This window comes from Grylomicrobium aquisgranense (genome assembly GCF_033971865.1).
In the GTDB taxonomy this organism is placed as follows: domain Bacteria; phylum Bacillota_I; class Bacilli_A; order Erysipelotrichales; family Erysipelotrichaceae; genus Bulleidia; species Bulleidia massiliensis.
Genome location: NZ_JALBUR010000001.1, coordinates 1 through 219,457 on the forward strand (window position 1 = coordinate 1; position 219,457 = coordinate 219,457).

At 48.6% G+C, this 219,457-nt stretch carries 218 protein-coding genes, 5 tRNA genes, 1 other RNA gene, 1 riboswitch and 2 other annotated features; of the genes, 165 read left to right on the forward strand and 59 right to left on the reverse strand.

The genetic code is table 11. The features are described 5' to 3' along the window. Positions 1–296 precede the first annotated feature (296 nt). The 5 genes from MOZ60_RS00005 (at position 297) to MOZ60_RS00025 (ending at position 5,674) form a co-directional block, all read left to right on the forward strand. Positions 297–713 carry a cell division protein SepF gene (locus MOZ60_RS00005; protein ID WP_370595194.1) on the forward strand — a complete coding sequence of 139 codons (417 nt, stop codon included), beginning with the start codon at positions 297–299 and terminating at the stop codon, positions 711–713. Further along, positions 679–1,446, forward strand: coding sequence for a YlmH/Sll1252 family protein (locus MOZ60_RS00010; RefSeq protein ID WP_370595195.1), 768 nt, complete (start codon positions 679–681; stop codon positions 1,444–1,446). The genes MOZ60_RS00005 and MOZ60_RS00010 overlap by 35 nt, the downstream gene beginning before the upstream one ends. A gap of 12 nt (positions 1,447–1,458) precedes the next feature. Further along, the gene (locus MOZ60_RS00015) at positions 1,459–1,941 is read left to right on the forward strand and encodes a DivIVA domain-containing protein (protein ID WP_370595196.1); all 483 of its coding nucleotides are present in this window, start codon (positions 1,459–1,461) and stop codon (positions 1,939–1,941) included. After that, positions 1,929–2,117 (forward strand) — a binding site (T-box leader). (Overlaps the previous gene by 13 nt.) Before the next feature lie 49 nt (positions 2,118–2,166). Further along, positions 2,167–4,881, forward strand: a complete 2,715-nt coding sequence (gene ileS, locus MOZ60_RS00020; protein ID WP_370595197.1) for an isoleucine--tRNA ligase — start codon at positions 2,167–2,169, stop codon at positions 4,879–4,881. Positions 4,882–4,891: 10 nt separating this feature from the next. Next, positions 4,892–5,674, forward strand: coding sequence for a hypothetical protein (locus MOZ60_RS00025; protein WP_370595198.1), 783 nt, complete (start codon positions 4,892–4,894; stop codon positions 5,672–5,674). Between the two features lie 42 nt (positions 5,675–5,716). On the opposite strand, the gene metK is transcribed toward MOZ60_RS00025, so the two are convergent. Then, a complete protein-coding gene (gene metK / locus MOZ60_RS00030) occupies positions 5,717–6,808 on the reverse strand; it encodes a methionine adenosyltransferase (RefSeq protein ID WP_108776048.1) in 1,092 nt (363 codons plus the stop codon). A 66-nt stretch (positions 6,809–6,874) separates the two neighbouring features. Then, positions 6,875–6,969: riboswitch (SAM riboswitch) on the reverse strand. 177 nt (positions 6,970–7,146) lie between these two features. On the opposite strand from metK, the gene MOZ60_RS00035 reads away from it, so the two are divergent. Beyond that, positions 7,147–8,295, forward strand: a complete 1,149-nt coding sequence (locus MOZ60_RS00035) for an AI-2E family transporter (RefSeq protein WP_370595199.1) — start codon at positions 7,147–7,149, stop codon at positions 8,293–8,295. Positions 8,296–8,411: 116 nt separating this feature from the next. Here the strand turns inward: MOZ60_RS00035 and MOZ60_RS00040 are convergent, their stop codons facing one another. The 3 genes from MOZ60_RS00040 to MOZ60_RS00050 form a co-directional block, all read right to left on the reverse strand. Further along, positions 8,412–10,505, reverse strand: coding sequence for a glutamine synthetase III family protein (locus MOZ60_RS00040; RefSeq protein ID WP_370595200.1), 2,094 nt, complete (start codon positions 10,503–10,505; stop codon positions 8,412–8,414). 221 nt (positions 10,506–10,726) lie between these two features. Beyond that, positions 10,727–11,080: a NifU family protein gene (locus MOZ60_RS00045; protein WP_245309549.1), complete on the reverse strand. Its 354-nt coding sequence runs from the start codon at positions 11,078–11,080 to the stop codon at positions 10,727–10,729. 15 nt (positions 11,081–11,095) lie between these two features. Further along, positions 11,096–11,572: a divergent PAP2 family protein gene (locus tag MOZ60_RS00050; RefSeq protein WP_108776051.1), complete on the reverse strand. Its 477-nt coding sequence runs from the start codon at positions 11,570–11,572 to the stop codon at positions 11,096–11,098. Positions 11,573–11,636: 64 nt separating this feature from the next. Between MOZ60_RS00050 and MOZ60_RS00055 the strand changes: the two genes are divergently transcribed. From MOZ60_RS00055 to MOZ60_RS00070, 5 genes are all read left to right on the forward strand, one after another. Next, positions 11,637–12,017 (forward strand): CvfD/Ygs/GSP13 family RNA-binding post-transcriptional regulator, encoded by a 381-nt coding sequence (locus tag MOZ60_RS00055; RefSeq protein WP_277007110.1) that lies wholly within the window; start codon positions 11,637–11,639, stop codon positions 12,015–12,017. Positions 12,018–12,091: 74 nt separating this feature from the next. Then, the gene (locus MOZ60_RS00060) at positions 12,092–12,334 is read left to right on the forward strand and encodes a GlsB/YeaQ/YmgE family stress response membrane protein (protein ID WP_108776053.1); all 243 of its coding nucleotides are present in this window, start codon (positions 12,092–12,094) and stop codon (positions 12,332–12,334) included. Positions 12,335–12,388: 54 nt separating this feature from the next. Then, positions 12,389–12,649 (forward strand): fatty acid kinase subunit FakA-related protein, encoded by a 261-nt coding sequence (locus MOZ60_RS00065; protein ID WP_108776054.1) that lies wholly within the window; start codon positions 12,389–12,391, stop codon positions 12,647–12,649. Between the two features lie 205 nt (positions 12,650–12,854). Next, positions 12,855–13,055, forward strand: a complete 201-nt coding sequence (locus tag MOZ60_RS11625; protein WP_108774411.1) for an IS1634 family transposase N-terminal domain-related protein — start codon at positions 12,855–12,857, stop codon at positions 13,053–13,055. A gap of 11 nt (positions 13,056–13,066) precedes the next feature. Further along, on the forward strand, positions 13,067–14,488 hold the full coding sequence (locus MOZ60_RS00070; protein ID WP_370595201.1) for an IS4 family transposase: 1,422 nt from the start codon (positions 13,067–13,069) through the stop codon (positions 14,486–14,488). Positions 14,489–14,723: 235 nt separating this feature from the next. On the opposite strand, the gene MOZ60_RS00075 is transcribed toward MOZ60_RS00070, so the two are convergent. Beyond that, the gene (locus tag MOZ60_RS00075; protein ID WP_277655232.1) at positions 14,724–14,906 is read right to left on the reverse strand and encodes a hypothetical protein; all 183 of its coding nucleotides are present in this window, start codon (positions 14,904–14,906) and stop codon (positions 14,724–14,726) included. A gap of 23 nt (positions 14,907–14,929) precedes the next feature. Next, positions 14,930–16,396 (reverse strand): NAD(P)H-hydrate dehydratase, encoded by a 1,467-nt coding sequence (locus MOZ60_RS00080; RefSeq protein WP_370595202.1) that lies wholly within the window; start codon positions 16,394–16,396, stop codon positions 14,930–14,932. A 178-nt stretch (positions 16,397–16,574) separates the two neighbouring features. Between MOZ60_RS00080 and MOZ60_RS00085 the strand changes: the two genes are divergently transcribed. Continuing rightward, on the forward strand, positions 16,575–17,120 hold the full coding sequence (locus MOZ60_RS00085; RefSeq protein WP_370595203.1) for a hypothetical protein: 546 nt from the start codon (positions 16,575–16,577) through the stop codon (positions 17,118–17,120). A gap of 35 nt (positions 17,121–17,155) precedes the next feature. Here the strand turns inward: MOZ60_RS00085 and MOZ60_RS00090 are convergent, their stop codons facing one another. Continuing rightward, the gene (locus MOZ60_RS00090) at positions 17,156–17,689 is read right to left on the reverse strand and encodes a hypothetical protein (RefSeq protein WP_370595204.1); all 534 of its coding nucleotides are present in this window, start codon (positions 17,687–17,689) and stop codon (positions 17,156–17,158) included. Between the two features lie 35 nt (positions 17,690–17,724). Here MOZ60_RS00090 and pheA point away from each other — a divergent pair, with 35 nt between their 5' ends. From pheA to MOZ60_RS00155, 13 genes are all read left to right on the forward strand, one after another. Further along, a complete protein-coding gene (gene pheA / locus MOZ60_RS00095) occupies positions 17,725–18,549 on the forward strand; it encodes a prephenate dehydratase (protein WP_108776058.1) in 825 nt (274 codons plus the stop codon). 216 nt (positions 18,550–18,765) lie between these two features. Continuing rightward, positions 18,766–19,773, forward strand: coding sequence for a 3-dehydroquinate synthase (aroB, locus tag MOZ60_RS00100; protein WP_370595205.1), 1,008 nt, complete (start codon positions 18,766–18,768; stop codon positions 19,771–19,773). Next, positions 19,766–20,863 (forward strand): chorismate synthase, encoded by a 1,098-nt coding sequence (gene aroC, locus MOZ60_RS00105; protein ID WP_370595206.1) that lies wholly within the window; start codon positions 19,766–19,768, stop codon positions 20,861–20,863. The genes aroB and aroC overlap by 8 nt, the downstream gene beginning before the upstream one ends. Beyond that, positions 20,860–22,095, forward strand: coding sequence for a shikimate kinase (locus MOZ60_RS00110; RefSeq protein ID WP_370595207.1), 1,236 nt, complete (start codon positions 20,860–20,862; stop codon positions 22,093–22,095). Before aroC ends, MOZ60_RS00110 begins: the two co-directional genes overlap by 4 nt. After that, entirely contained in the window at positions 22,092–23,111 is a 1,020-nt protein-coding gene (gene aroF / locus MOZ60_RS00115) for a 3-deoxy-7-phosphoheptulonate synthase (protein WP_370595208.1), read from the forward strand. The genes MOZ60_RS00110 and aroF overlap by 4 nt, the downstream gene beginning before the upstream one ends. Then, positions 23,108–24,376 carry a 3-phosphoshikimate 1-carboxyvinyltransferase gene (gene aroA / locus MOZ60_RS00120; RefSeq protein ID WP_370595209.1) on the forward strand — a complete coding sequence of 423 codons (1,269 nt, stop codon included), beginning with the start codon at positions 23,108–23,110 and terminating at the stop codon, positions 24,374–24,376. The genes aroF and aroA overlap by 4 nt, the downstream gene beginning before the upstream one ends. Next, a complete protein-coding gene (locus MOZ60_RS00125; protein WP_370595210.1) occupies positions 24,366–25,238 on the forward strand; it encodes a prephenate dehydrogenase in 873 nt (290 codons plus the stop codon). The genes aroA and MOZ60_RS00125 overlap by 11 nt, the downstream gene beginning before the upstream one ends. Next, on the forward strand, positions 25,235–25,678 hold the full coding sequence (gene aroQ / locus MOZ60_RS00130; RefSeq protein ID WP_277009192.1) for a type II 3-dehydroquinate dehydratase: 444 nt from the start codon (positions 25,235–25,237) through the stop codon (positions 25,676–25,678). The genes MOZ60_RS00125 and aroQ overlap by 4 nt, the downstream gene beginning before the upstream one ends. 62 nt (positions 25,679–25,740) lie before the next feature. After that, complete coding sequence (locus MOZ60_RS00135; protein WP_370595211.1) at positions 25,741–26,487, forward strand: OapC/ArvC family zinc-ribbon domain-containing protein; 747 nt, start codon at positions 25,741–25,743, stop codon at positions 26,485–26,487. Between the two features lie 86 nt (positions 26,488–26,573). After that, positions 26,574–26,930, forward strand: a complete 357-nt coding sequence (locus tag MOZ60_RS00140; protein ID WP_108776067.1) for a NusG domain II-containing protein — start codon at positions 26,574–26,576, stop codon at positions 26,928–26,930. Continuing rightward, positions 26,927–27,445 (forward strand): Gx transporter family protein, encoded by a 519-nt coding sequence (locus MOZ60_RS00145; RefSeq protein WP_108776068.1) that lies wholly within the window; start codon positions 26,927–26,929, stop codon positions 27,443–27,445. The genes MOZ60_RS00140 and MOZ60_RS00145 overlap by 4 nt, the downstream gene beginning before the upstream one ends. Positions 27,446–27,523: 78 nt before the next feature. After that, positions 27,524–28,408 (forward strand): DegV family protein, encoded by an 885-nt coding sequence (locus tag MOZ60_RS00150; protein WP_370595212.1) that lies wholly within the window; start codon positions 27,524–27,526, stop codon positions 28,406–28,408. A 128-nt stretch (positions 28,409–28,536) separates the two neighbouring features. Further along, positions 28,537–28,707 carry a hypothetical protein gene (locus tag MOZ60_RS00155; RefSeq protein WP_167836376.1) on the forward strand — a complete coding sequence of 57 codons (171 nt, stop codon included), beginning with the start codon at positions 28,537–28,539 and terminating at the stop codon, positions 28,705–28,707. A 79-nt stretch (positions 28,708–28,786) separates the two neighbouring features. Here the strand turns inward: MOZ60_RS00155 and MOZ60_RS00160 are convergent. Next, positions 28,787–28,860: transfer RNA gene (locus MOZ60_RS00160), tRNA-Gly, on the reverse strand. Between the two features lie 85 nt (positions 28,861–28,945). On the opposite strand from MOZ60_RS00160, the gene MOZ60_RS00165 reads away from it, so the two are divergent. Next, positions 28,946–30,007, forward strand: coding sequence for an A/G-specific adenine glycosylase (locus MOZ60_RS00165; RefSeq protein ID WP_370595213.1), 1,062 nt, complete (start codon positions 28,946–28,948; stop codon positions 30,005–30,007). Here MOZ60_RS00165 and MOZ60_RS00170 read toward each other — a convergent pair whose 3' ends face one another. From MOZ60_RS00170 to MOZ60_RS00185, 4 genes are all read right to left on the reverse strand, one after another. Further along, entirely contained in the window at positions 30,008–32,515 is a 2,508-nt protein-coding gene (locus tag MOZ60_RS00170; protein ID WP_370595214.1) for a DUF262 domain-containing protein, read from the reverse strand. A 162-nt stretch (positions 32,516–32,677) separates the two neighbouring features. Continuing rightward, positions 32,678–32,748, reverse strand: a tRNA-Trp gene (locus MOZ60_RS00175). An 8-nt stretch (positions 32,749–32,756) separates the two neighbouring features. After that, a tRNA-Glu gene (locus MOZ60_RS00180) sits at positions 32,757–32,833 on the reverse strand. 69 nt (positions 32,834–32,902) lie between these two features. Next, the gene (locus MOZ60_RS00185) at positions 32,903–34,093 is read right to left on the reverse strand and encodes a ComEC/Rec2 family competence protein (RefSeq protein WP_370595215.1); all 1,191 of its coding nucleotides are present in this window, start codon (positions 34,091–34,093) and stop codon (positions 32,903–32,905) included. A 131-nt stretch (positions 34,094–34,224) separates the two neighbouring features. On the opposite strand from MOZ60_RS00185, the gene MOZ60_RS00190 reads away from it, so the two are divergent. Then, the gene (locus MOZ60_RS00190) at positions 34,225–34,452 is read left to right on the forward strand and encodes a hypothetical protein (protein WP_370595216.1); all 228 of its coding nucleotides are present in this window, start codon (positions 34,225–34,227) and stop codon (positions 34,450–34,452) included. A gap of 116 nt (positions 34,453–34,568) precedes the next feature. Beyond that, complete coding sequence (locus MOZ60_RS00195) at positions 34,569–36,149, forward strand: glucose-6-phosphate isomerase (protein WP_370595217.1); 1,581 nt, start codon at positions 34,569–34,571, stop codon at positions 36,147–36,149. A gap of 573 nt (positions 36,150–36,722) precedes the next feature. Here MOZ60_RS00195 and MOZ60_RS00200 read toward each other — a convergent pair. Continuing rightward, positions 36,723–37,226 (reverse strand): hypothetical protein, encoded by a 504-nt coding sequence (locus tag MOZ60_RS00200; RefSeq protein ID WP_370595218.1) that lies wholly within the window; start codon positions 37,224–37,226, stop codon positions 36,723–36,725. 475 nt (positions 37,227–37,701) lie between these two features. Here MOZ60_RS00200 and MOZ60_RS00205 point away from each other — a divergent pair, with 475 nt between their 5' ends. The 3 genes from MOZ60_RS00205 (at position 37,702) to MOZ60_RS00215 (ending at position 40,915) form a co-directional block, all read left to right on the forward strand. Continuing rightward, complete coding sequence (locus MOZ60_RS00205; RefSeq protein ID WP_370595219.1) at positions 37,702–38,112, forward strand: hypothetical protein; 411 nt, start codon at positions 37,702–37,704, stop codon at positions 38,110–38,112. Positions 38,113–38,318: 206 nt separating this feature from the next. After that, positions 38,319–39,695, forward strand: a complete 1,377-nt coding sequence (locus MOZ60_RS00210; protein WP_277009659.1) for a dicarboxylate/amino acid:cation symporter — start codon at positions 38,319–38,321, stop codon at positions 39,693–39,695. Positions 39,696–39,787: 92 nt separating this feature from the next. After that, the gene (locus MOZ60_RS00215; protein ID WP_370595220.1) at positions 39,788–40,915 is read left to right on the forward strand and encodes a 5-methyltetrahydropteroyltriglutamate--homocysteine S-methyltransferase; all 1,128 of its coding nucleotides are present in this window, start codon (positions 39,788–39,790) and stop codon (positions 40,913–40,915) included. A gap of 72 nt (positions 40,916–40,987) precedes the next feature. Here MOZ60_RS00215 and MOZ60_RS00220 read toward each other — a convergent pair whose 3' ends face one another. After that, the gene (locus MOZ60_RS00220; RefSeq protein WP_370595221.1) at positions 40,988–41,836 is read right to left on the reverse strand and encodes a Cof-type HAD-IIB family hydrolase; all 849 of its coding nucleotides are present in this window, start codon (positions 41,834–41,836) and stop codon (positions 40,988–40,990) included. Between the two features lie 215 nt (positions 41,837–42,051). Here MOZ60_RS00220 and MOZ60_RS00225 point away from each other — a divergent pair, with 215 nt between their 5' ends. Genes MOZ60_RS00225 through MOZ60_RS00250 form a run of 6 tightly spaced genes read left to right on the forward strand, consistent with a single transcriptional unit; the run spans position 42,052 to position 48,215 of the window. After that, complete coding sequence (locus tag MOZ60_RS00225) at positions 42,052–43,389, forward strand: TrkH family potassium uptake protein (RefSeq protein WP_370595222.1); 1,338 nt, start codon at positions 42,052–42,054, stop codon at positions 43,387–43,389. A 1-nt stretch (position 43,390) separates the two neighbouring features. Next, positions 43,391–44,041 (forward strand): potassium channel family protein, encoded by a 651-nt coding sequence (locus MOZ60_RS00230; RefSeq protein ID WP_277008844.1) that lies wholly within the window; start codon positions 43,391–43,393, stop codon positions 44,039–44,041. Between the two features lie 21 nt (positions 44,042–44,062). Beyond that, positions 44,063–44,554 (forward strand): type 2 periplasmic-binding domain-containing protein, encoded by a 492-nt coding sequence (locus MOZ60_RS00235; RefSeq protein ID WP_108776084.1) that lies wholly within the window; start codon positions 44,063–44,065, stop codon positions 44,552–44,554. A gap of 7 nt (positions 44,555–44,561) precedes the next feature. After that, positions 44,562–46,493, forward strand: coding sequence for an ATP-binding protein (locus MOZ60_RS00240; protein WP_370595223.1), 1,932 nt, complete (start codon positions 44,562–44,564; stop codon positions 46,491–46,493). After that, positions 46,480–47,175 carry a response regulator transcription factor gene (locus MOZ60_RS00245; RefSeq protein ID WP_370595224.1) on the forward strand — a complete coding sequence of 232 codons (696 nt, stop codon included), beginning with the start codon at positions 46,480–46,482 and terminating at the stop codon, positions 47,173–47,175. Before MOZ60_RS00240 ends, MOZ60_RS00245 begins: the two co-directional genes overlap by 14 nt. 20 nt (positions 47,176–47,195) lie before the next feature. Then, positions 47,196–48,215 (forward strand): PfkB family carbohydrate kinase, encoded by a 1,020-nt coding sequence (locus MOZ60_RS00250; RefSeq protein WP_370595225.1) that lies wholly within the window; start codon positions 47,196–47,198, stop codon positions 48,213–48,215. Here the strand turns inward: MOZ60_RS00250 and MOZ60_RS00255 are convergent. Further along, the gene (locus MOZ60_RS00255) at positions 48,212–49,153 is read right to left on the reverse strand and encodes a LysR family transcriptional regulator (protein ID WP_370595226.1); all 942 of its coding nucleotides are present in this window, start codon (positions 49,151–49,153) and stop codon (positions 48,212–48,214) included. The two genes, MOZ60_RS00250 and MOZ60_RS00255, sit on opposite strands and share 4 nt — an antisense overlap. Before the next feature lie 117 nt (positions 49,154–49,270). Between MOZ60_RS00255 and gltB the strand changes: the two genes are divergently transcribed. Beyond that, complete coding sequence (gltB, locus tag MOZ60_RS00260) at positions 49,271–53,764, forward strand: glutamate synthase large subunit (RefSeq protein ID WP_370595227.1); 4,494 nt, start codon at positions 49,271–49,273, stop codon at positions 53,762–53,764. Between the two features lie 5 nt (positions 53,765–53,769). After that, a complete protein-coding gene (locus MOZ60_RS00265; protein WP_370595228.1) occupies positions 53,770–55,227 on the forward strand; it encodes a glutamate synthase subunit beta in 1,458 nt (485 codons plus the stop codon). Positions 55,228–55,476: 249 nt separating this feature from the next. Here the strand turns inward: MOZ60_RS00265 and MOZ60_RS00270 are convergent, their stop codons facing one another. Beyond that, positions 55,477–56,766: a C40 family peptidase gene (locus MOZ60_RS00270; RefSeq protein ID WP_370595229.1), complete on the reverse strand. Its 1,290-nt coding sequence runs from the start codon at positions 56,764–56,766 to the stop codon at positions 55,477–55,479. Positions 56,767–56,989: 223 nt separating this feature from the next. Here MOZ60_RS00270 and serC point away from each other — a divergent pair, with 223 nt between their 5' ends. Next, a complete protein-coding gene (gene serC / locus MOZ60_RS00275; RefSeq protein ID WP_445972103.1) occupies positions 56,990–58,078 on the forward strand; it encodes a 3-phosphoserine/phosphohydroxythreonine transaminase in 1,089 nt (362 codons plus the stop codon). A gap of 3 nt (positions 58,079–58,081) precedes the next feature. Beyond that, on the forward strand, positions 58,082–59,245 hold the full coding sequence (locus MOZ60_RS00280) for a phosphoglycerate dehydrogenase (protein WP_277008865.1): 1,164 nt from the start codon (positions 58,082–58,084) through the stop codon (positions 59,243–59,245). Here the strand turns inward: MOZ60_RS00280 and MOZ60_RS00285 are convergent, their stop codons facing one another. Then, the gene (locus MOZ60_RS00285) at positions 59,246–59,785 is read right to left on the reverse strand and encodes a TetR/AcrR family transcriptional regulator (protein ID WP_370595231.1); all 540 of its coding nucleotides are present in this window, start codon (positions 59,783–59,785) and stop codon (positions 59,246–59,248) included. It abuts the gene before it with no gap. Between the two features lie 145 nt (positions 59,786–59,930). On the opposite strand from MOZ60_RS00285, the gene lon reads away from it, so the two are divergent. Then, entirely contained in the window at positions 59,931–62,207 is a 2,277-nt protein-coding gene (gene lon / locus MOZ60_RS00290) for an endopeptidase La (protein WP_370595232.1), read from the forward strand. 80 nt (positions 62,208–62,287) lie between these two features. Here the strand turns inward: lon and MOZ60_RS00295 are convergent, their stop codons facing one another. Both MOZ60_RS00295 and MOZ60_RS00300 read right to left on the reverse strand, forming a co-directional pair. After that, positions 62,288–62,767 (reverse strand): S-ribosylhomocysteine lyase, encoded by a 480-nt coding sequence (locus MOZ60_RS00295; RefSeq protein ID WP_277008872.1) that lies wholly within the window; start codon positions 62,765–62,767, stop codon positions 62,288–62,290. Between the two features lie 27 nt (positions 62,768–62,794). Beyond that, complete coding sequence (locus tag MOZ60_RS00300; protein WP_370595233.1) at positions 62,795–63,580, reverse strand: hypothetical protein; 786 nt, start codon at positions 63,578–63,580, stop codon at positions 62,795–62,797. A gap of 109 nt (positions 63,581–63,689) precedes the next feature. Between MOZ60_RS00300 and MOZ60_RS00305 the strand changes: the two genes are divergently transcribed. The 13 genes from MOZ60_RS00305 (at position 63,690) to MOZ60_RS00365 (ending at position 74,911) form a co-directional block, all read left to right on the forward strand. After that, a complete protein-coding gene (locus tag MOZ60_RS00305; protein ID WP_370595234.1) occupies positions 63,690–64,073 on the forward strand; it encodes a hypothetical protein in 384 nt (127 codons plus the stop codon). After that, complete coding sequence (locus MOZ60_RS00310; RefSeq protein ID WP_370595235.1) at positions 64,066–66,558, forward strand: MSCRAMM family protein; 2,493 nt, start codon at positions 64,066–64,068, stop codon at positions 66,556–66,558. Before MOZ60_RS00305 ends, MOZ60_RS00310 begins: the two co-directional genes overlap by 8 nt. Positions 66,559–66,600: 42 nt before the next feature. Next, positions 66,601–66,835, forward strand: a binding site (T-box leader). 38 nt (positions 66,836–66,873) lie between these two features. Then, the gene (gene hisZ, locus MOZ60_RS00315) at positions 66,874–67,980 is read left to right on the forward strand and encodes an ATP phosphoribosyltransferase regulatory subunit (RefSeq protein ID WP_277655286.1); all 1,107 of its coding nucleotides are present in this window, start codon (positions 66,874–66,876) and stop codon (positions 67,978–67,980) included. Beyond that, on the forward strand, positions 67,977–68,618 hold the full coding sequence (gene hisG / locus MOZ60_RS00320; protein WP_370595236.1) for an ATP phosphoribosyltransferase: 642 nt from the start codon (positions 67,977–67,979) through the stop codon (positions 68,616–68,618). Before hisZ ends, hisG begins: the two co-directional genes overlap by 4 nt. Next, the gene (hisD, locus tag MOZ60_RS00325; RefSeq protein ID WP_370595237.1) at positions 68,608–69,894 is read left to right on the forward strand and encodes a histidinol dehydrogenase; all 1,287 of its coding nucleotides are present in this window, start codon (positions 68,608–68,610) and stop codon (positions 69,892–69,894) included. The genes hisG and hisD overlap by 11 nt, the downstream gene beginning before the upstream one ends. Further along, complete coding sequence (locus tag MOZ60_RS00330) at positions 69,881–70,912, forward strand: pyridoxal phosphate-dependent aminotransferase (protein WP_370595238.1); 1,032 nt, start codon at positions 69,881–69,883, stop codon at positions 70,910–70,912. Before hisD ends, MOZ60_RS00330 begins: the two co-directional genes overlap by 14 nt. Next, on the forward strand, positions 70,909–71,490 hold the full coding sequence (gene hisB, locus MOZ60_RS00335) for an imidazoleglycerol-phosphate dehydratase HisB (RefSeq protein ID WP_277635357.1): 582 nt from the start codon (positions 70,909–70,911) through the stop codon (positions 71,488–71,490). The genes MOZ60_RS00330 and hisB overlap by 4 nt, the downstream gene beginning before the upstream one ends. Further along, complete coding sequence (gene hisH, locus MOZ60_RS00340; protein WP_370595239.1) at positions 71,487–72,098, forward strand: imidazole glycerol phosphate synthase subunit HisH; 612 nt, start codon at positions 71,487–71,489, stop codon at positions 72,096–72,098. Before hisB ends, hisH begins: the two co-directional genes overlap by 4 nt. Next, on the forward strand, positions 72,095–72,826 hold the full coding sequence (gene hisA / locus MOZ60_RS00345; RefSeq protein ID WP_108776105.1) for a 1-(5-phosphoribosyl)-5-[(5-phosphoribosylamino)methylideneamino]imidazole-4-carboxamide isomerase: 732 nt from the start codon (positions 72,095–72,097) through the stop codon (positions 72,824–72,826). Before hisH ends, hisA begins: the two co-directional genes overlap by 4 nt. Continuing rightward, complete coding sequence (gene hisF / locus MOZ60_RS00350; RefSeq protein WP_370595240.1) at positions 72,820–73,581, forward strand: imidazole glycerol phosphate synthase subunit HisF; 762 nt, start codon at positions 72,820–72,822, stop codon at positions 73,579–73,581. The genes hisA and hisF overlap by 7 nt, the downstream gene beginning before the upstream one ends. Further along, a complete protein-coding gene (gene hisI / locus MOZ60_RS00355; protein WP_370595241.1) occupies positions 73,578–73,910 on the forward strand; it encodes a phosphoribosyl-AMP cyclohydrolase in 333 nt (110 codons plus the stop codon). Before hisF ends, hisI begins: the two co-directional genes overlap by 4 nt. Continuing rightward, positions 73,903–74,226 (forward strand): phosphoribosyl-ATP diphosphatase, encoded by a 324-nt coding sequence (gene hisE, locus MOZ60_RS00360; RefSeq protein WP_108776108.1) that lies wholly within the window; start codon positions 73,903–73,905, stop codon positions 74,224–74,226. Before hisI ends, hisE begins: the two co-directional genes overlap by 8 nt. A 46-nt stretch (positions 74,227–74,272) precedes the next feature. Further along, positions 74,273–74,911, forward strand: a complete 639-nt coding sequence (locus tag MOZ60_RS00365) for a trimeric intracellular cation channel family protein (protein ID WP_108776109.1) — start codon at positions 74,273–74,275, stop codon at positions 74,909–74,911. Positions 74,912–74,953: 42 nt separating this feature from the next. Here the strand turns inward: MOZ60_RS00365 and MOZ60_RS00370 are convergent, their stop codons facing one another. Both MOZ60_RS00370 and deoD read right to left on the reverse strand, forming a co-directional pair. Further along, positions 74,954–76,030 carry a 6-phosphofructokinase gene (locus tag MOZ60_RS00370; RefSeq protein WP_277645027.1) on the reverse strand — a complete coding sequence of 359 codons (1,077 nt, stop codon included), beginning with the start codon at positions 76,028–76,030 and terminating at the stop codon, positions 74,954–74,956. Between the two features lie 67 nt (positions 76,031–76,097). Then, positions 76,098–76,817 carry a purine-nucleoside phosphorylase gene (gene deoD, locus MOZ60_RS00375; protein WP_370595242.1) on the reverse strand — a complete coding sequence of 240 codons (720 nt, stop codon included), beginning with the start codon at positions 76,815–76,817 and terminating at the stop codon, positions 76,098–76,100. A 112-nt stretch (positions 76,818–76,929) separates the two neighbouring features. Here deoD and MOZ60_RS00380 point away from each other — a divergent pair, with 112 nt between their 5' ends. After that, on the forward strand, positions 76,930–77,493 hold the full coding sequence (locus MOZ60_RS00380) for a TIGR01440 family protein (RefSeq protein ID WP_370595243.1): 564 nt from the start codon (positions 76,930–76,932) through the stop codon (positions 77,491–77,493). Positions 77,494–77,546: 53 nt separating this feature from the next. On the opposite strand, the gene MOZ60_RS00385 is transcribed toward MOZ60_RS00380, so the two are convergent. After that, positions 77,547–78,767: a D-alanine--D-alanine ligase family protein gene (locus MOZ60_RS00385; protein ID WP_370595244.1), complete on the reverse strand. Its 1,221-nt coding sequence runs from the start codon at positions 78,765–78,767 to the stop codon at positions 77,547–77,549. A gap of 117 nt (positions 78,768–78,884) precedes the next feature. On the opposite strand from MOZ60_RS00385, the gene MOZ60_RS00390 reads away from it, so the two are divergent. From MOZ60_RS00390 to MOZ60_RS00415, 6 genes are read left to right on the forward strand one after another with little or no spacing between them, the layout of a single operon-like run. Further along, on the forward strand, positions 78,885–80,159 hold the full coding sequence (locus MOZ60_RS00390; RefSeq protein WP_108776114.1) for a patatin-like phospholipase family protein: 1,275 nt from the start codon (positions 78,885–78,887) through the stop codon (positions 80,157–80,159). Beyond that, a complete protein-coding gene (locus MOZ60_RS00395) occupies positions 80,156–80,665 on the forward strand; it encodes a dCTP deaminase/dUTPase family protein (RefSeq protein ID WP_370595245.1) in 510 nt (169 codons plus the stop codon). Before MOZ60_RS00390 ends, MOZ60_RS00395 begins: the two co-directional genes overlap by 4 nt. A 9-nt stretch (positions 80,666–80,674) precedes the next feature. Then, positions 80,675–81,532, forward strand: coding sequence for a type I methionyl aminopeptidase (gene map / locus MOZ60_RS00400; protein ID WP_108776116.1), 858 nt, complete (start codon positions 80,675–80,677; stop codon positions 81,530–81,532). Continuing rightward, positions 81,513–82,046: a nitroreductase family protein gene (locus MOZ60_RS00405; protein ID WP_370595246.1), complete on the forward strand. Its 534-nt coding sequence runs from the start codon at positions 81,513–81,515 to the stop codon at positions 82,044–82,046. Before map ends, MOZ60_RS00405 begins: the two co-directional genes overlap by 20 nt. Next, complete coding sequence (locus tag MOZ60_RS00410) at positions 82,043–83,677, forward strand: putative manganese-dependent inorganic diphosphatase (protein WP_370595247.1); 1,635 nt, start codon at positions 82,043–82,045, stop codon at positions 83,675–83,677. The genes MOZ60_RS00405 and MOZ60_RS00410 overlap by 4 nt, the downstream gene beginning before the upstream one ends. Before the next feature lies 1 nt (position 83,678). Next, a complete protein-coding gene (locus MOZ60_RS00415; protein ID WP_370595248.1) occupies positions 83,679–84,602 on the forward strand; it encodes a ribonuclease Z in 924 nt (307 codons plus the stop codon). 115 nt (positions 84,603–84,717) lie between these two features. On the opposite strand, the gene MOZ60_RS00420 is transcribed toward MOZ60_RS00415, so the two are convergent. Continuing rightward, positions 84,718–84,794 (reverse strand) — tRNA-Arg (locus MOZ60_RS00420). Positions 84,795–84,838: 44 nt separating this feature from the next. On the opposite strand from MOZ60_RS00420, the gene MOZ60_RS00425 reads away from it, so the two are divergent. From MOZ60_RS00425 to MOZ60_RS00435, 3 genes are read left to right on the forward strand one after another with little or no spacing between them, the layout of a single operon-like run. Then, complete coding sequence (locus MOZ60_RS00425; RefSeq protein ID WP_370595249.1) at positions 84,839–85,651, forward strand: HAD family hydrolase; 813 nt, start codon at positions 84,839–84,841, stop codon at positions 85,649–85,651. Between the two features lie 13 nt (positions 85,652–85,664). Further along, positions 85,665–86,570 (forward strand): patatin-like phospholipase family protein, encoded by a 906-nt coding sequence (locus tag MOZ60_RS00430; protein WP_370595250.1) that lies wholly within the window; start codon positions 85,665–85,667, stop codon positions 86,568–86,570. Between the two features lie 29 nt (positions 86,571–86,599). Then, entirely contained in the window at positions 86,600–87,208 is a 609-nt protein-coding gene (locus MOZ60_RS00435; protein WP_370595251.1) for a hypothetical protein, read from the forward strand. A 25-nt stretch (positions 87,209–87,233) separates the two neighbouring features. Here MOZ60_RS00435 and pcp read toward each other — a convergent pair whose 3' ends face one another. Next, entirely contained in the window at positions 87,234–87,875 is a 642-nt protein-coding gene (gene pcp, locus MOZ60_RS00440; RefSeq protein ID WP_108776127.1) for a pyroglutamyl-peptidase I, read from the reverse strand. Positions 87,876–88,024: 149 nt separating this feature from the next. Between pcp and MOZ60_RS00445 the strand changes: the two genes are divergently transcribed. Together MOZ60_RS00445 and MOZ60_RS00450 are read left to right on the forward strand one after the other, a co-directional pair. Further along, the gene (locus MOZ60_RS00445; RefSeq protein ID WP_370595252.1) at positions 88,025–88,729 is read left to right on the forward strand and encodes a DUF969 domain-containing protein; all 705 of its coding nucleotides are present in this window, start codon (positions 88,025–88,027) and stop codon (positions 88,727–88,729) included. Then, on the forward strand, positions 88,726–89,688 hold the full coding sequence (locus tag MOZ60_RS00450; protein WP_370595253.1) for a DUF979 domain-containing protein: 963 nt from the start codon (positions 88,726–88,728) through the stop codon (positions 89,686–89,688). The genes MOZ60_RS00445 and MOZ60_RS00450 overlap by 4 nt, the downstream gene beginning before the upstream one ends. A 75-nt stretch (positions 89,689–89,763) precedes the next feature. Here the strand turns inward: MOZ60_RS00450 and MOZ60_RS00455 are convergent, their stop codons facing one another. From MOZ60_RS00455 to MOZ60_RS00470, 4 genes are all read right to left on the reverse strand, one after another. Further along, positions 89,764–90,486: a PrsW family intramembrane metalloprotease gene (locus MOZ60_RS00455; protein ID WP_370595254.1), complete on the reverse strand. Its 723-nt coding sequence runs from the start codon at positions 90,484–90,486 to the stop codon at positions 89,764–89,766. A gap of 62 nt (positions 90,487–90,548) precedes the next feature. Then, the gene (locus tag MOZ60_RS00460) at positions 90,549–91,460 is read right to left on the reverse strand and encodes an RluA family pseudouridine synthase (protein WP_370595255.1); all 912 of its coding nucleotides are present in this window, start codon (positions 91,458–91,460) and stop codon (positions 90,549–90,551) included. After that, the gene (gene rlmD, locus MOZ60_RS00465) at positions 91,441–92,817 is read right to left on the reverse strand and encodes a 23S rRNA (uracil(1939)-C(5))-methyltransferase RlmD (RefSeq protein ID WP_370595256.1); all 1,377 of its coding nucleotides are present in this window, start codon (positions 92,815–92,817) and stop codon (positions 91,441–91,443) included. The genes MOZ60_RS00460 and rlmD overlap by 20 nt, the downstream gene beginning before the upstream one ends. A gap of 39 nt (positions 92,818–92,856) precedes the next feature. Continuing rightward, positions 92,857–93,147, reverse strand: coding sequence for a hypothetical protein (locus MOZ60_RS00470; RefSeq protein WP_370595257.1), 291 nt, complete (start codon positions 93,145–93,147; stop codon positions 92,857–92,859). Between MOZ60_RS00470 and MOZ60_RS00475 the strand changes: the two genes are divergently transcribed. The 8 genes from MOZ60_RS00475 (at position 93,146) to MOZ60_RS00510 (ending at position 101,889) form a co-directional block, all read left to right on the forward strand. After that, a complete protein-coding gene (locus MOZ60_RS00475; protein WP_370595258.1) occupies positions 93,146–94,189 on the forward strand; it encodes a BMP family lipoprotein in 1,044 nt (347 codons plus the stop codon). The genes MOZ60_RS00470 and MOZ60_RS00475 overlap by 2 nt on opposite strands. Positions 94,190–94,316: 127 nt before the next feature. Next, positions 94,317–95,864 carry an ABC transporter ATP-binding protein gene (locus tag MOZ60_RS00480; protein ID WP_370595259.1) on the forward strand — a complete coding sequence of 516 codons (1,548 nt, stop codon included), beginning with the start codon at positions 94,317–94,319 and terminating at the stop codon, positions 95,862–95,864. Beyond that, positions 95,861–96,991 (forward strand): ABC transporter permease, encoded by a 1,131-nt coding sequence (locus MOZ60_RS00485; protein WP_370595260.1) that lies wholly within the window; start codon positions 95,861–95,863, stop codon positions 96,989–96,991. Before MOZ60_RS00480 ends, MOZ60_RS00485 begins: the two co-directional genes overlap by 4 nt. Then, positions 96,988–97,929, forward strand: a complete 942-nt coding sequence (locus MOZ60_RS00490; protein ID WP_277008535.1) for an ABC transporter permease — start codon at positions 96,988–96,990, stop codon at positions 97,927–97,929. Before MOZ60_RS00485 ends, MOZ60_RS00490 begins: the two co-directional genes overlap by 4 nt. A 69-nt stretch (positions 97,930–97,998) precedes the next feature. After that, on the forward strand, positions 97,999–99,216 hold the full coding sequence (locus MOZ60_RS00495; RefSeq protein ID WP_370595261.1) for a class I SAM-dependent rRNA methyltransferase: 1,218 nt from the start codon (positions 97,999–98,001) through the stop codon (positions 99,214–99,216). A gap of 62 nt (positions 99,217–99,278) precedes the next feature. Beyond that, positions 99,279–99,737: an NINE protein gene (locus MOZ60_RS00500; RefSeq protein ID WP_370595262.1), complete on the forward strand. Its 459-nt coding sequence runs from the start codon at positions 99,279–99,281 to the stop codon at positions 99,735–99,737. A 76-nt stretch (positions 99,738–99,813) separates the two neighbouring features. Further along, positions 99,814–100,332: a CarD family transcriptional regulator gene (locus tag MOZ60_RS00505; protein WP_277008529.1), complete on the forward strand. Its 519-nt coding sequence runs from the start codon at positions 99,814–99,816 to the stop codon at positions 100,330–100,332. Between the two features lie 3 nt (positions 100,333–100,335). Next, positions 100,336–101,889, forward strand: coding sequence for an alpha-amylase (locus tag MOZ60_RS00510; RefSeq protein WP_370595263.1), 1,554 nt, complete (start codon positions 100,336–100,338; stop codon positions 101,887–101,889). On the opposite strand, the gene MOZ60_RS00515 is transcribed toward MOZ60_RS00510, so the two are convergent. Both MOZ60_RS00515 and MOZ60_RS00520 read right to left on the reverse strand, forming a co-directional pair. Next, positions 101,879–102,610: an NAD-dependent protein deacylase gene (locus MOZ60_RS00515; protein WP_370595264.1), complete on the reverse strand. Its 732-nt coding sequence runs from the start codon at positions 102,608–102,610 to the stop codon at positions 101,879–101,881. The two genes, MOZ60_RS00510 and MOZ60_RS00515, sit on opposite strands and share 11 nt — an antisense overlap. After that, complete coding sequence (locus tag MOZ60_RS00520) at positions 102,607–103,593, reverse strand: helix-turn-helix transcriptional regulator (protein ID WP_370595265.1); 987 nt, start codon at positions 103,591–103,593, stop codon at positions 102,607–102,609. The genes MOZ60_RS00515 and MOZ60_RS00520 overlap by 4 nt, the downstream gene beginning before the upstream one ends. 96 nt (positions 103,594–103,689) lie before the next feature. Here MOZ60_RS00520 and MOZ60_RS00525 point away from each other — a divergent pair, with 96 nt between their 5' ends. The 5 genes from MOZ60_RS00525 to MOZ60_RS00545 all read left to right on the forward strand — a co-directional run bounded on the left by MOZ60_RS00525 (position 103,690) and on the right by MOZ60_RS00545 (position 108,624). Further along, positions 103,690–104,172, forward strand: coding sequence for a hypothetical protein (locus tag MOZ60_RS00525; protein WP_370595266.1), 483 nt, complete (start codon positions 103,690–103,692; stop codon positions 104,170–104,172). Continuing rightward, the gene (locus MOZ60_RS00530; protein WP_370595267.1) at positions 104,169–105,353 is read left to right on the forward strand and encodes a cation diffusion facilitator family transporter; all 1,185 of its coding nucleotides are present in this window, start codon (positions 104,169–104,171) and stop codon (positions 105,351–105,353) included. The genes MOZ60_RS00525 and MOZ60_RS00530 overlap by 4 nt, the downstream gene beginning before the upstream one ends. Further along, on the forward strand, positions 105,350–106,258 hold the full coding sequence (locus MOZ60_RS00535; protein ID WP_370595268.1) for a DMT family transporter: 909 nt from the start codon (positions 105,350–105,352) through the stop codon (positions 106,256–106,258). Before MOZ60_RS00530 ends, MOZ60_RS00535 begins: the two co-directional genes overlap by 4 nt. A 901-nt stretch (positions 106,259–107,159) precedes the next feature. Next, the gene (locus tag MOZ60_RS00540; RefSeq protein WP_370595269.1) at positions 107,160–107,627 is read left to right on the forward strand and encodes a hypothetical protein; all 468 of its coding nucleotides are present in this window, start codon (positions 107,160–107,162) and stop codon (positions 107,625–107,627) included. A gap of 427 nt (positions 107,628–108,054) precedes the next feature. Continuing rightward, positions 108,055–108,624: a hypothetical protein gene (locus tag MOZ60_RS00545; RefSeq protein ID WP_370595270.1), complete on the forward strand. Its 570-nt coding sequence runs from the start codon at positions 108,055–108,057 to the stop codon at positions 108,622–108,624. A gap of 149 nt (positions 108,625–108,773) precedes the next feature. Here the strand turns inward: MOZ60_RS00545 and htpG are convergent, their stop codons facing one another. Beyond that, on the reverse strand, positions 108,774–110,777 hold the full coding sequence (htpG, locus tag MOZ60_RS00550) for a molecular chaperone HtpG (RefSeq protein ID WP_370595271.1): 2,004 nt from the start codon (positions 110,775–110,777) through the stop codon (positions 108,774–108,776). 159 nt (positions 110,778–110,936) lie between these two features. Between htpG and MOZ60_RS00555 the strand changes: the two genes are divergently transcribed. The 6 genes from MOZ60_RS00555 to MOZ60_RS00580 are packed head-to-tail and all read left to right on the forward strand — an operon-like array spanning position 110,937 to position 114,990. Then, the gene (locus MOZ60_RS00555; protein WP_370595272.1) at positions 110,937–111,443 is read left to right on the forward strand and encodes a helix-turn-helix domain-containing protein; all 507 of its coding nucleotides are present in this window, start codon (positions 110,937–110,939) and stop codon (positions 111,441–111,443) included. A gap of 50 nt (positions 111,444–111,493) precedes the next feature. Continuing rightward, on the forward strand, positions 111,494–112,333 hold the full coding sequence (locus MOZ60_RS00560; protein ID WP_370595273.1) for a fumarate hydratase: 840 nt from the start codon (positions 111,494–111,496) through the stop codon (positions 112,331–112,333). Further along, positions 112,333–112,872: a Fe-S-containing hydro-lyase gene (locus MOZ60_RS00565; RefSeq protein WP_277635496.1), complete on the forward strand. Its 540-nt coding sequence runs from the start codon at positions 112,333–112,335 to the stop codon at positions 112,870–112,872. Before MOZ60_RS00560 ends, MOZ60_RS00565 begins: the two co-directional genes overlap by 1 nt. Beyond that, positions 112,869–114,050 (forward strand): NAD(P)-dependent malic enzyme, encoded by a 1,182-nt coding sequence (locus tag MOZ60_RS00570; RefSeq protein ID WP_370595274.1) that lies wholly within the window; start codon positions 112,869–112,871, stop codon positions 114,048–114,050. The genes MOZ60_RS00565 and MOZ60_RS00570 overlap by 4 nt, the downstream gene beginning before the upstream one ends. Positions 114,051–114,077: 27 nt before the next feature. Next, positions 114,078–114,485 (forward strand): hypothetical protein, encoded by a 408-nt coding sequence (locus MOZ60_RS00575; RefSeq protein WP_370595275.1) that lies wholly within the window; start codon positions 114,078–114,080, stop codon positions 114,483–114,485. Continuing rightward, on the forward strand, positions 114,469–114,990 hold the full coding sequence (locus tag MOZ60_RS00580; RefSeq protein WP_135358277.1) for a hypothetical protein: 522 nt from the start codon (positions 114,469–114,471) through the stop codon (positions 114,988–114,990). The genes MOZ60_RS00575 and MOZ60_RS00580 overlap by 17 nt, the downstream gene beginning before the upstream one ends. Before the next feature lie 4 nt (positions 114,991–114,994). On the opposite strand, the gene MOZ60_RS00585 is transcribed toward MOZ60_RS00580, so the two are convergent. Continuing rightward, positions 114,995–115,783 carry a putative RNA methyltransferase gene (locus tag MOZ60_RS00585; protein WP_370595276.1) on the reverse strand — a complete coding sequence of 263 codons (789 nt, stop codon included), beginning with the start codon at positions 115,781–115,783 and terminating at the stop codon, positions 114,995–114,997. A gap of 90 nt (positions 115,784–115,873) precedes the next feature. On the opposite strand from MOZ60_RS00585, the gene MOZ60_RS00590 reads away from it, so the two are divergent. Further along, positions 115,874–116,452 carry a TetR/AcrR family transcriptional regulator gene (locus MOZ60_RS00590; RefSeq protein WP_370595277.1) on the forward strand — a complete coding sequence of 193 codons (579 nt, stop codon included), beginning with the start codon at positions 115,874–115,876 and terminating at the stop codon, positions 116,450–116,452. Next, complete coding sequence (locus tag MOZ60_RS00595) at positions 116,445–116,759, forward strand: hypothetical protein (RefSeq protein WP_108773959.1); 315 nt, start codon at positions 116,445–116,447, stop codon at positions 116,757–116,759. The genes MOZ60_RS00590 and MOZ60_RS00595 overlap by 8 nt, the downstream gene beginning before the upstream one ends. Positions 116,760–116,786: 27 nt before the next feature. On the opposite strand, the gene MOZ60_RS00600 is transcribed toward MOZ60_RS00595, so the two are convergent. The 3 genes from MOZ60_RS00600 to tgt are packed head-to-tail and all read right to left on the reverse strand — an operon-like array spanning position 116,787 to position 119,645. Then, complete coding sequence (locus MOZ60_RS00600) at positions 116,787–117,473, reverse strand: epoxyqueuosine reductase QueH (protein WP_370595278.1); 687 nt, start codon at positions 117,471–117,473, stop codon at positions 116,787–116,789. Continuing rightward, positions 117,466–118,497 (reverse strand): tRNA preQ1(34) S-adenosylmethionine ribosyltransferase-isomerase QueA, encoded by a 1,032-nt coding sequence (gene queA, locus MOZ60_RS00605; RefSeq protein WP_108774468.1) that lies wholly within the window; start codon positions 118,495–118,497, stop codon positions 117,466–117,468. The genes MOZ60_RS00600 and queA overlap by 8 nt, the downstream gene beginning before the upstream one ends. A gap of 17 nt (positions 118,498–118,514) precedes the next feature. Beyond that, positions 118,515–119,645: a tRNA guanosine(34) transglycosylase Tgt gene (gene tgt, locus MOZ60_RS00610; protein ID WP_277008482.1), complete on the reverse strand. Its 1,131-nt coding sequence runs from the start codon at positions 119,643–119,645 to the stop codon at positions 118,515–118,517. 89 nt (positions 119,646–119,734) lie between these two features. Here tgt and MOZ60_RS00615 point away from each other — a divergent pair, with 89 nt between their 5' ends. The 5 genes from MOZ60_RS00615 (at position 119,735) to MOZ60_RS00635 (ending at position 122,621) form a co-directional block, all read left to right on the forward strand. Next, entirely contained in the window at positions 119,735–120,196 is a 462-nt protein-coding gene (locus MOZ60_RS00615) for a hypothetical protein (protein ID WP_370595279.1), read from the forward strand. Continuing rightward, the gene (locus tag MOZ60_RS00620) at positions 120,193–120,534 is read left to right on the forward strand and encodes an ArsR/SmtB family transcription factor (RefSeq protein WP_245309300.1); all 342 of its coding nucleotides are present in this window, start codon (positions 120,193–120,195) and stop codon (positions 120,532–120,534) included. The genes MOZ60_RS00615 and MOZ60_RS00620 overlap by 4 nt, the downstream gene beginning before the upstream one ends. Continuing rightward, the gene (locus tag MOZ60_RS00625; protein WP_370595280.1) at positions 120,531–121,088 is read left to right on the forward strand and encodes a 3'-5' exonuclease; all 558 of its coding nucleotides are present in this window, start codon (positions 120,531–120,533) and stop codon (positions 121,086–121,088) included. The genes MOZ60_RS00620 and MOZ60_RS00625 overlap by 4 nt, the downstream gene beginning before the upstream one ends. After that, the gene (pdxR, locus tag MOZ60_RS00630; RefSeq protein WP_370595281.1) at positions 121,078–122,166 is read left to right on the forward strand and encodes a MocR-like pyridoxine biosynthesis transcription factor PdxR; all 1,089 of its coding nucleotides are present in this window, start codon (positions 121,078–121,080) and stop codon (positions 122,164–122,166) included. Before MOZ60_RS00625 ends, pdxR begins: the two co-directional genes overlap by 11 nt. Positions 122,167–122,228: 62 nt before the next feature. Further along, positions 122,229–122,621 carry an Inorganic pyrophosphatase gene (locus MOZ60_RS00635; protein ID WP_370595282.1) on the forward strand — a complete coding sequence of 131 codons (393 nt, stop codon included), beginning with the start codon at positions 122,229–122,231 and terminating at the stop codon, positions 122,619–122,621. A 62-nt stretch (positions 122,622–122,683) separates the two neighbouring features. Here the strand turns inward: MOZ60_RS00635 and MOZ60_RS00640 are convergent, their stop codons facing one another. After that, the gene (locus MOZ60_RS00640) at positions 122,684–122,860 is read right to left on the reverse strand and encodes a hypothetical protein (RefSeq protein ID WP_370595283.1); all 177 of its coding nucleotides are present in this window, start codon (positions 122,858–122,860) and stop codon (positions 122,684–122,686) included. A gap of 231 nt (positions 122,861–123,091) precedes the next feature. On the opposite strand from MOZ60_RS00640, the gene MOZ60_RS00645 reads away from it, so the two are divergent. Together MOZ60_RS00645 and MOZ60_RS00650 are read left to right on the forward strand one after the other, a co-directional pair. Then, a complete protein-coding gene (locus MOZ60_RS00645; RefSeq protein WP_277645039.1) occupies positions 123,092–123,397 on the forward strand; it encodes a hypothetical protein in 306 nt (101 codons plus the stop codon). Beyond that, on the forward strand, positions 123,397–123,573 hold the full coding sequence (locus tag MOZ60_RS00650; RefSeq protein ID WP_370595284.1) for a hypothetical protein: 177 nt from the start codon (positions 123,397–123,399) through the stop codon (positions 123,571–123,573). The genes MOZ60_RS00645 and MOZ60_RS00650 overlap by 1 nt, the downstream gene beginning before the upstream one ends. Positions 123,574–123,668: 95 nt before the next feature. Here the strand turns inward: MOZ60_RS00650 and MOZ60_RS00655 are convergent, their stop codons facing one another. The 4 genes from MOZ60_RS00655 to MOZ60_RS00670 are packed head-to-tail and all read right to left on the reverse strand — an operon-like array spanning position 123,669 to position 127,078. Then, positions 123,669–124,532, reverse strand: coding sequence for a zinc dependent phospholipase C family protein (locus MOZ60_RS00655; RefSeq protein ID WP_370595285.1), 864 nt, complete (start codon positions 124,530–124,532; stop codon positions 123,669–123,671). Between the two features lie 19 nt (positions 124,533–124,551). After that, positions 124,552–125,787, reverse strand: coding sequence for a pyridoxal phosphate-dependent aminotransferase (locus MOZ60_RS00660; protein WP_370595286.1), 1,236 nt, complete (start codon positions 125,785–125,787; stop codon positions 124,552–124,554). 2 nt (positions 125,788–125,789) lie between these two features. Then, entirely contained in the window at positions 125,790–126,437 is a 648-nt protein-coding gene (locus tag MOZ60_RS00665) for a YggS family pyridoxal phosphate-dependent enzyme (protein WP_370595287.1), read from the reverse strand. A gap of 56 nt (positions 126,438–126,493) precedes the next feature. Then, complete coding sequence (locus tag MOZ60_RS00670; RefSeq protein WP_370595288.1) at positions 126,494–127,078, reverse strand: energy coupling factor transporter S component ThiW; 585 nt, start codon at positions 127,076–127,078, stop codon at positions 126,494–126,496. Between the two features lie 212 nt (positions 127,079–127,290). Here MOZ60_RS00670 and MOZ60_RS00675 point away from each other — a divergent pair, with 212 nt between their 5' ends. From MOZ60_RS00675 to MOZ60_RS00695, 5 genes are all read left to right on the forward strand, one after another. Next, complete coding sequence (locus tag MOZ60_RS00675; protein WP_370595289.1) at positions 127,291–128,493, forward strand: bifunctional folylpolyglutamate synthase/dihydrofolate synthase; 1,203 nt, start codon at positions 127,291–127,293, stop codon at positions 128,491–128,493. Positions 128,494–128,546: 53 nt separating this feature from the next. Further along, positions 128,547–129,449: a U32 family peptidase gene (locus tag MOZ60_RS00680; protein WP_370595290.1), complete on the forward strand. Its 903-nt coding sequence runs from the start codon at positions 128,547–128,549 to the stop codon at positions 129,447–129,449. Then, positions 129,412–130,677 carry a peptidase U32 family protein gene (locus tag MOZ60_RS00685; RefSeq protein WP_370595291.1) on the forward strand — a complete coding sequence of 422 codons (1,266 nt, stop codon included), beginning with the start codon at positions 129,412–129,414 and terminating at the stop codon, positions 130,675–130,677. The genes MOZ60_RS00680 and MOZ60_RS00685 overlap by 38 nt, the downstream gene beginning before the upstream one ends. After that, entirely contained in the window at positions 130,661–131,383 is a 723-nt protein-coding gene (locus tag MOZ60_RS00690) for a TrmH family RNA methyltransferase (RefSeq protein ID WP_277635591.1), read from the forward strand. Before MOZ60_RS00685 ends, MOZ60_RS00690 begins: the two co-directional genes overlap by 17 nt. Before the next feature lie 73 nt (positions 131,384–131,456). Next, positions 131,457–133,172, forward strand: a complete 1,716-nt coding sequence (locus MOZ60_RS00695) for a phosphoenolpyruvate carboxykinase (ATP) (RefSeq protein WP_370595292.1) — start codon at positions 131,457–131,459, stop codon at positions 133,170–133,172. A gap of 40 nt (positions 133,173–133,212) precedes the next feature. On the opposite strand, the gene MOZ60_RS00700 is transcribed toward MOZ60_RS00695, so the two are convergent. Continuing rightward, the gene (locus MOZ60_RS00700) at positions 133,213–134,901 is read right to left on the reverse strand and encodes a sensor histidine kinase (protein WP_370595293.1); all 1,689 of its coding nucleotides are present in this window, start codon (positions 134,899–134,901) and stop codon (positions 133,213–133,215) included. After that, the gene (locus tag MOZ60_RS00705) at positions 134,898–135,572 is read right to left on the reverse strand and encodes a winged helix-turn-helix domain-containing protein (RefSeq protein WP_209451703.1); all 675 of its coding nucleotides are present in this window, start codon (positions 135,570–135,572) and stop codon (positions 134,898–134,900) included. Before MOZ60_RS00705 ends, MOZ60_RS00700 begins: the two co-directional genes overlap by 4 nt. 253 nt (positions 135,573–135,825) lie before the next feature. Between MOZ60_RS00705 and MOZ60_RS00710 the strand changes: the two genes are divergently transcribed. Then, positions 135,826–136,551, forward strand: coding sequence for a TrmH family RNA methyltransferase (locus MOZ60_RS00710; protein ID WP_277652819.1), 726 nt, complete (start codon positions 135,826–135,828; stop codon positions 136,549–136,551). Here the strand turns inward: MOZ60_RS00710 and MOZ60_RS00715 are convergent. After that, complete coding sequence (locus MOZ60_RS00715) at positions 136,548–136,835, reverse strand: acylphosphatase (RefSeq protein ID WP_245309296.1); 288 nt, start codon at positions 136,833–136,835, stop codon at positions 136,548–136,550. The two genes, MOZ60_RS00710 and MOZ60_RS00715, sit on opposite strands and share 4 nt — an antisense overlap. 48 nt (positions 136,836–136,883) lie before the next feature. Here MOZ60_RS00715 and MOZ60_RS00720 point away from each other — a divergent pair, with 48 nt between their 5' ends. The 3 genes from MOZ60_RS00720 (at position 136,884) to pheT (ending at position 141,345) form a co-directional block, all read left to right on the forward strand. Next, positions 136,884–137,618: a type 1 glutamine amidotransferase family protein gene (locus MOZ60_RS00720; RefSeq protein ID WP_370595294.1), complete on the forward strand. Its 735-nt coding sequence runs from the start codon at positions 136,884–136,886 to the stop codon at positions 137,616–137,618. 281 nt (positions 137,619–137,899) lie between these two features. Then, positions 137,900–138,934 (forward strand): phenylalanine--tRNA ligase subunit alpha, encoded by a 1,035-nt coding sequence (gene pheS / locus MOZ60_RS00725; protein ID WP_370595295.1) that lies wholly within the window; start codon positions 137,900–137,902, stop codon positions 138,932–138,934. 14 nt (positions 138,935–138,948) lie between these two features. Then, positions 138,949–141,345 (forward strand): phenylalanine--tRNA ligase subunit beta, encoded by a 2,397-nt coding sequence (pheT, locus tag MOZ60_RS00730; RefSeq protein ID WP_370595296.1) that lies wholly within the window; start codon positions 138,949–138,951, stop codon positions 141,343–141,345. A gap of 116 nt (positions 141,346–141,461) precedes the next feature. Here pheT and MOZ60_RS00735 read toward each other — a convergent pair whose 3' ends face one another. Both MOZ60_RS00735 and MOZ60_RS00740 read right to left on the reverse strand, forming a co-directional pair. Next, positions 141,462–143,162, reverse strand: coding sequence for a putative glycosyltransferase family protein (locus tag MOZ60_RS00735; protein WP_370595297.1), 1,701 nt, complete (start codon positions 143,160–143,162; stop codon positions 141,462–141,464). Beyond that, positions 143,147–145,126 carry a phospholipid carrier-dependent glycosyltransferase gene (locus MOZ60_RS00740; RefSeq protein ID WP_370595298.1) on the reverse strand — a complete coding sequence of 660 codons (1,980 nt, stop codon included), beginning with the start codon at positions 145,124–145,126 and terminating at the stop codon, positions 143,147–143,149. The genes MOZ60_RS00735 and MOZ60_RS00740 overlap by 16 nt, the downstream gene beginning before the upstream one ends. Before the next feature lie 135 nt (positions 145,127–145,261). Between MOZ60_RS00740 and MOZ60_RS00745 the strand changes: the two genes are divergently transcribed. The 28 genes from MOZ60_RS00745 to MOZ60_RS00880 all read left to right on the forward strand — a co-directional run bounded on the left by MOZ60_RS00745 (position 145,262) and on the right by MOZ60_RS00880 (position 172,737). After that, positions 145,262–146,062: a helix-turn-helix domain-containing protein gene (locus tag MOZ60_RS00745; protein ID WP_370595299.1), complete on the forward strand. Its 801-nt coding sequence runs from the start codon at positions 145,262–145,264 to the stop codon at positions 146,060–146,062. 88 nt (positions 146,063–146,150) lie between these two features. After that, positions 146,151–146,441 carry a co-chaperone GroES gene (locus MOZ60_RS00750; protein ID WP_108773935.1) on the forward strand — a complete coding sequence of 97 codons (291 nt, stop codon included), beginning with the start codon at positions 146,151–146,153 and terminating at the stop codon, positions 146,439–146,441. Between the two features lie 28 nt (positions 146,442–146,469). Beyond that, complete coding sequence (gene groL / locus MOZ60_RS00755) at positions 146,470–148,083, forward strand: chaperonin GroEL (RefSeq protein ID WP_370595300.1); 1,614 nt, start codon at positions 146,470–146,472, stop codon at positions 148,081–148,083. Between the two features lie 137 nt (positions 148,084–148,220). Then, positions 148,221–149,816, forward strand: coding sequence for a hypothetical protein (locus tag MOZ60_RS00760; RefSeq protein ID WP_370595301.1), 1,596 nt, complete (start codon positions 148,221–148,223; stop codon positions 149,814–149,816). Positions 149,817–149,878: 62 nt separating this feature from the next. Beyond that, entirely contained in the window at positions 149,879–150,883 is a 1,005-nt protein-coding gene (locus MOZ60_RS00765; RefSeq protein ID WP_370595302.1) for a glycosyltransferase family 2 protein, read from the forward strand. A gap of 27 nt (positions 150,884–150,910) precedes the next feature. Continuing rightward, positions 150,911–152,290: an NAD(P)/FAD-dependent oxidoreductase gene (locus MOZ60_RS00770; RefSeq protein ID WP_370595303.1), complete on the forward strand. Its 1,380-nt coding sequence runs from the start codon at positions 150,911–150,913 to the stop codon at positions 152,288–152,290. Between the two features lie 200 nt (positions 152,291–152,490). Further along, a complete protein-coding gene (locus MOZ60_RS00775) occupies positions 152,491–152,703 on the forward strand; it encodes a FeoA family protein (RefSeq protein WP_277007803.1) in 213 nt (70 codons plus the stop codon). A 10-nt stretch (positions 152,704–152,713) separates the two neighbouring features. Continuing rightward, positions 152,714–152,935 carry a FeoA family protein gene (locus MOZ60_RS00780; protein WP_108773930.1) on the forward strand — a complete coding sequence of 74 codons (222 nt, stop codon included), beginning with the start codon at positions 152,714–152,716 and terminating at the stop codon, positions 152,933–152,935. 20 nt (positions 152,936–152,955) lie between these two features. Beyond that, a complete protein-coding gene (feoB, locus tag MOZ60_RS00785) occupies positions 152,956–155,118 on the forward strand; it encodes a ferrous iron transport protein B (RefSeq protein ID WP_370595304.1) in 2,163 nt (720 codons plus the stop codon). Between the two features lie 109 nt (positions 155,119–155,227). Continuing rightward, positions 155,228–155,653, forward strand: a complete 426-nt coding sequence (locus tag MOZ60_RS00790) for a flavodoxin (protein WP_370595305.1) — start codon at positions 155,228–155,230, stop codon at positions 155,651–155,653. Then, positions 155,653–156,399 carry a 2,3-diphosphoglycerate-dependent phosphoglycerate mutase gene (gene gpmA, locus MOZ60_RS00795; protein ID WP_277007817.1) on the forward strand — a complete coding sequence of 249 codons (747 nt, stop codon included), beginning with the start codon at positions 155,653–155,655 and terminating at the stop codon, positions 156,397–156,399. The genes MOZ60_RS00790 and gpmA overlap by 1 nt, the downstream gene beginning before the upstream one ends. 154 nt (positions 156,400–156,553) lie before the next feature. Next, positions 156,554–158,197: an oligosaccharide flippase family protein gene (locus MOZ60_RS00800; RefSeq protein ID WP_370595306.1), complete on the forward strand. Its 1,644-nt coding sequence runs from the start codon at positions 156,554–156,556 to the stop codon at positions 158,195–158,197. A 348-nt stretch (positions 158,198–158,545) separates the two neighbouring features. After that, positions 158,546–159,442 (forward strand): ROK family protein, encoded by an 897-nt coding sequence (locus MOZ60_RS00805; protein ID WP_370595307.1) that lies wholly within the window; start codon positions 158,546–158,548, stop codon positions 159,440–159,442. A gap of 96 nt (positions 159,443–159,538) precedes the next feature. Further along, on the forward strand, positions 159,539–160,129 hold the full coding sequence (locus tag MOZ60_RS00810) for a TetR-like C-terminal domain-containing protein (protein ID WP_277008734.1): 591 nt from the start codon (positions 159,539–159,541) through the stop codon (positions 160,127–160,129). A 168-nt stretch (positions 160,130–160,297) separates the two neighbouring features. Further along, the gene (locus MOZ60_RS00815) at positions 160,298–161,692 is read left to right on the forward strand and encodes a radical SAM/SPASM domain-containing protein (protein WP_108773924.1); all 1,395 of its coding nucleotides are present in this window, start codon (positions 160,298–160,300) and stop codon (positions 161,690–161,692) included. Between the two features lie 79 nt (positions 161,693–161,771). Continuing rightward, a complete protein-coding gene (locus MOZ60_RS00820) occupies positions 161,772–162,539 on the forward strand; it encodes a zinc ribbon domain-containing protein (protein ID WP_277654845.1) in 768 nt (255 codons plus the stop codon). Positions 162,540–162,574: 35 nt separating this feature from the next. Next, on the forward strand, positions 162,575–163,612 hold the full coding sequence (locus MOZ60_RS00825; protein ID WP_370595308.1) for a 3-deoxy-7-phosphoheptulonate synthase: 1,038 nt from the start codon (positions 162,575–162,577) through the stop codon (positions 163,610–163,612). 160 nt (positions 163,613–163,772) lie between these two features. Then, positions 163,773–164,690 carry a phosphate ABC transporter substrate-binding protein gene (locus MOZ60_RS00830; protein ID WP_370595309.1) on the forward strand — a complete coding sequence of 306 codons (918 nt, stop codon included), beginning with the start codon at positions 163,773–163,775 and terminating at the stop codon, positions 164,688–164,690. A 60-nt stretch (positions 164,691–164,750) separates the two neighbouring features. Beyond that, entirely contained in the window at positions 164,751–165,662 is a 912-nt protein-coding gene (gene pstC / locus MOZ60_RS00835; RefSeq protein ID WP_370595310.1) for a phosphate ABC transporter permease subunit PstC, read from the forward strand. Beyond that, positions 165,659–166,555 carry a phosphate ABC transporter permease PstA gene (gene pstA, locus MOZ60_RS00840; protein WP_370595311.1) on the forward strand — a complete coding sequence of 299 codons (897 nt, stop codon included), beginning with the start codon at positions 165,659–165,661 and terminating at the stop codon, positions 166,553–166,555. The genes pstC and pstA overlap by 4 nt, the downstream gene beginning before the upstream one ends. Before the next feature lie 3 nt (positions 166,556–166,558). After that, positions 166,559–167,311, forward strand: a complete 753-nt coding sequence (gene pstB / locus MOZ60_RS00845) for a phosphate ABC transporter ATP-binding protein PstB (protein ID WP_277008723.1) — start codon at positions 166,559–166,561, stop codon at positions 167,309–167,311. A 6-nt stretch (positions 167,312–167,317) separates the two neighbouring features. Beyond that, complete coding sequence (phoU, locus tag MOZ60_RS00850; protein ID WP_370595312.1) at positions 167,318–167,971, forward strand: phosphate signaling complex protein PhoU; 654 nt, start codon at positions 167,318–167,320, stop codon at positions 167,969–167,971. A gap of 90 nt (positions 167,972–168,061) precedes the next feature. Further along, positions 168,062–168,991 carry a PfkB family carbohydrate kinase gene (locus tag MOZ60_RS00855; protein ID WP_370595313.1) on the forward strand — a complete coding sequence of 310 codons (930 nt, stop codon included), beginning with the start codon at positions 168,062–168,064 and terminating at the stop codon, positions 168,989–168,991. Positions 168,992–169,068: 77 nt separating this feature from the next. Beyond that, positions 169,069–169,305, forward strand: coding sequence for a hypothetical protein (locus tag MOZ60_RS00860; RefSeq protein ID WP_370595314.1), 237 nt, complete (start codon positions 169,069–169,071; stop codon positions 169,303–169,305). A 65-nt stretch (positions 169,306–169,370) separates the two neighbouring features. Then, positions 169,371–170,489: a butyrate kinase gene (buk, locus tag MOZ60_RS00865; protein WP_370595315.1), complete on the forward strand. Its 1,119-nt coding sequence runs from the start codon at positions 169,371–169,373 to the stop codon at positions 170,487–170,489. A 106-nt stretch (positions 170,490–170,595) separates the two neighbouring features. Further along, positions 170,596–171,894, forward strand: coding sequence for a glycosyltransferase family 2 protein (locus MOZ60_RS00870; RefSeq protein WP_370595316.1), 1,299 nt, complete (start codon positions 170,596–170,598; stop codon positions 171,892–171,894). An 82-nt stretch (positions 171,895–171,976) separates the two neighbouring features. Continuing rightward, positions 171,977–172,585, forward strand: coding sequence for a tetratricopeptide repeat protein (locus MOZ60_RS00875; protein WP_370595317.1), 609 nt, complete (start codon positions 171,977–171,979; stop codon positions 172,583–172,585). 64 nt (positions 172,586–172,649) lie between these two features. Beyond that, positions 172,650–172,737 (forward strand) — tRNA-Ser (locus MOZ60_RS00880). A 37-nt stretch (positions 172,738–172,774) separates the two neighbouring features. On the opposite strand, the gene MOZ60_RS11540 is transcribed toward MOZ60_RS00880, so the two are convergent. The 5 genes from MOZ60_RS11540 to MOZ60_RS00900 all read right to left on the reverse strand — a co-directional run bounded on the left by MOZ60_RS11540 (position 172,775) and on the right by MOZ60_RS00900 (position 175,668). After that, positions 172,775–173,020, reverse strand: coding sequence for a tyrosine-type recombinase/integrase (locus MOZ60_RS11540; RefSeq protein ID WP_371832614.1), 246 nt, complete (start codon positions 173,018–173,020; stop codon positions 172,775–172,777). Continuing rightward, entirely contained in the window at positions 172,998–173,363 is a 366-nt protein-coding gene (locus MOZ60_RS00885; protein WP_370595318.1) for a site-specific integrase, read from the reverse strand. Before MOZ60_RS00885 ends, MOZ60_RS11540 begins: the two co-directional genes overlap by 23 nt. Before the next feature lie 199 nt (positions 173,364–173,562). After that, positions 173,563–173,832, reverse strand: a complete 270-nt coding sequence (locus MOZ60_RS00890) for an Arm DNA-binding domain-containing protein (RefSeq protein WP_370595319.1) — start codon at positions 173,830–173,832, stop codon at positions 173,563–173,565. Positions 173,833–174,057: 225 nt separating this feature from the next. Further along, positions 174,058–174,945, reverse strand: a complete 888-nt coding sequence (locus tag MOZ60_RS00895) for an Abi family protein (protein ID WP_370595320.1) — start codon at positions 174,943–174,945, stop codon at positions 174,058–174,060. 93 nt (positions 174,946–175,038) lie between these two features. Continuing rightward, positions 175,039–175,668, reverse strand: a complete 630-nt coding sequence (locus MOZ60_RS00900; protein ID WP_370595321.1) for a LexA family protein — start codon at positions 175,666–175,668, stop codon at positions 175,039–175,041. 254 nt (positions 175,669–175,922) lie between these two features. Here MOZ60_RS00900 and MOZ60_RS00905 point away from each other — a divergent pair, with 254 nt between their 5' ends. Next, positions 175,923–176,306 (forward strand): hypothetical protein, encoded by a 384-nt coding sequence (locus MOZ60_RS00905; RefSeq protein WP_370595322.1) that lies wholly within the window; start codon positions 175,923–175,925, stop codon positions 176,304–176,306. Between the two features lie 84 nt (positions 176,307–176,390). Here the strand turns inward: MOZ60_RS00905 and efp are convergent, their stop codons facing one another. After that, positions 176,391–176,948 carry an elongation factor P gene (efp, locus tag MOZ60_RS00910; protein ID WP_108773912.1) on the reverse strand — a complete coding sequence of 186 codons (558 nt, stop codon included), beginning with the start codon at positions 176,946–176,948 and terminating at the stop codon, positions 176,391–176,393. A gap of 154 nt (positions 176,949–177,102) precedes the next feature. On the opposite strand from efp, the gene MOZ60_RS00915 reads away from it, so the two are divergent. From MOZ60_RS00915 to MOZ60_RS00930, 4 genes are all read left to right on the forward strand, one after another. Further along, positions 177,103–177,666 (forward strand): TetR-like C-terminal domain-containing protein, encoded by a 564-nt coding sequence (locus tag MOZ60_RS00915; protein ID WP_108773911.1) that lies wholly within the window; start codon positions 177,103–177,105, stop codon positions 177,664–177,666. A 123-nt stretch (positions 177,667–177,789) separates the two neighbouring features. Continuing rightward, positions 177,790–179,217 carry an NAD(P)/FAD-dependent oxidoreductase gene (locus tag MOZ60_RS00920; RefSeq protein ID WP_370595323.1) on the forward strand — a complete coding sequence of 476 codons (1,428 nt, stop codon included), beginning with the start codon at positions 177,790–177,792 and terminating at the stop codon, positions 179,215–179,217. Beyond that, the gene (locus MOZ60_RS00925; RefSeq protein ID WP_370595324.1) at positions 179,217–180,470 is read left to right on the forward strand and encodes an NAD(P)/FAD-dependent oxidoreductase; all 1,254 of its coding nucleotides are present in this window, start codon (positions 179,217–179,219) and stop codon (positions 180,468–180,470) included. Before MOZ60_RS00920 ends, MOZ60_RS00925 begins: the two co-directional genes overlap by 1 nt. Continuing rightward, positions 180,470–180,835, forward strand: coding sequence for a DUF1667 domain-containing protein (locus MOZ60_RS00930; RefSeq protein WP_277009171.1), 366 nt, complete (start codon positions 180,470–180,472; stop codon positions 180,833–180,835). Before MOZ60_RS00925 ends, MOZ60_RS00930 begins: the two co-directional genes overlap by 1 nt. A gap of 71 nt (positions 180,836–180,906) precedes the next feature. On the opposite strand, the gene MOZ60_RS00935 is transcribed toward MOZ60_RS00930, so the two are convergent. Then, on the reverse strand, positions 180,907–182,130 hold the full coding sequence (locus tag MOZ60_RS00935) for a S1C family serine protease (RefSeq protein ID WP_370595325.1): 1,224 nt from the start codon (positions 182,128–182,130) through the stop codon (positions 180,907–180,909). 146 nt (positions 182,131–182,276) lie between these two features. Here MOZ60_RS00935 and MOZ60_RS00940 point away from each other — a divergent pair, with 146 nt between their 5' ends. Continuing rightward, complete coding sequence (locus MOZ60_RS00940; protein WP_370595326.1) at positions 182,277–182,549, forward strand: hypothetical protein; 273 nt, start codon at positions 182,277–182,279, stop codon at positions 182,547–182,549. Between the two features lie 13 nt (positions 182,550–182,562). Here the strand turns inward: MOZ60_RS00940 and MOZ60_RS00945 are convergent, their stop codons facing one another. Next, complete coding sequence (locus MOZ60_RS00945; RefSeq protein ID WP_370595327.1) at positions 182,563–183,120, reverse strand: rhomboid family intramembrane serine protease; 558 nt, start codon at positions 183,118–183,120, stop codon at positions 182,563–182,565. 94 nt (positions 183,121–183,214) lie between these two features. Between MOZ60_RS00945 and MOZ60_RS00950 the strand changes: the two genes are divergently transcribed. Genes MOZ60_RS00950 through MOZ60_RS00970 form a run of 5 tightly spaced genes read left to right on the forward strand, consistent with a single transcriptional unit; the run spans position 183,215 to position 187,986 of the window. Continuing rightward, positions 183,215–184,000, forward strand: a complete 786-nt coding sequence (locus MOZ60_RS00950) for an enhanced serine sensitivity protein SseB C-terminal domain-containing protein (protein WP_277009162.1) — start codon at positions 183,215–183,217, stop codon at positions 183,998–184,000. After that, positions 184,000–184,767: a GNAT family N-acetyltransferase gene (locus MOZ60_RS00955; RefSeq protein ID WP_370595328.1), complete on the forward strand. Its 768-nt coding sequence runs from the start codon at positions 184,000–184,002 to the stop codon at positions 184,765–184,767. Before MOZ60_RS00950 ends, MOZ60_RS00955 begins: the two co-directional genes overlap by 1 nt. Positions 184,768–184,808: 41 nt before the next feature. Continuing rightward, a complete protein-coding gene (locus tag MOZ60_RS00960) occupies positions 184,809–186,086 on the forward strand; it encodes an amidohydrolase family protein (RefSeq protein WP_370595329.1) in 1,278 nt (425 codons plus the stop codon). Further along, the gene (locus MOZ60_RS00965) at positions 186,083–186,622 is read left to right on the forward strand and encodes a GNAT family N-acetyltransferase (protein WP_370595330.1); all 540 of its coding nucleotides are present in this window, start codon (positions 186,083–186,085) and stop codon (positions 186,620–186,622) included. The genes MOZ60_RS00960 and MOZ60_RS00965 overlap by 4 nt, the downstream gene beginning before the upstream one ends. Further along, the gene (locus tag MOZ60_RS00970; protein WP_370595331.1) at positions 186,619–187,986 is read left to right on the forward strand and encodes an aminopeptidase; all 1,368 of its coding nucleotides are present in this window, start codon (positions 186,619–186,621) and stop codon (positions 187,984–187,986) included. Before MOZ60_RS00965 ends, MOZ60_RS00970 begins: the two co-directional genes overlap by 4 nt. Before the next feature lie 87 nt (positions 187,987–188,073). Here the strand turns inward: MOZ60_RS00970 and MOZ60_RS00975 are convergent, their stop codons facing one another. After that, positions 188,074–189,447 carry a citrate synthase gene (locus MOZ60_RS00975; protein ID WP_277654840.1) on the reverse strand — a complete coding sequence of 458 codons (1,374 nt, stop codon included), beginning with the start codon at positions 189,445–189,447 and terminating at the stop codon, positions 188,074–188,076. Positions 189,448–189,568: 121 nt separating this feature from the next. Between MOZ60_RS00975 and MOZ60_RS00980 the strand changes: the two genes are divergently transcribed. From MOZ60_RS00980 to MOZ60_RS00990, 3 genes are read left to right on the forward strand one after another with little or no spacing between them, the layout of a single operon-like run. Continuing rightward, positions 189,569–190,573, forward strand: a complete 1,005-nt coding sequence (locus MOZ60_RS00980) for an isocitrate/isopropylmalate dehydrogenase family protein (protein ID WP_370595332.1) — start codon at positions 189,569–189,571, stop codon at positions 190,571–190,573. Next, the gene (locus MOZ60_RS00985; protein ID WP_370595333.1) at positions 190,570–192,804 is read left to right on the forward strand and encodes a hydratase; all 2,235 of its coding nucleotides are present in this window, start codon (positions 190,570–190,572) and stop codon (positions 192,802–192,804) included. Before MOZ60_RS00980 ends, MOZ60_RS00985 begins: the two co-directional genes overlap by 4 nt. A 33-nt stretch (positions 192,805–192,837) precedes the next feature. Beyond that, positions 192,838–193,488, forward strand: a complete 651-nt coding sequence (locus MOZ60_RS00990; protein WP_370595334.1) for a lysoplasmalogenase — start codon at positions 192,838–192,840, stop codon at positions 193,486–193,488. A gap of 13 nt (positions 193,489–193,501) precedes the next feature. Here the strand turns inward: MOZ60_RS00990 and MOZ60_RS00995 are convergent, their stop codons facing one another. Continuing rightward, a complete protein-coding gene (locus MOZ60_RS00995) occupies positions 193,502–194,281 on the reverse strand; it encodes an alpha/beta hydrolase (RefSeq protein WP_370595335.1) in 780 nt (259 codons plus the stop codon). Next, positions 194,268–194,894, reverse strand: coding sequence for a glycerol-3-phosphate 1-O-acyltransferase PlsY (gene plsY / locus MOZ60_RS01000; protein ID WP_277634851.1), 627 nt, complete (start codon positions 194,892–194,894; stop codon positions 194,268–194,270). The genes MOZ60_RS00995 and plsY overlap by 14 nt, the downstream gene beginning before the upstream one ends. Before the next feature lie 141 nt (positions 194,895–195,035). On the opposite strand from plsY, the gene parE reads away from it, so the two are divergent. The 9 genes from parE to nth are packed head-to-tail and all read left to right on the forward strand — an operon-like array spanning position 195,036 to position 203,655. Continuing rightward, positions 195,036–196,955 carry a DNA topoisomerase IV subunit B gene (gene parE / locus MOZ60_RS01005; RefSeq protein WP_370595336.1) on the forward strand — a complete coding sequence of 640 codons (1,920 nt, stop codon included), beginning with the start codon at positions 195,036–195,038 and terminating at the stop codon, positions 196,953–196,955. Next, a complete protein-coding gene (gene parC / locus MOZ60_RS01010) occupies positions 196,955–199,468 on the forward strand; it encodes a DNA topoisomerase IV subunit A (protein ID WP_370595337.1) in 2,514 nt (837 codons plus the stop codon). The genes parE and parC overlap by 1 nt, the downstream gene beginning before the upstream one ends. Next, complete coding sequence (locus MOZ60_RS01015) at positions 199,461–199,985, forward strand: YqeG family HAD IIIA-type phosphatase (RefSeq protein WP_370595338.1); 525 nt, start codon at positions 199,461–199,463, stop codon at positions 199,983–199,985. The genes parC and MOZ60_RS01015 overlap by 8 nt, the downstream gene beginning before the upstream one ends. Further along, the gene (gene yqeH, locus MOZ60_RS01020) at positions 199,972–201,021 is read left to right on the forward strand and encodes a ribosome biogenesis GTPase YqeH (protein ID WP_370595339.1); all 1,050 of its coding nucleotides are present in this window, start codon (positions 199,972–199,974) and stop codon (positions 201,019–201,021) included. The genes MOZ60_RS01015 and yqeH overlap by 14 nt, the downstream gene beginning before the upstream one ends. A gap of 4 nt (positions 201,022–201,025) precedes the next feature. Beyond that, complete coding sequence (gene yhbY, locus MOZ60_RS01025) at positions 201,026–201,316, forward strand: ribosome assembly RNA-binding protein YhbY (RefSeq protein ID WP_277009130.1); 291 nt, start codon at positions 201,026–201,028, stop codon at positions 201,314–201,316. Then, positions 201,313–202,131, forward strand: a complete 819-nt coding sequence (gene yqeK / locus MOZ60_RS01030) for a bis(5'-nucleosyl)-tetraphosphatase (symmetrical) YqeK (protein ID WP_277654834.1) — start codon at positions 201,313–201,315, stop codon at positions 202,129–202,131. Before yhbY ends, yqeK begins: the two co-directional genes overlap by 4 nt. Beyond that, positions 202,124–202,462 (forward strand): ribosome silencing factor, encoded by a 339-nt coding sequence (rsfS, locus tag MOZ60_RS01035; RefSeq protein ID WP_108773888.1) that lies wholly within the window; start codon positions 202,124–202,126, stop codon positions 202,460–202,462. Before yqeK ends, rsfS begins: the two co-directional genes overlap by 8 nt. A 15-nt stretch (positions 202,463–202,477) precedes the next feature. Beyond that, a complete protein-coding gene (locus tag MOZ60_RS01040) occupies positions 202,478–203,017 on the forward strand; it encodes a DnaD domain-containing protein (protein ID WP_277645149.1) in 540 nt (179 codons plus the stop codon). After that, positions 202,999–203,655, forward strand: a complete 657-nt coding sequence (gene nth / locus MOZ60_RS01045) for an endonuclease III (protein ID WP_445972104.1) — start codon at positions 202,999–203,001, stop codon at positions 203,653–203,655. The genes MOZ60_RS01040 and nth overlap by 19 nt, the downstream gene beginning before the upstream one ends. Positions 203,656–203,747: 92 nt before the next feature. On the opposite strand, the gene MOZ60_RS01050 is transcribed toward nth, so the two are convergent. The 3 genes from MOZ60_RS01050 to MOZ60_RS01060 all read right to left on the reverse strand — a co-directional run bounded on the left by MOZ60_RS01050 (position 203,748) and on the right by MOZ60_RS01060 (position 207,773). Beyond that, positions 203,748–206,513 (reverse strand): transglycosylase domain-containing protein, encoded by a 2,766-nt coding sequence (locus MOZ60_RS01050; RefSeq protein WP_370595340.1) that lies wholly within the window; start codon positions 206,511–206,513, stop codon positions 203,748–203,750. Next, on the reverse strand, positions 206,510–207,106 hold the full coding sequence (gene recU, locus MOZ60_RS01055) for a Holliday junction resolvase RecU (RefSeq protein ID WP_370595341.1): 597 nt from the start codon (positions 207,104–207,106) through the stop codon (positions 206,510–206,512). The genes MOZ60_RS01050 and recU overlap by 4 nt, the downstream gene beginning before the upstream one ends. A 337-nt stretch (positions 207,107–207,443) precedes the next feature. Then, positions 207,444–207,773, reverse strand: coding sequence for a hypothetical protein (locus MOZ60_RS01060; RefSeq protein WP_108773882.1), 330 nt, complete (start codon positions 207,771–207,773; stop codon positions 207,444–207,446). A 225-nt stretch (positions 207,774–207,998) separates the two neighbouring features. Here MOZ60_RS01060 and MOZ60_RS01065 point away from each other — a divergent pair, with 225 nt between their 5' ends. From MOZ60_RS01065 to MOZ60_RS01110, 10 genes are all read left to right on the forward strand, one after another. Beyond that, positions 207,999–208,349 carry a DivIVA domain-containing protein gene (locus MOZ60_RS01065; RefSeq protein ID WP_108773881.1) on the forward strand — a complete coding sequence of 117 codons (351 nt, stop codon included), beginning with the start codon at positions 207,999–208,001 and terminating at the stop codon, positions 208,347–208,349. Between the two features lie 7 nt (positions 208,350–208,356). Next, positions 208,357–208,703: RNase P RNA component class B (gene rnpB, locus MOZ60_RS01070), an RNA gene on the forward strand. Between the two features lie 73 nt (positions 208,704–208,776). Next, positions 208,777–209,370, forward strand: a complete 594-nt coding sequence (gene pgsA, locus MOZ60_RS01075; protein WP_108773880.1) for a CDP-diacylglycerol--glycerol-3-phosphate 3-phosphatidyltransferase — start codon at positions 208,777–208,779, stop codon at positions 209,368–209,370. 65 nt (positions 209,371–209,435) lie between these two features. Then, positions 209,436–210,494, forward strand: coding sequence for a recombinase RecA (recA, locus tag MOZ60_RS01080; protein ID WP_370595342.1), 1,059 nt, complete (start codon positions 209,436–209,438; stop codon positions 210,492–210,494). 154 nt (positions 210,495–210,648) lie between these two features. After that, a complete protein-coding gene (gene rny, locus MOZ60_RS01085; protein ID WP_277007522.1) occupies positions 210,649–212,202 on the forward strand; it encodes a ribonuclease Y in 1,554 nt (517 codons plus the stop codon). A gap of 134 nt (positions 212,203–212,336) precedes the next feature. Beyond that, positions 212,337–213,116 carry a TIGR00282 family metallophosphoesterase gene (locus MOZ60_RS01090; RefSeq protein ID WP_370595343.1) on the forward strand — a complete coding sequence of 260 codons (780 nt, stop codon included), beginning with the start codon at positions 212,337–212,339 and terminating at the stop codon, positions 213,114–213,116. A gap of 50 nt (positions 213,117–213,166) precedes the next feature. Further along, on the forward strand, positions 213,167–213,343 hold the full coding sequence (locus MOZ60_RS01095; RefSeq protein WP_108773876.1) for a 4Fe-4S binding protein: 177 nt from the start codon (positions 213,167–213,169) through the stop codon (positions 213,341–213,343). 94 nt (positions 213,344–213,437) lie between these two features. Next, entirely contained in the window at positions 213,438–214,871 is a 1,434-nt protein-coding gene (miaB, locus tag MOZ60_RS01100; RefSeq protein WP_277654820.1) for a tRNA (N6-isopentenyl adenosine(37)-C2)-methylthiotransferase MiaB, read from the forward strand. 60 nt (positions 214,872–214,931) lie between these two features. Then, a complete protein-coding gene (locus MOZ60_RS01105; protein ID WP_277654819.1) occupies positions 214,932–216,599 on the forward strand; it encodes a ribonuclease J in 1,668 nt (555 codons plus the stop codon). 8 nt (positions 216,600–216,607) lie between these two features. Further along, a complete protein-coding gene (locus tag MOZ60_RS01110) occupies positions 216,608–219,211 on the forward strand; it encodes a DNA translocase FtsK (RefSeq protein ID WP_370595344.1) in 2,604 nt (867 codons plus the stop codon). The last annotated feature ends 246 nt before the right edge of the window (positions 219,212–219,457 follow it).

Genomic DNA, 219,457 nt, shown 5'->3' on the forward strand with positions numbered 1-219,457 from the left:
ACTCACGCCTAGGATGGTATCGGAGGAGTGGAATGGATGTGGTAAATTACGCTCTCAGCCCGAAAGTACTGGCCCTGCCAAGTAGGAAAACAGGTCGACCAGGACTGGTCAACCCGTTGGAATACTATCTCAATAATCGTAAGTAAATACAAACGTAGCGCCGTATACGGAAAACCGTACGTACGGTGCAACGGGAGGGTCGAGCCGCTAACGCGGCTCACTCTACCCTATTGATTCGTACGTTGAATGAGCAACCTTACATGCTATAATGATAGACGTGATTGGAGGTACCAGACGTGGCTTTAGAAAAACTGAAAAATTTTATTGCACCGGTCGAAGATGATGACGACGATGAAGATGGTGCAGATGAAGAACTGGAATACAGACAGAGTGAGGCAAAGCCGCTGAGCTCCTATGAAAAGAAACGGACAGAAGTAACCGGTGTGCCGACAAATGCTGCCATGGTTCTGTTTGAGCCGCGTTCTTTTGAAGAGGCTGAGGAAATTGCCAGACATCTGAAGGACAGAAGGGCATGTGTTGTCAATCTGCATCGTCTGCAGAGAGACTATGCGCAGCGCACCATTGATTTCCTGACAGGTGTTGTCTTTGCACTGGATGGCACGATTCAGAAGATCGGCCATAATGTGATTCTGTGCGCACCGCGCAATGTTGCCGTTGATGGGGAAATCAAGCTCGACGGCGATGATGACTGAGAAGGCTGACTATTCATCTCTGGAAGCACATCTGCATGATCTGCAGGATAAAAGTGAGCGCTGGCATACACATACATGCTCGTCTTTTCTGAATGAAGAAGAGACAGCGGCTATGCAGAAGATCTTTATGCCATCTGCTCATGTCCGCTGGTTTGGCGGCTATCCGCAGGCAAGAAAGCAAAAAGTCATTTTTCTCTTTGATGAGGAAGATGACTTTTCTGATATTGTCTGTCTGCAGGCAAAAGCAGATCAGCGCTTCCGGAAGATTTCCCATCGTGATATTCTCGGGGCACTCATGTCACTGCAGATTGATCGGCATGCCTTCGGTGATTTCTGGATCAGTGATGACTGCATCGATCTGTATACATCCACTTCCATGGCACCGTTTTTGATTGACAATCTGACCAGGATCAACCAGCTCAGTGTCCAGTTTGAACAGATTGATGATTATCCTGCCCAGGTGTTTCAGATGCGCAGCTTTACAGCCGTGGCTGCCAGTGAAAGGGCTGATGCCATCATTGCGGCAATTACGCATGTTTCCCGCTCAAAAGCGAAGGAAATGATTCATGCTGGAATGGTGCAGTTCGATCATGTTGCGCTTGATGTGCCTGATGAAGTGTGCCATAATAACGTTACGATTTCGATCCGTGGGTTCGGTCGTTTTCTGTATGAAGGATACGACCGTAAGACACATTCGGACCGGATCGTGGCAAAGTTTCAGCAGTATATCTGAGAGGTGACGATTTTGACAGCAAAAAGGCCGACATTCCGTGTGATGAAGAATGGATATGATCGTTTTGCGGTGGATGATGCTGTCGAGAAGTATGCTGCCCAGGTAGATGAGCTGGAAAAAAGAATTGCTTTGTACCAGCAGCAGGCAGCTGAGGATGCTGCCCGTCTGGATGACATGCAGAAAAAGTACAACGCAGTGCTGCAGAATATGCAGGCAAAACAGGCAGCGGCGGATGATATCGCCAGACTGTCCCTGCGGGAAGCCAATGAGATTATCTCAACTGCACAGAACAATGCGGATGAGATCATCCGTGAGGCCCTTGGCACCGCCCGTCTGATTCTGATGGACCTGTCAAGACTGTACAATTCTGCCGGTGATGTCAAGACGGACATGAAGAAGGAGCTCAGTGATCTGCAGGCAGAGCTGGATAAGTTCCAGCTGCCAAAGATGCCGGATCTGCGCTGGCTGGATGATGCAGAGAAGAAAATGCGTTGATCAGGACGCGCTTGCCTTTAGCAGCACTATAGAGAGTCTGTGGATGGTGGAAACAGACATGTGGAAAAGAGCAAGACATCACCTGTGAGCAATCGTGCATTCCGCGTTAAGGAATAAGTGAGGGCATGGCATTCTGCCATGAACTAAGGTGGTACCGCGCTGACAGCGTCCTTAGAGAATGGGACGCTTTTTTTATTGGCGTCCTCTGGAAAGGAAAGGCAAAGAATGGATTACAAAAGCACATTGAACATGCCGAACACCGACTTTGAGATGAGAGGCAATCTGGCCAGGAAAGAGCCGGTTATTCTGAAACAGTGGGAGGAAAATAACTATTACCAGGATCTGCTTGCTCATCATAAAGGGCAGAAAGCATTTGTTCTGCATGATGGTCCGCCATATGCCAATGGCAACCTGCATGCCGGTACAGCCATGAACCGTGTCATCAAGGACTTCATCAACCGCTCCCATGCGATGAGCGGTTACTATACACCGTATTTCCCCGGCTGGGATACACATGGACTGCCGATCGAGAATGCCATTCAGAAGCTTGGTGTTGACCGCAAGAAGCTTTCTCCGGCAGAATTCCGCTCCAAGTGTGAGGAATATGCCCATCAGCAGATTGCCCAGCAGATGGCAACCGAAAAGCGTCTGGGCCAGATTGCTGACTATGAGCATCCTTACATCACTCTGAAGAAGGGATTTGAAGCCAGACAGATCCGCTGCTTTGAAAAGATGGCACTGGATGGCCTGATTTTCCAGGGACTCAAACCTGTTTACTGGTCACCATATAATGAAACTGCTGTTGCGGATTCTGAAATCGTGTACCGTGATGTCAAGGACGCCACCATTTATCTGGCTTTCCAGATTGCGGATGGCAAGGGTGTTCTCGATCAGGATGACTACTATGTCATCTGGACAACCACACCGTGGACCATTCCTGCCAATGAAGCAGTCTGCTTAAATGCCGATCTGGTCTATGCCGAGGTAAAGACAGAAAAGGGCAAGCTGATCATGCTGGCAGACTTCGTTGATAAGCTGCTGGCCAAGTTCCAGTTGGAAAACCAGGGTATTCTGCGTACCTTCAAGGGGAGAGAACTGGAAGGCATTACGTATCATCACGTTGTCTTTGACAAGGAATGTCCGACACTGCTTGGTTCCCATGTCACAGCTGATGATGGTACCGGTGTTGTCCATACCGCCGGCGGCCATGGTCTGGATGACTTCAATGTATGTATGAAATACGGCATCGGCCCGATCAATACGGTCGATTCTGTCGGTAAGATGAATGAGAATGCCGGCAAGTACCAGGGCATGTTCTTCGAGGACTGCTCCAAAGCTGTCATCCATGATATGAATGAGAAGGGCTGCCTGCTGGCTGTTGAAAACATTGTCCATGCATATCCGCATGATGACCGTCTCAAGAAGAAGGTCATCTTCAGAGCTGTGAAGCAGTGGTTCTGCTCCATTGACAAGATCAAGCCGCAGCTGCTCGACCAGATTGACAACCATGTTGTCTGGCACAATTCCTTTGGTCAGAAGAGAATGCATAATATGATCCATGACCGCGGCGACTGGTGCATTTCCCGTCAGCGCCTGTGGGGTGTGCCGATTCCGATCTTCTATTGCGAAGACGGCTCTCCGATCATGGAAAAGGAAGTCTTCGAACACGTTGCAGATTTGTTCGGCCAGTATGGATCCAATGTCTGGTTTGAGCGTGAGCCAAAGGATCTTCTGCCGGAAGGCTATACAAATCCGAAGTCTCCCAATGGCATCTTCACAAAGGAAAAAGATATCATGGATGTCTGGTTTGACTCCGGATCGTCCTGGACAGAACTGGAAGACAGGGGACTGGAATTCCCTTGCGACATGTATTTTGAGGGATCAGATCAGTACCGCGGCTGGTTCAACTCTTCACTGATTGTGGCAACAGCAGTAAAGGGACGGGCACCTTACCGTGAAGTGCTCTCTCATGGCTATGTTGTTGACTCCAAGGGTGAAAAGATGTCCAAGTCTCAGGGCAATGTCGTGAATCCGATGGACATCATCAATAAGAACGGTGCTGATGTCTTCCGTCTGTGGGCAATGGTTTCCGACTTCAAGCAGGACCTTAAGCTTGGTCCAAGCAACGTCAAGCAGGTATCTGAGCAGTACCGCAAGATCAGAAATACATTCCGTTTCCTGCTCGGCAATGTGAATCCGGCTGACTTTGATCCAAAGAAGGATATGGTCGCATACCAGGATCTGGAACCTGTTGACAAGTATATCCTCGTTCTGCTGGATGATGTTGTCAGCACGGTCAGAAAAGATGTCATGGAATACGACTATGTCGCATGCGCCAAGGCACTGACCAACTTCATGGTTAATGAACTGTCCTCTTACTATTGTGACTTTACAAAGGATATCCTGTACTGTGAGGCTAAGGACAGTAAACGCAGAAGACAGGTACAGTCTGTATACTGGCTCTGTGTTGACAAGCTTGTCCGCCTGTGGGCACCATTCCTTGTCTATACAGCTGAGGAAGTATGGCAGCACTTCAACGATGACTGTGAGAAGTCTGTGCACAACACAGAGTTCCCGGCTGTTGAAAACTACGCAGACGCTGAACAGGTGAAGGCTGATGGTGCCAGACTTATGGAGCTGCGTTCCGTTGTTCTCAAGGCGCTGGAAGATGCCCGCAATGAGAAGCTGATCAAGTCCAGCCAGGAAGCAGACATTTCTTTGACAGCACCGGAAGATCTGTGCAGCCTGCTGAACCAGCAGCTGCCAGATCAGGTATCGCAGTGGCTGATTGTTTCGGCAGCTGATGTCAAGCCTGCAGATCAGGTGAGTGCAAAGGTGCAGAAAGCACAGGGTACAAAGTGCCCGCGCTGCTGGAATTACAGTCTGAATCCGGATGAAGACGGACTGTGCCCGCGCTGCCATAAGGTACTGAAGGGCTAATGAACAGGGGATGGCTGAACAACCATCCTCTTTTTCAACTATGGAAATGAATGCACAGATGTATCTGAAGAGGGCACTTGATCTGTTGAAATCCTCACTGGAACATCCTGCCTCATGGTATATGGATCTGTATGAAAAAGATCCTTCTCTGTATTCCTTTGAGACAGATGACAGGTATGCCTATATCCTGTTTGCCATTCCAGAAGAAAACTGGAAGAATCTGATCCTGCTTGTCTTTGATGGCGCACAGGTCATTGCGGATGCCAGCGGGTATCTGACAGAATTGGATGTATTGATGCAGGATGAAGACTTTCTGGATGCATGCAGCAAGGAAAGTGACTGGATGTACCTGGAAAGGCAGATCGCTGCACAAATGCTGCAGGAAAACGGCATGGAACACAGACAAGGCATGGCCTTTCTGACGGGCAGTACCTATGTCACCAGAGCATACCGGCATAAAAACATCTTTGTACAGATGCTGGATATGATTCATGCATATGCCATGGATGATCAAACAGGCAATGCATGCTATCTCCATATCCTTTCTCTGGACCCGGATATCCCATGCTATGGGCCCGATGCACTGGACCACCCATATTACTATCAATATGACAGAGATGAGCCTGTACGCAGGCAGAACGGGGCAGTCATGAGACATCTTGGCTATGAGGTGCTGCAGCTTGAAACAGAACACCCGGAAGAAAATACGGATGGTACCAAGATCTGGTTTGCCATCCGCATGGAAGAAGATCATATTGAAGATCTGCCGGCAGGAAAACAGGCACTTGCCTGAGTACAAAAAAGGACTTCGACGGAAGTCCTTTTTCAATTTGTCTTAGAAATCCAGCTTCTTGTATGCTTCCCAAGGCAGGCCCTTTCTTCCGAAGTGGCCATAGTTGGTTGTGGAAGCGTAGATCGGACGGCGCAGATTCAGCTCAGAAATGATGTTTGCAACAGAGAAGTCGAAGTTCTTGTTGATGATGTCAAGCAGCTGCTCATCTGTGTACTTGGAAGTGCCAAATGTATCAACTGTAACAGACAGCGGCTTCGGCTCGCCGATTGCATAGGAGAGCTCAAGCTGGCACTTGTGAGCCAGACCGTTGGCAACAACATTGCGGCAGACATAACGTGCATAGTATGCAGCAGAACGGTCAACCTTGGTAGGATCCTTGGAAGAGAAGCAGCCGCCGCCAATCGGCGCATATCCGCCATATGTATCAACGACAATCTTACGGCCGGTTGTGCCGGAGTCGCCCCAGGAACCACCGACAATGAAGGATCCGGAAGGGTTGATCAGATACTTGGTATTTTCATCAACCAGCTTCGGATCAACAACCGGCTTGATGACCTTCTCAATGATCAGATCACGGAGCTCAGCCTGTGTAATCTTTTCTGTATGCTGGGTGGAAACCAGAATCGTATCAACTCTCTTCAGTTTGCCATCATCATACTCAGCTGTGACCTGAGTTTTTCCATCCGGTCTCAGTCTGTCATCCTGACGGCGTACTTCCTCAAGCTTTGCAGCAAGCTTATGCGCACAGTCAATTGCAAACGGCATCAGGTCTTCGGTTTCATCATCCGCATAACCGAACATGATACCCTGGTCACCTGCGGAAATTTCATCATGTGCAACAGCATTGTTGATCTCAGGAGACTGCTTGTTAACCTTGGTCAGCACATGGTACTCTTCGTTATAGCCAATCTTCTTCATGACGCCAAGAGCAATCTTTTCATAATCGATCTTGGCAGTTGTGCCGGCTTCACCATAGACCAGAATCAGGTCATCCTTGATGGTAGCCTCAACAGCCATGTGTGCATACGGATCCTGACGAATTGCCTCATCAAGAATCGAATCTGCAATCAGATCGCAGACTTTGTCAGGATGTCCGCTTGTAACGGACTCAGAAGTAAAATAACGTTTTGCCATAAAAAAACTCCCTTTCTTTTGTTTGTCTTTTCAACGAGCTGCGGAAAGAGGATTCAGTTCTCTCTTTCTTTATCGCTGTCAGCTTTACCACCTTACCGGTGTGTCACGGCAGGCTGGTATGGGATCACAGAGCTGACTCTCTCACCCATTCTTGATAAAAGACGAGTATATTAAAGCATTCAGACTTTTGGATTTCAATGAATCTTCGTCCATATGCCTATACACATTGCCCGCTGTGTAAATCTTATGCTATAAAAACGTTCTTTTTTACGGTGAACAAATCTTAACAATAGGTTATTCATCTGGATGGTATAATGCCATATTGACAGGAGAGTATTATGAGCTGGAAGAAACTGGATCCCAATCTCAAGGCAAATATATCTGCATTTACGATCTCGGGTATTCTGATCGTTCTGTTTTATCTGATTATCAAGAATCTGCCTGCCATCGGCAATGGCATTGGCGTCATGCTCAAAGCACTGATGCCATTCCTTATTGGCATGCTGCTGGCATTGATTATGACACCTCTGCGGCGGTGGATTGAAAAGAAGGTGATGAAGAATGTGCACTGGCGGGCACGCACAAAGCGCAGGGTGGCAACACTTCTGTGCCTCATTGTTGTTCTGCTTGTACTGGCCGCATTCTTTGCCATCATCATGCCGCAGCTCATCAGCAGCTTGAAGTCCTTTGCAGAGAACCTGCAGAGCTATATCGACTCGATTGAAAAAGCACTGGATAAGCTCTCCGTATCCGATCCGGAACTGCGGGATAATATCCAGAAAATGATCCGCACTGGTTCTGATCAGCTGACATCATGGCTGACCGGGGCACAGGGCGGCCTTACCAAGATCATTTCGTTCTCTGTATCAGTCGTGAAAAACATCATCAACTTCTTCATCGGCCTGATCATCATGTTCTACCTTCTGCTGGATGAAGAGAAGTTCAAGCACCAGGTTAAGAAGCTGGTATATGGGGCATTCCCTGAAAAGGCAGGAGATGAAATCATGTATGTCGGCCGTCTGAGCGTCAGAATGTTCAACAGCTTCATTGCCGGCAAAGCCGTGGATTCACTGATCATCGGCATTGTCTGCTGGCTGGTTGTCACAATCCTGCAGATGCCATATGCACCAATGATCGGCTTTATCGTCGGTATTACTAATATGATCCCGGTATTCGGTCCTTTCATCGGTGCCATTCCATGCCTGATCATCCTGCTGATCATCAACCCATGGCAGAGCCTGGAATTCTTGATCTTCATCATCATTCTGCAGCAGATCGATGGCAATATCATTGGGCCCCATATCCTGGGAGATTCAATGGGCCTGCCAACTCTGTGGGTCATGTTTGCGATCATCGTCGGCGGCGCGCTGTTCGGTCTGGTGGGCATGTTCCTGGGCGTCCCGATCTTCTCAGTCATCTATACACTTGTGGCAAATGTCCTCAACCGCCGCATGATGGAGAATCAGATCGATCTGAATACAAAGTAACGAAAATAAATGCTCTGCGGCATCTGAAGACTTCTTCGGATACCGCAGAGTTTTTTGTGCGATTTGCGCAATCAAAAAGACCGTCGGACAGGACGGTCTTGTTTGAATGCATTTGCTCAGAGTGAGAACAGCATGTCCTGATACAGCGGCAGTTTGTAGTAGCGCGGAGAAGCAATCTTCTCATATGTATCAATAGACTTGCGCAGGTCAATCATCATCGGATTGACTTCATAATACAGTGCATAGCCGATATCGTAGGTAGAACCTTTCTTCGATACCTCATCATACTTTGCCTCAAGTGCCTTGAGCTTGCCATAGACATCATCAATCAGGCCGCCAATGGTTTCCACTCTTGTTGTAAGGTACTTCGGAGCAGCTTTGCCGCAGGCATTCAGACCTTCGGCATAAGCCTTAATCTCTTCTGACATTGCCGGCAGAACATCTTTCCTGGTCATTTCCATCAATGTTCTGACCTCAATGCCTTCGATCTGAACATACTGCTCTTCCATGATGTTGCGGTTGGCAGCAATTTCCTTCTCTGTGAAGACACCGGTCTTTGTAAACAGATCAACAACGTTCGGATCATCCAGTACTCTGGTGGATTCAATGTAGGATCTGACATTCGGCAGACCGCGTCTTGCGGCTTCCTTGATCCACTCAGCGGAATAGCCGTCGCCAGAGAACAGAATACGCTTATGATCGTGAATGATCTGACGGCAGATACCAAGTGCCTTGTCACGGATATCCTGCACATACTTCAGGCCTTCCAGCTGATCCGCAATCTCATTGATGGCCTGGGCATTGATCGTGTTGAGCACAATGTTCGGCAGAGATGCACTCATGGAAGAACCAAGCATTCTGAATTCGAACTTATTGCCCGTGAAGGCAACAGGGGAAGTACGGTTGCGGTCGGTGTTGTCATGCGGTACATAGGCAAGGCCGTTGACCGGGTTGAAATCCGGACTGGCTTCGTTCTTGCCTTTCTGAGAAGGATGTTCCTGATAAATGCTGTACAGGATGTCCTCAATGTAGCTGCCCAGATAAATGGAAATGATTGCAGGAGGAGCCTCGTTGGCACCCAGACGGAAGTCGTTGCCAGCCGAGGATGCACTCATGCGCAGCAGCACCGGATACGTATCAACTGCCTTGATGAAGGCACAGATGAAGGTCAAAAAGCGGATGTTCTCAGCAGGCTTGTCACCTGGAGAATACAGGTTCTGGCCATTGTCAGTCACAATAGAATAGTTGTTATGCTTGCCGGAACCATTGATGCCATCAAACGGCTTTTCATGCAGCAGGCAGGCAAGGCCGTGCTTCTTGGCGGTGCGGCGCAGGATATCCATGGTCAGCAGGTTCTGATCAATGGCAATGTTGCACTCGGAGAAAACCGGGGCCAGCTCGAACTGTGACGGAGCAACTTCGTTATGTTCTGTCTTGGCATAAATACCAAGCTTCCAGAGTTCCTGGTTGACGTCCTTCATGAAGGCTGCCACACGGTCCGGAATGGCACCGAAATAGTGATCGGAAAGTTCCTGACGCTTCGGTGCAGCAATGCCAAACAGTGTACGGCCGGTCAGCTTGAGATCAAGACGCTTCTCAAAGTATTCACGGTCAATCAGGAAATATTCCTGCTCAAGACCAATAGAAGGCTTGCAGAACTTGACTTCCTTGTCGCCAAAGATATTAACAAGTCTTGTTGCGGCATCAGAAACTGCCTTGACTGACTTCAGCAGCGGCTCCTTGCGGTCCAGTGCCTCGCCTGTGTAAGATACAAACACAGTCGGAATACACAGTACCTTGTCGCGGATAAATACCGGAGAGGAAACATCCCAGTAGGTGTAGCCTCTTGCTTCAAACGTGGCACGCAGACCGCCGGAAGGGAAGGAGGACGCATCAGGTTCTCCCTTGATCAGCATCTTGCCGGAGAATCTTGCAATCGGAAGATTATCCTTGCCTGGCTCCACAAAAGCATCATGCTTTTCAGCGGTGCCGCCGGTCAGCGGCTGAAACCAGTGGGTGAAATGCGTGCAGCCTTTTTCCATTGCCCAGCGCTTCATCGCATGAGCAATTGCATCAGCGGTTGCTCTGTCCAGAACACCTTCTGAAGCAACTGTCTTCTTCCATGCCTCATAGACAGGACGCGGCAGACGCTCTTCCATCTGCGTTTCGCCAAATACCATTGAACCAAATTCTTCGAATGGATGTTCCATAATCTCTCTCTCCTTTTTACTTGTACAAGCTTAATCCAAAGAAAAAAGACAGACAAGAAAAAATCAGAGAAAATGGCATATAAAATTGAAAACTGTCAGTAAAAAATGAAAAAATATTGCAGAACAGCAAAAAAATTCAAACTTTTCGCAAAAATATCAGAATTTATATCTTGCAATTCTGCAAATACTAAAAAAGAGCACTTCTGTGCTCTCGTCCTGTATCAATAATAAGAAGTCGGTGCAAGTTTGACAGCCTGTACTTCCGGCACTTCATCAACCACAAGTGCCTGTACACCCTGTGAGATATCAACTGTGGCCATCATGCAGCCGGCACATGCACCAATCATGGATACATAAGCAATACCATTGCTGTAATCCAACAGACGCAGATCGCCGCCTTCAGCCTGAATGTATGGACGGATCTTGTTCAGTGTATGCTCGATGCGTCCCATGACATCCTTCTTCTTAGCTTCTTCTTCCGGAGTCAGCGGACTGACTTCACCATTCTCAGCGCGGACATAAGCAGCCTGCTTTTCTTCCTCGCTCATTTGTTCTTCCTTTTTCTCCTCACTCATATTGCATCCTTTCAATCAGCTGATCGCCACCAGATGGAAGATCAACGCTGTCAGACAGCCCAGCAGTACGCCGCCAAAGCATTCAACCCATTTGTGGCCAAGCACTTCCTTGACCTTTGTCTGGTAGATCGGATCAATGAACCGGACATGCAGGTTATCCTGAACGTCCTTTACTAATTGTTGCGTAATCCGGATGTTTTGTCCACTGTAATACCTCACGTTGGCTGCATCATAGACAACGATGCAGGCAAAGGACAGTGTGACGGCAAAAATCGTAGAGCTGAAGTGCTCACGGATACCAACTGCCAGGGCAAGTGCCGAAACAAGTGCACTGTGTGAAGAAGGAAAGCCGCCGGAATCCTTGCAGAGTCCCCAGCGCCATTCATGATGAATGAGCCAGTAGAACAGTGGCTTTAACAATTGTGCAAGCAGTGCCGCAACGATAGCGGACCAGAAGGGATACAGCGCCGTTACTCCATATGGTTTATACATAACATCACCCGGTCTTAAGTATATCATATCTGCCCATGGTGTATAATCACTGCTGGAGAATGATATGACAGTATACAGAACAGGACAGATCGTGGAAGGCAGAGTGACCGGCATACAGCCGTATGGTGCCTTTGTAGCACTTGATTCCCATACCAGCGGTTTGATCCATATTTCCGAAATCTCAGAAGGATATGTCAGAGATGTTGAACAGTACGTTCATGTTGGCGAGACAGTGCGGGTGAAAATCATTGATTTTGATCCCCGTCAGAACCAGGCAAGATTGTCTCTGAAGGCACTTCATAAAGGAAGAGTGCGCAACCGGAAAAAGCCTGGCCTGCCCAAGGCACAGCTGCCTGTGGCCAGACTTGGCTTTACAACGATTGAGGCAAATATGCCGCGCTGGATCAAAGAAGCACAGGAATCCCATCAGGAAGAACACTCTTAAGATTTTTGCCGGGCATTGACCGTTGGTCAGGCAAGTGCTATAAATAGTTGCGTAAACAAAGGAGGCAGCAGAAAATGATTGGCTGGCTGATTCGAACAGTTATTGTAGGTATTCTGGCAGGTTATCTTGCCAATAGGATTATGCAGAAGGACAGCTCTGATGCGGGCAAGAATCTGGTTCTTGGCCTGATTGGCTCGTTTGTAGGTGCCTTGATCGGCTGGCTGATCGGACTGCGTGATACAAACATCATCGGTTCCATTATTATGGCAGTGGTTGGTGCGTGTGTGGCAACCTGGGCTGCCAGTAAGATTTCCTGATATTCAGGAAACAGGAATTGCCGCATGCTATAATATCGATGACAAGGAGGAAATATGGAAAAACTGGAGTTTAAGTTTGATACCCAGCTTCTCATCGATGGTGAAGATCTTGATGAAGATGAAATCCATGATTATATTCTGAATCACTTCAAAGGAGACTGCCTGCTGGCTGTTGGCGGCGATGGCGATCCCGTCAAGATTCACTTTCATACTAATGAGCCCTGGAAAATCCTGGAATATGGACAGTCCATCGGTGACATCTATGATGTTGTCGTTGAAAACATGCAGCGCCAGGAAGAAGGCCTCAAGGGCTGATTTCCATCACATGAAAAGACCACTCCAAAGTGGCCAATGGCGTAAACCTAAAGTTAACGGTTTACGCTATTTTTTTGTCTTTATGTCACCAGCTTTCTCATATTGGAACTTTAAATACAGTTCAAATGTAGTATATGATAATATGATTTCAAATAATTTAATTAGCTATGTTTCTGTATAATTGTAGTATAGGAAGGAGGATCTTATGTTTGTCAAAGTAGTACCTAATAACAAAGGTAGGAAGGATACTTTCTTCATCTACCTCACCGAGTCTTATCGTGACAGGAACGGAAAGGTCAGGCACCGTACCGTCCGCAGCCTTGGGCTGTTTGAGAAGGATCAGGTCCCATATATAAAAGCTGCTTTCATGGAACCTAAGCCTCGCCTCGTATACGACGGGAAGTAGTATAGAATTCTGTGGATCTGAGAGAAAAACTGGGGATCTTCTCTTCTATCCTGTGTGACCCTTCGCTCTTTGATCATGCCCGCATTATTCCCGGCTCTTTTACCAGAGAGAACGGGAAGATGCCGCTCCGAACTCTTCTTACGTATCTCATCTTCCGGCATGGAAGGACTCTTTCTGAAGACATTGCCAGGTTCTTCCCATATGTTTCTGATAAAGGAACGCCAAGCAAGCAGGCAGTGTTGAAGCGCATGAGTGTACTCAACTACACTGTCTGGCTTCAGATCCAGCGTCTTTTCCTTGAGAGGATATATCTGCCGATGAAGAAAGATCATGTCAAAGGCTATCTTCTGATCGCTATAGACGGGACGTTCGTAACACTGCCGAAATCCGATGTCCTGAATCAGTGCTTTGGCCAGCGGGAGAACACAGCCTCTAAAGAGAATTCGAAAAATCAGTCACCTCCGCAGGCAAAAGTATCGATCGCCTACGATGTGCTCAATCACGCAGTACTGGACTTTCAGGTCGATCATCAGAATGTATCAGAGATACCGCTGATGTTCAGACATCTTGAAGCACTTGAAGATATCCTGAAAGATCAGAAGATCATCATACTTGCGGACAGGTATTACGGTTCCGCAGAACTGTTCAAGTACTGTGAGATGAAAGGATATCATTATCTGATCCGTGCCAAGTCGAATTTCTTCAAGCATTACAGGGAAAAGCTGCCGCCGAACAGCCGCGATGACATTCTGAGTATAACAATGGATAAATTATGGATAGGCAGAATAATCCATGATTATATACGCATGTATGTCCAGAAACATCCGGAGCTGACTGTCCGTCTGGTGAAGGGACATTATGAATATGACCAGGAAGAGCTGACATACTGTGACAGGAAAAAGAAAAAGCATATTGAGGTCGATGCCGAATATTTCACAGACCTTGACCCTGAGGAGTTCGATACGGATGAGATCATAGGCATGTATCACAACGACAGATGGGATATTGAAACAGCCTACGATACTCTGAAGACACAGCTTGATATCGAACAGGTCAATTCTCATAATCCGATCAGTGTGATGAACGAGATCATGGCAAAGATCATTTTCTTCAACGTTGAGAATCTTGTATGGAAGGAAAGCCAGAGACAGCTGGCCAGGAGCGACTGTATCGTCAATAATAAGAACGTCATTGAAAAAGTGCACTGTGCATGGTTCATCAGTTCTTTCTGCAGTGGAAAGTTCGGCAGAGAATCAGTTGGAAAGCTGATCAGAGAGTGCAGGCGTATCAGGATTCTCATACGCCCCGACCGGCATTACAGCCGGTGGAACAAGTTCAGGATCAAGATTGATAACACACGTCACAGGATAGATGGAAGGAACAATCCGCCACTGAAAATAACAAAAGCCGGGCTGGCAACATCTAATCATTGACCAGCCGGCTCCCGTAGTATAGAGGCAGAACCCTCTAAGCAACTCAAGAATAGAACGATAAGACATGTAATGCAAGACAGTCATATGTTCAGATTCTGACAGAAAACTGGCAGACGCTTTCCTTTACGCGCATTTTTCCAGGTCAAACTACAGCAGAAAAGCTCAAAAAAAAGCGTAAACCTTCTGGCTATAGGTTTACGCCATTGACCACTCCAAAGTGGCCTTTTTTGAATGCTTAATGATGTTGGTCAAAATCATCAATGTCATCCATCAGAAACAGAAAATCTTCTTCCTTCTTCTGTTCATCTGTCAAACGATCATATCCTGAAGGCTCTTCAGCCTTCACTTTGCGTGCAGCTGCTTTTCTCTGCAGCTCTCTTTCTCTGTCTGCACGCGTTTTTCTCTTCTTCCCAAACATGTCAGTGCCTTCTTCCTATCAGATCAGAAACCATGGCGGAAATACAGACTGTCAGCCAAAGCAGGGAAGCGGCTGAGATCCAGCATGTTGGCAGCGTGGTCCTTTGTGCCTTCTTCCGCCAGATAACCGTGGAGCCAGACAGCCATGCATACAGCCTGAAATACATCATTGTTCATCGTCAGTAAACCAGCAATCATGCCAGTCAGAAGATCACCGCTGCCAGCCTGGGCAAGACCGCTGCAGCCGGACTGGTTGATATAAAGATCACCAGTTGGCGAAGCCACAATCGTATGCGGGCCCTTTAACACAAGGAACACCTTATAGTCTTTTGCAAATTGCAGGGCAAGATGAATCCGGTCATGCTGAATCACATCCACAGGCCGGTTGATCAGGGAAGAAAATTCACCAATATGCGGTGTCAGAATAACAGGCTCATGTACAAAGCGCAGAATGTAATAATTATGGTTCAGCAGGCGAATTGCTTCGGCATCCAGCACTACCGGACAATCAGCTGCCTGCAGAACAAGATCCAGAATTTCTTCCTTTTTCGGCATATTGACAGCGCCGGACCCAAAGGCAATTGCCCTTGTATCGTAAAGCAGCGGTTCAATGACCCTGTACATATCCTGATCGCCAAAAGGATGAAAGACCGGTGTCAGAAAACGGGAAGCCACAACAGGGTAGATCTCATGCGGACATACGGCATTCAGATAGGAAACACCAACCGTCTTTGCACCAATGATATTCATGCCCAGAGCGCCGGCCATGCCATAACTGCCGCCAATGACTGTCGTCTTGCCAAAGGTCCCTTTATAGGCATTCTCTTTTTTCCGGGGATACCCAGCGAAGAAGCTGTCCTCGTTCATTTCCAGAAAAGCAGAATGGTCAGGATGAGGAATGCCAAGTGACACCATGTATGCATGCTTGAACAGCTGGTGATCCTTGCGCAGCATATGAAAAGGTTTATAGCAGTCAAGGGCAATGGTCACATCAGAACGGATCGCATCCGGATCATAACGGCCGCTGTCACTCTCAGCACCGCTGTTGATGTCAATGCTGCATACATGCAGGTGCATATTGTTAATCGATGAGAACAGCTTTTTCATGCGGGCGGAAAGGGTGCCATGGAACCCAACGCCATACACACAGTCTACCAGCAGATCTGTGTGCTGTGCCGCCTGCAGGATGGCATCCGGATCCTGAAGAACATCACATGATAACAAGGTGAAGGCATCCTGCGCTTCTTTGGTGGCAGGGGCACCATCCACGCAGGCAGCCGTGACATGGAAGGCAGACCCCAGTATGCGTCCGATGACAAAACCATCACCGCCATTATTGCCTTTGCCGCATAGAAGCAGAATATTCCGACAGGCGGAAAAATGGCTGCTGATCCAGTCTGCACATGCTTTTCCAGCTGTTTCCATCAATTGTGCATTGGTAAAGCCAGATGAAGCTTCCAGCTGCCGCATTCCCCTGCTGTCGATGATCATAGATACCCCTGCCTTTTCTGCACTCATGGTAGCACGAAAAAGTAATGTTTGGCTGTATTATGTGTGATATGACCGCCTGCATGCGCGTAAAAGGGCATAAATAGTGGTAGAAAAGGGATTGCATGCAAAAAATTATGCTATAATGCAAATGGCAAGTGGTCCATAGGGAGGTGCTCATATGCCAGCGAAGAAAACAGGAGTAAAAGAAGCATCAGCAGCCGCAAAAGTTGCAGTGAAAGAACCTGCTAAAGCTGAAACGAAGACTGAAACTAAAGCTGCTGCAAAGAAGACTGCCGTGAAGAAGACTGCTGCGAAGAAGCCAGCTGCCAGAAAAACAACTGCTAAGAAGGCAGTGAAGAAGGAAACGGCCGTCCGCAAGGAAGAGGTTAAGAAGGAAGAAGTCAAGAAGACAGAACCAGTCAAGGAAGCTAAGCCTGCTGTTAACATGAAGTCTGTAAAAGATTATGAAGACATCATTAACTGGAAGAAGGGCGAAGCCAATGGTATGGACTGGCTTTATATCGAGATCAAGGCTGATGATCTTCTGACTGAAGTGGAAGCAGGACTTGATAACCTTGCTACAGTATGCCAGGCAATCCGCAACTGCATGCTGGAGGGCGATACATTCATTGTTGAGCCGAAGGGTGATACAGACGCAAACATGACAGTGCGTTATTATTGCGATAACCTGAGCCCTGAGCGTAAAAAGTATTTCCAGAACTAAGACGAACCTATGCTGGCTGATATCAGTCAGCTTTTTTATTTTGCAGAGCAGATGGCAAAGAAGCCGCATACGCCAAAGCATAAGCATAGCTCTGCCAGACCGGTGATGGCATCATATGTCACGATCAGCAGTACTGCTGCAAACAGGCAGGCAAGATACCACATCCATGCATTTCTGTTGAGATCACGCAATGCATACAGAAAATACTGCAGCAGGATAAATGCAGCCAGAGCGAGCAGAATATGCATCTGTGCTGAAAGAGACGCAGAATGTGAATATGGCATGCAGATGGCACTGACCATCAGCACTGCCAACAGGATGATCAGAAACCTTTCATGTTTTATGACAGTGTTCTTCTGCAGCATATGGATTGCATGCAGGCACAGCAGCCCGTCAAGACAGGTAATCATCAGGATTGCCGGACGCCAGGAAGGCATCTGCAGCAGTCCGGTCCAGTTGTATCTGATGGGATTGTTGAGCAGCAGAGGAAGAGCAGTGATCACAGGGACGATGATCCCGCAGAGAATCATATTTGCTTTTTTTGGTGCTGGCAGAAACGGTTTTGTCATACTATCATTCATTATATCCATTCAAAGGAGACATTATGAAGACAGTTGGCATGCAGGGAGCACATGGCACTTTCAGTGAAATGGCCGTGTATCAGTACTTTGGCAAAGACGGCATTGCGGCAAAGGGATATCGAAACTTCGTGGAAATCATGCAGGATCTGGAAAATCATGCGATTGATGATGCTGTTCTGCCGGTAGAAAATACAACGACCGGCATCATTGCGCGCACCTATGATCTGTTCAAGTACTATCATGTCCATGCCGTTGGCGAAGTACTTGTCCCGATTGTGCAGGATCTGATCACATTACCGGGTGCCTCTTTGTCTGATATCAAAGAAGTCTATTCTCATCCGGAGGCACTCTCTCAATGCCAGGGATTCTTTGAGGCACATCCTGACATTCGCTCTGTTCCTTACCAGGATACGGCAAAATCCGTGGAATATATCAAAGCCTGCAAAGATATCTCCAAGGCCGCAATCGGCTCTTCTGCTGCTTCTGCGTATTACCATCTGCCGGCATTATGCCATGCTATTCAGGATTCCAAAACAAATACGACCCGCTTTCTGGTTGTGACATGGAAGGACGATATCCCGGCAGATGCCAACAAGACGAGCCTGATGCTTGTCATCAATCATGAACCAGGCTCTTTGTACCGTGCACTTGCCTCACTGGCAGATAAACAGATCAACATGGTAAAGCTGGAAAGCAGACCGATCCCAGGCAAGATGTTCGAATATCTGTTCTATGTCGATATCATGGGGACACCGGCGGATCCTGTGGTCAAAGAGGCACTGGCGCAGATGAAGAAGTACTGCGTGGAACTCCGCAGTTTTGGCTCTTACCGTGCCGCATCTTTGTAACATTCTTTCAGAAATATCTGATTGCCTTTTCAGAAAGCCGGACTTATAATTGGCCCATGAGCAAAACATACAGAGCTTGCTTTTATTACTTTAGATAGCCCGGGCGATTGAAAGATATTGCCCGTTTCGTGATGAATCCGGCATTATCTGATGGAAAGCAAGATCTTACGAGCCATACGGATGATGCCGTATGGCTTTTTTGTTCAAGGAGGAACAATGGAAATCGAGGTAAAGACAAAACAGAAACAGTATACTGTCATGCTGGAACGCGGTCTGCTGCAGAAGGCATCCAGCCTGATCGGCCGTCATGGCCATGTCTATCTTGTTTCAGAAGACGGTGTGCCTGCTGCCTTCCGCAATACGCTGCAGCAGCAGTACCCGGAGGCTGCCATGTATGTGTTTCCGCATGGTGAACAATCCAAGAATCTGACAACCTGGCAGCAGATTCTCAAAGATATGTTAGAGCATGATCTCGGCAGAAAAGATACCGTGATTGCATTAGGAGGAGGCGTCACCGGCGATATGGCAGGTTTTGCGGCCGCAGCCTACATGCGCGGGATTCCGTATATCAATATCCCGACGACCTCACTTGCCATGATTGATTCTTCCATCGGCGGCAAGACTGCCGTTGACTTCAATGGCGTCAAAAACAGCATCGGTGCGTTCTGGCAGCCTGATCTGGTTCTGGTAGATCCCGATCTGCTTGCAGCACTGCCTGTGCGTCATCTGCACAATGGCCTGGTGGAAGCAGTCAAAGAAGGACTGACTTTTGATCCACAGCTGTTTGCCATCTTTGAACACGATGACTATCTGGATCATATTGATGAAATCATTGCACGCTGTCTGCAGATCAAAAGAGATGTCGTGGAGCAGGATGAACGGGAAGGCGGCATCCGCAAACTGCTGAATTTCGGTCATACATACGGCCATGCCCTGGAATCCTACTTTGGCCTGAACGGCTATTACCATGGAGAATGTGTCGGCATGGGTATGATGATGATCATGAATAACCCAGAGCTGAAAAGACGCTTGCAGGCAGTGCTGGAACGGATGAACTGCCCGGTTTCCTGCACATATGATCCTGAAGCTGTCTATCAGCTGTTATGCCATGACAAGAAGGCAGACCATGATCATGTCACAATTGTGCAGGTAGATGAGATTGGCAAAGGCCATCTGGAAGACTGGCCGCTGCCAAAACTGAAAGAGAGGCTGTACCATGAGTAATACTTTCGGCAGGCATTTGAAAATCACGTTGTTTGGAGAAAGCCACGGACCATCCATTGGCGCCATACTGGATGGCCTGCCAGGCGGTGTGAAGATTGATGAGGAATACATTGCCTCACGCATGCAGCTGCGCAGGGCAGTCGGTACAATCTCCACCGCACGGCAGGAAGCCGATCAGGTTCATATTCTGTCCGGCGTCAAAGACGGATACAGTGAGGGAACACCCATTGCCCTTGTGATCGACAACAGCAATGTACATTCCAAAGACTATTCATCCCTGGCAGATCTTGCCCGTCCAGGCCATGCGGACTATACCGGCCACATCAAGTACGATGGCTTCGAAGATCCCCGCGGCGGCGGTCATTTCTCCGGCCGTCTCACCGCACCGATCACAGCCTGCGGCGCAATTGTCCAGCATATGCTTGCTGAAAAAGGAATTCTCTGCGGCAGCCATATCAGACAGCTTCATGGCATTGATGATCTGCCATTTGACAGCGAACATCTCAAAGAGCAGATCAGCCAGCTGAACCAGAAACAGTTTGCCGTGCTGGATGATATGGCTGCCAAAGCCATGCAGGCAGAGATTGAAGCAGCCAGAAAACAGCTGGATTCTGTCGGCGGCATCCTGGAAACAGCCGTCATCGGACTGCCGGCAGGACTTGGCGAGCCGGAGTTTGACTCTATTGAAAGTCAGCTTGCCCATGGTATTTTCTCCATTCCGGCTGTCAAAGGCATCAGCTTTGGTGAAGGCTTTGGCTTTGCAGGCATGAAAGGCTCGCAGGCAAATGATGCCTTCTGCATCAGAAACGGAAAGATTGAAACGGTGACCAATCACAATGGCGGCATCAATGGCGGCATCACCAACGGCATGCCTGTTCTGTTTCAGACTGTCATCAAGCCAACACCGTCCATTGCGCAGGTTCAGGATACCGTTAACTTTGCAACGAAAGAAGAAACGAAGATTGCCATTCATGGCCGCCACGATCCAGCCATCATCCACCGGGCAAGAGTGGTTGCCGACAGTGTAACCTGTCTTGTTATGGCAGACTTCATGATGGAACGATTTGGCAGGGAGTATTTTCACGGATGAAACTGGGACTGATTGGTAAAACGCTTGGCCATTCATGGTCATGGCAGATTCATGACATGCTGATTCATGAACACTACCAGAACTGGGAACTGTCAGAAGATGAAGTGATTCCGTTTCTGGAAAAGAAAGATTTTACGGGTATCAATGTCACGATTCCATATAAAGAAAAAGTGATGACGGTGCTGGATGAAATCAGCCCCACGGCCGAAAAGATCGGTGCTGTCAACTGCATCATCAACCGTGATGGCAGGCTGTATGGCTATAACACAGACTGTGATGGATTTATGGAACTCGTTAAAACAGCCGGCATGCATATGGAAGGAAAGCATGCAGCTGTGCTTGGCAGCGGCGGTGCTGCCAAGGCAGTCATGGCTGGTGTATCACAGCTTGGCGGCATACCGGTGATGGTATCCAGGCATCCCCATGATGACATGATCAGCTACCAGCAGATGTATGCCATGCAGAACCGTTTTTCCTTCCTGGTCAATGCAACACCGGTTGGCATGTTTCCGCATATGGATGAAACACCGGCGGATCTGGATGTCTTTGAACATCTGGAAGGGGTTGTGGATGTCGTTGCCAACCCGCTGCGTACAAAGCTCTGCTTTCAGGCATCCTGCAAAGGGATGCCCTCGACGGGCGGGCTTGGCATGCTGGTATATCAGGCAGCCGCAGCTGATGCCCTGTTTACCGGGCAGAAAGTCCCGCAGGAGCGTATCGATGCCTGCCTTGGCACACTGCTGAAAGAGCGCCGCAATATCGTCCTGATCGGCATGCCGACTTCTGGCAAAAGCAGCGTGGCACAGATGCTTGGCAAGCAAAGCGGGCAGCAGGTATACGACATGGATACACTGCTGGAACAGCAGTTTGGCACCAGTATCCGCACATGTTTTGAAACCCATGGTGAAGCATATTTCCGTGCAAAGGAAACCAGACTTGCCAGAGAACTTGCAAGCAAAGAAGGCGTGATCATCTCCTGCGGCGGCGGCATTATCAAAAATCCGGAAAACATGCAGGTGTTATCACAGCATGGCGTGGTTGTGTGGCTGCAGAGAAACAGTTTGTTTCCAAGCAGTGACCGGCCGTTAAGTGCTGATGAGGCTTCGCTGAAAAAGCTTTATGAACAGCGCAGAGGGCTGTACGAAATGTACAGTGATATCCAGGTGGAAAACAATGGCACTCTGGAAGATACAGCAGAACAGATACTGAAGAAGATTGGAGAACGAAAATGATCATCACATTAAAGAAAGATGCACCTGAACAGGAAGTTGCGAAGATCCGCGCCAATTTCGAGAGTAAAGGCCTGCGGGTCAATATGATTCTTGGCGAAGACTTCAACGTCTTCGGCCTGGTAGGTGATACCGCCCACCTGGATGAACGTGACATTCTGGCCAATGAATGGGTTGAGAATGTCCAGAGAGTTTCCGCACCGTATAAGCTGGCCAACCGCATGTTCCATCCCCAGGATACAATTGTCAATGTTGCCGGCATTCCAATCGGCGGCAAAGAACCGGTTGTGATTATGGGCGGCCCGTGTTCTGTAGAAGGAGAAGAGCAGGTTGTCCGTATCGCAAAGGAAGTCAAGGATGCCGGCGGATGCATCCTGCGCGGCGGTGCTTACAAGCCCCGTACTTCACCATACTCTTTCCAGGGACTTGGCTATGAAGGCATCCTGGACATGGTCAAGGCACGTGAAAAGACAGGCATGCCGATCGTTTCTGAACTGATGAGCGCTGAGCACATTCCGGAATTCGAAGAAAATGTCGATCTTGTCCAGATCGGGGCCAGAAACATGCAGAACTTTGATCTGCTTAAGGCTGTGGGCAGAATGAAGAAACCGGTGCTGTTAAAGCGAGGCATGTCCGCAACAATTGAAGACTGGATCATGAGCGCTGAATATATCATGGCTTCCGGCAATCCCAATGTCATACTGTGTGAAAGAGGTATCCGCACATTTGAAAAATATACCCGCAACACCATGGATCTTGCCGTCATTCCAATCATCAAGGAAAAGACACATCTGCCGATTGTCATCGATCCTTCCCATTCCACCGGCGACTGGAAGTATGTGGAAGCCGTATCACTGGCTGCGGTGGCAGCCGGTGCAGATGGCCTGATCATTGAAGTACATGATCATCCTGAATGTGCATGGAGCGACGGTGCCCAGTCACTCAAGCCGGAAAAGTTTGCCCATCTTGTGCAGCGCTGCCGCAGAGTGGCAGAAGCGGTTGACCGTGAAGTCAGATGAACGTCACTGTCTCAAAAGGAAACCTGCATGACTTTTCTGTCTGTCTTCCTGCCAGCAAGTCCCTGTCCCACCGGGCACTGATTGCGGCTGGATTAAGCAGTACAGGATGCCGCCTTCATCATGTGGCTGACAACAACGATACTTCGGCAACCATGCACGCACTAAAGATGCGCGGCGCCTCCTTTACAAAAGATGGAGAAGACTGGCTTGTGCATGGCTGCAGTCATGGTGCAATTCCTGCGCAGCCCATTGACTGCTGTGAGTCCGGCAGCACACTTCGTTTTCTGATTCCTCTGTTTGCTGTCCAGCCCGGTACCGCAGCGTTTACAGGACATGGCCGGCTGATGCAGCGGCCCCAGTCTGTTTATGCAGATCTTTTTGCAAAACAGGGTCTGCGCTTTGAAAAACAAGGTGACATTTTGTATGCAGAAGGACCATTGTCCTGCGGTACGTATCAGGCGGCAGGAGATGTTTCCAGCCAGTTTATCAGCGGCCTGCTGTTTGCACTGCCGCTGCTGCCTGGTGAAAGCCGGATTATCGTTTCAGAACCCTTTGAATCAGAAAGCTATGTCGGTCTGACACTGGATATCCTGCATAAAGCAGGCATCCGCGTGAACCGGCAGGGCAATACCTTTACAGTCCCGGGGAATCAGACCTATCACATGCCCGCTTATACGGTGCCGGGTGATGACAGCCAGGCAGCGTTCTTTGCGGCTCTGGCTTTGATCAGCGACAAAGACGGTGACATCCTCAATATGGACCATGACTCTCACCAGGGTGATCATGTCATACTGGATCATATGCGTGCCTTTGGCGCTGAAGTGAGCGAAATTCCCAACGGCTACCATATCCATGCCGCTGATCCACATGGGGCTGTGATTGATCTGGGGGATTGCCCGGATCTAGGCCCGATGGAATTTGCCATGGCCGCCTGTGTCAGGGGTGACAGTACATTTCTGCATGCAGGCAGACTGCGCATCAAGGAGAGTGATCGGATTGCCTGTATGAAGGAAGAAATGGCAAAGCTTGGCTGTATGCTGGAAGACGATGGTGATACAGTATACGTACACGGCGGGAAGGGCGCCCTGCGGCCATCAGCAGTGCTTGGCCATAACGATCATCGCATTGTCATGGCATTAAGCATTCTGGCAGCCTGCAGTGAGCAGCCCATCACGATTGAAGATGCCCAGGCAGTAAACAAAAGCTACCCGGACTTCTATCAGGATCTCGCCCGTACAGGAGCGAAGATTTCATATGATCACTGACACAACCGTATTTGGCATCATCGGTTTAGGTGTTCTTGGCGGCAGCTATGCCAAGGCACTTTCCGCAAAACACTACAAAGTGCTTGCTGTTGATATTAATACATCCGCTCTGCAGGAAGCTGAAAAAAACGGCTGGATTACGGAAGGCAGCATGGATCCATCTCTTCTGTCTGCCTGCGATATTGTCGTTTCCTGTCTGTATCCACATACATTCATCAACTGGATCAAAGAGCATCAGGATGTATTGAAATCCGGGTGTCTGCTCAGTGATGTGACAGGCGTCAAGCGTGAGGTTATGCAGGCAGTCAATCAGCAGCTGCGCAAAGACGTTGAGTATATTGCCTGCCATCCTATGGCGGGAAGGGAAAGCCGCGGTCTTGCCTATGCAGATGAAAAGCGATTCCATGGTGCCAACTTCATCATCGTTCCTGGCGAAAACAATACGGCTGCTGCGATTGCCACAGCCCATCAGCTGGCAGAAATTCTTGGCTTTTCACGCATCGCAGAACTCAGCCCGGAAGAACATGACCGCATGATCGGCTTTCTGTCACAGTTAACACATGTCATTGCTGTTTCCCTTATGAATGTGGCAGACAATACACATCTGGCTGCCTATACAGGTGATTCCTTCCGTGATCTGACCCGTATCGCCAACATCAATGAAGAACTGTGGCCGGAGCTGTTTGTGCTGAACAAGGATAATCTGAGCCGTGAAATTGATGCCTTTGTGGCAGAGATGAAGTCGTTTGAAAAGCTGATTCAGGATGAGGATTATGACCGCATGAAACAGAAGCTCATGCTGGCAACAAAGCGGCGTAAAGCTTTTAACAAGGATCAGGAAAAAGGAGAAGAAAAGAAATGAAGCTGATGGTGCTGAACGGACCGAATCTGAATATGGTCGGCATCCGTGAAAAGGGTATTTATGGGACGGTGTCGTATCAGTGCATGATCGAGATGATCAAGCAGGAAGCAGAGAAGAGAAAGATTGAAGTAGACTGCCGCCAGTCCAACCATGAGGGAGATCTGGTAGACTGGATTCAGGAAGCGTACTTCAATGGCTATGATGGCGTGGTCATGAATCCGGGTGCTTATACGCATACAAGCATTGCCATTGCCGATGCCGTAAAAGCCATTGCACCGATTCCGGTTGTGGAGGTTCATATCAGTGATATCAACAGCCGCGAAGAATTCCGTCATCACAGTTATGCTGCCCCATACTGTCTTACCCAGATCAAGGGCCATGGCCTTGCAGGTTATGTAGAGGCAATGGATGCGATTGCAGCAGCCAAAGCAGGGAAGTAAGATTCTCTGTTTTTTTTCGGGCGGTAAAAGGTACAATAAACACGAGAGGCAAGTGAAGAAGAATGAAATACAAAGTCTGCAGAGGGTGCGGCACCCGTGTTCCTATGTCGAAAGAGAAATGCCCGGTTTGCGGCACCACAGATTTTACGATTGTCGATGAGCCGGAGGAAGAAACCCAGACACTGGACTGGGCACCGGATGGCAATGAAAATACAACCAAGCTGTTTCCCTTGACAGGAAACCAGCATACTATGCAGCGTGATCCAGAAGATGAAGCAGCGCAAAAACCATCAAAGAAACAGATGCCGAAGAAGAAAAAGACACCGAAAAAGAAAACGGAAACAATGAAAGCATCTGAAAAGGGGGAACATACAGGTGTGAACCTCGAACATCTGCTGAAGCGTTTTCCGCCTGTCACGCGGATGCTGATCATGATCCTGAGCGCACTTGTCGTGATTGTGCTGGTTGTCGGTATCGTGGCAGCTGTATCCAGAAAACCGGCAAAGACGGCTGTTACTTCAGCTTCTCCAACTGCAGATGCCACGGCATCCGCAAGTGCCCAGGCTGCCAGAGAAACTGCCAGAGCCGATGGCCAGCCGATTGGCAAGGCTGTCATTACTGCGGATACGATCAAGATCAGAACCGAGCCTAATACGGATGCCGGTGTGCTTGGCATTGTGCAGAAGGATGATCAGTATGATGTGTATGAGATTGAAACAGATGGCAGCTATACATGGTACTGCATCGGCAGTGAGAAATGGATTGCGGATGATGGCGGTGAATGGGTGACATATACAGCTGATGAATAAGCTGGAAATTTGGAAAGACTGACTGAAAATGCTAGAATATGGTCCATGTCGGGCTGTATGTCTGATATTGGGATATTTAGCAGAATATGAAGAAGAAAGAAATTAAGATTTTAATTGTGCTGGTGGTGGCGGCTGTGGCTGCCCTGGGCATCATCAAACTGATACAGAAGAAAAATGCTGGATCTGGTGTGACGGTTGCGATTTATTACCGCGATCAGATTGTGAAAGAGTTTGATCCTGCCAAGGATGCGGTTTATACCGTTAAAGGTGACTATGGGACCCTGGATGTAGAGGTCAAGGATGACAAGTGGCATGTGACCAATGAAGAGTGCCCGAATCATATCTGCCATCAGATGGGCTGGGTTGGACCTGGCGAATATCTGCCGATCACCTGCCTGCCAAACAACATTGTGGTTGTGCAGGAGGGTTCATCCAGCAAATGAGAAATAACAAGACGAAACACTTTGTCTGGCTGGCACTGCTTTCTGCCATGGCAATCACACTTTCTCTGGTGGAGTCCATCTTCATCGGACCGCTGCTGTTTGGCATTCTGCGCATCGGCCTTGCCAATATCATTGCTCTGATTACCATCAAGCTGCTTGGCGTCAGGGATATGATTATCGTCAATACCATGCGGGTTGTCATATCCACACTGATGCAGGGCACGATCTTTGGCTCGGTATTCTGGATCTCGCTGGGAGGCGTTGTCTTATCCAGCATTGTCCTGATCATCCTGGATCATTTCCATGCATCTCTGCTGTTTACATCGATTCTGTGTGCCGTTGCCCATTCCTGTGGACAGGTAATTATTGTGGCTCTGTTCTACATGCAGCCTGGTATTGCCGTTTTACTGCCATATCTGCTGCTGGCATCCATTCCAATGGGAATCATTACCGGCATCATTGCAAAAATGGTACTGGCGAGAATTCATCCCCTGCGCAAAGAAACACTGGCATGAACAGGTGCTTTGACAGCCCTGTTTTTTCTTTTGCAGCCATGGTAAAATACCATCGGCTTGCAAGAAGGGGAGTTAACCATGCGTGATTATGTGATTGCAACTGCATCAACCTGTGATCTGGACCGCACCTGGCTTGATGAACATCAGGTTCCATTTATTTCATATACATTTATTATCGATGATCATTCCTACAATGATGACTGCACAGAGAAAACAAAGGAATTTATTCTGGATCAGATGAAACAGGATAAGCCGGTTTCTACAGCTGCCATTTCTGTATATGCCTATGAGCAGTTCTTTGAGAAGATCCTGCAGCAGGGCAGGGATATTATTTTTCTTGATATGACAAAAGCGCTGTCTTCTTCTTTTTCCAATGCTGTCATGGCATCCCGTGATCTGCAGGAAAAATATCCGGACAGAAAGATTGCCGTGATTGATACAAACGCAGTGACACTGATTCTTGGTTTACTTCTGAAAGAGGCAGTTGCCATGCATGAAAGCGGCAGTGATTTTGATGAAGTTGTCAGTTGGATTGAAACAAACAAGAACAACTTTGTCGGCCGTTTCATGGTCAATGATCTCAAGTGGCTGCGCCGCGGCGGCAGGCTTTCCAATGCGTCTGCCATTGTTGGATCTCTGCTTTCCATCAAGCCGCTGATCATCGTGGATGATGATGGTAAACTTGTTGCTTATAACAAGATCAGAGGCAGACAGAAATGCCTGCATACCCTGATTGAGGATGTCGCAAAATCTATGACAGATGAGACGTCAAAGCATGAAACGGCATTGATCTTCTCTGGTGAAAAGGAAGACGGGGAGGCATTCCGTCAGGAATTCATGGCTGCTTATCCGGATCTGCACAATGTTGGACTGTACAGACTTGGCCCGGTGATCATGGGACATATCGGACCTGGATTTCTGGCTGTTGTCATCTATGGAAAGGGCAGAGAACCGAAGGCCTGAGCTGTGGCTGCACAGCTTTTTATTTTTGTATAATATGCAGACATTTGCACATAGATGGCTGATTGAAAACAATACGTCTGCCCGCTATGATTATTTCAAAGACAGATGTCTTGAAGGAGGACGCAAAGATGAAGATTATTATTGATGCAGTCAGCGAACTGGCCAAGATCAGCTGGAACAAACTGAAGCCTACCGAAAAGGCACTGTTGGCCGCAACTTCTGCAACACTGGTTCTGGCAATGGTCAGCTATGGGATGTCATCCCGCCAGCAGAAAAAACAAAGGCTGATGCATCCATGAAGAGAAACCGCAGATGCGGTTTTTTAAGTTGGAAAAAAGAAAAACCGGATCATGAGATCTGTCACCATCCGGTATTCTATGGAGCAGACGACGGGAATCGGACCCGCGTATTCAGCTTGGGAAGCTGACATTCTACCATTGAATTACGTCTGCGTATATATTGATTATAGCGAAAAGCACCGTACTTGGAAACATGAAGTTTTCTGACGGGATTTGCTACAATAGAGCCATGTTTGAAATGAAACTAACAGATGCCGTCAATCTGGCAGACTGGTATCAGACACATAAGCGGAATCTGCCATGGCGTGATACAGGAAATCCTTATCATGTATGGGTAAGTGAGATCATGCTGCAGCAGACCCGCATTGAAGCAGTAAAGCCAAAGTATGAGCACTTCATGCAGGAACTGCCGGATATTGCTTCGCTGGCTGCATGTCCTGAAGACAGACTGATGAAACTCTGGGAAGGACTTGGCTATTATGCCAGAGCCAGAAATCTGCAGAAATGCGCGATTGTATTGATGAGGGATTATCATGGCGAACTTCCTGCGGATGAGGATGCTTTGAAGCATCTGCCTGGCATCGGCCCCTATACAGCAGGGGCTATTGCTTCGATCAGCTTTGGCATTGGTGTTCCCGCGGTGGATGGCAACGTGCTGCGTGTTTTATCGCGCTATGTTGAAAACGAAGAAGATGTCCGCCTGCCATCTGTCCGCCAGGAAGCTGAAAAAGCCATCAGGACGGTCTTTGAACAGGATCATGATCCATCCTTTGTCAAAGCATTCAATCAGGGATTGATGGAGCTTGGTGAAACGATATGCACACCCAATGGCACACCATCCTGTTCCCATTGCCCGCTTTGTATGTCCTGCCTTGCCAGCAGCCATGGCAGCTGGGATCATATTCCGTACCGTTCTTCATTAAAAGACAGAAGGATTGTGGAACGGACACTGTATATCATCAAAGACGGCCAGCGCTTTCTGCTGCATAAGCGCCCCAAAAGAGGACTGCTGGCAGGTCTGTATGAGTTCCCGGCCATGGATGGCTTTGCGGATGAAAAGAAGATCCTGCACCAGGTGGAGACACTTGGCTTTGCGCCCGTACATATCCGTGCACTGCCTGAGGCCAGGCATGTCTTTACCCATCTGGAATGGCATATGCATGCCTGGGAAATTCAATGCGCGCAGGCGGATCTTGCTTTGCCATCTGACTGGATTCTGGTTACAAAAAAGGAACTGGCAAACTGTGCCGTTCCTTCCGCATTCAAAACATATCTTGACTGGTATTCACTGCACGGCTAGTCAGCTGCCCTGACCGGCAAACCGGGTGATCGCAACTGTCTGCTTTTCACTGAGAGAATGTGCAGACTGCGGGGCAAAGCCGCGGTTGTTCCGGCGGCGGGAAGAAGAACGATTCCCAGCTTTTCCTGAAACCCGATGGTTTGTCTGTGCACCTGGCTTTTTAGAAGAAGCTGCTTTCACAGATGCAGATCTGTGCTTTGTGTTCCCTGCATGGGTGCCAGTCTTTGCCTTTGTGTTTGTATGGGCATGTCCAGACGCATTTTGATGTGCGGCTTTCTTTACCGGCTTTGTATCTGCAGGCCGGCTTTTCTTTTCACTATGTGCATGTTTACCGTGTGCATCCGCTGTATGTGTACTGCGGTGATGCACCGGTTTTCTGTTCTGTTTGTGTTCCTGTTTTTCAGGATTTGTTTTCTTCTGTATATCTTCCGTATTAACTGCCTCCTTTTTTCGTTTGACTGCTTCGGCAAGTTCCTTGCTTGTGCCGCCGATCCTTCTGCCATCCTCATAGGTCCATGCGGATGTATTTTCGCCGCCTCGATGCATCAGAAACTGCGCTGCTTCATTCAGGCTGGCAAATTCTGCATTCTGTACAAAGTGCGCCATACCGCTGTCATCTTCACTGACGATGCCTCTTGCCAGGAAATCATCATACATTCTGTGCATGCGGCGCATATCCCGCTGGCCATAGGCTTTGAACACAGTACCAGGCAGCACTTCAATATTCATGCTGTGATGAAAGATTGCCCGGGCATTGGCACTGGGCGAGGAGAGCACCAGGACATCATCCTCGGTACGCTCATCCTGCCGTACATTTTCCTCCTCATACGGATAAATCGCAATGATGCGTTCAGCCAGTTCATCACACCGTTTCAGAATCGTATCCTTATTCCAGACAGGAGACTGCAGGATCTCCGTATTCATACGGATATGCATTGTCTTTTCAAGAATTTTCTTCTTGTAGGCAAAGTCTTCATTGCCCATGCGTGTATTATCATCCTGGGCACACAGAGTCAGATTGCCGATCAGATTGGCATAGAACGCATATTCATCCTCATTTGCCGTACCCGCATGTTTTTTCCACCAGGCATTAGGATGCTGCGGCATGATATGCTCAATATTCAGGCTGGATGTATCGACCTTCACACTGGCACCGTCCTGCTCAATGCGTTCAAGCACCGGCCGCAGGACCATCAGAGAATAGGCATTGATTTCTTTCAACTGTCCCCTGAGCTGTTCGTCAGTAGGCATCACATTGGCATTGGAACGGTTATAAGTCACTAGATCATTGACCGTAATAGCATGGAAGTCACCATGTGTTTTTGTAAATGTGCGCATCACACTGCGCAGCAGGATCGGAAAATAGCGGCCAAGCTGTGAGTTGTCCATGCCGCATAATGCTCTTCTGGTCAGATAAGAGTCTATCAGGCATACCGTTCTGGCAAAAGCAGATTCCGGAATCTGATTCTGCAGATACAGGCGTGCTGCTTCCATCAGAAAGGGAGCAGGCAGACGGGAGGCAGAAACGCGGAATGCAGCACAGGCTGCCTCTGCTTCCGTTCCTTCCATTTCGCCGTGATAAATCCGATCATAGTAGCCTGCATAGCGGTTGATCTCCTGCAGCAGATTTTCTGTGGATTCCTTTCTGCTGTGCCAGTACTGCTTGAACCCTTCATAGACATCTTTCCTGGACAGCAGGCTGTATGTCTTGATGGCAAGATAATAGCGGAAGAACTCTTCCAGACGTCTGGAATCCGTAAACTGCTGCTCCAGCGGCTGCCAGTACATCCTGTACAGCCGTTCCTGCAGGTCATCCGGATGATTCATCAGAATATAATTGCGGATCAGATCGGCAGATGTCAGCGGGGCACCAGCCGCATTGATGGACTCAAAGATCTGCTGGGCATTGTCTCCGGCAGAAAGGGGAAACTCCAGAATGTCGACACGGGACAGCGTATCCAGAATCTGCTGCAGAGAATATATCTCGGCAAGTTTTCTGATCCGCCGGCAGATATATTCATAGTTGCGGTATACATACGTGTCTTTATCGTGCTGGCTGAAAGAGTCCACATTGCCATAGACAAGCCTGGCATACACATCATCACTTGATACTGCCGGCTTCAGCCGCAGTGCTGCATTCTGCGGTGCATGCTTGTTAAACAGATAGTAGTCATCAATGATGCCGGCTGTCTCTTCATCGTTCTTTTCCAGAGCAGTTTTCTTTAGAGCCAGCAGAAAGATAAACGCAGTTGTCAGACGCTGCTGGCCGTCCACAATCTGCAATTGCCGGAATACACCGGAAAGACTTGTTTCCATGTAGATGATGATGCCAAGAAAATGGGATGCATTTGTCTGCACCAGAAGATCCTGGATATCATCCATAAAGCGTGCTGTTTCCTTTTCAGGATTCCACGCATAATTGCGCTGATACACAGGAATCACAAACTGTGAACCCATGTTCGCTTTAATAAAGTCAGAGAGATTGCCTCTGACAGGCTGTTTTTGCATTGTTGAAATTACCTCACGATCAGAGTATTCAAATGGCAGTATAGCGAAGTGAATCTCTGTCTTTTCTTATTTATCACACAGATTGCATGATGCCGTGGACCATCTGCAATCGTATCTTACATACTAAAATGAGAAGGCACCACTACAATGCCTTCTCATTAGCAGGGGTAGAGAGAATCGAACTCCCATCAACGGTTTTGGAGACCGATGTACTACCATTGTACGATACCCCTATTAAAAATGGTGACGAGTACGGGATTCGGACCCGTGAATGCCGCCGTGAAAGGGCGGTGTGTTAAGCCGCTTCACCAACTCGCCACACAAATGGTGCTCATTGATAGTAACATACGCTCCGATCAGATGCAAGATTTATTTTCTCCATTCCGATCACGGATTGCACAGCGCACATGGCGTATAGCCCATCTGGATCAATTCATCCCGGCTCTGCCTGCTTTCCTGCCTGTTCTTCTCTTTCATCTTTTTGACAGCAGAACAGCCCGGACGGTGAAACTCCTTTGTGGAAGTGTTCAGGATATAGTAAGTCTCAGCATTTGTGGATGTATCGGATGTATCAGTCTGCGCTGCCTGTGTACTCTGTGCCTGCTGTTCTTCTGTCTGGCCGGGTGTCCAGTTGGTATCCGGATCACATGAGAACCAATAGTTTGTACCATTGCTGTAAACCGTTACTTCACCCTGATCATCTGTACGGAAGATCTGGGCACCGTGATCTTTGAATACCTGCAGTGCCTGGGCAGAAGGGTGGCCATAGCTGTTGCCCTTGCCGCAGCTGATCCAGACATAGGAAGGAGAAACCGCACTGACAAAGGCATCAGAGCTGGAAGTGGAGGAGCCATGGTGGCCTGCTGCATACACATCCGATTTCAGGGTATAGCCAGATGAAACCATATCTGCTTCCTCTTCTGCTTCGGCATCACCGGTGATGATCATGGAAAAGCCGCCATAGGCAATGCGGATGGCAATGGATTTGTTGTTGTCCGATGGCAGGGACATGTCGATCGGGCCAACGACCTGAAAGCTTGCATTGCCAAGTGCATAGGCCTGCCCGGGTTCCGGATGAACGGTGTTGATGCCCTGGGATGCCTGCACAAAGGAATTGTAGATTTTGGAATCCGAGGTTGTATCCGGACACAGAATCGTATTCACGGAAGCGGTATGAAGAACGCCTACCAGGCCGGCAATATGATCCTCATCGTAGTGTGAAGCAATCATATAATCCAGCGAAGTGATATTGTGCTGTTTCAGCCAGGCGACAACATAGGATGAGCGGCTGCGCGGACCGCCGTCAAACAGCATGGTATGTCCATCAGCCTGAATCAGGATGGACAAGCCCTGATGTACATCCAGCATCACTGCTTCAAACCCGGCACCATCTGTACTTTCCAAGGCAATGGCTGCAGAGACTTGTGCAGATGATGAAGAAGCAGGGGCAGATGCGGAAGGAACTGCTGAGGAAGCAGACTGTGCAGAAACAGCTGATGTACCTGCGGCAGTACAGCCGGACAAGAAAAGAGAAAGTGTACAGAAGACACCGACAAGTTTCTGATATAGATTACGCATGGCGTGACAGGATCCTCTCTTGACACTGCCATGATAACATTGCTGGTTTCCAGTTTCAGGCAATCTTCACTTTCCAACAGACACTTAACAAAAACTGTACTTATATTTTCTTTGCCCAGGAAGAAGAGAAGATGATGAAAGAAACGGAAACATTCCTGCGTACAGAAGAAAAATTTGATCTGACAGAGGAGCAGGCCGCAGTATTTCTTGATGAAATCAAGTCATACATCGTGCCGGATGTCTATCCCAACTATACACTGCATTCTCTGTATTATGATACGGACAATTATGTGATGATTTCCCACTGCCTGAATCATCCCTGTACCGCGAGAAGATGCGCCTGCGCAGCTATGGCGTGATCACGATAAAACAAAGAAAGAGCCTGCAGGACTATGTGGATGCCGTTACAAAATAAGTGGACAAGCCGGGCTAAAATACTATGATTATATAGGTAATCCTAAAGGAGGAGCATAAGATGGTTAACTGGAAAAATCTCGATGAGCTGGCATCTTTCAAAGCACTGAAAGAGCTGCCGGCTGTTGATCTGAAGACAGAAATGACAGGTGAAAAAGGCGCCGAAAGAGTCAAGGCATACACAGTGCCGATGGCAGAAGGACTGTCCTACAATTTTGCTGCAAAGGCTGTCAATGATGATGTTCTTGCTGTACTGCAGAAGCTTGCGGATGAGGCACAACTGGAAGACAAGTTTGCCGAACTTTACAATGGCGGCATGGTCAATACCGGTGAAAAGAGATATGTTCTGCATCATCTGTGCAGAGGCCAGCTTGGCAATGATGTCATTGCGGATGGTCAGAACAAGAGAGAGTTCTATGTAGAACAGCAGAACCGTATCGCTGCTTTTGCAAAGAAGGTATACAGCGGCGAGATTGCCAATGAGAAGGGTGAGAAGTTCACAACGGTTGTGCAGATCGGCATCGGCGGATCCGACCTTGGTCCAAGAGCCATGTATCTGGCACTGGAAAACTGGGCAAAGGCAAATGGAAAGCTCAAGATGAATGCAAAGTTCATCTCCAATGTTGACCCGGATGATGCAGCAGCTGTTTTGAACAGCACCGATGTTGCCCATGCTCTGTTCATCCTTGTTTCCAAGAGCGGCACAACGCTTGAGACACTGACAAACGAGACCTTTGTCAAGAATGCGCTCAAAAAAGAGGGACTGGATCCTTCCAAGCATATGATTGCCGTCACTTCCGAGGCTTCTCCACTTGCCCATAACGAAGGCTATCTGGATGCATTCTATATGGATAATTATATTGGCGGCAGATATTCTTCTTCCAGTGCTGTCGGCGGAGCTGTTCTTTCCCTGGCCTTTGGCCCGGAAACCTTCGCTGAATTCCTGGAAGGTATGGCAGCAGAAGACAAGACCGCAAAGGAAACAGATATCCGCAAGAACCCGGCAATGCTCGATGCTTTGATCGGTGTTTATGAAAGAAATGTGCTGAACTATGAATGCACAGCTGTTCTGCCGTATTCACAGGCACTGAGCAGATTCCCGGCTCATCTGCAGCAGCTTGACATGGAATCCAACGGCAAGTCTGTCAACCGTTTTGGTGAACCGATGAATTACAAGACCGGCCCGATCCTCTTTGGTGAGCCAGGCACAAACGGCCAGCATTCTTTCTACCAGCTGCTTCATCAGGGAACCAATATCGTTCCGCTGCAGTTTGTTGGCTTCCGCAAGAACCAGTGCGGTATGGATGATGTCATTGAGGGCTCCACTTCCCAGGCAAAGCTGTGCGCCAATGTGGCTGCCCAGATCGTTGCCTTCGCAACCGGCAAGGATGATGATAATCCGAACAAGAGATTTGCCGGCAACAGACCTTCTTCCATTATTATCGGCGATCAGCTGACACCAAGAACACTTGGCGCTCTGCTTGCCCACTTTGAAAACAAGGTCATGTTCCAGGGATTTGCCTGGAATGTCAATTCCTTCGATCAGGAAGGCGTCCAGCTTGGCAAAGTGCTTGCCAAGAAGGTGCTTGCCCATCAGACAGATGGTGCGCTTGCTGCCTACAGCGATCTGCTGAATATCTGAATATCATCTCTCAGGGGCTGTAACAGTTGAATAAGCTGTTGCAGCTCATTTTTATGCTTACACATTTTTTCGCTGTATATCTATCCGTACAAACACAAAGCCGATCCGTTCAAATAACACGCATAGTCACCCCAGAGGAATGCTCGTCAAAATTCTTCTGTTTGCTTACACGAACCGTATTTTTTCCCTGACTGATTGTTATGCCTCTCATGAAATGGCTCTGCTGAATATGTTCTGGTAAAGGTAATACAAAAAAACAAAAAAAGCCTATAAAAGAGCTAATCCATTAGCAACTGTTACGGGCCCGTTCAAGGAAATGGCAGATCTACAGTGGATTTTATTTCTTGATATGGAGTTTTCTTAAAATTAAATATAACATCCATGCCAAGATCATAAGAATTCCGCATTGGTCTAAGTTAACCCGGTAAAGAATAGCTGATTCTGAATCTACTATCATCCATAGTATGTTATAAAGTACATATCCAATGAAAATCAGAATAATACTTAATAACAAGTCTTTGGTGGTGTTGCGATCATCAGCAATTTTACTCAGAATTGTGTGTAATTTCCTAATCATTCCACTCTATAACCCCCGTATACAAAAGCCCATGAAATATCCAGTTCAATCTTAGGATATTGAAGCTTTTTGCTCCGTACAGAACTAGCAATCATACCACAATATGCGCTAACCGCACTTGCACCTAATGATACTACTAATCCTGCACCAGCAGCGAATAATAAACCATATGCGGCAGACACACTTCCCATAGCAGTGCTACATGTTTCTAAATCACTGGCAAATGCTTCTGCAGCTGCATTAGTTCTAAAAATGTGTCTTACTCCCCACCAGAATTGATCAATTTGATGTGCTGCATAAGCTCTCATTATTACTGGATTGGAACTGGATACGATCTTTTTAGAAACCTCATCAATGGTGAAGCTGTTGATAGACACAAAATGATTAGCTCTTTCCAGCATAGAGTATGCTGTGTGCAGTACCCCTGAATCTATAGCTGTCTCTTCAGGGACGGTCAATACGTAACTATTGTTCTGGACAATAACATATTTGTCAATCATGCTGATTTCAGAGATTGATAATGAGGATCCAGTGATAGTTTCTGACTGGTTGGTGGTGTTAGAGGCAGAATTATCTGCATCTACAGGATTAACGTTGAATAGCAGTGTATCATTATAGAGATGGCACTTAATATTATCTTTTTCATGCGTTTTCTCCTTTCATTTACAGATCTGCCAATTAACGCCTACCTATATAGTAGTATAAATGATGGCTGATTATGATTCATAATTCATTAGAGGCCTGTAACAGTTGCTAATGGATTAGCTCTGTTATTTGTGCATAAGAGAATAATAATGCATGAATATATAATATTTATAGCTCAAATATATGCTTTATTCATGATTTTACATTCATATAGCAGGGTACTTAATGCCTATATGTGTGAGGTATGCGCTTACATGGCCGGATTTTTCTTTTTCTTTTCTTTTTCTTGATGCTTTATGGTAAAACCTTGTGGCGGAGGAACTAAAGAAGATGAAGTATACAGAAACATATTGCGGACCGATGTGCTATGTGAAGTTTGATGATGCCATTGTGTCTGGAGATTCACTGGAAGAGAAGGCAGCGGCTGCAGCTTCCTGGCTGAGCAGCCTGATTGCCAATGAAGATATTGGCGCCAAGAGTGTGCATGTTTATACCGGCAGCAAACGTTCAGATGTACGTATGGTTGTCTCTGGATCCACAGTGTCCCTGCAGGATATGAAGGGCATGGATGATCCCGAATTGTCCATGATTGTGATGATCGCAGCACCGGAAGTGCTGAATGGAGAAGAAATCTGCGTCTCTGTCAGTATGGATGATATGCGTCCGGAGATTATCTTGAACCAGGAAGCCTGCGGTAAATATGCCAAGCAGCGCTTTGTGCAGGAAGTCCTGGAGGACTGAAAAAAATAAATTTGTGGTTGACCAGATAACGTGCCGGGAGTAGGATAAATCCCGGTAAAGAAAAGACATGCTTTTAAGATAGTACAGAGAGACTATGAAGGCTTGTTGTGATCCTGGACGGGATTGTATGCATGGGTGACCTGCAGCTGACATGTGCTCTCTGACATGTCAGCTGTTTTTTCTTCCGGTAAGGAGACAGAAGGAAAATGAAAAAGGGAACTGAGAAGCTTACGAAACGTATGATGGCTGCCCTGGCAGCCGGCCTGCTCTTCGGCATTGCGATGATTGCCCTGCGTGAAACACTGAAGGGAAATGGCCACGAAGCCATCTGGAATGTTTTGAACAAAGTTCTGTTTGCGGATATTTCAGCAGAAGGCAACGAACATGCCATTGGCCTGTTCTACATCATTGGACAGTTGTTTGTCAGATCACTGCAGCTGGTCATCGTACCGATGGTATTCACAAGCATCGTGCTGGCCATGATCCGCATCAAGGATGCCAGCAAGCTTGGCCGCATCTCCCGCCGTACCATTGGCTACTTCCTGTTAACAACTGTCATTGCCATTCTGCTTGCGTCCACAGTCGGCATGGGGGCATACAATGCCGGCCTGTTCAACCAGAGCGCCGCAGCGGCTATTGACAGTACGCAGGGTACAGAGGCTGCTAACCCGCTGATGATCATCATCAACGCTGTGCCGAACAACCTCGCATCTGCCTTCACCAATAACGGCGGCGTGCTTGCCATCGTTGTAGTAGCCGTCATGTGCGGCCTTGCCGTCAACAAGCTGCGTGACAAAGTCACAGCACTGCCCAAGCTCTGTGAAGAAGTCAGTGACATCATCACAGTTGTACTGACCTTCATCGTGAACCGCCTCGGTCCGGTTGCCATCTTCTGCCTGATTTCCAGAACATGCGCATCCTACGGCATTTCCTACCTCAAACCGGCTATGGCCTATGTCCTGCTCACCGTCGCGCTCCTGCTGATTGTGCTGCTGTTTGGCTACGGACTGTTTGTACGCATCACAACCGGCGTCAAAGCATCAGTCTTCCAGAAACGCATTGCCAAGGTTGCACTGTTTGGCTTCTCCACATCTTCCTCAGCCGCAACACTGCCGCTGAACATGAAGACAGCCACGGAAGAGCTTGGCGTACCGTCTGAAATCGCAAGCTTCGTACTGCCGCTTGGCATGACCGTCAATATGGACGGCACCGCGATCATGCAGGTTATTGCCACACTGTTCATCGCCGGTGTCAGCGGCTACCACATCACGATGCCGACTCTGATTCTGATCGGCCTGTTGGCCATTGTTGCAAGCGTCGGCACACCGGCTGCCCCGGGTGCTGGTGCCGTGATCCTGTTCACCATCCTCTCCGGTGTCGGCATCAACAACGACATGGCGCTGATGACATACTCCCTCATCCTGGCAATCAACAGACCGATTGAAATGCTGGTTACATCACTGAATGTCGTCAGTGATACAGCCTGCGCAATGGCAGTAGCCAAGAATGAAAATTGCCTGGATACAGGATCTCTGATGGATACAGAAGAGATGCCTGCTGCCCAGACACATGAGCCGAAGTAATAGGAAAAAGCTATTGCTGAAAACAGAATAATCATATTAGATGCCTCATCAACACTTCGCTACAATGGCTGAGAAAGATGAGGCATTTTTATATGACAAATACGATTCGGGCACCATGGCGGTACGATTTTGTCGGCAGTTTTCTAAGACCGGCATATCTCAAGGAAGCCAGAGAACAGAAAGCAAAAGGGCAGATCAGTGAAGAACAGCTGACAGAAGTAGAAAACAAAGCAATTGAGGATCTGATTGCCAAAGAAAAGAAAGCAGGATTCCACATTTTGACGGATGGTGAATTCCGCCGTTCGGCATGGCATCTTGACTTCATGTGGGGGTTTGACGGCATCACGCATGCGCCAACCAAGACCGGTCTTCCTTTTGCCGGCGAGGCAGCTATGATTGATGATACCTGGGTAACGGGGAAGATTGCTTACAAGGGACATCATCCATTTCTGGATCATTTCCGTTTTGTGGATGAGCGTACTGATGAAAATACAGCAGCCAAGCTGACCATTCCGGCACCGGCACAGTTTCTGGAACAGTTTGATATGCCTTTTGCAAAGGAAACAACAAGCCGTGTTTATCCGGATGAGAAAGATCTGATCCATGATATCGTGGAAGCATATGCTGCATTCATTGGAGATCTGTACAAAGAAGGCTGCCGCAATCTGCAGCTGGATGACTGTTCATGGGGACTGCTGGCAGATCCAAGACGTTATCAGTTCTTTGATACGGATGATGCAGGCATTGAAGAAATCAAGGAGCGCTATCTGGATATTAATAATGCTGTCATTGCCAGAGCACCAGAGGACCTGACCATCAATACTCATGTATGCCGCGGCAACTTCCATTCCACATATGCTGCCACCGGAGGCTATGACAGCATCGCAGCCTTCCTGTTTGCCCGTGAGAATGTCAATGCCTTCTATCTGGAATATGATACCGAAAGAGCAGGCGGTTTTGAGCCATTGCGTCAGGTGCCGAAAGATAAAAAGGTCGTGCTTGGCCTGATCACTACAAAGTCCGGTGAACTGGAAGATCCGGATCTGATCAAGCGCAGAATCCGCCAGGCCTCAGCCTTCATTGATCTGGACCGTCTGTGCCTGTCTCCACAGTGCGGCTTTGCGTCCTGTGAGATTGGCAACAAGCTTTCTGAACAGCAGGAGTGGGACAAGCTTGCCCTGGTGAAAAAGATTGCTGAGGATGTCTGGAAGGACGCCTGAAGACAAAATAAAACGATCTGTCACAGTGGTCTGTATCAATTGACCGCTGTGCAACAGATCGTTTTTTTTCTTTTACTTCCAGCCTTTTTCCTTGATGTAATGATCGAACATATAGTGACCGACACCGCCGTCTTCACAGTCATATTCCGTCACTGCATCCGCACATGCCTTGGTGCCATCGGAGCCATTCTTTAAGCAGACACCCCAGCCGGCATCCTTCAGCATGGCATCATCATTCTCATTGTCGCCAAAGGCAATGATTTCACCCATGTCGAAATTGTTCCAGCTGACATAGCGCTGCAGGCCTTTGCCTTTATCAATACCCTTGTGCATGATCTCCACCGTTCCTGGATAGGTGCCGAAGATCTGATAATTATCACCAAACTTTTCCAGAAAGCGGCTGCGGATGAGATGGTCATAGGCAGGTTCAGCACGGAACAGGAACTTGAATGTCGGCTTTTCACAGAAGCCATCAATATCATCGGTCTTATCAATGAAGTGGAAGCCGTGGCGCTGGGCAGATTCCATCAGCTCACCGCCGATGTACATGGCATTGTGATTGCCGCCGCCTTCCGCATTGACGGCAATCTTGTACTCGTCAACCAGCGGCAGCATCCAGTGCAGGATGGCCTTCATCTCATCGATGCTGAGATAATCTGTCTGCCAACTCTTGTTCTGCAGGCGGTCAAATACCATGCCGCCATTCATGCCGACAATATAATCAAACTCAAAGCCAAGTCCCCAGTTTCTACCGGTGTTTTTCAGCTTTTCATCAATTTCTCTTCCTGTTGCCAGGCCAAGCTTTACACCATGCTTGTGGAGAATCTGAAATGCTTCAATAGTAACTTCCGGAAGATCACCGCCCTTGGCAGTCAGGGTCATATCAATGTCTGCTGCCAGTGCCTTGATATTGTTAATCATACTCTCAATCCACCTCTTTTTAACTTTATCAACTGCCATCAATCATAACATTTTTCCATTGCTTTGCGGGAAAAGCATGGACACTTAGACGCTTCTGTAATGTTAAATCCAACTCTTTTCAACGTCTTAACGCAATCTTAATGCCGTCAGTATGATCATTAATCCCGTCTTAATTCCATCCAGACGATAATACAAGTGCAAAGAGGGGGGATTGTATGAAACAACTGCGTGAAAGGCTGGAACATTTCTCCACCTTCCAGGTGATTCTTGCCGGCTTTGCCATTGTGATTCTGATCGGCAGCTTTCTTCTCTGCCTGCCGGTATCCAGCATCCAGCATGTCTGGACACCCTATATCGATTCTCTGTTCACATCGACTTCAGCAGTCTGTGTCACCGGCCTGATCGTCCATGATACCGCAACGTACTGGTCGCTGTTTGGCCGTATCGTTATTCTGTGTCTGATTCAGATCGGCGGTCTTGGCGTTGTGACCATCGCCGTTACGCTGGCGATCATGTCAGGACGCCGGATCGGTCTGATGCAGCGCAGCCTGATGCAGAGTTCTATCTCTGCACCAAGCATCGGCGGTATTGTCAGACTGACCAAGTTCATCGTCAGAAGCACACTTAGCATTGAGCTGATCGGTGCTGCCATGATGAGCCCGGTCTTCATCAGAGACTTTGGCGTGATGCGCGGCATCGGCTATGCGGTATTCCATTCTGTATCTGCATTCTGCAATGCTGGATTTGATCTGATGGGTGTGCGCCAACCATATTCTTCGCTGACCAGCTACAGTGACAACTCTGTCATCTGCATCACGATCATGGCACTGATCATTGTCGGCGGCCTTGGTTTCCTGACCTGGTCAGACATTGTCCATAACGGCATCCATTTCCGCCGCATGCACCTGCAGACAAAGGTGATACTTGTCACCACACTGTGTCTGATCCTGATCCCGTTCCTGTATTTCTTCTTCGTGGAATACAGGGATGGATCAATTGGCAGCCGCATCCTGCTGGCACTGTTCCAGAGTGTGACACCGCGTACTGCCGGCTTTAATACAGCGGATTACAGCAAGATGAGTGATACTGGCTTAATGATCACGACGATCTTGATGCTGATCGGCGGCGCACCTGGTTCTACTGCCGGCGGCATGAAAGTCACAACGGCAGCCGTGCTGCTTGTGTTTGTGGCCGGTGCATTGCGCAGACATGATCAGGTGACAATGTTCAAGCGCGGCATTGATACCAGCGTCATCCATGATGCCGCTGCGCTGTGCGGCACATATCTGCTGCTGTTTCTGATCGGATCCATGATCCTGTCCGCAACAGAAAATATTGGGATCATGAAGTGCATGTTCGAGTGTGCATCCGCACTTGGCACGGTTGGTCTGACAACCGGCATCACACCGACACTGCATGTGTGGTCGCATCTGATTTTGATTGCATTTATGTATTTTGGCCGGGTAGGGGCACTGACGATGGCATATGCCACAGTGACCAGAAAGCCAAAGAAAAAAGGCACTTTGCCTTGTGAAAGGTTGATGGTGGGTTGATATGAAAAATGTTTTGTTGATTGGTCTTGGCAGATTCGGCCGTTATACGGCAAGCAAACTGTATGATCTTGGCCATCAGGTGATGGCAGTAGATAAAGATGAAGAACGTGTTTCCAAAGTGCTGAACTATGTGACCAATGCGGTCATTGGGGATGGTACAGACAAGGACTTCATTGCCAGCCTTGGTGTACCAAACTATGATCTGTGCATTGTTGCCATTGGCGATGATTTCCTGAGTTCCCTGGAGACAACATCGCTGCTGAAAGATTATGGTGCCAAAAAGGTAGTGTCCCGGGCAACCATGGCATCCCAGGAGAAATTCCTTTTGCGCAATGGAGCCGATTACGTGGTGTTCCCAGAACGCCAGCTGGGCACCTGGACAGCCATCCGGTACAGTTCCGATAATATCGAAAACTTCTTTGAACTGATGGATGGCTATGCCGTGTTTGAAGTCAGGGTACCGGACAGCTGGGACGGCCGCAAGATCGGCGAGCTTGATGTCCGCAAGAAATATGGCGTCAATATTCTTGGCATCCGCAGACCGCAGGAAAAGATTGATATGAATATTGCCTACGATACTGTCCTGCAGGCAGGGCAGACAATGCTGATCCTTGGCAAACAGGATGATATGCAGAAGATCCTGAAACTGTAAGAAAAGGAAAAGGTGGAGATTATGATTGGATTGGTATTATTCAGTGCATGTGCACTTCTGCTGTACTTTCTGATTGAGAAGATTTTCAAGATGGTGTCAAAGGCAAATACGGAAGTGCCGGTGACCCGCTATATGGAGCCGCGCCATACATACCGCATTGCCATTGATAATCCAAGCTACTATGGTATTGCTTCCCGTATCTCCAAGGAATTTTCTGAGAATACAGAAGTCATCATGTTTACCGGTACAGCTGGTGAAATTGCAAATGCCCTTGAGGATCGCACGATCGATGTGGCAATTGTCTCCAGCACAGCCGATATGCCGCAGCTTGGCGATTATGATGTCATGTATACAGAAAGCAGCGGCGAGCCGATTACCATTGCCGGCAGCGATGTCCGCCTGGAACCGCTGTCCAATCAGGTCCGTTCCTTCCGCATCATCTACCGCTCACCGCTTGTGCAGGTGGTAGAAAAAGCCGGTATCGTTCCTGCAGCGCATAAGCTCGCTGTATAATAGAGTCATGCTTGCAGAGAAATCCAGCAAAGAACGTCATATACTTGTCTGCCTGTCATCATCACCCAGCAGTCTGAGCGTGATCCGGGCAGCATCATCAGCGGCAGAAGTCTATCACTGCCGCTTTACTGCGATTTGCGTACTGCGCCATCCCAATGAGGAAAATCCAGGCCAGGCCGCTAACATTGTTGCAGCAGAACATGCTGGTGCCCAGGTAACACAGATCCAGGGCAGCGATATCATTTCTTCCATTGCCGACTTTGCCGTCGTCAATCATGTCACAGATGTTTACATCGGCAAGTCAGGCCCATCCCGCTTTCATAAACCGCCATATGCACGGCTGATGAAGGCACTGCCGCATACGGATATCCATGTGATTCCGGATGCCGAAGTCATTCTGAAACCATCCCATCTCCACCAGTCCAGCCATATCCGTCTTTCCCTTGCTGAAACCGGCAAGATGGCTGCCATCATGGGCATCGCTACGATCATCTGTGCATTCTTCTTTCATTCAAAATATTCCAACGACAATATCATCACGATCTATCTGCTGGCAGTTCTTGTCACTTCCGTTGTCACTGCCGAAAGAATCTACGGCGTAGCCAGTGCACTGCTGTTTGTCTTCCTGTTTAACTATCTGTTTATTGAGCCGCGCTTTACGCTGATGGTCTATGATCCATATTACATTGTGACCTATGCTGTCAGTATCATTGCGGCTTTAATTACTTCCACAGTTGCAGCCAGACTGAAACAGAGCACGCGGGTTGCCATGGAAAGTGCGGATCAGTCACAGGTACTGCTGGATGCGTCCGAGCTTCTCCAGCATGCCGTGGATGCTTCTGATATCATCCGGATCACATCCAATCAGCTTGTCCAGCTCATGGGACGCTCCGTGATCTTTTATCCTGTTCAGGACGGCAAGCTGGCAAAGCCGCTGTATTTTCCAGCTTCCCAGCAGGAAGAAGTACTGCCGGATGAAAGTGATGCCGCCAACTGGACACTTGCCAACAACCACCGTTCGGGTGCTTTTACATCCAAATTCCCGCAATATGAATGTCAGTATCTTGCTGTACGGGTATCGGAGCAGATGTATGGCGTCATTGGCATCCGTATGCAGGGACGGCCATTTACGGAGTTTGAAAAAAACATCCTGCTGTCCTTGATCGGCGAATGCGGACTGTCACTGGAAAACAATGAAAATAACAGGAAACGAGAGAAAATGGAAATTGTAGCAGAAAATGAACGTTTCCGTGCCAATCTGCTGCGTTCCGTTTCCCATGATCTGCGCACCCCGCTGACATCCATCTCCGGCAATGCCAGCAACCTTGTCCATCATGCAGATATTCTGAGTGAACAGCAGAAACAGGGAATCTATACAGATATTTATGATGATTCCATGTGGCTGATTGAGCTTGTTGAAAATATGCTTTCCGTGACGCGGCTGGAAGAGGGCAGCTGCCTGCATCCTTCAGTAGAAGTCGTACAGGATGTGATTGATGAATCATTGAAGCATGTGGACCGTCACATCAAAGAGCACCATCTCAAGGTCGTGCGGGATACAGACTTCACAATGGCAGAAATGGATGTGCATCTGATTTCGCAGGTTATCATCAACCTCGTAAACAATGCCGTCAAATATTCCCAGAAGGGATCGGATATTACCATTGAAACAGAGCGCGACCATGGCCTGCTCTGGGTGCGTGTCAAAGACAATGGCCCTGGTGTTGCCAAAGAAGATCAGCCGCATCTTTTTGAGCGCTTCTATACCGGCCATCACAAGATTGCGGACTCCCAGCGCAGTCTGGGCCTGGGACTGAACCTTTGCCAGTCAATTATGCGTGCCCATGGCCAGCAGCTTGTCTATAGCGATAATGTACCTCACGGGGCATGTTTCAGTTTTTCTCTTCATGTAAAGGAGCTTACAGATGAACTCGTTTAAAATCTTGATTGTAGAAGATGATCAGCCGGTCATGAACCTGATTGCGACCACGCTGAAAGTGCATGACTATACATATCTGATGGCACACAATGGCAAAGAGGCAATATCCATGGCTGCCAGCAGCCAGCCGGATCTTGTGCTTCTGGATCTGGGCCTGCCGGATATTGATGGCATGGATGTCATTGCCAGCATCCGCTCCTGGTCACAGATGCCGATCATCGTCATCAGTGCCAGAGGTGAAGATGCGGATAAGATCGCTGCTCTGGATGCCGGTGCCGATGACTATCTGACCAAGCCGTTTTCTGTGGAGGAACTGCTTGCCAGAATCCGGACTACCCAGAGAAGGCTGAACTATGTGCCTAACACACATGAGGAAAGTGTATTCGCAGACGGTGCACTGCGCATTGACTATGCGGCTGCCAGCGTCACCCTGCATGGAAGTCCGGTTCATCTGACACCGATTGAATACAAGCTGCTTGTTCTTTTGAGCAAGAATGTCGGCAAGGTGCTAACCCATGCCTATATCATTCGTCATATCTGGGGTACCGGTGTCGATACCGATATCATTTCTCTGCGTGTATACATGGCATCTTTGCGCAAGAAACTGAATGATCCGGATCTCAGTGAACCGTATATTCAGACGCATATTGGCATTGGATACAGCATGACAAGAGTAGAATAAGGTTGGAAAGAAGGAGACAGATGAAGATTGTAACGTTGGGAGAAATCATGATGCGGCTGACGCCGCATGATCACAGGCGGTTTGTGCAGGCAGACGACTATGGTGCCAACTTCGGCGGCTCAGAAGCCAATGCGGCGGCTGCACTTGCCTGCTTTGGTGAAGATGCCTGGTTTGTGACAAAGCTGCCAGCCAATCCAATTGGTGATGCAGCGGAAGCAGCTTTGAAGAAAACAGGTGTTCATACCGACGATATCGTACATGGCGGCAGCCGTCTCGGCCTGTATTTTGAAGAAGAAGCCTGCGGCAGCCGCCCATCCCAGGTTGTCTATGACCGGGCTGGATCCGCCATTGCCCAGGCAGATCTTTCTGACTTTGACTTTGATGCCATCATGAAAGGAAAAGACTGGTTCCACTGGTCCGGCATCACACCTGCTGTTTCCGACAAGGCTGCTGCCCTGACGGAGAAGGCCTGCCAGGCCGCAAAGCGCAATGGCCTGAAGATATCCTGTGATCTGAACTACCGCAGCCGTCTGTGGACGCCTCAAAAAGCTGCAAGCATCATGATTCCTTTGATGCAGTATGTGGATGTCGTGATTGCTAATGAGGCAGATGCCGTCAACTGCCTGAACTTCTCCTATGATGTGACCGGGGCAGATGAGAATGTGGATATGCATGAGATCCAGGTGCTGGAAGCGATGCGGCAGCACTTCCACTTTGATGTGGCAGCCTCCGCATGGCGTCAGGGCGCTCATGGCCTGAGCGATCAAAGCGTGCAGGCAGTGATCCTCAAAGATGGCAGGACCTATCTGTCCCATCAGTACAACATTGTGCCGGTGGTAGAAAAGATCGGCTGCGGCGATACCTTTACAGGCGGCCTGATCCACGGCCTGCTTCACTTTGATGATCTGCAGAAAACGGTGGAATTCGGTGCTGCGGCCGCTGCCCTCAAGCATTCCATACCAGGTGATCTGCCGCTGTTGTCAGAGGCAGAAGTACTTGCCTGTGTACAGAAGGGCGGACAGGACGGCATGGTCCGTTAATGCAGAAAAGACAGATATGCTCTCAGAGCTGCTGACTGATATGCCAGCGGCCGGAAATAGAAATATACATCACGCACAGCCAGGGGGTCATCGATCCGATAGAAGACCACCTGGCTTTTTTCTGGCTTTGGCACCGTCTTGAGTGTGTTGTCACGAATCAAAGCATAGCCATAGCCATACAGAGACAGAAAATACGTTGTCGGCATCTGGTCGGCATACATCTGGATATGCGGATGGCTTCCAAGACGTCCAAACATCCCCATCACTCTGCCATACAGTTCAGAATCGTGGCGCAGGGAAATATAGGGCAGATCCCCAAAGGCAGAAAGCGAAACCGAAGGACAGTCTTTCTGGCGGTGGCTGCCATTCATGATATCTTCATAGCTTAATACCGCATCCTGCAGTGTGCTGTTAATGGGCCATGAGGCCGGTACACTGAGGATCAGATATTCCTTCTCAAAGAACTGCCGCTGGAAGGCCTCAAAGCCATGCGGATTAACGCTCAGGGCAAGATCCAGCGTCCCGTTTTTTAACATTGCAAGCAGCTGCTGGTTGGAAGTCTGCTCAATCAGATTAATCTGCAGACCGGGATGCAGACGGGAAAAAGGCTGCAGGCTGCGGGGCAGGGAATAGCAGCAGTAAAACGACGTGGTGCCGATGGAAAGTGTTCCTGCTTCCAGATTGCGCAGGGAATTGAAATAGTCATGAATGCTGTTTTCCGTATCCGCAATCTGTTTGGCACACTGCAGATAGAACAGGCAGGCCTCGGTTGGCTGCAGATCATTGGTACTGCGGTCAAACAGGACAGCACCAAGCTCTTTTTCCAGTGAAGAGATCGCCTTGGATAAAGCAGGCTGGGAGATATACAGACTCTTTGCTGCTTTGGAAAAACTGCGCTTCTGACACAGTGCCATGACATAGAGATAATCGTTTTTCATTCTGCATCCTCCGTCTTATAACTTCTGGTTATGAGATTCATGAATTCTATATATTTGTAATTATAGTACATCCGCCGTACGCTTGTTTCAAAGAAAATCCAGGAAGGAGAGATGCATATGGACAAACTGTATGAAACAGGCTGGGAACATGATGCCTGCGGTATTGGCACAATCGTCAATATTGACGGTCATCAGGACCATGCCGTGCTGGATGATGCCTTGAAGATTGTAGAGAAACTGGATCACAGAGCTGGCCGTGATGCCAGCGGAAAGGTTGGTGATGGTGTCGGTATTCTGATGCAGATCAGCCACCGTTTCTTTGCGGATGCCTGTGCAAAGGAAGAAATCCATCTGAAGGAAAGAGGAGATTACGGCATCGGCATGTTCTTCCTGCCGGCTGACCAGCTCAAGGCAACCTTTGCGGAGAGAATGTTTGCGGTCATTGCCCGCAAAAACGGCCTGAAGGTACTGGGCTGGCGGAGTGTGCCGGTATGTCCGGAAATTCTTGGTGAAGCAGCCCGCAGCTGCATGCCCCGCATCCGCCAGGTATTCCTGGAAAGGCCAAAAGAGGTGGAAAGAGGCATCGCTTTTGACCGCCTGCTGTATATCACCAGACGTGAATTTGAGCAGGGCTCAGAAGATACCTACGTATGCTCTTTGTCATCCCGCACGATTGTTTACAAGGGCATGTTCCTGGTGAATCAGCTGCGCCAGTTCTATCCGGATCTGCAGAGCAGCCTGTATGAGACCGCAATTGCCATTGTGCATTCCCGTTTTTCTACCAATACACGGCCAAGCTGGCAGCGTGCCCATCCATACCGTATGATCGCCCATAATGGTGAGATCAACACGATCCGCGGCAACGTTGACCGCATGCTGGCCAGAGAAGAGACGATGTCCTCTGATCTGCTGGCAAATGATCTTGACAAGATTTATCCGGTCATCAATGCCGGCGGCAGTGATTCTGCCATGGTCGACAACACGCTGGAATTCCTTTACTATGCCGGCATGGATCTGCCTCTGGCCATGATGCTAATGGTGCCGGAGCCATGGAAAAACCAGAAAAACATGGACCCGCAGAAACGTGATTTCTATCATTACTATGCCACGATGATGGAGCCGTGGGATGGTCCGGCAGCAGTATTGTTCTCAGATGGCGACCTGGTTGGTGCTACATTGGACCGCAATGGCCTGCGGCCTGCACGCTATTACATTACGGATGACGGCAGGGTGATTCTTGCGTCCGAAGTTGGTGTACTGGATCTCAATCCAGCCCATATTGTTACCAAGTCCAGACTGATGCCAGGAAAGATGCTGCTGGTAGACACAAAGAAAAAGAAGGTCATTTCAGATGCAGAGCTGAAACAGTATTATGCCAGCCGCAAGCCCTATGGCGAGTGGATTGACCTCAACCTGCTGCACCTGCATGATCTCAGAATTCCGAATCATAAAGTAGAGATGTACCCGCAGGAAGAGCGTGACCGCCTGTATAAAGTCTTCGGCTATTCCTATGAGGATGTCAAGGAACAGATCCTGCCGATGGCTGCCAATGGCAATGAGCCAACCATGTCCATGGGCCATGATATCCCGCTGGCAGTTCTCTCTGACAAGCCGGAATCTTTGTTCAATTATATCCAGCAGCAGTTTGCCCAGGTCACCAATCCGCCGATTGACTGTCTGCGTGAGAAGGTTGTGACAGATACCACTGTATATATCGGTTCCGATGGCAATCTGCTCCATGATGAGGCAGAAAACTGCCGTGTATTGGAAATCACCCAGCCGATTCTGAGTGAAGTGCAGATGATGCAGATCAGAACACTGCACCGTCCCGGCTTTCAGACCGCCGATATCTCTTTGCTGTACTACAAGCACACATCATTAAAGAAAGCACTGGATGCACTTTGTGTATCGTGTGACCGTGCCTATAACAATGGTGCCAACATCCTGATTCTCAGTGACCGCGGCGTCGATGAAAACCATGTTCCGATTCCATCATTGCTGGCTGTATCTGCGGTCGAAACACACCTGGTCACCACTAAGAAGCGCACCAAGGTGTCGCTGATCCTGGAATCCGGCGGGCCGCGTGACGTGCATCAGTGTGCGGCCATCCTTGGCTTTGGCGCCAGAGCCATCAATCCATACCTGGCTCATGAATGCGTCACGGAACTGATTGACAAGCACTTGCTGGATAAAGATTATCACACCGCCCTGCAGGACTATGACAATGCACTGCTTGCAGGTATCGTCAAAACAGCAGCCAAGATGGGAATCTCGGTTCTGCAGTCCTACCAGTCTGCCAAGATTTTTGAAGCCATCGGCCTGAGCGAAGATGTTGTACACACTTACTTCCCGGGCATCTCCTGCCGGGTCGGCGGTGTCGGTCTGGATGAGATTGAAGCCGATGTGCTTGCCCGTCATGACCATGCCTTTGATCCCCTTGGCCTGGGCGTTGATACAACGCTGGATGCGATCGGCTACCACCGCCTGCGTTCCAATGAGCGTGCCTATGACCATCTGTATTCACCGGATGTCATTGTGACACTGCAGAAGGCAGTCAGGGAGAACAGCTATGAGACCTTCTGTGCCTATACAGATCTGCTGGAGAAGAAAAAGCCCCACCGTCTGCGTGATGAGCTTGTCCTGGTGCCAAAACGTAAGCCGGTCAAGCTGGAAGAAGTGGAACCGGTATCGTCCATTGTCAAACGCTTCAAGACCGGTGCCATGTCCTTTGGCTCCATCTCTAAGGAAGCACATGAGTGCATGGCCATCGCCATGAACACCATCGGCGGCAGATCCAATACTGGTGAAGGAGGAGAGGATCCAGAACGTTTCGGGACAATCCGCAACTCTGCCATCAAGCAGGTTGCTTCCGGAAGATTCGGTGTTACCTCTGCCTATCTCAACAGTGCCAATGAAATTCAGATCAAGATGGCACAGGGCGCAAAACCAGGTGAAGGCGGCAATCTGCCAGGCAGAAAAGTCTACCCATGGGTCGCAAAGACCAGATTTGCGACGCCAGGCGTTTCCCTGATTTCACCGCCGCCGCATCATGATATCTATTCCATTGAGGATCTTGCCCAGCTGATCTTCGATCTCAAGAATGCCAACCGCAAAGCACGTATTTCCGTCAAGCTTGTCTCTGAGGCAGGCGTTGGCACGGTTGCCTGCGGTGTTGCCAAGGCAGGTGCCCAGGTTATCCTGATCTCCGGCTTTGACGGCGGCACTGGTGCTGCTCCATGGTCTTCCATCCATCATGCCGGCATGCCATGGGAACTTGGCATTGCCGAAGCACAGGAGGCTCTGATTGACAACGGGCTGCGTACAAGAGTACGTCTGGAGACAGACGGTAAGCTGATGAGCGGCCGGGATGTTGCCGTAGCTGCACTGCTTGGTGCAGAGGAATTCGGCTTTGCGACCGGACCGCTGGTCGCTATGGGCTGCACAATGATGCGGGTCTGTGCCAAGGATACCTGTCCATTCGGTATTGCTACCCAGAATACAAAGCTGCGCAGCTGTTTCCGCAGCAGACCGGAAGATGTCATCCATTATATGGAATTCATCGCGCAGCAGCTGCGTGAAGAAATGGCAAAGCTTGGCTTCAAGACAGTTGATGAAATGGTCGGCCGCAGTGACTGCCTCGCCTTTGCGGATGCAGGCAGAGAGCAGGCGGGCTGGCTGCCGGATCCTTCCTATGCAAGTGCAAAAGAGCGTCACTATGATGCGCATGATGTCTATGATTTCCATCTGGAAAACACTGTTGATGAAGCAGTGCTTCTGCCAGCATTCGAGAAGGCATTCAAGCAGAAAAAGCCGCATGCCGAAAGCATTGAAGTATCCAGTGTCAACCGTGCAACCGGCACGATCCTTGGCTCTGTGATTACTGAAAAGTTTGGCGACAGCCTGAAAGATGATACTTATGTTGTCAACTGCACGGGCGGGGGCGGACAGTCCTTTGGCGCCTTTATTCCAAAAGGACTGACTCTGCGGCTGACAGGTGATGCCAATGACCATGTCGGCAAAGGACTCTCCGGCGGCAAGATCGTTGTTGTACCGCCTGAAAACATCAGCTTTGATCCGGCAGTCAATATCATCATCGGCAATGTTGCCCTGTATGGCGCAACATCCGGAAAGGCATATTTTGCCGGCGTTGCCGGTGAGCGTTTCTGTGTCAGAAACTCCGGCGCAACAGCCGTAGCAGAAGGATGCGGCGACCATGGCCTGGAGTACATGACCGGCGGCCGTGCAGTCATCCTTGGCAAAGTCGGCAAGAACTTTGCGGCCGGCATGTCCGGCGGCATCGCCTATGTCCTGGACCGTGACCATGATCTGTATCAGAACCTGAACAAGGAAATGGTGCGGCTGAATGAAGTCACAGACAAGTACGATATCCAGGAGCTGCGGCAGATCCTGGAAGATTATGTCAGAGAAACAGGATCTGCACATGGCCGCATGATTCTGGATCACTTTGAAAGCTGGGTTCCTCAGTTCAAGAAGATTGTCCCGATTGACTATCAGAAGATGATGGCCGTGACAGGACGCTATGAAGAACAGGGTATCAAACATGAGAATGCGGTGCTGGAAGCGTTCTATGCAATGCAGAAAGAAGGTTGATGAAGATGGGAAAAGACAATGGATTTCTGCTGTATCAGCGCAGAGAAAACGGTATTGAAGATCCTTTGCGCAGAATCAAAAACTATCAGGAATTTCACCAGCCGCTGACAAAGGAGCAGCGCCGCCTGCAGGGTGCCCGCTGCATGAACTGCGGCGTACCGTTCTGTCAGTCCTCACTTTTCCTGCATGGCATGACAACCGGCTGCCCGCTGCACAATCTCATTCCGGAATGGAATGATGAAATCTACCGCGGCAATCCTGCCCATGCTTTGGCCAGACTGATCAAGACAAACCCATTCCCGGAGTTCACTTCCAGAGTATGCCCGGCACTTTGTGAAAAGGCATGCCTGTGCGGCGTCAATGGAGAACCAGTGTCGATCAGAGACAATGAATATGCTGTGATTGCAGATGGTTTTGCACTTGGCTTGATGCAGCCGCGCATTCCACAGGTGCGCTCCGGCCGCGCAGTGGCTGTCGTCGGATCCGGTCCTTCCGGTCTGGCTGCTGCAGACAGACTGAACCAGCGCGGCCACCACGTGGAAGTGTTTGAACGGGATGACAAACCGGGCGGATTGCTGATGTATGGCATTCCTAATATGAAACTGGATAAAAAGGTTGTCGCAAGACGCATTGAACTCATGGAAAAGGAAGGTGTCATCTTCCATACCAACAGTGATGTTGGCAGAACCATCAGTGCAGCTGATCTGCAGAAAGACTTTGATGCTGTTATTCTCTGCTGTGGTGCCAAGCAGGCACGCTCTTTGAAGCTGGAAGGCAGTGAAAAAGCAGAAGGTATTCTGTTTGCCGTTGACTTCCTGAAGAACGCAACCAAGGCAGTACTGGCAGAGAAGAAGGCTGAAGGTGCTGTCTCAGCGGAAGGAAAGCATGTGGTCATTGTCGGCGGCGGTGATACCGGCAATGACTGTGTGGCAACCTGCCTGCGCCAGAACTGTGCCAGTGTGACCCAGCTGGAAATGATGCCATGCCCGCCTGAGAAGAGGGCAAAGGACAATCCATGGCCTGAGTGGCCCCGTGTTCTCAAGACAGATTATGGGCAGGAGGAAGCCATTGCCGTCTTTGGACATGATCCGCGCATCTATCAGACAACGGTTGCTGCCATTGAGACAGAAAAAGGAAAACTCAAGGCTGTGCACACAGTCAAAGTTCACTTTGAAAATGGAAAGATGGTGCAGGAAGAGGGCAGTGAACAGGTGCTGCCATGTGAGCTGCTGATCATTGCGGCCGGCTTCCTTGGCTGTGAAGCCTACACATCCAAGGCATTCAATCTGGAACTCAACCGCGGCAGAGCGGTCACAGAAAAAGACAGTTACCGCATTAAAGACCATCTGTTCTCTGCTGGTGATATGCACCGCGGCCAGTCACTGGTTGTCTGGGCAATTGAAGAAGGAAGAGCCTGTGCCAGAGAAGTGGATGAAGATCTGATGGGTTATACGAATCTGTAATCAAAGCAATGAAAAGAAAAAGCAGTTTATGTCCGCAGAGAATTCTCTTCTGACATGAACTGCTTTTTATCGTGCCAAAGAACGCTGACATGATTTCCAAAAAGTCTGCTTCATTTGACAGTATATTATTTTTATCATTTAGAAATCATCTGCGTATTCACAACTGTGATATGTTGCTCTTCAGACCCAGAAAAAAACTCCCTGCAGCAGATATCTCTGCCCCAGGGAGTACGTTCTTTCTAGATGCAATTACCACAGACGGTGAATGATCATGTTGCCATTGGTAATCCAGCCGATCGGACATTCTCTGATGCCCATGCTTGGATTCATGGCATTGATGACCATACCGTTGCCGGCATAGATGCCGCAGTGTCCTGTCCATGTGATCAGATCACCCGGCTGTGCATCGGCATAGGAGACTGCATAGCCAGCAGTTTCCTGTACATAAGATGTACGGCCAAGGACGATGCCAAAGTGGGCATAGACATACTTGGTCAAACCAGAGCAGTCAAAGTAGTTCGGACCATTGCCGCCCCATACATATGGCAGGCCAAGGAACTGTCTGGCATAGGCAACAACCGCATAGCCGTCGATGGCAGCATCACTGGATTGGGAACCATTTGTAGAAGAACTGCTGCCGTAATTGCCGGATCCGCCAGAATTATTGGCAGCTTGCTGGGCAGCCTGGGCAGCTGCGGCTGCAGCCGCCTCGGCCTCAGCCTTTGCCTGCTGCTCGGCAATCTGTCTTTCCTGTTCTTCCCTCTGTGCTTCCGTAATTGTATCCGATGCATCCTGCAGGGAAGAGATCAGTGTCAATGCATCATTGGACTGATTCTCCAGATTTGCTTTCTGGTTCTCATAATCCTGTTCGGTCAGCTGCGCTTCATACTGCTTGGCAAGGATATCATCCTGCGCAGTCTGCAGCTCAGTCTGCTTGCTGGACAGCTCCTGCTGGGAAGCAGTCAGCTGATCAATGGCATCATTCAGTGAAACAAGCGTACTGTGATTATGCTCAGTCAGGTCAGTCAGACCTGCCGCAATCTTCAGGAAGTCTCCGAAGGTCTTGGCTCCCATCAGAATATCCACATACTTGGAAAGGCGCATTGTCGACTGTGAATTTTCAATCTGTGTATTGACCTTGGCACGCAGATCCGCAACCTTATCCTGCTGATCTGCAATCTGATCATTCAGATCATCAATCTGTGCATTCAGATCTGAAATCTGTGAGCTCAGTGTATCAATCTGACTCTGATAATCCGCAATCTTAGCCTGATAATCATCAATATTTGTCTGTACATCAGAACGCTGTGCATCAATGGCAAGCAGCTGATCCTTCAATGTAGAAGACTGCGTAGCAGCATACTGCAGGAATGCCTGGCATGCATTTGTTTCATCACTGGTCAAAGAAGAAACATTGGAACACTTTGTAGTCCAGTAATTGATATCGGAATAATCCTCATCTGCCTTTGCCTGCACTGGAAACAGGCAGGCAGTAACAGCGGCAGCGGCGAGAAGGGCGCCATATCGCTTAAATTTCATTCGTAGCTCCTTTCATCATAATTGAACGCATGATACATCGTGCAGGACCCATTATAACAAAGAAGCGTGAAGATCGTATGAAAGTGCATCCGAATTTATCAGATGAAAAATACGGGCAAAATTTACAATCATGTCATACATTTTCTGTAAGCTTGCGAAATTTATTTCCGCAGTCTTTGCCTTTTGTACTAAAATGGCCCATAAGGGGGATCAGGAGATGACTATGCACCGTGTATTCAACTTTGCGGCTGGACCGTCCCAGCTGCCGCTGCCCGTATTGGAAAGAGCACAGAAAGAACTGCTGGACTATGAAGGTACCGGCATGTCTGTGATGGAAATGAGCCATCGTTCTGCTGCTTTTTCAAAGATCATGGATCATACCGAACAGGGAGTCAGGGATGTCATGAACATTCCGGATGACTATGCTGTTCTGTTTCTGGCAGGCGGCGCATCCAGTCAGTTCACGATGATTCCACTCAACCTGCTCAAAGAAAACCGTCAGGCAGATTATGCGGTGACGGGCCACTTTGCAAAACTTGCTTATGAAGAAGGAAACCGCTATGGCCAGATGCATGTTTCCTATGATGGCAGTGGAAATGAATACCGCCATATTCCTCAGCAGAAAGAACTGGACATCCATCCGGATGCGTCCTATTTCCATTATTGTGCCAATAACACAATCTATGGCACCGAATGGCACTATGTACCAGAGACCAATGGTGTTCCCATTGTGGCAGATATGTCCAGTGACATTGCGTCCCGTCCCGTGGATGTTTCACAATTCGGATTGATCTATGCCGGTGCACAGAAGAATCTTGCTCCGGCTGGCGTGACGCTGGTCATTGTGCGCAAAGATCTTGCCAAAGAACCTGACAGGCTTACTCCGGTCATGTATTCCTATCCGCGTGAGATTGCCCATGACAGTATGTACAACACGCCGCCATGCTGGCAGATCTATATGCTCGGTCTGGTCATGGACTGGCTCAAAGACCAGGGCGGCATGGAAGAAATCGGCAGAAGAAACCAGGAAAAGGCAAATCTTCTCTATGGCACCCTGGAGCAGTATCCGCTGTTTCATCTGTATGCTGAAAAGGAGAGCCGTTCCCGCATGAATGTGACATTCTCAACCGGTGATGCTGATCTGGATGCCCGCTTTATTCAGGGCGCAGCAGAATATGGTCTGATGAATGTGAAGGGACACCGTCTGCTTGGCGGCATGCGTGCTTCCATTTACAATGCCATGGATCTGGATGGCGTCAAAGCACTGTGCCAGTGGATTGAACAGTTTGCAAGTGAGAACAGGAAAGGATAAGACATGTACAAAGTTAAACTATTGAATAATATTTCGCCCAGCGCCAGGACCATTCTGACTGATGACCGCTATGAATTGTCTGAAACGGTGGAACATCCGGACGCATTGTTTGTGCGTGCTTCGGACCTTCACAAGTATCCGTTTGAAAAGAATCTGCTGTGCATCGGCAGGGCAGGTATTGGTGTCAATACCATTCCGCTGGATGAATGTGCTGAAAAGGGCATCGTTGTCTTCAATACACCCGGCGGCAATGCCAACGGTGTCAAGGAGCTCTTCCTGTTTGCCCTGGCTATGGCATCCCGTGAAATCCTGCCGGCTATGGAATGGGTTAAAACATACGACGGTTCTCAGGGACCGATAGAGCAGCGCATGGAAAAGGTCAAGAAACAGTATGCCGGACCGGAGTTTGCCGGCAAGACGCTTGGCGTCATCGGAGCCGGCAACGTTGGATCCAGAGTTGCCAATATTGCCCTTGCCTGCAACATGAAGGTATATGCCTATGATCCATACCTGAGTGCGGATGCCGCCTGGGCCATTTCCCGCCACGTTTTCCGCGTCTCTGATCTGCGCGATATCTTCCGCTACAGTGATTACATCACGATTCATACCCCTTTGACCGATGAAACCAGAAATATGATTGATGACAAAGCCATTGCCCTGATGAAAAATGGTGTGCGGATCATCAACTATGCCCGTGGGGAAGTCGTCAATGAAGATGCTATGATCAAAGGATTGAATGATGGCAAGGTTGCCAGATATGTGGCAGATTTTCCGACCAAACGGCTGATTGAAACAAAGAATACCGTACTGACACCGCATCTGGGCGGCACGACATTTGAATCAGAGTCCAACTGTGCCCGCATGGCAGCCAAGGAAATGGACGACTATCTGACCAATGGCAATATCCGCAATTCTGTCAATCTGCCGGATGTGCAGCTGGAACGCAGCGGTGCATCCCGCATCTGCATCATCCACCGCAACCTGCCCGGCATGCTGGCAAACATGATGCCGCTGTTTGCACGTGACGGCATCAACATTGAAAACATGACCAACAAGTCCAGAGGCAGCTATGCGTATTCCGTCTTTGATGTCAATACGGATGTCCCTGAAAAAGCCATCCAGGAACTGAATGCTCTGGATGGCGTCATCCGTGTGCGCGTACTCTGATCAGGAAGCAGAAGGAAGATAGGCACCGCTGAGCAGATCTGTAATGACAGCCGCAAGCTCTTCTTCATTCAGACTGTCCTCATTTTCCAGATAAATCCGCACAATGCCCAGCAGACCGCTGGCAATATACGATGCGGCATACTGACGGTATAAGCCATCATGATCGGGCAGAAAATCAGGACAGTCCAGGAAATGCCGCATCTGCATGTTCTGGACCAGTCCCAGCAGGCGATTCTCATACAGGATCGCAAGCATTTCCCTCTCCTGCATGATATAGCGGCTGTAATCCAGACATACATTTTTAAAGAAATGGTCCTGACAGCGGGATGGCACATACTGTTCATCTCTGCCAAGCTGATAGGCAATCACATTCTCCTTGGAGGAAAACAGGGAATAGAATGTCTGCCTGGACACATTTGCCTTCGTACAGATCTCCGTAACGGAGATCTTTTCATAACGCTCCTGTGCAAGCAGATCAAACAGAGCATCCGCAATTGCCTGCTGGGAATGACATGCTGTTTTATTGTTTCCGTTATACATACCAGAAATGTATCATAAAACTTGACAAGTGTCCAACATAGTGTCATCCTATTAGTACATTGACAGATGTCAGTGTTCGGGGATTATCCCCATTTATTTTACAAATGAGTTAGCACTCTATTGGTAAGAGTGCGAAAGGAGGCTTATGTTAATCGTTCCTGTATACAACCAGCTTGTACTGCCAGATGCCAATCTGTTCTTCCCGTCAGACAGTTTCCAGGCCGCCGCCGGCAGCCATCTGTCCGCAGGCGAAAAGATCATCTTTGTCATCGCCCGTGAAAACATTCCGCGTACCCAGTACACCGAAGACAGCTTCTACCCGATCGGTGTCACCGGCTACATTCAGGAAGAGAACATGTCCGGCTTCATCGTTGTTCATACTGACCAGCGCGTCAATATCGAAAACATTACGGTCCGGGCAGACCATACACTGATGGCCAATATCTCACGCCGTGCTGATATCGAAGACCTGGATCCTCAGGAAGAGGCAGAGCACCTGGTCAATCTGAAAAAACTTGTCAAAGACTACATGTCACACTTCCAGTGGGGCAAGTTTGTGGATGGCTTTGTGGATCAGTGGACCAATGAAGGCGAGATCATTGCGGCTCTTGGCATGTGGCTGCCGCTGAAACCGGAAGAAAAGTATGCACTGCTGGCAGAGGACAGCCGCAAAGCACGCAACCGCCGTTATGAAGAAATCCTGTACAGCTATCTGGAAGTTGCCCGCGTAAATGCGGATGCCCAGACTGCCACTGCCCAGGAATATGAGCAGGCGTATAAAGAGCAGGCGATCAAGAAACAGATGGAATATCTGCAGAATGAGCTTGATAAGATGCATCCGGAAAATGTATCTGATGCTGCCCGTTTCCAGAAGAAAATCGAAGAGTCCGGCATGAACCCGACGGCCCGTGAAGAAGCAGACAAGATGCTGAACAGACTCAAGCAGGAGGGTAAGAATTCACCAGAGTACGGCAATATCTATGAATACCTGGATTTTGTCACATCTCTGAACTGGAAGACGCCTTCTGCGAAAAAGATTTCTCTGTCAGAGGCACAGAAAGTTCTCGATGAAGATCATTTCGGCCTTGAGAAGGTGAAGAAGAGAATTATCCAGCAGATTGCTGTGATGAATCTGAAACATTCCCAGTCCGGTTCGATCCTGCTGTTTGTTGGTGCACCTGGCACCGGCAAGACATCCATTGCTGCATCGATTGCACGAGCACTGCACCGCAAATATGTACGTGTATCGCTTGGCGGTGTGCGGGATGAGGCAGATATCCGCGGTCACAGAAGAACCTACATCGGGGCAATGCCAGGCCGCATCATGGACGGGATCCAGAAGAGCGGTGCCAGCAATCCTGTGATGGTATTGGATGAAGTAGACAAACTTGGTGCTTCCTACAATGGTGATCCAGCCAGTGCACTGCTGGAAGTGCTGGATCCGGAACAGAACGCCACCTTTACAGATCACTACATGAACGTGCCATATGATCTGAGTCATGTCTTCTTCATCTGCACAGCCAACAGCATCGACAACATCCCGGAACCGCTGCTGAACCGTATGGAAGTCATCCAGTTCAATGGCTATACGGCATCCGACAAGTTCCAGATTGCCAGAAAGCATCTGCTGCCAAAGGCTATGTCTGCCATGGGCATCAAGGACAAGGATCTTGAGGTGACGGATGATGCCATCCGGACAATGATCGCTTCCTATACGATGGAAGGCGGTGTCCGCGGCCTCAAGAAAGTACTGGATACGTTATGCCGCAGCTGCGCTGTTGAAATTGCCAATGGCCGCAAAGATACGCTTGTGATCAATCAGGATAATCTCAAAGCGTATCTTGATGCCAGACCCATTCACCATGATCGTGTTCTGAAGAATGATCAGCCCGGTATTGTGACAGGGCTTGCCTGGACAGCAGCTGGCGGTGAAATCCTGTTCATTGAATCACTGATGATGAAGGGAACCGGCAAGGTGACAGTCACCGGCCAACTGGGCGATGTCATGAAAGAATCTGTTTCCATCGCCATGTCTTTGGTCAGACACAGATTCCCGGACAAAGCAGATGTGTTTGCCAATCATGACATTCATATCCATGTGCCGGAAGGTGCAGTCAAGAAAGACGGACCTTCTGCGGGTGTCACACTGACGACGGCACTGGCATCCCTTGTCACCGGCCATCCGGTAGATCCTTCCATTGGCATGACTGGTGAGGTATCGCTGCGCGGCAAAGTCATGGAAATCGGCGGTCTGCCTGAAAAACTCATGGCCGCTGCCAGAGCGGGCGTCAAGACCGTTCTGATCCCGAAGGATAACGTCGATGATCTCAAAGATGTACCACAGGAAGCCAGAGACGCATTGAAGATTGTCCCGGTTGACACCGTGGAAGATGTTCTGAAGTATACCGGCATCATTGCATAACTTACAAAACACAAAAAGACCTCCCGGACAGAGCAGAAGAATCTTCTCTGTCCACGGAGGCCTTTTTTCTGTATGCATGATTACTGTGGATATACCATATGGGCATCATCAATATTCTGCAGTGTCTTTTCCAGATACCGCTTTGCCCACCATTTTGCACTGGCAAGATTCTGATCCAGATAGTTGCCGCACTCAGCCGGCTTTGCACCAGGAATTTCACCTTCAAAGGAAACAATAAACGAAAACATGCGGGTAATGACATCCACAATATCCTTTGATTCCAGATCACCGGCAAAGATGACATAGAAACCTGTCCGGCATCCCATCGGCCCAAAGTAGACCGTCCGGTCTTTCCATCTGGCATCATTGCGCAGAAAGGTAGCACCCAGATGTTCAATCGTATGCACCTCAGCTGTATTCATGACAGGCTCTCTGTTAGGGGCAGTCAGCCGCAGATCAAACGTTGTCAGCACTTCACTGCCGACTTTATCTTTTCTGGATACATAGACTCCCGGTTCCAGCTTCAGGTGGTTGATCGTAAAACTTGCAATCTTTTCCATATTCTGTATTCTCCTTTATCTCATGATTTACATTTCTGATGACAGCAGTTTTTTCCATGCTCTGGCACACTGGCTGCGCAGCTGTTTCTTCAACTGTACATAGGCTTTGATCTCTGATGTCACTGGTTTTCTTCCTTTATTCAATGCATCATACACACGGATTGATGGTTCAATCAATTCTTCCTGCACAGATACCGCTTCATCCTGTGGCAGTGAGATCCTGGAAACTTCCATCTGATACAGACCAGAGGGCGGATTGCCATTGCGGTCGAGAATGCCTTTTTCATTTTCATCCATCTGCTTTTCAGCCATCTTGACGCCAAGCCAGGGTGCCAGCAGAATTTCTGCTTCTTCTGCTTTGGCATAATGGGGAAGAACAGCCGACAGGTCAATGGCATATGTGCCTTTTGGAAGATCTGCTTCCAGCAGCACAATGCCATCCTTGTCGCCATAGGCTTTCAGAAACTGTCTGGCCGTTGAGGTGGAAGTAAAGGCGATGGTATGACCTGCCTGAGAAATCTGCACAAAGTCATACAGACGCTCTACCCTGCGCACATGGCATGGCCGGGAAAGAGGATGGGACTGCATCAGACAGATCAGAGCAGCACATGCCCCGTCCTGTCCAAAGACTTCCTGCCATCTTGACAGCAGGGCAGGATTGAGATGCTTGTTCTCTTTTGCCTTGATCATTTCATTTTCGATCCCATCAAAGAAGATGGCATTCAATGTGACATAGGCTTTGGAATCTGCCCACAGCGGATCATTTCCTGTTACATCACCTTCATACCATTGCAATGCACGCAGCTCATCCATACCCATGCCTCCAGCTTGCATACATTTTATCCGGAAACCAATCATTTTTCAGGGAATCCGCGTTTTTTGCGGGCATAGAGAGAAGGAAGCACAGCAAGGAGGACAAAAGATGAATTCCAATCACACAACATTGACGCATTTGAAACACGAGTGCGGGCAGTACAGCAGCTATGTCGTGCAGCTGCAGATTCTGCGTGACAGAATCAGAATGGCCCGTTCCAATGGCAGTCCGTGCAGTACGGAGGTTGAAGCACTGAACAAAGTAGATGAGAAGATCGCCTCCATTGAAAACATGCTGGACAGGATTGAAAAGGAAAATGGCATTGAAAGCCGGATTCTGCTGTGGCGCACTGTCATCGGCCATGAGGATCTGCGCCATGTGGCAGTTGAAAAAGGCATGGATCCCATAGAACTGAATACCTGCATTGAAGATCTGCTGTTTCATGATCTGATCTCACAGACACACCTGTGTATGGAGACAGCTTATGCATAAGCCGCTGCTGCTCGGGGTTTTCATCGGGGCTGCCATCTGGCAGCTGGACAAACAGCCCGCACTGATTGAAACACGGCTGTTAACAGATACAAAGCCGGCTGCCAATGTCCGCCTTCTTGTCAGCCAGCAGAAAGACTTTACGGAAGAATCGGTATGCATCACAGATGACAGCGGCACGTTTCAAGTGCCGGCGGGATCTTTCATCCGTCTTGAAAAGCCGCTGACTGGCTATTATGACCTTGCAGAACCTGTGGAAATGACACAGAAGAAAGAGATCACGCTGCAGCCAATCCAAGTTTCTGTGAGTCTGGAAGATGCCACCGAGACAAATGCAGTCACAGATCCGGTTTTTATCCTGCAGGATGATGAGAAGGAAACAGAACTGCTGGTGAAAGATGGAACACTGGAGATTGGCAGCCTGATTCTTCCTGATCATTCCTATACATTGCGCCAGAAAGAGAAAATCCCGAATGTGTCTGCTTTTCCTGACACGGAAATCTATATGGATTCCCGTCATCCCGAAAAAAAGGAAATTACGCATCGGTATGAAGATACAGCAGTGATTGAGGTTCCACAGATCCCGGGGCTGTCCGTTTCCTTCTTTGCGGATGAAAAAGGAGAGCATCCCATTGATACAGACAGCGGGCTTGCCAAAGGTACATGGTATTACCGCAGATCCATAGATGATCCATCATACTATCAGGACGATACCCTGCATGCCATTACTGTTGATCCATCCCGGCACGAAACTGTCCGGCTGGAAATCCCATTGGAAAAACCGGTACTGTCCATTTCCGTTGACAGCGGACAGTACCATCTCTGGCTGGAAAATGAGCAGAAGGAAAAAGTGGCAGAGTGGGACAGTGATGAGCAGATTCATGATATCCCTGTTCGCAGGGACAGCACATATACCCTGTATTCTTCACCGCTTTCTGACTGCTATGCAATCGATCCTATAGAGGTATCTGTTCCACTGCATAAAGAAAAAGATCTGCATCTTGCCATGGCAGGAAAACCATTTTCCTTTGCTGTTTCTGTGCGCAATCAGACAACGCGCCAGCTGCTGGACAAGTGTGAAATCCGCGTGGAAAACCTCAGCCAGCACAGTGAAACCATTCTTCCGGCAACGCCGCGTGTATTTCTTAGCGGCCTGAAAGAACATGATCTTCTGCGATTGACGCCGGTCAATCTGCCTTCTGGCTATGTCTCTGCAGGCAGCACAGAAATCAAGGCAGAAAAGCTGGAAAGCTTCGATGTCATGCTGGATGTGATCCCGTATGTTCTGACCGACTTTCAGCTGCCGCAGTCGGCAGGGTATGAACTGTTTGCAGACAAAGAATGTACGCTGTCCGCCTTCGATGTGCTGCGCCATCCGCTGATGGGATGGGAAAATTTGATGCTGAAAGACGGGACATATTACCTGAAACAGACAGACTGCGGACTGGATCAGTATCCGGATCAGGAAATCCATCCAATTGTGATCGATTCCCAGAAGACAAGTGCACGCACAATTGCCATAGCCGCACAGCCAGTCATCGTCAGCCTTGCCGTCAAAGATTCTGACAGTGATGTACACGAGGCACAAGTACAGTTGCTGGATGAAAACGGCGATATCGTATTTGAAGGTGCTCCCGGACAGATACAGCTGCAGCGCGGCAGGGTGTACTCCCTGCAGTTAAAAACATTGCCGGCAGGCTATACAGGCGGCCGTGCCATCCGTTTCCGCATGCCTTTACAGAAACCGGAAACAGATATAGAGCCAGTGCTGAAACTGCAGTCTTTTGCGTCTGTTTCGCTCAAAATGGAAGCAGCGCCTGGCGGTGCTGCAGTGGCTTTGTGCACCAGAAAGAATTTATCCAGTATGGCCAAAGATATCCATGGCCAGTATGCAAGAGGGCGCACAGATGACAATGGCATGATTCACTTTGAGATGCCTCAGGGTACGTATTATGTCATGATGGAACAGCCAGGCAGATATCATTACCGTACAAAGAAAACCGTATCTGTTGAGGCACAGGCAAAACAGACTGTGCAGGTCTTTCTGCAGCTGCAGCAGGCATCCCTGCAGGTAGAACGGGTGGATGAACAGGGAAGACATGTTTCCGGCGCTGAGATGGCTTTGCTTGATCTTGCCGGTAATCAGCTTGTCAGCTGGACAAGCAGTGAGCAGGCAGATCGCATTGGCATGGGCATCGTTTCACCAGGAGAAAGCTATCAGATTGCAGAGCTTTCTGCCCCGGATGGCTATCAGCAATACACAAAGCCGGTTCTCTATACCGTTCCCATTGATGAACCAGAGCAGGAAGAAACCATTACGATCCAAACAAAGCTGCAGACAGGAAAACAGGAAAAACAGAAGCAGGCTGAACCGGTGAAAGACATGGAACAGATTGTAAAGGAACAGAAGCAGAATAAAGGAATCATGGCAGCTGCGGCACTGGCAGGCGTTACAGGTATCCTGTTTGTATGTAAAAAGTTTCATTAAAAATGCGTTGACATACATTTTCACTGAAACTACAATGAAAGCACAAAAGCAGGGAAGAGAAAAAGTAACACAGACTGAAGCTGCAAGAGAGTTTCCGCTTTGGTGAAAGGAAATACGGAGGTCTTTGTGAAAACACATCTTGGAGCTGTTCTTCTGAAAAAAGTAAGAAGGTCCGTGAGTGCACGTTACAGCACAGGAGTATGATAGTACTTCATGAGGCTGTTGATCGTGAGATGACAGTGAAATTGGGTGGAACAACGTTGCGGGCGTCCCTTGCGTGGGATGTCCTTTTTGTTTACAGGAGAGATGAGAAAGATGAAGATGATTGAAGCACCGTCCGGTCTGCGGGATCTGACATCAGCACAGGCTCAGAAACGCCAGCGGCTGCAGCAGAAAGTAGAAGCTGTGTTTGCCAATGCCGGCTATCAGCAGATTGTCACGCCGGATATTGAGTTTTATCAGACTTATGCAAGGGCATATGCCAGTCTGAAAGACACGGAAATCTATAAGTTCTTTGACCAGGACGGTCAGATCCTGACCCTGCGGACAGATATGACCGTGCCGATTGCACGTGTTGCGGCCAGCAAGTACCGTGATGAAAAACCGCCGTTTCGTTTCTTTTATGGTGAGAATGTATATAAGGTACGCCAGTCCTTTGCAGGCAAGCGCAATGAAGTGCGTGACTGCGGTGTGGAACTGATCGGAGAGGACAGCCAGAGTGATCCGGAAATTCTCAGCCTCGCCGATGAAGTGCTCAAACAGCTTGGCTTGAAAAACTATATTCTCGAAATCGGCAATTCTGATTTCTTCCGCCTTGCGGCAAGACTCTGCAGGATCTGTAAAGAAGATACTGCCGCGATGGCAGACCTGGTCGACCGCAAGGCAATGCCTGATCTGGAAACGTTTGTAAGTTCGCTGTCACTGTCAGAGCCGGAAACCTCTTTCTTCACGCAGCTGCCGCTGCTTTCCGGAACAGAAGAATGTCTGGAAAAAGCCCGGACACTTTGCTTTGACAGCCGTCTGGAAGCAGAAGTGGAGCGCATGAAGGAACTTGGCGAAATGATGAAACGTCTGGATCCGGAAAGCCATATCGCATATGACCTTGGCAAAGTCCCGCATCTTGACTATTACACCGGTATCATCTTTGAAGCCTATGCCGATGGCGCTGCCACCGCTATTCTCTCTGGCGGCCGTTATGACGACCTGCTTAAGAAGTTCGGCCGTGACCTGCCAGCATGCGGCTTTGGCATCAAACTGGACTACCTGCTGGACCTTTTCGACGATGAGAATACAGAGGTACGGCGTCTGCGCTATCCAAAAGGACAGATTGAGGCTGCTCTGCAGAAAGCAAAACAGCTGCGCAAAGACGGCCCGGTTGTTCTGGAAGCCGCGGATGTAGAAAAGATGGAGGTGGTATTGTGAGTCTTTCGATTGCACTGACCAAGGGAAGACTGGAACAGCAGACAACCGCGATGCTGGCCAAAGCCGGATATGGTGTTGAAAAACTGCAAAACAAAGGACGCGCTCTTGTCTTTCCAGATACACGCAAAGATATTCGCTATTTCCTGGTGAAAGCCAATGACTGCATCACCTATGTTGAACATGGGGTGGCAGATATTGGCATCGTAGGCAAGGATACCCTGATGGAAGGCGGCAGTGATTACTATGAAATGCTGGATCTTGGCATTGGCAGATGCCGCTTCATCTGTGCATCACTGCCGGATCACAATCCCCTGACCAAAAGCGGCCACATCAAGATCGGCTCCAAATATCCTGAAGTGACCAGGCAGTATTTTCTGAACAAAGGCAAAGATGTAGAAATTATCAAGATTGATGGCTCAGTGGAACTGGCTCCGATCCTGGGACTGTGCGATGGCATTGTCGATATCATGGAAACCGGTACAACACTCAGGGAAAACGGGCTGGTAGTCTATGATACTGTCTGTCCCATCAGCGCAAGGGCAATCGTAAACAAAGCCGCATTCAAACTGAAGCGGCCGGAAGTCATGGCATTTCTGAAAGATCTGGAAACAGTGAAGGAGGCAGAAAATGTTAAGTGAAATCAAAGCAGACAATCCAAAGCAGCTGCGTGCGTATCTGGACAGCCGCACAAGTGATATCTCCAGTGACATTCTTCTGAAAGTCAATGAAATCATCAAACGTGTCAAACAGGAAGGCGACGCTGCCCTGAAGGACTATACCCGTCAGTTTGATGGTGTCGAGATTGAAAATTTCCGTGTTTCTGAAAAAGAAATCGATGATGCATGTGCTCTGACAGACAAGAAATTCCGGGAAGCTTTGACAAGAGCCAAAGACAATATCACTGCTTTCCACATGGCGCAGAAGACAAACTCCTATCTGATGGAACGGGAGCCTGGTGTCTATCTGGGTCAGCGGGTATTGCCGCTGGCATCGGTTGGCATCTATGTCCCAGGCGGCCGTGCCCAGTATCCTTCCTCCGTACTCATGAACGTCATCCCCGCCAAAGTGGCAGGCGTCAAGCGTATTGTCATGGTAACTCCGCCAGGAAAAGACGGCCGTCTGAATCCCAATATTGCCTTTGCGGCAAGACTGGCCGGCGTCTGTGAAATCTATAAGGTCGGCGGTGCTCAGGCCATTGCCGCACTTGCCTGGGGAACAGAAAGCATTGCCCCGGTAGATAAGATCACGGGTCCTGGCAATATCTTTGTAGCCGCAGCCAAGAAACTTGTCTTTGGCAGAGTTGATATCGATATGATTGCCGGCCCCAGTGAAATCCTTGTTATTGCGGATGATGGCGCTGATCCTGCCTGCTGTGCAGCAGATCTTCTTTCCCAGGCGGAACACGATCCGATGGCATCAGCCATTCTGCTGACGACATCCCGCTCTTTCCTGGATCATGTCAACAAAGAACTTAAAAGACAGCTGGAAACACTGCCAAAGAAAGAAATAGCCAGTGCTTCGATCCGTGATTATGGCAGATCGATTGTTGCGGAATCACTGGAACAGTGCATTGCCTATGCAAATGCCATTGCCCCGGAACATCTGGAACTGATGATCAAGGACCCGATGCCGTATCTCTCTCAGGTCAAAAATGCAGGCTCCGTATTCCTTGGCTATGATACTTGTGAGCCAATCGGTGACTACTATGGCGGTACCAACCATGTGCTGCCAACCGGCGGCACAGCACGCTTTGCCAGTGCCCTTGGCGTCGATGCCTTTGTCCACCGCTCCTGTTTCCTGCACTATTCAAAAAAGGCTCTGCAGCAGGATGGAGACGATATCATGATTCTGGCAGAAGAGGAACAGCTGGAAGCCCATGCCAGGGCAGTGGAGGTGCGCAATGGGAAAAACTAATGCCTATACAGCCGCAAAGCGGGATGGCAGAATCCTGCTCAATGCGAATGAAAGCAGCCTGAATCTTTCTGCACAACTGCTGCAGAAAGCAGCTGACATTGTCACAAAGATTTCCTACAACCGCTATCCGGATCCTGCTGAAACAGAATTGCTTTCTGCCTTTGGCAAAAAGATGGGTATTTCAGAAGACTGCCTGCTGGCTGGCAATGGCAGCGACCAGATGCTTGGCTATCTGATTACGACATATCTTGGCAAAGGAAAGACTTTACTGACATTGAATCCGGATTTCTCCATGTATCAGTACTATGCCGGCTCCATTGATGCAAAGACGGTTGGATACAGGCAGGACGAAGGCGGCGGTGTCAAGATCGATGATCTGATCGCTTTTGGAAAAAAAGAAAATGCTGACATGATCCTTTTCTCCAATCCCAATAATCCAACCGGATCCCTGATCCCCCGTACGGATATCGAAAAACTTGTGCAGAACTTCAAAGATATTCCGGTCGTCATCGATGAGGCGTATATGGACTTTGCGGATGATGAATCTGTACTGCCATTGATTGATCAGTATGACAATCTGTTTGTAACAAGAACGCTGTCCAAGGCATATGGACTGGCCGCAATGCGGGTAGGTTTTCTGGTTGGAAATGCCGACAGGATGTCAGCTTTGAAGGCAGACTTTGTACCATATGCAATGAACTCTTTGTCAATGGCGATTGCGGCTGCTCTGATTCCTGAAATTGATGTGGCAGATTTTGTAAAAGACATCAGGATACAGCGGCAATGGCTTTATCAAAGACTTTCCGGTTTTAAACGGCTGAAAGTCTGGCCATCCCAGGCAAATTTCATCTATGGAAAAGCAGAGGATCTGGATGGACTGCTCGCCTGTCTGCAGGCAGAAGGCATTGTGATCCGCACATACAATGGGACTTCGTATTTCCGTATTTCCATCGGCACCCAGGAAGAAAATCAGCTTGTCTGGAAAGCCATTCAGTCATATGAAGGAGAAAAATCATGAGAAAAGCAGAATTTCACCGTGTGACCAAAGAAACAGACGTCTATGCCAGCATTAACCTGGATGGCACAGGAAAAACAGATATTGATACCGGCATCGGTTTTCTCAATCATATGCTTACCCTGTTTGCCTTCCATGGCGGCTTTGATCTGGTCGTGAAAGCAAAAGGGGATCTTGATGTGGATGATCATCACACCATTGAAGATATCGGAATTGTGCTTGGCATCATTGTCAAAGAAGCACTTGGCAGCAAGGCGGGCATTGCCAGATACGGATCCTTTTCCTGCGTCATGGATGAAGCACTGGCAAGAGTGGACCTGGACTGTTCCGGACGGCCTTTTATTGTTTTTCATGGCAATTTCGACCGTGAAACAGTCGGTGCCATGTCAACAGAAATGGTACCGGAATTCCTGCGTGCCTTTGCCTTCAATTCCCTGATCACTCTCCATGTCAATATCCTGTATGGTGAAAATGACCACCATAAGATTGAGGCAGTCTTCAAGGCACTTGGACATGCTCTTAAGGCTGCTGTGACAACAACCGGCGGCGGTGTCTTCAGCACGAAGGGAAGTCTGGCATGATCGGCATCATCGATTATGGAGCAGGCAACCTGTTTTCTTTGAAACATGCCCTGGCTGATCTTGCTGCCAAAACTGTTGTATCCGGCGACCCAGCAGTCCTTTCTGCCTGTGACAAACTCATTCTGCCAGGCGTTGGTGCCTTCGGCGACGGTATGGCTATGCTGAAAGAAAACGGTCTGGATCAGATGATTCTTGCACAGACCGCCAAAGGAAAGCCGCTGCTTGGAATCTGCCTGGGTATGCAGATGCTGTATGAAAGCAGTGAAGAAGACGGCTTTCACAAAGGACTCGGCCTGCTGAAAGGAAACATTATCCGCCTGCAGGGCGATGATATCCGTATCCCGGAAGTCGGCTGGAACCTGCTGGAACGAGTGAATCCACACCCCATCTTCTCTCTGTTGTCCGGGCATCCATATATGTACTATGTGCATAGTTACTTCGCTTCCGGTACGGATCCTGCCCAGGTATTCGGCATCTCAGTGGATGGAAAAAACAACGTGCCAGGCCTGGTTGGCAGAGATCATATTCTTGGCTGTCAGTTCCATCCTGAAAAAAGCAGTGATGACGGCAGAGCAGTACTGCGCTATTTTGTGGAGGCAGACATATGATCATCCTTCCGGCTATTGACATCATCGACGGTGTACCGGTCCGTCTTGTCCAGGGTGACTACAGCAGAAAGACAAAAGTTGCCAGTTCCATCAAAGATACAGCGGTTACATTTGCGCATCAGGGCGCTTCCTGGCTGCATATGGTGGATCTTGATGGGGCAAAGGCCCAGCATCCGGTAAACTCAGGTGCTATTCTCGATGCCGCCATCGCAGCCGGCATTCATACAGAAGTCGGCGGCGGAATCCGTACCATGTCTGATATCCGCCTGTATCTGGAAGGCGGTATTTCCAGAGTCATCCTTGGCACCGCTGCCCTGGAGAATGAAGAGCTGCTGAAAGAAGCACTTGCCCGTTATGGCAGCCGCATTGCTGTTGGCATCGATGCAAGAAATGGCATCGTGGCACTCAATGGCTGGCTGCAGTCATCAGATCAAACCTATCAGTCTGTGGCTGAAAAGATGGCGGAACTTGGCGTACAGACAATCATCGCCACCGATATCAGCCGGGATGGCACGATGCGCGGCATCAACACGGCAATGTACAGCGAACTGTGTCAATTGAAACATGTGAATGTGATTGCCAGCGGCGGCGTTGGCAGTATGGATGACCTGCAGGCACTGACACATACGGGAGTGGCAGGCGTGATCTGCGGCAAGGCATTGTATGAAGGCAGAATCAACCTGTTTGAGGCAATTGCCAGATATGAGAAAAAGGAGGGGACATGCTGACAAAAAGAATCATTCCATGTCTGGATGTCAAAGATGGAAAAACAGTCAAAGGCATTCACTTCCAGGGATTGAAAGAAGTTGGTGATCCGGTTGAAATGGCAGATGTCTATAACAGACAGGGTGCTGATGAACTGTTTTTTCTCGATATTGCGGCAACCCAGGAAGGCAGAAAAACAATGGCAGACATGGTGGAAAAAGTAGCTTCCCGCATTGCCATTCCCTTTACGGTCGGCGGCGGTATTGGTTCTTTGGAAGATGTACACCGTATGCTGTGGTCTGGTGCAGATAAAGTGTCCCTCAACAGTGCTGCCGTCCGTAATCCCAATCTGCTGCAGGAAGGTGCACGCCGCTATGGCAGTCAGTGCATGGTTCTGGCTCTGGATGCCCGCCGCAGAAAAGATGACACTGGCTGGAATGTTGTGATTGAAGGCGGCACGCTGGATACCGGGATCGATGCCATTCAGTGGGCAGAGGATGCCGTTGCCATGGGGGCAGGTGAAATTCTGTTAACATCCATGGATGCCGATGGCACAAAGAAAGGCTATGATCTGCCATTGTGCCAGGCAGTGCGGAAAACAGTCAGAGTACCGATCATTGCCAGCGGCGGCTGTGGCTGTCTGGAAGACTTTGGCAGCCTGTTCAAGGCGGATGCTGCCGATGCCGCATTGGCCGCTTCGCTTTTCCACTATGGCACATTGACGGTAAAACAGGTCAAGCAGTATCTGCAGAAAGAAGGGATTCCGGTACGCCTATGATGAGAATTGACTTTAAAAAAGGCAATGGCCTTGTGCCCTGCATTGTGCAGGATGCCACAAGTAAAAAGGTGCTGATGCTTGCCTACATGAATCAGGAAAGCCTGAAGAAAACAATGGAGACCGGGCTTGCTGTATTCTACAGCCGCAGCCGGAAGGAACTGTGGACAAAAGGAGAAACAAGCGGCAATTTCCAGCATGTGAAAAAGATTCTGGTAGACTGTGATGAGGATACCATCTTATTACTCGTAGACCCGGATGGACCGGCATGTCATACCGGCCATACAAGCTGTTTTTACCGCAATATGGAAGGAGAAGAAGTGGATGAGTGAGCTTGAAAAGATGTATGAAGTCATTCTGGACCGCAAAGAGAATCCGGAAGAGGGCAGCTATACCAATTATCTGTTTGACAAAGGACTGGAGAAAATTCTGAAAAAAGTAGGAGAAGAAAGCACCGAAACAGTGATCGCAGCTTTGTCACAGAGCAATGAGGATCTGATCAACGAACTGAATGATCTTGCCTACCATCTGCTGGTGCTGATGGCTGCCAAAGGTATTACGCCAGCAGATTTTGACCGTGTAGCAAAAGAGCGTGAGGCAAAGCAGCATAATCTGAAACCAGAACGCCGCAAAATTGAAAAGTATTAGCACAATGAGCCTCCTTCCCGTACAATAGGGAAGAAGGTTTTTTCATATGGAAGATTTTCTGACTGTATTCCAAATGATTGGTACAGCTGCCTTTGCCATCAGTGGTGCCATTACAGCTGTCCATGCCGGCCTTGATCTGTTCGGCATCATTGCCCTTGGCGTGATGACTGCAACTGCCGGCGGTGTCATCCGTGACATCATCCTTGGCATCTTTCCGCCGATTGCATTCGTCAACTCCATGTATGTCCTCACGGCGGCATTGATTTCTGTTGTTGTTTTTCTGATTGCCAGAGATGAAATCCGCTCCGGCACCTCCATGAACAACCATTCTTTCCGGGTAATCCTTCTGTTAGGAGATTCGATCGGCCTTGGCGTGTTCACAACCGCAGGCATGTATACTGCCATCACCAGATTTTCCGCAGACAATGGATTCCTGGTCATTTTCTCCGGTGTTGTCACTGGTGTAGGCGGCGGCTTTCTCAGAGATGTATCCATCCATATCCTGCCGGAGATTTTCTCCAAGCATGTTTATGCCGTGGCTTCTATTGCCGGGGCACTGATTTCTTTGTATCTTTTCCGCCACAGTGATCCCTATACAGCGATCTATATTGGCACCGGCATCATCGTGCTCATCCGCCTGCTGGCAGCCCGCTACCGCTGGTCACTTCCAAGAGTGCAGTCATAAACAGCACAATAAAAGACAGCCGTAGCTGTCTCCTTTTTTGTATCAGTCACCAAAGCTGATGCCGATCGACTTGGCTTCCTTGATGATCTCTGCATTAGGATCTACATATTTCAGCTTGCCAGCGACCTCTGCCAGCGGAACGGTTGTCATCTCACGGTTCTTATAGGCAACCATGACGCCATACTTCTTCTTCAGAATCAGTCTTGCAGCCTCTGCACCAAGCCTTGATGCAAAGACACGGTCATACGCAACCGGCGTGCCGCCGCGCTGAATGTGGCCGAGAATCGTCACACGCACTTCACGGCCGGTCTTCTTGGTAATCTGATCTGCCAGTTCATACGAAACAGAAGGGAATGTATACTTTTCCAGCTTCTTGCGGTAATCTTTCTTGCTCAGCTGTGCATCCTGCTTGGAAATAGCACCTTCTGCAACAGCCATGATCGTAAACCGCTTGCCCTGACGGTCACGTGTTTCAATCACATCAATAATCTTATCCAGATCATACGGGATCTCCGGCAGCAGAATGATATCAGCACCACCGGCAATGCCCGCATTCAACGGCAGCCATCCAACTTTGTGGCCCATCACTTCAACAATGAACACACGGCCATGTGAGGATGCAGTTGTATGAATCTCATCAATGCAGCGTGTCGCAATATCCACAGCGGACTGGAAGCCAAATGTCATATCTGTGCCCCACAGATCATTATCAATTGTCTTCGGCAGGGTGATCACATTCAGTCCTTCTTCAGAAAGAAGGTTGGCAGTCTTGGCAGAGCCATTGCCGCCCAGCATAACCAGGCAGTCAAGCTGCAGCTTATAATACGTCTGCTTCATGCACTCCACTTTGTCACGGCCATCCGGCAGGGGATTGTGAATCTCCTTGAACGGTGTTCTGGAAGTGCCAAGAATCGTACCGCCGACAGTCAGAATATTCGAGAAATCATCCTCTGTCAGAAGGCGGAAACGGGAATTGATCATTCCCTTGTAGCCATCCTCAAAGCCATAAAACTCTACCGGTTCCTTGGCATTGTTCATCACACCCTTGAACACGCCGCGCATCGCAGCATTCAATGCCTGACAGTCACCGCCGCTGGTAAGCATTCCAATTCGTAACATGATTACCTCCCGGTCCCCAATAGACCATTTTTTCCTCTGCTCTTATTGTAGTGTTGTACAGCCAGCATCACAAGCTCTGATCTGCAGCAGCTTCCAGCGCTACCTGCATCATCCTTGTAAAACTTTCTTCTCTCTCCTGCGGGGTTGTCTCCTGATGTGTCACAAACGAATCTGACACCGTCAGAATTGTCGCCGCATTCTTATGCAGAACTGCCGCATTGGCAAACAGGGCAAAGCTCTCCATTTCCACAACCTTGCAGTGATGATTTAAAATCACATCCTGCAGGTAGCCATCATTGGCACGGTAGAATACATCCGAAGAATGGGTCGTGCCTTCATGCAGTTCAATGCCAAGCTTTGCGGCTGCCTTTTCCAGCTTTGCATTCAATGCAGCAGAAGGATACAGCGTATGGGCGGTATTGCCGCCCTGCACAAGGGCATAGGTGCTTTCCGAATAAGCTGCATCTGCCAGGAAGACATCAAACAGGTTCAGATCAGCAGTATAGGCACCGGCAGAACCAACCCGGATGATGTTGTCGACATCATAAAACTTAAATAATTCCCAGGAATAGATGCCAATCGAAGGCATGCCCATTCCACTGGCCATGACGGTAACCGGTACGCCATGATAGCTGCCGGTATACCCCTGTACACCGCGCAAATTGTTAACCAGCACAGGATTGTCGAGAAAGTGCTCAGCAATGAATTTAGAACGAAGCGGATCACCCGGCATCAGAACGGTTTTAGCGATCTGGCCAGGCGCTGCACTGTTATGAGGTGTTGACATTTCACAAAACTCCTTTTTCTCAATTATAGCAGAAATCATGCACGCAAAAGACAAACCATTGCCACACATCCTGAGGCACATAGTATCATGATAGGGAAAGGAAGTGTGCACCATGGAAGAAATGAATATACGGGAACAGGCAGCCAACGCTGTGGAAGAGATTCTTGCCCAGGCCCATCTGAAACCAGGGGATATCTTTGTGGTCGGCTGCTCAACAAGTGAGGTGCTTGGTGAAAAGATCGGCACCCACAGTTCGATGGATACAGCCGCGCAGCTGTATGAAGGCATTGCCGGCGTCCTGAAGAAACAAGATCTCTACCTGGCTGCCCAGTGCTGCGAACATCTCAACCGGGCACTTGTTGTAGAAGCAGAATGCATGGAAAAATATGATCTTGAACAGGTCAATGCGATCCCTCAGCCAAACCATGCCGGCGGTGCTTTTGGCACCCAGGCATATGCGCATATGCATCATCCGGTACTTGTTGAAAGCCTCAATGCCAGAGCATCTGCCGGCATTGATATCGGCGGCACCCTGATCGGCATGCATATTCATCCGGTCGTGGTACCAGTCAGAATTTCATTTGACCATATCGGCGCCGCGCATATCATCTGTGCCCGCAGAAGACCAAAGTATGTTGGCGGCCAGCGCGCCATCTATGACGAAAATCTGATGTAAAAAAGGTGCTGCTACAGCAAATATGCTGTGACAGCATCTTTTCAGAAATCTGTTTACTTTACGCCCTTGGCACCCTTGACACCCTGAGCAGAATAGTTTGCCAGCAGGTTTGTCTCATATGAGAAGGTCATACGGGATCTTCTTCTTTCTCTGTCCAGTGCCTGCTGCACAAGTCTGTCCATCAGCTGCGGGAAAGATACACCGCCTGCTTCCCAGAGATAGAAGGCAAGGGAACCTGGAATGGTATTGATCTCATTGACATAGATATGCTTTGTTTCCGCATCCATCATGAAGTCGATGCGGCATACACCAGAAGCACCCAGCACTTCAAATGTCTGTCTGGCATACTTCTGAATCATCTCGGTTTCTTCTTTGCTTAACGGCGCCGGCACTCTGCGGGCAGTGCTTGCCATACCCTTGGAAGCACCGGACTTGACGCCGCCCTTGGCAGACCCCTTGGCGCCACCCATATACTTGTCCTTGAAATCAAGCATATTGTCCTCAGCAGACTGCTTGGTAACCTCTTCCAGCACAGAAGCTTCACAATGGTGGCCATCACCCAATACAGAGCAGTTGATCTCACGCATCGGTTTGACTACCTTTTCCGTAATGACTTTCTCATCATACTGGCGGGCATCTTCAAAGCAGGACAGATACTCTTCATCATTATGGGCAATGGCAATACCTACCGAAGAGCCTGTTCTTGCCGGCTTCAGAATCACCGGATAAATCAGCTGATGCACCTTTTTCAGGATTTCATCCTGATGCGTATCCATCTCAGAGCCATAGACCCAGAACCAGTCAGTCATCGGCAGACCGGCATCGTGGAGAATATGCTTCATGAGAACCTTATCCTGACCGACTGCGGCCCCATACAGATCGCAGCCTGCATACGGCACTTTCAGCATTTCAAAGAAACCCTGAATGGTGCCGTCTTCACCATTGGTGCCATGCATCACCGGGATGGCGACATCAATCGTGCCAAGATTCTTCGGTCCGAACATCGAATGCTTGACCGGCAGAATCTGTACCTGATTGTCTACATTGGCAAGCATGACCTGTGTGCACTTGGACACAAGGGCATTCAGGTCACGGAAATTGCTGATGTCATTCAGCAGATCAGACACATACAGCTTTCTGTTTTTGGCAACATAAACAGGAATTACATTGTATTTTTCCGGGTCCAGGGCAGCCATGGCCTGATGGCCGGAAATCACGGAGACTTCATGCTCGACGGACTCGCCGCCGAAGAAGACACCAACATTCAGTTTCATAGTCAAAACCTCCGGAAGATATTATATCCTGAATTGCACATTTTGCAGGATGGAATCAGAAATGAGGGCACAGGATGCTAAAATGTCAGTGAGAGAATACAAGAAAGGACTGCAGATATGAAGAAAGCACTCGTAATGGCGGGCGGCGGCACCAGAGGCGCCTATCAGGCCGGCGCCATCAAAGCCCTGATTGAAATGGGACGAAATGACTGGAATATTGTGACCGGCACATCGGTCGGGGCCCTGAATGCATGCCTTGTCGTGCAGAAAGACTACGATAAACTGTTTGCCCTGTATGACAACCTGTCTGTGGATATGATCCTCAACGGCATGTCGCCGGCAGACATGAACCTGCGCACAATCTTCAATGAACGCGATGCATTCATCAAGGAACTGCGCAAATATGTCAAGGACCAGGGACTGGATATTTCACCATTCCTGAGCCGCGTGCATGAACTGTACAATCCGGATAGATTCTTCTCTTCACCAATCGATTTTGGCTGCATCGCTGCCACAGCAAAAGGGCATGAAGGCGTTTATGTAACCAAAGACATGATGAAAGAACATGGCGAAGACTGGCTGGTCGCTACCGCTAGTGCCTACCCGGCTTTTCCAATGCGCAATATTGACGGCACTGACTATGTGGACGGCGGCTATTTTGATAACTGTCCGATCGACTTTGCATTGCGGTTAGGCGCAGATGAAGTACTGGTCATGGACCTCAACCATTCACCAAACCATCCCGGCTATGTTGGCAGGGCAAACATCCGCTACATGTTTCCCAAGAGTGAAACCGGTGACTTCCTGGACTTCTCTCGGGAACGCCTGAATCGTCTGTTCACACTTGGCTACAATGATGCCGGCAAAATGTTTGACCGCTATAAGGGATACAAGTATACATTCACACTGTATCACCGGCCGCATTTCTTTGACCGCTGGTATGTCAATGTCGAACTGCTGGAAGCACGCATCAAGCAGGCGGGTATGATCAATGACCGTCTGCGTTCAGATACCTTTATCACCGATACATTGAAAAGCAGGATGCAGCTGCCATATCTCAAGCCGCAGAATTACTTTGAAGGCATGATGGACTTCCTGCTGGATCTGATCCAGGCTGAGGAAACAAAGGTATATACACTGAAGGAAGCACGCAATCTGATCTTTGCATCATTTGCGGATTGTGCAAAGGAAGATTTTTCCTATAAGCCAAACGGATTCAGTCAGCTTGGCACGATGCTGGATCAGAAGGAAACCATCGCCCGGCTGCTGCATGCGGATTTTTATCCGGATCATGTCTTTGCCAATGAGAATACCGTTCTGACCCTGTATCCGTTTGAAAAGGCAGCTGCCGATTTTATCTATATGTGGATGAAGGAGTTTTCACAGGAATGAGACAGACAGTAGGGAAATTCGAAAAGGTCAGTTTCGGCCAGTTTGTCAAAGGCGCAGAAAAAGCCGGCTTTACCGGTGATGTCCAGGCAGCATATGAAGCCATTGTATTGCCGGAAAGGGCAACCGCCGGTTCAGCAGGCTATGATTTCTGCATGCCGTATGATATCCGGATCGCCCCGGGGCAGAGTGTTCTGGTGGCGACCGGGATCCGTGTTAAAATGGATCCGGCCTACGTATTTCTGCTGTTTCCGCGCAGTTCGCTTGGCTTTAAATACAGACTGCGGCTGGATAACACGGTCGGTGTGATTGACAGTGACTATTATCAGGCTGACAATGAAGGCCACATCTTTGCCAGAATGACCAATGAATCTGATGGCAAGATGCTGGAACTGTCAGCAGGACAGGCCTTTATGCAGGGGATCTTTGTGCCATTTGGCATCAGCGAAGATGATGATGTCAGCACGAAGCGCACCGGCGGATTCGGCAGTACAGATAGAAAAGAGTGAGATATATCAATGACAGATGAGGAATTAAAAGAAAGTTATTTTAAGAGTGAACCAATTCCGGAACATATTCTGGAACATATGGAGCATTGCCGCCAGCAGCATATGGAAGTGCCGGATGAGAAGCTGATCAAGCGGCCTTCCCAGATTGCCGGCATCCGTGAGGCAGGCCGCATCAATACACTGGTACTCGATGCCGTCGCAAAAGAAATTCATGACGGCATGAGCACCCAGGAGATCGATGATATTGTCGCCAAAGTGACCAAAGACAATGATGCCATCTGTGCATGCCTTGGCTTTGAGGGCTATCCGAAGAATGTCTGCACATCCATCAATGATGAAGTATGCCATGGCATCCCGGCTCGCCACCGCAAGATTCATGACGGCGATATTATCAACGTGGACTGCACGACAATCTATCATTCCTATTATGGCGATGCCAGCCGCATGTTCATGATCGGCAAGGTTTCACCAGCAAGGGAAAGACTTGTTGCTGAGACAAAGAAGTGTCTTGAGATCGGCATGGAAGCAGCCAAGCCTTGGAACACCGTCGGTGATATCGGTGCTGCCATTGCCAAATATGCACATCATCAGGGATACAGCGTCGTCCGTGAACTGGGCGGACATGGCGTTGGCAACGGCTTCCATGAGGATCCGTTTGTTGCCCACATTGCCAAAGCCCACACCGGCATGGTGCTGGTACCGGGCATGGTGATCACGATTGAGCCAATGATCAATGCCGGCAAAGCTGCAGTTGTCATTGACCCCTATAACGACTGGACAATTTACACAAAGGATGGCAGCGATTCTGCACAGTGGGAACACACCATTCTGATTACGGAAACCGGCAATGAAATCCTCTCGTACTGAGATCTGTCTGGATCTGATCAGAAACCGCCGCAGCATCCGCCGCTTTCAGCCAGTCCCAGTCACATCACAGCAGCTGGCACTGCTGCAGGAAGCAGCCGAGCTTTCTCCCAGTGCCTGCAACGAGCAGCCGTGGTTCTTCTGTGCCATTGAAAATCAACAGATTATTCACCAGATCGAGCAGCTTCATGAACCAGCAGGAAACTGCTACAATGCGCCGCTGCTGTTATGTGCCTTTGCCGACAAAAAGGCATTGGAGCCAGTCAGGGATACAACCTTTGCCCTGGCAAATATCATGTATGCATGCGAAGCCATCGGACTTGGGTCATGCTACATCAACTTTGTCTCGGAAGTATTCAACTGCCCGGCCTATGACAAGCTGGCAGGAGCACTTGGTGTACCGGATGACTATTTTGCTGTTGGGGCTCTGGCTATCGGCGTACCGGATGAAAAACGGCCTGTTCCCACAAACCGCAAAAAGAATATCTTTTCCATCGTGCAGGAGGATGCACAATGAATGACAATATCTATGTAATCGGCCACAAACATCCTGATTCGGATTCCATCTGCGCTTCCCTGACGTACAGCAATCTGCTCAACCGGCTTGGCCATCATGCCATTGCCTGCCGGCAGGGACCGCTCAATGAAGAAACCAAGTTTATTCTGCGCCGTTTTCATCAGGAAAATCCGCTGTTATTGACAGATGCCAGAGCAATGCTGAAGGATATTGATCTGGATGCACCGACAATGATTTCCCACGATGCGACGGTGCATCATGCCTGGCACGTGATGCTGCGGACACAAAACCGTTCCCTGTATGTCACAGATGATCAGGGCGGCCTTGCCGGCATCTGTACAACCACGGACCTTTCCCGGGTGCGCATTCATCCGGAGGCAGATCTGGATTCTTTGATGAGCACATGTTCTTTGAAGAATATTGCCCATACAGTGGGCGGCACCATTGTGCTGGATATGCCTGATTTTCATTCCAATGGCAGAGTGCACATCATCACCCTGGAGGGCAGGGAAGCAAGTATGTATTCCCTTGCAGATGGTATCTGTGTACTGTCCAGCGGTGAAGACAAGCAGAAGATGGTCATTGAGGCAGGAGCAGCTTGTCTGGTCATCACCTGTGGACAGAAGGTAAGCCAGGATATCAGGAATCTTGCAGAGAAACACCATACTGCCATCATTGAAACCGATGCCGATACGATGAATACAGCAAGAGTCATCACCGAAAGCTACAGTGTTGAGCAGGTCATGACAACAAAGATCATCACTTTCCGTGATACAGAATACGTGGAAGATGTAGCTGCCAAGATGATGAATTCCAGAGTCCGCTCTTATCCGGTGCTGGATGAAAACGGAAAAGTCATCGGTGGTATTTCCCGCTACCATACCCGCAACTATCATCATCGTAATTTTGTTCTGGTTGACCATTCTGCACTGAACCAGACGATCAATCACATTGAAAACGCCAATTTGCTGGCGATCATCGACCATCACCACATCGGCGGCATCACGACTGATCATCCGATTCTCTACAGAAACCAGAAAGTAGGCTGTACATGCACGATCATTGCGTCCATGTATCAGGAAAACGGCATGCTGCCGGATCATGACATGGCAGGCCTGTTACTCTCGGCCATTCTGTCAGACACACTCCATTTCAAGAGTGCAACCACAACCGATCAGGACCGCTTTGCTGTATCCTGGCTGGCTCCGATTGCCGGCATTGATGATGTGCCTGCCTATGCAAGAGAAATGCTTGGCGCTTCAGTTGCTCTGAAGGATTCCACACCGCATGAGATCCTCAACCGTGACCTGAAGACCTACCAGATCGGCCGCTTTCAGTTTGCCATCGGCCAGACAAACTACTCCCACATGGAAGAAGTCCAGAAGATTCTGCCTGCCTTCAAGGAAAATCTGCAGAAGGAGCAGGCTGCCAATGGTCTTGATCTGATGGTCATGCTGTTTACGGATGTGATGGGTGAAGGCTCCTTGTTTGTCTACTATGGACCGCTGAGCTATGTACTCAGCGACATGCTGCAGACAACCTTTGATGCGCACAGCGGATTTGATGCCAACATCATCTCCCGCAAGCAGCAGCTGATGCCGCGCCTGTCGCAGATACTGAAAGGAATCTGACATGCTGGATGTATGTCTGTTAGGAACGGGTGGAACCGTTCCGCTGCCCCAGCGATGGCTGACATCGTGCCTGCTGCGCTGTGATGGCAAGATGATACTGATTGACTGTGGGGAAGGCACCCAGATTGCGCTGCATGGCATGGGCTTCTCCGTCAAACATATCGATACGATCCTGTTGACCCATTACCATGCCGATCACACAGCCGGCCTGCCAGGCCTGCTGCTGTCCATGGCAAAGGCGGACCGCACCGATCCGATCACAATCTATGGACCAAAAGGTTTGCCGGATCTATTGCAGGGCATTTCCATGATTGCCCGCTATGTCCCTTTTCCCATCCATTATCATGAGATCAGAGAACGCCAGGAACAATTCAAAGAAGCAGGCCTGCAGATCACAGCATTTGCTGTGCGCCACTCCGTGCCATGCTATTCGTATCAGTTTATTCTCCCGCGCAGCCCGCGCTTTGATAAAGCCAAAGCGGAAAGCAACCATGTGCCGCTCAAAGCATGGAATCAGCTGCAGAAGGGGAATACGGTGGAAATGGACGGTGTCACCTATACCCCGGATATGGTCTGCGGCAAGGCAAGAAGGGGACTCAAAGTTGTCTACAGTACCGATACAAGGCCTGTAGAAGCACTTGAAACCTATTGCAGAGATGCGGATCTTTACATTGGGGAAGGTATGTATGGCGACCCTGAAAAAGCCGATAAAGCCAAACTCAACCAGCACAGCATGATGTATGAGACAGCTGCCATTGCCGCAAAGGCAAATGTCAGACAGCTCTGGCTGACCCATTATTCACCAAGCATGATAGACCCCGACCAGTATGCAGATCAGGTAAAGGCGATCTTCGCCAACACTGTCATTGCTCATGATGGCCAACGCACAGATCTGAATTTTATTGATGAAGAGGAAGCACACTGAGTGCTTTTTCTTTTGAAAAGCAGAAAAACTGTGTGCGAATTGCGCGAAAAACTGCGCATAAACTATTTCACAAATGAAAAAAACCGCTTAATAAACGGTTTTCTTCAAATACTTATGGTGCGCCCGATGGGGCTCGAACCCACAACCTTTTGATTCGGAATCAAATACGCTATCCAGTTGCGCCACGGGCACGTAACGTTAAAATAATACCATTGAATGAAGGAGATTACAAAGCAATGAAAGAAAATGTTAGTAACATCCGGCTGATCGTATGTGACATTGATAATACCCTTTTACCTGCTGGTCATGATGCTTTGTCCAGATATACCGTCAAGGCTTTGCACAAGGCAATGGACAATGGCTATCAGCTGATGATCTGCACAGGCAGACATTATACGTTCATACCGCCGAGCTTCTTTGATGATCTGCCAATGGATATCATCGGCACGATCAATGGAGCCTGCCTGGTGGACCGGTCTGGCAAAGTCATTGATAAACACCCGATGTCGCTGGAAGATATGAATGCCATTACCAATCTGTGTATTGCCCATGACATCGGTCTTGGCTTCAAGTTTGAGGATGCCATCGTGACCTATGCCAACTATGACAAGTTCATGAAGGGCTATGTCCGCAACCCCAGAGAATGGAAACTGGTTATCAATGATGATGAGAAAAGAACACATCATCTGACTGCCGGTACACCGCTTGGTACATTTATCATTGGTGATGAATCTGTCATAGAGCCATTTTCCCACACACTGCCCGATCTGATCTTTGCCTGGTCGCAGCGGGATGGCTATGATGTTTTCTCACGCAATGTGACAAAAGCAACTGCCGTGCAGCGGGTACTGGATGATGAAGGCCTTTCGTGGGACAATGTACTGGCATTTGGTGATGCCGGCAATGATATTCCATTTATCGAAAAAGCAGGCATCGGCGTTGCCCTTGGAAATGCCAGGGATGGGGTAAAAGAACATGCTGATCTGAGTGCAGATCTTTGTGAGAACGATGGCGTTGCAAAGATGCTGGAACAGCTCGGCATCATCTGAAGGAGGATATGAGATGAAAGTTTACAACGGACTGGATCAGCTGCCAAAGGGAAGGGCAGCCGGAGGTCTTCTTCATGGCTGCATGGTGCTGGAAGGCGGTGCCTGGCGCGGCCTGTATACACAGGGAGCACTGGATGCCCTGATGGAAAACGGCATCAATATGGACTGCACGATCGGTGTTTCCGCAGGTGCCATGTCAGGTCTTGCCTACGTAAGCGGACAGATCGGCTTTTCCGGCAGGCTGAATCTGACCTACCGCAACGATCAGAATTATTGCGGTATCGGGGCAATGAAAAATGACCATGGCATCACTGGGTTCAGTTATGCTTTTGATACACTGTTCCATCAGGGGGAAGGCTTTGATCAGGCTGCCTTTGAAAATCCAGACAGAAGATTTGTCGCTGTTGCAACAAACCTGGAAACAGGAAAGCCAGTCTATTTTGAGAAGGGAAAATGTACAGATATCTTCAAGGCTGTACAGGCATCCGCAACGGTACCATATATCTCAAAACCTGTTGAAATTGATGGCGATCAGTATCTCGATGGTGGTCTTAGTGTGCGCGTCCCTTATGAATGGGCACTGGCCGAGGGTTATGAAAAGATCGTTGTTATCCGCACCCGTGACCGTGCATACCGCAAGAAGATTGCCGGTCCGCTTGCCATCAACAAGATGTACCGCAAACTGCCGGAAGCCGTCTATGATCTGGATGAACAGAATGCCAGATACAACATCTCATTGAATGGACTGGATCAGTTGGAAAATTCAGGAAGAATCTTTGTGCTGGCACCAGAGAAGCCAATTACGATCCGCCGCTTTGAAAGTGATATGGACAAGCTTGGCGATCTGTATTGGCAGGGATATCACGAGACCAAAGAACATCTGGATGCATTGCGGCAGTATCTGGCACTGGACAAGTGAAATCAGGAAGAGAGAATTACTGAATGACGATGTCAAATGCATTTATGGGCGGTGTGTTCGGGGTGATCGGCATCCTGCTGTATATCGCTGCGCCATTCCTTTCCGAAGAGAAAAGGGCATATCAGTCAAGGCTGCTGGCAGAAGCATTGTTTGCCTTGATGTTCTTCTATCAGAGTGCTTTTGCAGGTACTGTATACTTCCTGATGATGCTGGCCAGTGCCTTGCTGCAGAAACAGATTGAACATAACAAATGGGTGTCAATCTGTTACGGTATTGCAGCATGTGTGCTTACGATTCTTTTCAATAACAGAGGAACTGCCGGTATTGTGCTGGCCCTGTCATTATTGCTTGTCTTTCTGCCGATCAATGAAGATAAGATGCTGACAACATCCAGCTATATCGATCTGCTGATCGCTCTTGCACAACTGTACTACACCATTGCCGTACGGGCCTGGGCAGGCACTGCCTTCAGTATCCTGGAGATGATCATGGCCATTGCTGGTCTTGTCTCGGCAGTTCATCTGGTCAGAGGCGGGGGACTTGCGGCAGCTGCCAAAGAGCAGCGTGATTATCTGCAGAAAAAGGAAGCACAGAAAAAGCAGCGCAAGGCTGCTTCCAAAGCAAAGAAAATACATTAAATTCAGATCCCATCCGGGATCTTTTTCAGCAGATCTTACCGCCGGTTTCCTTGATATCTGTCTCGTTTTTGACAATGGCTTCAATGGCCGCTGTTAAACCCTTGACGATATCGTCAAGACTCATCGAAGGCACACCGCGCTTGCCGACTGCCTGGCTTGTCATATACGGAATATGGACAAATCCGGACCGCTTGCCAGGATACTTGTGCTCACAGATATAGCGGACACCATACAAGACATGGTTGCAGATGAATGTGCCTGCTGTATCAGAAACAGATGCCGGAATACCGGCTGCATTGACAGCTTTGACCATTGCCTTGATCGGCAGCTTGGAGAAATAGGCATCCGGTCCATCCGCATAGATCGGCTCATCAATCGGCTGATTGCCTTCATTATCAGGAATACGGCAGTCATTGCAGTTGATGCCGACACGCTCAACCGTAATATCCGGCCTGCCGCCAGCCTGTCCTACCGACAGAATGACATCCGGATCACACTCCGCAATCTTGGCATCAATCTTTTCCAGGGATTTGTAAATAACCGTTGGAATCTCCAGCTTGATAATCTGGGCACCGGCAATCTCATCCGGCAGACGCTTGACAGATTCGATGGCAGGGTTGACTGGCTCGCCGCCAAATGGATCAAATCCAGTTACAAGAATTTTCATAGAATACACCTCCACATGAAATTATAGCGCAAATAAGACTTTACAATTCTTTGAAAGCCTGAAACAAGATGCTATATTATTCTTATCAGTGCTTTCATTTTCGTAAATTCGTTTTATTTTTACGAAAATGATTGGAAAGGGGATAAATTATGGGTCTTTTAAAACTGATCGGTGTTCTCATCGTCATTATTGGCTTTGCCCTGCGGTGGGACACAATTGCAACGGTTGTGGCTGCTGGCATTGCGACAGGTCTTGTTGCAGTGGCAGAAGGCTCCATGACCTTCATGGGAATTTTTGAAACATTCGGAAGTTCCTTCATCACCAACCGTACAGCAACACTGTTTGCTTTGACAGTTGGCGTCATTGGTATCTGTGAGCGGTATGGTCTGCGTGACAAGGCAAAGGATTTCATCAAGAAGATGAAGTCTATGACCGTAGGCAGACTGCTGGCAGTATGGACCGTCATCCGTACATTGTCTGCAGCTTTCTCACTGCGTCTGGGCGGCCATGTACAGTTCATCCGTCCGATCATTCTCCCGATGTCCGAAGGTGCCATTGCCAACCGCTATGGTGACCAGGTACTCGAAGATGATGCCGAGGAGGACCGCCTCAAAGGTATTGCGGCTGGTACCGAAAACTTCGGCAACTTCTATGGTCAGAACTGCTTCATGGGCGCTTCCGGCACACTGCTGATCGTCAACACACTGACAACTCAGGGCCTGAACGTGGATGCGCTGCAGATTGCCGTCAATTCCTGGCCGATTGCGATTATCTGCATGGTTGTTTGCGCCGGCTATTATCTGTGGTATGACAAGTCACTCGATAAGAAATATGCAAAGGAGGCAGGAAAATGATTCAACAGGCAATTACACTGGTTCCTGCTGAGATCTCAGCAAAATATAATCCTGTTCTGCAGGAAATCTTCTATATCATCATTGGTTTGATCTTCATCAGCAATGGTGTCAAGGCATTCCGTGATACAAGTGTCAAAAAGCATACAACAACCGGTATCTTCTGGTGCATCATGGGTGTCTGCTTCATCGTAGGACCGTATGTACCGCCAGCCCTGATCGGCTTCCTGCTTGTCGCTACAGCTGTCATTACAGCCACAGGCGGCGTCGTAGAAACACACAACGACGTGCCAACCCGTGAAGAAACACGTGCCAATGCCGACAAGGTCGGATACAAGGTATTCATTCCGGCATTGATCCTGGCTCTGGTATCTGTGGTGCTTTCCTTCCTTGGCATCGTCTCTGCCAATAACTCCATCGGTGTCTCCGCTGTCTGCGGTGTCATTGCTGTTCTGGCCATTACAAAAGCACCGGCAAAGTCCATCATCACCGAAGGCAACAGACTGCTGGACAACATGGGAGCCGTGGCATTCCTGCCGCAGCTGCTGTCTGCCCTTGGCGCACTGTTTACCGCAGCTGGTGTAGGTGATGTCATTGCCAGCGGCGTCGCTGCCATCATTCCAGCCCATGCTCATCTGATTGCCTGCATCGTCTATTGTGTCGGCATGGCATTGTTCACAATGATCATGGGCAACGGCTTCGCCGCATTCTCCGTGATTACCGTAGGTATCGGTATTCCATTCCTGATCAACGAAGGTGCCAATCCTGCTGTGGTTGGTGCCCTGGGTTTGACCGCTGGTTACTGCGGCACCCTGATGACACCAATGGCTGCCAACTTCAACATCATGCCAGCTGCACTTCTGGAAACCAAAAACAAGTATTCCATCATCAAGGCACAGGCCCCGGTTGCCCTGATCATGCTGGCAGCACACATCATCCTGATGTATATCTGGGCATTCTGAAAACGCATTCTGGCAGTGGAGAAATCCACTGCTTTTTTTCATGCCATAAAAAAGAAATGCATTTCTGCATTTCCATCAAACGATCCGATCATTGGCAGCTTCATGCTTGACCAGACGGAACACGATGAGATAGATCACGATAATGATGATGAAGAAGACAATCGTCGAAGTATCCGAACCAAGCATGGCACAATAGTCATAAGCACCATGCAGACCGACTGCGGCAAGATAACCGATGGTCTGCATCAGAACAGCTTCGCCATGATGACCGCAGTCTTCCTTCAGCTTGGCACGGCCATAGAAGTAACCCATCAACACGGCGAATGACATATGGCCAGGGATGGCAAGCAGGGCACGGCTTGGGGCAACGCCCAGGCCATAGGAGAACACATACTTGATATTCTCAAATGCCGCAAAGCCAAGGGAAGCAAAGACGCAGTAGACAATACCGTCAAATCTTGTTTCAAAGTAGGGGTTGTGCCAGGTGTCTTTGCGCATGAAGAAGAACTTTGTTCCTTCTTCGACGACACCGACAATCAGGAATGCCAGAAAGGCAAGATAATTTGGTGAATTGGCCAATGATGAACTGTTCAGCAGGCTTTCACCAATCAGCTCCAGCACCGTTGCTGCAAGAGCGGCCAGTACGCCATCCCATACAAGCCTTACCAGCAGACCGGTAGGCTGTCGGTGCATCCTTGACTGGTTATAGACATACAGCATCAGAAAGATGGCCGGCAGCACTGCTGCCAGAACATACAGCAGCAGGATGTTCGTGATTGGACCCATCAGCAGAAACATAACGATTCCTCCTTATTGCTTTTTCAAAGTATAAGAATTTATCCATGCTTTGTCATGAACAATTAGTACTGGATGTCATCCAGTGGAAAGAAATGAAAGGCGGGATTGTCAAGATCATGAATCTTATGCCGCTTATTGGTGATCGGATCATGGAAGGTGATGCTGCAGGCCCAGAGACCAAGCCCCTCAAAATCAGCGGACCGGTGTCCATATAGCGGATCATTGACAAGCGGCCAGCCATGGCTGGACAAATGCACTCTGATCTGATGGGTACGGCCGGTATCCAGCTGACATACAAACAGCAGATAATTACCTTTTCTGGCAAGACATGTCACTCTCGTACGGGCATCTTTTCCAGAAGCAGAAACAATGTACTGACCGCTGTGATGACGGTCACGTCCAATCCGGTCATCAATCACAAAGGATGTGCCAACCGGCATCTGTTTGCCTGTACAGATGGCAAGATACTGGCGGGAAATGCGGTGGCTTGCCATCTGTTCATCAAGGCCAGCCTGAAACAGAGGAACCTTGCTGTACAGAACAAGACCAGACGTATCTTTATCCAGCCGGTGCAAAGGTCTGACCGGTGTCTGGAGGCCTTTTTCCTGCAGCCAGGCAGCTGCCTGTCCATTCAGGCAGTCTGCACTTCTGACATCATCATAAATGATGGTTCCAGCATCTTTATGCACGACATAGACAAAGTCATTTTCATACACAACCTGACAGGGATGATCCGCACAGGGCCAGTCAATCTGCTCAGGCGGGACAACCAGAGTAATCCTGTCACCTGAATTCAGAAATTCTTCTTCGCTTTTGACTTGTCGGTCATTGACCAGCATATGGCGCTGCTGTATGAGGGCATAGCGCATCGGTCTGCTTAAAGAAAGATCATCCAGAAACCTGCGTACTTTCTGATGGGAATACTTTGATCCGGCTTCAATCACAAAGCCGTTTTCAGTTCTTTGGTAATGCATGCTTTCTGCCTCTTTTCTTTCTGCGGTTCTGCTTCCCACTGGAAACGCCATTGCGCATCAATACCGTGATGCTTTCCACGTGCGGCGTATTGGGAAACAGATCAAACGGAATGATTGTGAGAATCTGATACTCCTTTTTCAGCTCCTTCAGATTCTTTGCAAGAGTGGCAGGATTGCAGGAAATATAGACAATCTTAGGAATGGAGGAAGAGAGAATTGTGCGGATCATGGCATCATCCATGCCTGCCCGGGGCGGATCTGCCAACAGTGTGTCAACAGTGCCTTCCTGCAGGATCTGATGCAGTGTCTGTGCAGCATCCCCACAGATAAACTCACAATTGTCAATCTGATTGGCAGCCGCATTGGCACCGGCATTGATGATCGCTTCCTCAATGCTTTCAATCCCGATCACTTTCTCTGCCTTCTGACTGGCAAGCAGACTCATCGCACCAACCCCGCAATAGGCTTCCACAAGTGTTTTGCATGGATCTACTTTACTGACTGCCATGGCATACAGCTTTTCAGCCTGTGCTGTATTGAGCTGAAAGAAGGAGCGGGGAGATAACTGCAGCTGCAGGCCATTCATCTCTGCCGCAAGATTCTTTTTACCACCCAGCAGCACTGGCGAAGAGCCAAAGAAATCAACACCCGTGCGGGCCGTGTTGACAGACTGATACAGGGAACTGACATGGTCAACGGCCAGAATTTCTTTGACTAGATCAGAAGGCAGCTTGTTCTGACCGGTAATAATCGAAATCTGTGTCTGATTCTGCAGTGTGCGCAGAACCAGATACCGCAGGCCGGTGCGGGAGGAAGGATCATAGGCTTTCTGATGATACTTGTTCAGGATTGCCATTACCTGAGAGCGTACCTCTTCCAGAACCGGATCCTGGATCACGCAGTGATCAACCGGTACAAAACGATTGGAACCGGTCTGATAGAAACCTGCCATCAGTTTTCCCTGTACCATGGCAAGCGGCATCCTGGCCTGATTGCGATAGCCAAGGATCTCTTCACTGCCATGCATATCACGCACCGCGGTATCCCTGATGCCTGCATACTTCCAGAGTGCTTCTGTTAACAGCGCTTTTTTCTGGATACACTGTTCTTGGTAATCCATTGCCATCAGGGCACAGCCGCCGCATCTGTCAGACACAGAACAGGCAGGCTCAATCCGACAGGGGCTCTTTTCTATGACACGCACACAATGGCCAATCGCATAGCGTGCATCTTCATGATCAATCTCATACTGCACGGTTTCACCAATCAAAGCACCCTTGATAAAGACAGGCTTATGATGTTCATAGCCGATGCCTTCACCATTGATGCCGGTTTTCATGATTCGAATCTGTTTCATATACTCATCCTTCATAAATGCACGCATCATTATACACAATTACCATGTTTTATCAGAAAGAATCGATAGATTAAAAACTGTTTCATCAAGGGATAAACCTGGTTTATTATGCTGGTCAAATACGAAGCACATATTGCAAACGCTTTCAGATTTACCTAAAATATAAATAGCGTGTATACACGTCAGGAGGAAAGAAATGAAAAAATTCTTATCAGCAGCTCTGGCGGGCGTAATGAGTATTTCTCTTGCGGCCTGCGGCTCATCAAGCAGTGGTACTGCAGCAGCCTCATCATCTTCAGCAGCTTCTGGTTCTAGTGACAGTTCTGACATGAAAGTGGCAATGATCACTGACTATGGTGACATTACCGACCAGTCCTTCAACCAGACAACCTATGAGGCATCCAAAGCATGGGCAGAGAAAAATGGTGCCGAGTTCAACTACTACAAGCCGGCAACAGATAATGATGCTGACCGTGAAGCTTCCATTGAACAGGCGATTGAGGAAGGCTACAACATCATTGTGATGCCGGGCTATGCATTCGCAAAAGCAATCGTTGATGAAGCAGATAATTATCCGGATGTTAAATTCGTTGGTATCGATGTTTCCCAGGATGATCTTGATAAAAATTCTGGTGAAAAAGATTGGTCAAAAGATAATACGTACACAGCAGTTTATCAGGAAGAACTGCCTGGCTACATGGCAGGCTATGCAGCTGTAAAGCTTGGCTATAAGAAGCTTGGCTATCTGGGCGGCATGGCTGTTCCGGCAGTAGTCAGATATGGTTATGGCTATGTGCAGGGAGCAAATGAAGCAGCTAAGGAACTTGGTCTGAGTGATGTTGAAATCAAGTATGTCTATGGCGGTGCATTTGCAGGCAATGCCGATGTAACAGCTGCTATGGATACATGGTTCTCCGGCGGTACAGAGCTTGTCTTTGCAGCTGGCGGTTCTATTTACACATCTGCAGCAGAAGCTGCTGCCAAGGTCAATGGCAAACTGATCGGTGTGGATGTCGACCAGGCTGCTACCATCGATGGCAAGTATGGCGAAGGTATGACGGTGACTTCTGCTATGAAGGGTCTTGCAGCAACAGTCAATGCTGTTCTTGATGGTATCAAGGCAGGTGAATGGGACAGCACGTATGCTGGCAAGGCAGATAATCTTGGCCTTGTTTCCGGAACCGATCTGAGCAAGAACTATGTTCAGTTGGCGGATTCCACACAGTGGCGCGATGGCTTTACAGAGGATGATTACAAGGAACTTGTCAGCAAGCTGTATAGTGGAGATCTCAAAGTTGATAATGATGTCAATGTAGATCTTTCCAAGTACGACGGCGTTGTCAAGGTTGATTATCAGGGAAGCCTCAAGTAATTTTGCATCATTATGAATGATGAAAGACTGCGGAATGAAATCTGCAGTCTTTTTTCATTGTTCGCCGGGTACGATTTGCATTACAATAGAATAAAAGGATTTACCAAAAGAAAGGAGATCTATAATCATGGCGGATGAAACACCGTATGCAGTAGAAATGCTGCATATCACGAAGAAATTCCCGGGTATTATCGCCAATGATGATATTACTCTGCAGCTGAAAAAAGGCGAGATTCACGCGCTGCTTGGTGAAAACGGCGCCGGCAAATCAACCCTGATGTCTGTTTTGTTTGGACTTTATCAGGCTGAAGAGGGTACCATCAAGAAAGATGGACAGATTGTCCAGATTCACGATCCTACCGATGCCAATCGTCTTGGCATCGGCATGGTCCATCAGCACTTCAAACTTGTGCAGTGCTTTACGGTACTGCAGAACATTATTCTCGGTGTGGAGGATACCAGACATGGCATCCTGCAGACCGACGATGCAAGGAAGAAAGTACTTGCTCTGAGTGAAAAGTACGGTATGCAGGTCGACCCGGATGCTTTGATTTCCGACATTACTGTCGGCATGCAGCAGCGTACTGAGATCCTCAAGATGCTGTACCGTGACAACGACATCCTGATCTTTGATGAGCCAACGGCTGTATTGACACCGCAGGAAATTGACGATCTGATGCACATCATGAAAAATCTTGTCAAAGAAGGCAAGTCCATCCTGTTTATCAGCCATAAGCTGAATGAAATCATGGAAGTGGCAGACAGAGTTACTGTCTTGCGCAAGGGCAAATGCATCGGTACAGTCAATGTCAAAGATACCAACGAGCAGGAACTGTCCAGAATGATGGTCGGCCGTGATGTTCAGCTTGTCGTTGATAAAACACCGGCAAAACCTGGGAAAACCGTTCTTTCTGTCAAGAATCTGGTCGTGCCTTCCCGCAAGCACAAAAACAATGCCGTCAAGGGTGTTTCCTTTGATGTGCATGCCGGTGAGATTGTCTGTATTGCCGGTATTGATGGCAATGGGCAGACCGAGCTTATCTATGGCCTGACAGGTCTTGAACAGACCACCGGCGGCACGATTACGGTAGATGGCAAAGACATTACGCATGATACGATCCGTCAGCGCAATCGTGTTGTGTCCCACATTCCGGAGGACCGCCAGAAACATGGCCTGGTACTGGATTTCCCGCTGGATTACAACATTGTTCTGCAGCGCTACTTTGAACCGGAATTTACCAATAAGGCAGGATTCCTGAAAACCGGTGCCATCCGCAGCTATGCCAACAAGCTGATCAAACAGTACGATATCCGTTCTGGTCAGGGTGCGGCAACGATTGCCCGCTCCATGTCCGGCGGCAACCAGCAGAAAGCCATTGTCGCAAGAGAACTTGACCGCCAGCATAAGCTGCTGATTGCGGTGCAGCCAACCCGCGGCCTGGATGTTGGTGCGATTGAATATATTCATAAACAGCTCGTTGCCCGGCGTGATGCCGGTGATGCCGTCCTGCTTGTCTCACTGGAAGTGGATGAAGTCATGAATCTTTCGGACCGCATCCTGGTCATGTATGAAGGTGAGATTGTCGGTGAAGTTGACCCGAAGAAGACGTCTGTCGAAGAACTTGGCCTGTATATGTCCGGTGCCAAGCGCGATCATCAGGAGGCCCGTTCATGAAGAAGACAACAAGTTTCTGGAAAAAGCCTGGTGTACAGGCCGTCTGTGCTTCCTTGATCTGTATTGCCATTGGCCTTTTGATCGGCTATATCGTCCTGCTGATCATTTCACCTTCCGGTGCGGGCAAGGCCATCATCATCATCCTGACCAACTTCATGAGCCGCAGCTCCGGTCCGGCAAGACTCAAAGCCTTAGGCAATACGCTGATCAAGACAGCACCACTGTTAATGTGTGCGTTGAGCATCTGCTTCTGCTACAAAGCAGGTCTGTTCAACATTGGTGCAGCTGGTCAGTATGAAGCAGGAGCAGTTGCAGCTCTGAGCTGCGCTATCTTCCTGCATCTGCCATGGTATGTATGTACACTGGCGGCAGCTGCAGCCGGTGCTTTACTGGCCGTCGTTACCGGTGCTTTGAAAGCATACCGTAACGTCAATGAAGTCATCTCCGGTATCATGCTCAACTGGATCATGCTGTATCTCACCAACACAGTGCTTGGATCCGGCAGTGCCAAGGATCCATCTTCTCCGTATACAGTCGCACTGGACACCGTTTCACCATCTTCCCTGATTCCAAGCGGCGGCCTGAGTGCCTTGTTTAACAACAACCGCAACGTGACCATTGCGATCCCGCTTTCGATCATCATTGCCATCCTGATCTGGATCATTCTGAAAAAGACTAAGTTCGGCTATGAGATCATGGCAACCGGTTTTAACAAAGATGCCGCCAAATATGCCGGCATGAAGGAAAAGAAGAACATTGTTGTGACACTTGCCATCGGCGGTGCACTGGCTGGTATTGGTGCCGCCTTCATGTATCTGTCTGGTTTCTCCAAGTGGGAGACAACCACCGCATCTGTTCCGGCTATGGGCTTCAACGGTATCGCCGCAACTTTCCTTGGCGGACTGAATCCGATCGGTACGATCTTTGCTTCATTCTTTATCCAGAGCATCACGGATGGCGGTGCCATGATTGACCGTATGGTCTATGCATCTCAGATCTCAGATCTGATCTCCGGTATTATCATTTATGCCTGCGGCTTTGTCCTGTTCTTCAAGTATGTATTGAACAAGATCGGCAAAAAAGAAAAAAGTCAACCAAAGTCTGAGAAGGGAGGTGCTGATCAATGATCCTGCTGTTACAGTACATGTTAATCTTTGCCTCTGTGCTTGGCTTAGTTGCCCTTGGCGGCTGCTTCTCTGAGCATTCCGGCGTCATCAACCTCGGTCTGGAAGGCATCATGGTACTGGGCGCCATGGGCGGTGCCCTTGCCATGAAAGTCATGCCGGCTTCTACACCAGCATTCTTCATGATTCTGGTTGTCTGTCTTGCTTCAGCAGCGTTCGGCGCACTGTTTGCCTGCCTGCTTGGCGTTGCCTGCATCAACTTCAATGCAGACCAGACACTGATCGGCACTGCCATGAACCTGCTGGCAACAGCAGTGGCATCTGTCATTGTCAGAACCTATAACACGGCACATGATTCCTCTGATGTCAGTACCATCCTGGCCTATGTTGATCAGAAGAAAAAATTCCTGATTTACTTTGGCAGCTTCGAATTCAGCTGGTTCATGGTCATCGCATTAGCAGCCTTGATCATCTCCTTCATTGTTCTTTACAAGACAAAATTCGGACTGCGCTTAAGAGCATGCGGTGAAAATCCACAGGCTGCTGACTCCGTTGGCATCAATGTTTACAAGATGCGCTGGGCAGGCGTACTGATCTCAGGCGTCCTGGGCGGACTGGGCGGCATTGCCTATATCACGGCCGGTGTCTCTGAATGGAAATTCGAAGTTGGTGTTGCCGGCTTTGGCTTCCTGGCATTGGCTGTCATGATCTTCGGTCAGTGGAAACCATGGCGCATTGGTTTTGCGGCACTGCTGTTTGGCTTCTTCCGTGCACTTTCCAATGTCTATACCGGCATCCCGTTCATGCGGGCACTGAATATCCCAAGCACGGTATACAACATGATGCCGTATATCATTTCACTGGTCGTGCTTGCCTTCACGTCTGCCAATTCGGCGGCACCGAAAGCAGAAGGCATTCCTTACGACAAGGGAAGCAGATAAGCAAATCGAGTGTTTCTTCGCGGAAACACTCTTTTCTTATGCTACGATATTTGCTGGGAGTAAAAACATATGAAGATGGAAAGAACATACCCACGGGCTATTGTGACCAAAAAACAGGCTAACCGCATTCATGACGGGCATCCCTGGGTATATGAAGATGAGATTGTTTCACAGGAAGGAAATATTACAAACGGCTGTCTGATTGATGTCTTTGGCAGCCGTGACAATTACCTTGGCACAGGTTTCTACAGTGAACAGAGCAAGATCCGCATCCGGCTGCTGTCCCGTAATGCCAATGACGTATTTGATCATGCCTTCTGGGCCAGAAGGGTGAAATATGCTCTGCAGTACCGCCTGGATGTCATGGCAGATGATTTCAGGGCATGCCGGCTGATCCATGGTGAAAGTGATGAACTGCCAGGCTTGACAGTAGACCGTTATGAAGATCTTCTCGTCAGTGAAGTTGCCAGCTATGGCATGGAACAGGTCAAAGGCATCATCTATCAGGAACTGATTAACCAGCTTGCGAAAAAAGGAGAAGTGATCCACGGCATCTATGAGCGCAATGAAGGTGAACTGCGCAAAAAGGAAGGTCTGCCGCAATACAAGGGATGGTATGGTGAAAAGCATCCAGCATCACCGATTGTGCATATTCATGAAAACGGCATCGAATATGAAGTGGATGTAGAAAATGGTCAGAAGACCGGCTTCTTCCTGGATCAGAAATACAATCGGCTGGCTGTGCGCCATCTGGCCAAGGACAGAACAGTGCTGGACTGCTGCACGCATACAGGTTCTTTTGCGATGAATGCTGTGATGGGTGGGGCAAAGCATGTGACAGCCATGGATATCTCACAGGAAGCACTGGACATGGCAGAAAAGAATGCAGTGCTCAATCATATCGAAGACAAGATGGACTTCTTACAGGGAGATGTCTTTGAAGTGCTGCCAGAGCTTCGTACAAAGCATGCCTTCTTTGATCTGATCATTCTGGATCCACCGGCCTTTACCAAAAGCAGAAAAACCTACGGACATGCCCGCAGCGGCTATACATCTATCAATGCGATGGCCATGAAACTATTGCCAAGGGGCGGCTATCTGGCGACATGCTCGTGCTCACACTTCATGCCAACCGAAGCATTCAAGGATATGCTCAAAGATGCCGCAAAGGAAGCAGGCGTACAGGTACGTATCGTGGAAGAACGGCATGCGTCCATGGACCATCCGGTCCTGGTATCTGTGCCTGAAACAGACTATCTCAAATATTTCCTTGTTCAGATCATCTAACCTATTCTTAAGAATGAAAACATCACAGATATGCTATGATCACTTAAATGGAGGTAAACCATATGAGCTGGAAAGTATTGAAAGTTAATCAGGAACGCGGAATGGTATCACTTGGCAGCCATCATAACAATACTTTGAAGGAACTGCCCCTGTCTGCCTTCAACTTTACCCCGATGCAGGGTGATCAAGTGGATGTGTATGAAGGGGATGGCAAAGTTATGGCTGTCCTGCATGATGGGCATTCAGAACGGGATACGATCGATGAGGCTTTTGCCCGTGAAAGTGATACTGTTACAGTCAATGCGGCTGTCTATGCACTGCTGGCATTTCTGTTTGGCATCTTTGGTGCGCATCACTTTTATGCCGGTGACAGCAGCCGCGGCCTGAAGTATCTGTTATTGACGCTTTTGCTGGGGTGGACAGTCGTGATTCCGATCATTCTGTATGTCAAATCCATCATTTCAGCTGTCAAGGTTCTGAGTCAGCCATCTGTAAATGGCATGACCGAGCTGCACCGCTGACGGCCGAACATACCCGTCACCTGGAAAAAAAGCCCTTTTTATGCTATAATGTCAGTTAGCGAAAGGGGTGATAACCGTGGATCAGAAAAGATATAAGAAGGGTGACCTCGTTGTATACCGCCGTGATGTATGCAGGGTTGTCCGGATTGCGAAGAGTGACTTTACAGGTGAGCAGTGCTACATTCTTGTGCCCTACCTCAAACCGGATGGGTCGGTGAAGATGCAGGTCCCGGTTTCCAACAAGGGAGGGCATCTGCGCGACCTTGTCACCCGTCAGCAGATCCGTGAGCTGATTGACAATACGCCGGATATTGAGACACTTGTCAGTAAGCCTGCCAACATGAAGAGCCAGTATGCAACATTGATGAAGGGCGATGATATTGAAGATCTTGTCAGGATCATCAAGACATCCTATGCGCGCAATGAGGAGCGCATTGCCAATCATAAGAAGCTGGCATCGATTGATGATGAGTATCTGCAGAAAGCAGAACGCTATCTGTATGATGAAATCGGTGCTTCTCTCGGTATGAGCTTTGATGAGTCAAAAGCATACTTCGAAAAGGAAGTACAGAAAGCTTCCGCCCAGAAAGAGTAACTGATGTCACAAACGAGCAATGATACAATTCTGCAGTGCTTTGAGTGGTATCTGAGCGAAGATGGATCATTCTGGAAGAAGGCCGCAGCACTTGCGCCTTCTTTTTCTTCACTCGGCATCACGATGGTATGGCTGCCGCCAGCCACCAAAGGACAGGCCGGCATTCATGATGTTGGCTATGGTATCTATGATCTTTATGACCTTGGGGAATTCAACCAGAAGGGGACTGTCAGAACAAAGTATGGCACAAAGCAGGAATATCTCGCTGCCGTAAAAGCCATGCACCAAAATGGCATGAAAGTGCTGGCAGATGTGGTTTTCAACCAGAAAATGGGCGCAGATGAAACCGAGGAAGTAGAAGCCATTGAAGACAATCCAAGCAACCGGGAACAGGATATCTCCGGCACAGAGATGATCACTGCCTGGACAAAGTTTACCTTCCCAGGCAGACAGGGAAAATACGATCCGTTTATCTGGGACCATACCTGTTTCAATGGCACCGACTGGGATGAAAAGAGCCATCGCTCTTCGATTTTCCGCTTTGTTGGCAAGCAGTGGGATTCTGAGGTAGATCCGGAAGATGGCAACTTTGACTACCTGATGGGCTGTGACCTGGATATGACAGATCCCAATGTCATCGAAGAACTCAACCGATGGGGCAGGTGGTATTACGACCTGGTCCATCCGGACGGGGTCAGACTGGATGCCGTCAAACACATCCACTTTGACTTTTTCCGTGACTGGCTTGCCAATATGCGCAGCTATGCCAGGAAAGATCTGTTTGCATTAGGTGAGTACTGGAATGGTGATGATGGCAGACTGCTGCATTATCTGGATGTCACCAACAATACGATGTCACTGTTTGATGTACCGCTGCATTACCACTTCTATGATGCCTCCCATGGCTGGGGAAACTATGATATGGGTTCCATCTGGAACAACACCCTTGTCCAGCAAAGACCATCTCAGGCAGTTACCTTTGTGGATAACCATGATACCCAGCCCGGACAGGCATTGCAGTCATGGATTGAAGGCTGGTTCAAGCCGCTTGCCTATGCCCTGATTCTTCTGACAGACAAAGGCATTCCATGTGTATTCTATGGCGATCTCTATGGCATTCCACATGATGGCTATGGACCGGTGGCAGAACTGCCTGCACTGATCCAGATCCGTTATCTGCTTGCCTATGGCCAGCAGACAGATTACTTTGATGATGCCAATGTCGTCGGCTTTATAAGAGCAGGCGACAATGACCATCCAGACAGCGGCATTGCCGTTGTCATGAGTGACAATGCCGGCGGAACCAAACAGATGTATGTATCAAAGGCACTGGCAGGACAGACCATGGTGGATGCGCTGGGACATATGCACGATGAAGTGAAGATCAGCCAGGATGGCACCGGTACGTTTGCCTGTGATGGAGGATCTGTATCTGTGTACATCAGAAAAGATGCACTGCCATTGCTCAATCAGAAAGCATCAGATCAATCAGAACATAACAAAACCGCAGAGGCTGCACCCAGCTTCTGCGGTTTTATGACATGTCTCAGATCTTGATCTTTGGCAGTACATCGGCAAAGGTATCCTGAATCAACAGGTCTGCCTGCTGGTCGTACGGTGTAACAGACTTGTTGATCAGAACAAGATGATTGCCTCGGTAATACCGCAGCAGTCCTGCAGCCGGATAGACAACCAGACTTGTGCCAAGCACAATCATCACATCAGCCTGCTCAATGGCATCCACTGCACCCTGGACCACTTCTTCATCCAGTCCTTCTTCGTACAGCACAACATCCGGCCGGATGATACCGCCGCACTTGTCGCAATACGGAACCCCTTTGCTCTGGGCAACATATTCTGCCGGGAAACGCTTGCCGCACTTTGTGCAATAGTTGCGCAGCGTAGAGCCATGCAGCTCCCAGACATGCTTACTGCCGGCTTTCTGGTGCAGGCCATCAATGTTCTGTGTGACGACGCCAAGCGATTTGCCTTTTTCTTCCAGCTTTGCAATAAATTCATGTGTGTAATTGGGCTTTGCGTCCAAGTGAAGCATCTTGTCATGATAGAAACGATAGAACTCATCAGGATGCTGATAAAAGAACGTATGGGACACAATCTCCTCCGGCGGATAGGCATACTTCATCTGATACAGTCCGTCCTGCGAGCGGAAATCAGGAATACCGCTGTCTGTTGAAACACCGGCTCCGGTAAAAAACACAATCTTCTTGCCTGCATCAATGATCTTCTGCAGGGCTTCAATCTTTTCAGGATCGCTCATTTCTCTGCCTCCTGCTTTTTATTATAGGTTTTCTGAATGCCATCAGCGATGTCAATCATCTGATCAATCAATGACTGCGGTTTTAAGACGTGTACTTTATCACCAAACTGCAGCAGCCATGCCGTCAGGGTAGGGGTGACAGCAGTCCGGATGGATGCCGTAAAGTGATCTTTGTCCTGATGGGAGATAATGATATCCATCCCGAACTGGTCAAACAGCTGCTGGGCCATACTATTGTCAAAGACAGCTGTCACGGTATCGGCATCACCTGTATAGGCATGGAAGGTTTTGCGCATCCATTCCTGCGGATCAAAGCGTACCGGATCATGAATCTGATCCAGCATGATGGCATTCTCCATCTTATCAATGCGGTAAGAAGAAAAATCCTGATATTTATCACTCCAGAACACTGCATAGTAGCGGCCGTCATTGGCATACACCCACACCGGCATCATGGTATAAGCTTCACCATTTCGCCGCATCTTTTTATGCTTACCCGCAGTCAGATCATAATAGCGGAACGAAACCAGATGGCAGGAGGCAATCGCATTGATCAGCAGACCTATTGTTGTCAGAACCTGGCTGTTTTCCGTTCTGTCTTTGACATGATTCACCATCGGCAGCATTCCTCTTTCCCGGAATGACAGAAGATCCTTGAGCTTTTCATAAAAAGTCCTCTTGTCTTCACTTGTCAAAGACGCAGAAGAACTGATGGCATCTACCAGAACAAATGCCTCTCCCAGCGAAAAGCGATGATCCAGATAATACGTATAGGCATTATGCTTATGTATGCGCACAAGCGGATATCCTGCTTTCTCCATAGCATGCAGCGTCCGGTAAACAGGCCGCCGCTCAGCACTGATGCCATGATCACTCAGATATGACTGCATCTGGGCCAGGGAAATCGGACTTCCGGCATCACTTTCTTCACGTAAGAACTGCAATAATAGCAAAGCAATATACTCTCTGTCTCTCTGCTGCATAATTTCTCCTGTTTGCTTTATTGTACGCGAACACGTACAGCAACTCAAAAAAATTTCTGTATCATCATACCTGTCAAAAGAAAGAGGGGATGAACCATGACAAAAAAAGACCAATACCGGCTGATGATGACAGGACTGATGTTTGCCTTTGGCATGGCAGCGCAGTACCAGACCGTACCGGCATTACTGTTCTCTGCCGCTATGCTTGCCGTATCTCTTACAGGAATGAAGAAGGAAGAAATTGTGCCATCTATTGTGGGGATCATCATCATGGAAGGCTATCTGCTGCTGTGCGGACTCTTCTTCACAGAACCGGTGTTTATCCTGCTGACCATTGATGCTGTCCGCGTTTGTATGAAATATCTCTGGAATGAAGACAGCTGCCTGAAAACAGGGATTGTTTTCTGCGCTGTCTATGCTGTGATGAGAATCATTGCCATGGCAGTACTGGAGCCATCCTGCACTTCCATTCTTGACCTGCTTTTCATACCTGTGGCTGCCGGAACCGCAAAACAGCTGTTTTTTGCAAAAAGGAGCCATGGCAGAAGGAGGACAACCGGTGTAGAATACCAATTATGACAAAATGGCTGGTGCAAAAACTGATTCCAGATTCCAATGACACAAAGAAAGAGAGTGTAAGGCTTGCTTATGGCACGCTTGGCAGTGTTGCAGGCATTGTATGCAATCTGTTCCTGTTTGCTCTCAAACTGACCATTGGCATGATGATGCATGCCATGGCCATCACTGCAGATGCCCTGAACAATCTGTCTGACTGCATTACCTGCATTGTCTCACTGGCTGGCTATCACATGGCCGCAAGACCTGCTGACAAAGATCATCCTTTTGGACATGGCCGCATGGAATACGTGATCAGCTTCGGTGCCTCTATTCTGATCTGTCTGGTTGCCCTGGAACTGTTCAAAAGCAGTATTGCCAGCGTCTTTCATCCAGAGACAATCACATTTTCACTTCCGCTGTTTTTCATTCTGCTGGCATCGGTATTAGTCAAAGTATGGATGGCAGCTTTCTACAGATACCTTGGCAAAGCAACCGATAATACAATCCTGCTTGCCAGTTCCCAGGATTCCAGAAGCGATGTACTGACAACCAGTGTCACACTACTTTCTATACTTCTGTCACTCATATGGAAGAATGCTCCTGTGGATGGCATCATGGGTGCGCTTGTTTCCATCCTGATCCTGAAATCCGGCTTCTCACTGGCAAAAGAGATCGTTGACAGGATTCTTGGCAGACCGGTGGATGCCCAGCTGACCAGCCGCATTGAAGCGATGATCCTCGCCCATCCGGAAGCACTTGGCGTCCATGATCTGATCATTCATGACTATGGTCCGGGAAAGAAGATCGGATCTGCCCACGTGGAGCTGGAAAGCACGATGAGCTTTGTCGGTGCCCACCAGCTTGCGGATGCATGTGAGCAGGAAATCCGTGATCAGCTCCATGTGGATATGACTCTGCATACAGATCCGGTGGATACCGAAGATCCACAGCGGCAGCACTACCGCCAGGAAATTCTCGATCTGCTCAAAGAAATGAATGCAGGTATTACCATGCATGATTTCCGCATCGACCATGATGAAGAAAAAATTATCCTGATCTTTGATCTTCTGGTTCCGTTTGAATGCCCGTTGTCACAGCAGGAAATTGCCAATAGAATCAACAGTGAGCTCAAATGCGATCCTGCCAGCCTGGAAACACGCATCACGTTTGACCATGCCTTTACCGAAGGAGAGCCATCATGAAAAACAAAGGAAGTTTCCTGCTGCTATTAACAGCATTCATCTGGGGTATGGCCTTTGTTGCCCAGAGTGCCGCTATGGACAATGTAGGTCCATGGACCTTCAACTGTGTGCGTTCCATCATCGGTGGACTGACATTACTGGTACTGATGCCGTTTCTTCATAAGCTTGTTCCACCGGTGCATTCTTCAGGAAAAGAGCTGCTCAAAGGGGGCATTGCCTGCGGTCTGCTGCTTGGCACCAGTTCCATGCTGCAGCAGGTAGGTATTATGAGCACAGCGGTAGGCAAGGCTGGCTTTCTCACAGCCCTTTATGTTGTATTTGTACCGCTCTTTCTTGCCTTTGGCGGCAGACATATCCAAAAGCGCATCTGGTTCAGTGTTGCTCTTGCCGTAGGAGGCCTGTACTTCCTGTGCATGAACGGATCTTTCCGCCTGGCAAAAGGAGATATTCTATTACTGCTATGTGCCTGCGGATTTGCCCTGCATATCATTACCGCTGACCACTTTACATCCCATACCGATGGCATCTGGCTGAGCTGTCTGCAGTTTTTTACAGCAGGACTGCTGTGCGCAGGACCAATGCTCTTCATTGAAAAGCCATCACTTCATGATCTGCTCAATGCGGCAGTGCCAATCCTGTATGCCGGCATCCTGTCCAGCGGAGCAGGATATACCATGCAGATCATCGGACAGAAAGACACCGAGCCAGCCATTGCTTCCCTGCTGATGTCGCTGGAATCTGTCTTTGCATGTATAGGAGGATTTCTGCTGCTGCACCAGGTATTGACCATCCGGGAAATCTTTGGCTGCATGCTGACCTTCAGTGCAGTCATTCTTGCTCAGCTGCCATTGGATAAAAAGAAAGAAACACTGCCGAAAACATCTGCCAGCCGGAATGATTCATGATCCCAGATATATGTTTGAAAATGTGAAGTCTGCTTCCTAAAAGAATTTGCCAGATTCACTGACAGCCAGAAAGAGATAATCCGTAAAACAGTCATGGAAATGATTTGGATTCATGACAATCTGAACGCATGTATACCTGAGGTATACCTTGTATGCGCTGCAGAGCGCATTATTTTTATCGCCGCGACATTCATGGCAGGAAGCACAGATCTGTATAGATACACTTAATCTGGTTCCCATCAGGAAGACTGCAGAACGGTCTGATGTCTCTGTTCCGTGTGCCTTCAACAATCGTCATACGTTTCTCAGTCTTCTGGAAGAGATTGTCGGGAATGAAAATGAACTGATGGCAGGAACAACACAGTGGTTTCACTGCCATATCACCGGGGAATCTTTAAAGGAGCAGCATTTATTCAGGATCAATGCGTCCTATTAAAGCATTCATCCCCATGTGTGAACGAAGCATTTTGCTTTTCACTATTGAGAAATGGCTGACTTTAATACATCAACTCTTTCATTTAGTTCATTTATCATTTAGAGTATTTCTGAAAAGAGTATTGAGGGATCTGTATGTCAGTCAGCAGGTACAAAAACGGTGATATCTGTAACCACTGATTTATTATGCAAATGTATAATTTTGCTGATTTATCAGGTTTTGAGCTGCTTCTGCTTATTGTACACTCCCTGAGGAAAAAAGCCGAAATAGCTATGTTTAATAATACTCTCTTTTTAGGTGAGCTCGACATGCGTAATACACAGGTAGCGCTGTCAAAGCTGATCAGAGAGTGTGTCGTTTGTTGTGGATTCTATCTGTTTCCTACAGTACGACTTCGTATCTTACAGCAACGCGCTTTTATGTCCAATCAGATGTAACCAGAGGGAAAGGAGCATATTCTCCATCATGGTCACGAAGTTTTTAAAACAGAATATTCTGCTTTCGATGTGTCTTGTTTTTGCTGGTATCTTCAGTGGATGCCAGAAGAAAGATGATGCGGCAGTGCATGTAAAAGGCTGTCAGTTTATTATTCCGCATGGCGATCACTATGATATCGGTACTGAACTTCATCTGGATCAGCCAATGAACAGGCATACCGGAAGTATGCAGATTGAAGACCAGAAATTTCTGGACATGGTCACCATTATTGACAACGCAGACGAATCACCAGATGATACAGATCTTTGTCCCGCTGAAGGGTATACAGCAAGCACAGCCAAGGAACAGATATCTGTAAAGATTCCGGATGATAAAGTGGATGATGTCAAAGCTATCATGAAAGACTATCAATATCAGATTGCATATGACAGCAGTGACGGCTATCCGGGTTTCTCTTATACTATGACACTTCCGCTGATTGACAAAACGGAATAACAGACAGATATGAATTACCTGTAGTAATTTTCCTGGTATTCAGGTGTATTTTGAACAGACAGCTATGTGAACTTGCATTCCGTCTGTGCTTGTTGCTTTGAACTCGTCTGATACGGATGCAGCAGAAATAGTGATCAGACGGGCAGCAGAGGGAAGAAAAAGCGTCTCCTGATTCTTTCATGACTGTCTTGCTTGCGTACATGATCGGAATGCAAGCCAATACAATGCAATAGATCTGTTGCACTGCGTTTTGCAATTTAGAAACTATCAGGAAAATATTATAGAAATGATGAGACCATAAAGATAGATTGATTGTGACAACGTCTATAATTTGTGATTTAGTAAAATGAAACTTCTCAAGGTCGATGTATAAGACTGTTTGAACTTACAAGCAAATACAGAAATATTAGATAAAATAAGTGCAAAAATGAATAATAGGACAAATAAGATTCTGCTGATCGCTGTACTTGTTTCGCTGGGATTGAATGTTTTTCTTGGCATAAAGCTCTATCAGAACAGGACAACGACATCAGATGTTGAGATCAGCTATGATGCGATCAATCCCGTGGATTTTCAGCAGGGGGAGAATGTGATTCTTGCTCAGGGAACCTCACAGTATCCCCATGACGCATTGAGCTATCTTTTGCTGGTGGACAATGAAGGGCAGATTGAGAAGATCTATTGTCTTGATGGACAGTATGGTGCGATTGCGTTCAATGATCAGACAGGTGAAGTGGTTGTGCTTGGAGAAAAAAATGTGCTGAGAATTGGGACGTCTGTGACGCAGGAACAGGATGCCAATCCACAGTTTCTTTCGCAGCAACGCAGTGACATCTATTTTAGCAGGAACCGTATCTATGTGAATTCGCAGCCGGTGAAGGATGAGAGGCTTGGCTTTACGCCGAAGCTAGGCTATGCAGGATTTGTGGATCTTTCTTCTCTTGGTACCGATCTGCATATGATGCCGGTTGGTGTTGTGATTGTTTCGGGAAAATAGATGATTGTAACAATATGGCAGCAGGGGATTTGAAGTGATCTCCTTATCGGGTGCAAAAGCCTGACAGTTTAAGAGGTTATAGGATTAGCATAGACTAATTTCTTGCATATGAAAAAGACGCATTGTCATGATGCGTCTTTTCAAGGGTGTTACTGATTGTCAGCAGTTTCCTCTTTTTCTGTCTTTTCTTCAGTTTCTGCTGTTTCGCTGTTTTCTTCTGCCCTGGCAGGTTCAACAGGATCTTCTTTGCCTGCGTTGCTTCCGGCAGCTTTCAGCATCAGCTCGGTCACCTTGCGGGTATAAGCAACCGGATCATCAACCGGCAGACCCTGGATTAACATTGCCTGATCATACAGCACACCGGCATAGTCTTTCAGCTGTGCCTTATCATTCTTGTAGGCATCCTGCAGAACTTTGAAGATCGGATGGTCAGGATTGATCTCCAGAATCTTTTCAGCCTTGATATGCTGGTTCATCGGATCCTGTGACATATACTTCTCCATCTCCAGGGAAACACCTTCATCAGAAACAATGATCACCGGATCATCCTTCAGACGGGAAGAAATACGCACTTCCTTGACCTTGCCATCCAGATCATCCTTGATGGCTGTAAGCATATCCTTGTTCTTCTCAGCCGTCTCCTCCTTGGCTTTCTTCTCTTCCTCTGTATCCAGGTCCAGATCACCCTTGGAGATATTCTGGAACGGCTTATCCGCATAAGACTGCATGATACCGGAGAAGAACTCATCACGCTCATCCAGGAAGTACAGAACCTCATAACCCTTGTCAATCACTTTGGCAAAGATCGGGGAACGCTTGATCTCTTCAATCGAACTGCCGCAGGCATAATAGATTGCCTTCTGTTCCTTCGGCATTCTGTCTGTATATTCCTTCAAAGTGACATATTTGTCTTCCTTGCTGGACTTGAACAGAATCAGATCCTGCAGTTTCTCTTTATTTACGCCATAGTCACGGTAGACACCATACTTCAGATTCAGGCCGAAGTTGTCAAAGAACTTTTCATAACCGGCCCGGTCATTCTTGAGCATATCCTCCAGGGCATTGTGAACCTTGGTTTCAATTGACTTGGCAATGGCCTTGACCTGACGGTCCTGCTGCAGCATCTCTCTGGAGATGTTCAGATTCAGATCATCACTGTCGACAAGACCTCTGACAAACCGGTAATACTCCGGCACCAGATCCTTGCACTTATCCAGGATAAACACACCCTTGGAATACAGCTGCAGGCCTGGTTCATAATCGGAGTAATAGAAGTTGTACGGTGTCTTGGAAGGAATGAACAGCAGGGCGGTGTAAGATACATTGCCTTCCACATGATAGTGGATGACTTTTTGCGGATCTTCCCAGTCACCAAACTTAGCCTTGTAGAATTCGTTGTATTCCTCCGGCTTGATCTCATTCTTGTTCTTCTTCCACAGCGGTATCATCGAGTTCAGTGTCTGCATCTCTGTGGTTGTGATTGTCTTGTCCTTATCTGTTGGATCCGGAATGCTCTTTTCACACTCCATCTCGATCGGATAGCGGACATAGTCACTGTACTTCTTCACCAGATCACGGATCTTGTACTCCTGCAGATAATCAGAATACTTCTCATCATCTGTATCATCCTTGAGATCCAGCGTAATTCTGGTGCCAGGTCCATCCTTTTCAATCTTGGAAATCACATAGCCGTCTTCACCGGAAGAACTCCAGGAATAAGCCTGATCACTGTGGACACTCTTTGTCTCTACCAGCACATGCTTGGCAACCATGAAGGCAGAATAGAAACCAACACCAAACTGGCCGATGATATTGGTGTCCTCATCTGCTTTCTCCATTGCCTGACGGAACTCAGCGGAACCGGATCTGGCAATCGTGCCAAGATTCTTCTCCAGTTCCTCATCCGTCATACCGACGCCATTGTCTTCAATGACCAGCTGACGGGTATCCGGATGGCGCTCAATCGTAATCTTGAGATCCTTTGCATCATCCGGATGATCATGATCCGTCAATGATAAATAGTGGCGCTTATCCAGCGCATCACTGGCATTGGAAATCAACTCACGCAGGAAGATTTCCTTATTGGTGTAAATGGAATTGATCATCAATTCCAACAGCCGCTTTGATTCTGCTTTAAACTGTCTTTTTGCCATAACCAACACCTCCGTTTAGCACTCTTACTTTTAAACTGCTAATGTATATTAGCACTCCTATATGATGATTGCAAACGGTATCTGACAGTATGCAAACAGGCTTGTTCCATTTATAATGGCAAAGTAGATGAACTGATAATCAATTGCGGAGGTGTAGAAATGTCTAGCAAAGATCATAGACAGAATCATGACAGAAAGCAGGAAGAAAGCCTGCACAGGGTGAATCTCAATATGAGAAAGCTGCGGATCAAAGCAGGAATGACACAGCGTGAGCTTGGCGAGAAGATCGGCCTTGACCACCGCAGCATTTCTGCCTATGAAAACGGGCATTATGAACCCGGTGCATCGGTCATCATCAAGTACTGTGATGTCTTTCATATCACACCGGATGAACTGCTTGGCTATCACACACATGAAGAGGATGCCAGATATTTCCTGACACCGGATGAGATCAATATGGTGATGGCATTCCGGCGCCGGCCTGAATACGTACAGATGTCCGTCAAGACACTGTGCCTGCATGGATACCGTTTTCTGAGTGAAGAAGAAGATATTCGCCAGGACATGGAATGGGTGGAAAACCGCAAAAGACAGATGAAGATTCAGAAGAATATGGAGAAGTGGGCACAGAATGTTAAGAAATCCGGTGAAAGTCAGAAAGGATGAATGGGCCGCTCAAGATAGAAAACAAGGCTTGTTTGTACTAAAATAGTCCTATGAGAGAAATTGAAGCTGCGCAATTGGTTCCATTGATTTCTGATGCATGCGGCCATATGGCCGTCTATTATCAGCCGGATGTCTATCAGTCCCTCAAGGATGCCAGGAGTCAGGAAACCGGCATCTCAGCCCAGGTCATGGATATCCTGCTGGAAAATGCGGATGTGGCTGTCAGAGAACATCTGCCCATCTGTCAGGATACTGGTCTTGTGACTGCCTATGTCACACTTGGACAGGATATCCACATAAACGGCTCTCTTGTTGAAAACATCCAGAAAGGTGTTTCACATGGATACACAAAGAATCATCTGCGTGCCTCTGCTGTGGATGACCCGCTGTTTGCGCGCCATAATACCGGTGACAATACACCTGCCATCATCTATACCAATGTTGTGGAAGGAGATACTTTCCAGATTGATCTGATGGCAAAGGGCTTTGGCTCAGAGAATATGTCAGCACTCAAGATGCTGAAACCTGCCGAAGGACTGGATGGTGTCAGGCAGTTTGTGCTGGATGCGATCAAGGCAGCCGGTCCCAATGCCTGCCCGCCGATGGTTGTCGGTGTCGGCATCGGCGGCACCTTTGACTACAGTGCATATCTTGCCAAGAAAGCACTGCTGCGTCCATTGTCACAAAGCAATCCGGATCCCCACTATGCAGATCTGGAACAGCAGCTGCTGCGTGAAGCTAACAAACTTAATATCGGCCCCATGGGCCTGCATGGACACACTACTGTACTGAAAGTACAGACAGAGTATTATCCAACCCATATTGCCGGCCTGCCATGTGCAGTCAATATCTGCTGCCATGCCTGCCGCCATGAAAGGATCGTGCTGTGATGAAAGAAATTCATCTGCCACTGACGGAAGAAGAAATTGCCAGCCTGCATGCCGGTGATGGCGTATTATTGTCAGGCGTCATTTATACAGCCAGAGATGCTGCCCATAAGCGGATGGCCCAGTTAATCAAAGAGGGTAAGCCGCTGCCATTTGATCTCAATGGCAGTGTCATTTACTACGTTGGTCCAACACCCGGTGATGACCGCCATCTGATTGGCTCAGCCGGTCCGACAACTTCTTCCCGCATGGATGTTTACACACCCAAACTGCTGGACCTTGGCCTGAAGGCAACGATTGGCAAAGGACGCCGTTGTGAAGCTGTCAAAGAAGCCATTGTCCGCAACAAAGCCATCTATTTCATCGCGGTCGGGGGAGCAGGTGCTTTGATGTCACACTGCATCACATCGTGTGAAACCATCGCCTTTGACGATCTTCTTTCCGAAGCAGTCAGAAAGCTGACCGTGAAAGATCTGCCGTGTTTTGTCGGCATCGATGCCAGCGGAAATGATATTTATGATACGAAAGGAAGCCAGCTATGAGTGATCTTTATGAAGAATCTCTGCAGATGCATGCACGCTATCATGGCAAGCTGAAAGTGGAACCAAAGGTTCCCTGTCAGGATGCCCATGATCTTTCTATTGCCTACACGCCAGGTGTTGCCCAGCCATGCCTGGAAATCCAGAAAAACCCTGAAAACAGCTATAAGTATACCGACCGCGGCAATACGGTAGCGGTTGTTTCAGATGGTACGGCCGTACTTGGCTTAGGTGATATCGGTGCCCAGGCCGCATTGCCGGTTATGGAAGGCAAGGCGCTCCTGATGAAGCGGTTTGCCGGCATTGACGGCTGGCCGATCTGCCTGAACACCAAGGATCCTCAGGAAATCATCAACATCGTCAAAGCACTGGAACCAAGCTTTGGTGCCATCTGCCTGGAAGATATCTCGGCACCGCGCTGTGTGACCATTGAGCGCACACTGATCGAGCAGATGCATATCCCGGTCTTTCATGATGACCAGCATGGCACTGCCATTGTGGTTCTTGCGGCATTGATCAATGCACTCAAACTGCGCCATGAAAAACCGGAGAACATGAAGGTGGTCATCAGCGGCACCGGTGCTGCCGGATCCAGTATCATCCGGATGCTGTACCATTATGGCTTCCATCACATCTATGCCTTTGATATCAACGGCTGCCTGCGTCCTTCACACCGTGAAGAATATGACGGCCTGCGACAGGAACTGCTGCAGTATGTCAACCTCGATGGACGAGATTATCAAAGCCTTGCGGAAGGACTGAAAGATGCGGATATCTTCATCGGTGTTTCTGCACCGCGCCTTGTGACCAAAGAAATGGTCGCGTCCATGCATGAAAAGAATATTGTCTTCCCGATGGCCAACCCGGAACCGGAAATCACATATCAGGAAGCCAAGGATGCCGGGGCATGGATCGTGGGTACAGGCAGAAGCGATAATCCTAATCAGGTGAACAATCTGCTTGCTTTCCCGGGTCTGTTCCGCGGTGCCCTGGATGCCCATGCGACCAGAATCACGGAAGACATGAAGATTGCAGCATCCATGGCCATTGCCTCATTGATTGATGAGAAGGATCTCAGTATAGATCACATTATTGCATCGCCGTTTGATGAGAGGGTTGTACCGGCAGTTGCCAAGGCAGTTGCCAATGAAGCCGTTCGGTCTGGCTTTGTACGTTCATAAATACGCAAAACAGGGGTGGGGGAATATATGACACAAGCACAGGACAGCAGCTATCGAAGTTGGCTGACATCAATCCGAATATCCGGACGGCTGTATCTGCATGAAAAAGCGGAAGTACAGCGCATTGAAAAAGAACATCCGGATTTTAAGAATATGCCGTTTTCACCTGATCTGATCAAGATCGGTGTCGCTGATGATACCGGCTGTGGAGAGCTGGAACTGTATCAGTATCTGCTGGAAGACATTGCAAGAATCGAGAAGGTCTTTGAAGCCGTGGAGAATCTGTGCGGGACATCTGCCAGGCAGATTCTGTGGCATCACTTTATTGAACTGGATACACAGGAAGATCTCGCCAGCCGTCTGCACATTTCCAGAAGACAGCTGCAATATGCAATGAATAAGTGGATGAAGAAGGTATATGACGATGGACAGTGAGTGCACAGATCAGTATACATTTGCGTATTTTAAGAAAGCATGTCATGGTTACTTCAATGATCTTGGCAGACTGCAGCAGCTGCAGCTGCACCGCAGGCAGCTGATTCACAATGCCGAGGGGGTACATTCTGTTGATCTTACCAAGGTCATGGGAAAGGACAATCACCAGCCATCGTCTGATCCGCGGTTGGAAATCATGCATCAGAAAGACCTGACAGAACAGGAAATTCAGCAGGTATTGGGCAGGATCCAGTACATTATTACGGTACTGGAGAATATACCCGATCCTGGCTGCCGGGCTCTTCTGTGGCGCGCGTATGTCCAGCGTAAACCAGTCAATCTGTTGGCATCCCATCTTTCTCTGTCAACGGATTATGTCCTGAAGCTGCTGAAAGAAGAAGTCAGAGCGAGCCTGAAAAAGATGCAGAACCATGATGCTCTGCAGCAGCGCAATGCTGTTGTTTCCACATGCGAAAATGAAAAGCCAGAAGAGAACAGCCTGTGACATCTCACAGGCTGTTTTCTGGCTGCTTCTGATAGGTACGTATGACAAACTGGCCGGTAAGAGGAAATGAGCCTGCCTGTGCCAGTTTTTCTTTACCTTTGATCCCGGTTTTATAAGCATAGGGCGTCATGGCAAACAAGGCATGCATCAGATCAGCGGCAACACAAAATGTATCTGTAATGACCTTTTGATCCGTCAGTACCAGGGAGGTATCCAGCGGCTTGATGACATTGCGGTAGGGCTTTTCATAGAGAATCTGCTTCATCTCAATCAGATGATCAGGCCCTGGCGTGACAAAGACAAAATGCCCGCCTGGCACAAGCAGTCTTTCGATTTCATCTTTTGCAAAAGGGGCAAAGCAGGTCAGAATCAGATTGGCACATGCATCAGGAAAGGGCAGATCAAAGATGGATGCCAGCACATACTGTGTGGATGAATCATGTCTGGCAGCGTGCTTCAAAGCATCCTTGGACAGATCAATGCCATATTTCTGATTTGCAGGAATCTTCTGTGTGTAATAGCCTTCCCCACAGGCAAGATCCAGAAATGTATCCGGATGATATGCTTCGATCTCTTTGACAAGCGCATCCCGCAGAAAGCCATAGGCCCCGCTGGCAAGGAATGCACTTCTGGCCTGAATCATTTCCTTATTGTCGCCATGGGCTTTTTTCTGCGAAAGAAACAGGTTCAGATAACCGCTGGAGGCATAGTCAAAGCAATGGCCGTTCAGGCAGATGGCCTGATGATCCTGATGAGATAAAGGCTGATGACAGATCGGACATAATATTTGCATGGCTCTATTGTAACAAAATCAGCAGGACGCTGACAGAAAGAATGTTGACTGGGAGTCAGTCATATGCTATATAACATCCAGGAGGTATCCATGAAAGACAGTAAGAACACAGAAGAGAGAAAACAGGAATTCGTGGATGCGGCGGAGAAGCTGTTCAAGGAGAACGGCATCATGGACACGACAGTGAATAACATCGTGAAGGAACTTGATGTTGCTAAGGGACTGTTCTATTACTACTTCAAGTCAAAGGATGATGTGATTGATGCCATCAGCCAGAAATACAATGATGCATTCAATCAGTCAATGATGAAGGATATGAGCAGCACCGACTGGAAGCAGCAGGTGGATCAGTTCATAGACAACTGCATTCAGTCTTTTGCGGATATGGACGCAAAGCTGCAAGGCAAGCGGGATGATGTGGATCTGTCTGCGCTGAGCAGCCGCAGTGTGCATGAGGCAAAGCAGGCCAGTTCCAGGGCGTTAAGAACGCTGTTGGAAGAGGGAAACCGTATCAAGAAAACAGCCATCTGTGACGCAGATTATTATGCAGATCTGATTACCGGCGGGATTGCCTACATGGTATCCAAGGGTGACAGAGATGCTGAGAAGATCAAAGAGATTGTATGGGATCTGATCAACAGATCCGGAAAGGATGAAAACAATGAGTGATTTTGACAAGCAGTTTAATGATTTCGCAGATATGGTCGCAAAGTATGTCAACGTTGGTGTACAGAAAGTAAAGGATGTGGCAGACTTCCAGACAAAGAAGATGAAGCTGCAGTCTGAAATCGGTCAGAACCAGCGCGATATTACCAAGGCATATACAAAGCTTGGCCAGGCATACTATGAGGCAAAGGAAAACAATGCCCAGATGTCTGATGTGGAAGATGTCATGGAATTGATCCGCTCGAAGAAGAAGCTTGTGGATATGCTGCAGGAAAAGCTGGATGCCATGAAAGACAGCGAAGAAGAATAACAGATACAAAAAAAGACACTGGCATGATTATTCATCATGCTGGTGTCTTTCATGATAGGAGTAAATGCATCCACAGTAATCCTGGTGATACAGGTTAAACTCTGAAACAATCTCATCCCGGCGGACCTGTCCGCCTTTTTTCTTGAAATCTGATACAAAGTAGTGGATATCCGGATAGTCTTTCGCCAGTTCAAGACCAATCTGATTCAATACCTGGCTGTCTTTCTGGCGGGAGATTGTCATCACTGTCGTAAACCAGGCAAAGCCATGCGCATGGGCATACGCAAAGCCCTCTTTCATTCGTGCCCGATAGCAGCCAAAACACCGCTTCCATCCTTCCGGATCATCCGCCCGTGCACTGAGCACTTCTCTTGTATACGCGGCATTGTCATACGGCGGTACAACAACTTTGACATCATCCATACCTAATAATGGCAGCAGCCGTTCCAGCTCCTGTTCACGCCGCTGATATTCACTGGCAGGGTAGATGTTGGAATTGTTGTAGAGAATCGTGATATCAAAATAATCATGCAGAAATTCCAGCGGCCATCCTGCACACGGCCCGCAGCAGGCATGCATCAGCAGCTTTGGCTTTGTGCCGGATACCTTTACCTGCTTCAATTCATCCAGTGATTTCAGATACCAGTTGGTGCGCTGAGATGATTTCCGGCTGGCTAGATAGGTACGATATTCTTCCTTTTCAGACTCATTCATGGGTTAAGAACATGCAGTCTCCAAACGAGAAGAAGCGGTACTTCTCATCTACGGCATGCTTGTAAGCCTTCATGACAAGATCATAGCCAGCCAGTGCACAGATCATCATGATCAATGTGCTCTTGGGAAGATGAAAGTTTGTTAACATGCCATCGATTGTATGGTACTGATAGCCCGGATAGATAAACAGACGCGTCTCCATCGTGCACTCATGGAAGCTGCCATACTTGTTCCAGACAGATTCCAGCGTACGGACAGAAGTTGTGCCAATGGCAATGATTCTTCTGCCCTCAGCCTTGGCCTGATTCAGGATGTCCGCTGCTTCTTTGGACATATAGCATACCTCGGCATGCATCTGATGTTCCTTGACATTCTCTGTATCCATTGGGCGGAATGTACCAAGACCCACATGCAGCGTCACATCTACGACTGTGACACCTTTCTCACGCAGCTTTGCAAAGATTTCCGGCGTGAAGTGCAGGCCTGCAGTCGGGGCAGCCGCACTGCCTTCCACTTTGGAATACACCGTCTGATAACGCTCCGGATCATTCAGCTTTTCATGAATGTACGGCGGCAGGGGAACCTCACCAAGCTGATCCAGAATCTCATTGAAGATGCCATCATAGATCATCTTGAACTTGCGCAGGCCCTTGTCTTCCACTTCCACACACTTTGCCTTCAGTCTGCCATCATGGAAGGAAACAACCGTACCAAGCTTGATGACATGGGCATTGCCAACCAGACACTCCCACACATCATCTTCCATCTGCCTTAACAGCAGCAGTTCCACATGGGCACCCGTGCCTTCCTTAGTACCATACAGACGGGCAGGAATGACACGCGTGTTATTGCGCACCAGTACATCTCCCTTATGGAAATATGACACGATATCATAGAAATGCTTGTCTTCCAGTTCACCGCTGTTCATATGCACAACCATCATGCGGCTGCCTGTGCGATCCTTTAACGGTGTCTGGGCAATCAGCTCCTTAGGCAGATCATAATCAAAATCACTTGTTTTCAGATTGTTGATATCCATTGTTAAAACCCTCTTTCATCAAACTTCATACTGGCCAGTGTCTGCCGCTTGAAATCATCATAGCGGTCTTCTTTGATCGCCTGGCGTACCTCTTCCATCAGTTTCAGCAGGAAGCGCGTGTTATGAATCGACAGCAGGCGGGTGCCGAATCCTTCCTTCGCCCGGGTCAGATGATGCAGATATGCACGGGAATAATTCCGGCATGTATAGCAGTCACACTGGGGGTCCAGCGGTCCAAAATCATCACGGTACTGCGGCCGGCTGATATTGATGCGGCCCTCACTTGTCATCAAAGTGCCATGGCGGGCAATACGGGTCGGCAGCACACAGTCACACATATCAATGTTCATGGAAACAGCTTCCAGCAGATCATTGACGGCACCAACCCCCATCAGATAGCGCGGCTTGTCAAAGGGAAGCTTCTCCTGGGACCATTTCACCATCCGGTACATTGTCGGCTTATCTTCACCAACGGAAGTGCCGCCGATGGCATAGCCGTCAAAGTCCATCTCCACAAGCTTTTCGGCACAATAGTCTCGCAGATCTTCATAGTCACCGCCCTGCACAATGCCAAACAATGCCTGCTCATCAGGACGCTGGTTGGCATCCTTGCCGCGCTTGGCCCAGCGCAGAGTCCGCTCCATTGATTTCTTTGCATAGTCATACGTGGCAGGATAGGGGATGCACTCATCAAAAGACATCATGATATCCGCTCCGATGCAGTTCTGAATATGAATAGACTTCTCTGGCGACAGAAACAGCTTGTCACCATTGCGGGGATTGCGGAAGGAGACGCCCTCCTCCTCAATTTTGCGCAGCTTTGCAAGAGAGAATACCTGAAAGCCGCCGGAGTCTGTTAACATCGGGCCATGATAGTTCATGAACTTCTGCACACCGCCTGCTTTTACAAGGATATCCTCGCCTGGCTGCAGCCACAGATGATACGTATTGGCCAGCACAACACCGGCTCCCATATCATACAATTCTTCCGGAGAGATGAATTTTACCGTTGCCTGTGTGCCTACCGGCATGAACATCGGTGTTTCCACATCCCCATGCGGTGTATGAAGAATACCGGTGCGGGCACCTGACTGCCGGCATATATGTGTAATCTCAAACTCAACTGGTCTCATAATTCCTCATTTCTGCCTGTCTAGTATAGCAGATACATCAGAAAAATCAGTGCATGGGAGTGTACAGCACGGTGTATAATCAGGGAAGTATGAAGTCGCAGTATATTAAAATCCGAAATGTTCCAGATGAAGTACGCCGCAATGCGGCATCGATCCGGGTCAAGCCATGGTGGCTGCTGTTTATCTGTCTTGCCATTGGCATTGCATTGCTGATATGGAAGCCATACATGTTTGGTATTGCGCTGCCGATGGTCATTCTGACCGTATTTGCACTGACCGTCATGCCGGATCGGATTCTTGTGCAATTCGGCAGTCAGTATATGCTGATGTACAACCGCAGCGATCGCAGTGAATGCACGATGATTTACTATGATGAAATCGTCTCCTGGCACTATGAGTATCATCGCTCCTGTGATCAGGTGATTGTGGAACTGGTTGATGGCAGCAGTGAGAGTGTTGAAATGTATTCCCGGATGCGGGTCCGCAACATGATGAATCTGTATGCACCGGGCAAGGAGATGAAGCGGTCATCAGGAAGGAGAAAAGCATGAAGAAAGAGATGGCAGCAGTGGATCCCGAGGCAATGGAAGCCTGCCGGAAGCAGATGCTGAAAGAGAAAGAATATGATGAACTGTCCATGATCTTTGAGATGTTTTCAGACAGTACGCGTTTGAAGATCATGAGTGTCCTGTTTACAAAGGAACTGTGTGTTTCCGATCTTTCAGCACTTCTGGAAATGAGCCAGAGTGCTGTGTCCCATCAGCTTGGATCCCTCAAGAAGACAAAACTTGTTACTTCCCGCAAAGCCGGCAAGAATGTGTATTACCGCATGGCAGATGAACACATCCAGAATATTTACAAGATGGCACTGGATCATATCCGCGAATGAAGATCGCTGCAATTGACTTTGAAACAGCCAACCAGGCAAGTGCATCGGTATGTTCGGTTGGCATCTCCACCATGGAAGATGGTGCCTGCGAAGAAAGCTACTATACATTGATTCATCCGGAAAGCAATGTCTCTTACTTTTCAAAATGGAATGTCAGAATCCATGGCATTCATCCCCAGGATGTCAAAGATGCCCCGACGTTTGATGTGATTTATCCGGATCTGATGCAGCAGCTCGATGGTGCACTGGTCACTGCCCACAATGCCCGCTTCGATATGAAATGCCTCAAGGACACATGTCTCAATACCGGCAAACCCATTCCCGTGCTTTCTTATTTTGATACGGTTGAACTCAGCCGCCATGTCTTTCCGCAGCTGCCGCATCATGGCCTTGGCGACATGTGTGACTATCTTCATATCGAACTCAATCACCACAATGCATTATCTGACAGCTACGGCTGCCTGATGATTGTCGCCTCAGTCATGAATATGACCGGTATCTTTGACATTGAAGAACTGCTCAGGGTCTGCCATACAAGAATCTATGAACTCTAAGAAAAAAGATGCATCGTACCTGGCAGTTTACCAGGATCTGCGAGACAAGATCATCAATGGTGCCTATCCATTGCATCATTTTCTGCCATCCAAAAGAACCTGTGCCAGCCAGTATGGCGTCTCTTTGATTACGATCGAGCATGCCATGCGGCTGCTGGATGAAGAAGGCTATATCACAGCCAGACAAAGACGCGGCTATGAAGTGGTTTATCAATCCGGAGACCTGTTTGCCACACCCAGAACGATCACAGAACCTGTGCTGGAGAGAAAGCGGGCAGACTATACAAAGCTGTTTCCGTATCCCCAGCTTGCCTCCACGATGCGCCATGTGCTCAGTGAATATCAGGAAGAAATCATGGAGCGCAGTGAAGGCTGCGGATGCCTGATACTGCGCCAGGCCATTGCGGCTTACCTGTCCCGCAGCCGTGATATGCATGCAGCACCTGATCAGATCATCATTGCCGCCGGCAGTGAATCTGCCTATTCGCTGATCGTTCAGATGCTTTCCAGAAACGATATCTATGGCATTGAGGATCCCAGCTATGCCAGAATCAGACGTATCTATGAAAATGAAGGCGTACAGATAGATAGACTGCAAATGGGCCCCAATGGCATCAAGTCCAGTGAACTGCAGCGCACCCATGCCCGCATCCTGCATGTCACGCCGGTTTCTTCCTATCCAACTGGTGTCAGTGCCGATGCCGGCAAACGCCAGGAATATCTGCAATGGGCATGTCAGCGTCACGGCATTCTGATCGAAGATGATTATGCCAGCGAATTCGGCGCATCTTCTCCCATCCAGAAAACACTGTTTGCCCTGGAACCAGAAAGAAGCGTGATCTATCTCAACAGCTTTACGCGTACCATTGCACCATCTTTCAGGATTTCATATATGATTCTGCCCGCGGAAAGAAAAGAGCAGCTGCTTGCAGAGATTGCAGATCTGTCCTGCAATGTCTCTACCTTTGACCAGCTTACCGTTGCCGAACTGCTGAATAATGGCAGTTTTGAACGTCATCTGAACAGAGTAAAACGCCAGCAGAGAATGCACAAACAGTTGAAAAGTTTTCAAAAATAATGAATGTGTTTACACCGTGAAAGAAATTAGTATAATTAACATATATATGTGAGGTAGCAGTAATGGCAGATTATGAAAATAATGCTTTCTTCTGGCAGAAAGTAGATACACTCTTTTTGTCAGGAAAATTAGCATTGACAAAGAAAAAAGGGGAAGCACATGATACTTTCCGCAATCTTGTTTATCCAACAGACTATGGACATCTGGGGGATACGAAAAGTACAACTGAGGAAGGTGTCTCCGTCTATGCCGGCAGCGGTGACCGCAGCCAGATCACAGCGCTTGTAGTCGCTGCTGACATTCTGACCAAGGAACTGGATGTCAAGATGCTGATTGGATGCACGGAAGAGGAAGTCATGGCGGTGCTCCGCTTCCTGAACCAGACCGATTTCCAGAAGACAGTTCTGATTCGCCGGTCCAATGTGATTCCTTCCTGGGGCGTCTCAGATAATTAAGCAGAATAGAATCAGGCTGTGAAGAACAACTTTCCTTCACAGCTTTTTTTGTGGCATCATAATTACCCATGCCAGAGAATCTGATGGGGATGGATGGCATGGACAGCAGCGCTGTCATACCATGCCGGCCGGGATAGCATAGCGGCATGGTTCTTGAACCAGAGAAGCACGGCAAAGGGCACAATCATCTGAATCAGAATCATGACCGGTGTATACAGCGGCCTGCAGATCTTCCCCATTGGGTGATATGGAACTTCTAAGAAAAAAGTAACTGCATCATACAAAAGGATAATTTTATATGAAGCATTATTAATATAGAAGCCTTCTTTTTAAATCATAATAATTTACAATTTAGCCAAATAGGATAGAAAGGAATCATCATCAGGAAGATTGCAATTGATCAAACAGGAATATATATGATCTGATCATTTTATTTGACCTGAAATTCTTTTTATCAGAAGGAGGAAGAAATGATTCTTAAAAAGGCAATTCCAAGTCTGCTTGTTTTAGCAATGATCTTTTCTCTATGTACCACAAAGATTGAAGCGAAAGAACTGCCACAACAGGATACTCCCATCACAGAAGTTGAAGAATCCGAAGTGGCAATGAGTGCAGTAGTTGCCACTGCACTGATCTGGGTTCTTACATACTATCCACAAATTTATCATGTCGTTGTTCATTACGTTAATAGAGCTGCCTGTGTACCTGGCGTATCGCCAATCAAACTGGCGAATGCGATTTACCGATATGCCAAAACTGGCGTCTGGAGCCTCTGATGTTAGAACAGATTTTGAATTTTATCAGCTTTTTCATCATCTTTAAAGCAGACGAAAATCTTTCAGAAGGGAAAAAGAAAAAGGCCATGCTTTTGATCATATTATTCGTTGTTTTTTTTCTTGCCATGATAGGTTTATTCTGGCTGCTTGATACACTGAATCTTCAGGAATTTTAACTTAGACTAAGGATTGAAAATGTTATCCTGCACATGTATTTTGACAGGCAAAAAGAAAATGACTGCGGCAAGATCCACAGTCATATCTCATCAACTTATTTGATTGGCTCACCGACAAAGTCCCGGCAGAAATCATCTTCTGTATGATGGATGATCCACTTCACAGCATCTCTTTCTGCCTTTTCATACAGATCCAGAAAGGATTCTGTATGACTTTCTGCAGGTGCATAGACAGGATGCCAGACTTCATGTGCTTCATTCAGTGCGGTTGGTTTTTTATCATCAGAAAGCATCATGCCGCTGACCATCTTTGGCGCCTTGATCAAAGATTCCACATAGGATGCCAGATGATACTTGAACTTTGACGGCTTGAGATAGCGGGTCATCCGGTGCACATCACGGATATCATCCATCAGCTGCTTCACAGTCAGATCAATGCCAAATACATTCTTGATCATGGCCTGATACATCAGAGCAAGTTTTTCTGTATCTTCCGCTGAAAGCTGAAGATACTTGTAAACATCATAGTCTTTCCAGCTTCTGCCCCGCTGTCCCAGAATATAGACATCAAATTCACCTTCAATGCGGAAATGAATTTCACTCTCGGTACGGCCTGTACGCACACTTTCATGATGCGCATAGGCATTGATCAAAGGATGTTCATTCTGATCCAGCGCATAATGGCAGAGATACCCATCAAAATAGGACCGCAGGGCAGGATCCCGGTGGGCATAGTCTTCCAGGAAAGCAAGTACTTCCCGGATCTTTTCCTCATGCATGCGGCTGCCAATCGGAGCAAGCGTGCCGGGAAGGATCGAAAAGTGTGAAAAGAACAGCATATCCGGTCCCTGGGATCCCATATAGAACATGGGCAGATCCGTAATTTCCTTCTGCTGTGCTTCCGGCAGGAAACGGTATACATCTTTGGCAAATTCTACATGCGTTGTTGCTGCTGGCATGATTCAAACCTTCCTTCAGTTATTTTGTCTTTTCAGCGATATCCTTGATCTTTGCGGCAAGACCATGCAACTTGGCAAGAGGCAGGGAACAGATCGCAATCCGGATGCCATGATTGACACTGACCGTATAAATATGATTGTCCATCAGTGCCTGGTGCAGACGATTGCGATACGCATTGTCAGGAATACGCAGAGTCACAAAGAATCCTTCATCATATGGATAGCAGTCCAGTGCTGCATCCTTAGCCTCTTTGATAAACAGGGAAGAACGCTGCCGCATCAGATCAATATACTTCTGCTTTTCTTTCAGGAATGCATCCCGGTTCTCCGTCACTGTCCAGACAAAGTTTGCCATGGCCGCATTTGGAATATTGGACCAGGTTGCACGTGCCTTCTTTTCCATGATGATCTCCGCATCCCGGACATCCTCTTTCTTTTTGGCAAGCACAATGGCAGCACCGCAGCGCAGACCATAGGAGGTCAGTGTCTTGGAGCAGGAGAAGCAGATTTCCACCATGACATTGTCAGACAGATCATTGAAATAGGACATATAATGTCTGGCTTCTTCCATGGAACGGTAGGAATAGTCAATGTAGGCAATATCATTGATCAGAATGATATCGCAGTCTTTGGAAGCTTCGTTCAGATAGCTGACAAGATCCTTCCATTCCTGTTCTTTCAGACAATAGCCGGTCGGATTCTGGCAGGGATCATTGAGCACAATCACAACTCTGTCCTGCTTTGCCTTGACTGTGCTGACACATTCCTTCAGGCTTTCCAGATTGAAGCTGTCACCATCAAAATTCTTGTATGTGATGTAATTCAGATTGTTTTCATGTGCCATCAATGCATAAGAACCCCAGGCAATTTCTGGCAGAATGACCGTTTCACCCTCATCCAGGAAGGTTGTAAAGCCAATGGAAACAGCACCAGATCCACCCGGTGTGGCAATCACGGTATGGGCAAGATCGAGCTTCTGGCCATACGTCACCCACTGATACACCTGATCACGGTAATCCGGATTGCCAGTAAAGCTTGCTGCATAAGAAGCCTTGATGCGGTGATCAATTGCATCATAGTGGTTGAAGACAGTATCGTAAGCAACCAGATGATTGTCTTCATCATACAGAGAACCAATGGTCGCATTCACAACGGCATCACCATTGACCGCAGCATCTTTCTTCGCTTTGGCAATCACGGCAAAGACCGTATCGACAATCGGGGTTAAATCAGCACTTTTTCTGACAAATGACATGTTCAGTCCTCCTTAAACAGATATGTTCCCACCCGGACCATATTTGATCCACAGGCGAGTGCTATTTCATAATCACTGCTCATACCCATGGAAAGGGTATGAATCTGGCTGGCACCATACAGACTCTGCAGATGCACATACAAAGCATGTGTTTTCATAAACACATCCCGGATTCGTTCTGTATCATTCGTATGCGGTCCCATAGCCATGATGCCGCATACATTCAGATGCGCAAACTGCATGCATGATTTGACAAAGGCATCCACATCAGCCGGATCATGACCAGACTTGTTCTCATCTTCATCTGCCATGTGAAACTCACACAGCACATCCATCGTCTTGTTCAGCTTTGCACACTGTTTGTCAATTTCCTTTGCCAGTTCCAGAGAATCCAGAGACTGGATGCAGGAAACATACGGAACGATACTTTTGACTTTGTTGCGCTGCAGATGACCGATAAACTGCCACTGGATATCGGCAGGCAGGTCAATCTTGCCAAGCAGCTCCTGGGCGTGGTTTTCACCAAAGATCCGCTCACCAGCATCGTAATAGGACATGATTTCTTCTTTGGAGCGTTTCTTGCTCACCACACACAGCCGTGCCTGTTCATCACAGGCTTTCTTCACTTTTTCATAATGTGCCTGAATCATACGGCTATTATACTCCTGCAGATGAGCACCTGTTCAGAAGCAAGCGCAAAAATACATCAGGCGATGAATGACATCGGTGATTTCTGTGCCTTGATAAAATGATGGCGGGAAAGATAGGGAATCAGCAGATTCACAAGCAGGACAATGGCCAGTACCTGGAAAGGATACAATACGGCATTCTTGAACAGACTCTTGCCGGCATAGTACAGATATGCCTTACTGCCGCCGGTCAGAACATATGTCCAATAGGATCCCAGCATGACATTGATGCCAAAGGAAGAAACCGCTTTGGCAATGGCAATCTTGAGCACGGACTGTTTCTGATCATACATGCATACTGCATAGCACAGAATGCCAAGTGCTGCGGTCATGGTATAGCCGGCAAAGAAGCCATAGCCATCTGGAAACAGCATATAGGACATGATGTCCTCCACGACCGCAAAGACAATGCCTGCTGTTGGTCCCAGCACCATGCCGCAGATCGCATTGATCAGAAAGTCAAACGAGAAATACAGGTTGACGCCGACCGGAATGGAAAAGCGGGAAACAACAATGCGCAGGGCAAGAAAGATGGCCATGACAGCCAGCCAGCGCACCGATTTCAGCTTTTCTGCAGATGACTTCCACATTTCTTTTTTCATATAAAAAACCTCCTTTCACCAACCCGTGAAGGAGGTCATATTCACGTTTTGGGAATCATACAGCTCACCGCAAGAATTTGGTTCTTTTCGTCCATGTACTTCCCGGTACACAGCACTTGACGCGGACTGTTGACGGCCATACTGTAACGCATACACAATGATCAGGCAAGAAAAAAGCAATGTGATACCATGGACACGAAAGGAGAAGGATTATGGCAGTATATGATGAAAACTGGGTAATGGAAAGAAAAAGCAGGCACCATGGCCTGCAGCCGCTGCGCGATGCCCTGCATGAAACAGGTGATGTCCAGAACAGGATCCGGTGTATTCATGTGGCCGGCACCAATGGCAAGGGTTCCACCTGTGCCTTTCTGCAGGAAATTCTGATGGCAAATGGAATCAAAACAGGCATGTTTACTTCTCCCCATCTTGTCTGCCACAATGACCGCATCCGCATCAACAGCACATGGATTCCCCATGATGCCTTTGTCAATCTGCTGAACAGTCTGCTGCCAGTCATATTGAAATATGATCTTGGCATGTTTGAAATTGATTTTCTGATTGCCATGCACTGGTTTGCAACAGAAGGCGTCGATATTGCCATCATTGAAGCCGGCATCGGCGGCCGGGATGACAGCACGAATGTGATCCCGGTGCCCTCACTTGCCATCATCACAACCATCAGCTATGACCACATGCAGATCCTGGGATCCAGGCTGTCACAGATTGCCTTTGCCAAAGCCGGCATTCTCAAGCCATACGGTCATGGCTTATGCGGCACACACGATCCTCATGCCAGATCCGTCATATCCTCATGGGCATACCGGCAGCACTGTGCTTTAACATATGCAAGACCATGGTATGACCGGGGCCCACAGGCATTTTCCTTAGATCATGACATATACCATCTGTCTATGCCTGCCCACTACCAGAAAGCCAATGCCGCACTGGCATTACAGGCAGCTTTTCTGCTTGGCATCAATATCCATACACCCGCCATTCATCAAGCCATTGAACAGACCAGATGGCCGGGACGCTTTGAAATGATTTGCAAACATCCATGTGTCATTGTGGATGGGGCACACAACAAAGAAGGTATGGAAGCTTTGTGCAGGACGCTTGCAGAAATGCCCGGACCTAAGACGGCTGTATTCAGTGCTTTGCGGGATAAGCCGGGACACGAAATGGCATTGATGCTGAAAAAGGTATGCGATGAAGTCATCATCACATCATTTCAGGATGCCAGAGCAGATTCCCTGCAGGATCTTTGTATACCAGGCGCTATCCTGATCGCGGATCCTGTTAAAGCAATTGCATATGCCAAAGAACAAAGAAAAGACAATGGCTTTGTGATCGCAGCAGGATCCCTGCACTTTATTTCATTTGTCAGAAACATGCTTCATCCTGTGCCTTAAAGCAGAAAACAGTGCATTTCCAGCAGTATTGGATATCATAGAACAGCAAAGCAATGAAGAAAGGAACTATCAAAATGCAGTATACATTGACAGCATTGATCGAACAAAAGCGGGATCTTCCAGCTCTGGCCAATGCTGGTGCCACTGAAATTCTGATTCCGCTGTCCGGATACAGTTTTACATCTGCCCACAAAATGAATCTTCAGGATGCGCTTGATCTGGCCGCATCGGCACATGCCTTTGGCATGCAGGCAGCACTTCTTGTCAACAAGATCTTTGCCCAGGAAGAAGTGAATATGCTGGATGATCTGTTTGCATATCTCAGTCAGGACATCACACATCTTTACTTTGCTGATCTCGCCGTGCTGGAAACCGCCAGGGCTCACCATATGGAAAACAGGCTCATCTATGATCCGGATACCCTGTTGACAAGCGCTGAAGATATTGCCTTCTGGCACAGCTGCCGCCTGGCCGGGGCTGTTGTATCTCCACTGCTGACAATCGAAGAAACAATCGATGCCGCAAAGACCAATCGGGATGCCATCCTGTTCATCCATGGACATCCTGTGCTTTCCCGCTCACGGCGGCCATTGCTTTCTTCCTGGAAACAGGCATTCTCCTGTATGAAAGAATTCAAAGAACGGAATGATCTTTTTCTGCAGGAAGCCAAACGGCAGGGAAAAATGCCTGTGTTTGAGGATGAAAACGGCACGATCATCTACAGTGATGACAGGCTGGAATCCTGGCTGGAGATGAACCGGTTCATGCAGGCCGGCATATGCCGCTATCTGCTTTCGGGTCTGTATGAAGACCGTCTGGCCTATTTTGAAAGTATCAAAGGATACAGCCGCATTCTGCACGGAGAAGATGCAGAAACTGTGCGCGATGAAGTGATGACAGGAACAGGAGAGAAGACGTATGACAGTGGATACTATCATGAAAAAACCGTCCGGTGAGCTGAAGAAGCCGGAGCTTCTTGCCCCGGCTGGAGATCTTGCCAGAGCGCGTACTGCCATCTTATACGGCGCCGATGCCGTATATCTTGGCGGCATGAATTTCTCTCTGCGCTCAAGAGCTTCCAACTTTACGATGACAGATATCAAGGCAGCATGTGATTTTGCCCATGCCCATCATGCCAGAGTGCATGTTACCGTGAATGTAATTCCGCATGCAGAAGATTTCATTGGCCTGAAGGAATATGTGCAGGCGTTGGAAGATGCCGGCGTGGATGCGGCAATTGTCGCCTCTCCAGCGATCATGAAACTGATCAAAGAAAATACCAGTCACATTGAAGTGCATGGCAGCACCCAGATGTCCATTACCAATGTGAGGGCCGCAAAGTTTCTGCATGAAACACTCGGCATTGACAGGGTCGTGCTGGGTAGAGAATGCACGATGGCGGAAGTACAGGCAATTACAAAAGAATGTCCGGTGGAAACAGAGGCCTTCATCCATGGCGGCATGTGTGTGAATTACTCGGGCAGATGTACACTGTCCAACCGGATGACGCTGCGCGATGCCAACCGGGGCGGCTGTGCCCAGAGCTGCCGCTGGCAGTACCGTCTGTTTGCAGGTGACACACAGATCAATGATGAAAACAGCTGGTTTACGATGGGGTCCCGCGACCTGATGGCAGGCAGGTGGATCAAAGACCTGATGGCAGCCGGCGTATCTTCCCTGAAGATCGAAGGAAGAATGAAGACGGAATACTATGTTGCCAATGTTGTGTCGGGATACCGCCGGCTGATCGATGATCTGTATGAACATGATGGCAGTATCTCTGATGAGAGTCTGGAAAAACACATTGCCCAGATTATGAGAGGGGAAAACAGGGAAGTGTGCGATGGCTTCTATGGCGGTATTGCCGCAAAAGATTCCATCATTTATCACGAAAACAGCAATAACCATGTCAATCATGATTTTCTGGGTACGATTATGCGCTATGACCGTGATTCACATACAGCCTGGATGCAGGTGCGCAATGCCTTTGACAATGGTGAAAAAGCAGAAGTGCTTTCTCCTGGCAGAGAAATCAGGGATATCACGCTTTCATCGGTTCAGAATGATCAGGAAGAGTATCTGGAAACTGTGCGCAAGCCGATGTCCATCATTCACTTTGTGACAAAGGAAGAATTAGCAGCAGGAGATATTATCAGAAAGGCAGCAGATGATGATACAGATTGAAGGAGGCCTCAGTGTCAAGGCCGCAATGCTGGCAGGCAGCAGACAGATTGAGGCAGTTTATCTGGATGAGGCACGCCATGATAAAGATGCACACTTCATTGTCAGAAAAGCACAGGAAAAAAACATTCCGGTCATTTTGAAATCCCGCTCATGGATTGAGGCACATGCCCAGGGAAGAACCCATGGCGGTCTGATTGCACAGGTGCAGCCGCGCCGGTTTCAGCAATTGTCTGATGTGATCACGGAAAATCCCTATGTTTTTGTCGTAGAAGGGGTGGAAGATCCCTTTAACCTTGGCTATATCATGCGCTCTTTATACAGTGCCGGGGCAAGCGGCTTACTGCTGCCAAAGCGCAGCTGGGAGAAGGTGGAATCCACGATCCTGAAATCCAGTGCCGGTGCCAGTGAATATCTCAATGTCATCATGAGTGAAGATCTTCCTGGTGATATTGCCGCCTTGAAGAAACAGGGCCTGAAGGCGTATGCGGCCATGCGCAGAGATGCCATTGCCTATTGGGATGCAAGTTATGCAGGACCATGCCTGATTGCCATCGGCGGAGAGATGCGCGGCTTGTCTTCCAAAGTACTGGCGCAGATGGACCAGAACATCTATATTCCGTATGCAAACGATTTCAGAGCCGCATTGAACGCAGCCGGGGCAGCAGCAGCGATTGCTTTTGAAGGATTCCGGCAGAGAAATGCCTGATTCTCCGCGAATTTTCATTCCGGATGATCTGTTTTCTGATAAAATTTTCAAGTAGTCTGAAGAGGAGGCATCAATGAAAGAAGCTTACTATTATCACAACAACACCGTGATTATCAACTATTCCAAGGTTTATGTGCGCAGTATGCACGAACTTGTGGAAAGTGACTGCTTCAATTCCTTTCTGCACCATTATCTGGAATATCTTGCCCAGCAGCATACGGACCTGCATGACTTCCTGTGCAGTGGACATGATTGTGAAGAGTCTGTCCGTCAGGAAATCAAGAAGGTTCTCAATCTGCTGATTGTATTGGAAATGAAGGATATTGATCACCCGTATACAAAGGCACCGCATCTGCTGCTGGAAACCATTGAGGAAGGGTATCATTACTGGCGTTCTCTGCAGCGCTATTCCGTGCTGTATACACACAATGAGGTCGGCTACCAGCTGCAGTCTTTCATCCAGGCTGACTCTGAATTCAACGCAACAGCCCTGAAGTTCTACCGTACCGTACAGCAGAAGGTGCAGGGCTCCCGCAATAAGGTATACCGTCAGCTGCAGGCCGGCACCAATGCCGCACTGCTGCTGCAGTACTATAACTGGAAGGCACCCCATGGCTATGAAGCCTTGGAAGGTATTCCGTTCATTCATGAAATCATGCTGCGGACACCGCTCATCCTGCATCCGCATTCCAACAAGCGCACCAACGTCTTCAAGGACGATGACCACAATCCGATCAAGGATTTCATCAAGGGTGATGAAGAGTGGGTATGCTTCCCTGCCAAGGTTGGCAGCCTGCTGATCTACTGCTACTTCCACCGTGATTTCCTGACCAGTGCTGTGGCAACGGCAAACCTGTTTGAACTTGCCAGCATGCAGGATACCATCAACCGTAAGCCGGATGCCATCATGCTGTTCGGCAATCCGGACGGCCGCGATGATACAGTCTTCTACCATGATGAAGAAAATGATATCTGGGTCGGCAAGGATTCCGCATCTGAGAAGATTGACTACTTCGGCTATACCAAGAAGACAATCCTGACCCTGCACAACCTGGCCATGATCAACCGCGGCTGGCTGCCAATCCATGGCGCCATGGTTAACATCTATCTCAAGGATGGCACCAAGAAGGGACTCATGTTCATGGGTGACTCCGGTGCCGGCAAGAGTGAGACCATTGAGGCACTCAGCGCCCTTGCGTCTGATCTGATCGACCATCAGGAAACTGTGTTTGATGATATGGGTACGATTCATCTGGACAAGGATGGCAATTTGCGTGCACAGGGTACAGAAATCGGTGCCTTCGTCCGTCTGGATGATTTGGATAAGGGAACTGCCTATAAGGACATGGACCGCTCTATCTTCTTCAATCCGGAGAAGCCGAATGCCCGTGTCGTTCTGCCGGCAGCACCATATGATGTCGTCACATCCGACCATAAGATTGACTGCTTCCTGTATGCCAACAACTACACCGACAAGCGTGGTCTCCACTGGTTCTTAGACCGGGATGGTGCGGAGAATGTCTTTGTACAGGGCAAGCGTTTCGCTCTTGGCACCACCCAGGAAAAGGGTCTTTCCACAACATTCTTCGCCAATCCGTTTGGCCCGATGCAGCGTCAGGAACAGTGCGGCAAGCTGATTAACAAGATGTTTGATGCACTGTTTGAGCAGAACATTCCGGTTGGTGAGATTTACACCTGCCTTGGTCTGCCAAACAAGGGCGACCATGGTATTGATCAGGCTGCTCAGGCACTGCTTGACTTTGTCAAAAACGGCAAGAATCATAAATAACAAAAAGGGGAAGCTCATGCGAGCTTCCCTTTCATGTGCTTCAGGCTTTGTCATTGCCGGGATCTTCCGGGAATTTCACCGTGAAGACAGAGCCTTTGCCAAGCTCTGATGTCACCGTGATCCGGGCACCGCAGATTGCTGCCGCATGTTTGACAATCGACAGGCCAAGACCGGTACCGCCGGTTGCCCGTGAATGCGACTTATCAACCCGGTAGAACCGTTCAAAGATGCGGCTTTGTGCTTCATGCGGAATACCAATACCGGTATCCGCAACAGACAGGATCGAGAGATGATGTTCTGCATCATGCCATGTCTTGACTGTCACACTGCCATTTTCATGATTATAGCGGATGGCATTGCCCAGCAGGTTATAGGCAATCTCATAGACAAGCCTGTTATTGGCTTTGATCGGGGCATCATGAAGATCCATGCTGATGGTGATATTTCTCTTCTTTGCACTTGCCGCAACAGCCTCATGTGCTTCTCTGGCCAGATCCTTCAGCTGCAGGCGGCTCACTTCCACAGATGCATTTTCATCGAGTTGAGACAGCCGGATAATATCGTCGATCAGGGTAAGCATCCGGGCACTTTCAAAGCGGATCTTGTGTATGAACTTGTCGGTGTCTTCCGGCTTAACCAGATGATTTTCCAGCAGTTCGGCACTGCCCATGATGGACTGAAGCGGTGTTTTCAGTTCGTGGGAAACATTGGCAGTGAATTCACGGCGGGTCTGTTCTGCTTCATAGACAGAAGTAATGTCACAGGCAAGAATACTGGCACCTGTCAAGACACCATGGGAAGTGATCGGATGTCCGGTGAGCCGGATATCCGCATCACGGAATTGAATGATCTCTTCACTGCTGCCTCCGGCAAGTGTTGTTTTGGCAAGACGGTGCATTTGTTCACTGCCGCAAAGATCATCCAACGTATGCACATCCATATCATCCGTCTTGTCAAACAGACTGCGGGCCGCATCATTGATCGAGACAATCTCTTCATTGCGGTTCAGCAGAATAATGCCTTCTGAGATGGAAGACGTGACCGCCTCAAACTCTTTCTTTTTCTGATGCAGTTCATTGAGCTGCTCATCAATCTGCTCATTCTGTTTGTCGATCCGTACAAGAAGAGGCTGGATTTCATCATAGGTATTCTGCTGCAGGGGATGATCAAGATCCAGTGTATTGATCGGTTCCGCAATCTCATCTGCCAATCTTCGCGCCAGCAGAGAAGCCACCGTAATTGCCGCAATCAGAATGATCAGAATCGGTGAGATCATCCGCATCGTCAGGATACCGGCCGTATCATAGTTTTCCGCAACACGGATCACGGAGCCATCCCCACATTTGCGGGCTGCATAAATTGTCCGTATTGCCATAGTATGCGAATATCTTGTGGCAACACCGCTGCCTTGGGACAGCGCTTCCTTGAATTCTGCACGATCACTGTGATTTTCCATCTGGCTGGCATCTGCTTTGGAATCATAGAGCACATCACCATTGGCTGCAATCCAGGTGATGCGGTAATTGGCATCATCGGACGCCTCCAGACTCTTGAGATACGCATCTGAGCCGGCATCAATACCAGCCTGCACCAGCATGGCTTCACTTTCCAGACGCGATGTTTCCAAAGAAATGAAGTGATTATTCAGAATCAGGATCATCACCGCCATCGCTGCTGCTAAGACAACAGCCATGGAGATGGACACATAGCGGAAAATCTTGCTTTTCATGCGTCCTCCTTATAGCGGTATCCAACGCCGCGTACCGTATCAATATGCCTTCCTGCATTTCCCAGTTTCTGACGCAGTGTACGCACATGCACATCCACCGTTCTTGTTTCACCATCATATTCTGTACCCCAGATGTGATTCAGCAGCTGATCACGGGTATACACAATGCCCGGATGGCTTAACAGCAGATACAGCAGATCATATTCCTTCAGCGTCAGCACAACCGGTTCTCCATCCACGAGCACTTCATGGCGGGAAGCATCCATGCGGATGCCGCTGTTTTCAACAACCTGCTCACTGGAACTGTTCACTCTTCTTAACACCGCTCTGATACGGGAAACCATCTCCATCATCCCAAACGGCTTGGCAAGATAGTCATCCGCACCGGTATCCAGTCCCTGCACCTTGTCATATTCCGTGCCCTTGGCACTGGCCATGATCACCGGGATATCTCTGGTTACCGGATCCTTCTTCAGCTTCTTCAATACCTGTGTGCCATCTTCATCCGGCAGCATGATATCCAGCAGAATCAGATCCGGCTTCTCATTGCGCAGTGCCGCAAAAAAATCCGCGGCTGTCTCGAACCCCTTTGCCGCAAAGCCAGTTGATTTCAGCGTATAAATTTCAATTTCGCGGATGCTTGCATCATCCTCAACACAATAGATCATCATATCAGGCAGTACCGTTCCTTCCGTAAGACATATTATAAAATGCAGGTAAAATACATGGCAGGCAGAATGTAATAATTATGTAAAGCAGTGCAAAAATTGTTAAATTCAGTCTCAGCTTTACACGATAGGAACATGAAAAACAGGCAGAACAGACAGGATGGCATCGCATTGGAACACTTTGTTATGTAAAATGTTGTTCTGGACGAAGAAAGGAAGGTGAGCCCTGCCGCCGGAATGTGCGGCGGACATATGTATGGAATCCATTACTTCACTGCAGAATGCCAAAATCAAAGAATGGACAAAGCTGCATACAAAAAAAGGCCGTGATACCAGCAGCCGTTTCCTGGTGGAAGGGGAGCACCTGATTGAAGAAGCACTGAAGGAAAATTGCGTGGACACGATCCTTACAGACCAGCACTGCCCGTTTGCTTTCCCGCATACAGTCCTGGTGACGCCGGCCATCATGAAAAAGCTTAGTGTGAATGTTTCACCGGTGCATCTGATTGCTGTCTGCCGCAAAAAGAAGTGGGAAAGAAAAGCAATGAAACGGGTGGTTCTGCTGGATGGCGTACAGGATCCCGGCAACCTTGGCACACTTGTGCGGACCGCGCAGTCATTCTGCTTTGATGCCGTGATCTGCAGCCATGCCTGTGCCGATCTCTATAATGAAAAAACAGTGCGCAGCACCCAGGGCGCACTCTTCCATCAGCCTGTCTTTTATGCAGATCTCAAAGATGCCATTGCCACACTGAAAGAAGATCAATTTGCCATCATCGGCACAAGCCTGCAGTCATCTGTACCAATGGCATCCATTTCTCTGCAGGATCAAATGGCCTTTGTGCTCGGCAATGAAGGAAATGGCGTTTCACAGGATATCCTTGCCATGTGTGATCAGAACCTGCGCATTGAAATGTCTGGCTTTGAATCATTGAATGTTGCCGTTGCCGGCGGCATCATCATGTATCATTTCCGTCCTTAAAAATACTGGCCCATCCCGTAGCCAAACCGTTTCTCACCCGGGACAGCCGGCACTTCCTTGATGCTCATATCATCCACCCGGATAAACTGATTGCCAGCCTGCACCGCTTCCAGGAAGCTGTCAATTCTGTCCTGCTCACCCTGGACAAAGATTTCCACCAGGCCGTTTGGCAGGTTGGTGACACTGCCAGTCAGACCGCGCTGCTGTGCCTGCATCATGCAGAAGCCACGGAAACCGACGCCCTGAACGCGTCCTTCCACAAACACATGAAATCGTTTGATCATATGATTTACCTCTTGCTTACATTATAGATAAAAGGAGTGATGCATAACATGACCAACATTCTTTTAAATACAGAAAATTTTGATGAAGACTGGGCTTCATCAACATTAACCAGCTATATCAATCCACAAAGCAGGGTGCTGCTGATGCCGCTGTCCTATCAGGAAGGCTGGGCCAGTGATGAAGATGCCTGGCGTGAAAGATATCAGGAGCCCGGTGAAGAGATCAATGCCTATTACCGCCTGGCAAGACCATTCCATGCCTATGGGATTCCGGATGAGCAGATTCACTTCTTTGATTACTATGAAGAAGACCGGGATCATGCCCACGAGAAACTGCAGGATGTGGATATTGTGTATCTGGCTGGACGCCATCCGGAACTGATGATGAACAGCCTGGTGGATTTAGGCCTGGATGATGCTTTGAAACAGTTTCCTGGTGTGATCATGGGAAGCCAGGCAGGAGCACTGATTCAGCTGGAACGATATCCGATCATCCCGGATCTGGATCATGAATTCGGCTATGGCGATGGTCTTGGCCTTGTTCATGGCTTTATGGCAGATATGGACTATGATCAGGATTCAAGACATCTCTATGCCATTATCAGGGGTCTGGAAGACTATGGCCAGCCGGTTGTCTGTGTGCCAAGAAAGGGCGGCATTGTGGTGGACCAGGGTACAGTCGATATGCTTGGCAATGCAGCGGCGGCTGCCCAGGATGATCTGGATGCTCTGTATCAGGCTCTGGATGATGCCAGAGTGAATGAATACCGCAACCAGTGGTAAGTTCTCTTTGTGACATTGCAGGCATGATGCTATAATGGCATCCGTAAAGCGATAAAGAAAAGACCAGTAGCTGATGCAGAAGGAAAACAAAAGAGAGGGGTCCCGCGGCTGTAAAGATCCTGCTTTCCCGATCAGTGAATTCACTTTTCCAGCGGGATTAATCCTCCCCGGCTGTCTCCGTTACAGGCAAATTGAGGTGCGCACGCAAGTGCGAATCAGGATGGTACCGCGTGATCAGCGTTCCTGTAACAGGAACGCTTTTTTATTGTTCAGGAGGAAGTATGGAAGAGATTCAAAGCGTCAAAGAAGAAGCCCTGCAGAAGATTGCAGAGGCCGGTGATCTTGATACCCTGCAGCAGCTGAGAGTCAGCTATCTTGGCAAAAAGGGATCTGTGCAGCAGCTGATGGCGGTCATGAAGACACTGCCAAGAGAAGAAAAACCGGCATTTGGCCAGCAGGTCAACCAGATTAAGAAAGAAATTACCGATGCCCTGGGTGCCCGCATGGAACAAGTGCAGAAAGAAGCTGTGGCGAAACGTCTGGAAGCCGAAAAGATTGATATCACGCTGGCTGGCGAAGACATGGAACGCGGCACGGTTCATCCGCTGATGATGATCCAGCAGGAACTGGAAGATCTGTTCATTGGCATGGGCTATAAGGTTGCGGAAGGTCCGGAAGTAGAGCAGGACTACTACAACTTTGAGCTTGCCAACCTGCCGAAGGACCATCCGGCCAGAGACATGCAGGATACGTTCTACATTGATCCTAATACACTGCTGCGTACACATACGACGGCCATTCAGATGCGTGAGCTGGAAAAAGCCCATGGCCAGCTTCCCATCAAACTGATCTGCCCGGGCAAGGTATACCGCCGCGACGATGACGATGCGACCCATTCCCACCAGTTCATGCAGTGTGAAGGACTTGTTGTCGGTGACCATATCACTCTGGCAGACCTGAAGGGCACACTGGAATACATGGCCAATGCCATGTTCGGCAATGGCCGCAAGGTCCGTTTCCGTCCGTCTTACTTCCCATTCACGGAGCCATCTGTAGAAGTCGATGTTTCCTGCCCGTTCTGCAACGGCAAGGGATGCTCGGTATGCAAAGGCTCCGGCTGGATTGAAATTCTTGGTGCTGGCATGGTTCATCCGCATGTGTTGGAAATGAACGGCTTTGATCCAAAGAAGTGCTCCGGCTTTGCCTTTGGCGTCGGCCTGGAGCGTGTTGCCATGCTCAAATATGGCATTGATGATATCCGCAACTTCTACACCAACGATGTCCGCTTCCTGAAGAATTTTGACCGGTTTGACTAAAGGAGAAAAAGATCATGAGATTAAGTTATAAATGGCTGCAGGAATATGTAGATCTGGATGGCATTTCACCAGAAGAACTTGCGACACGTCTGACATCAGCCGGCCTGGAAGTAGAAGGCATTGAACCCATGGCCCAGGCAACAAATCTGGTCATTGGCGAGGTCGTTTCCTGCCAGGATATTCCCGGCACCCACCTGCATGATACTGTCACAAAGGTAGGCGAAGGGGAAGACAAGCTTGTCCATATTGTCTGCGGTGCGCCAAACTGCCGCAAGGGACTTAAGGTCATTGCAGCACTGCCTGGGGCAAAACTGCCCGGCGGCACGATTGAAGCCAAGCCTCTGCATGGTTATCCATCCAACGGCATGCTGTGTGCGCTGTATGAACTCGGTGTCAGTAAGAAGCTGCTGAATGAAAAGCAGCTCTCCGGCATCGAAGAACTTCCAGCCGATGCACCGGTTGGTGAAACCAATGTACTAGGCTATCTTGGCCTGGACGATACGATTCTGGATGTCTCCCTGACACCAAACAGAGCTGACTGCTCGGCCATGTGGAACATGGCCAAGGAAGCCGCTGCCATTCTTGGCAGAAAGGCAAAGTGGCCGGATGTCAAAGGCATGGCCGATGGCGGTGCAGACAGCAGCTTTGTTGTCCGCAGTGAAACAAAGAAATGCCCGGTTTACTATGGCAAGGTTGTCAACCATGTCAAGGTAGGACCAAGCCCTGCCTGGATGAAGCAGTATCTGCAGGCCTATGGCATGAATTCCATTAACAACGTCGTTGATATCTCCAACTTCGTCATGCTGGAAACCGGCCAGCCGCTGCACTTCTACAATCTGTCCCGTCTGCCGGCAAGAGAGATCACGGTCAAAGACGGCATGACCATGGATATGACGGCTCTGGATGGCAATATATTCCATATTGAAGACAGTGATGTTCTGATTACAACCAATGGGGAACCTACCGGTATTGCCGGTATCATGGGCGGTGAAGAAAGCATGATCGATGATGATACAGATGCGATCTTTATTGAAGCTGCTCACTTTGATCCCGTTGCGATCCGCCATACAAGCATCCGCCTGAATCTGCTGACAGAGGCAGCCCAGCGCTTCACCAAGGGAATTGACCCCCTGGCTGCCGGCAAGGCAATGGACCGCTGCGTCGACCTGTTGACAAGATATGCCGATGCGTCCGGCTTTGAAAAGACTGTTGTGTGCGGCGATGATCATTACAAGGAAAAGGTCATTACGGAAACGCTGGAACACTGCAACGGTCTGCTTGGCACATCCTACACAATGGATCAGGTGACAGATGTTCTGGAACGCCTGGATTTCAAGCCGGAAGTCAATGGCACCTCTGTTATCTGCCACATTCCTTCCTACAGAACAGACATGGAGGGGCAGGCAGATGTGGATGAAGAAGTCATCCGTCTGCTTGGCTATGATGATCTGCCAAGCACACTGCCGCAGATGGCACCGACCGTAGGCATGCTTTCACCAGTACAGAAGGCAAGAAGACAGATCCGTGATATTCTCAGCGGCTTCAACCTGCATGAGATTGTCACCTATACGCTAGTTTCCAAAGCATATACAGATGATACGTTCTTTGCGGCAGGTGAGCCGATTGCACTTTCCATGCCGATGAGTGAAGCACGCACCCACATCCGTACCGGTCTGATGAATTCCGTGCTGGAATGTGTGCAGTACAATGAAGCACATGGTTCCAAAGACAACAACTTCTATGAGCTTTCCAAAGTCTATGCCAAAGACAAAGAGCAGGAACGACTTGCGATTGTGCTGGATGGCATGCTGCGGAATGATAAGCTGCACAGGCAGGAACAGCCGGTATCCTTTTATACACTGAAGGGTATTCTGATGACATGGCTGGAGCGCAATGGCTTCGCAGCTGCCAGAGTGCGCATCAGTGAGAACAAGTATGATACGGTTCACTTCCATCCATACCGCTCTGCTGAAATTGCCCTGGATGGCAAATTCCTCGGCGTCTTTGGTGAAGTGCATCCGGAATATGCCGGCAAGTTTGACCTTGGACGTGTCTACTACGCAGAACTTGATCTGAATCCGATCCTGACCTGCAAGCCGGGCCGTCTGCGTTTCAATCCGATCCAGCGCTATCCGGGTGTCACCAGAGATATCGCTCTGATTGTTGACAAGGATGTCACTGCCCGCGATATTCTGAACATCGTTTCCCGCAATTCTCATAAGATTGCAAAGAGTGCAGAAATCTTCGATGTTTATGAAGGGGAACATGTCGAGGCAGGCAAGAAGAGCGTTGCCCTGCATATTGTCTACCAGGCAGATGATCGAACATTGAGAGAAGAAGATATCGCACCGGTGCACGAGCGCATTCTGCAGCAGTTTGCTGAAAAGCTCGGTGCCCAGTTAAGATCCTGATCTCATTCAGCTGATCACAATGAGGATGTTTCCAAGCGGAGGCATCCTTTTTTTGCACCAATCAAAAAAGACAGGTTTTCCTGTCTCTTTCATATGACTGTTGATTGTCAATCGTGTTATGCCTTCTGTATCTGTCTGTCTTTCCACCAGCAAATGATTACAGCAGCCAATGCAGCCAGTGAAACCCCAATGCAGATATTCCGCAGCGTTGTGCTTTGATAGACACAAACATAACTGCCTGCCTGATCTGCCTTGAAACTGACCAGCCCGGTATCGGTGGGCGTAATCTTGATTTCAGTTCTGATGCCATTGTCAATGCAATACAGATGATAGCCAAGATACCAGGTCAATGGCAGCACAATTGTCTGGTTTGCATTGCTGTCAGTCAGCGTGAAGGAAAGAGTACTGTAATCTTTCTCAAATGAAATATCCAGCGGCTGCAGACTTTCATCCATGATGGCCTGCTTTAATGTCCGATAATCAGGCGATGGCAGGGGAAGATAGTCACCGCCGGCAAGCTCCACCCGTTTGTATGTTGCCGAATAGTATGGATCGCACAGCTTTCCATCCGAGATATCCTGCCAGGTCGTTTCGCTGGTCAGACCGAAGGTGCGCGTAAACACAGGCGTGACATGATAGATACCCTCCAGGCAAAGCACCACAACCGCGATTGCCTGTATTGTTTTTCTTTGAAGCAGTGACGCAAATCCGATGCCTGCCGGCACACTCAGACACACAAGGCCGATCTCAAGCAGACGCCATGGAAACTGCATGATGCGCAATGCATCCAGATCGTCCCACGGAATCAGAGAACATGGCAGCACAATCGCAATATAGCCAATCACAAGCAGCGAGGTGACAAAGCGGCTGGTATTGTTTTTCTTCTTTTTAACGGCAAGCCAGAGCAATGGTGCAAAGGTCAGGAAATACCCGACGTTGAGAACCATCTGCTGACTGCGGGGCAGACTGTTGTCAGAATAGCCAAAGACCGTCTTTTCAGCGAAGTATTTCCATAAGCCAAGCGAACCTGCACCAAGATCACTGCTGCTGCCATAATAATCAAGATAGAACGTATTGCTGTGCAATTGCTGCAGCATCGGCAGGGAAAAGAACACGGTCATCAGGAAGGCTGCCAATACACTTTTGACCAAAGCCATGATCTGTTCTTTTGTCAGTGTTTTGACATAGATCAGACACAGGATCACAAGCAGGATACAGCCCATCAGGAATGTCAGGTTGTGGCTCAGCAGCAAACAGGCAAGTCCTGCCGCCAGCATGTACCATCTTCTGCTGTGTTCCACCAGGATGATATACACACCTTCAATCATGATGGGCAGAAAAATCAGAGCCTGTACTTCACCTAAAGCACCACGCACATAGACATCCGTCACATGATAGTTGGCAAAGACATAGGCACATCCTGCCAGTATGGCAGCGCTCTGTTTTTGACTGATGCGGTATACAAGCACCATCATGGCATAGCAGGCCAGTACTGTCTCCACCAGAATCAGCAGCTTATAGCTGTTGGCAACAGGCATGTCAAGCCGTACCAGCAGGGCAGAAGGGATCAGAAACAGATTATTGTAGAACAATGGACTGGCATAGCCATAGCCATTGTTCTGCAAGGGAAAGACAGCGGGCAGGAAATCCTTGTGGCCGATGGCATCTGCCATTGCCTGAATTCTTGCCACATGAAAGAAGGTATCATGCTCGATTGGCAGAAGATCCTTGCCAAGATAGGGAATGCAGAACAGCAGGGCGAAAAGAATGGATGCGCCCAGAAACACACATTTTGGATGTTTTATCCGAAATACCATGTCGGGAACCACTCCAGCAGCTTGACGTATGTCTGCGTTGTGCCAAAGCCAGCCGTCGCCGGCAGGAACATCAGGAACAGGAAGACATAGACACCTTCAAAGACATAGATCCATTTCAGATACTTTTCATCCTTCTTCAACAGTGCCTGGGCTGCATAAACAATGGCAAGCATCGTAAAGAAACTGGTTGGATAGAAGTGATAGGCAAAGACACATCTTTTGACTAACAGTACCCATGGACCAAGCGCAGTCAGATAGCCAGCCAGGATGATGCCGGCATGTCTGTCTCTATGACGGATGAAGTCAGCGGCTGTATAGATGATGGCCGGCAGGCCAGCCCAGGTTAACAGCGGATTGGAGAAGCAGGAAATCGAATGGGAGATGCCTTCTGCTTTGACACCTGAGAAGTACCAGATCGGTCTTGCATCAACCAGCCACATATACCATGTTGATTGATACGGATGGGTTGCCTTGAGATTTGTGTGGTAGTTGTACATGTACATGTTCTGTTTCCATACATTGGCAATGGACCACCCATCTCGCCAGACATGGTCCGGCAGATAGACAAGCCAGTAGATGATAACCGGAATAAAGATATAGAAAGGGAAACAGCAAAGAAATGTTGTCCGCATCGCCTTTGGAAAGGTGGAAACAACCTTCTTTGCAAACTGATTCTGTTCATCTGTTCCCTGTCCTTCATTCAGGAATTGTTTTGCCTTCTTATATTCACGATACCGGCGGAAGAAGCTGGCAAACAGAATGATGGCAAGGCCGACGGCGGAATAGCATGCTGTCCACTTGGTCGCAATGGCTACACCCATAAAGATGCCGCCCCACAGCAGCAGTTTCAAAGAACCAGAGAATTTTGTATCGTACCAGCTTGTCTGACACCAGCGGATCATCCAGTAGAACATCAGCAGAATGAAGAATACGCTGAATGGTTCCAGGGTCGCAATTCTCGATGTCGTCAGGTGCATGAAGTCTGCTGCACAAAGAATAGTGCCAAGCGTGCACAGCCGGGTATCACCGAACAGCATTTTCAGAATGGCATAGAACATCGGAATGATCAGCACACCGAAGATGGCACCTGGCAGCCGCCATGCCAGCGGATTCATGCCAAACAGCTTGATCGAAAGAGCGATCAGATTGGTGCCAAACAGCGGATGTACTGTCGCATACATATACTCACCATTGGCAATCTCCCAGGCATTGCGCGGATGATAGATTTCATCAAAGTATGCCTGCTGCATATAGGTTGGATGAATCGAGACAAGATCCTGCTCATCAATGACAAGCGAAGCCGGATATTTGGAAGAAAAGTTGTCATCTTCCTGTACCGTCACTGGCAGAAGGCTGTCTTCACCTGCTTTCTTGAAGGCAATTTCTGTCAGAGTCTGATTCTTGCTGGCTGCTGTAATGCGGATATAGCGGTAATTCCAGCTGCCTTCGATGGTCAAATATTCATAGATGGACCCTTTTTCCAGCGTTGTAATCATTGCCCAGCTGTTCAGGTCATTGGATCCTTCAATCGTCATTCCCTCCACGCCAAGCTGCAAAGAACTCAGATTGGCATTGTTGTCACCTTCGCCATAGATCACATTGATCTGATCAAACGAAGTATCCTCACTCAGCTTGAGAATGAATGACTGATTGGGCTGATCTGCCTGGGGCTGCCAGGTTGTATGGGGAAACTTTGCGCTGCCCAGCTCCCAGAAAGAAAACAGCGCATACAGGGCGCAGGCTGTGACAAGAATCACTCGGTCTTTGCGGGTATAGCGAACACGATGGCTGGCACGCACAAACGGCAGGGGAAGAGCCCGGTCATTTTCTTCTTCTTTTTCGGTATTCTCTGGTTTCCGGTGCCTGTCATAATAAAATTTGATCACCAGCAGGATCAGCGCTGCACACAGCAGCAGGGGAAGCAGTTCCGTATCCTGAAACAACAGTAAACTTAAATTTTTCATAGCGCGTTCATTATACCAGTACTGCTGCCATGAAAGTGTCAGGGAATTGATGATCTTGAAATAATGTTTCCAAAGTTGTGCAAGGGCTTGCAGAGTTACGGGATTTTGTTAAGATTTTCAGTGAATTTTAGGCACATGGAAAAGCAGTATTCAAGTGACGGACGCAGACAACTGAAAAACATCAGAAAAAATCTCACAGATCTGGAAAATGGAAAAACATTCCACATGGTGATGCAGGCTGACACAGATCAGCTTTCTGCTCTGTCATCTACTTCACTCTGGATTGTTCACAATATTGCATGTAAAAATAGCAGTTCCCTGGATACACTGCTTGATGAGATTCATGAGCTTTCACCAGGATGTGCTGCTGCATTATGCGGTAATGACCTTCTGGTCTATCCCATCGGCGGTATCAATGAAAAGGAAATCAAAAAGAAGTCTCAGGAACTATCACAATATCTCAAAGTAAAGAATCATGATGCAATACTGCTGGAATGTCCGGATCTGCAGGGTACCAAAGCACCATCCTATTTATATGAGATCTCCATAGGCTGCATCCATGATGCACAGATCATTTATCCGCATGCACCATATCTCACCATGCAGAAAATCCGTTTCGCCCGCATGGTGCGGCTGATCATGCAGAATGAGCATCTGCTTGCCATTTATATAGGTGTGATGCAGTTTCTGGAAAAAATGGATCCGCATGGCAGACCATGCATATTCCTTTGTGCATACTATCTGGACTGCTGCTGCGATATCATGCGCACCGCCTCCATGCTGTATCTGCACCGCAATACCGTCAAATACCGCATTCACAAGATTTCCACTCTGCTTGGCTATGACATTTCAGACAGCAACGAGAGCACGAACCTCATTGTTGCCTGTGCTGTAAGCCGCCTGCACGATGCGGAAAAAATGTCTAAAAAGTTTTAGCACTCATATTGACAGAGTGACAGTCGTGCTTATAATAACAGGTGTTAGCAATCAAAAAGTATGAGTGCTAAAGCACAGGAGGTAACGTATGATTAGACCTTTACATGATTATGTCTTGCTTGAAAAAGTGAAAGAAGAAGAGAAGACAGAAAGTGGTATCATTCTGACAACAAAGGAAGCAAAGGATGAACCGAGCCATGGCATTGTTGTTGCGGTTGGACCTGGCAAGGTTGAAGATGGCAAGCTGACACCGATTGATCTCAAGGCTGGCCAGCAGGTTATTTATAAGAAGTATTCCGGCACGGAAGTGAAGGAAAAGGATAACAAGAAGGATTATCTGCTGATCAGTGCAGATGATATTCTTGCTGTAGTTGAGTAAAGCGTAAATCAGGAGGACGATTAATAATATGGCAAAGGAAATTCTGTATTCCAAGGACGCCAGACAGAAGATGCTGGACGGCGTCAATACACTGGCTGATGCAGTTAAGGTTACACTGGGCCCGAAGGGCAGAAACGTTGTTCTGGAGAAGAGCTACGGTTCACCGGTCATCACCAATGATGGTGTGACAATCGCCAAGGAGATTGAGTTGGAAGACAAGTTTGCAAACATGGGCGCAAAGCTTGTGTATGAAGCTGCCAACAATACAAATGATGTTGCAGGTGATGGTACAACAACCGCTACACTGCTGACCCAGGCCATGATTACAAGCGGTCTGAAGGCAGTTGACAAGGGTGCCAATCCTGTTCTGATGAGAGAAGGCATGGACAAGGCTGCCAAGGCTGTCTCTGCTGAGCTGCTGAAGGAATCCAAGCAGGTTGAGACAAACAGCGATGTCAAGAACATTGCGACTGTTTCTTCCGGCAATGAAGAGATTGGTTCCATCATCGCCGAGGCTATGGAGAAGGTCGGCAAGGATGGCGTCATCAATGTTGATGAGTCCAAGTCTTTCGAGACAACCCTTGAAATGACCGAAGGCATGCAGTACGACAAGGGCTATGTATCCCCGTATATGGCAACTGACCGTGAGAAGATGACAGCTGAGCTGGACAACCCGCTGATCATGGTTACGGATCAGAAGATCAACACGATTCAGGATATTCTGCCGGTACTGGAAGAAGTTGTGAAGTCCAACCGTGCACTGCTGATCATTGCAGATGATTTTGATAATGAAGTGATGAGCACTCTGATCCTGAACAAACTCAGAGGTACATTCAACGTTGTTGCTACAAAGGCTCCGGGCTTTGGTGACAATGCCAAGAACCAGCTTGGTGATATCGCTGCGATGACTGGTGCAGTTGTCTGCGCAAAGGATCTGTCGATGAACCTGGCTGATGTCAAGATTTCTGATCTTGGTTCTGCCAAGAAGGTTGTTGTCACAAAGGACAAGACCACAATCATCGATGGTGCCGGCGACAAGAATGTCGTTGCTGAAAGAGTTGCTGAAATCAAGGCTGCCATTGAAGAGACAAAGAGCGACTATGACAAGAAGAAGCTGCAGGAGCGTCTTGGCAAGCTGACCAATGGTGTTGCTCTGATCAAGGTTGGTGCGACAACCGAGACAGAACTCAAGGACAAGAAGCTGCGTATTGAGGATGCTCTGAATGCTACAAAGGCTGCTGTTGAAGAGGGCGTTGTGACCGGCGGTGGTCTGGCTCTGGTCAATGCCTACAAGGCAGTCAAGGGCAATCTCAAGGATGATGTTGTCGATGTACAGAGAGGTATCAATGTAGTACTGGATTCTCTGCGCGAGCCGATCATGCAGATTGCTGAAAATGCTGGCTTTGATGGCAATGAAATCTTTGAGAAACAGCTCAAGGAAGAAGCGAATGTCGGCTTCAATGCCAAGACCGGTGAATGGGTAGATATGTTCAAGGCTGGTATTATTGATCCAACCAAGGTAACAAGAACTGCTCTGCTCAATGCTGCAAGCATCTCTGGTCTGTTCATCACAACCGAAGCTGCTGTTGCTGAGATTCCTGCCAAGGAAGCACCGGCTCCCCAGCAGGTACCGCAGTATTAATGGAGCATTGAATCAATAGCGTCAGAAGAAGGAACTCATGCATTGGGTTCCTTTTTTTGATGCCTGATGTAAAATAGTACTGTTTGGACGGCAGAAGAACCCATGTTTTTCTGCCGCTGAGGAGCTGTTTGATTGCTATGAAAGATCTGCTGCTGTCTGCAATGGCGGGCCTTTTGGCTGCCATTCTTTGTGAAGGCCTTGGCACAGGCGTTCTGAAACTGTTGAAAACAGAAAAGCGCGGCTTTGCGGCACCAGCCGGAGCCGCTGTGCTTTTTACTGTGCTGGAAGTATTCTATATGCCATGCACAGTCTTTCATGCACCCGTTCTTTATGCCTGTATCATTACCATCATTGCTCTTGCAGCAGCAGCTGCAGTCACCATATGGCAGTGGAAAGATACGTTACATACGTTCTGGCAGCGTGATACAATCGCAATTCTTGCATCTGCACTTCTGTTTGTGATCCTGATTGCAAAAGCAGCCAACCTGGATGCTGCGATCAGCGCTCTGAAATCGATTCACGCAAATTCTTTTTCTGCCCGCTACTATGATTCCCTGTATCCTCTGCAGGGATACCGTGTACTGCAGGCAGTGCTGCTGCGCTGCATGGACCCGGCTGAAAATATCATGTTCTCAGGTGTGTTCTATCATCTGATCTTTGCAGCTGTATGCCTGAATATCATGCGGACATTCCGTCTCAAGAACCCATGGTTCTCCTTTACACTGGTTGTCTATGCACTGTTCTATTCAGCATTTGGCGGCTGGCAGCTTGCCATGGCAGGATCCGGTGCCAGCTGGCGCATGGTTTTCATTGCTCTGCTGTTATGGAACCTGTACTGCTGGATCAAGGATGGCAATGAGCAGGAAAAGTATATTTCCATGTTCTATATGGCCGGCGGCATGTTTGTCTCGCCCGGCTTTGGCGTCATCAGTTTTCAGGTTCTGTACTGCCTGGCCGCATGGCTGTTCAAACAGCATAAAATACGTTCTCTGTTTGATATCACTACGTTGATCGTGCCGCATATCATCTATGCCTGCTTCCAGCTGTGCTACGTACATCCACTTGCAGGGTTTGGCCTGATCATCCTTTGTATGCTGTTTCTGCGCCTGCGCTATCAGAAGAAACTGCGCAGGCTGTTATGGCGGGCAGAGGACTGGATGTTTGACCATGGCAGTCTCATTCTGTATGTCATTGTCCCGGTATCCTTAATGGCCCTCAATCTGTTTCTGACCATATTCTTTCCATCCATCCCGGTTTCACTTGCCAGCTACAAACAGTTTCTGCGTGAAGAACCCGTACGCAGCTATCTGTTCCTGGATCACCGTATTACCACATATGTACTGGACGTATTCCGCTGGGGAGGACTGCTGCTGTTTCTGCTGCACGCCAAAACGCAACCGCACCAGCAGCTTCGCAGCATGATGCTGCTGATGCTGATCATCTTCCTGAACCCTCTGACCATGGGCGTCATTGCCCGCCTGGTCGGTACAGATGTCTACGGAGACAGCTTTGAGATTCTCTTTAATCCTTTTACAGACCTGATTTTCTTTATTGCGATCTACCATACATTCGAATGGCAGCCGTTAGGCCAGTGGATTCTGGAACTGTGCCTGATTGCTTCTGTACTGATCGGACACGGTGCCTCCTGGCTGGATCATCCTCAGGGCCTGTATACCGATTACATCAAAGATGATGTCAAGATCATCGTCCATGACAGTCATGTACACAGCTGACATGCATGCCTCATTCACAAAGACAGGCATGCTATAATACGAATAGATCGGAGGATATAAATATGCAGGAAGCTACCATCATCGTGCCTGTTTATAATGCAGAAAACTATCTTGGCCAGTGCTTTGAATCTCTGCGCCGCCAGAGTGTTCAGAACTTCCGGGTTCTGATTGTCAATGACGGCTCTACGGATACCTCCCAGGAGCGCATTGATGCATTTGTTGCTGAAAACCCATCCCGGTATCATGCTATTGTCAAGCCCAATGGCGGCTATGGCTCCAGCATTAAGACGGGTATCCGCAATTGTGAGACACCATATTTCATGATTCTGGATCCTGATGACACACTCAAGGAAACAGCTGTGGAAAAGCTGTGCCGCATGGCAGATGTCTCCGGTGCAGATCTTGTCATTGGAGCACGCATCGATCAGTATTCCTACAGCAAGCGTCCTGTATATGACTGCTGCTATCAGAGTGAGCGGACAACATTGCAGAAGGATACGGTATACAACCGCAATACGGAACAGTTCAGAAATCTCTTCATGGTGGATCCGCGCTCGCAGGCAAAGCTGTATAAGCGCAGCTGTGCAGAAGGAATCCGCTTTGCCTCGAGAATCAGCTATGCCGATCATATGCTGTTCTGGCTGACACTGCTGCGCGCATCCAAAGTCATCTATACCGATGAACCGCTGGCAGTTTACCGCAAGCGCAGACTGGAACGGGAAGAAGATATTTCTGCCCAGCTGAAAGGTGAGATTTTCTCTTACCGCATGATTCTTTCCCAGTCTCAGCATATTTCCAACATTCCAGAACTTTTCTACTGGCGGATGTTCAGTGTCTATCTGGATATCATGTCCCGCCTGGATGATCTGCATGTTTCCATGGAGAGGAAGCTGCAGCTGGTGGATGATCTTGATGTATTCCGGCAGGAGCTTGCACCATTTGCCGCAAAGATCCGGGAGGGATCCCGCCAGGCAGGCGTGCCATTCCAGGAAAGAGTCCGCTATGAGGTCATGCTGTCAAAGGCAGGAGAGCGCATGATGGCGCTGAAAAAGAAAAAAATCAAATAACGAGAGTAACAGGAGAACATATTGAAGATGAAAGATATTTATGATGTTGTCATTGTTGGCGGCGGTATCGGCGGCCTGATGTGCGCCTACCGTCTGATGGAGAAAAGTCCGCAGCTGAGCGTGCTGATTCTGGAAAGAGGCAGAAAGCTTGAAAACAGAAGCTGTCCGATTCTGGCGGGCAAGGTTGAAAAGTGCATCAAGTGCAATCCGTGTGCCATCATGGAAGGTATGGCAGGTGCTGGTGCATTCTCGGATGGCAAGTACAACATCACGACCGAATACGGCGGCTGGCTGCCGGATGTCATGAAGGCTGAGGATGTCATGAAATACATCCGTCAGGCAGATGAGATTCTGGTGCGCTATGGCGCAGACAAGGAAGTCTACCATCCTGACAATCAGCTGAAGGCACTGTGTCTCCAGCATGACCTGCATATGCAGCAGGCAGAAGTCAAACATCTTGGCACTGATGCCAACTATGGCACGATGCTCAAACTGATTCATTCCATGGATGGCCATGTGGATATTGAAACCGAGGCTGTGGTCAGTGACGTGGATAAAGAAAGCCATGATGTCATCTTTACCCAGAAGGGGAAGGAAAAACACGTCAAAGGAAAGACGGTTGTCTTTGCCGTAGGCAGAATCGGCAACCGCATGTTCCAGAAGTGGTGTGAAGACAATCATGTTGCCTGCACAAACAACCAGGTGGATATCGGTGTACGTGTCGAGCTGCCATATGAAATCTGGGAACCATTCTCCAAGCGGATCTATGAGCCGAAGATCCTGTACAAATCCGGCCACTATGGAGATACAACCCGCATGTTCTGCTTCAATGAAAGAGGCTATGTGGTCACTGAAAACAGTGATGGTGTTCTGACTGTCAATGGCCACAGCTACAAAGACAAGGCGAAGCAGAGCAATAACTCCAACTTTGCACTGCTTTCCAGCACGTATTTCACGGAACCGTTCAATGAGCCGGTTGCCTATGCCCGTGACATTGCTGCACTGGCGAATAAGATCTCCGGCGGCTATGTTCTGGTACAGCGTCTGGGCGATCTGGAGAAGGGGCAGCGCACAACTGCTGTCCGCCTTTCCAAGAGCAGCGTCAAGCCAACCCTTGATGCCGTGCCTGGTGATCTGTCACTGTGCATGCCGAAACGGCAGCTGGATAATATCGTGGAAACCCTGCATGCCCTGGATAAAGTGGCACCAGGTACAGCTAACTACGATACTCTGCTGTATGGCGTGGAATGCAAATACTACAGTGCCCGTCCGCATGCCAAAGACTTCATGCTGGAAGGAACAGACGAAATCTATGCATTAGGTGATGGTGCCGGCTTTACAAGAAGCCTTGCACAGGCTGCTGCCAATGGCCTGGTTGTTGCTGATATCATCGGAAAGAAGCACTGAGACATCATCATTGAAGCTCCGTGGTCAAACATGATCATGGAGCTTTTTTATGTTTCTGCTTAACAGATTGCCCAGGCAAATGCAAGCTGTTTGCTCATAAATCAGAAAGAAAGATTGACAGCATCTGATAGTTAGCGTAAACTAATATATGTGTTAGATAAATCTAACTATTACTGGAAGCAGCTGAAAGAGAGGTGTATATGATGCCTTTGGCATTTGCTGATCCGGGTCTGGATCACACCGTAAAAAAGATTAATGGAAATGCACAGATGCGTCAGCATCTTGCTGATATGGGCTTTGTGGAGGGCACACCGGTGACGGTGGTGTCACGGTTGAATGGCAGTCTGATTGTGAATGTAAAGAATGCACGGATTGCCATTGGTGAGAGCATGGCTCTGAAAATCATGGTATAGGAAGGGAAATATGATGACATTAAAAGAGGCAAAGATTGGATCTACGGTTACGGTTGTAAAGCTTCATGGTGAAGGGGCTGTGAAGCGCCGGATTATGGATATGGGCATTACCAAGGGCGTACAGGTGTTTATCCGCAAGGTAGCACCGCTTGGCGATCCGATTGAAGTGACGGTGCGCGGCTATGAGCTTTCCATCCGCAAAGAGGATGCCAAACAGATCGAAGTTGCATAAAGGACAGGGAAGACAGAAAAATGGCAGAAGAGAAAATCAGGATTGCACTGGCTGGCAACCCGAACTGCGGTAAGACAACGTTGTTCAATGCCCTGACAGGTTCCAACCAGTATGTCGGCAACTGGCCGGGTGTCACGGTTGAAAAAAAGGAAGGCAGACTGAAGAAACATGAAGATGTTGTCATTCAGGACCTTCCGGGTATTTATTCACTGTCACCATATACATTGGAAGAGGTGGTATCCAGAAACTACCTGGTCAAGGATAAGCCGGATGTCATTCTGAATATCATCGATGGCACAAACCTGGAGAGAAATCTGTATCTGACAACCCAGCTTGCGGAAACAGGCATTCCGATGGTGATCGCCGTAAACATGCTAGATCTTGTCCGCAAGAACGGTGATGATATTGACTTCAAGGGACTGAGCAGAAAGCTTGGCTGCAGAGTGATTGAAATTTCCGCTCTGCACCAGGAGGGCATCATGGATGCCGCCCAGTTTGCCATCAAGGCGGCCAGAGAACATGCACTGCCGCTCAAGATGACATACAGCAGTGATGTGGAGCAGGCTCTGCATACGATTGAAACAAAGGTGCTTTCCAATACAGATGAATCCCAGCGCCGCTGGTATGCAGTCAAAGTATTTGAGCGTGATGAAAAGGTCATGGCGGAACTTACCCTGACTGATGCGGAAAAGAAGACAGCTGAGGAAACAACCAGGGCCGTGGAAACAGCTCTGGATGATGATGCGGAATCCATCATTACAAATGAGAAGTACGAATATATTGCTTCTTTGCTGAAAGGCATCTACAGAAAGAAACATGCCGGACAGATGTCTGTGTCTGACCGCATCGATCAGGTTGTGACAAACCGCTGGCTGGCTCTGCCGATCTTTGCTGTGATCATGACACTGACATATCTGATTGCTGTATCCGGTATTGGCCAGTGGATGACAGACTGGGTCAACGATACATTATTTGGCGGCATCATTCAGCCAGGCGTACAGACCCTGATGCAGAATGCAGGCTGCTCTGACTGGCTGGTATCACTGGTTGTTGATGGTATCATCGGCGGCCTGGCAGCACCGATCGGTTTCCTGCCGCAGATGATGTGCGTCTTCTTCTTCCTGTCTGTTCTGGAAGACTGTGGATATATGTCCCGTGTTGCCTTCATCATGGACCGTATCTTCAGAAGATTCGGCCTGTCTGGCAAGAGCTTCATTCCATTCCTGATTTCCTCTGGCTGCGGCGTGCCTGGCATCATGGCTACCCGTACCATTGAAAACGAGAAAGACCGCCGCATGACGATGATCACAACAACTTCTATCCCATGCGGTGCTAAGCTTCCGGTCATTGCCATGATCGCAGGCTATCTGATGGGAGGCACATGGTGGTTTGCTCCGGTGATGTACTTCGCCGGCATCGGCGTTGTTGTCATCATGTGCATCATCATGAAGAAGTCGAAGATGTTTGCAGGTGATCCGGCACCGTTTGTCATGGAGCTGCCGGCTTATCATATCCCGAGTCTCAAAGGTGTTCTGATGCATGTCTGGGAAAGATCCTGGGCATTCCTCAAGAAAGCCGGCACCATCCTGTTCCTTTGCTGTGCAGTGATGTGGTTCCTTGCTTCCTTCGGCATCCAGAACGGTGTCTTCGGACTTGTTGATACCGAAGCTTCTTTCCTTGCCTATATCGGCCGTGCCATCGCGTGGATCTTCGTCCCGCTGGGATTTGGTACATGGCAGGCAGTTGCTTCCTCCATCTCCGGATTCGTTGCCAAGGAAGGCATCGTCTCCACAATGGGCGTGCTGGCAGGCCTTGGCGATGTAGAAGAATACACCGTATCCATGCACCAGGCATTTGCGGCATTCTTCCCGACAGGAATTGCAGCTGTATCCTTCCTGGTATTCAACTGCTTTGACTCTCCATGTCTGGCAGCCATCTCTACAATGGCAAAGGAAATGAACAACAAACGCTGGTTCTGGTTTGCCATCCTGGTACAGAATCTGAATGCATACTGCATTTCCCTGATGGTTTACCAGCTTGGCGGCCTGATGGTTGGCGAAGTTGCCTTCGGTGCCGGAACCATTGCCGCAGTGATTGTACTCTGCATCTATCTGTATCTGCTTCTCAGACCAGATTATGAGCACCGTGCAAGAACCAAGACAGTTGCTGAAGAAGCAGCGTAAAATCAAAAATTTTGAAAAGCAGCTGAGCATGCTGCTTTTCAATTCCATGCAAGTTAGTATATACTAACCTTACATCCTGAAAAGGAAAATGAAAGTAGAGGAAATTGAAATGTCTAAAATTGCAGTTGTATATTGGTCCGGAACGGGCAATACCCAGAAGATGGCAGAGGCAGTTGCCGAAGGTGTCAAGGCAGCAGGTTCAGAAGCAGATGTCATCTTCAGCGACAGCTTCTCTGCAAATGATGTCAGCAATTATGATGCCTTTGCCTTCGGATGCCCGGCAATGGGTTCTGAAAACCTGGAGGAAGGCAGCTTTGATCCGATGTTTGCCAGTGTAGAAGGAAGTCTCTCTGGCAAGAAGGTCGGTCTGTTTGGCTCCTATGGCTGGGGTGATCAGACCTGGATGCATGACTGGGAGTCACGTGTACAGGGAGATGGTGCCCAGCTTGTGGAAGCTGGCATTACATGCCTGAATGAGCCGGACGATACCGTACTTGAGGCATGCAAAGAACTTGGCGGAAAGCTGGCCGCATGATGTACCGTCTTGTACTTGTCAGACATGGTGAGAGTGAATGGAATAAGCTGAACCTGTTTACCGGATGGACAGATGTTGACCTGAGTGAAAACGGCCATAAAGAAGCCATCAAGGCAGGACAGCTGCTGAAAGATGCCGGCTATGACTTCGATCTTGCCTATACTTCTTATTTAAAAAGAGCAATTCATACACTCCACCACATTCTGGATGAAATGGATCTGGACTGGATCGAGGAACACAAGTCATGGCGGCTGAATGAGCGCCATTATGGTGCTCTGCAGGGGCTGAATAAAGCAGAAACTGCTGAAAAGTATGGTGAACAGCAGGTCAAGATCTGGCGGCGCTCCTTTGCCGTATGCCCGCCGGCTCTGGAAAAGGATGATCCCCGCAGTCCTGCACTGCAGAAGATGTATGCCGGCATTGATCCTTCACTGCTTCCCCAGACTGAGTCTCTGGCCATTACGATCCAGCGCGTTGTGCCGTACTTTGAATCTGAAATCAAACCGCAGATTCTGGCTGGCAGAAAGGTATTGATTGCAGCCCATGGCAATTCGCTGCGGGCATTGGTCAAATACTTCGATCAGATCTCAGACGATGATATTGCGGGTGTGAACATTCCAACCGGTGTTCCGCTTGTCTATGAATTTGATGATCAGTTCCATGTTCAAAAGCATTTCTATCTTGGCGATCAAAGCGAAGTCGAAGCCAAGATGAACGCAGTTGCCCAACAGGGCAAAGCAAAGTGATCTGAAAGTCTTCTCTGCAAAGAGAAGATTTTTTATGGAAGAAAATCAGACAGGAAATGTGGGATGGTTTTGGAAAATCTGCTTTCATTTACAGAAAATTCCCACTGCGGCGGGAATCAGAGTACAATAACGTGGCATGAAAGGTAATGTGAAGATGAATAAGGCAAAAAATGCGGATCGTGTCAAAAACAGTATCGTTCTGAGCGGCATGGTTGGGACACTTGGCTTGTTTATTGCCAAGATGCTTGGTCTGTTTTACTCGATTCCGCTGTCCAGTATATTAGGCTCTGATGCATATATGAGCTACTATGGCACCTCATTCAGAATATACAGCTATATTCTGAATGTCTTTACAGCCGGCTTTCCGTTTGCCATTGCCACCATGGTTGCCAAGTACTCGGTACGCCAGGATGCCAGAGCACTGCGCAAGATCAAGAAGGTAGAACTTGTTCTGCTTGGCATGACCGGTTTTCTGGGAATGCTGCTGCTGTTCGTGCTGTCATGGCCGCTCTCGCATATCATTGCCAGCGGCTCAGATGCTCCCATCATGGGCAGATGCCTGCGCATCCTGTCTCTGGCAATCTTCTTTGTCCCGATTCTATCCGGCTTCCGGGGCTTCTATCAGGGACGCAAGGAAATGAGCCAGTATGCGGTATCACAGGTCTTTGAACAGATCTTCCGGGTCGGCTTTCTGCTGACGGCAGCCTATATCATTGTCTATGTTCTGCATATGGACAGACGCTATGCATTGTATGTCGCTGTCATGTCCACCAGCATCGCTGCTGTGGCAGGCATTCTGCAGTTTGTCTACTTTGACCGGCATCACTTCCCGGCGATTGAAGAAGCTGCCCGCCGCCAGACCACGAAGACTGTCCGCAAGAAGAAGCTGTTCCAGGAACTCATTGCCCTGGCAATTCCGTATCTGCTGGTCGCAGTGCTTGGCTATTGCGATGATATCTTCAACTCTGTGCTTCTGCCGGTCGGCCTCAAGGTGCATGGCTATACATCCTCACAGCAGAGCATCATTCTTTCCGCCTTCAACTATGTCGGCACCAAGATGACGGCAATCCCAATGATTCTCTCCCCAGGATTTGCTGCTGCATTGATTCCGCATATCACGGCTGCCCGCACGCAGGGGAACAAGAAACTTGTTTCCCGCAATGTTGTAGACTGCCTGAATATCATTGTGTATCTTGGTATTCCGGTGTCATTCTGCATCTTTCTGTATGCCCGGGATGTCTTCCATATTCTGTTCTATACAAGTGATGAAGTCACGGCGGCCAACTGCCTGCGCTGGCTTGCTCTGGAAGGCTTTCTTGCCACAATCACACCAGTGATCACCAATATCCTGATGGCGCTTGGCATGAAGCATGAGGCCCTGAAAAACCTTGGTGTCAATCTGATCATCAAAGGTGCTTCCATGGTGCCGCTGATCTGGATGTTCGGCTATGCCGGCGCCGTTCTTTCAACGGTTCCTGGCAATCTGTATATTGTCTTTGCCAGCTTCAAAGCAATGCATCAGGAACATGAGATTTCGTTCCGCTCGGTTGGCTCGATTTTCATTAAGAGTATTGCCTGCATCGTGCTGATGTTTGCCGTCTCTACCGTTCTTGCCAAAGTGGGCATTACCGGTGCCTATGGACGCAAGGTCATCGCTCTGGGCAAGACATGCATCAATGTCCTGATTACACTGGGTGTCTACTTCGGTGTCAGTGCGGCATTGAAGATGCCGGAGCAGGTATTCCACCGCAGGCTGTCCGCCGTTGTCAAAGCACGTCTGCAGAAGAAGAACGCATAAGCAGGATGCATTGTCATCCTGTTTTTTTCGCATAGAAAAAAATCCCGGTTTTGCCCGGGATCTTTCTTGGATAAGGTACATCAACACATCTGCCAGTTACAGATTGATTTCGCATACAATATGTTAGGAGAACATATTTTGAATGGATTGATTGAATTTGAAGGATTGAGGTTGTATGCTCACCGTCAATGTAAGTTAGCAATAACTAACTTTCATTAATATACAGTATGATGACTTTGCTGTCAACATATATATCAAAAAAATCTGTAAAAAGCTGAAACAGTTCTATTTCACTGCTTTCAGGACATGGAAGTATAATAGGAATAACAAGAATGGTGGAGGAAAATCATGAGTGAATATCTGACAATTGATGTTGGCGGTACAGCCGTCAAGTATGCATTGATGAATGAGGAAGCTGAGATTGCAGAAAAGGGTGAAGTGGCTACACCGCATGACAGTCAGGAAGAGTTTATCAATCTTGTTGTTGGACTGTATCAGAAATACCAGGACAGAGTGGAAGGCATTGCCATGAGTGCACCGGGCAGAATTGATGCATCCCGCGGTTATTTCTATACAAGCGGTGCGCTGGGCTATCTTGATCATACGGATTTTGCGGCATTGCTTGCGGACAAGGTGAAAGTTCCGTTCAGGCTGGAAAATGATGCCAAGAGTGTAGCTCTTGCGGAACTTTGGAAAGGCAGTATGCAGGGTGTTGCCAACGGCACTGTGATTACCCTTGGTACGGGCATTGGCGGTGCCATCATCATCAACGGAAAACTGTACCGCGGCTCTACTTTTGCCGCAGGTGAATATTCGCCGATCTCAACACGGCTTGATCTGCCGTTTGATACAAAATATATGTGGGCAAACCAAAACAGCGTCGGATCACTGATCGGAAAGTATGCAGAGCTTTCCGGACAGGATGCATCCCAGCTCAATGGACGTATTCTTTTTGAAAGAGCCAATCATGGCGATCAGCAGGCACTGGATGCACTGCAGTGGTACTGCCAAGGTCTTGCTGCCGGGCTGCTGACGATTCAGACCATCCTGGATGTAGAAAGAGTTGCGATCGGCGGCGGTATTTCCAAACAGCCTTTGCTGCTGAAAACACTGCAGGATACAATCGAGAAGATGGCAGCACCTTATCTTGCCTTTATGCCATTCTCACTGCCGGAAATCGTTGCCTGCACCTTTGGCAATGATGCCAACATGATTGGTGCTCTCTATCATTTCCTCAACGAATAATTCCGCAGAAATGTGTGAATTGCAGTCAATGAATGATAGCGCTTTAAGATCTTCTTTCCGCTATGTTACAATGCGGTCAACTATGGGGGAAAATCTATGCACTATCATACAAAAGAACAGTTAATGCACACATATCATGCCATGGTTACAGAGAATGGTTCTGCCAATATTTCCGTCATTCAGCTGTGCACAAAATGTGGGATCCACAGACAGACGTTCTATCGCTGCTATGACGATATTCCTGATTTGATCGTAAAGTACTGCTGGCTGCAGATTGATCAGGGAGCAGAACATATCCAGAAAGATGCGCCGTGGCAGAAACTTCTGCTGTCAGCACTTGAGTACTGTCAGATGGACAGCAGCTTTCTGCTTGCCGTACTGCAGTCTCATGCAAAAGAGAGAATGGTCCAGTTTGGCGGCATGAAGATGCATCAGATTCTTGCGGAATGCATTGAAGCACTTGCGGCACAAACACATGTCAGTCCTCTGCAGAAGCAGTTTCTGTGCCATTATCACCGGCATGCACTGACCGGCATGATTCTGAACTGGTTTCATTCAGGAATGAAAGAAGATCCGGATGCACTGCTTGATATGATCACAGATATCGTCAAAGACAGCCTGCACAATGCCATCAACAATTTTGCGATCAGAAATGATCTGTATGGCATGCCGGATCCGGTCTTTTGATGGTTTGTGAAAGGAAAAATCAAAAGTAAAGCATTCGAGCGTTAAATTCTGTATACGTTTTCACCGTTTTGTCTTTCACTTTTTGGGCAAAATCATTGCATACTAGAGATAGCACCGGGATATGCATGAATGTATTCTGATGAAATTGATTGAAAAGAGGGATTGAGTATGGATTATGATATTGCACATGCGGCAGAACGCAAGGCATTTCAGGCAGCTCTGAACCTTGCCTTCAAGAAAATTGATAAGAATGATGAGACAGGCTACGTTGACATGGTCAATCTGGGCCAGAAGGTTCTGGGGGATACATGGCCGGATGAAGCATGGGATCATCTGCGTACAGCCTTTGGAAAAGATGGCAAGTACAATCATTTTCTCAACCGCATCCATCGTGATGTCGATGAAGAGTATCTGAAGAAGCTGCTGATGGCATTTGGCTTTGAAGCTGGTTTCACAGGTTTCAAGAGAACGCAGAAGGTAGGCAAGAAGGAAGGAATCCGCATTCCGTGGGTGATCCTGTTTGATCCGACCAGTGCCTGCAACCTGCACTGCACAGGATGCTGGGCAAGTGAGTACAGCCACCAGCTGAATCTGTCCTATGAAGATATGGACAGAATTGTTACCGAAGGCAAGCAGCTTGGTATTCATGGCTATGTCATGACCGGCGGCGAGCCGATGGTCCGCAAGAATGATATTCTGAAGCTTGCCAAGAAACATTATGACTGCGGCTTCATGATCTTCACAAATGGCACCCTGGTTGATCAGGCCTTCTGTGATGGCATGAGAGAAGCAGGCAACATTGTTCTTTCGATGAGTATCGAGGGCGATGAGAAGGCAACCGATGCCCGCCGCGGTCAGGGAACCTTCGCAAAGGTCATGGCTACCATGGATCTGCTGCATAAGAACCGTCTTGCCTATGGCACATCCATCTGCTACACAAGAGCAAACTGCGAAGCCGTTACTTCTGATGAATTCTATGACTTCCTGATTTCCAAGGGCGTACTGTTCAGCTGGTACTTCCACTTCATGCCGGTTGGCAATGATACAGATATGTCTCTGGTGCCGACTGTCGAGCAGAGAGAGTATATGTATCACCGCATCCGTGAGGTCAGAAACTATACAGGCGGCAAGGAAATCTTCTGCATGGACTTCCAGAACGATGGCCAGTTTGTCGGCGGCTGCATCGCCGGTGGCAAGTACTACTGCCATATCAATCCGAATGGTGATATGGAGCCTTGTGTCTTCATTCATTATTCCAATGCCAACATCCATGACAAGAGCCTGCTGGAGTGCCTGAAGCAGCCTCTGTTCAGAGATTATCAGGCCAACCAGCCGTTCAACCAGGATCATCTGAGACCGTGCCCGATGCTCGAGAATCCGCAGTTCATCAAGAAACTCGTGCATGAATCCGGCGCTCACAGCACCGATATGGTTGATCCGGAGGATGTTGATGAACTGTCTGCCAAGACAACTGAGTATGCCAAGGAGTGGGCTCCGGTAGCAGAAAAGCTCTGGGCTGAAGATCAGGCAAAGCGTGCAGAGCGCAAAGCTGCAAACAAGTAAACAATTTTTGCAGATCAGATGACTGTACCGACAGAGATGTCTGGAAACAGTCATCTTTTTTGTGTGGTATTATTGCAGCATGGCAAAAACAAAAGAAACCCTGCAGCTGGAAGATGCACTTCGCCAGCGCAGCCGGAAGAAACGAGAATACGGCTGTGAAGAAGTCACCATCGGCTTTACATACGAAAACAAAGGCAATGAAATCGTTGACTTCATGTCCATGGATGCGCACGAAGTCTTCCGCTGCTATGAAATCAAAATCTCTCTGTCAGATCTGAAAAGTAATAATGCTCTGTCATGGTATGGCGACTACAACTATCTTGTCATTTCAGAAGATCTCTGGATGCGTGACATTGATTTTGACAACTATATTCCACCGTATGCCGGTATTCTTGTTTCCCATGATCTGCAGACAATGCGCAATGCAAAGAAGAAGGCCGTTTCAGATACGGATAGAAAGATGCTCAAGGACAGTCTGCTGCGCAGCCTGTACTGGCGCATGGTGCAGTATCAGGATGCTGGCAGCGATGAAATTCTGAAACAGCTGCAGAAGGATCAGGACGCATTGAAAAATGAATATGAGCAGTACAGGAGGCAGGTCGACCGCACGATGTTTACGGAAGAAGACTATGTACGCTACTATGGCATGAATCATCAGTGCAGTCCGGATCTGGAACAGATGGCAAAAGGGGAGCGTGAACAGTACTTCCTGCGCAGGGAAGGAAAGATGGCATGGCAGAAGGAAGATGATCATTTGTGCTGTCCGGTCTGCGGTTATCGGACAAAGCTGAAAAGTGCTTTTTGTCCTGCCTGTGGTGTGGATCTCAGGCAGCTGATACGGAAATGAGGTACAATACACACCGTTGAAGAGGAATACGATTTATGGAAATGCAGATGGAACACATACAGGAGCTGCCGACACCGGAAGAATTGAAAAAACAGTTTCCGCTCAGCTCTGAAATCAAGGAAAGAAAAGCGGTGCGTGATCAGGAAATTGCGTGCATCATGACGGGTGAAAGTGATAAATTCCTGCTGTTGATCGGTCCATGCAGTGCTGACCGCGAAGATGCGGTGCTGGACTATATGACACGTCTTGCCAAAGTGCAGGAAAAGGTAAAGGATAAGATCCTGATTGTGCCGCGTGTTTATACAAACAAGCCGCGTACAAAGGGACTTGGCTACAAGGGAATGCTGCATCAGCCGGATCCACATAAAGGTGAGGATCTGCTGGCTGGCATCATTGCCATCCGTGAGCTGCATACCCGGGTTGCAAAGGAGACAGGTTTCTCCTGTGCCGAGGAAATGCTGTATCCGGAGAATCATGCCTATCTGGATGATCTGCTGTCCTATGTTGCGATTGGGGCAAGAAGCGTTGAGGATCAGCAGCACCGTATGGTGGCAAGCGGTATCGGTATTCCAGCTGGCATGAAGAATCCGACATCGGGTGATCTGAGTGTGATGATGAATGCCATCGTGGCAGCCCAGAATCCGCAGACCTTCATTTACCGCGGCTGGGAGGTGCAGACCCAGGGCAATATGCTTGCCCATGTCATTCTGCGCGGCTATCAGGACCGCTATGGCAATCTGCAGCCAAACTATCACTATGAGGATCTGATTCATGTCTACAACATGTACCAGTCACTCAAACTCAACAATCCGGCTGTGATTGTTGACTGCAACCATGCCAATTCCGGCAAGAACTATATGGAGCAGATCCGCATTGCCAAGGATGTTCTCCACAGCCGGCATTGCAATCCGGAAATTCACGGGCTGGTCAAGGGATTGATGATTGAAAGCTATCTGCTGGATGGCAATCAGCCATCCATCGGTGATGTATATGGACTTTCCATTACGGATGCATGCCTTGGCTGGGAAAAGAGTGAAAAGCTGATTCTGGATATTGCAGAAGAACTGGATTAATCAGAGATTTAACAGGCGAAAGCCTGTTTTTTCTTTTGTGAAATATCAAAAGTGCTTAACAGCAGCATCATTTTACACAAACTTTTCATTTGCCTTTCTGTGGACTTTACACAGCCTGTATATCCTTTAATACGTACCAAGGAGGAAAAGAAAGACAGGTATGAATAGAACAAAGGGTATCATTGCTGGTTTACTGACAGCTGCCATGCTGGCAGGATGTGGATCTTCCACAGCCGCAGCATCAACAAGCGCAGCGTCTACAGCTGCTGCTAAGGAAAGCACATCTGCTGCTGTTTCCGGAACAGTTACAGCGGCTGGTTCCAGTGCACTGCTGCCGCTGGCACAGGAGGCTGCTGCTGAGTTCATGAAGAACAATCCGGACTGCGTCGTTACTGTAAACGGCGGCGGTTCTGGTGAAGGCCTGAAGCAGGTTGCTGACGGCAGTGTCGATATCGGCAACTCAGATGTTGCAGCAGAAGAAAAGCTTGATGCAAGTGCTGCCAGTGGCCTGACGGATCATGAGGTTGCTCTTGTTGCCATGGCTCCGGTTGTTTCCAAGGATCTTGACATTGACAACCTGACAACGGATCAGCTGATTCAGGTGTTCACCGGCAAGGTAACCAACTGGAAGGATGTCGGCGGTCCGGATGAGGACATTGTCCTTGTCACAAGACCTTCTTCTTCCGGCACAAGAGCTACCTTCAAGAAGTATGCACTGAATGGTGAGGAAGAGGCATCAAACCAGGCTCTGGAAACAGATGACTCCGGCACACTGACACAGACAGTAGCTACTACAGAAGGCGCAATTGGTTATGTTGCTCTGTCTTATCTGACTGACAATACAGACCTGAAGGCAGTTTCCATTGATGGTGTTGAGCCGACTCTGGAGAACGTATACAGCGGTGATTATAAGGTTTGGTCTTACGAGCACATGTATACAAAGGGTGATGGCAGTGAAGCTGCACAGGCTTTCCTGAAGTACATGGTCAGCGATGAATTCGCATCCAACGTCGAAAAGATGGGATACGGTGTCGTTGCCAGCCTCACTGATGCAGCTGTTGCTACACACAAGAACTAAACAGGTGCTTAATGATGCCGGCCTTATGCCGGCATCTTCCATGAAGGAGTGATATGCAGCATGATTGATCAATATACTCTGAAAATGGTAAAGAAAGACCGCAGATGGAAAGGCATTTATACCTTCTGCGGTTTCTTTATCATCATTCTTACCGTTGCCATCGGTGTCTTCCTGATCCTCAAAGGAAGCGATACCTTTGTCAAAGCCCACCATTCTATCTTTGAATTTCTGTTCTCCTCCGACTGGAGTCCATCTGATTCCGTCGGTGATGATTCCGGCAGTGTAGGCTCACTTGTTTACATCTGCGGATCTTTGATGACATGCGGCCTGGCATTACTGTTCTGCATTCCGCTGGCTGTATGTTCCGCCGTCTTCCTGAGTGAAATTGCACCGAAGTTCGGCGAAAAGTTTTTCCGCCCGGCCATTGAAATCTATGTTGGCATTCCATCCGTCGTCTATGGCTGGATCGGCCTGACTGTACTGGTTCCGTTTATTGCCAAAGTGTTTCATGCAAAAATGGGCGGCTTCTCCGTGCTGGCTGCTGCCATCGTACTGACTGTGATGATCTTCCCGACCATCACAACCGTTGCGGCAGATGCCATCAAGAATGTCCCGCAGGGATACCGTGAAGCCGCATATGGCATGGGTTCCACCCGCTGGCAGGTAATCCGCCACGTCGTACTGCCGGCTGCTTTCCCTGGAATTGCGACCGGTGTCATTCTTGGCCTGGCCAGAGCAATCGGTGAAGCACTCGCGGTTGCCATGGTCATTGGCAAAACAAGAAGCTTCCCGAAGAATATTCTGTCACCGACCAACAACCTGACCGCAGCCATTGCAGCAGATATGGGCAATACTGCCAACGGCGGCCTTCATAACATGGCTCTTTGGTCCATGGCACTGCTGCTGTACCTGATTTCCATTCTGCTGATCTTCATCATCCATCGTATGTCCAGGAAAGGAAAGAACGCATGAATAAACAGAACGAATCGCTTTATAAACATGCACGTGCTGCTGATTGTGCCATGACCGGCGTCTTCGGTGCAGTCGGCATCTTCATGGTCACATTCCTGATCCTGCTGACAGGATATATCATCATCAATGGATTCCGTGGTTTCATGCCGGAAATGCTCTCCACCGGGCAGAATGGCATTCTCAACCAGCTGTTCAATACCATATATCTGGTTGTCCTTTCATTGCTGATCTCTGTGCCTGTTGGCATTGGTGCCGGTGTTTATCTGGCAGAATACTCGCGTCCAGGCAAACTGCTGGATTTCCTGGAAATCAGTATTGAGTCGCTGTCATCTCTGCCTTCCATTGTCATCGGCTTGTTTGGTTATCTGGTCTTCATCCTGATGACCGGTATGAAATGGAACCTGTTTGCCGGTGCACTGGCTGTGTCCATTCTGTCACTGCCATTGATCACCACGGAAACAAACAGTGCCATTCGTTCTCTGCCGCCGGAGTATAAAGAAGGCTCTCTGGCAACGGGAGCGACACTTGCGCAGACCATCCGCCACGTACTGATCCCGGCTGCGATGCCGCAGATCCTGACGGGTGTGATCATGGCAGCAGGACGCGGCTTTGGTGAAGCGGCTGCACTGCTGTACACCAGCGGTCAGTCCACCGTCATCAACTGGTCCAACTGGAATATTGCATCGCCAACCTGTCCGCTGAACCCGTTCCGTACAGGTGAAACGCTGTCATTACACATCTGGGTGCTGCGTACAGAAGGATCTCTGAATCCAAATTCTGAAGCCATTGCCGGTTTTGCATCAGCTGTGCTTGTGATTCTGACACTGTGTGTCTCTGTCATCACAAGAAGACTTTCCGACAGTATTCGGAACAAAAATCAGAAGGGAAAATAGTCTATGAGTAAGATCAGTGTTCAGAATATGAATCTCTGGTACAGTGACTTCCATGCGCTGCACAATATCAATATAGAGATTGAACCAAACGAAATCACCGCATTCATCGGTCCGTCCGGATGCGGCAAAAGTACGCTTCTGCGCTCGCTGAACCGCATGAATGACCTGGTCGAGGGGTGCCGCATTGAAGGAAAGGTTCTGCTGGACGGGGAAGACATCTATCATGGAAACCTCGATGTCAATGTGCTCCGCAAGCGGGTTGGCATGGTGTTCCAGAAGCCAAACCCATTCCCGATGAGTGTCTATGACAACATTGCCTATGGCCCGCGCATTCATGGTATCCGCAATAAGAAGATGCTGGATGAAATCGTTGAAAAGGCTCTGAAGGATGCGGCGATCTTTGATGAACTGAAGGACCGTCTCAAGAAGAGTGCCCTTGGTCTTTCCGGCGGCCAGCAGCAGCGTCTGTGCATTGCAAGAGCACTTGCATGTGATCCGGAAGTACTGCTGATGGATGAGCCAACCAGTGCTCTTGACCCGATCAGTACTTCCAAGATCGAGGATCTTGTGACAGACCTGAAGAAAAAATATACGGTTGTCATCGTTACTCACAATATGCAGCAGGCTGTGCGTATCTCCGATAAGACAGCATTCTTCCTGCTTGGTGATCTGATTGAGTATGGACCTACAGACAAGGTCTTCTCCACGCCGCAGGACAAGCGTACAGAGAATTACATTACAGGAAGGTTCGGTTGATAACTTATGAGAAATCGTTTTGATAATGAACTGCAGACGCTGGATGAGACAATGCGTGAAATGGGTGAGCTCTGTGAGAGTTCCATTTCACTCTGCATCGAAGCGCTGATGGATGGCAATCCCAAGAAAGCACAGGAAGTTGTAGCCAAGGCTGTGACCATTTCCCGTAAAGAGCGTGAGGTTGAGAATATGTGCCTGAAGCTGCTGATGGAACAGCAGCCGGTCGCGACTGACCTGCGTGTGATCTCCGCCGCACTGAAGATGGTTTCTGATCTGGAAAGAATCGGTGACCAGTCCAATGATATTGCTGAAATCGTGATCACAGAGAATCTGTCTGCTGCCAATGATATTCTGAATCTGCGCCGCATGGCAGATGTCGTCAATGATATGGTCACAAGTTCCATTGAAGCATTCGTGAATAGAGATGCCCAGCTTGCACGTCACGTCATTGCAAGGGATGATGAAGTCGATGAAGCTTTCAATGATGCCAAGCAGAAGCTGATCGAAGTCTTCGGCGGCAAGAACAACGTCAATATGGAATACGCTCTGAATCTGCTGATGATTGCCAAATACTTCGAGCGTATTGGTGATCATACCGTAAACATTGCCCAGTGGGTTCTGTTTGCCATCACCGGTGTGCGTGAAGGCAATACCAACTGAGAACACATGAGCTGCCTGCGGGCAGCTTTTTTCATTTTGTCATGTATCTTTGTTTCGTGTATAATCGGCTCCATTGATGGAGGCGTGCATATGGGAATTGTCGTATTCGGAGCTTCTTTGATGGATATCAAGGGATATCCATTTGGAAAGTATGTGGCAGATGGCCGCAATGCCGGCAAGGTTGTTGAGGTACAGGGCGGTGTCAGCCGTAATGTGGCTGAAGATATTGCTAATGTGGAACTGAAGCCAACTTATGTCTCAGTGCTGGATCATTCATCCGCTTCAGAAGAAATTATTGCGAAATTGAAACGCCATAAGGTCAATACAGACTATATTGTTCAGCGCGATGGGGGCCTGGGCAAATGGCTGGCAATCTTTAATGAAGAAGGAGATGTGGTTGGTTCCATCTCCCAGCGGCCGGATCTTTCTGCCATCAGCGAAACATTGAAACAACATGGCGATGAAATCTTCTCCAAATGTGACAGTGTGGTTGTTGAGATTGATATGGAAGCCGATCTGCTCAAAGCAATCTTTGCACTGGCAGATAAGTATAACAAGAAGGTTTATGCACTTGTCTCCAATATGTCCATTGCCATGGAACGCCGCGATCTGATGATGTGCACGGACTGTGTTGTTTGCAACCAGGAAGAGGCAGGACTTTTGTTTTCAGAAGATTATGCCGGCATGAAGCCAGAAGAGCTTGCACCAGTGATCTGCCGCAAGGTGCAGCAGGCAGGCTATAGACAGATGGTTGTCACCATGGGCGCACAGGGGGCAGTCTATGCATGCCATGGCAGGGAATATGGCATCGTACCTGCTCAGCGTACTGCTGTGGTGGATACAACCGGCTGCGGTGATGCGTTCTTTGCCGGTGTTACCATCGGCCTGACCTATGGTAAAACACTTTCCCAGGCATGCCGCATCGGAACAAGACTCGCATCAAGCGTCATCGCAACCACTGAAAACGTATGCCCGCGCTTCCAGCCATCCGAATTCAACCTGTTTCACTGCGCAGAATGAAACGTTTCCATTGCATTTTCCTTTGCAATTCTTATAATAGAAACCGGTAAATGGAAACTGGTTTCCTCAGGTGGCATATGAATGATTTTCTTACAAAGGAACAATGCAATATGAGTCATTATGCCCATGAAGTGCAGGCTGTCATGCATCACCGCTGGGCGATGACGGAAATCAATGGTCTGTATTATCACATTCAGATCAAGCCGGATACTGTTGTGATTCAGGATCCGAATAATAGAAAAAATGATCAGATCATGCCTACGGCAGAATTTGCAAGAATGCTTGATGCATTCCTTGCCAATGGGGCATTCTGATCTTTTTTAGTTTTGGAATGCTTTGTGTCATATAATAGAAGACGTTGAGGAAAGAGGAATAAGAAATGGCGGATGAAGAAAAAGTTTATCATGTCCTGGTCATTAATCCGGGATCTACTTCTACCAAGATTGCTTTGTTTGAAAATGAGAAATGCGTCCTTTCCAGAAGTGTATTTCATGACAGTTCTGAGCTGCTGAAATTTCCGACGATCAATGATCAGCTGAATTACCGCATGCATGTCATGCGCAAATTCCTGCAGGATTCTCATGTTGACCTGCATCATATTGATGCTGTGGTTGGCAGAGGCGGACCATGCTATGCATGTGCTTCCGGCTGCTATACCATTGATCAGAAGCTCGTGGATGATACACGTGCAGTCAAGGGACATTTCTATCACAGTTCCATGCTTGGCGTACAGATGGCGTATGAGTTTCAGAAGCTGTATGGCGGTATTGCCCTGATGGTGGATCCGCCTGTCGTGGATGAACTGTGTGATGAGGCCCGTATCACGGGTGTCAAAGGCATCTACAGAAGAGCGACTGCCCATGTGCTGAATGCCAAGGAAACAGCCCGCCGCTATGCTGCATCTATTGGCAAGAAGTATGAAGATCTCAATCTCATTGTTGCCCATATTGATGGCGGTATCTCCATTACCTGTCATAAGCATGGCCGCATGATTGACGGCAATGATGCCGGCGGCGGTGAAGGTCCGTTCACACCAACCAGAATGGGTTCCATGGCCGTGACGGATGTGCTGGATTACCTGTTTGACAAGGATAAATCTGAGGTCAGAAAGCTCTGCTCACAGGCAGGCGGACTGTCTTCCTGGTTTGGTACTTCCGATTCAGCAGATATCTTCTATAACAAGGTGCGCAAAGGCGACAAGATGGCAGCGCGCGTATGGACAGCCATGGAGTATCAGTGTGCCAAGTGGATCTGCATGATGGCAGCACCGCTGGAAGGCCACGTGGATGCCATTCTGCTGACAGGCGGCCTGCTGCGTATTCCTGGCGTCACGGATTATATGAAAGAACACTGTGAATGGATTGCGCCGATTCAGGCTTATCCAGGCGAGTTTGAACACGAGTCTATGGTTGCTTCAGCCCTTGCTGTGCTGCGCGGACAGCTGAAGCCGATGACCTATGCAGGCAAACCTGTATGGGATGGCTTCCATGACAATTGATCGATGATTCATAAAACGAGCATTCCTGCGTGGGATGCTTTTTTCTTTGCCGGCAGGGCTGTGATACCATAGTAAGGCATACAAAAAGCAAAGGAGAAGTGAATCTATGCCGGAAGTCAGTATCATTCTGCCGGTTTATCAGGCTGAAAAATATCTTGTGAGGTGCATTGATTCCGTACTGCACCAGGAATATCAGGATTTTGAACTCATCTGCGTGGATGATGGTTCCAGGGATCACAGCCCATCCATTCTGGACGATTATGCACAAAGAGACAAACGTGTTGTTGTGATCCACCAGGCCAATGCCGGTGTTTCCACGGCCCGCAACAACGGTCTTGCCAGGGCGAAGGGGACATATATTCAGTTTCTGGATGCGGATGACTGGATTGCGTCCAATGCGACAATGGAGCTGGTACGCTGTGCCAAACAAAGCAATGCGGATATGGTCGTGGCAGATTTCTACCGGGTTGTTGGCACCAAGGTGGCACGCAAAGGATCCATTATATCCGATGATGTGCTGACTCTGGAGGAATATGCCGACTGCATGAAGCTGTCTCCGGCTGACTTTTACTATGGTGTTCTCTGGAATAAGCTTTACCGCAATGACATGATTCAGAAGTACCATCTGCAGATGGATCCCAAGGTCAGCTATTGTGAAGATTTCATCTTCAATCTGGAATATCTGCTGCATTGCCATGCCATTGCACCTTTGCAGATCCCGGTGTATTACTATGTCAAAACCGAAGGATCACTGGTCACCCAGAGCCTTTCACCAAGCCGCATGCTGCAATCAAGATCACTGGTGTTTTCTTACTATGATGCCTTTTTCCGCCACGTTCTGAATGAAGAAGAATACCGCCGCTCGCGCCCAGAAATTGCCGGCTATCTTGTTTCCGCTGCCTCTGATGATCTGGTGATGCCGATGGCACCAGGCACCATGAAGCTTGGCAAAGAGACAGTGCAGGCCGTATGGCGCACCGATGGCAGCTTTCACTATGCAGTGCTGCTGTTCTATCTGCGCAAGGCCTATGAGACCCAGCTGAATACCGTGGCGATCAAGAACAATCTCGATCTTGAAGATGTCCTTGTCTTTGAAGCTGTGCGCAACTCCAATATGTTCTCCACCATGCGGGAAATCATGGATTTCACCGGTCTGTCCTATGCAGCCACAGCAGGCAGCGTGCAGAAGCTGGTATCCAGGCATCTGCTGCATGTGGAAATCATGAACAGCTTCCACATCAAGACAGGATCCCGCAGCCAGGATCTCAGTCATGATATTGATGTTGCACTGTCTGATCTGAATCAGGTTGAAGCAAAGGGACTGGATGACAGCCAGGCACAGCAGCTGATGCAGTTTCTGCGTGTGATTGTGCATAATCTGGAAAACTTTGTCAGCCATGTCTGAGGTGCATCACCTTAAGAATGATCTGGTCATTTTCTGTTGCTTTCCGCAAGAGCCCTGCTACAATACCAACCGTATGGAAGAAATGACAGAAAACAAGAATATCAGTGTCATGCTTTGTTCCGTAGGTGATGCGTATTACAGCGGACTTGGCATGAAGTCAAATCATAAAGAGGCAATGCGCTTTTACCGCAAAGCAGCTTCGCTGGGCAACAGCTATGCGATGTTCCGGATGGGAGAGTGCTATGAAAACGGAACCGGCACAGATAAAGATACCGAAGAGGCATTTCAGTATTACCAGAAATCGGCAGAAACAGGCTGCATTCCCGGTATGCTGAAAGTCGGCGATTATTACTGGAGCGGCATGGATGGCATTGTTGCCCAGAGCAAAGAAAAAGCGGCCCAGTGGTATCTGCAGGCTCTGAAAAAGAATGATGCCCAGGAAGAGAGGCAGGATGAGCCGTTTGTATATGTCAGAATAGCTGACTGCATGAAAGACGGTATCGGCATGGAGAAGAACCTGCAGGCTGCCCATGAGCTGTATCAGGCCGCTGTAGAGGATATGATGGACATCATGCCGTATGACCGCATGTTTGATTACAGCATGCTGGAACGGGCTGAAAAAGGGGAAGAAGAACTGCGCAGCAAGCTCCACCTGCCCAAGAGCGAACCAGTAGGTGAGCTGATTTCCTGAAATCTTCTCTTTCTTTTTCTAAAAACTATGGTATCATTAACAAGCGTCATTAATGAGACCACATGCAGGAATACCCAAGTGGTTGAAGGGGCAGGCTTGGAAAGCTTGTAGATCGGTAACACGGTGCCAGGGTTCAAATCCCTGTTCCTGCGCTTTATGTTAAAAAGCCCTATTTCAAGGGCTTTTTTCTTACCGTGGAACCATCGTGGAACCTTTTTTCTCTGAATTTATAATTTTCATCATCTCATTGTCGGTGCTCTCCAGAAGATGCGTATATGTCTTGAGCGTCTGCTCAATACTGGCGTGCCCTAGTCTTTTTGACACCGCAACTATATTCACACCATGATTGATCAGCCATGTGGCATGAGAGTGACGAAGATCATACATCCGGATCTTCTGCACACCGCTCTTCTCAATCCCTGCATTTCCCTGCATTAAAGATGCGTGATATCTGGGTAGGCGATAGCGATGTTTCTCCTCCAAATAAATATCCTGTCTTATACTCTGCTTTTAACAGCTCCAATTCTTTATTCAGCGCATCATCTATCTGTATCTTTCTGGAGGCCTTCATTTTGGTCGGTTTAAACCGTTTACAGCGTCTCTTTGGCTGGCAATTTATCCATCCGTCCTTGAGATCGCTGCACTGCAAGGCGATAGCCTCACCACGGCGCATTCCAGTCCAGTACAGCGCATCAAAGTAAGCATGATACAGAGGATTATCTACACATTTCAGGAACATGTTGAATTCCTCAGGAGTCCACACCTGCATTTCCTGCATCACTTCTCTGTCTGTCTTCTTCAGATTATTCACGTGCGGGCAGGGTTTGGGTAGCCATACACATCTGTGGCGTACTGGAACACAGCACGAACATATGTTAGTGTGACGTTCTTTGTCTTTGTGGCGAAGTCAGACTTAGACAGCTAATTCCGCTACAGGATCAGATCAGATCTGGTGATGCTGCGGATCTGCTTATCCTTCAGATCGGCAAAGCGCAGCTTGAAGTGCTCATTGTGCTACCGAATGGAAGCAGGGGAACTCTGCATGGAGATCTCCACTCATGCGCCATCTGGAGAAATGTTTTGCTTGTCGGTATCTCATCAGTGGTGGAAACAGAGGCTTCATACTGCTTTGCTTCGCGTTTAGTAGAAAAACCATGTTTCTTATGCGTGCGCCATTTTCCGGTGAGTGGGTCTTTGACCTTGATCTGCACAAACCATGTGCCTCTGCTTTCATCTTTGCCGATCATAGCAATCCACCATTCTTTTGCATTCCAATTTCTTGGGCTGAATCTTCATGACACTGCCTTAATCCGGTACATTTTGCAGTATGTGTTTCTACAGATTCCTTTTTATTCCTTAGGAAACATTAGGAATAATTTATTCACAATGTTGACGCAGGATCCGAAATCAAATATATTAGAAAAGCAGATAGCCCGAGACGGGTAGGGTAAAGCTCCTGGATTCCAGGGGCTTTATTCGTATTTGAGAATTCGCTTAATGACGTTTCGATATCTTCGACGGTCGCTCCTGCTTCGGAACATCTTGTCTTTGATGCTGTAATACATACAAAGGACCTCCAAACTATTACCGTGGCATACATAGTTTCTAATTTGAATGATGATAGGTAAAACAGAATCAAATGTCTCAAGATCGTAGTACCCAATGCTACAACGCTGATTAACAAGACTATTAAATATTTTCAACTGAAGATCATTATCGATGCATCGAAATACAGTAACAAGTTCAGATAAAGTTAAACGATCAAAGAAAATATATGGGCTGTTATACTTCGCCAACTCATTACTGAATTTTTGAATTGAATTAGCCATGTGATCTTTAGCCGTCTGTTTGTATGGCAACTGATGAAGGCTTGAAAGAAGAGTGTTTATAAATGAACTGAATTTATTAAAATCTGAAATATCATAAAAGTGAATTACTTCATAAGAAAGTATCGCGTTGAAGGACTCCTCAAACATAAGCAAAGACTTATAAAGCAAAGGGTATTTTTCTCTTTCCTGCTTGAACTGCTGGAAATACTCATTGAAATCAACATCTCTTTCATATACATGTTTCCCATTCTCTTTTATTGGTACACCCGTTTCATCTGTTTTTGCGAAAAGATGCTTGAATGGCGTTATTACGTTTATGTAATTGAATCTATATATATTTTCTTTTGCCAGTAACACACTCATTTCATTGTAAACAACCCGCTTCGTGTCATGCAGATATTGGATCTGCTCATCAATGGATAGCGGCTTTTTAAATGTGATTACTTTCTTTCCTTCTTCCATACTAGACTCCTTCCATGGCGGCAATGCCTTAAGTGCAGGAACGTACTCTATCATGCTTTTCTCTTTCATTTGCGCTAAACTTCTTCATCAAAATTGAGTAGAAAATCGTCATGGTTCTTTTGTCCATGTCAATACGTTTCCCGTGGTTCCTTATGTGGTTCTTTAACTATCTCGGCGGTCGGACACAACGAAGGCAAGCTTGCCCAGACACTTGAAGCTTTCAACAGGAACGATGATAGGAGTGTAGGCGGGATTCTCAGGGAGCAGGATGATCTGGGTGCCTGATATGCTCAGGCGCTTGCATGTGGCGGTGTTATCGTCTATGCAAAAGCAACCGATCATGCCATTGACAGGCTCCGACTGCTTCTCGAAGATGATGAGATCTCCACCGTGGATGTTGGCACCAATCATGGAGTCACCGTGTGCATACTGGGCAAAGTACTCTTTAGAAGGCGAGAACATCTCAACTGGCAGAACAACATAGTCTATGATCTGATCATCGACAAAGCCACCAGTCCCACAGCTGATCATGTCGTACAACGGGATGCGGAGAACTGGTGGAGAAATCAAAGCTGATTCCTTTTCTACTAAAACAGACTTTGATACTCCAAAATAATTAGCCATCATTTCAATCTTATCAATCCTCGGATATTTCTTTGCATTGACCCAATCCGAAACAGTTGTGTATGGAACGTTAATGGCCGCACTCAAATCACTGCGCGTTTTATGATGCTCTTTAAGCAACCTTTTAATGTTCTTGGACATTACTTCTTTATTTCCTAAATCTGACATTTCTATTGCCCTCACTTGCAACTTCAGAATATGCCAAATGCGTAATGTTTTCAACAAAAAGCAAAAAAATATGCTTTTTGCGTTGACGATACGCTTTAAGCATTGTACTTAATGGTGCAAGGAAAGGAGGGAAATGACGAATGATCGAATTGTACAATCGGAGTAGTTGCCACTTTTGTGGGTGCGCTAATTGGTGTGTCAAATTCAAACTACGTTAAATCAGAAAAAGTAGAAAGCGATGATGCAAAGCCGTGATGGATCCCAATACCACCAAAACTGTCAACGGCTTCTTTAACTTGGCAGTGCGCATCATCTTGTACAGCTGCAGCATTGCTGTAGCAATCGCCGGAATCTGGGCACTTGCCCGCAAGATCAGATCAAGTGGCTGGAAGGCCGCTACTGATCAGCGCCTTGATGCACTTGAAACTTACAGCCAGAAGGACTATGAGCGCCTGAAGAGACTGGAAGTGGAAAGTATTGCCAAGCGAGAGGAGTTTGAGGACATCCATGAGATCATGCGGTTGAACCTTAACGCATCGCAGCAGCTCCTCAAGTCAAACTTGGAGGGCGGCAACAACAAGGCTGGCATACAGAAGGCAAGCGATGAAATTCAAGAGTACTTAAGATCGAAAGTATAAGAATAGCAGGGGCAGAAATGCTCCGGTTTTTATGGTTCTTTCGATGCAAGCCTGCACCCACAAAAAAGCATCCGCTTGGGATGCTCATGCACGGCCGCAGTACTTGCCATCAGCAGTGGAAACTTCCACAGTATCACCAGTGTTGATGAACAGCGGAACTTTGATCACCAGACCTGTTTCCAGAGTGGCATTCTTCTGGGCAGCTGTTGCTGTATTGCCTTTGACAGCAGCTTCGGCTTCGGCAACTTTCAGGTTGACCTTGTCAGGCAGCTCAATGCCAAGGATCTCACCATTGTAGAATTCAACCTTGACCATCATGCTCTCTGTCAGGAACTGCTTCTCCCATGTCAGACGGTCGCTTGGGATCTCAATCTGCTCGTATGTTTCTGTATCCATGAAGCACAGTGTTTCACCGGCATCATACAGATACTGCATCTCACGCTTGTCGATATTAGCTTCTTCGACACGGTCGGAACCAAGCAGTCCAAGCTCCTTGACAACACCTGTCTTTGGACTTCTGACCTTGATGGCAACCTTCATTTTTGCCATGGCTGTTTTATTACGGTCAACCGTAATTGCCTGGTAAAGTTCTCCATCCCAGACAAAACACTGACCTGGTTTGATTTCTGTTGACTGAATCATGATTTCACGCTCCTTTGATATCGTTCATATTTTCTTCAAATCCGGCAATATTGTCAATCCTTACTCAACATTGGGAAACGAACTGTTGACGATTCGTTTCCGCTCAGAGAATATTCTGCTAAAATACAGGTAAAAGACAGAGAGAAGAACTGATATGGACACAAAGGAGAAGCTTGCGGAAGCCCTCCGTGCAAAAATGAAGGAGAAGCCGCTTTCCAGAATTACAATTTCTGATCTGACCACTGCTGTTGGCATCAACCGGCAGACATTTTATTACCACTATCATGATATCTATGAACTCATTGAAGATATTTACTACCGGGAAACCATGCGGGCAATCGGAAATGATAATACGATTGAAACATGGCAGACAGGCCTGGCAAAATTGTTCCATGCCGTACAGAACCAGAAAGATTTTGTCGAGCAGACATTCCGCTCGATCTCGCGGGAACACATTGAGGATTTCCTGTACAGCATCATGGAAAATCTGATTATCAATGCAATCAATGCCACTTCAGCCGGGCTGCTGCTGAAAGAAGAGGACAAGAAGCTTGTTGCAGACTTCTATAAACATGCATTGATCGGGATGCTTCTGTCATGGGTGAAGGATGGCATGCGGCGCAATCCGGATGAAATTGTTGCAAAAATTGAAATACTGGCAAGGGATGGCTTCACACCAGCGATCTCGACATTTGTTAAAAACAGACAGCAGTGCTGAGAACAGCACTGCTTTTGTCATTCTGGCATAATTGACTAAATCTGTTTCAATGTAAGCACTTTCAAAGGCGACTGGAACTTCTTATAATAATACGCAGAGAGAATTTGAAAGGACGGAATCATTATGTACGATGTCATTGTGATTGGCGCTGGCATTACGGGATCTTTGCTGTCATACCGTCTGAGCCAGTACAAACTGAATGTATTGACAGTGGAACGCTGCCACGATATCGCAGATGGTGCAACCATGGCAAACTCTGCCATTGTACACACCGGATACGATCCGGAATACGGTACCCTGAAGGCAAAACTCAATGTGCAGGGTGCCAGAATGTATGAGCAGCTGACGAAAGATCTAGGCTGTGTGCGCAAAGTTGTCGGAGCTTATATTGCGGCTGTGGGACCAGAGGAAGAAGAAAAGCTGGATGTGCTTGCCGACCGGGCAGAGCGGCGCGGCATCACACATGCGTTCTTAAGCGGTGAACAGGCAAGAACAGAAGAACCAAATCTCTCTGATGCTGTCACCAAGGTGCTCAGCTTTCCAACAACAGCTGTCATTTATCCATGGGAAGTTGCCATTGCGGCCATGCAGGCATCCATTGGCAACGGCACAGAACTGAAGCTGGATACAGAAGTACGGAACATCGAAAAGAAGGATGGCTTCTTTACCATAGAAACAAACCAGGGCAGCTTTGATGCAAAGATGGTCATTAACTGCAGCGGCACGCATGCCGATACCATTGCACGCATGGTATCCGGCAAGGTTCCGTATCATATCACACCAAGACGCGGTGAATACTATGTCATGGATCAGGATACGAACTTTGTCCACCATGTGATCTTCCCGGTGCCTGGCAAAAAGGGCAAGGGTGTTCTGGCAGTGCCAACTGTATATGGCAATGTACTGCTGGGACCGAACAGTGACTATTGCGATGACCCTGATGACAATGAGAATACTGTGCAGGGACTGGATTATGTCCGCACAGAGATTAATAAGACAATGAAGAATGTGCCATTCCAGCATGCCATCCGCACATTTGCAGGTCTGCGTCCAAGCTCTTCAAGCAAGGACTTTGTCATTCAGGAATATGAAGATGCCCCGGGTTTTGTGGATGTGGCATCTATTGAATCACCGGGCCTTGCCAGTGCACCAGCTGTTGCTGAATATGTGATTTCCAATTTTGTTGAAAAACATCTGTCTCTTGAAAAGAATCCCGATGCCGTGATGACAAGGAAACGGCCGCTGGTGATGGCAGAACTGACACCAGAGCAGCGCAATGAAGCCATTGCAAAGAATCCTGCCTATGGCCGCATCATCTGCCGCTGCGAGCAGATCTCCGAAGGTGAGATTGCTGACTGCATCCATGCTGTGTGCGGTGCACGCAGCGTCAAAGGCGTCAAGAAGAGAGTACGTCCGGGTATGGGCAAATGCCAGGGCGGTTTCTGCGAACCACGCGTTGTAGAAATGCTTGCCCGCGAGCTGAAAGAATCACCGCTGGAAGTTGTTCTGGATGGCGAAAAGTCAAAAATCCTGGAAAGTGAGAACCGATAATGAGGAAGTATCAGGCTGTAATCATCGGCGGAGGCAGTGCCGGCCTTTCCGCTGCAGTAACGTTGAAGGAAAACGGCATCGAAGATATTGTCGTCATTGAAAAGGACAGTGAACCAGGCGGCATCCTGGAACAATGCATCCATAATGGCTTCGGTCTGCAGACATTCCATGAACAGCTCTCCGGTCCGGCCTATGCGGAACGGTATGTAAACATGGCAAAGAAGCTGAATGTTCCCTTCAAGCTCAATACGATGGTGACCGCACTGCACCCGGACCGTACCATCGAATACGTCAATGCAGAAGAAGGCTATGTCACGGTACAGGCGGATGCCATCATCCTGGCAGTCGGCTGCTATGAAAGACCGCGCGGCGGCGTCAATATCATGGGCACAAGACCTGCCGGCATCTATACAGCCGGACAGGCACAGCGCTATCTCAACATTGACGGTTACCTTGTAGGTAAAAAAGTCTTCATCCTGGGATCTGGCGATATCGGCCTGATCATGGCAAGAAGAATGACACTGGAAGGCGCAAAGGTCTATGGTGTTGCAGAAATCATGCCATACTCCAACGGACTTCCCCGTAATATGAAACAGTGCCTGGAAGACTTCAATATTCCGCTGTATCTTTCCCATACAGTCACCCGTGTCTATGGCAGAGACAGACTTGAGAAAATTGAGCTGTCACAGGTCGATGAACACCGTCAGCCCATCCCGGGCACCCAGCAGTATTTCGATGTAGATACACTGCTGCTGTCCGTCGGTCTGATTCCGGAGAATCATCTGGCTGAAAAAGCCGGGATCAGGATGGATCCACGCATCAAGGGACCGGTTGTGGATGATACATACATGACCAGTGTGCCTGGCATCTTTGCCTGCGGCAATGGTCTGCATGTCCATGATCTGGTTGACTATGTCTCTCTGCAGGCAAAACGTGCTGCGCTAGGTGCTGTCCGCTATCTGAAAAAGCAGGCACCAACGGGTACAGAATATCAAACAGAACCGGGTGATGGCATCGGCTATGTAGTGCCGGCACGCGTGCATTGTGATATCAATGACAACGTTGAATTCTTCTTCCGGGTCAGAAAGCCGATGGAAACAGGCACCCTGGAAGTACGCTGCGGTGATCAGGTGCTGCGCCATATGCAGAAGCACAAACTGATGCCTTCTGAAATGGAGCGCATGGTCATCACCGGCAAAGAGCTTGCCGGTCTGGATGGCAATCTGGTATTCAGCGTAAAGGAGGATCAGTGATGGAAGACAGAGAACTTGTTTGCGTATGCTGCCCGCGGGGCTGCCGGATCCACGTACAGATGGAAGATGGCAAAGTCCTTTCTGTGGCTGGCAATTCCTGCCCCAAGGGAGATGCCTATGCCAGACAGGAATGCATCCGGCCGATGCGCATTCTGACTACAACAGTACGTGCAGAAGGGGGAATTCACCGGGTATGCCCGGTTATCTCCGCATCAGAAATTCCATTGGATCTGATGAAAGAAGCCATGGATGAAGTACGTACTGCGAAAGTGACAGCACCTGTCAAAGAAGGACAGGTGATCCTGAAAGATCTGGCCGGCACCGGTGTTGCACTGGTCGCATCCCGCTCGCTTGAACGCGCATAATCCGTTACCACAAGAAAAGATGATGCACAGATGCGCATCATCTTTTTAGATTGTTATCTGACTTTGATGACTTAGTCGCCGCTGGCACCAAGAGTCACGGTAACCGTCTTCTGTGAGCCATCTCTTTCAATGACAACTTCAACGGTATCACCAACACGCTTCTTGTTCAGGATTGCACTCAGATCAGAGTAGCTGGAAATCTCAGTGCCATCCACAGAAACGATCCGGTCATATGCTTTGATGCCTGCCTGTTCAGCAGGGCCGCCGGATACGACATCACTGACATACAGGCCAGCCTTGTAATTCCCGGTATCCTGAGACAGCTCCTTGACATAGACACCCAGGGTTGCCCGGTCAGTCACCTTGCCGTTTTCCATCAGCTGCTGGGCGACGTTCATGGCATCATTGATCGGAATGGCAAAGCCAAGTCCTTCAATGACAGTACCGGAAGAAGTTGTGCCGGAATCCTTGGCATTGACGATGCCGATCAGATTGCCCTGGCCGTCAAACAGACCGCCGCCGGAGTTGCCCGAGTTGATTGCTGCATTTGTCTGAATCAGATTCATGGATTCATTATTGATGACCATTTCACGGTTCGTGGCAGAAATGATGCCATCGGTCACGGTGCCGCCCAGTGTACCAAGCGGATTGCCGATGACAACGGCTTTATCGCCAACCTGAATCGTATCAGAATCACCAATCGTCGCAGCGCTAAGTCCGGTTGCCTCAATCTTCAATACGGCAATATCACTCTTTTCGTCCGTACCGACAAGAGAAGCAGTATAAGATGTACCATCACTTGTCACAACTGTATATTCATTGCCATCTGCCACAACATGGTTGTTGGTAACGATATAGCCGTCACTGGAAATAATCACACCGGAGCCAGCCGCTTCTGTTTCATATGTACCGCCGAAGATACCATAACTTGTTGCAGTACCTTTGACCTGAATCTCAACGACACTTGGTGAAGCCTTAGCTGCAATCTCGGTTGTTGTCAGATCAGAGCTGCTGGAAGTGCTGGCACTTGTCTGGGTTGTTGCAGCAGTACTTTGCGCTGCTTTATAAACAACGGTTGTGCCATTGCTGCTGTTAGACTTCACTGCTGCATATCCACCGGCAAAACCAGTGCCAAGACCAACCACAGCACTTAAGGCAATGGTCAGGACCGGATGGCTCTTTCTTGTATGCTTTTTATCATGGCGGGGTGTCTCAGGCTCTGCACCGGCTGGACGTTCTGTGAATTCTGCATCCACAGTGGAATTTGTATTTTCATTTTCATTCATCTCACTCATTTTTAATACCTCCCGATTACGCTTATTATGATAGAGCCGGATTGTGAACGGCATGTGAACGATGCATGACGGCTTATGAAAACTGCATGTATACTATCTTCACGTGCATCTTCATTGTACAATGAATACTCCGGGAGATGAGAAAAATGGCAGTATTGAATATCGCAATGCCTGTGCAGAGAAAAGAACTGATGGCTCTTCTGGCATCCCAGACCATGCCGCGCTATACGCTGATCAAAATGATTTCAGATATGGAAGCGCAGTATGAAGTGACAGATGATGGCAGCCATGGTGATCTGGTTTCTTATACAAAGAAGCTGTTCCATCATACAAAATTCGGCGGTGTCATCATGTTCCGTGTCCTGTACAACGGGCAGTTCTTTGAAGGCGGCCTGATCCTTGATAAACTCAAGAAATAAAAAAGCGAAACACTCAGCGCTTCTGCAGGGCAAGCCCATACAGAGCACCAATTGATCCGCCGATGATATGAGTCAGCTGGGAAATGTTATCACTTGCTGTAATGCCGGCATAGATCTGTCTGCCAAGATAGATCACAGCAACAATGATCATGGTCAGCGGAATGCCGCCGCGGTTATTGCCAGTCACGCTTGCCATCAGAATGAAAGCAAAGTCAATGCCGCTGGCACCAAGCAGGGCCGTATTGTCCGGCAGGGCAAGATGAACAAGTCCGGTGACCAGCGCCACTACCAGAATCACCTGCAGGATGCGCTTGGAACCATATTTTTCCTCGAGCAGCGGGCCTACCAGCAGAAACATGATCATATTACTGGCATAGTGATCGATCGAAGCATGGCCCAGAACATGTGTGAACAGCCGCACATACTGCATGGGATCACGGAAGGAAGTCCGATAGATGGAGAAGATCCAGGCATTTGCCCATCCGTTAGTCAGTGTATTGGCAATCAGAGCGCCGGCAGAAAGCAGCGTAAAGGTCAGAATGACCGGTGCGTTGAACGTAATCTTTTTCATAGGCACTCATTATAACGCAGCACTGCGTCCATTGATTGAGAATCAAGCAAGAAATTTGTATACTTATCAGGTGTGAAAAAGAGGGAATGAGAATATGGCAGAAAAAAATATCAAAATTTCCGGTCCGATTCATAATGAAGGCCTGGAAGAAGTCATCGGCCTGCTCAAACAGGGATCAACTCCTGAAAAACAGGCCAGACTTGGTGAAGAGCTGAAAAAGGCAAAACTGCTTTCACCATGCACGTTTGAAGAGACTAAGGATGCCCAGGGCAGAATACATGTCCGTCCTGACCAGATGAAGTTCTTCCTTCTCAATACGCAGGACGGCAAGACATTCTTCCCGGTCTTTACTGATTTTGAAAAAACCAAGCTGATTCACTTTGCAAAAGATGAACCAAAACATATTGTCAGCACGATTCCGGCTCTGGCAAGAATGCTGTCAGCCAAAGACCAGAAAGCGCAGGGACTGATCGTCAATCCAGGTGCTGATAACATCGTGATTCCAAAGAACATGGTACTCATGCTGGCTGGTGTACAGACCAAGGTTGCTCCGGCTCCATCACGTCCTGCTGTCAAGGCACAGTACAGTGAGCCGCGGATCTATCCAACCCGCATGGTGACAGCTGTTTATGACTACTGCACCGGTAAAAAGGAGATCAGCCGTGTCTGGCTGAAACAGAAGATTGCCGGCGGCACAGTCAGCTTCGTCTTTGTCATTGAAGCCGACAAGCAGGATCAGAGTATTGCGGACGGCATTCTTTCTGCTGCCACACCTTTGAGCAAGGATGTTCCGCTGGAAACCGTATGGTATTCAGAGGCAGCAGAAAAAGAAATCGTCAGGGGCGGTGTCGCCCTGTATGACAGGAATCTGGAGCTGTGATGCAGTACCGCCATCTGCATCATGATGAAATCAGCCAGGGCATGGCCCTGGTACAGCAGGCATTTGCCCAGTCTGTGCAGCACACACTGTCCACAGAAGCCGTATCTTCGTTTCAGGATTTCCTGGATCACCATGGCCAGGAGCTTGTCTGGCTTGGAGCCTTTGACGATACACTGAAAGGTGTTGCTGCCTATACAGCGGAAACCTATCATGTTTCACTGCTGTTTGTCAGACAGGAAGATTCTTATAAGGGCATTGGCACCGGCCTGCTTTCCTTGATCAAACAGGAAGCACAGGATGACTTTGTCCAGAAGATCACGGTCAATGCACTGCTTTCTTCGGCAGCGTTCTATCAGAAATGCGGCTTTGAAAAAGCAGGCGTGCCAACCGATGCCGGCGGTATGAAGGTACAGCTGATGGAATGCCTGCTTGGCAGCAGATATCTTGGCAGAAAGTATACGGCAGAGATTGATCAGCCTTATGGCAGTCTGCATCCGTATCTGCCGGATCTGGAGCTTGCCTGCAATGCCGGCTATATTCTGCTGCATGGCAGAAACAGCCAGGAAATCTGGCAGGATGCCTGTGTTTATGGACCCAGGGAGCCGCTGTCCGCGTTTACTGGTATCGTTATCGGCATCATCTACCGTCGCGATGAAGAAAAAACACGCTGGATTCTGTCCAGCGGCATTGCGTTTGATCATCAGGATGTTATTGCCTCGATTGCCGGTCTTGAGCAGGACAGTGATATCCGGATTCAATGGCTATAAAATCAGCGGGGAAATCCCGCTTTTGTTTCAGGAGGTAATCTATGCGAACTGGTTACACAAACTGCTGTATCAAAGATCAGAAAAACGGTGCCTTTCTTGTGGAAGATGGAAAAATTCTTGCTATCGGTTGTGCTCAGGATCAAAGAATGCAGGAAGCACTTGCCAACGCGGATGAAGAAGTTGACCTGCACGGCCTGCACGTACTGCCGGGAAAGGCAGACGGACATGTGCATCTGCTGCAGATGGGCCGCAATGCCCTCAGTGTTGACTGTTCTGCCGGTGCAGCAGAACGTCTTGCCAATGCACCCCGCAGCCAGGCATGGCTGTATGGAGCCAACTGGGATGGTGATGCCGAAAAGCTTAACCGTACCATTCTGGATGAGGCAGTCAACGACCGGCCGGCTGTTGTCTTAAGCAGAGACGGACAGGCAATGGCACTCAACAGTGCGGCTTTGCAGGCTTGTGCGATCGATGAAAATACAAAGGTGGAGTCCGGCAGTATTGATGTGGAAAAGGGTGTTGTCAGACAGACAGGTGTTGATCTTGTCCGTCAGGCCATGCCGGCACCGGATGCTGAAGAAATCAAAGCCTGGCTGCTTAAAGGCATGGAACTGGCAGCTGCCCAGGGGATCACGGCCGTTGGCAGTGAGGACTTTCTTTCCACCAATGAAACGTATCAGGATGTCCTGACTGCGTATGAACAGCTGTCCTATCAGCAGAAGATGAAGATCCGCGTATCAGAACTTGTTTCATTCTGTCAGATTGAAGATTTCGCCTCCTTCCTGGATGAGGGATACAGCTATGATGTTGGCAATGACTTCTTTAAGATTGGCGCTTTACTGCTGAAACTGGATGATGCATCCGATCAGGAACTGCGTTATGACGATGCCACCGTGCAGCTGTATGTGCAGATGGCAAACCGCTTCAATACACCAGTCTGGTTTGATGTGGCATCCTTTGGCGCAGTTGATCAGGCACTCGATGTATTGCAGGATGAAATGTATCCGGACAATCCTCTGCAGGATGCCATTCTTGTCCATCGTGTTCCCTCTGCTGCGCAGCTGTCAAAAGCACAGAATGCAAAGATTGTTCTTGGAACAAGCGGCTTTCTGATGGAAAGTGACAGCAGTCTGTTCTATGGATCTGATCAGCCGTTTCAGCCGGTGCTGCCATACAGCAGCATACTTTCTGCCAATATACAGAATAGGCTTGGCTTTACAGGCAGCCTGCGCGAATCAGATCCAGCCGATTTCTATGTGATGGATGAGGACAGAGTCATGATGACTGTCGTGAATGGTGAAGAGGTATACAGACAATGATCAGATCGATCAAAAAGGAAGATATTCCGGCTGTTCTTGCCATTTACAACTGGTACATCCTGCACACGAATATTACTTTTGAAACAGAAGAACTGTCACTTGAAGCATTCACAAAGCGTATTGAAGCAGTTACCACCCGCTATCCCTGGATCGTGATGGAAGAAAATGGTGTGATCAAAGGCTATGCATATCTTGGAACATTTAATCCGCGGGCAGCCTATGACTGGACAGCTGATCTGTCCATCTATCTTGATCATGAAGAACGCGGTCATGGTCTTGGCGCACAATTGATGCATGCGATCCTGCAGGAGGCTGCCGAGGAAGGCTATTACCAGATCATATCCATTGTGACTTCCGGCAATGCGGCATCAGAACAGCTTCATGAAAAATGCGGCTTTGTGCGCAAAGGCAGTCTGGAAAATACAGGTTATAAAAACGGAAAATGGCTTGGTATTACATATTTTATGAAGACACTGCGCAATGCAGCAGGTGCACCAGAAGAGATACAGTATGAAAAGGAGAGAAAAGTAAAATGAAAACAGTCTGGGATAAACTGGATGAAACGGAAAAGGAGAATCTGACGACCTTTAATGAGGCATACCGTCAGTTTCTCAGCCGTGCAAAAACAGAGCGTGAATTTACAAGTGAGAGTGAAAAACTGGCAAAAGAGGCAGGGTTTGTTTCACTGAAGGAAGTTGAAAAGCTGGAGCCCGGCATGAAGGTGTATGAGATCAACCGCGGCAAGAACATCATGCTGTTTGTGATGGGCAGACAGCCTGTTAAAGCCGGCATGAATATTCTGGGTGCCCACATTGATTCTCCGCGCCTGGATATCAAACAGAAGCCATTATATGAGAAGGATGGTCTTGCTCTGCTGGATACCCATTACTATGGCGGCATCAAGAAATACCAGTGGACATGCCGGCCGATGGCTCTTCATGGTGTTGTCTGTAAGAAGGATGGCAGTGTTGTGCCGGTTGTGATTGGTGAGGATCCCAAAGATCCGGTGATCGGTGTGACAGAGATTCTGGTGCATCTGGCAGCAGAGCAGATGAAAAAGACTGCCGCAGAAGCAGTGGAAGGTGAAAATCTCGATCTGCTGGTTGGCTCCATTGCCCGAAAAGATACGAAGGAAGATGCCGTCAAAGCAAACATCCTGTCTTTGCTGAAAGAAAAATATGACATCGAGGAAGATGACTTCCTGTCCGCCGAGCTGGAATGTGTGCCGGCAGGGGAAGCACGCGACTTTGGCTTTGACCGCTCCATGATCATGGGCTATGGCCATGATGACAAAGTGTGTGCCTATACATCCCTGCGTGCTATTCTCGATGAAAAGAATGTGCCGGAGCGGACTTCCTGCTGCATCCTGGTTGATAAAGAAGAAATCGGCTCGGTTGGCGCAACCGGCATGCAGTCCCGCTTCTTTGAGGACGTTACGGCCAGAATGCTGGATCTGCAGGGTGATACACGCATTGTCGATCTCAATGATGCTTTGCAGAACAGCCGCATGCTTTCGAGTGATGTCAGTGCTGCTGTGGATCCTTTGTATGAATCCGTCTTCGATATGAAGAATGCGGCCTTCCTGGGACAGGGTATCTGCTACAACAAATATACCGGTGCCCGCGGCAAGTCCGGATCCAATGATGCCAATGCGGAATATTTTGCCAAAGTGCGCAGAGTCATGGATGACAATCATGTCATGTTCCAGACATGCGAGCTGGGTGCCGTTGACAAGGGAGGCGGCGGTACGATTGCCTATATCCTTGCCAATCTGAACATGGACGTTGTGGATGCCGGCATTGCCGTTGAAAACATGCATTCTCCTGCAGAGATTGTATCCAAGGCAGATGTGTATGAGGCATACCGTGCCTATCAGGCATTCCTGAAAGACATGGACTGATTTGCTGGCTGTACATATGCCGCTGTGGAAATTCCACAGCGGTTTTTTGCATGAAAAAAGCATTGCACTGTGGCAATGCAATGCCTGTTATCTGTCATCCAGACTCTTGTAATCCTGATGGACAGGACCAACATACTTATAGGCGGGACGGATGATCCGATTGGCAAATTCAACTTCCTCCATGCGGTGGGCACACCAGCCGCCCACTCTTGCTAATGCAAAGATTGGTGTATACAGCACTTCATCAATGCCAAGCATCCGATAAATCAGACCAGAATACAGATCGACATTGGCACATGTATGCATGGATTTTCCTTTTTCTTCCTGCATGACTTCCGGTGCCAGCTTTTCAATCATGCAAAGCATGTCATATTCCTTCTGATGCCCGGAGATGCCGGCCAGATGGCCGCTGTACTTCTTCAGAATCTGAGCACGCGGATCAGAGAGAGTATAGACCGCATGGCCGATGCCATAGATCAGGCCGCTGCCATCTCCTGCCTCCCGGTGCAGGATCTTTTTCAATGCTTCTTTGACACTGGCATCGCTGTTTGGATCTACATCTGCGGCAAGCAGCTGATCCAGCTGCTTCATGACTCTTAGATTGGCACCGCCGTGACGCGGCCCTTTCAGAGCACCAATCGCTGCCGCAATGGCACTGTATGTATCTGTCAATGTACTGGAGACAACTCTGTCTGTAAAGGTGGAATTGTTGCCGCCGCCATGGTCCGCATGGCAGATCAGGCACAGATCCAGCAGCCGTGCTTCTTCATGCGTGAACTTCTGATCAGCACGGTACGTAGACAGAATATGCTCGGCAGTGGACTGGCCGCTGCGGGGATAATGAAAATACATGGACTGGTGCAGATAGACATGCCGGAATGCCTGATACGCATAGACCATCATCGTTGGCAGCTCAGCGATCAGATTGATCGACTGGCGGACAATATTCTCCAAAGACGTATCTTCGGCATTTTTATCATAGGCATACATGGCCAGTACACTGCGGGCCATCTTGTTCATGATGTTGGGAGAAGGGGCACTCATGATCATCATTTCCGCAAAGCCATCCGGCAGTTCCCGGTGGCTTTCCAGCAGATGCTGAAAGAATGCAAGCTCTTTCTTGTCTGGCAGAGTGCCAAGCAGCAGCAGCCACAGTACTTCTTCAAACATGAAGCGATCCGTCCGGACAGCCTCATTGACAATATCATTCAGGTCAATGCCCCGGTAAATCAGTCTGCCATGCTGGGGAACAATGTTTCCATCCTGATCCCGTGTATAGCCCTGGACATCACAGATATTGGTCAGACCAGCCAGTACGCCCGTACCGTCCGCATTCCGCAGACCGCGCTTGACGCCAAGCTTTTCAGACATTTCTGGATCAATAAAATTTGCCTTCCGGTAGGCATCGCACAGGATTCTTAATTGTTCATCTGTTAAAGCAGGTGTATTTGGATAGATCATTTTTGCCCTCCCCATTTATTACATTTTATTTCAGAAAAAGATTGCGTCAAGAGCATGAAAATTCGTGCAAGATATGAAAACGGAGTAAGATAAGACACAGAGAAAAGTGAGGGTGACGGTAATGAAAGTCGTTTTGATTCCCGGTGACGGGATTGGACCTGAGATTGCACAGAGTGTGCAGACGGTTTCAGATGCCCTGCATACAGGCATCGTCTTTGAAACATATCAGGCTGGTGCTGACTACTATCAGAAAAGCGGAAAACTGATGCAGGACGGCCTGTATGAGGCAATTGAGCAGGCAGGCTATGCCCTGAAGGGACCAACGGCAACGCCGATCGGAACAGGCTTCCGTTCAATCAATGTGCAGATCCGTCAGCATTTTTCGGCTTATGCGAATCTGCGCCCTGTCCATAACATGCCCGGTGTAAAGACAAGATATGATAATGTGGATCTGGTCATTGTACGTGAAAATACAGAAGATCTGTATCGCGGCATTGAATACATGTATGATGCAGATACTGCCCATGGCATCAAGGTGATCACCAGAGAAGGATCTCTGCGGATTGCACGGTTTGCTTTTGACTATGCCCGCAGCCATCACCGCCATAAGGTGACATGTGTACACAAGGCAAATATCATGAAGCTGACCGATGGCATGTTCCGGGAAGCGTTCTATCAGGCGGCAAAAGACTATCCGGATATCGAAGCCAATGATGTGATTGTCGATGCCTTCTGCATGAAGGTTGTCACGGATCCATCACAGTTTGATGTTGTGGTCAGTGAAAATCTCTATGGCGATATCATCAGTGATCTATGTGCCGGTCTTGTCGGCGGCCTTGGTTTTGCGCCAAGTGCCAATATCAGTGATACGGTCAAAGTATACGAAGCAGTTCATGGCTCAGCACCGGATATCGCCGGTAAGGATCTTGCCAATCCATGTGCGATTCTGATGGCACTGGGAATGCTGCTGGAAGATGCCGGTATGGATGACAAAGCACAACTGCTGAAGAACGCGATCAGGGATCTGCTGGAAGAAGGTACATACCGCACAAGGGACCTGGGCGGTACAGCTGGCACAAAAGCCTTTACCAAAGCACTTGCAGAAAGGATTGAGAGTGGAAAATGAAACTGATTGACAAGGGTGTTGTCATTGAACATGGCAGACCTGTAATAAAAGAACCTGATGACCAAAACGAAGCAGTCAGGAAAACCATTGCCGCAAAGATTCTGCGTGAGCATGATGACCATCAGGATCCATCGCTGCTGCATATCCGCTTCGACTCCCTGACATCTCATGATATTACCTACGTTGGCATCATCCAGACAGCGCGTGCTTCCGGCATGAAGAGTTTCCCGGTGCCATATGTTCTGACCAACTGCCACAATACGCTGTGTGCAGTCGGAGGCACGATCAATGAAGATGATCACCAGTTTGCCCTGTCTGCTGCCCATAAGTACGGCGGTATCTATGTCCCGCCTGGACTGGCTGTCATTCACAGCTATAACCGTGAAATGATGTCAGGCTGCGGCAGAATGATTCTGGGATCAGATTCCCACACAAGATATGGTGCCCTTGGCACAATGGGAATCGGAGAAGGCGGCGGTGAACTGGCAAGACAGCTTGTCAACTGCCGCTATGAACTCAAGATGCCGGAAGTGGTGCTTGTCTATGTCCATGGCAAAGTGAAACCAGGCATTGGACCGCACGATGTTGCGCTTGCTCTGTGCGGGGCAGTCTATGCCAATGGCTTTGTCAAAAACAGAGTCATGGAATTTGCCGGCCCGGGCATTGCCTCATTGTCACAGGAATTCCGCAATGGCATCGATGTCATGACAACCGAAACAACGTGTCTTTCATCAATCTGGGAAACCGATGACAAGACAGCGGACTATTTTGCAAGACACGGCCGGCCTGAGGCATATAAGCCGCTGCGCATCGAAGATGGTGCGTATTACCAGCGCTGCATTGATCTGGATCTGGATGAAATCACCTCCATGATTGCACTGCCGATGCATCCATCCTATGCACTGCCAATCAAAGAGCTCAAACGCGACCCATACAAGTATCTGCAGGAAGCACAGGACAGGGCAAACAAGCAGCTCAATGGTGCTGTGAAGATGGATCTTGTTTCCCACATTGATGACCAGGAAAGAATTCATGTCGATCAGGGAATTATTGCCGGCTGTTCCGGCGGCACATATGAAAACATTTATGAAGCTGCTGAGATACTGGCCGGACATGATACCGGCTGCGGTGAATTCCGGCTTTCCGTATATCCGGATTCCATGCCAGTGTATAAAGGACTTGTTGAAAATGGTGCCGTGGACAAGATCATCACGGCCGGCGGCATCTTCCGTGAAGCATTCTGCGGACCATGCTTTGGGGCAGGGGAAACACCTGCCAATGGTGAATTCTCCATCCGCCATACGACCCGCAACTTCCCGAACCGTGAAGGCTCCAAGCCAACCGAGGGCCAGCTTGCTTCCGTCGGCCTGATGGATGCACGCTCCATTGCAGCAACGGCAGTGCATCAGGGCATTCTGACTGCGGCGGATGAAGAAATCTCTGCAGCACCTGCCATTCAGCCATATACATTCGATGGATCTATTTATACAAAACGCGTGTATAACGGCTGGCAGAAAGCAGACCCTGCCTACCAGCTGCGGTTTGGGCCAAACATCAAAGACTGGCCGCAGCAGCCGGCATTAAAAGACAGCCTGCTTGTAAAGGTTGTCAGCCACCTGGATGATCCGGTTACCACAACAGATGAACTGATTCCAAGCGGAGAAACGTCTTCCTTCCGCTCCAATCCGGAACGTCTCGCACAGTTTACCCTGTCAAGAAGAGATCCGGACTACGTCAGCCAGGCCAGGCAGATCAGAAATGATCCGTCTGCTTCTGAGATTCAAAACGTCCTTTCTGCCTTTGCCCAGCACGGCATTCATGTTGATCCTGCCGGGTTGAGCATTGGTTCTGCCATTTATGCCAGAAAGCCAGGAGATGGTTCTGCCCGCGAACAAGCTGCCTCCTGTCAAAGAGTACTTGGCGGCGCAGCTAATTTTGCAAAAGAGTATGCGACCAAGCGTTATCGCTCCAACTGTATCAACTGGGGCATGATTCCGTTTGTTACAGATGCCGGGACACAGCTGCCAAAGGGCGCGTGGGTGCTGATCACAAATGTCCGTCAGGCACTGCTGCAGAATCTGCCATATCAGGTATGGGTATGGCAGAATGAAAAGGTGGATCCGCTGACAGTGGAAACAGGCGATCTCAGTGAAGATGAAAGAGAGATCCTGGCAGATGGCTGCCTGATCAACTATTACCGCAGTCTTCATGAAAAACAGCATGCTGAATAGTCTATAATAAAGGACAGGAGAACTGTCCTTTTTATGTTGACTGTTGGATTGATCACTGCACACATCGCTTTGTTTATTTTCTGGATGCTTGATCTGCATCACAAGTACCATGGCAGCCGCCGCTGGTCAAAGGGACTGCTGATGCCATGCACCGCCCTGATTTATGTCCTGTTCTGCTTACTGCTGCATCATCATCCAGATCTTTTCCTGCTGTGTGGACTGATGGCAGGGTGGATTGGTGATCTGTTTCTGTTAAAGGACGATGATCCCCATTTTGTGGTTGGCCTTGTTTCTTTTCTGCTTGGCCATGTGTTTTACAGCATTCATTTCCTGCATGTCATCCAGCCATCTCATGTCCCGGCCCTGGTATTTCTTTCACTGCCGGTCTATGCAGCCTATGCCTGCATGATCATGCGCGGATTGTGGCCTGGCATGGAGAAGAAGCTGCATCTGTCATGTGTCATCTATCTCTGTGTCATTGCTTTCATGTCGTTTTGTGCTTTGTGCAGCCTGAGCGTGCATCCCTCTGCTGGTTCTGCTCTGGCCTTTGTGGGATCGATCATCTTTGTCATCTCCGATACGCTGGTTGCGTGGGAGCGTTTTGGCAATCCCGATATCCATGGCGTCATGGAAACCTATGTGCCCGCCCAGTATATGATCATGCTTGGCATCCTGCTTGCATAAAAAAAGAATGCCATCAGGCATTCAGCTCAGGAAACAGGAAGGCAATCATCTCCGGGACAATCGTTTCCCAGGTGGCTTCATTATGGCCGCCATTGACAATAATGCGGTTATGCACAAGACAGCCATGATCCGCAAAGGCATTGGAAAGATCCATCAGCCTGGAAATCATTTTCATCTCTGTCTTTCTGCTTTTGACCTCTTCCGCACCAAAGGAGCGGTAAATACGTGTCTTTGGATTAATCGTTGAAGTCCTGATCAAGGACAGGCTGCGTTTATAGGCAAACTCGGTTGCCGGTGATATGCAGGCAAACTTACTGTAGACATCTGAATAGCGGGCTGCCATGTAATCTGCCATCAGGCCGCCCATCGAGGAACCGCCGATTCCAACATGATTCCGGGCACTGCTGACCCGGTACCGCTTTTCAATTGCAGGCTTGAGGACATTCACAAACCATTCTGCTGTGATATCACCTTTTTTCTGCGTATCTTCCCAGCCTTTGATCTTCACGGGCTTGAAAGGGCAGTATTCATCCATGCGGCCATTGCCGATGTGATTGCAATCCTGTCCGACAACAATCAGATCCAGTCCAGATTTGTCGAGATACTCGCGGATGCCCCAGCATTTGCCATAGGTTGCGACTTCATCAAAAAACAGATTATGACCGTCAAACATATACAGTACCGGATACTTCTTATGTGATGATGCATAGGAAGCAGGCAGATAAACCCAGATTTTACGCGGTGACTGTGTAAAAGGGGCAATGTCCAGTGAAAATTCTTCAACGGTTCCCATGGCGTTCACCCATCCATTTGATCCGGCTTTCCGTGCCGTTTTTGATGCGGATCAGATTTGCCTTGTGGCGGTATGTGATCAACAGCCAGAGAATCAGCAGGCATATAAAGACAAGAATATGACTGCGGTTGACAATCAGACTTGTGATGGTTTCAATGCCAACTGCTGAAATGGAAGAAATCGAAACAATCCTGGTGAAATACAGAATGGCAAAGAACAGAATGATCGGCCAGAAGAAGTTCCAGAACCAGGCGTGGGTAATGAAGACGGTAATGCCAAGGAAGTAGCCATAGGCTGTGGCGACGGCTTTGCCGCCCTTGAACTGGGCAAAGACCGGGAAGCAGTGGCCGATGGCACAGGCCAGTCCCGCCAGCAGAATGGCACTTGGATCAATCATGCTGGCAATCCACATGGAAATAAAAGCTTTAAAGGCATCCAGAAGGGTAACGGATATCGCTGCCGGCTTGCCAAGAACACGGCCGGCATTTGTGCCGCCAATATTGCCAGAGCCTTCCTTTCGGATATCTTTGTGATAAAATACTTTGCCGATGACAAGGCCCCAGGGGATCGAGCCGAACAGGTAGCTGATGAGTATGACAAGAAATACTTTCATATTGCGACCTCCGACAGACATTTTATCATACTGGGGTGGCGGCTGGGATTCATTCTGTGATGGTTGAAGTGCCGTGGTATGATATTGGCATTGTCAGCACAGAACGCGTGATACAATCCATATGTTTGAAGTGAGGAAGATATGACAAGAAAATACGAAGATGACAGCATACAGATTCTGACCGGACTGGAACCGGTCAGAAGGCGCCCGGGCATGTATATTGGCTCTACGGATGCCCATGGCCTTCATCATCTGATCTGGGAAATTGTGGATAATGCCGTCGATGAAGCAATCAACGGCTATGGCAAAAAGATTACGATCACACTCGAGAAGGATGGATCCTGTACCGTGGCAGACGAAGGACGCGGCATGCCGATCGGCACCCATCCCAGCGGCAAAAATACGCTGGAAGTCATTTTTACCGTGCTGCATGCCGGCGGCAAGTTCACAAGCCAGGGTGGATACAAGACAGCCGGCGGCCTGCATGGCGTCGGTGCCTCTGTTGTCAATGCCCTCAGTGAGTGGCTCACCGTCGAAGTGGCACATGATGGCGAGCTGGTCCGTATGAAGTTTTCCAAAGGTGGTTCTGTGGTAGGACATTTGGAAAAGCTTGGCAAGACCAAACGCTCCGGTTCGATCGTGCGCTTCAAACCGGATCCCACCATCTTTCAGACTGTAGATTTCAAATTTGATGTCGTGGCTGAAAGAGCAAGGGAAGAAGCCTTTCTATTGTCAGGCATCACGATCGAAGTGGAAGACAAGCGGCCCCATCGGGAAGCCAAAGAAGTGTTCTGCTATCAGGATGGTCTGATCTCATTCCTGGACTATCTGCATGAAGACAAGGAAGTGCTCATGCCACCGGTAAAGTTCTCCGGTGATTCTCAGGGAATCCATGTGGATGTGGCATTTCAGTATAATGATGGCTACCAGGAAAACACATATTCCTTTGTCAACCTGGTGCGTACGCCTGACGGCGGTACACATGAAGTTGGTTTCAAGACTGCGTTCACCAAGGCCGTCAACGACTTTGCCAGAAAATACGGCCTGCTGAAAGAACGTGACAAGAACCTGGAAGGCTCCGATGTGCGGGAAGGCCTGACGACAATTCTTTCTGTGTCCATTCCGGAGGAAATTCTGCAGTTTGAAGGCCAGACCAAAGGCAGACTTGGCACACCGCAGGCAAAGAGTGCCGTGGATGATGTCGTTTCAGCCAAGCTTGCTTTCTGGCTGGAAGAAAACCGCAGCCAGTCAGACATGCTGGTGCGCAAAATGATGAAAGCAGCCCAGGCCAGGGAAGCTGCCCGCAAGGCCCGCGATGATGCCCGCAAAGGCAAACGCTCCTCACGTCAGGAAAGAGTCCTTTCTGGCAAACTGGCACCTGCCCAGACCAAAGATACCTCCATCAAAGAATTGTTCCTGGTTGAGGGTGATTCTGCCGGAGGCTCTGCCAAACAGGGCAGAGATTCCCGCTATCAGGCTATTCTGCCTCTGCGTGGAAAGGTTCTGAACACAGAAAAATGCACGATGCAGGATATTGAGAAAAATGAAGAGCTCAATACCCTGATCTATACACTTGGCGCTGGTGTTGGTGCTGACTTTGACTGGCAGGAGAGCAACTACAACAAAGTCATTATCATGACCGATGCGGATGATGATGGCTCCCATATCCAGATTCTGCTGCTGACCTTCTTTTACCGCTATATGCGGCCATTGGTGGAACATGGCATGGTATACATTGCCCTGCCGCCGCTGTATAAAGTCACAAAAGGAAAGCAGAGCACTTACTGCTACAGTGACGATGAGCTGGATGCACTGCGCAGAAAACTTGGCAAGTGTGAGATTCAGCGGTACAAGGGACTTGGTGAAATGAATGCAACCCAGCTGTGGGAGACAACCATGGATCCGGAAAGCAGAACACTGATCCGGGTTGGCATTGATGATAATTCCATGGCCGACAAGCGTGTTTCTGTGCTGATGGGTGACAAAGCGGAGAAGCGCCGCAAATGGATTGAGGATAACATTTCATTTACGCTGGAAGATAACTTCAAGGTGGAGGAGTAATGGCAAAGAAGAAAAAAGTAGAAGACAAGACCAGATACATTCCGGAACTGCTTGAAGATATCATGGGCAGTGGTTTTGGCCGCTATGCCAAGTACATCATTCAGGAACGTGCTTTGCCGGATGCCAGAGATGGTCTGAAACCTGTACAGCGGCGTATTCTGTATGCCATGTATCATGATGGCAATACCTGGGATCATGCGTACCGCAAGTCAGCCAAAACGGTTGGTCTTGTGATTGGTAACTATCATCCCCATGGTGATACATCGGTTTATGATGCCATGGTGCGTATGTCGCAGGACTGGAAGGTGCGGCTGCCGCTGATTGATATGCATGGCAACAACGGCTCCATTGATGATGACCCGGCTGCGGCTATGCGTTATACCGAGGTGCGTCTTGCCAAGGTTACCCAGGTCATGGAAGATGATCTGGACAAAGATACTGTGGAGATGGCACCGAACTTTGATGATACTGAGAATGAGCCAACCGTACTGCCAGTGCCTTTTCCGGTCATGCTTGTCAATGGTGCAACCGGCATCGCTGCCGGTTATGCCACCAACATGCCGCCCCACAACCTGGGGGAAGTCGTGGATGCGGCCATATACCGTCTGAATAACCCGGACTGCACACTGGATGATCTGATCGAGATTATTCCCGGTCCTGATTTTCCTACCGGCGGTATTGTGCAGGGTGCCAAAGGAATCAAGGAAGCGTTTGCGACCGGCAGAGGCAGAATCGTGGTACGGGGCAAATGCCAGATCGTCGATGCAAGAACATGTCAGCAGATCGTCATCACAGAGATTCCGTATGAAGTGATCAAGGCACAGCTTGTTAAGAAAATAGATGAAATCCGTCTGTCCAGAGACATTGACGGCATCATGGATGTCCGCGATGAATCTGACCGCAATGGTCTGCGCATCGTGATTGATGTCAGCAAGGATGTCGATGCTGAAATGGTATTGAATTATCTGTACAAGAACACAGATCTGCAGATTTATTACTCCTACAACAATGTTGCCATCATTGACAAGCGGCCGGTACAGGTTGGACTGATCGGCCTGCTGGATGCTTTTATCGCTTTCCGCAGAGAAGTTGTGCTGCGCCGCTCTCACTATGAGCTTGACCGCATGGAAGCCAGATGTCATATCATCGAAGGACTGATGAAAGCAGTCTCGATCCTGGATGAGATTATCCGTATCATTCGTGCTTCCCGTGATAAAGCAGATGCGAAGAAGAACCTCATGGCTTCCTTCGGCTTTGATGAGCCGCAGGCAGAAGCCATTGTGTCACTCCGCTTGTACAGATTGAGCAATACAGACATCGTGCAGCTGCGCCAGGAGTTTGCCGAGCTTGTCAACCAGATTGAAGATACCAAGGCCATCATTGAGAACCCGGCGATGCTGAATGCTGTGATTGTCAGAGAACTGCGGGAAGTGAAGAAGGAATATGACGATCCTCGCCGTACCGTCATTGAGGATGAAGTATCACAGCTTGTCATTGACAAGACTTCCATGATTGCCAATGAGACCGTTGTTGTCACTGTTTCAAGAGACTCGTACATCAAGCGTGTATCTCTGCGCTCCTACCGTGCCGTGCAGGATCAGCCGACCGGTCTGAAGGAAGGCGATATGCTGGTGGGCACCATGCAGTGTGATACTGTTGATACACTGCTGCTGTTTACAATCCATGGCAACTATGCCTGCCTGCCGGTATGGCAGATTGAAGAGGGCAGATGGAAGGATATCGGCATGCATCTGAATAAAGTGGTCCGTATTGAAGGCGATGACAAGATCATTGCGGCGATCCTGGTCAAAGACTTCCATACCTATGCTTCCATTGTGACAGTTTCCAGCGGCGGCTATATCAAGAAGACGCCGGTATCTCTGTTCAAGGTGGACCGCAATTCCAAAGTGATGCCATGTATGAATATTGGTGCAGAAAGCCAGCTTCTGGATGCCTTCTGCGTATATGAAAATGACAAGCTGGCAATGGTATCCAGGCAGGGCTATGCCTATCAGTTCAGTGTTGATCAGATTCCATCCACCGGCATCCGCAGCAAGGGTGTCAAGGCGATGTCCTTTGGCCAGAAAGATGCACTTGCATATGGATGTGCCGTGCATCCGGGATGCCACACTGTGCTGTTTGCCACGACAATGGGCGGTCTCAAGCGTATCAAAATAGAAGAGATTGCAGAACTTTCAAGACCTGCCCGCGGCAGTCTGATCTGCAAGAAGAACAAAACCAATCCATCTGTGCTGTACCGTAACATGGCCGTGGATGCCGGCAGTACCATCCGTTTCACGGATCCGGCGGTGCATGAAATACCGGCATCGGAGATCCCGCTGAAAAAGAATGATACTGGTTTCAGCCAGACTGTGGATCTGCATCCGGGCTTCCTGATTCAAAAAGGAATTGAAGAGTGCCGCATCATCGATTATCCTGAAGGGGAACAACAGGATGTCCATGATGATGTGGAGAAGATCAGCCTGTTTGATGACGGAGTCAAAAATGGGTAACCAATTTCATCCGGATTTCTATATTCAGAATATGAGCAGTATTGATCCTGCCAGGCTCAAAGCACGCGGAATCCGTCTGGCTGTTATTGATATGGACAATACGCTGATTCCTTCCTGTGAAATGGTTGTGCCTGCACAGGCTCACCGTTTCATTGATGCCTTGCGCAAAGAAGGAATCATGCCGGTTGTTGTTTCCAACAATGTGTCCAGAATCACCCGCAGCCGCTGTGAGCAGCTGCAGATTGCCTGCTATCCTTTTTCGCTGAAGCCGCTGCCACGTGGATTCAGGAAAGTATTGCGCAGGTATCACTGCAGCCCGCAGGAAACAGCTGTGATCGGTGATCAGATTCTGACGGATATCTTTGGCGGCAACCATATGGGCATGCTGACGATTCTGGTTGATCCGCTGTCTGAAAAAGATCATATATTTGGCAGAATGAACCGCATGATGGCAGGCATTCTGCAGCATCTGGACCATCACATTCCACAAAGAGGAGAATATTATGGCAAATTGTAAGGGATGCGGCATCACACTGCAGTATGATGACCCATCCGCCCCGGGCTATACCCCGAAAAAAGACAGCGAATACTGCCAGCGCTGCTTCCGCTTGATGCATTATGATGACCTGACGGTTTCCATGCGCAAAGGCATTGATCCTGATACGGTTCTGGATAGAATTGCTTCCATGAACGCGCTTGTTCTGTGGGTGGTGGATCTGTTTGACTTTGAGGCCAGCCTGATTCCATCATTGAACAGGCGCATCAATACAGATGACATCATCATGGTGGCCGCAAAGCGCGATATTCTGCCGGATACACTGAATCATGAAAAGGTTGCCAGGTTTGTGTTTGCCAGACTGAAGGAAGAGGGCATTCACATCAAGGGATTGATTCTGACTTCCCGCCTGCATGGGCAGGGTGTGCAGGAAATCAAAGATGCCGTGAATATGTATGCCCATGGTCGTGATGTTGTTGTCATGGGCAGGGCAAATGCCGGCAAGAGTACACTGCTCAACAATATGCTTGGCAAGACTCTGCTGACTAGTTCCCGCTATCCCGGTACAACCCTTGATTTCAACCGTCTGGAAATTGATGGACAGACATACATTGATACGCCGGGTATTGAAATCACCGGCAGTATCCTGATGGATGTCAGGGAAGAAGACCTCAAGACCATTCTGCCTGCCAGAACCATCAAGCCGCAGATTTACCAGGTGAACAGGGATCAGTCATTCATCATCGGCGGCCTGGCCCGCTTTGATGTACTTGGCTGTGATCATGCCACTGCAGTATTCTATCTGTCGGATGGCCTTGGAATTCACCGCTGCAAGGCAGACCATGCCCAGGAACTGTTCGAAAAACATTATGGTGAATTATTTGTGCCGGTGCCGCTGCAGAAGAAATTCCGCACAGTGTCTTCTGGCAAGCATATGGCCAAGATGGATGTCGTGATCGGCGGTCTTGGCTGGATGTGTGTTTCCGGACAGATGGACGGGGTGCGCGTCATGGCACCTGATGATGTGAATGTAACGTTTAGAAAGGCGATGCTGTAATAAGATGCTGAATGGAAAACAGAAATCCTATCTGCGCTCTCTGGCGCAGACAGAGCGGGCAATCTTTCAGATTGGCAAAGATGGCCTCAGTGATACACTCATTGATACGGTTGGCAAAGCGCTGAAAGCAAGAGAACTTGTCAAGATCAGTGTATTAAAGACATGTCCGAATGATGATCTGAAAGAACTTGCGTTTGATCTGGCCATGCATACAAAAAGTGAGGTTGTGCAGATCATTGGCCGTACCATCATTCTGTATAAGAAGGCAAAGGAGCCGGTGATCCTGCTGCCATGAAGAAAGCTGTATTGATCTGTCCCTTTGATCCCATCACTTCTTCTGAGCTGGACTATGCCAAGCATCTTGTCAAAAAGCATGGGCTTTCCACACTCTTTCTGGTGCCGTTTGGCAATGGCATATGCACCATGGCTGAAAGAAGAAAGATGCTGGAAACAGCCATAGCGCCTTACAGGCATCTGGAACTGTGTGATCAGGTACGCAAGGAAGATAAAGTCTATTCGTATGATGATGCAGAAAAAGATGAAGAGAAGGTTCGTACCGGCAGTTTCTTTCTGGCACCTAAAGCTGTCCGCCAGATCATGAATGAAAACGGCTGGTACTATGAGTGTGTTGCCAGGGCGAACTGCAAGCCGCACCGCTATACACATTCCGTGGGGGTCGCGAAAACAGCCAGAACCATTGCCATTGCCCATCATATGGATCCTCTTGAAGCATACAAGGCAGGCCTGCTGCATGATGTAACCAAGGCATGGTCCGATGCGAAAAGCAGAAAGGTCATTGCCAGAGATATGCCAGAGTGGCTTACGATGTCGCCAAAGATCTGGCACAGCTATACAGCGGTTGTTTTCTGCCGCCAGCAGCTTGATCTGCATGATGATCGCATCCTGCATGCCATAGCTCATCATACGCTGGGAGATGGCCAGAGCGATCTGGACAAGGTGCTGTATATTGCGGATAAGATTGAGCCGGGACGCGGCTATGACACAACCAAGGAAATGAATCTTGCCCTGCAGGATCTGGATCAGGCTGCGGCATTAATCATGCAGGAATCAAAGGCATACAGGGAAGAAAAGGAGGGCTTGGATGTCTGAGCTTTTGGATTTAACAGTAAAAACGCTGAGCGATAAGCTTGCTAAGGATATTGTCACGGTTGATATGAGAGCTGTATCACCGTATACGGATGCATTTGTCATTGCCACTGCTGCCAATGTACGCCAGGCAAATGCCCTGGCTGACTATGTGCAGGATGCAGCTGAAAAGCAGGGATATGAAGTCAAAAGCAGAGAAGGAACTTCCGGCAGTACATGGGTGCTGCTGGATCTTGGTGAAGTGGTCGTTCATATCTTTACCGAAGAGACAAGAAAGCAGTACCGTCTGGAGGAACTGTGGGCGGATCAGCCGCAGCAGCGCTATGAAAGCTGAGTCAGTTTTTTGGTTATGAAGTGGTATCAGGAACGTTTTGTTTCACACCGTGACTGGATTCTGGACCATCTCGAGCTGCTGGATCTGTCTGCCCAGGAGGCAGTTCTTGTCCTGGTGATTGATTTCAACAATGAAAAAAGGATTCCCGTCACCATGGAGAGCCTGGCTGCCAAGACGAAGATGAAAAAGGAAGAAGTGGATGAAGCTGTTTCTCTGCTGTGTGCCAGAAAGTATCTGGAAATCAAGGTCAGCCGCAGCGGGGTTGTCTGGAGTCTGGATGGTTTGTTTGAGGCAGATACCGCCAAAGAGGCAGGATTGATGGATGCGTCGCTGTTTGATGCGTTTGAGACAGAATTCGGCCGCACACTGAATCCAAGAGAAATGGAAAAGATCAGTGAGTGGAACCGGACCATTGACAAGCGGCTGATCCTGTATGCTTTGCGGCAGGCCAGTGCCTACCAGCAGCTGTCCATTGCCTATGTTGACAAGATTCTTTCTGACTGGCAGAAGAAAGGCATGACCGCTGAGAAGATGGAATGGGAGCTGTCACACTGATGGAACATATGACGCCAGTAGAAATTCTGGATGAAATGGGAAAACTGTTTCCCAATGCACGCTGTGAGCTTGCTCATGAGGACAATTATCAGATGGCAGTGGCAGTGGTGCTGTCTGCCCAGACAACCGATGCATCGGTAAACCGGGTTACACCTGCGCTGTTTGCCAAATATCCGGATGTCTATGCGCTGGCCAATGGCAGTCTGGATGAGATTGCGGACTGTATCAAGTCGCTTGGCCTTTACCGCAATAAGGCAAGATCCATACAGGGCATGGCCAAAGGCATCGTGGACCGCTTTGACGGCAAAGTACCGGATAATATGAGGGATCTGACTTCTCTGCCAGGGATTGGCCGCAAATGTGCCAATGTCATTCTGTCAGAATGCTTCAATGTCCCGGCTCTAGCAGTAGATACCCATGTCAACCGCATTGCCAAAAGACTGGGCCTTGCCAAAGCAGATGACAGCCTGATGGATGTGGAACGCAAACTGAAACGCAAGATCCCTCGTGACAGATGGATTCAGGCCCATCACCAGATGATCTTCTTTGGCCGCTACCTCTGCCATGCCCAGCACCCGGCATGCAAGCAGTGTCCCTTTACAGGCATCTGTCTGTATCTTCGCAAGAAAGCAAAATGAGCAAATGAAAGGCTTCCAGACAGGAAGTCTTTTTTCATGCACAAAAAAACTCCTCTGGCTGTATGCCAGGGGAGTCTGGAATCAGTCTGCCGTTAATCCGCAATCACGGTAATTGTGCAGCTGCTGAAGGCACTGCGCTTGAGCTTCTGCCCGGTCACATCATTGCCGGATCCATCCGAAATGGTTACCTGACCAACCGTTTCCTTGCCATCTGTATGTTCTTCTGAAATCTTCTTCACACTGAGGCCATTGGTCTGCAGCCATGCTTTGATTTCATCATAAGTACCAGATGTCGGCAGGGTAAACTTGGCTTCCGGTGAGGTAAAGGTTGTACATACCTGCTGGCCGTCACCGCCAAGCTTCTCATAGCCATAATAGCCGCAGACCTGTGTTTCCGTCTCCGGTTCCAGATTGTCAATTGCCTGTGTATAGTTTTCCGAAGAAGTCGCAATCTCAGCCAGCTTATTGCCATTCTGCGATACCGTTGCCTTGTACTGAATCGGTCCGTATACCCATGAATAATCAAACATGCGTGTACCGGTCGCCGCCTTGATGACAGTATTGCCATCTTTCAGTGAGATGTCCTTGGTCCCTGAAGCAACGGTCAGCCTGCTTGTATCTGGATACGCTGCCCAGTTGAACTGGACCGTATTGTCATCATCCGCCATTGAAGCAGTGAAGCTGGAAAGATCAGAGATCGAGCTTGCCTTTTCCGGATCAGCGAGTGTCTCATAGCCTTTCTTGACATAGCCGGTGGTGATGTACTTGCTGTCCATACCGTCAATTGTCTTGACATATGGGAAGACACCTTTGATATGGGTAATCTCAACAACATCATCTGGCTTGGTCAGATCAGCAGGGGCAGAACCATCTGAATACATCGTATCCAGCAGATCAGAACAGATCTTGCCCGGAATATTCAGGCTGTCCCAGGCATCCGTGAAGTAGGATGTCTCATTGGCATCGGCTTTATCAAAACCATTCCACGCGGCAATTGTATATTCACTGGTCGCACACGTCATCCACTTGTCTTTCCGCGCACCCTCCGGAATGCCATATTCCAGACCGGCATCGCCATAGTCAGAAGTGCCCGACTTGGCAAATGTCTGATAATCACGCTTCAGGATCTGCGCATAGTTGTACTCAGAAGAATTGACAACTTTGTTCATCATGTATGCGGACAGATACGCAGCCGCATCAGAGAGAACCTGCTTTGGCTGATAAGCATCCAGGTCAGATACCGTGATCGGATCCTGGAAGCCGGAACGGTAAGTGATGCCTGTAATGCAGTGCGGCTTGATGTACTTGCCGCCGTTATACAGCATGGATGTTGCACCGGCGATCTCTTCCGGATTGGTTGTGAACTGGTTGCCGCCAATCGCCCAGGACAGATCAAATGTACTGGCACTGTATTGTGAGAAGCCAAGTGACTGGAAATAATCTTCAACGGTATTCATACCGACTTTGGAAATTTCTTCCTGCAGAGCCTGAATGGCAGGCGTATTCAGGGAAGTCTGGATCGCATATTCCAGTGTGACATCACCATGGTAAACACCGTCAAAGTTCTGGAATACCCATGAACTGGAACCAACAGGTTTATCGGTAACCACATGACTGGTTGCCCAGCCCAGATATTCAAAGGCAAGGGCATAGGAGAAGAACGGTTTTACACAGGATCCAGGGTTGTGATAAGCACTGGTTGCATGGTTCAGCAGCATTGCCGAATTGCTTGTCGTGTAGTTGCGGCCGGCGCCAATGGCAATGATTTCACCGGTGCTGTTATTGATAGTGATGAAGCCGACCTCCATGTTGTCGCTTGGATAGGCGATGCTATCGACATTGCCGGCACAGATCTGATAGCTCTCATTCTGCACATCAGGAGCCATGGCTGTCTGAATATCCATGGCAATGGTCAGCGGATCCTGACCGGTAATGGTCTGTGCTTCCGTCAGAACCTGATCGATATATGCCTGGTTCGGATCGGCATCGGATGATGCTGTATCCTGACTGTGATCATACAGCAGATCTTCTACCTTGATACTCTTGGCAAGATCATGTTCTTCCTGAGTGATGTAGCCATGCCGCAGCATCATATCCAGCACCTGATTGCGCCGCTGGGTGGAATAGTCGAGATAATTCATCGGATCATAGTAGTAAGGAGAATTGATGATGCCGGCCAGCAGGGCACTCTCAGCAAGATTCAGCTGGGTGATACGCTTGTTGAAGTAATACTCTGCTGCTTTTTCAACACCGCGGATATTGCCCGAACCCCCGAAGTTCATCTTGTTCAGATACAGCTCAAAGATTTCCTTCTTGCTGGCCTGCTTCTCCAGCTCCATTGCCAATGCAATCTGCTGCACCTTGTATTCAATATCACGGTTGGCAGTTGTGGAACCATCATCGGTAAAGAAGTAAGTCAGCTTGACCAGCTGCATCGTGAAGGTTGATCCACCCTGAGAGGCAGAACCGCTCTTCAGATTGCGCACGGCACTTGCGGCAAATCTTGCCACATCGAAGCCATTGTGCGTAAAGAAACGGGAGTCCTCAATCGAAAGGAAGGCATCAATCAGAGATTCCGGAATCTCATCATACGTGATATTCTCACGCAGCGTCTGGCCAACGTCGGAAATCTGGTTGCCGTCCTTGTCAAAGATCCGGGTCGATTCCTGCGAATACAGTTCCTCAATATTCAACGTCGGTTTGTCTTTGAGCATGGCATTGACCGTCACAATCCCGGCCGTGCCAATCACTGCCTCAAAGCCAACCAGCACCGCCAGCAGCACGGTAAGAAAGCTGAACCAGTCAAACTTCTTTTTCTGGATGTGCATATTTGGATCTTTCTCTTTCTTTTTTCTCATGTCGTACTCCTTTTACTGAAATAGAGCCTGTCTACAATCTGCAGATAATCAACAGGCTTTGTATACGAAGAAGGAATCAGATAACATTCCTTCACAAACCATGCATGGGGGATAGAAGAACGGTCTGCCCGGTGAAGATAGGACAGAAACGATTCAGCTGGACAATAGAACGTCTCATTCAGCCGTACAAAGCGCACAATCACAAAGGCAATGGCACCATGGCGCAGCACGGCTTCCAGATGTGAAATCTGGTGGGGATGAATACTCTTCAAAGGAAACGCTGTCAGCAGCTGATTGTCCTTGGCTTCAAAGTCAATGTACTTGCCCTTGTAGATGCCGTTGTAGTCAGTTGTACTTGGCAGCTTGAAGTATGCCTCGGTAATTTTGGCAGCTGAGCGGCGGGGATAATCCACATGGACAATCGTCACCGGCGTCGGCTTTTTATAAATCACTGCCTGATCACAGGCAAGATACGTTTTATTCGTCAGATTGATCTCTTTTTCAAGCTCCATGCCACGGTCACTGGCAGAAATCTTACGGGCATCTGCTGCCATCGTGGACACAGGCTTTTTGCCATTTGGATAATTAATCATGTCTTATATCAGCCACCAAAAAGATTATACAAGTGTTCACATAATTAAGAAAGAAAAGAAAATATCGTGAAAGATGAATCAGAAAACACATTTTCATGTCAGAGAAAAAGCTGTCAGTGATCATACTGATTACTGGCAGCCGGATTGACAACGATCAGCAAACAAGAACATAAATCAGGTTATTCTTTGGTTTTGCCATCAGACTTTTGATCTGGAAAGATCAGTCTGACCAGAACAGTAAGAGCAATCGAAAACGTGGAAAGCATCAGTCCTTTTTTTATCCCAAAGAGGAGTGCTCCTAACGCAAACATGGCGGCAAATAAGACAATATATCTGGTTAGAACATGCATCCGATAAATGTTCCTCCTAATACAACGATTGCCTGCTTAATGTCCGTGATTAGCATCACTTTAGCTTGAGCAGCTGTAAATCCTGCAGTATATACGATGCATCCGGCTAATTTATTGGACCAGTCCGGTCTGGATGAATGCTCTTTGTAATCAAGCCAAGCCCGGCAGCTTTTCGCATTTGAAAATCCGTAGTTCCAATAGTAATTGCATCCGTCTACTCCCTCACCGCTTTGTGCTGAAACTGATGATGGTGTAATGGCGAATACGAGAAACAGTGACATGGTAATTGAAACAGCGATTTGCACGACTTTTTTCATTGTAATCTCCCTCAAGAATATGCTGTGCGAATATAAAATGTTGTTTCCTGATATGTCTTTACTAAGATTAGAATAAAGTAAGGCTATTAAAATGTCAATATATACACAAAAAGCATATTATACACGTTTAAATTTCTCCTTGGCTCGCAAATGTCGGATTCTTAGAAAGACATTGATTTTCTGGTGTCTGGATGCGATAATTCTATGACAGGGAGGAAATCATGCATGGCAGATAAACTGAATCTGGATCCGGTTACGATTGTCAACAAGAAATTCGGCGTTGACTTCAAGGGCTATGATCCAAATGAAGTGGATCATATGCTGGATCAGGTCATTGAAGACTATCAGACATATCAGGACATGGTTGACTCTTTGAATGCCAAAGTGGCTGATCTTGAGAAGACGAATGCATCTCTGCGTGCCCGTCTGATTGAGGTCGAAGGCAAAGAGAGGGCCAGGGATGAGGATGGCGATCCGATGATGCAGGGCGCCAGCAATGTCGATATTCTCAAGCGGTTAAGCAGGCTTGAGAATGAAGTTTTCAATAACTCTGGCAGTCAGAACCGCAAACATTGAAAGTGGAACACTCGGGCAGCCGCTGGTATTTTGCCAGAGGAAAGTCCATGCTCGCACACGCTGCGATGCGTGTAGTGTCTGTGCCGGCCGAATCAATAAGACCGGGCACCCGCAAGGGTGACGGCGGAACGGAAACCTAAGGGCTTAGGCCTATGGCGGATGTCCCCAAGGTGTCACAGTGACGAAGCCATGCTGGAAACGGCATGGGTGGAACGCGATAAACCCCGCAGGCGAGAAACCCAAATCAGGTAGGGGAACTTGGAAGGACGAATTGAAGTCCGGATGAGCTGCATTCGTGCAGAGATAAATGGCTGCCACCTTCCTTCGGGAAGGGACAGAACATGGCTTACAGAGTGTGAAATTTCAAGAGGGCACTGTCCCTCTTTTCTTATGTGATATACTAATTCTGTTTCTTGATGGAGGTTATATGAATTTACCAAATAAACTGACAATTGCCAGAATGGTCATGATTCCTGTCATTATTCTGGTGTACCTATTCCCCTATACCGCCTGCGGCATCCAGCCATCACACCTGATGGTCGGTTCTGTGGATCTTTCTGTGATCAATATCATCGTGCTGTTACTGTATGTCCTGGCAGCGATTACCGATGCCATTGACGGACACATTGCCCGCAGCCGCAACATGATCACAACCTTCGGCAAGTTTGCGGATCCGATTGCCGATAAGCTGCTGACAACAAGCATGTTCCTGCTGTTTGTCTCCAGAGGCATCATCCCGGTTGTACCTGTCATCATCATGGTTGCCCGTGATACGATTGTTGATGGCTGCCGCATGGTTGCCGCTACCAATGGCAAAGTCGTGGCGGCTGGCATGATGGGCAAGCTGAAAACCGTTCTGCAGATGGTTACCGTTGCCCTGGTGCTGCTGAACAATCTGCCATTTGAACTCATCGGTCTGCCAATGAGCGATATCCTGCTGTGGATGGCAGCACTTGTGTCGATGATTTCAGGCATTCAGTATTTCAATATGACCAAAGAAGACATCATGGAGTCAAAATAATTGCACATTTTTCAGGGAACTGCATGATAGAGCTGCTATATAGAAATGAAGGAGATAAGTAACAGATGACAAAAAAAGAAGAAACAGAAGCTTCCCAGGACAGCCGCCGGGATCAGCTGCTGAACGATGCTCTCAAAGCAATTGAAAAGGAATATGGCAAAGGCAGTATCATGCGGCTTGGCGATCGTGCCAATGTAGCGGTTGATGCAATTCCTTCCGGTTCCATCACTCTGGATGCTGCCCTTGGCATTGGCGGCTATCCAAAGGGAAGAATCATCGAGATTTATGGTCCGGAATCTTCCGGTAAAACAACCCTTGCCCTGCATGCCATTGCCCAGTGTCAGAAGCAGGGAGGCAGATGTGCCTTCATCGATGCTGAAAATGCCATCGATCCCCAGTATGCCAAAGCCCTTGGCGTTGATATTGATGAACTCATTCTGTCCCAGCCGGATTCCGGTGAACAGGCCCTGGATATCTGCGAAGTGCTCGTTAAGAGCGGTGCCATTGACCTGGTCGTCATTGACTCCGTTGCTGCTCTGGTGCCGCAGGCAGAACTGGATGGTGAAATGGGAGATTCTTCCGTAGGCCTGCAGGCCAGACTGATGTCCAAAGCCATGCGCAAACTGGCCGGTGCCATGAACCATTCCAATACGACTGCGATCTTCATTAATCAGCTGCGTGAAAAGGTCGGCATCATGTTCGGCAATCCGGAGACAACCCCAGGCGGCAGGGCACTGAAGTTCTATGCGTCTGTGCGGCTGGATGTACGCCGTGGGGAAGCCCTCAAAAACGGCAATGATGTCTATGGCAATGTGACCAAGATCAAGGTTGTTAAAAACAAGGTGGCGCCGCCATTCAAGACAGCTGTTGTCAATATGATTTATGGCCATGGCATTTCCCACGTGGATGAGGTGCTGAACCTGGCTGTGGAACATGACATTATTGTTAAATCCGGTGCCTGGTTCTCATACCAGAGCGAAAAGATCGGCCAGGGCTTTGCGGCCGCAAGGACATGGCTGGAAGATCATCCTGATACAATGGAACTCATCACGGATCAGATCAAGGAGATTCTTTTCCCGCATGATGAAACGGCTTCAGCAGATGCCCAAGCATTACAGAACTGACTGCATACTTGTTTGAATGAAACCGATTGCACAGTACTCTGCAGACGCACAGTGCTGTGCTTTTTCGTGCTTGTGAAACAGCGCTTTCAAAAGTATAATGACTTATGGGAGTAAATTCTCATAAGATAACAGCTAATGAAATGGAGGTCTTGTTATGAATCCCATATCGATTGCCATTTTAGCTGTGATTGCTGGTATTGTCATCGGTATCATCATTATGATGATTGTCGGCAAAATGGGGCTGGACCGTGCCAAGGAACAGTCTCATGACATTATTGAAGAGGCAAATTCCAAAGCTGAAAATACTGTCAGTCAGGCAGTCCTGTCCGGTAAGCAGCAGGTAAGTGAAATGAAACTTGCGGCTGAGAAGGAAATGAACGCAGCCAAGAGTAAAATTCAGGCGGATGAAAACCGCTTGCTGCGCCGTGAGGACAATCTGAAACTGCGTGAGGACAGCCTTGCTCAGAGGGAAAGAAAACTCAGCGATAAAACCAAGAGCGCCGATGCAAAGCTTGCAAATCTCAGCAAAATGGAGGATGAACTGCAGCAGAAGATTGATGAGCAGCTGTCAGTTCTGGAAAAGACAGCACATATGTCCCAGGACGATGCACATAAGGAACTGATGGACATTGTTGCCAAGAAGTCTGAGAAGGAAGTGGGCGAATACATTCGCGAACAGCAGGATGAAGCCGAGGCACAGGCAAGTGCCAATGCCCGCAACATCATTGCCACAGCCATTCACAGATATGCACAGGAAGAAACGATTGAGCGTACGGTATCGACCGTAACACTGCCATCAGAGGAAATGAAGGGCAGAATCATCGGCCGTGAAGGACGCAACATCAAGGCAATTGAACAGGCAACCGGCGTCGATCTGATCATCGATGATACACCGGATGTCATTACCGTATCCTGCTTTGATCCGATCCGGCGTGAGATTGCACGCCAGTCTCTGGAAACTCTCATGAAGGACGGCCGGATTCAGCCGGGCCGGATTGAGGAAGTTGTGGAAAAGACAACCCGTGATCTGGAAGACAACATCATGAAGATCGGCAATGAGACGATCTTCAAGCTTGGCATCGGCCGGATGAACAAGGAAATGATCCGTCTGGTCGGACGGCTGCGCTATCGTTACAGCTATGGTCAGAATGCTTTGCAGCATTCCATTGAAGTTGCCCAGTTTGCCGGTGTCATGGCCGCTGAACTCGGCCTCAACCAGGCTCTGGCCAAGCGTGCAGGTCTATTGCATGATATTGGCAAAGCCGTTGATTTCGAACAGGAAGGCAGCCACGTTGAGCTTGGCGCCAAATATGCCCGCAAGTATGGTGAGAATGCGATTGTCATCAATGCCATTGAATCTCATCATGGTGATACGGCACCTCAGGATATCATTGCGCTGCTGGTCGCATCTGCAGATACACTTTCTGCCGCAAGACCTGGAGCACGCTATGAATCCATGGAAGGTTACATCAACCGTCTGGAGTCACTGGAAAAGATTGCCAGCAGCTTCGATGGCGTCGAGCGTGCCTTTGCCATTCAGGCAGGACGTGAAGTCAGAGTCATGGTCAAACCGGACAAGGTGGATGATGTCCGCATGGTAAAGATTGCCCATGATATCCGCGAAAAGATTGAAAATGAACTGACGTATCCGGGCCAGATCAAAGTTACGCTGATCCGTGAAGTCAGGGTTCAGGAACTAGCCAAGTAAAGAGACAGTGCTCCATGCAGAGCATTGTCTTTTTTTTTGCGTTGCATATGCGTTTCATATCAATTAAACTTAAGACAGGTTGAGAAACTTAGGCCATTCCGCTAAAACGGAATGTCCGGAAGGGCAGTTTCATAATGAAAATTCTATTTCTGGGTGACATTGTTGCCCAAAGCGGTGTATCAGCTGTGTGTGCTTCCACACCTTTGCTGCAGGCGCAGTATCACCCGGATTTCATCATTGCCAATGGTGAAAATGCGGCCGACGGCAAAGGCATGACCAGGGAACTTTATACACGTTTGAAAGCAGCCGGCATCGATCTGATTACACTGGGCAACCATGCTTTTTCCAAACGCGCTTTTCTGCAGGATGCTGAAGACTGTCCGGATATCATCTGGCCGGCTAATATTGGCAGCTATGCACCCCAGAGGCCTGTTTTGATCCGTATCGTCAAGGAAAAAAGAGTTGCAGTGCTGAATATCCTTGGCAATGTATTCATGAACGCTGATTATGAGGATCCAATCCTTGTTACCAAGAAGATCATGAATCATATCTCTGCGGATATCATCCTGATTGATTTCCATGCTGAGGCAACAAGTGAAAAAAGCATCTACTTCCAGTATTTCAAAGACCGTGTCACTGCCATGATCGGAACCCATACCCATGTGCAGACCGCAGATGAAAAAGTCGAAAACGGCTGTGCCTTCATCAGCGATGTGGGGATGTGCGGCCCGTATGATTCCGTGCTTGGCAGAGACCGCAATGAAGCCATGGATCATGCCATCACCGGCTGCTCACACTATCGGCCGTCTGATAAAGAAGCAGTCGTATGCGGGCTGATGATTGATATTGATGATCACACCAACCGTGCTGTCTCGATTGAACGCATCCAGCTGCGGCCAGGGTCTAATGATTGAAAGAAACCGGTATCAATGCTAAAATAGTTTCCGATAAGGAGGCTTATACAATGCCAGTTACAGTTGATAAGGATCTTTGCATCGGCTGCGGTGCCTGCACAGGTGTCTGCCCGGTTTCCGCACTGTCTCTTGATGACAACGGAAAGTCCCAGTGTGACGAGAGTGTCTGCATTGATTGCGGCACATGCATCGGCACATGCCCGGTTTCTGCTATTTCCCAGAAGTAAGCAGATCAGGATGGATTGATTGGAAGAAGGACCAGCATCTGCTGGTTTTTCTTTGGCCGCTGTCTTGCTATAATATGGCCTCGGAGATAATGAAATGGAAAATAACATACTGAAAATGCCTGATCTGAAACAGGCAGCCAGCCGTAGTCAGAAGGCTTCCCAGGTGGAACACGATCTGTTCCATCTGCCCGAGGCTGCCCAGACACTCGGCCGCAATAAAAAATACTATCTGCGCACCTATGGATGCCAGGCAAATGTCCGTGATGGGGAAACCCTTGCCGGTATTCTGGAACTGATGGAATATACGCCGTGTGACAAACCGGAAGATGCTGATCTTCTGATCTTTAATACATGTGCGGTCAGAAGAACTGCTGAACTGCATGTGCTTGGTCTGGTCGGTGCATTGAAGGAACTCAAAGAGAAGCATCCGGAAAAGATTTTCTGCATCTGTGGATGCATGGCGCAGGAAGAAGCCGTCGTCAAGGAAATTCTGAAAAGCTATCCGCAGGTCGACCTGATCTTCGGCACCCACAATCTGTACCGCTTCCCGCAGCTGCTGCTGGATTATCTTGACCGTAAGGAAACAACTGTCGAAGTCTATTCCCAGGAAGGGGAAGTCATTGAAGATCTGCCGGTCAAGCGCAGTGATTCCTGCAAGGCTTTTGTCGATATCATGTATGGCTGCAACAAGTTCTGCACATACTGCATTGTCCCGTACACAAGAGGCAGAGAGCGCTCCCGCCTGCAGGCAGATATCCTCAAAGAAGTACAGCAGCTTAAAGATCAAGGCCGGAAAGAAGTCATTCTGCTGGGCCAGAACGTCAATGCCTATGGCAAAGATCTGGGCATGGAAGATGGCTTTACCACTTTGCTCAAAGAAGTAGCCGAAACAGGCATTGAGCGCATCCGCTTCTATACATCTCATCCGCGTGACTATTCCCGTACAACGATCCTTGCCATGAAGCAGTATCCCAATATCATGAAGGCACTGCATCTGCCGGTGCAGTCTGGCTCAGATGATGTCCTGCGAAGGATGGCCAGAGGCTATACCGCAGAACAGTACAAGGCACTGTTTGATGATATGAAAAATGAAATGCCGGAGATTGCCTTTACGACTGATATCATTGTCGGCTTCCCGAATGAAACTGATGAAGACTTCCAGCAGACACTGGATCTGGTAGACTACTGCAGGTATGATGCTGCCTATACATTTGTCTATTCACCGCGTTCCGGAACACCGGCTGCCCGCATGGAAGACAGCATCCCGGCAGAAGTCAAACGGGAGCGCCTTCAGATTCTGAATGAGAAAATTGCCCATTATGCCAACCTTGCCAATCAGCCATATCTTGGTCAGACTGTCAAAGTGCTTTGTGAAGGTCCATCCAAGAAAAATGACAAAGTTTATACAGGCTACAGTGAGAAAAACAAGCTTGTGAATTTCACCGGTCCTGATGGACTGGCTGGAAAGATCGTCGATGTGAAAATCAAAGAGGTGCATTCGTTCTCGCTTGATGGGCAGGCATTGTGAAAACAGGCCTGAATGTTTATAATAAAGGCGAATTCCAGCAACTTTAATGGAGGATAATTTATGAGCAAAGTTCGCATATTTGCGCTCGGCGGTCTTGATGAAGACGGCAAGAATATGTATGTCGTCGAAAACGGAAATGACATCTTTGTCATGGAGTGCGGCCTGAAATATCCCGAAGGGGAACAGTTCGGCGTACAGATGATCATTCCGGACTTCAAGTATCTGCAGGAAAATGAGAAGCGCATCCGCGGTGTGTTTATCACCCATGGCCATGATGATGTCATGGCAGCCCTGCCAAATCTGCTGCAGGTGATGCCGCATGTACCGGTATACATGGCACCATTAACCGCCATGATGTTTGAAAGAAGGGCAAAGAAACTTGGCCTGAAGGATCTGAACATCCATCGCATCAGGCGCAATTCCCGCTTCAAGATTGGCAGCACAGAGATCCGCACCTTTGGCACAACCCAATCCATCGCCGATGGCTTTGGCATTGCCATTGGCACCGATGACGGCTTTGTCGTCTATACCGGCGAATTCATTGTCGATTATGATACCAAGAATGAAGCTTTCTCCTTTGATGTCACCAACATCACGGATCTTTCCAGTGCTGGTGTACTGGCATTGATGAGTGAGTCCGTCGGCTCAACCAGAAATGGCCACTCTGCGCCAAATCACCGCATCACGGAACAGATTGAACAGTACTTTGATGAGACCAAAGGCCGTATGTTCATCACGCTGTTCAATCAGAATATCTACCGTGTGATGGAAGTCATTGAGCTTGCCAACAAGTATAACCGGAAGGTCATGATCTATGATGATGAGCTCAAGGATCTGATGAATGATATGGCCAAACTTGGCTATTACCGCATTCCGGCAGGCCTGGAAGTACCGCCGAGCCAGTTTACCAATGACATGGACAATGTCATTGTCATTATTGCCGGCAATGGCTCCAACATCTTCCAGAAGGTTCACAAGATTGCGACCAAGGAAGATGATGTCATTGAGTTCAGACCATCGGATACTGTGATCATTGCTTCTCCGGCTGTGCCAGGCACAGAGCGTGAGGAAGCCAGCATGGAAGATGATCTGTACCGTGAAGCCGGCCGTGTGATTGCTGTGGATGCCAAGCGTGCCTTTACTATGCACGCATCCATCGAGGATCTCAAGATGATGGTATATCTGCTGCGGCCGAAGTACTACATCCCGGTCAAGGGCGAATACCGCCAGCTGATTGCCAATGCCAACATCGCCCTGGATATGGGCTACAAGGCAGACCGGATCATTGTGATGGACAATGGTCAGATTGCAACGATTATCGATGGGCAGCTGCAGAGAAACTTTGACCGCATCGATGCTGAGGATGTGCTGGTCGATGGCAATGAAAATCTTGATGCGACCGGTATGGTCCTCAAAGATAGAGAAGTGCTTTCCACCGATGGTGCCATCATTGTAGGTGTTGTCATCAATCACAAGACCAAGGAAATTATCGGCGGGCCGGATGTACAGAGCCGCGGCGTGATCTATCTGAAGGATGCGGACTACATCGTGCAGGAAATCGGCAATATCATGGAAAAGACCATTACGGATGCCGTCAAGGAAAAACGTTACGATAATCTCAACTGCCGTGCAGAGGCACGTGACAAGATTTCACGCTATGTCATGCGTGAAACAGGCAAGCGGCCGATGATCCTGCCTGCCATTGTCGAAATCAATACAAAAGATTAGGAGGAACTGTGACGCAGAAGAAAAAGAAAAACACAAGAAAGTCAAAAGCACGCATCCGTCAGGAACAGCAGGAAGAGCTCAGACAATGGATCATGGTCGTACTGACTGCGGCATTGCTGCTGATCGGACTGATGAGAACCGGAACGGTTGGCATCTTTCTGTATAACCTGCTGCGGTATGTGCTGGGAGAATGGTTCTGGCTGATTCTTGCGGTCACTGTACTCTGGTTCCTGATTGCCATTGCTTCAGGAAAGCAGGATGCGGATGATGAAAAGAACCCGCTGCCGATCATCCTGGTGATTCTTGATCTTCTGCTGCTGTGCGGTTATTACACAGCCGGCCCATCTGTGGTCGGCTTTTCCGCTTTGAAGCCGCTGCTGACAAATATCAAAAGCTATTTCCAGACTGTTGTTACAGTATCCCCAGGCGGCGGTATCTGCGGCAATGGTTTATATGCCCTTGTGTCTATTCTGTTTGGCCGCAGCGGCACCGTTGTGATCATGATTGCCATTGCCTTGATTGCGACCGTTCTGATGGGCTTTATGGATGCCTATAAGAATGCCTTCCAGTATGTTGTTGATTTCTTCAGGGCACCGGAAAAGGAAGAACCGGAAGAGAAAGAGGAAGTGGAAGATAAGGAGCATCCCAATCTCTGGAAGATGGTTTCTGAACACCAGCAGAAGAAGGCACATTTCATCAATGCGGATGAAGCTGTGGATGATGTCCCGCTGCAGGATGTACAGAAGAAACTGGAAGAGGGAGAAGAAGTTGTTGTCCGCTTCAAGCCGACCAAGATCAGCCACAGCGGTCTGTCTGGTATTGATATCCGCGTGGACGATGATCAGGATGATACAGACAACATTGAACTGCTCAGTGATACAGAACCTGCTTTGGAAGATACGCTGAAGATGCAGCAGCCTTTAAGCCAGGAAAAGGATATCTTCATGAATGTGGATGATCTTGCCGATCATACGGAAGCGAAAGAATATTCTGAGCCTGAACCACAGCCAATGGAACCGGCAGAGCCGGAACCAGAGCCTGTCAAACAGACTGAAGTACAGGAAGATAAAGCGGAAGAAGAGGAACCTGTACCTGTCAATCTTCCTGAACGTGAAGGGGAGACTGCCCCTGCATCAGACCCAAAGCATGGGACTGTGGATTACCGCAATTACCGTCTGCCATCCATGAATAAAGTGCTGGATCCTCTGCCGGCTCATTCATCCAATGATGAAAATCTGGCGGCTGCCAAGCGCAAAGGACAGCAGCTGATTCAGGCTCTGGAAACATTCGATATCAATGCCAGACTCAAGGATATGCATATTGGACCTTCTGTTACGCAGTTTGAAGTACAGCCGGATGCCAATGTCAAAGTATCCAGAATTCTTGGCCTGACGGACAATATCAAAATGCAGCTGGAAGCACGTGATATCCGTATTGAGGCACCGATTCCAGGCCGCAATGCCGTAGGCATCGAAATTCCGAATGAAAAATCTACGCCGGTCAAGCTGCGGGAACTGGTGAACTCTATTCCTGCGAAAGACAAAGATCAGCCGCTTGTTTTCTTCCTGGGAAAGGATCTGCTTGGACAGACCATTACCTGCCGAATTGACAAGATGCCGCATCTTCTGATTGCCGGTGCTACTGGTTCCGGTAAATCAGTCTGTATGAACTCCATCATCTGTTCTCTGCTGCTTAGAACAAGGCCGGATGAAGTCAAGATGCTGCTGATTGACCCGAAAAAGGTAGAGTTTACACCATACCGCAATATTCCTCATCTGATCGGACCGGTGATCAATGATCCTGCCCAGGCTTCCAATGCCCTGAAGGTCATTGTGCGCATCATGGATGAGCGCTACAACATCTTTGCCGCAAATGCAGTCCGCAACATTGCCGGCTATCATGCACTGCTCAAAAGCAAGCCTGCCGCTGAACAGGCCCGCATGGACAAGATGCCTTATATCGTTGTCATCATCGATGAGCTTGCTGATCTGATGCTGGTGGCAGGCAAGGATGTCGAAGCTTCCATTCAGCGTATCACCCAGCTTGCCCGTGCCGCCGGCATCCATCTGATTGTTGCCACACAGCGGCCAAGTGCCGATGTCATCACCGGTATCATCAAGGCTAATATTCCAAGCCGCATTGCCTTCAGTGTATCTTCATCGATTGATTCCCGTGTCATCCTGGATCATACCGGTGCCGAACGCCTGCTTGGCAATGGCGATATGCTGTATATGCCGATTGGCCAGAACAGTGCTACCCGTATCCAGGGTGTCTTTGTGACCGACGAAGAAGTACAGCGGATCTGTGATGCACTGTCCCCATGGGCACCGCTGTACGATGATTCCTTCATCATGCTGGAAGGTGTCAACGACCAGGAAGGCGGTGCTGTTGCCGGCATCTCTGACGATCCACTGTATCAGGAGATCAAAGACTACGTCATCGATGTCCAGAAAGCCAGCACCAGTCTTCTGCAGAGGCGTTTCGGGATTGGCTACAACCGTGCAGCCCGCATGATTGATGAGCTGGAAAGCACCGGCATCATCGGTCCGGCACAGGGTTCCAAGCCAAGGGAAGTCTATGTAAAGAAGGACCGCCCCAAAGATGATGAATGAAAAAGCAGAAAGTTAGTGCAAACTAATTGAAGCAGATTCTGTTCTGGTTTATCATAATCCCAATTTTGACAGTTTGAAGTAATGAAAGTGCTAGAAATTCCGATGAATATTGGATTTTTCAGCACTTTTTGCGTTTTGATTTTTGTAGTATGTAGGGGCCTATCCGGACGTCTTTTTGAATTTTTTTCTGAGGAAACCGGCCTTGTATCTCTTCTTGTCTAATCCTGCATTTGTATAGTTCTCGAG

Excerpts from the sequence above, each read along its gene's own strand:
- MOZ60_RS00145 (WP_108776068.1), top strand. The coding sequence starts at position 26,927 with ATGAGAAATAACAAGACGAAACACTTTGTCTGGCTGGCACTGCTTTCT.
- MOZ60_RS00825 (WP_370595308.1), top strand. The coding sequence starts at position 162,575 with ATGGAAATGCAGATGGAACACATACAGGAGCTGCCGACACCGGAAGAA.
- MOZ60_RS00480 (WP_370595259.1), top strand. The coding sequence starts at position 94,317 with ATGGCGGATGAAACACCGTATGCAGTAGAAATGCTGCATATCACGAAG.
- hisA (WP_108776105.1), top strand. The coding sequence starts at position 72,095 with ATGATCATCCTTCCGGCTATTGACATCATCGACGGTGTACCGGTCCGT.
- aroQ (WP_277009192.1), top strand. The coding sequence starts at position 25,235 with ATGAAGCTGATGGTGCTGAACGGACCGAATCTGAATATGGTCGGCATC.
- MOZ60_RS00195 (WP_370595217.1), top strand. The coding sequence starts at position 34,569 with ATGGTTAACTGGAAAAATCTCGATGAGCTGGCATCTTTCAAAGCACTG.
- pheS (WP_370595295.1), top strand. The coding sequence starts at position 137,900 with ATGGAAGAGATTCAAAGCGTCAAAGAAGAAGCCCTGCAGAAGATTGCA.
- parC (WP_370595337.1), top strand. The coding sequence starts at position 196,955 with ATGGCAAAGAAGAAAAAAGTAGAAGACAAGACCAGATACATTCCGGAA.
- MOZ60_RS00625 (WP_370595280.1), top strand. The coding sequence starts at position 120,531 with ATGAAGATCGCTGCAATTGACTTTGAAACAGCCAACCAGGCAAGTGCA.
- pdxR (WP_370595281.1), top strand. The coding sequence starts at position 121,078 with ATGAACTCTAAGAAAAAAGATGCATCGTACCTGGCAGTTTACCAGGAT.
- MOZ60_RS00735 (WP_370595297.1), bottom strand. The coding sequence starts at position 143,162 with ATGGTATTTCGGATAAAACATCCAAAATGTGTGTTTCTGGGCGCATCC.
- MOZ60_RS00920 (WP_370595323.1), top strand. The coding sequence starts at position 177,790 with ATGTACGATGTCATTGTGATTGGCGCTGGCATTACGGGATCTTTGCTG.
- MOZ60_RS00595 (WP_108773959.1), top strand. The coding sequence starts at position 116,445 with ATGAGTGATTTTGACAAGCAGTTTAATGATTTCGCAGATATGGTCGCA.
- MOZ60_RS01060 (WP_108773882.1), bottom strand. The coding sequence starts at position 207,773 with ATGAAAAAAGTCGTGCAAATCGCTGTTTCAATTACCATGTCACTGTTT.
- MOZ60_RS00565 (WP_277635496.1), top strand. The coding sequence starts at position 112,333 with ATGAAAGAAATTCATCTGCCACTGACGGAAGAAGAAATTGCCAGCCTG.
- MOZ60_RS00980 (WP_370595332.1), top strand. The coding sequence starts at position 189,569 with ATGAAAGTCGTTTTGATTCCCGGTGACGGGATTGGACCTGAGATTGCA.
- groL (WP_370595300.1), top strand. The coding sequence starts at position 146,470 with ATGGCAAAGGAAATTCTGTATTCCAAGGACGCCAGACAGAAGATGCTG.
- MOZ60_RS00975 (WP_277654840.1), bottom strand. The coding sequence starts at position 189,447 with ATGATCTATCCAAATACACCTGCTTTAACAGATGAACAATTAAGAATC.
- MOZ60_RS01105 (WP_277654819.1), top strand. The coding sequence starts at position 214,932 with ATGAGCAAAGTTCGCATATTTGCGCTCGGCGGTCTTGATGAAGACGGC.
- MOZ60_RS01090 (WP_370595343.1), top strand. The coding sequence starts at position 212,337 with ATGAAAATTCTATTTCTGGGTGACATTGTTGCCCAAAGCGGTGTATCA.
- hisD (WP_370595237.1), top strand. The coding sequence starts at position 68,608 with ATGTTAAGTGAAATCAAAGCAGACAATCCAAAGCAGCTGCGTGCGTAT.
- rlmD (WP_370595256.1), bottom strand. The coding sequence starts at position 92,817 with ATGAAACAGATTCGAATCATGAAAACCGGCATCAATGGTGAAGGCATC.
- MOZ60_RS01095 (WP_108773876.1), top strand. The coding sequence starts at position 213,167 with ATGCCAGTTACAGTTGATAAGGATCTTTGCATCGGCTGCGGTGCCTGC.
- MOZ60_RS00690 (WP_277635591.1), top strand. The coding sequence starts at position 130,661 with ATGATGATACAGATTGAAGGAGGCCTCAGTGTCAAGGCCGCAATGCTG.
- MOZ60_RS00515 (WP_370595264.1), bottom strand. The coding sequence starts at position 102,610 with ATGAGCGATCCTGAAAAGATTGAAGCCCTGCAGAAGATCATTGATGCA.
- MOZ60_RS00575 (WP_370595275.1), top strand. The coding sequence starts at position 114,078 with ATGACACAAGCACAGGACAGCAGCTATCGAAGTTGGCTGACATCAATC.
- MOZ60_RS00080 (WP_370595202.1), bottom strand. The coding sequence starts at position 16,396 with ATGATCATCGACAGCAGGGGAATGCGGCAGCTGGAAGCTTCATCTGGC.
- MOZ60_RS00200 (WP_370595218.1), bottom strand. The coding sequence starts at position 37,226 with ATGATTGACAAATATGTTATTGTCCAGAACAATAGTTACGTATTGACC.
- lon (WP_370595232.1), top strand. The coding sequence starts at position 59,931 with ATGTTAATCGTTCCTGTATACAACCAGCTTGTACTGCCAGATGCCAAT.
- MOZ60_RS00570 (WP_370595274.1), top strand. The coding sequence starts at position 112,869 with ATGAGTGATCTTTATGAAGAATCTCTGCAGATGCATGCACGCTATCAT.
- feoB (WP_370595304.1), top strand. The coding sequence starts at position 152,956 with ATGGCAGAAGAGAAAATCAGGATTGCACTGGCTGGCAACCCGAACTGC.
- MOZ60_RS00995 (WP_370595335.1), bottom strand. The coding sequence starts at position 194,281 with ATGGGAACCGTTGAAGAATTTTCACTGGACATTGCCCCTTTTACACAG.
- MOZ60_RS00205 (WP_370595219.1), top strand. The coding sequence starts at position 37,702 with ATGAAGTATACAGAAACATATTGCGGACCGATGTGCTATGTGAAGTTT.
- MOZ60_RS00010 (WP_370595195.1), top strand. The coding sequence starts at position 679 with ATGGGGAAATCAAGCTCGACGGCGATGATGACTGAGAAGGCTGACTAT.
- MOZ60_RS00470 (WP_370595257.1), bottom strand. The coding sequence starts at position 93,147 with ATGTCAGAACTGTCACTAGAACCAGAAGCTGCTGAAGATGATGAGGCT.
- MOZ60_RS00385 (WP_370595244.1), bottom strand. The coding sequence starts at position 78,767 with ATGAAACTGAATGTTGGTGTCTTCTTCGGCGGCGAGTCCGTCGAGCAT.
- MOZ60_RS00025 (WP_370595198.1), top strand. The coding sequence starts at position 4,892 with ATGGCTGAACAACCATCCTCTTTTTCAACTATGGAAATGAATGCACAG.
- tgt (WP_277008482.1), bottom strand. The coding sequence starts at position 119,645 with ATGAGACCAGTTGAGTTTGAGATTACACATATATGCCGGCAGTCAGGT.
- MOZ60_RS00580 (WP_135358277.1), top strand. The coding sequence starts at position 114,469 with ATGACGATGGACAGTGAGTGCACAGATCAGTATACATTTGCGTATTTT.
- gpmA (WP_277007817.1), top strand. The coding sequence starts at position 155,653 with ATGTACCGTCTTGTACTTGTCAGACATGGTGAGAGTGAATGGAATAAG.
- MOZ60_RS01050 (WP_370595340.1), bottom strand. The coding sequence starts at position 206,513 with ATGAGAAAAAAGAAAGAGAAAGATCCAAATATGCACATCCAGAAAAAG.
- MOZ60_RS00990 (WP_370595334.1), top strand. The coding sequence starts at position 192,838 with ATGTTGACTGTTGGATTGATCACTGCACACATCGCTTTGTTTATTTTC.
- MOZ60_RS00405 (WP_370595246.1), top strand. The coding sequence starts at position 81,513 with ATGAAATCCTCTCGTACTGAGATCTGTCTGGATCTGATCAGAAACCGC.
- MOZ60_RS00395 (WP_370595245.1), top strand. The coding sequence starts at position 80,156 with ATGAGACAGACAGTAGGGAAATTCGAAAAGGTCAGTTTCGGCCAGTTT.
- htpG (WP_370595271.1), bottom strand. The coding sequence starts at position 110,777 with ATGGCAAAAAGACAGTTTAAAGCAGAATCAAAGCGGCTGTTGGAATTG.
- plsY (WP_277634851.1), bottom strand. The coding sequence starts at position 194,894 with ATGAAAGTATTTCTTGTCATACTCATCAGCTACCTGTTCGGCTCGATC.
- MOZ60_RS00590 (WP_370595277.1), top strand. The coding sequence starts at position 115,874 with ATGAAAGACAGTAAGAACACAGAAGAGAGAAAACAGGAATTCGTGGAT.
- MOZ60_RS00475 (WP_370595258.1), top strand. The coding sequence starts at position 93,146 with ATGAAAGTGGCAATGATCACTGACTATGGTGACATTACCGACCAGTCC.
- MOZ60_RS00410 (WP_370595247.1), top strand. The coding sequence starts at position 82,043 with ATGAATGACAATATCTATGTAATCGGCCACAAACATCCTGATTCGGAT.
- recU (WP_370595341.1), bottom strand. The coding sequence starts at position 207,106 with ATGATTAATTATCCAAATGGCAAAAAGCCTGTGTCCACGATGGCAGCA.
- phoU (WP_370595312.1), top strand. The coding sequence starts at position 167,318 with ATGAGAAATCGTTTTGATAATGAACTGCAGACGCTGGATGAGACAATG.
- MOZ60_RS00055 (WP_277007110.1), top strand. The coding sequence starts at position 11,637 with ATGACAGTATACAGAACAGGACAGATCGTGGAAGGCAGAGTGACCGGC.
- MOZ60_RS00215 (WP_370595220.1), top strand. The coding sequence starts at position 39,788 with ATGACAAATACGATTCGGGCACCATGGCGGTACGATTTTGTCGGCAGT.
- pgsA (WP_108773880.1), top strand. The coding sequence starts at position 208,777 with ATGAATTTACCAAATAAACTGACAATTGCCAGAATGGTCATGATTCCT.
- MOZ60_RS00430 (WP_370595250.1), top strand. The coding sequence starts at position 85,665 with ATGAAAGTTTACAACGGACTGGATCAGCTGCCAAAGGGAAGGGCAGCC.
- MOZ60_RS00695 (WP_370595292.1), top strand. The coding sequence starts at position 131,457 with ATGAAAGAAGCTTACTATTATCACAACAACACCGTGATTATCAACTAT.
- MOZ60_RS00770 (WP_370595303.1), top strand. The coding sequence starts at position 150,911 with ATGAAAGATATTTATGATGTTGTCATTGTTGGCGGCGGTATCGGCGGC.
- MOZ60_RS00895 (WP_370595320.1), bottom strand. The coding sequence starts at position 174,945 with ATGAAAGAGAAAAGCATGATAGAGTACGTTCCTGCACTTAAGGCATTG.
- MOZ60_RS00760 (WP_370595301.1), top strand. The coding sequence starts at position 148,221 with ATGAAAGATCTGCTGCTGTCTGCAATGGCGGGCCTTTTGGCTGCCATT.
- MOZ60_RS00955 (WP_370595328.1), top strand. The coding sequence starts at position 184,000 with ATGCAGTACCGCCATCTGCATCATGATGAAATCAGCCAGGGCATGGCC.
- MOZ60_RS01040 (WP_277645149.1), top strand. The coding sequence starts at position 202,478 with ATGAAGTGGTATCAGGAACGTTTTGTTTCACACCGTGACTGGATTCTG.
- MOZ60_RS00710 (WP_277652819.1), top strand. The coding sequence starts at position 135,826 with ATGGAATCCATTACTTCACTGCAGAATGCCAAAATCAAAGAATGGACA.
- MOZ60_RS00265 (WP_370595228.1), top strand. The coding sequence starts at position 53,770 with ATGGGAAAAGACAATGGATTTCTGCTGTATCAGCGCAGAGAAAACGGT.
- MOZ60_RS00460 (WP_370595255.1), bottom strand. The coding sequence starts at position 91,460 with ATGCATTACCAAAGAACTGAAAACGGCTTTGTGATTGAAGCCGGATCA.
- MOZ60_RS00820 (WP_277654845.1), top strand. The coding sequence starts at position 161,772 with ATGGCAAAAACAAAAGAAACCCTGCAGCTGGAAGATGCACTTCGCCAG.
- MOZ60_RS00670 (WP_370595288.1), bottom strand. The coding sequence starts at position 127,078 with ATGAAAAAAGAAATGTGGAAGTCATCTGCAGAAAAGCTGAAATCGGTG.
- MOZ60_RS00540 (WP_370595269.1), top strand. The coding sequence starts at position 107,160 with ATGGTCACGAAGTTTTTAAAACAGAATATTCTGCTTTCGATGTGTCTT.
- MOZ60_RS00930 (WP_277009171.1), top strand. The coding sequence starts at position 180,470 with ATGGAAGACAGAGAACTTGTTTGCGTATGCTGCCCGCGGGGCTGCCGG.
- hisB (WP_277635357.1), top strand. The coding sequence starts at position 70,909 with ATGAGAAAAGCAGAATTTCACCGTGTGACCAAAGAAACAGACGTCTAT.
- map (WP_108776116.1), top strand. The coding sequence starts at position 80,675 with ATGACAGATGAGGAATTAAAAGAAAGTTATTTTAAGAGTGAACCAATT.
- recA (WP_370595342.1), top strand. The coding sequence starts at position 209,436 with ATGACAAAAAAAGAAGAAACAGAAGCTTCCCAGGACAGCCGCCGGGAT.
- MOZ60_RS00170 (WP_370595214.1), bottom strand. The coding sequence starts at position 32,515 with ATGCAAAAACAGCCTGTCAGAGGCAATCTCTCTGACTTTATTAAAGCG.
- MOZ60_RS00965 (WP_370595330.1), top strand. The coding sequence starts at position 186,083 with ATGATCAGATCGATCAAAAAGGAAGATATTCCGGCTGTTCTTGCCATT.
- MOZ60_RS00905 (WP_370595322.1), top strand. The coding sequence starts at position 175,923 with ATGGATCCCAATACCACCAAAACTGTCAACGGCTTCTTTAACTTGGCA.
- MOZ60_RS00450 (WP_370595253.1), top strand. The coding sequence starts at position 88,726 with ATGATTCAACAGGCAATTACACTGGTTCCTGCTGAGATCTCAGCAAAA.
- MOZ60_RS00190 (WP_370595216.1), top strand. The coding sequence starts at position 34,225 with ATGATGAAAGAAACGGAAACATTCCTGCGTACAGAAGAAAAATTTGAT.
- MOZ60_RS00885 (WP_370595318.1), bottom strand. The coding sequence starts at position 173,363 with ATGCAGGAAATGCAGGTGTGGACTCCTGAGGAATTCAACATGTTCCTG.
- MOZ60_RS11625 (WP_108774411.1), top strand. The coding sequence starts at position 12,855 with ATGTTTGTCAAAGTAGTACCTAATAACAAAGGTAGGAAGGATACTTTC.
- MOZ60_RS00510 (WP_370595263.1), top strand. The coding sequence starts at position 100,336 with ATGTCACAAACGAGCAATGATACAATTCTGCAGTGCTTTGAGTGGTAT.
- MOZ60_RS00245 (WP_370595224.1), top strand. The coding sequence starts at position 46,480 with ATGAACTCGTTTAAAATCTTGATTGTAGAAGATGATCAGCCGGTCATG.
- metK (WP_108776048.1), bottom strand. The coding sequence starts at position 6,808 with ATGGCAAAACGTTATTTTACTTCTGAGTCCGTTACAAGCGGACATCCT.
- MOZ60_RS00225 (WP_370595222.1), top strand. The coding sequence starts at position 42,052 with ATGAAACAACTGCGTGAAAGGCTGGAACATTTCTCCACCTTCCAGGTG.
- MOZ60_RS00390 (WP_108776114.1), top strand. The coding sequence starts at position 78,885 with ATGAAGAAAGCACTCGTAATGGCGGGCGGCGGCACCAGAGGCGCCTAT.
- MOZ60_RS00940 (WP_370595326.1), top strand. The coding sequence starts at position 182,277 with ATGGCAGTATTGAATATCGCAATGCCTGTGCAGAGAAAAGAACTGATG.
- pstB (WP_277008723.1), top strand. The coding sequence starts at position 166,559 with ATGAGTAAGATCAGTGTTCAGAATATGAATCTCTGGTACAGTGACTTC.
- MOZ60_RS00705 (WP_209451703.1), bottom strand. The coding sequence starts at position 135,572 with ATGATGATCTATTGTGTTGAGGATGATGCAAGCATCCGCGAAATTGAA.
- MOZ60_RS00140 (WP_108776067.1), top strand. The coding sequence starts at position 26,574 with ATGAAGAAGAAAGAAATTAAGATTTTAATTGTGCTGGTGGTGGCGGCT.
- MOZ60_RS00660 (WP_370595286.1), bottom strand. The coding sequence starts at position 125,787 with ATGTCATTTGTCAGAAAAAGTGCTGATTTAACCCCGATTGTCGATACG.
- MOZ60_RS00800 (WP_370595306.1), top strand. The coding sequence starts at position 156,554 with ATGAATAAGGCAAAAAATGCGGATCGTGTCAAAAACAGTATCGTTCTG.
- MOZ60_RS00945 (WP_370595327.1), bottom strand. The coding sequence starts at position 183,120 with ATGAAAAAGATTACGTTCAACGCACCGGTCATTCTGACCTTTACGCTG.
- MOZ60_RS00750 (WP_108773935.1), top strand. The coding sequence starts at position 146,151 with ATGATTAGACCTTTACATGATTATGTCTTGCTTGAAAAAGTGAAAGAA.
- aroB (WP_370595205.1), top strand. The coding sequence starts at position 18,766 with ATGGAAATCGAGGTAAAGACAAAACAGAAACAGTATACTGTCATGCTG.
- MOZ60_RS00520 (WP_370595265.1), bottom strand. The coding sequence starts at position 103,593 with ATGCAGCAGAGAGACAGAGAGTATATTGCTTTGCTATTATTGCAGTTC.
- MOZ60_RS00425 (WP_370595249.1), top strand. The coding sequence starts at position 84,839 with ATGAAAGAAAATGTTAGTAACATCCGGCTGATCGTATGTGACATTGAT.
- aroF (WP_370595208.1), top strand. The coding sequence starts at position 22,092 with ATGATCATCACATTAAAGAAAGATGCACCTGAACAGGAAGTTGCGAAG.
- MOZ60_RS00495 (WP_370595261.1), top strand. The coding sequence starts at position 97,999 with ATGAAGATGGAAAGAACATACCCACGGGCTATTGTGACCAAAAAACAG.
- MOZ60_RS00600 (WP_370595278.1), bottom strand. The coding sequence starts at position 117,473 with ATGAATGAGTCTGAAAAGGAAGAATATCGTACCTATCTAGCCAGCCGG.
- MOZ60_RS00655 (WP_370595285.1), bottom strand. The coding sequence starts at position 124,532 with ATGCCAGCAGCAACAACGCATGTAGAATTTGCCAAAGATGTATACCGT.
- MOZ60_RS00765 (WP_370595302.1), top strand. The coding sequence starts at position 149,879 with ATGCAGGAAGCTACCATCATCGTGCCTGTTTATAATGCAGAAAACTAT.
- MOZ60_RS01065 (WP_108773881.1), top strand. The coding sequence starts at position 207,999 with ATGGCAGATAAACTGAATCTGGATCCGGTTACGATTGTCAACAAGAAA.
- MOZ60_RS00960 (WP_370595329.1), top strand. The coding sequence starts at position 184,809 with ATGCGAACTGGTTACACAAACTGCTGTATCAAAGATCAGAAAAACGGT.
- hisI (WP_370595241.1), top strand. The coding sequence starts at position 73,578 with ATGATGAGAATTGACTTTAAAAAAGGCAATGGCCTTGTGCCCTGCATT.
- MOZ60_RS00650 (WP_370595284.1), top strand. The coding sequence starts at position 123,397 with ATGTTAGAACAGATTTTGAATTTTATCAGCTTTTTCATCATCTTTAAA.
- MOZ60_RS00900 (WP_370595321.1), bottom strand. The coding sequence starts at position 175,668 with ATGTCAGATTTAGGAAATAAAGAAGTAATGTCCAAGAACATTAAAAGG.
- serC (WP_445972103.1), top strand. The coding sequence starts at position 56,990 with ATGCACCGTGTATTCAACTTTGCGGCTGGACCGTCCCAGCTGCCGCTG.
- MOZ60_RS00490 (WP_277008535.1), top strand. The coding sequence starts at position 96,988 with ATGATCCTGCTGTTACAGTACATGTTAATCTTTGCCTCTGTGCTTGGC.
- MOZ60_RS00500 (WP_370595262.1), top strand. The coding sequence starts at position 99,279 with ATGAGCTGGAAAGTATTGAAAGTTAATCAGGAACGCGGAATGGTATCA.
- MOZ60_RS00560 (WP_370595273.1), top strand. The coding sequence starts at position 111,494 with ATGAGAGAAATTGAAGCTGCGCAATTGGTTCCATTGATTTCTGATGCA.
- MOZ60_RS00270 (WP_370595229.1), bottom strand. The coding sequence starts at position 56,766 with ATGAAATTTAAGCGATATGGCGCCCTTCTCGCCGCTGCCGCTGTTACT.
- yqeK (WP_277654834.1), top strand. The coding sequence starts at position 201,313 with ATGAAGAAAGCTGTATTGATCTGTCCCTTTGATCCCATCACTTCTTCT.
- pheA (WP_108776058.1), top strand. The coding sequence starts at position 17,725 with ATGAAGACAGTTGGCATGCAGGGAGCACATGGCACTTTCAGTGAAATG.
- MOZ60_RS00535 (WP_370595268.1), top strand. The coding sequence starts at position 105,350 with ATGAAAAACAAAGGAAGTTTCCTGCTGCTATTAACAGCATTCATCTGG.
- MOZ60_RS00185 (WP_370595215.1), bottom strand. The coding sequence starts at position 34,093 with ATGCGTAATCTATATCAGAAACTTGTCGGTGTCTTCTGTACACTTTCT.
- MOZ60_RS00775 (WP_277007803.1), top strand. The coding sequence starts at position 152,491 with ATGATGCCTTTGGCATTTGCTGATCCGGGTCTGGATCACACCGTAAAA.
- MOZ60_RS00615 (WP_370595279.1), top strand. The coding sequence starts at position 119,735 with ATGAAGTCGCAGTATATTAAAATCCGAAATGTTCCAGATGAAGTACGC.
- MOZ60_RS00155 (WP_167836376.1), top strand. The coding sequence starts at position 28,537 with ATGAAGATTATTATTGATGCAGTCAGCGAACTGGCCAAGATCAGCTGG.
- MOZ60_RS00210 (WP_277009659.1), top strand. The coding sequence starts at position 38,319 with ATGAAAAAGGGAACTGAGAAGCTTACGAAACGTATGATGGCTGCCCTG.
- MOZ60_RS00415 (WP_370595248.1), top strand. The coding sequence starts at position 83,679 with ATGCTGGATGTATGTCTGTTAGGAACGGGTGGAACCGTTCCGCTGCCC.
- MOZ60_RS00525 (WP_370595266.1), top strand. The coding sequence starts at position 103,690 with ATGACAAAAAAAGACCAATACCGGCTGATGATGACAGGACTGATGTTT.
- MOZ60_RS00050 (WP_108776051.1), bottom strand. The coding sequence starts at position 11,572 with ATGTATAAACCATATGGAGTAACGGCGCTGTATCCCTTCTGGTCCGCT.
- MOZ60_RS00150 (WP_370595212.1), top strand. The coding sequence starts at position 27,524 with ATGCGTGATTATGTGATTGCAACTGCATCAACCTGTGATCTGGACCGC.
- MOZ60_RS00915 (WP_108773911.1), top strand. The coding sequence starts at position 177,103 with ATGGACACAAAGGAGAAGCTTGCGGAAGCCCTCCGTGCAAAAATGAAG.
- MOZ60_RS00035 (WP_370595199.1), top strand. The coding sequence starts at position 7,147 with ATGAGCTGGAAGAAACTGGATCCCAATCTCAAGGCAAATATATCTGCA.
- MOZ60_RS00665 (WP_370595287.1), bottom strand. The coding sequence starts at position 126,437 with ATGATTCAGGCACATTATGAAAAAGTGAAGAAAGCCTGTGATGAACAG.
- MOZ60_RS00545 (WP_370595270.1), top strand. The coding sequence starts at position 108,055 with ATGAATAATAGGACAAATAAGATTCTGCTGATCGCTGTACTTGTTTCG.
- MOZ60_RS00060 (WP_108776053.1), top strand. The coding sequence starts at position 12,092 with ATGATTGGCTGGCTGATTCGAACAGTTATTGTAGGTATTCTGGCAGGT.
- MOZ60_RS00220 (WP_370595221.1), bottom strand. The coding sequence starts at position 41,836 with ATGATTAACAATATCAAGGCACTGGCAGCAGACATTGATATGACCCTG.
- rny (WP_277007522.1), top strand. The coding sequence starts at position 210,649 with ATGAATCCCATATCGATTGCCATTTTAGCTGTGATTGCTGGTATTGTC.
- MOZ60_RS00645 (WP_277645039.1), top strand. The coding sequence starts at position 123,092 with ATGATTCTTAAAAAGGCAATTCCAAGTCTGCTTGTTTTAGCAATGATC.
- pstC (WP_370595310.1), top strand. The coding sequence starts at position 164,751 with ATGATTGATCAATATACTCTGAAAATGGTAAAGAAAGACCGCAGATGG.
- MOZ60_RS00805 (WP_370595307.1), top strand. The coding sequence starts at position 158,546 with ATGAGTGAATATCTGACAATTGATGTTGGCGGTACAGCCGTCAAGTAT.
- ileS (WP_370595197.1), top strand. The coding sequence starts at position 2,167 with ATGGATTACAAAAGCACATTGAACATGCCGAACACCGACTTTGAGATG.
- MOZ60_RS00555 (WP_370595272.1), top strand. The coding sequence starts at position 110,937 with ATGTCTAGCAAAGATCATAGACAGAATCATGACAGAAAGCAGGAAGAA.
- aroC (WP_370595206.1), top strand. The coding sequence starts at position 19,766 with ATGAGTAATACTTTCGGCAGGCATTTGAAAATCACGTTGTTTGGAGAA.
- MOZ60_RS00370 (WP_277645027.1), bottom strand. The coding sequence starts at position 76,030 with ATGTTACGAATTGGAATGCTTACCAGCGGCGGTGACTGTCAGGCATTG.
- MOZ60_RS00445 (WP_370595252.1), top strand. The coding sequence starts at position 88,025 with ATGGGTCTTTTAAAACTGATCGGTGTTCTCATCGTCATTATTGGCTTT.
- MOZ60_RS00125 (WP_370595210.1), top strand. The coding sequence starts at position 24,366 with ATGATCACTGACACAACCGTATTTGGCATCATCGGTTTAGGTGTTCTT.
- MOZ60_RS00620 (WP_245309300.1), top strand. The coding sequence starts at position 120,193 with ATGAAGAAAGAGATGGCAGCAGTGGATCCCGAGGCAATGGAAGCCTGC.
- hisE (WP_108776108.1), top strand. The coding sequence starts at position 73,903 with ATGAGTGAGCTTGAAAAGATGTATGAAGTCATTCTGGACCGCAAAGAG.
- MOZ60_RS00380 (WP_370595243.1), top strand. The coding sequence starts at position 76,930 with ATGGAAGAAATGAATATACGGGAACAGGCAGCCAACGCTGTGGAAGAG.
- MOZ60_RS00675 (WP_370595289.1), top strand. The coding sequence starts at position 127,291 with ATGGCAGTATATGATGAAAACTGGGTAATGGAAAGAAAAAGCAGGCAC.
- MOZ60_RS00890 (WP_370595319.1), bottom strand. The coding sequence starts at position 173,832 with ATGATCGGCAAAGATGAAAGCAGAGGCACATGGTTTGTGCAGATCAAG.
- MOZ60_RS00240 (WP_370595223.1), top strand. The coding sequence starts at position 44,562 with ATGCTTGCAGAGAAATCCAGCAAAGAACGTCATATACTTGTCTGCCTG.
- MOZ60_RS01015 (WP_370595338.1), top strand. The coding sequence starts at position 199,461 with ATGGGTAACCAATTTCATCCGGATTTCTATATTCAGAATATGAGCAGT.
- yqeH (WP_370595339.1), top strand. The coding sequence starts at position 199,972 with ATGGCAAATTGTAAGGGATGCGGCATCACACTGCAGTATGATGACCCA.
- MOZ60_RS00330 (WP_370595238.1), top strand. The coding sequence starts at position 69,881 with ATGGGAAAAACTAATGCCTATACAGCCGCAAAGCGGGATGGCAGAATC.
- miaB (WP_277654820.1), top strand. The coding sequence starts at position 213,438 with ATGGAAAATAACATACTGAAAATGCCTGATCTGAAACAGGCAGCCAGC.
- hisZ (WP_277655286.1), top strand. The coding sequence starts at position 66,874 with ATGAAGATGATTGAAGCACCGTCCGGTCTGCGGGATCTGACATCAGCA.
- MOZ60_RS00745 (WP_370595299.1), top strand. The coding sequence starts at position 145,262 with ATGGAAAAGCAGTATTCAAGTGACGGACGCAGACAACTGAAAAACATC.
- MOZ60_RS00860 (WP_370595314.1), top strand. The coding sequence starts at position 169,069 with ATGAATGATTTTCTTACAAAGGAACAATGCAATATGAGTCATTATGCC.
- hisF (WP_370595240.1), top strand. The coding sequence starts at position 72,820 with ATGCTGACAAAAAGAATCATTCCATGTCTGGATGTCAAAGATGGAAAA.
- MOZ60_RS00780 (WP_108773930.1), top strand. The coding sequence starts at position 152,714 with ATGATGACATTAAAAGAGGCAAAGATTGGATCTACGGTTACGGTTGTA.
- buk (WP_370595315.1), top strand. The coding sequence starts at position 169,371 with ATGGCGGATGAAGAAAAAGTTTATCATGTCCTGGTCATTAATCCGGGA.
- nth (WP_445972104.1), top strand. The coding sequence starts at position 202,999 with ATGGGAGCTGTCACACTGATGGAACATATGACGCCAGTAGAAATTCTG.
- MOZ60_RS00280 (WP_277008865.1), top strand. The coding sequence starts at position 58,082 with ATGTACAAAGTTAAACTATTGAATAATATTTCGCCCAGCGCCAGGACC.
- MOZ60_RS00090 (WP_370595204.1), bottom strand. The coding sequence starts at position 17,689 with ATGACAAAACCGTTTCTGCCAGCACCAAAAAAAGCAAATATGATTCTC.
- MOZ60_RS00810 (WP_277008734.1), top strand. The coding sequence starts at position 159,539 with ATGCACTATCATACAAAAGAACAGTTAATGCACACATATCATGCCATG.
- MOZ60_RS00870 (WP_370595316.1), top strand. The coding sequence starts at position 170,596 with ATGCCGGAAGTCAGTATCATTCTGCCGGTTTATCAGGCTGAAAAATAT.
- MOZ60_RS00310 (WP_370595235.1), top strand. The coding sequence starts at position 64,066 with ATGCATAAGCCGCTGCTGCTCGGGGTTTTCATCGGGGCTGCCATCTGG.
- MOZ60_RS00285 (WP_370595231.1), bottom strand. The coding sequence starts at position 59,785 with ATGTATAACGGAAACAATAAAACAGCATGTCATTCCCAGCAGGCAATT.
- MOZ60_RS00230 (WP_277008844.1), top strand. The coding sequence starts at position 43,391 with ATGAAAAATGTTTTGTTGATTGGTCTTGGCAGATTCGGCCGTTATACG.
- MOZ60_RS00925 (WP_370595324.1), top strand. The coding sequence starts at position 179,217 with ATGAGGAAGTATCAGGCTGTAATCATCGGCGGAGGCAGTGCCGGCCTT.
- MOZ60_RS00855 (WP_370595313.1), top strand. The coding sequence starts at position 168,062 with ATGGGAATTGTCGTATTCGGAGCTTCTTTGATGGATATCAAGGGATAT.
- gltB (WP_370595227.1), top strand. The coding sequence starts at position 49,271 with ATGGACAAACTGTATGAAACAGGCTGGGAACATGATGCCTGCGGTATT.
- rsfS (WP_108773888.1), top strand. The coding sequence starts at position 202,124 with ATGTCTGAGCTTTTGGATTTAACAGTAAAAACGCTGAGCGATAAGCTT.
- MOZ60_RS00455 (WP_370595254.1), bottom strand. The coding sequence starts at position 90,486 with ATGTTTCTGCTGATGGGTCCAATCACGAACATCCTGCTGCTGTATGTT.
- yhbY (WP_277009130.1), top strand. The coding sequence starts at position 201,026 with ATGCTGAATGGAAAACAGAAATCCTATCTGCGCTCTCTGGCGCAGACA.
- MOZ60_RS00110 (WP_370595207.1), top strand. The coding sequence starts at position 20,860 with ATGAAACTGGGACTGATTGGTAAAACGCTTGGCCATTCATGGTCATGG.
- MOZ60_RS00685 (WP_370595291.1), top strand. The coding sequence starts at position 129,412 with ATGACAGTGGATACTATCATGAAAAAACCGTCCGGTGAGCTGAAGAAG.
- MOZ60_RS00235 (WP_108776084.1), top strand. The coding sequence starts at position 44,063 with ATGATTGGATTGGTATTATTCAGTGCATGTGCACTTCTGCTGTACTTT.
- MOZ60_RS00740 (WP_370595298.1), bottom strand. The coding sequence starts at position 145,126 with ATGAAAAATTTAAGTTTACTGTTGTTTCAGGATACGGAACTGCTTCCC.
- aroA (WP_370595209.1), top strand. The coding sequence starts at position 23,108 with ATGAACGTCACTGTCTCAAAAGGAAACCTGCATGACTTTTCTGTCTGT.
- MOZ60_RS00875 (WP_370595317.1), top strand. The coding sequence starts at position 171,977 with ATGACAGAAAACAAGAATATCAGTGTCATGCTTTGTTCCGTAGGTGAT.
- MOZ60_RS00950 (WP_277009162.1), top strand. The coding sequence starts at position 183,215 with ATGGCAGAAAAAAATATCAAAATTTCCGGTCCGATTCATAATGAAGGC.
- MOZ60_RS00485 (WP_370595260.1), top strand. The coding sequence starts at position 95,861 with ATGAAGAAGACAACAAGTTTCTGGAAAAAGCCTGGTGTACAGGCCGTC.
- MOZ60_RS00635 (WP_370595282.1), top strand. The coding sequence starts at position 122,229 with ATGGCAGATTATGAAAATAATGCTTTCTTCTGGCAGAAAGTAGATACA.
- MOZ60_RS00075 (WP_277655232.1), bottom strand. The coding sequence starts at position 14,906 with ATGTTTGGGAAGAAGAGAAAAACGCGTGCAGACAGAGAAAGAGAGCTG.
- MOZ60_RS00255 (WP_370595226.1), bottom strand. The coding sequence starts at position 49,153 with ATGAAAAACGATTATCTCTATGTCATGGCACTGTGTCAGAAGCGCAGT.
- MOZ60_RS00585 (WP_370595276.1), bottom strand. The coding sequence starts at position 115,783 with ATGCAAATATTATGTCCGATCTGTCATCAGCCTTTATCTCATCAGGAT.
- pcp (WP_108776127.1), bottom strand. The coding sequence starts at position 87,875 with ATGAAAATTCTTGTAACTGGATTTGATCCATTTGGCGGCGAGCCAGTC.
- MOZ60_RS00815 (WP_108773924.1), top strand. The coding sequence starts at position 160,298 with ATGGATTATGATATTGCACATGCGGCAGAACGCAAGGCATTTCAGGCA.
- MOZ60_RS00295 (WP_277008872.1), bottom strand. The coding sequence starts at position 62,767 with ATGGAAAAGATTGCAAGTTTTACGATCAACCACCTGAAGCTGGAACCG.
- MOZ60_RS11540 (WP_371832614.1), bottom strand. The coding sequence starts at position 173,020 with ATGCAGGGAAATGCAGGGATTGAGAAGAGCGGTGTGCAGAAGATCCGG.
- MOZ60_RS00935 (WP_370595325.1), bottom strand. The coding sequence starts at position 182,130 with ATGAGTGAGATGAATGAAAATGAAAATACAAATTCCACTGTGGATGCA.
- deoD (WP_370595242.1), bottom strand. The coding sequence starts at position 76,817 with ATGTCAACACCTCATAACAGTGCAGCGCCTGGCCAGATCGCTAAAACC.
- MOZ60_RS00040 (WP_370595200.1), bottom strand. The coding sequence starts at position 10,505 with ATGGAACATCCATTCGAAGAATTTGGTTCAATGGTATTTGGCGAAACG.
- MOZ60_RS00085 (WP_370595203.1), top strand. The coding sequence starts at position 16,575 with ATGCCAGCGAAGAAAACAGGAGTAAAAGAAGCATCAGCAGCCGCAAAA.
- MOZ60_RS00135 (WP_370595211.1), top strand. The coding sequence starts at position 25,741 with ATGAAATACAAAGTCTGCAGAGGGTGCGGCACCCGTGTTCCTATGTCG.
- MOZ60_RS00640 (WP_370595283.1), bottom strand. The coding sequence starts at position 122,860 with ATGGGGAAGATCTGCAGGCCGCTGTATACACCGGTCATGATTCTGATT.
- MOZ60_RS00985 (WP_370595333.1), top strand. The coding sequence starts at position 190,570 with ATGAAACTGATTGACAAGGGTGTTGTCATTGAACATGGCAGACCTGTA.
- MOZ60_RS00435 (WP_370595251.1), top strand. The coding sequence starts at position 86,600 with ATGTCAAATGCATTTATGGGCGGTGTGTTCGGGGTGATCGGCATCCTG.
- parE (WP_370595336.1), top strand. The coding sequence starts at position 195,036 with ATGACAAGAAAATACGAAGATGACAGCATACAGATTCTGACCGGACTG.
- MOZ60_RS00250 (WP_370595225.1), top strand. The coding sequence starts at position 47,196 with ATGAAGATTGTAACGTTGGGAGAAATCATGATGCGGCTGACGCCGCAT.
- MOZ60_RS00365 (WP_108776109.1), top strand. The coding sequence starts at position 74,273 with ATGGAAGATTTTCTGACTGTATTCCAAATGATTGGTACAGCTGCCTTT.
- MOZ60_RS00790 (WP_370595305.1), top strand. The coding sequence starts at position 155,228 with ATGTCTAAAATTGCAGTTGTATATTGGTCCGGAACGGGCAATACCCAG.
- MOZ60_RS00065 (WP_108776054.1), top strand. The coding sequence starts at position 12,389 with ATGGAAAAACTGGAGTTTAAGTTTGATACCCAGCTTCTCATCGATGGT.
- MOZ60_RS00680 (WP_370595290.1), top strand. The coding sequence starts at position 128,547 with ATGAAGAAAGGAACTATCAAAATGCAGTATACATTGACAGCATTGATC.
- MOZ60_RS00700 (WP_370595293.1), bottom strand. The coding sequence starts at position 134,901 with ATGAAAAGCAAGATTTTCCGCTATGTGTCCATCTCCATGGCTGTTGTC.
- pheT (WP_370595296.1), top strand. The coding sequence starts at position 138,949 with ATGAGATTAAGTTATAAATGGCTGCAGGAATATGTAGATCTGGATGGC.
- hisH (WP_370595239.1), top strand. The coding sequence starts at position 71,487 with ATGATCGGCATCATCGATTATGGAGCAGGCAACCTGTTTTCTTTGAAA.
- MOZ60_RS00165 (WP_370595213.1), top strand. The coding sequence starts at position 28,946 with ATGAAACTAACAGATGCCGTCAATCTGGCAGACTGGTATCAGACACAT.
- pstA (WP_370595311.1), top strand. The coding sequence starts at position 165,659 with ATGAATAAACAGAACGAATCGCTTTATAAACATGCACGTGCTGCTGAT.
- MOZ60_RS00305 (WP_370595234.1), top strand. The coding sequence starts at position 63,690 with ATGAATTCCAATCACACAACATTGACGCATTTGAAACACGAGTGCGGG.
- MOZ60_RS00045 (WP_245309549.1), bottom strand. The coding sequence starts at position 11,080 with ATGAGTGAGGAGAAAAAGGAAGAACAAATGAGCGAGGAAGAAAAGCAG.
- MOZ60_RS00830 (WP_370595309.1), top strand. The coding sequence starts at position 163,773 with ATGAATAGAACAAAGGGTATCATTGCTGGTTTACTGACAGCTGCCATG.
- efp (WP_108773912.1), bottom strand. The coding sequence starts at position 176,948 with ATGATTCAGTCAACAGAAATCAAACCAGGTCAGTGTTTTGTCTGGGAT.
- MOZ60_RS00720 (WP_370595294.1), top strand. The coding sequence starts at position 136,884 with ATGACCAACATTCTTTTAAATACAGAAAATTTTGATGAAGACTGGGCT.
- MOZ60_RS00970 (WP_370595331.1), top strand. The coding sequence starts at position 186,619 with ATGAAAACAGTCTGGGATAAACTGGATGAAACGGAAAAGGAGAATCTG.
- MOZ60_RS00530 (WP_370595267.1), top strand. The coding sequence starts at position 104,169 with ATGACAAAATGGCTGGTGCAAAAACTGATTCCAGATTCCAATGACACA.
- MOZ60_RS00300 (WP_370595233.1), bottom strand. The coding sequence starts at position 63,580 with ATGGATGAGCTGCGTGCATTGCAATGGTATGAAGGTGATGTAACAGGA.
- MOZ60_RS00715 (WP_245309296.1), bottom strand. The coding sequence starts at position 136,835 with ATGATCAAACGATTTCATGTGTTTGTGGAAGGACGCGTTCAGGGCGTC.